This window comes from Hyphomicrobium sp. LHD-15 (genome assembly GCF_031157355.1).
Taxonomy (GTDB): Bacteria; Pseudomonadota; Alphaproteobacteria; order Rhizobiales; family Hyphomicrobiaceae; genus Hyphomicrobium_C.
Window position 1 is genome coordinate 940171 of record NZ_JAVIFT010000002.1, and the last position, 227913, is coordinate 1168083.

General features: G+C 62.4%; 203 protein-coding genes and 1 tRNA gene (2 of these 204 cut by a window edge). 123 read left to right on the forward strand and 81 right to left on the reverse strand.

The genetic code is table 11. From position 1 onward, the window contains the following. The 9 genes from RCO24_RS10950 to RCO24_RS10985 form a co-directional block, all read left to right on the forward strand. Positions 1 to 44 carry the end of a toll/interleukin-1 receptor domain-containing protein gene (locus RCO24_RS10950; RefSeq protein ID WP_308961998.1) on the forward strand. 772 nt of this gene lie to the left of the window's left edge, so 44 of the gene's 816 nt are visible here — the last part of the coding sequence; its start codon lies off the left edge, out of view; it ends in the stop codon at positions 42 to 44. Positions 45 to 121: 77 nt separating this feature from the next. After that, entirely contained in the window at positions 122 to 1432 is a 1311-nt protein-coding gene (locus RCO24_RS10955; RefSeq protein ID WP_308962000.1) for a hypothetical protein, read from the forward strand. Positions 1433 to 1581: 149 nt separating this feature from the next. After that, the gene (locus RCO24_RS10960; protein WP_308962002.1) at positions 1582 to 1725 is read left to right on the forward strand and encodes a hypothetical protein; all 144 of its coding nucleotides are present in this window, start codon (positions 1582 to 1584) and stop codon (positions 1723 to 1725) included. Positions 1726 to 2091: 366 nt separating this feature from the next. Then, on the forward strand, positions 2092 to 2445 hold the full coding sequence (locus RCO24_RS19265; protein WP_374990953.1) for an HNH endonuclease: 354 nt from the start codon (positions 2092 to 2094) through the stop codon (positions 2443 to 2445). A 588-nt stretch (positions 2446 to 3033) separates the two neighbouring features. Continuing rightward, a complete protein-coding gene (locus RCO24_RS10965) occupies positions 3034 to 4302 on the forward strand; it encodes a type IV secretory system conjugative DNA transfer family protein (RefSeq protein ID WP_308962425.1) in 1269 nt (422 codons plus the stop codon). Between the two features lie 463 nt (positions 4303 to 4765). Then, on the forward strand, positions 4766 to 5461 hold the full coding sequence (locus RCO24_RS10970) for a ParA family protein (protein WP_308962004.1): 696 nt from the start codon (positions 4766 to 4768) through the stop codon (positions 5459 to 5461). After that, positions 5458 to 5856: a hypothetical protein gene (locus tag RCO24_RS10975; RefSeq protein WP_308962005.1), complete on the forward strand. Its 399-nt coding sequence runs from the start codon at positions 5458 to 5460 to the stop codon at positions 5854 to 5856. Before RCO24_RS10970 ends, RCO24_RS10975 begins: the two co-directional genes overlap by 4 nt. Positions 5857 to 5926: 70 nt before the next feature. After that, positions 5927 to 7144 carry a replication initiator protein A gene (locus RCO24_RS10980; RefSeq protein WP_308962007.1) on the forward strand — a complete coding sequence of 406 codons (1218 nt, stop codon included), beginning with the start codon at positions 5927 to 5929 and terminating at the stop codon, positions 7142 to 7144. A gap of 1106 nt (positions 7145 to 8250) precedes the next feature. After that, on the forward strand, positions 8251 to 8511 hold the full coding sequence (locus RCO24_RS10985; RefSeq protein WP_308962008.1) for a hypothetical protein: 261 nt from the start codon (positions 8251 to 8253) through the stop codon (positions 8509 to 8511). Between the two features lie 81 nt (positions 8512 to 8592). Here the strand turns inward: RCO24_RS10985 and RCO24_RS10990 are convergent, their stop codons facing one another. Continuing rightward, entirely contained in the window at positions 8593 to 8895 is a 303-nt protein-coding gene (locus RCO24_RS10990) for a hypothetical protein (RefSeq protein ID WP_308962009.1), read from the reverse strand. Positions 8896 to 9205: 310 nt separating this feature from the next. Here RCO24_RS10990 and RCO24_RS10995 point away from each other — a divergent pair, with 310 nt between their 5' ends. From RCO24_RS10995 to RCO24_RS11005, 3 genes are read left to right on the forward strand one after another with little or no spacing between them, the layout of a single operon-like run. Then, a complete protein-coding gene (locus RCO24_RS10995; protein WP_308962011.1) occupies positions 9206 to 9415 on the forward strand; it encodes a hypothetical protein in 210 nt (69 codons plus the stop codon). Positions 9416 to 9452: 37 nt separating this feature from the next. Further along, positions 9453 to 10931, forward strand: a complete 1479-nt coding sequence (locus RCO24_RS11000; protein WP_308962012.1) for a hypothetical protein — start codon at positions 9453 to 9455, stop codon at positions 10929 to 10931. Beyond that, positions 10912 to 12456 (forward strand): hypothetical protein, encoded by a 1545-nt coding sequence (locus tag RCO24_RS11005; RefSeq protein WP_308962013.1) that lies wholly within the window; start codon positions 10912 to 10914, stop codon positions 12454 to 12456. The genes RCO24_RS11000 and RCO24_RS11005 overlap by 20 nt, the downstream gene beginning before the upstream one ends. 461 nt (positions 12457 to 12917) lie before the next feature. On the opposite strand, the gene RCO24_RS11010 is transcribed toward RCO24_RS11005, so the two are convergent. Continuing rightward, positions 12918 to 14501, reverse strand: a complete 1584-nt coding sequence (locus tag RCO24_RS11010; RefSeq protein ID WP_308962015.1) for a hypothetical protein — start codon at positions 14499 to 14501, stop codon at positions 12918 to 12920. 146 nt (positions 14502 to 14647) lie between these two features. Here RCO24_RS11010 and RCO24_RS11015 point away from each other — a divergent pair, with 146 nt between their 5' ends. The 9 genes from RCO24_RS11015 to RCO24_RS11055 all read left to right on the forward strand — a co-directional run bounded on the left by RCO24_RS11015 (position 14648) and on the right by RCO24_RS11055 (position 20375). After that, positions 14648 to 14881, forward strand: coding sequence for a helix-turn-helix domain-containing protein (locus tag RCO24_RS11015; RefSeq protein WP_308962016.1), 234 nt, complete (start codon positions 14648 to 14650; stop codon positions 14879 to 14881). A 3-nt stretch (positions 14882 to 14884) separates the two neighbouring features. Beyond that, entirely contained in the window at positions 14885 to 15778 is an 894-nt protein-coding gene (locus RCO24_RS11020) for a protein rep (RefSeq protein WP_308962018.1), read from the forward strand. Between the two features lie 12 nt (positions 15779 to 15790). Further along, positions 15791 to 16114 (forward strand): hypothetical protein, encoded by a 324-nt coding sequence (locus RCO24_RS11025; protein WP_308962019.1) that lies wholly within the window; start codon positions 15791 to 15793, stop codon positions 16112 to 16114. A 1-nt stretch (position 16115) separates the two neighbouring features. After that, positions 16116 to 16325: a hypothetical protein gene (locus tag RCO24_RS11030; protein ID WP_308962021.1), complete on the forward strand. Its 210-nt coding sequence runs from the start codon at positions 16116 to 16118 to the stop codon at positions 16323 to 16325. A 65-nt stretch (positions 16326 to 16390) separates the two neighbouring features. Beyond that, on the forward strand, positions 16391 to 17230 hold the full coding sequence (locus RCO24_RS11035; RefSeq protein ID WP_308962022.1) for an AAA family ATPase: 840 nt from the start codon (positions 16391 to 16393) through the stop codon (positions 17228 to 17230). 13 nt (positions 17231 to 17243) lie between these two features. Continuing rightward, positions 17244 to 17756, forward strand: a complete 513-nt coding sequence (locus RCO24_RS11040) for a hypothetical protein (protein WP_308962023.1) — start codon at positions 17244 to 17246, stop codon at positions 17754 to 17756. A gap of 119 nt (positions 17757 to 17875) precedes the next feature. Continuing rightward, a complete protein-coding gene (locus RCO24_RS11045) occupies positions 17876 to 19132 on the forward strand; it encodes an FtsK/SpoIIIE domain-containing protein (RefSeq protein ID WP_308962025.1) in 1257 nt (418 codons plus the stop codon). Continuing rightward, entirely contained in the window at positions 19132 to 19698 is a 567-nt protein-coding gene (locus RCO24_RS11050; RefSeq protein WP_308962027.1) for a hypothetical protein, read from the forward strand. The genes RCO24_RS11045 and RCO24_RS11050 overlap by 1 nt, the downstream gene beginning before the upstream one ends. A 269-nt stretch (positions 19699 to 19967) precedes the next feature. After that, the gene (locus tag RCO24_RS11055) at positions 19968 to 20375 is read left to right on the forward strand and encodes a hypothetical protein (RefSeq protein ID WP_308962028.1); all 408 of its coding nucleotides are present in this window, start codon (positions 19968 to 19970) and stop codon (positions 20373 to 20375) included. 26 nt (positions 20376 to 20401) lie between these two features. Here RCO24_RS11055 and RCO24_RS11060 read toward each other — a convergent pair whose 3' ends face one another. After that, positions 20402 to 21514 carry a restriction endonuclease gene (locus tag RCO24_RS11060; protein WP_308962030.1) on the reverse strand — a complete coding sequence of 371 codons (1113 nt, stop codon included), beginning with the start codon at positions 21512 to 21514 and terminating at the stop codon, positions 20402 to 20404. Positions 21515 to 22092: 578 nt separating this feature from the next. Between RCO24_RS11060 and mobC the strand changes: the two genes are divergently transcribed. From mobC to RCO24_RS11075, 3 genes are all read left to right on the forward strand, one after another. Next, positions 22093 to 22446 carry a plasmid mobilization relaxosome protein MobC gene (mobC, locus tag RCO24_RS11065; RefSeq protein ID WP_308962032.1) on the forward strand — a complete coding sequence of 118 codons (354 nt, stop codon included), beginning with the start codon at positions 22093 to 22095 and terminating at the stop codon, positions 22444 to 22446. Positions 22447 to 22449: 3 nt separating this feature from the next. Beyond that, positions 22450 to 23550 carry a relaxase/mobilization nuclease domain-containing protein gene (locus RCO24_RS11070; protein WP_308962034.1) on the forward strand — a complete coding sequence of 367 codons (1101 nt, stop codon included), beginning with the start codon at positions 22450 to 22452 and terminating at the stop codon, positions 23548 to 23550. A gap of 311 nt (positions 23551 to 23861) precedes the next feature. Then, positions 23862 to 24467 carry a hypothetical protein gene (locus tag RCO24_RS11075; RefSeq protein WP_308962035.1) on the forward strand — a complete coding sequence of 202 codons (606 nt, stop codon included), beginning with the start codon at positions 23862 to 23864 and terminating at the stop codon, positions 24465 to 24467. 253 nt (positions 24468 to 24720) lie between these two features. Here RCO24_RS11075 and RCO24_RS11080 read toward each other — a convergent pair whose 3' ends face one another. The 3 genes from RCO24_RS11080 to RCO24_RS11090 all read right to left on the reverse strand — a co-directional run bounded on the left by RCO24_RS11080 (position 24721) and on the right by RCO24_RS11090 (position 30660). Then, positions 24721 to 29400, reverse strand: coding sequence for a winged helix-turn-helix domain-containing protein (locus RCO24_RS11080; RefSeq protein ID WP_308962037.1), 4680 nt, complete (start codon positions 29398 to 29400; stop codon positions 24721 to 24723). A gap of 117 nt (positions 29401 to 29517) precedes the next feature. After that, positions 29518 to 29591 (reverse strand) — tRNA-Gln (locus RCO24_RS11085). A 223-nt stretch (positions 29592 to 29814) separates the two neighbouring features. Further along, a complete protein-coding gene (locus RCO24_RS11090; protein WP_308962039.1) occupies positions 29815 to 30660 on the reverse strand; it encodes a M15 family metallopeptidase in 846 nt (281 codons plus the stop codon). 217 nt (positions 30661 to 30877) lie between these two features. On the opposite strand from RCO24_RS11090, the gene RCO24_RS11095 reads away from it, so the two are divergent. Then, the gene (locus tag RCO24_RS11095) at positions 30878 to 32086 is read left to right on the forward strand and encodes a Ppx/GppA phosphatase family protein (RefSeq protein WP_308962040.1); all 1209 of its coding nucleotides are present in this window, start codon (positions 30878 to 30880) and stop codon (positions 32084 to 32086) included. 10 nt (positions 32087 to 32096) lie between these two features. Next, positions 32097 to 32840 carry an RlmE family RNA methyltransferase gene (locus RCO24_RS11100; protein ID WP_308962041.1) on the forward strand — a complete coding sequence of 248 codons (744 nt, stop codon included), beginning with the start codon at positions 32097 to 32099 and terminating at the stop codon, positions 32838 to 32840. A 143-nt stretch (positions 32841 to 32983) separates the two neighbouring features. On the opposite strand, the gene pqqA is transcribed toward RCO24_RS11100, so the two are convergent. Next, complete coding sequence (gene pqqA, locus RCO24_RS11105; protein ID WP_020084408.1) at positions 32984 to 33073, reverse strand: pyrroloquinoline quinone precursor peptide PqqA; 90 nt, start codon at positions 33071 to 33073, stop codon at positions 32984 to 32986. 338 nt (positions 33074 to 33411) lie between these two features. On the opposite strand from pqqA, the gene guaB reads away from it, so the two are divergent. The 5 genes from guaB (at position 33412) to RCO24_RS11130 (ending at position 39322) form a co-directional block, all read left to right on the forward strand. Further along, positions 33412 to 34911 carry an IMP dehydrogenase gene (gene guaB, locus RCO24_RS11110; protein WP_308962043.1) on the forward strand — a complete coding sequence of 500 codons (1500 nt, stop codon included), beginning with the start codon at positions 33412 to 33414 and terminating at the stop codon, positions 34909 to 34911. 30 nt (positions 34912 to 34941) lie between these two features. Continuing rightward, complete coding sequence (locus RCO24_RS11115) at positions 34942 to 35376, forward strand: MAPEG family protein (RefSeq protein ID WP_308962044.1); 435 nt, start codon at positions 34942 to 34944, stop codon at positions 35374 to 35376. A 31-nt stretch (positions 35377 to 35407) separates the two neighbouring features. Next, a complete protein-coding gene (locus tag RCO24_RS11120; RefSeq protein WP_308962045.1) occupies positions 35408 to 36703 on the forward strand; it encodes an RsmB/NOP family class I SAM-dependent RNA methyltransferase in 1296 nt (431 codons plus the stop codon). A gap of 206 nt (positions 36704 to 36909) precedes the next feature. Beyond that, on the forward strand, positions 36910 to 38850 hold the full coding sequence (locus tag RCO24_RS11125) for a methyltransferase domain-containing protein (RefSeq protein ID WP_308962047.1): 1941 nt from the start codon (positions 36910 to 36912) through the stop codon (positions 38848 to 38850). 7 nt (positions 38851 to 38857) lie between these two features. After that, complete coding sequence (locus tag RCO24_RS11130; protein ID WP_308962049.1) at positions 38858 to 39322, forward strand: TspO/MBR family protein; 465 nt, start codon at positions 38858 to 38860, stop codon at positions 39320 to 39322. A 12-nt stretch (positions 39323 to 39334) separates the two neighbouring features. Here RCO24_RS11130 and RCO24_RS11135 read toward each other — a convergent pair whose 3' ends face one another. Next, on the reverse strand, positions 39335 to 40270 hold the full coding sequence (locus RCO24_RS11135) for a leucyl/phenylalanyl-tRNA--protein transferase (RefSeq protein ID WP_308962050.1): 936 nt from the start codon (positions 40268 to 40270) through the stop codon (positions 39335 to 39337). 279 nt (positions 40271 to 40549) lie between these two features. On the opposite strand from RCO24_RS11135, the gene guaA reads away from it, so the two are divergent. The 3 genes from guaA (at position 40550) to RCO24_RS11150 (ending at position 43297) form a co-directional block, all read left to right on the forward strand. Then, positions 40550 to 42097: a glutamine-hydrolyzing GMP synthase gene (gene guaA, locus RCO24_RS11140; RefSeq protein ID WP_308962052.1), complete on the forward strand. Its 1548-nt coding sequence runs from the start codon at positions 40550 to 40552 to the stop codon at positions 42095 to 42097. Positions 42098 to 42208: 111 nt separating this feature from the next. Further along, positions 42209 to 42892 carry a YoaK family protein gene (locus RCO24_RS11145; RefSeq protein WP_308962053.1) on the forward strand — a complete coding sequence of 228 codons (684 nt, stop codon included), beginning with the start codon at positions 42209 to 42211 and terminating at the stop codon, positions 42890 to 42892. A gap of 42 nt (positions 42893 to 42934) precedes the next feature. Next, entirely contained in the window at positions 42935 to 43297 is a 363-nt protein-coding gene (locus RCO24_RS11150) for an ArsC family reductase (RefSeq protein ID WP_308962055.1), read from the forward strand. A gap of 426 nt (positions 43298 to 43723) precedes the next feature. Here RCO24_RS11150 and RCO24_RS11155 read toward each other — a convergent pair whose 3' ends face one another. From RCO24_RS11155 to RCO24_RS11175, 5 genes are all read right to left on the reverse strand, one after another. Continuing rightward, entirely contained in the window at positions 43724 to 45037 is a 1314-nt protein-coding gene (locus RCO24_RS11155) for an MFS transporter (protein ID WP_308962056.1), read from the reverse strand. Between the two features lie 8 nt (positions 45038 to 45045). After that, positions 45046 to 45990, reverse strand: coding sequence for an aldo/keto reductase (locus tag RCO24_RS11160; RefSeq protein ID WP_308962058.1), 945 nt, complete (start codon positions 45988 to 45990; stop codon positions 45046 to 45048). Between the two features lie 421 nt (positions 45991 to 46411). After that, a protein-coding gene (gene prfB, locus RCO24_RS11165) for a peptide chain release factor 2 (RefSeq protein ID WP_308962059.1) occupies positions 46412 to 47543 on the reverse strand; the annotation gives its coding sequence in 2 pieces (ribosomal slippage) (positions 46412 to 47473 and positions 47475 to 47543; 1131 coding nt in all). A gap of 186 nt (positions 47544 to 47729) precedes the next feature. Further along, on the reverse strand, positions 47730 to 50282 hold the full coding sequence (locus tag RCO24_RS11170) for a penicillin-binding protein 1A (protein ID WP_308962060.1): 2553 nt from the start codon (positions 50280 to 50282) through the stop codon (positions 47730 to 47732). 368 nt (positions 50283 to 50650) lie between these two features. Continuing rightward, positions 50651 to 51844: an N-acetylmuramoyl-L-alanine amidase gene (locus RCO24_RS11175; protein ID WP_308962062.1), complete on the reverse strand. Its 1194-nt coding sequence runs from the start codon at positions 51842 to 51844 to the stop codon at positions 50651 to 50653. A gap of 1015 nt (positions 51845 to 52859) precedes the next feature. Between RCO24_RS11175 and RCO24_RS11180 the strand changes: the two genes are divergently transcribed. Together RCO24_RS11180 and RCO24_RS11185 are read left to right on the forward strand one after the other, a co-directional pair. After that, a complete protein-coding gene (locus RCO24_RS11180) occupies positions 52860 to 55883 on the forward strand; it encodes a ribonuclease E/G (protein ID WP_308962064.1) in 3024 nt (1007 codons plus the stop codon). 516 nt (positions 55884 to 56399) lie between these two features. Further along, a complete protein-coding gene (locus RCO24_RS11185) occupies positions 56400 to 57059 on the forward strand; it encodes a D-Ala-D-Ala carboxypeptidase family metallohydrolase (protein WP_308962066.1) in 660 nt (219 codons plus the stop codon). Positions 57060 to 57115: 56 nt separating this feature from the next. Here the strand turns inward: RCO24_RS11185 and RCO24_RS11190 are convergent, their stop codons facing one another. Next, positions 57116 to 58324: an aminotransferase class I/II-fold pyridoxal phosphate-dependent enzyme gene (locus tag RCO24_RS11190; protein ID WP_308962067.1), complete on the reverse strand. Its 1209-nt coding sequence runs from the start codon at positions 58322 to 58324 to the stop codon at positions 57116 to 57118. Positions 58325 to 58623: 299 nt separating this feature from the next. Here RCO24_RS11190 and RCO24_RS11195 point away from each other — a divergent pair, with 299 nt between their 5' ends. From RCO24_RS11195 to RCO24_RS11230, 8 genes are all read left to right on the forward strand, one after another. Beyond that, on the forward strand, positions 58624 to 59973 hold the full coding sequence (locus tag RCO24_RS11195) for a M48 family metalloprotease (protein WP_308962068.1): 1350 nt from the start codon (positions 58624 to 58626) through the stop codon (positions 59971 to 59973). A 71-nt stretch (positions 59974 to 60044) separates the two neighbouring features. Then, on the forward strand, positions 60045 to 60917 hold the full coding sequence (locus tag RCO24_RS11200; protein WP_308962069.1) for a DsbA family protein: 873 nt from the start codon (positions 60045 to 60047) through the stop codon (positions 60915 to 60917). Positions 60918 to 61193: 276 nt separating this feature from the next. Then, positions 61194 to 61631, forward strand: a complete 438-nt coding sequence (gene aroQ / locus RCO24_RS11205) for a type II 3-dehydroquinate dehydratase (RefSeq protein ID WP_308962070.1) — start codon at positions 61194 to 61196, stop codon at positions 61629 to 61631. Positions 61632 to 61697: 66 nt separating this feature from the next. Next, a complete protein-coding gene (gene accB, locus RCO24_RS11210; protein WP_308962072.1) occupies positions 61698 to 62192 on the forward strand; it encodes an acetyl-CoA carboxylase biotin carboxyl carrier protein in 495 nt (164 codons plus the stop codon). Positions 62193 to 62281: 89 nt separating this feature from the next. Beyond that, positions 62282 to 63625, forward strand: coding sequence for an acetyl-CoA carboxylase biotin carboxylase subunit (accC, locus tag RCO24_RS11215; protein ID WP_308962073.1), 1344 nt, complete (start codon positions 62282 to 62284; stop codon positions 63623 to 63625). Positions 63626 to 63729: 104 nt separating this feature from the next. Then, positions 63730 to 64413, forward strand: a complete 684-nt coding sequence (aat, locus tag RCO24_RS11220) for a leucyl/phenylalanyl-tRNA--protein transferase (RefSeq protein WP_308962074.1) — start codon at positions 63730 to 63732, stop codon at positions 64411 to 64413. A gap of 33 nt (positions 64414 to 64446) precedes the next feature. Beyond that, positions 64447 to 65397: a class I SAM-dependent methyltransferase gene (locus RCO24_RS11225; RefSeq protein ID WP_308962075.1), complete on the forward strand. Its 951-nt coding sequence runs from the start codon at positions 64447 to 64449 to the stop codon at positions 65395 to 65397. Beyond that, positions 65394 to 66221: an RNA methyltransferase gene (locus tag RCO24_RS11230; protein WP_308962077.1), complete on the forward strand. Its 828-nt coding sequence runs from the start codon at positions 65394 to 65396 to the stop codon at positions 66219 to 66221. The genes RCO24_RS11225 and RCO24_RS11230 overlap by 4 nt, the downstream gene beginning before the upstream one ends. 127 nt (positions 66222 to 66348) lie before the next feature. On the opposite strand, the gene RCO24_RS11235 is transcribed toward RCO24_RS11230, so the two are convergent. From RCO24_RS11235 to RCO24_RS11245, 3 genes are all read right to left on the reverse strand, one after another. Continuing rightward, complete coding sequence (locus tag RCO24_RS11235; RefSeq protein ID WP_308962079.1) at positions 66349 to 67098, reverse strand: glucose 1-dehydrogenase; 750 nt, start codon at positions 67096 to 67098, stop codon at positions 66349 to 66351. 28 nt (positions 67099 to 67126) lie between these two features. Next, complete coding sequence (locus RCO24_RS11240) at positions 67127 to 68026, reverse strand: prephenate dehydratase (protein ID WP_308962081.1); 900 nt, start codon at positions 68024 to 68026, stop codon at positions 67127 to 67129. Between the two features lie 102 nt (positions 68027 to 68128). Further along, the gene (locus tag RCO24_RS11245; protein ID WP_308962083.1) at positions 68129 to 68875 is read right to left on the reverse strand and encodes a 3-deoxy-manno-octulosonate cytidylyltransferase; all 747 of its coding nucleotides are present in this window, start codon (positions 68873 to 68875) and stop codon (positions 68129 to 68131) included. A gap of 218 nt (positions 68876 to 69093) precedes the next feature. Between RCO24_RS11245 and RCO24_RS11250 the strand changes: the two genes are divergently transcribed. From RCO24_RS11250 to RCO24_RS11280, 7 genes are all read left to right on the forward strand, one after another. Continuing rightward, entirely contained in the window at positions 69094 to 69651 is a 558-nt protein-coding gene (locus RCO24_RS11250; protein ID WP_308962085.1) for a cytochrome c family protein, read from the forward strand. Positions 69652 to 70004: 353 nt separating this feature from the next. After that, on the forward strand, positions 70005 to 72065 hold the full coding sequence (locus RCO24_RS11255; RefSeq protein WP_374990954.1) for an extracellular solute-binding protein: 2061 nt from the start codon (positions 70005 to 70007) through the stop codon (positions 72063 to 72065). A 29-nt stretch (positions 72066 to 72094) separates the two neighbouring features. Continuing rightward, entirely contained in the window at positions 72095 to 73933 is a 1839-nt protein-coding gene (locus RCO24_RS11260; protein ID WP_308962089.1) for an extracellular solute-binding protein, read from the forward strand. A 48-nt stretch (positions 73934 to 73981) separates the two neighbouring features. Further along, entirely contained in the window at positions 73982 to 75100 is a 1119-nt protein-coding gene (locus tag RCO24_RS11265; protein ID WP_308962091.1) for a microcin C ABC transporter permease YejB, read from the forward strand. 3 nt (positions 75101 to 75103) lie between these two features. Next, on the forward strand, positions 75104 to 76342 hold the full coding sequence (locus RCO24_RS11270; protein WP_374990943.1) for an ABC transporter permease: 1239 nt from the start codon (positions 75104 to 75106) through the stop codon (positions 76340 to 76342). A 14-nt stretch (positions 76343 to 76356) separates the two neighbouring features. Next, positions 76357 to 77988, forward strand: a complete 1632-nt coding sequence (locus tag RCO24_RS11275) for an ABC transporter ATP-binding protein (RefSeq protein WP_308962092.1) — start codon at positions 76357 to 76359, stop codon at positions 77986 to 77988. Between the two features lie 107 nt (positions 77989 to 78095). Beyond that, the gene (locus RCO24_RS11280) at positions 78096 to 78548 is read left to right on the forward strand and encodes a hypothetical protein (protein WP_308962094.1); all 453 of its coding nucleotides are present in this window, start codon (positions 78096 to 78098) and stop codon (positions 78546 to 78548) included. On the opposite strand, the gene RCO24_RS11285 is transcribed toward RCO24_RS11280, so the two are convergent. Together RCO24_RS11285 and RCO24_RS11290 are read right to left on the reverse strand one after the other, a co-directional pair. Beyond that, positions 78545 to 79495 (reverse strand): C40 family peptidase, encoded by a 951-nt coding sequence (locus RCO24_RS11285; RefSeq protein WP_308962095.1) that lies wholly within the window; start codon positions 79493 to 79495, stop codon positions 78545 to 78547. The genes RCO24_RS11280 and RCO24_RS11285 overlap by 4 nt on opposite strands. Then, a complete protein-coding gene (locus RCO24_RS11290) occupies positions 79492 to 80940 on the reverse strand; it encodes a leucyl aminopeptidase family protein (protein WP_308962096.1) in 1449 nt (482 codons plus the stop codon). The genes RCO24_RS11285 and RCO24_RS11290 overlap by 4 nt, the downstream gene beginning before the upstream one ends. Positions 80941 to 81048: 108 nt before the next feature. Here RCO24_RS11290 and RCO24_RS11295 point away from each other — a divergent pair, with 108 nt between their 5' ends. Next, positions 81049 to 81726 (forward strand): glutathione S-transferase family protein, encoded by a 678-nt coding sequence (locus RCO24_RS11295; protein WP_308962097.1) that lies wholly within the window; start codon positions 81049 to 81051, stop codon positions 81724 to 81726. 85 nt (positions 81727 to 81811) lie between these two features. Beyond that, on the forward strand, positions 81812 to 82825 hold the full coding sequence (locus RCO24_RS11300; RefSeq protein ID WP_308962098.1) for a tetratricopeptide repeat protein: 1014 nt from the start codon (positions 81812 to 81814) through the stop codon (positions 82823 to 82825). A 133-nt stretch (positions 82826 to 82958) separates the two neighbouring features. On the opposite strand, the gene RCO24_RS11305 is transcribed toward RCO24_RS11300, so the two are convergent. From RCO24_RS11305 to secA, 11 genes are all read right to left on the reverse strand, one after another. After that, positions 82959 to 83933 carry a type II secretion system F family protein gene (locus RCO24_RS11305; RefSeq protein WP_308962100.1) on the reverse strand — a complete coding sequence of 325 codons (975 nt, stop codon included), beginning with the start codon at positions 83931 to 83933 and terminating at the stop codon, positions 82959 to 82961. 18 nt (positions 83934 to 83951) lie between these two features. Further along, entirely contained in the window at positions 83952 to 84962 is a 1011-nt protein-coding gene (locus RCO24_RS11310; protein WP_308962102.1) for a type II secretion system F family protein, read from the reverse strand. Beyond that, positions 84955 to 86427: a CpaF family protein gene (locus tag RCO24_RS11315; RefSeq protein WP_308962103.1), complete on the reverse strand. Its 1473-nt coding sequence runs from the start codon at positions 86425 to 86427 to the stop codon at positions 84955 to 84957. Before RCO24_RS11315 ends, RCO24_RS11310 begins: the two co-directional genes overlap by 8 nt. A gap of 8 nt (positions 86428 to 86435) precedes the next feature. After that, positions 86436 to 87743 carry an AAA family ATPase gene (locus RCO24_RS11320; RefSeq protein ID WP_308962105.1) on the reverse strand — a complete coding sequence of 436 codons (1308 nt, stop codon included), beginning with the start codon at positions 87741 to 87743 and terminating at the stop codon, positions 86436 to 86438. A gap of 14 nt (positions 87744 to 87757) precedes the next feature. Next, a complete protein-coding gene (locus RCO24_RS11325) occupies positions 87758 to 88501 on the reverse strand; it encodes a CpaD family pilus assembly protein (protein ID WP_308962107.1) in 744 nt (247 codons plus the stop codon). Between the two features lie 23 nt (positions 88502 to 88524). Continuing rightward, on the reverse strand, positions 88525 to 90108 hold the full coding sequence (locus RCO24_RS11330; protein WP_308962108.1) for a type II and III secretion system protein family protein: 1584 nt from the start codon (positions 90106 to 90108) through the stop codon (positions 88525 to 88527). A 36-nt stretch (positions 90109 to 90144) separates the two neighbouring features. Beyond that, positions 90145 to 90954 carry a Flp pilus assembly protein CpaB gene (cpaB, locus tag RCO24_RS11335; protein WP_308962110.1) on the reverse strand — a complete coding sequence of 270 codons (810 nt, stop codon included), beginning with the start codon at positions 90952 to 90954 and terminating at the stop codon, positions 90145 to 90147. 109 nt (positions 90955 to 91063) lie between these two features. Then, complete coding sequence (locus tag RCO24_RS11340; RefSeq protein ID WP_308962112.1) at positions 91064 to 91564, reverse strand: prepilin peptidase; 501 nt, start codon at positions 91562 to 91564, stop codon at positions 91064 to 91066. A 38-nt stretch (positions 91565 to 91602) separates the two neighbouring features. Then, positions 91603 to 91770: a Flp family type IVb pilin gene (locus tag RCO24_RS11345; protein ID WP_308962114.1), complete on the reverse strand. Its 168-nt coding sequence runs from the start codon at positions 91768 to 91770 to the stop codon at positions 91603 to 91605. A 173-nt stretch (positions 91771 to 91943) separates the two neighbouring features. Then, positions 91944 to 92105 (reverse strand): Flp family type IVb pilin, encoded by a 162-nt coding sequence (locus tag RCO24_RS11350; protein WP_308962116.1) that lies wholly within the window; start codon positions 92103 to 92105, stop codon positions 91944 to 91946. Between the two features lie 590 nt (positions 92106 to 92695). Continuing rightward, entirely contained in the window at positions 92696 to 95650 is a 2955-nt protein-coding gene (secA, locus tag RCO24_RS11355) for a preprotein translocase subunit SecA (protein WP_308962117.1), read from the reverse strand. A 403-nt stretch (positions 95651 to 96053) separates the two neighbouring features. Here secA and RCO24_RS11360 point away from each other — a divergent pair, with 403 nt between their 5' ends. The 4 genes from RCO24_RS11360 (at position 96054) to RCO24_RS11375 (ending at position 99727) form a co-directional block, all read left to right on the forward strand. Beyond that, positions 96054 to 97010 carry a peptidylprolyl isomerase gene (locus RCO24_RS11360; RefSeq protein WP_308962119.1) on the forward strand — a complete coding sequence of 319 codons (957 nt, stop codon included), beginning with the start codon at positions 96054 to 96056 and terminating at the stop codon, positions 97008 to 97010. A gap of 331 nt (positions 97011 to 97341) precedes the next feature. Next, entirely contained in the window at positions 97342 to 97674 is a 333-nt protein-coding gene (locus RCO24_RS11365) for a multidrug efflux SMR transporter (RefSeq protein ID WP_308962120.1), read from the forward strand. A 75-nt stretch (positions 97675 to 97749) separates the two neighbouring features. Further along, positions 97750 to 98997 carry a bifunctional glutamate N-acetyltransferase/amino-acid acetyltransferase ArgJ gene (gene argJ, locus RCO24_RS11370; RefSeq protein WP_308962121.1) on the forward strand — a complete coding sequence of 416 codons (1248 nt, stop codon included), beginning with the start codon at positions 97750 to 97752 and terminating at the stop codon, positions 98995 to 98997. Between the two features lie 55 nt (positions 98998 to 99052). Then, a complete protein-coding gene (locus RCO24_RS11375) occupies positions 99053 to 99727 on the forward strand; it encodes a thiopurine S-methyltransferase (RefSeq protein WP_308962122.1) in 675 nt (224 codons plus the stop codon). Here RCO24_RS11375 and RCO24_RS11380 read toward each other — a convergent pair. Genes RCO24_RS11380 through bioB form a run of 4 tightly spaced genes read right to left on the reverse strand, consistent with a single transcriptional unit; the run spans position 99716 to position 103789 of the window. Continuing rightward, the gene (locus RCO24_RS11380) at positions 99716 to 100963 is read right to left on the reverse strand and encodes an adenosylmethionine--8-amino-7-oxononanoate transaminase (protein ID WP_308962123.1); all 1248 of its coding nucleotides are present in this window, start codon (positions 100961 to 100963) and stop codon (positions 99716 to 99718) included. The two genes, RCO24_RS11375 and RCO24_RS11380, sit on opposite strands and share 12 nt — an antisense overlap. Beyond that, positions 100963 to 101589 (reverse strand): dethiobiotin synthase, encoded by a 627-nt coding sequence (bioD, locus tag RCO24_RS11385; RefSeq protein WP_308962125.1) that lies wholly within the window; start codon positions 101587 to 101589, stop codon positions 100963 to 100965. Before bioD ends, RCO24_RS11380 begins: the two co-directional genes overlap by 1 nt. Continuing rightward, positions 101586 to 102722, reverse strand: coding sequence for an 8-amino-7-oxononanoate synthase (locus RCO24_RS11390; protein WP_308962126.1), 1137 nt, complete (start codon positions 102720 to 102722; stop codon positions 101586 to 101588). Before RCO24_RS11390 ends, bioD begins: the two co-directional genes overlap by 4 nt. Then, positions 102692 to 103789, reverse strand: a complete 1098-nt coding sequence (gene bioB / locus RCO24_RS11395) for a biotin synthase BioB (RefSeq protein ID WP_308962127.1) — start codon at positions 103787 to 103789, stop codon at positions 102692 to 102694. Before bioB ends, RCO24_RS11390 begins: the two co-directional genes overlap by 31 nt. Before the next feature lie 270 nt (positions 103790 to 104059). On the opposite strand from bioB, the gene RCO24_RS11400 reads away from it, so the two are divergent. Continuing rightward, a complete protein-coding gene (locus RCO24_RS11400; RefSeq protein WP_308962128.1) occupies positions 104060 to 104350 on the forward strand; it encodes a hypothetical protein in 291 nt (96 codons plus the stop codon). 135 nt (positions 104351 to 104485) lie between these two features. On the opposite strand, the gene RCO24_RS11405 is transcribed toward RCO24_RS11400, so the two are convergent. Further along, entirely contained in the window at positions 104486 to 106495 is a 2010-nt protein-coding gene (locus RCO24_RS11405) for a PhoX family phosphatase (protein ID WP_308962129.1), read from the reverse strand. Positions 106496 to 106804: 309 nt separating this feature from the next. On the opposite strand from RCO24_RS11405, the gene RCO24_RS11410 reads away from it, so the two are divergent. Then, complete coding sequence (locus RCO24_RS11410; protein WP_308962131.1) at positions 106805 to 107323, forward strand: phasin family protein; 519 nt, start codon at positions 106805 to 106807, stop codon at positions 107321 to 107323. A gap of 48 nt (positions 107324 to 107371) precedes the next feature. Here RCO24_RS11410 and RCO24_RS11415 read toward each other — a convergent pair whose 3' ends face one another. Then, positions 107372 to 107995 (reverse strand): invasion associated locus B family protein, encoded by a 624-nt coding sequence (locus tag RCO24_RS11415; protein ID WP_308962132.1) that lies wholly within the window; start codon positions 107993 to 107995, stop codon positions 107372 to 107374. A gap of 477 nt (positions 107996 to 108472) precedes the next feature. On the opposite strand from RCO24_RS11415, the gene coxB reads away from it, so the two are divergent. The 12 genes from coxB to RCO24_RS11475 all read left to right on the forward strand — a co-directional run bounded on the left by coxB (position 108473) and on the right by RCO24_RS11475 (position 122912). Then, positions 108473 to 109387, forward strand: a complete 915-nt coding sequence (gene coxB / locus RCO24_RS11420) for a cytochrome c oxidase subunit II (protein WP_308962134.1) — start codon at positions 108473 to 108475, stop codon at positions 109385 to 109387. 87 nt (positions 109388 to 109474) lie between these two features. Continuing rightward, positions 109475 to 111094, forward strand: a complete 1620-nt coding sequence (ctaD, locus tag RCO24_RS11425; protein WP_308962135.1) for a cytochrome c oxidase subunit I — start codon at positions 109475 to 109477, stop codon at positions 111092 to 111094. A 150-nt stretch (positions 111095 to 111244) separates the two neighbouring features. Then, entirely contained in the window at positions 111245 to 112177 is a 933-nt protein-coding gene (cyoE, locus tag RCO24_RS11430) for a heme o synthase (protein WP_308962136.1), read from the forward strand. A gap of 37 nt (positions 112178 to 112214) precedes the next feature. Next, entirely contained in the window at positions 112215 to 112346 is a 132-nt protein-coding gene (locus RCO24_RS11435; RefSeq protein WP_308962137.1) for a hypothetical protein, read from the forward strand. After that, positions 112347 to 113006, forward strand: a complete 660-nt coding sequence (locus RCO24_RS11440) for a cytochrome c oxidase assembly protein (RefSeq protein WP_308962139.1) — start codon at positions 112347 to 112349, stop codon at positions 113004 to 113006. It begins immediately after the preceding gene. 255 nt (positions 113007 to 113261) lie between these two features. Continuing rightward, positions 113262 to 114221 (forward strand): cytochrome c oxidase subunit 3, encoded by a 960-nt coding sequence (locus RCO24_RS11445; RefSeq protein ID WP_308962140.1) that lies wholly within the window; start codon positions 113262 to 113264, stop codon positions 114219 to 114221. 101 nt (positions 114222 to 114322) lie between these two features. After that, positions 114323 to 114721, forward strand: coding sequence for a DUF983 domain-containing protein (locus RCO24_RS11450; protein WP_308962141.1), 399 nt, complete (start codon positions 114323 to 114325; stop codon positions 114719 to 114721). After that, a complete protein-coding gene (locus RCO24_RS11455) occupies positions 114718 to 115491 on the forward strand; it encodes an SURF1 family protein (RefSeq protein ID WP_308962143.1) in 774 nt (257 codons plus the stop codon). The genes RCO24_RS11450 and RCO24_RS11455 overlap by 4 nt, the downstream gene beginning before the upstream one ends. A gap of 140 nt (positions 115492 to 115631) precedes the next feature. Further along, positions 115632 to 117041, forward strand: a complete 1410-nt coding sequence (thrC, locus tag RCO24_RS11460; protein ID WP_308962144.1) for a threonine synthase — start codon at positions 115632 to 115634, stop codon at positions 117039 to 117041. Continuing rightward, positions 117038 to 118333 carry a pitrilysin family protein gene (locus tag RCO24_RS11465; RefSeq protein WP_308962145.1) on the forward strand — a complete coding sequence of 432 codons (1296 nt, stop codon included), beginning with the start codon at positions 117038 to 117040 and terminating at the stop codon, positions 118331 to 118333. Before thrC ends, RCO24_RS11465 begins: the two co-directional genes overlap by 4 nt. Beyond that, positions 118333 to 118932 (forward strand): GNAT family protein, encoded by a 600-nt coding sequence (locus tag RCO24_RS11470; protein ID WP_308962146.1) that lies wholly within the window; start codon positions 118333 to 118335, stop codon positions 118930 to 118932. Before RCO24_RS11465 ends, RCO24_RS11470 begins: the two co-directional genes overlap by 1 nt. After that, positions 118929 to 122912, forward strand: a complete 3984-nt coding sequence (locus RCO24_RS11475; RefSeq protein ID WP_308962147.1) for an EAL domain-containing protein — start codon at positions 118929 to 118931, stop codon at positions 122910 to 122912. Before RCO24_RS11470 ends, RCO24_RS11475 begins: the two co-directional genes overlap by 4 nt. A 78-nt stretch (positions 122913 to 122990) precedes the next feature. Here the strand turns inward: RCO24_RS11475 and RCO24_RS11480 are convergent, their stop codons facing one another. After that, a complete protein-coding gene (locus tag RCO24_RS11480) occupies positions 122991 to 123605 on the reverse strand; it encodes a YqgE/AlgH family protein (protein ID WP_308962149.1) in 615 nt (204 codons plus the stop codon). A 252-nt stretch (positions 123606 to 123857) separates the two neighbouring features. On the opposite strand from RCO24_RS11480, the gene RCO24_RS11485 reads away from it, so the two are divergent. The 3 genes from RCO24_RS11485 (at position 123858) to RCO24_RS11495 (ending at position 125940) form a co-directional block, all read left to right on the forward strand. Further along, positions 123858 to 124619, forward strand: coding sequence for a protein-disulfide reductase DsbD domain-containing protein (locus RCO24_RS11485; RefSeq protein WP_308962151.1), 762 nt, complete (start codon positions 123858 to 123860; stop codon positions 124617 to 124619). A 93-nt stretch (positions 124620 to 124712) separates the two neighbouring features. Then, complete coding sequence (locus RCO24_RS11490) at positions 124713 to 125201, forward strand: peroxiredoxin (protein ID WP_308962152.1); 489 nt, start codon at positions 124713 to 124715, stop codon at positions 125199 to 125201. 163 nt (positions 125202 to 125364) lie between these two features. Then, the gene (locus tag RCO24_RS11495) at positions 125365 to 125940 is read left to right on the forward strand and encodes a hypothetical protein (RefSeq protein ID WP_308962153.1); all 576 of its coding nucleotides are present in this window, start codon (positions 125365 to 125367) and stop codon (positions 125938 to 125940) included. Positions 125941 to 126121: 181 nt separating this feature from the next. Here the strand turns inward: RCO24_RS11495 and RCO24_RS11500 are convergent, their stop codons facing one another. The 4 genes from RCO24_RS11500 to ispH form a co-directional block, all read right to left on the reverse strand. Continuing rightward, the gene (locus tag RCO24_RS11500; RefSeq protein WP_308962154.1) at positions 126122 to 128263 is read right to left on the reverse strand and encodes a methyl-accepting chemotaxis protein; all 2142 of its coding nucleotides are present in this window, start codon (positions 128261 to 128263) and stop codon (positions 126122 to 126124) included. Between the two features lie 248 nt (positions 128264 to 128511). Further along, on the reverse strand, positions 128512 to 128961 hold the full coding sequence (rnhA, locus tag RCO24_RS11505) for a ribonuclease HI (protein ID WP_308962156.1): 450 nt from the start codon (positions 128959 to 128961) through the stop codon (positions 128512 to 128514). Then, positions 128958 to 129929, reverse strand: a complete 972-nt coding sequence (locus RCO24_RS11510) for a homoserine kinase (RefSeq protein WP_308962157.1) — start codon at positions 129927 to 129929, stop codon at positions 128958 to 128960. The genes rnhA and RCO24_RS11510 overlap by 4 nt, the downstream gene beginning before the upstream one ends. Before the next feature lie 62 nt (positions 129930 to 129991). Further along, on the reverse strand, positions 129992 to 130981 hold the full coding sequence (gene ispH, locus RCO24_RS11515) for a 4-hydroxy-3-methylbut-2-enyl diphosphate reductase (RefSeq protein WP_308962158.1): 990 nt from the start codon (positions 130979 to 130981) through the stop codon (positions 129992 to 129994). Positions 130982 to 131161: 180 nt separating this feature from the next. On the opposite strand from ispH, the gene RCO24_RS11520 reads away from it, so the two are divergent. Further along, positions 131162 to 131815 carry a hypothetical protein gene (locus RCO24_RS11520; protein ID WP_308962159.1) on the forward strand — a complete coding sequence of 218 codons (654 nt, stop codon included), beginning with the start codon at positions 131162 to 131164 and terminating at the stop codon, positions 131813 to 131815. Between the two features lie 29 nt (positions 131816 to 131844). On the opposite strand, the gene RCO24_RS11525 is transcribed toward RCO24_RS11520, so the two are convergent. Then, complete coding sequence (locus RCO24_RS11525) at positions 131845 to 132987, reverse strand: type I restriction endonuclease (RefSeq protein ID WP_308962160.1); 1143 nt, start codon at positions 132985 to 132987, stop codon at positions 131845 to 131847. 272 nt (positions 132988 to 133259) lie between these two features. Next, positions 133260 to 134078, reverse strand: coding sequence for an SDR family oxidoreductase (locus RCO24_RS11530; protein ID WP_308962162.1), 819 nt, complete (start codon positions 134076 to 134078; stop codon positions 133260 to 133262). Positions 134079 to 134190: 112 nt separating this feature from the next. Between RCO24_RS11530 and RCO24_RS11535 the strand changes: the two genes are divergently transcribed. From RCO24_RS11535 to RCO24_RS11545, 3 genes are all read left to right on the forward strand, one after another. After that, positions 134191 to 135132, forward strand: a complete 942-nt coding sequence (locus RCO24_RS11535; protein WP_308962163.1) for a GlxA family transcriptional regulator — start codon at positions 134191 to 134193, stop codon at positions 135130 to 135132. 99 nt (positions 135133 to 135231) lie between these two features. Further along, entirely contained in the window at positions 135232 to 135795 is a 564-nt protein-coding gene (locus RCO24_RS11540) for a LysE family transporter (RefSeq protein ID WP_308962164.1), read from the forward strand. Between the two features lie 151 nt (positions 135796 to 135946). Next, entirely contained in the window at positions 135947 to 136786 is an 840-nt protein-coding gene (locus RCO24_RS11545; RefSeq protein WP_308962165.1) for a 2OG-Fe(II) oxygenase, read from the forward strand. A 78-nt stretch (positions 136787 to 136864) separates the two neighbouring features. Here RCO24_RS11545 and RCO24_RS11550 read toward each other — a convergent pair whose 3' ends face one another. The 9 genes from RCO24_RS11550 to RCO24_RS11590 form a co-directional block, all read right to left on the reverse strand. Beyond that, positions 136865 to 137350 carry a F0F1 ATP synthase subunit B gene (locus tag RCO24_RS11550; protein ID WP_308962166.1) on the reverse strand — a complete coding sequence of 162 codons (486 nt, stop codon included), beginning with the start codon at positions 137348 to 137350 and terminating at the stop codon, positions 136865 to 136867. A gap of 7 nt (positions 137351 to 137357) precedes the next feature. Then, entirely contained in the window at positions 137358 to 137933 is a 576-nt protein-coding gene (locus tag RCO24_RS11555; RefSeq protein WP_308962167.1) for a F0F1 ATP synthase subunit B', read from the reverse strand. Between the two features lie 83 nt (positions 137934 to 138016). Next, positions 138017 to 138241, reverse strand: coding sequence for a F0F1 ATP synthase subunit C (locus tag RCO24_RS11560; RefSeq protein ID WP_026867805.1), 225 nt, complete (start codon positions 138239 to 138241; stop codon positions 138017 to 138019). A gap of 97 nt (positions 138242 to 138338) precedes the next feature. Beyond that, positions 138339 to 139055, reverse strand: a complete 717-nt coding sequence (locus RCO24_RS11565) for a F0F1 ATP synthase subunit A (RefSeq protein ID WP_308962430.1) — start codon at positions 139053 to 139055, stop codon at positions 138339 to 138341. A 62-nt stretch (positions 139056 to 139117) separates the two neighbouring features. After that, positions 139118 to 139534, reverse strand: coding sequence for an AtpZ/AtpI family protein (locus tag RCO24_RS11570; RefSeq protein WP_308962169.1), 417 nt, complete (start codon positions 139532 to 139534; stop codon positions 139118 to 139120). 209 nt (positions 139535 to 139743) lie between these two features. Continuing rightward, entirely contained in the window at positions 139744 to 143202 is a 3459-nt protein-coding gene (smc, locus tag RCO24_RS11575; protein WP_308962171.1) for a chromosome segregation protein SMC, read from the reverse strand. A 57-nt stretch (positions 143203 to 143259) separates the two neighbouring features. Then, the gene (locus RCO24_RS11580) at positions 143260 to 144087 is read right to left on the reverse strand and encodes a DsbA family protein (RefSeq protein ID WP_308962172.1); all 828 of its coding nucleotides are present in this window, start codon (positions 144085 to 144087) and stop codon (positions 143260 to 143262) included. A 26-nt stretch (positions 144088 to 144113) separates the two neighbouring features. After that, positions 144114 to 144791 carry a DsbA family protein gene (locus RCO24_RS11585; protein WP_308962173.1) on the reverse strand — a complete coding sequence of 226 codons (678 nt, stop codon included), beginning with the start codon at positions 144789 to 144791 and terminating at the stop codon, positions 144114 to 144116. Positions 144792 to 144948: 157 nt separating this feature from the next. After that, positions 144949 to 145581, reverse strand: a complete 633-nt coding sequence (locus tag RCO24_RS11590; protein ID WP_308962176.1) for a DciA family protein — start codon at positions 145579 to 145581, stop codon at positions 144949 to 144951. A gap of 101 nt (positions 145582 to 145682) precedes the next feature. Between RCO24_RS11590 and mutY the strand changes: the two genes are divergently transcribed. Beyond that, a complete protein-coding gene (gene mutY / locus RCO24_RS11595) occupies positions 145683 to 146789 on the forward strand; it encodes an A/G-specific adenine glycosylase (protein ID WP_308962178.1) in 1107 nt (368 codons plus the stop codon). A gap of 185 nt (positions 146790 to 146974) precedes the next feature. Here the strand turns inward: mutY and RCO24_RS11600 are convergent, their stop codons facing one another. From RCO24_RS11600 to RCO24_RS11620, 5 genes are all read right to left on the reverse strand, one after another. Next, positions 146975 to 148060: a site-specific DNA-methyltransferase gene (locus RCO24_RS11600; RefSeq protein ID WP_374990955.1), complete on the reverse strand. Its 1086-nt coding sequence runs from the start codon at positions 148058 to 148060 to the stop codon at positions 146975 to 146977. 380 nt (positions 148061 to 148440) lie between these two features. Further along, on the reverse strand, positions 148441 to 150123 hold the full coding sequence (locus RCO24_RS11605; RefSeq protein ID WP_308962181.1) for a methyl-accepting chemotaxis protein: 1683 nt from the start codon (positions 150121 to 150123) through the stop codon (positions 148441 to 148443). 242 nt (positions 150124 to 150365) lie between these two features. After that, positions 150366 to 152081 carry a YbaL family putative K(+) efflux transporter gene (gene ybaL / locus RCO24_RS11610; RefSeq protein WP_308962184.1) on the reverse strand — a complete coding sequence of 572 codons (1716 nt, stop codon included), beginning with the start codon at positions 152079 to 152081 and terminating at the stop codon, positions 150366 to 150368. A gap of 224 nt (positions 152082 to 152305) precedes the next feature. Further along, the gene (locus RCO24_RS11615) at positions 152306 to 152533 is read right to left on the reverse strand and encodes a hypothetical protein (RefSeq protein WP_308962186.1); all 228 of its coding nucleotides are present in this window, start codon (positions 152531 to 152533) and stop codon (positions 152306 to 152308) included. Between the two features lie 225 nt (positions 152534 to 152758). Next, positions 152759 to 153409 (reverse strand): ribonuclease HII, encoded by a 651-nt coding sequence (locus RCO24_RS11620; RefSeq protein WP_308962188.1) that lies wholly within the window; start codon positions 153407 to 153409, stop codon positions 152759 to 152761. Between the two features lie 131 nt (positions 153410 to 153540). Between RCO24_RS11620 and RCO24_RS11625 the strand changes: the two genes are divergently transcribed. Further along, positions 153541 to 154410 (forward strand): hypothetical protein, encoded by an 870-nt coding sequence (locus RCO24_RS11625; protein WP_308962189.1) that lies wholly within the window; start codon positions 153541 to 153543, stop codon positions 154408 to 154410. A 100-nt stretch (positions 154411 to 154510) separates the two neighbouring features. On the opposite strand, the gene RCO24_RS11630 is transcribed toward RCO24_RS11625, so the two are convergent. Next, positions 154511 to 155644, reverse strand: coding sequence for a PA0069 family radical SAM protein (locus RCO24_RS11630; protein ID WP_374990944.1), 1134 nt, complete (start codon positions 155642 to 155644; stop codon positions 154511 to 154513). 183 nt (positions 155645 to 155827) lie between these two features. Between RCO24_RS11630 and RCO24_RS11635 the strand changes: the two genes are divergently transcribed. Further along, positions 155828 to 156565 (forward strand): TIGR04283 family arsenosugar biosynthesis glycosyltransferase, encoded by a 738-nt coding sequence (locus RCO24_RS11635; RefSeq protein ID WP_308962190.1) that lies wholly within the window; start codon positions 155828 to 155830, stop codon positions 156563 to 156565. Between the two features lie 18 nt (positions 156566 to 156583). Here RCO24_RS11635 and moaB read toward each other — a convergent pair whose 3' ends face one another. Beyond that, complete coding sequence (gene moaB, locus RCO24_RS11640) at positions 156584 to 157126, reverse strand: molybdenum cofactor biosynthesis protein B (RefSeq protein ID WP_308962192.1); 543 nt, start codon at positions 157124 to 157126, stop codon at positions 156584 to 156586. A 68-nt stretch (positions 157127 to 157194) separates the two neighbouring features. Further along, positions 157195 to 158130 (reverse strand): uracil-DNA glycosylase, encoded by a 936-nt coding sequence (locus RCO24_RS11645; protein ID WP_308962193.1) that lies wholly within the window; start codon positions 158128 to 158130, stop codon positions 157195 to 157197. A gap of 134 nt (positions 158131 to 158264) precedes the next feature. Here RCO24_RS11645 and RCO24_RS11650 point away from each other — a divergent pair, with 134 nt between their 5' ends. The 3 genes from RCO24_RS11650 to RCO24_RS11660 all read left to right on the forward strand — a co-directional run bounded on the left by RCO24_RS11650 (position 158265) and on the right by RCO24_RS11660 (position 163198). Continuing rightward, positions 158265 to 159944 carry an electron transfer flavoprotein-ubiquinone oxidoreductase gene (locus RCO24_RS11650; protein WP_308962195.1) on the forward strand — a complete coding sequence of 560 codons (1680 nt, stop codon included), beginning with the start codon at positions 158265 to 158267 and terminating at the stop codon, positions 159942 to 159944. Positions 159945 to 160082: 138 nt separating this feature from the next. After that, the gene (locus RCO24_RS11655) at positions 160083 to 162209 is read left to right on the forward strand and encodes a tetratricopeptide repeat protein (protein ID WP_308962197.1); all 2127 of its coding nucleotides are present in this window, start codon (positions 160083 to 160085) and stop codon (positions 162207 to 162209) included. 77 nt (positions 162210 to 162286) lie between these two features. Beyond that, positions 162287 to 163198, forward strand: a complete 912-nt coding sequence (locus tag RCO24_RS11660) for a 4-(cytidine 5'-diphospho)-2-C-methyl-D-erythritol kinase (protein WP_308962198.1) — start codon at positions 162287 to 162289, stop codon at positions 163196 to 163198. Positions 163199 to 163221: 23 nt separating this feature from the next. Here the strand turns inward: RCO24_RS11660 and RCO24_RS11665 are convergent, their stop codons facing one another. After that, positions 163222 to 164238: a polyprenyl synthetase family protein gene (locus tag RCO24_RS11665; RefSeq protein ID WP_308962200.1), complete on the reverse strand. Its 1017-nt coding sequence runs from the start codon at positions 164236 to 164238 to the stop codon at positions 163222 to 163224. 276 nt (positions 164239 to 164514) lie between these two features. Here RCO24_RS11665 and RCO24_RS11670 point away from each other — a divergent pair, with 276 nt between their 5' ends. The 3 genes from RCO24_RS11670 to RCO24_RS11680 all read left to right on the forward strand — a co-directional run bounded on the left by RCO24_RS11670 (position 164515) and on the right by RCO24_RS11680 (position 166431). Beyond that, complete coding sequence (locus RCO24_RS11670) at positions 164515 to 165222, forward strand: methyltransferase (protein WP_308962202.1); 708 nt, start codon at positions 164515 to 164517, stop codon at positions 165220 to 165222. Positions 165223 to 165269: 47 nt separating this feature from the next. Then, positions 165270 to 166112 carry a S49 family peptidase gene (locus tag RCO24_RS11675; RefSeq protein ID WP_308962204.1) on the forward strand — a complete coding sequence of 281 codons (843 nt, stop codon included), beginning with the start codon at positions 165270 to 165272 and terminating at the stop codon, positions 166110 to 166112. A 106-nt stretch (positions 166113 to 166218) separates the two neighbouring features. After that, entirely contained in the window at positions 166219 to 166431 is a 213-nt protein-coding gene (locus RCO24_RS11680) for a hypothetical protein (RefSeq protein ID WP_308962205.1), read from the forward strand. A gap of 16 nt (positions 166432 to 166447) precedes the next feature. On the opposite strand, the gene RCO24_RS11685 is transcribed toward RCO24_RS11680, so the two are convergent. Together RCO24_RS11685 and RCO24_RS11690 are read right to left on the reverse strand one after the other, a co-directional pair. Then, positions 166448 to 166912 (reverse strand): SRPBCC family protein, encoded by a 465-nt coding sequence (locus RCO24_RS11685; protein WP_308962207.1) that lies wholly within the window; start codon positions 166910 to 166912, stop codon positions 166448 to 166450. After that, positions 166909 to 167268, reverse strand: coding sequence for a metalloregulator ArsR/SmtB family transcription factor (locus tag RCO24_RS11690; protein ID WP_308962208.1), 360 nt, complete (start codon positions 167266 to 167268; stop codon positions 166909 to 166911). Before RCO24_RS11690 ends, RCO24_RS11685 begins: the two co-directional genes overlap by 4 nt. A gap of 190 nt (positions 167269 to 167458) precedes the next feature. Here RCO24_RS11690 and RCO24_RS11695 point away from each other — a divergent pair, with 190 nt between their 5' ends. From RCO24_RS11695 to glyS, 3 genes are all read left to right on the forward strand, one after another. Beyond that, positions 167459 to 168409, forward strand: a complete 951-nt coding sequence (locus RCO24_RS11695) for a glycine--tRNA ligase subunit alpha (protein WP_308962210.1) — start codon at positions 167459 to 167461, stop codon at positions 168407 to 168409. Continuing rightward, entirely contained in the window at positions 168406 to 168816 is a 411-nt protein-coding gene (locus tag RCO24_RS11700) for a hypothetical protein (protein WP_308962211.1), read from the forward strand. Before RCO24_RS11695 ends, RCO24_RS11700 begins: the two co-directional genes overlap by 4 nt. Positions 168817 to 169052: 236 nt before the next feature. Then, a complete protein-coding gene (gene glyS / locus RCO24_RS11705; RefSeq protein ID WP_308962213.1) occupies positions 169053 to 171299 on the forward strand; it encodes a glycine--tRNA ligase subunit beta in 2247 nt (748 codons plus the stop codon). A 263-nt stretch (positions 171300 to 171562) separates the two neighbouring features. Here glyS and RCO24_RS11710 read toward each other — a convergent pair whose 3' ends face one another. The 4 genes from RCO24_RS11710 to RCO24_RS11725 form a co-directional block, all read right to left on the reverse strand. After that, complete coding sequence (locus tag RCO24_RS11710) at positions 171563 to 171949, reverse strand: hypothetical protein (protein ID WP_308962214.1); 387 nt, start codon at positions 171947 to 171949, stop codon at positions 171563 to 171565. A 157-nt stretch (positions 171950 to 172106) separates the two neighbouring features. After that, complete coding sequence (locus tag RCO24_RS11715) at positions 172107 to 174011, reverse strand: ABC-F family ATP-binding cassette domain-containing protein (RefSeq protein ID WP_308962216.1); 1905 nt, start codon at positions 174009 to 174011, stop codon at positions 172107 to 172109. Positions 174012 to 174055: 44 nt separating this feature from the next. Beyond that, positions 174056 to 174406 (reverse strand): DUF3147 family protein, encoded by a 351-nt coding sequence (locus tag RCO24_RS11720; protein WP_308962218.1) that lies wholly within the window; start codon positions 174404 to 174406, stop codon positions 174056 to 174058. 15 nt (positions 174407 to 174421) lie between these two features. After that, positions 174422 to 175897, reverse strand: coding sequence for a DUF4339 domain-containing protein (locus tag RCO24_RS11725; protein WP_308962221.1), 1476 nt, complete (start codon positions 175895 to 175897; stop codon positions 174422 to 174424). Between the two features lie 385 nt (positions 175898 to 176282). Here RCO24_RS11725 and ndk point away from each other — a divergent pair, with 385 nt between their 5' ends. Further along, positions 176283 to 176705: a nucleoside-diphosphate kinase gene (ndk, locus tag RCO24_RS11730; RefSeq protein WP_308962222.1), complete on the forward strand. Its 423-nt coding sequence runs from the start codon at positions 176283 to 176285 to the stop codon at positions 176703 to 176705. Positions 176706 to 176806: 101 nt separating this feature from the next. On the opposite strand, the gene RCO24_RS11735 is transcribed toward ndk, so the two are convergent. The 3 genes from RCO24_RS11735 to RCO24_RS11745 all read right to left on the reverse strand — a co-directional run bounded on the left by RCO24_RS11735 (position 176807) and on the right by RCO24_RS11745 (position 179740). Then, a complete protein-coding gene (locus RCO24_RS11735) occupies positions 176807 to 178171 on the reverse strand; it encodes a cytochrome P450 (RefSeq protein WP_308962224.1) in 1365 nt (454 codons plus the stop codon). Positions 178172 to 178526: 355 nt separating this feature from the next. Then, positions 178527 to 179198, reverse strand: a complete 672-nt coding sequence (gene purN, locus RCO24_RS11740) for a phosphoribosylglycinamide formyltransferase (RefSeq protein ID WP_308962225.1) — start codon at positions 179196 to 179198, stop codon at positions 178527 to 178529. Between the two features lie 188 nt (positions 179199 to 179386). Beyond that, positions 179387 to 179740, reverse strand: a complete 354-nt coding sequence (locus RCO24_RS11745) for an SPW repeat protein (protein ID WP_308962227.1) — start codon at positions 179738 to 179740, stop codon at positions 179387 to 179389. A gap of 369 nt (positions 179741 to 180109) precedes the next feature. Here RCO24_RS11745 and RCO24_RS11750 point away from each other — a divergent pair, with 369 nt between their 5' ends. Beyond that, positions 180110 to 180583, forward strand: a complete 474-nt coding sequence (locus tag RCO24_RS11750; RefSeq protein WP_308962229.1) for a YbaK/EbsC family protein — start codon at positions 180110 to 180112, stop codon at positions 180581 to 180583. A 24-nt stretch (positions 180584 to 180607) separates the two neighbouring features. Here RCO24_RS11750 and purM read toward each other — a convergent pair whose 3' ends face one another. Next, positions 180608 to 181735 carry a phosphoribosylformylglycinamidine cyclo-ligase gene (gene purM / locus RCO24_RS11755; protein WP_308962231.1) on the reverse strand — a complete coding sequence of 376 codons (1128 nt, stop codon included), beginning with the start codon at positions 181733 to 181735 and terminating at the stop codon, positions 180608 to 180610. A 256-nt stretch (positions 181736 to 181991) separates the two neighbouring features. On the opposite strand from purM, the gene RCO24_RS11760 reads away from it, so the two are divergent. From RCO24_RS11760 to RCO24_RS11790, 7 genes are all read left to right on the forward strand, one after another. Further along, on the forward strand, positions 181992 to 183149 hold the full coding sequence (locus RCO24_RS11760; RefSeq protein WP_308962232.1) for a DUF2066 domain-containing protein: 1158 nt from the start codon (positions 181992 to 181994) through the stop codon (positions 183147 to 183149). A gap of 289 nt (positions 183150 to 183438) precedes the next feature. Next, positions 183439 to 183969 carry a CDP-alcohol phosphatidyltransferase family protein gene (locus RCO24_RS11765; RefSeq protein ID WP_308962434.1) on the forward strand — a complete coding sequence of 177 codons (531 nt, stop codon included), beginning with the start codon at positions 183439 to 183441 and terminating at the stop codon, positions 183967 to 183969. Between the two features lie 139 nt (positions 183970 to 184108). Then, positions 184109 to 185218 carry an AI-2E family transporter gene (locus RCO24_RS11770; RefSeq protein WP_308962234.1) on the forward strand — a complete coding sequence of 370 codons (1110 nt, stop codon included), beginning with the start codon at positions 184109 to 184111 and terminating at the stop codon, positions 185216 to 185218. Further along, positions 185215 to 185928 (forward strand): hypothetical protein, encoded by a 714-nt coding sequence (locus RCO24_RS11775; RefSeq protein WP_308962236.1) that lies wholly within the window; start codon positions 185215 to 185217, stop codon positions 185926 to 185928. Before RCO24_RS11770 ends, RCO24_RS11775 begins: the two co-directional genes overlap by 4 nt. Before the next feature lie 78 nt (positions 185929 to 186006). Continuing rightward, positions 186007 to 188193 carry an RNA degradosome polyphosphate kinase gene (locus RCO24_RS11780; protein ID WP_308962238.1) on the forward strand — a complete coding sequence of 729 codons (2187 nt, stop codon included), beginning with the start codon at positions 186007 to 186009 and terminating at the stop codon, positions 188191 to 188193. 237 nt (positions 188194 to 188430) lie between these two features. After that, positions 188431 to 189966 carry an exopolyphosphatase gene (gene ppx, locus RCO24_RS11785; protein ID WP_374990945.1) on the forward strand — a complete coding sequence of 512 codons (1536 nt, stop codon included), beginning with the start codon at positions 188431 to 188433 and terminating at the stop codon, positions 189964 to 189966. A gap of 159 nt (positions 189967 to 190125) precedes the next feature. Continuing rightward, positions 190126 to 191025: a DnaJ C-terminal domain-containing protein gene (locus RCO24_RS11790; protein WP_308962240.1), complete on the forward strand. Its 900-nt coding sequence runs from the start codon at positions 190126 to 190128 to the stop codon at positions 191023 to 191025. Positions 191026 to 191087: 62 nt separating this feature from the next. Here the strand turns inward: RCO24_RS11790 and rnd are convergent, their stop codons facing one another. Continuing rightward, the gene (gene rnd, locus RCO24_RS11795) at positions 191088 to 192248 is read right to left on the reverse strand and encodes a ribonuclease D (protein WP_308962241.1); all 1161 of its coding nucleotides are present in this window, start codon (positions 192246 to 192248) and stop codon (positions 191088 to 191090) included. Positions 192249 to 192823: 575 nt separating this feature from the next. Between rnd and RCO24_RS11800 the strand changes: the two genes are divergently transcribed. Next, positions 192824 to 193360, forward strand: a complete 537-nt coding sequence (locus RCO24_RS11800) for a hypothetical protein (protein ID WP_308962243.1) — start codon at positions 192824 to 192826, stop codon at positions 193358 to 193360. A gap of 478 nt (positions 193361 to 193838) precedes the next feature. Next, a complete protein-coding gene (gene aspS / locus RCO24_RS11805; protein ID WP_308962245.1) occupies positions 193839 to 195695 on the forward strand; it encodes an aspartate--tRNA ligase in 1857 nt (618 codons plus the stop codon). A gap of 20 nt (positions 195696 to 195715) precedes the next feature. On the opposite strand, the gene RCO24_RS11810 is transcribed toward aspS, so the two are convergent. Further along, positions 195716 to 196357, reverse strand: coding sequence for a TetR/AcrR family transcriptional regulator (locus tag RCO24_RS11810; RefSeq protein WP_308962247.1), 642 nt, complete (start codon positions 196355 to 196357; stop codon positions 195716 to 195718). Between the two features lie 81 nt (positions 196358 to 196438). Between RCO24_RS11810 and RCO24_RS11815 the strand changes: the two genes are divergently transcribed. Further along, positions 196439 to 196888, forward strand: coding sequence for a YaiI/YqxD family protein (locus RCO24_RS11815; RefSeq protein ID WP_308962248.1), 450 nt, complete (start codon positions 196439 to 196441; stop codon positions 196886 to 196888). Between the two features lie 61 nt (positions 196889 to 196949). On the opposite strand, the gene RCO24_RS11820 is transcribed toward RCO24_RS11815, so the two are convergent. Next, positions 196950 to 198716, reverse strand: a complete 1767-nt coding sequence (locus RCO24_RS11820; RefSeq protein ID WP_308962249.1) for a Clp protease N-terminal domain-containing protein — start codon at positions 198714 to 198716, stop codon at positions 196950 to 196952. A 308-nt stretch (positions 198717 to 199024) separates the two neighbouring features. Between RCO24_RS11820 and RCO24_RS11825 the strand changes: the two genes are divergently transcribed. Continuing rightward, positions 199025 to 199480, forward strand: a complete 456-nt coding sequence (locus tag RCO24_RS11825) for a TIGR02301 family protein (protein WP_308962251.1) — start codon at positions 199025 to 199027, stop codon at positions 199478 to 199480. Between the two features lie 204 nt (positions 199481 to 199684). Continuing rightward, a complete protein-coding gene (locus tag RCO24_RS11830; protein ID WP_308962253.1) occupies positions 199685 to 199933 on the forward strand; it encodes a hypothetical protein in 249 nt (82 codons plus the stop codon). Positions 199934 to 200024: 91 nt separating this feature from the next. Here the strand turns inward: RCO24_RS11830 and RCO24_RS11835 are convergent, their stop codons facing one another. Continuing rightward, positions 200025 to 200684, reverse strand: a complete 660-nt coding sequence (locus tag RCO24_RS11835) for a LysE family transporter (protein ID WP_308962255.1) — start codon at positions 200682 to 200684, stop codon at positions 200025 to 200027. 346 nt (positions 200685 to 201030) lie between these two features. On the opposite strand from RCO24_RS11835, the gene RCO24_RS11840 reads away from it, so the two are divergent. The 11 genes from RCO24_RS11840 (at position 201031) to RCO24_RS11890 (ending at position 212175) form a co-directional block, all read left to right on the forward strand. Continuing rightward, positions 201031 to 201504 (forward strand): hypothetical protein, encoded by a 474-nt coding sequence (locus RCO24_RS11840; RefSeq protein ID WP_308962257.1) that lies wholly within the window; start codon positions 201031 to 201033, stop codon positions 201502 to 201504. A 268-nt stretch (positions 201505 to 201772) separates the two neighbouring features. Continuing rightward, positions 201773 to 202594: a L,D-transpeptidase gene (locus RCO24_RS11845; RefSeq protein ID WP_308962259.1), complete on the forward strand. Its 822-nt coding sequence runs from the start codon at positions 201773 to 201775 to the stop codon at positions 202592 to 202594. A 309-nt stretch (positions 202595 to 202903) separates the two neighbouring features. Continuing rightward, complete coding sequence (locus tag RCO24_RS11850; protein WP_308962261.1) at positions 202904 to 204451, forward strand: amidohydrolase family protein; 1548 nt, start codon at positions 202904 to 202906, stop codon at positions 204449 to 204451. 36 nt (positions 204452 to 204487) lie between these two features. Further along, positions 204488 to 205393 carry a folate-binding protein gene (locus RCO24_RS11855; RefSeq protein WP_308962263.1) on the forward strand — a complete coding sequence of 302 codons (906 nt, stop codon included), beginning with the start codon at positions 204488 to 204490 and terminating at the stop codon, positions 205391 to 205393. Further along, a complete protein-coding gene (locus RCO24_RS11860) occupies positions 205380 to 206003 on the forward strand; it encodes a DNA-3-methyladenine glycosylase I (protein WP_308962265.1) in 624 nt (207 codons plus the stop codon). Before RCO24_RS11855 ends, RCO24_RS11860 begins: the two co-directional genes overlap by 14 nt. Positions 206004 to 206009: 6 nt before the next feature. Beyond that, positions 206010 to 206642 carry an HD family hydrolase gene (locus RCO24_RS11865; RefSeq protein ID WP_308962266.1) on the forward strand — a complete coding sequence of 211 codons (633 nt, stop codon included), beginning with the start codon at positions 206010 to 206012 and terminating at the stop codon, positions 206640 to 206642. 122 nt (positions 206643 to 206764) lie between these two features. After that, positions 206765 to 207826 (forward strand): NAD regulator, encoded by a 1062-nt coding sequence (locus tag RCO24_RS11870; protein ID WP_308962268.1) that lies wholly within the window; start codon positions 206765 to 206767, stop codon positions 207824 to 207826. Between the two features lie 266 nt (positions 207827 to 208092). Further along, positions 208093 to 209181, forward strand: coding sequence for a quinolinate synthase NadA (nadA, locus tag RCO24_RS11875; RefSeq protein ID WP_308962269.1), 1089 nt, complete (start codon positions 208093 to 208095; stop codon positions 209179 to 209181). A gap of 86 nt (positions 209182 to 209267) precedes the next feature. Continuing rightward, a complete protein-coding gene (locus tag RCO24_RS11880) occupies positions 209268 to 210941 on the forward strand; it encodes an L-aspartate oxidase (protein WP_308962271.1) in 1674 nt (557 codons plus the stop codon). Next, entirely contained in the window at positions 210938 to 211804 is an 867-nt protein-coding gene (gene nadC, locus RCO24_RS11885) for a carboxylating nicotinate-nucleotide diphosphorylase (protein WP_308962272.1), read from the forward strand. Before RCO24_RS11880 ends, nadC begins: the two co-directional genes overlap by 4 nt. Positions 211805 to 211947: 143 nt before the next feature. Further along, positions 211948 to 212175, forward strand: coding sequence for a hypothetical protein (locus RCO24_RS11890; protein ID WP_308962274.1), 228 nt, complete (start codon positions 211948 to 211950; stop codon positions 212173 to 212175). Positions 212176 to 212214: 39 nt separating this feature from the next. On the opposite strand, the gene RCO24_RS11895 is transcribed toward RCO24_RS11890, so the two are convergent. Then, positions 212215 to 212613 carry a VOC family protein gene (locus tag RCO24_RS11895; protein ID WP_308962436.1) on the reverse strand — a complete coding sequence of 133 codons (399 nt, stop codon included), beginning with the start codon at positions 212611 to 212613 and terminating at the stop codon, positions 212215 to 212217. An 86-nt stretch (positions 212614 to 212699) separates the two neighbouring features. Next, a complete protein-coding gene (gene ppdK / locus RCO24_RS11900; RefSeq protein ID WP_374990956.1) occupies positions 212700 to 215435 on the reverse strand; it encodes a pyruvate, phosphate dikinase in 2736 nt (911 codons plus the stop codon). A gap of 192 nt (positions 215436 to 215627) precedes the next feature. Here ppdK and RCO24_RS11905 point away from each other — a divergent pair, with 192 nt between their 5' ends. From RCO24_RS11905 to RCO24_RS11925, 5 genes are all read left to right on the forward strand, one after another. Next, positions 215628 to 217031 (forward strand): M20/M25/M40 family metallo-hydrolase, encoded by a 1404-nt coding sequence (locus RCO24_RS11905; RefSeq protein WP_308962277.1) that lies wholly within the window; start codon positions 215628 to 215630, stop codon positions 217029 to 217031. 55 nt (positions 217032 to 217086) lie between these two features. Further along, positions 217087 to 217878 carry a ribonuclease T2 gene (locus RCO24_RS11910; protein ID WP_308962279.1) on the forward strand — a complete coding sequence of 264 codons (792 nt, stop codon included), beginning with the start codon at positions 217087 to 217089 and terminating at the stop codon, positions 217876 to 217878. Positions 217879 to 218035: 157 nt separating this feature from the next. Further along, on the forward strand, positions 218036 to 218587 hold the full coding sequence (locus RCO24_RS11915) for a hypothetical protein (RefSeq protein ID WP_308962281.1): 552 nt from the start codon (positions 218036 to 218038) through the stop codon (positions 218585 to 218587). A 238-nt stretch (positions 218588 to 218825) separates the two neighbouring features. Next, complete coding sequence (locus RCO24_RS11920; RefSeq protein ID WP_308962282.1) at positions 218826 to 219212, forward strand: hypothetical protein; 387 nt, start codon at positions 218826 to 218828, stop codon at positions 219210 to 219212. A 230-nt stretch (positions 219213 to 219442) separates the two neighbouring features. Further along, on the forward strand, positions 219443 to 219868 hold the full coding sequence (locus RCO24_RS11925; protein ID WP_308962283.1) for a hypothetical protein: 426 nt from the start codon (positions 219443 to 219445) through the stop codon (positions 219866 to 219868). 48 nt (positions 219869 to 219916) lie between these two features. On the opposite strand, the gene RCO24_RS11930 is transcribed toward RCO24_RS11925, so the two are convergent. The 4 genes from RCO24_RS11930 to RCO24_RS11945 all read right to left on the reverse strand — a co-directional run bounded on the left by RCO24_RS11930 (position 219917) and on the right by RCO24_RS11945 (position 224182). Further along, positions 219917 to 220675 (reverse strand): hypothetical protein, encoded by a 759-nt coding sequence (locus RCO24_RS11930; RefSeq protein ID WP_308962284.1) that lies wholly within the window; start codon positions 220673 to 220675, stop codon positions 219917 to 219919. A gap of 536 nt (positions 220676 to 221211) precedes the next feature. Beyond that, a complete protein-coding gene (locus tag RCO24_RS11935) occupies positions 221212 to 221991 on the reverse strand; it encodes a TorF family putative porin (protein ID WP_308962285.1) in 780 nt (259 codons plus the stop codon). 232 nt (positions 221992 to 222223) lie between these two features. Beyond that, on the reverse strand, positions 222224 to 222949 hold the full coding sequence (locus tag RCO24_RS11940) for a TorF family putative porin (RefSeq protein WP_308962287.1): 726 nt from the start codon (positions 222947 to 222949) through the stop codon (positions 222224 to 222226). A 498-nt stretch (positions 222950 to 223447) separates the two neighbouring features. Next, a complete protein-coding gene (locus tag RCO24_RS11945) occupies positions 223448 to 224182 on the reverse strand; it encodes a TorF family putative porin (RefSeq protein WP_308962289.1) in 735 nt (244 codons plus the stop codon). A 512-nt stretch (positions 224183 to 224694) separates the two neighbouring features. Between RCO24_RS11945 and RCO24_RS11950 the strand changes: the two genes are divergently transcribed. The 3 genes from RCO24_RS11950 to RCO24_RS11960 form a co-directional block, all read left to right on the forward strand. Beyond that, positions 224695 to 225450, forward strand: a complete 756-nt coding sequence (locus RCO24_RS11950; RefSeq protein ID WP_308962291.1) for an SDR family oxidoreductase — start codon at positions 224695 to 224697, stop codon at positions 225448 to 225450. A 262-nt stretch (positions 225451 to 225712) separates the two neighbouring features. Further along, positions 225713 to 227107, forward strand: a complete 1395-nt coding sequence (locus RCO24_RS11955) for a glucosaminidase domain-containing protein (protein ID WP_308962293.1) — start codon at positions 225713 to 225715, stop codon at positions 227105 to 227107. A 44-nt stretch (positions 227108 to 227151) separates the two neighbouring features. Next, positions 227152 to 227913: the beginning of a glucosaminidase domain-containing protein gene (locus RCO24_RS11960; RefSeq protein ID WP_308962294.1), read on the forward strand. It continues 951 nt past the right edge of the window; 762 of the gene's 1713 nt are visible here — the first part of the coding sequence; its start codon is at positions 227152 to 227154; the stop codon falls past the right edge of the window.

The window sequence follows — 227913 nt, forward strand, 5'->3', positions numbered from 1 at the left end:
ACAACGCGGAAGATTTGATCAACCCGGAAGAGGATGCCGCCTAGGCGTCGATGCCACACACCTGCGTAGGAAGTGGGCGACTGCACTAACTGTATACGTAGACGCGTCCTAACATGCGTGCATGAACGCCCGTGCGCTGCGCTTTGCGATGACGATGGCCTGCGCCGCCGTCGCGGCGTCGGCCCAAGCGCAGGACTGGGGCAACATCGCTGTCATCTCGAGCACGCTCGGCAATAACGCTGGGCGGCTGTGCGTCGGTGAGGGCTTGCGCGTCACCGATATCGGATGCCCGTCCTACGCCCCTTCCCTTACGACAGCTGGCGACATCTCCGTTACGGGTAACCTCTCCGCCAACAAATTTATCGGCGACGGCTCTCTGCTGACCGGCGTTGGGCAGAGTGACCGCATCACCTCGGGCACCACCAACGTCATCGCCACTCAAGACCGCAGCGTGACCATCTCCACCGCTGGCTCGCAGCGGATTGTGGTTGGCGAGAATGGGTATGTGGGTCTGGGTACAAGCTTCCCTTCAGGCCTGCTGTCACTGGCACAAGCCGGCGGTGGAGTAAGGCCGACTCTCGATATCACCGCATATAACAATACCGCAGGCCAAAATTACTATTCACAACTCAACCTAATGCGGAGCAAAGGCTCTTCCATGGGCGCGTTAACCGCACTGGCAGATGGCGATGCAATAGGTTTGCTCGAGTTCAAAGGACCAAACGGTCCGGCAACAATTTTCCAAAGCGCTGCGAGGCTAAGAGTTCTGCAGAAAGGCGCCGCAGCCTCATATGTACCTGGCCAAATGTACCTTGAAACATTCAGTGCGGGCGGCGGCGCGAATAACGGTCAGCTTGTTTTGAACCCAGACGGTAACGTCGGCATAGCCACCACAACGCCCGCCGCCACCCTCCAAGTCTCCGGCAGTTTCATTGTCTCCACCAGCGCGCAGACCACTACGCCGAGCCTTTATGTGGGGACGAATGGAAATGTGGGGGTTGGGACGAGTGCGCCAGGCAGCAAGCTTGAGATTAGAGGCTCGACTGCGGGCACCGTTTTTGACAACTTAATTCTTGCCAATGCCGGAGCTGGCATCGGCACTGGCGCGAACTTGCTTTTCAATCTGGGAGGGGCCACCACATACTCGCAAATTCAGTCCAACGCTGACGTTAATAACGGTGCAAGTTTGCGTTTCTCAACACGGAGCGGGGCAACAAGCACTCTTTCCGAGAAACTGAGAATCTCCAACGATGGCCTTATCGGCATCGGCACAACAACCCCAAGCGCAACCCTGACTGTCTCGGGCAGCGCAATTATCAGTGGAACGGTGCAGGTCGCCGGAACAGGCAATGAAGCCTGTACGCCCGGCACGCTTGGCACCATCCGCTTCAACCCCGTGACCGGCGCGCCGCAGATTTGCGTGCAGCGGTAATTTCGCTGCCTCTATTTCAGGAAATGGGAGAGATCCGTCTCAGAAGCGATTAAATGAGGCTGCGCACGTAGCGTCTCGGCTAGCGTCTCAGAATTCCGAACGGCAAATCGGGTGACGTCTCGCGGCGAGAGAAGCCCGGTCGTCGATAGATGCCGGAGCACCATGCGAGCTACGGCCATCCGCCCCTGCTGACCGATCGGCTTGTTAAGGTCAAGCAGCAGAAGCTCGACGGCTGCTATCACGGCCGATCGAAGGTCACCTTCAGTCGCAAGTGCTGCAAGAGATGGCTCTGATGAGGTGGCCACGACGGCATCGACCGCTTGGGTCGCAAGGAGCTGAAAGGGCAAGCCTTCATCCGTCATTGTCGAGAGTATTGGGCGGTCGGCTCAGTCTTGCAAGTCCGATTAGTCGATTTTGCGGCCCCTTCTCTTCCTCGCTCCCAACTTATCTCCCCGTGTCAGTCCGGCCACAGCTGTATCCCCTCGTCTGAGATTTCTGTCGAACACTCTCCCCCCGACATTTATCGAACCATTTTCATTTCGATCCTTAGCGCCGTGATCGGGAGGACTGTGTGCGTGAAGAAGGTTCGCAAGGGGACCAGACAACGGCTGGCTCTCCTGAAAAAGTTCGATGGCCGTTGCTTCTACTGCGATCACGGCATGTCGCTTCCCGGTTCTGGGCAGCCAGCAACAACCAACGTTACGCGGGAGCACCTCACGCCGAAATCGCAAGGAGGAAAGCAGGGTGGAGCGAACCTCGTTGCCGCTTGCTCCCGCTGCAACAACGCGCGAGGCACGCAGCCGTGGTGGGAGTTCTTACAGATGATGCGGTCGCATCATGACGTATTTGAGCAAACTGTATGCACGCAGGTTGCCCTCTTCTGGCCCCCGATCGAAAGTGTCGTTACGAAGGAAAGCGACCTCGATCTCCCTCTTGTGGCCCTTGTTGCGCGATGGGCAAGACCCAGAGGAACTAGCGGCGCGCGTCGCCTATCACCTCCACCGAACCAATAACCGAACCACCGCCCTCACCCGTGCCGGCATAACCACCGACCGTTCGTATGCCAGCGATCTCGTCCAGGGTCGTTCGGGCCTCAGCGAAAGTGATGTTAAGTTTCTCGCCGATCGATTGGCCCTGCCCGTCTCCGACTTGGTTCGCCCTTTGACGGAACAGGAGAATGAGGCTTGGTCGTTCTATCGAATCAGCGGACGAAACAGGCTTGCGGTATGGGAACGTGCGCGGGCCGCTTGGCGCAAGCACGGTCTGAGTGACAGTTCGGCAGCCAAGGCCATAGGTCTCTCTAGGGCTGCACTATCGAACATCTTCACCGGCGAAAACTTGCCAGTGATGCGACACGATCAAGCCAGCAAGCTTGGGGATGCGCTAGGCAGCGCCGAGTTTGCCCAACAGCTCCTTGCTGGTCTCGAGGAGACGACCCCTCCCCGTTAGCCGGCCAATGTTGCGGCGGCGCCTCAACTGTATACCCACGTCCGAAAAAGAAATCGCTTGGCTTCGATAAAGGCAAGCTTCCGCCACAGCCACGAACAACCCTTTGTCCGCACATCTCATCGCATTCGAGGCTGCAGGCCATGGCATCTCTCATGTCGCGTACAAATAACCTACCGAATGGACTCCTTCTCGGCTGGTCCGAAGAAACAGCAAGCGCAACACCAATCTGGGACACGTCGCGCGAGGGGCACCTCATAACGATCGCTCCCACAGGCGCAGGCAAGGGTGTTTCGTGTGCCATCCCTGCCCTACTGACTTGGCAGGGCCCGGCCATCGTTATCGATCCAAAGGGCGAAAACTACGCCGTCACGGCAAGGCGGCGACGGGCTATGGGCCATCTCGTCCACCGGCTCGACCCGTTCCGCATAGTGGGGGATAGGCGGGGAGACACCCTTAATCCCTTAGACCTGATCGACCCGAACGCCGACGATTTTCAAGACAATGCGGCCGTCGTCGCGAAGCTCTGCATGCAGGACAACTCCACCTTAGCCGACCCGTTCTGGGATGAACGCGCGACCGCAATGATCGTGGCGGTGATTTGCGAGCTGTTCCGGGTCATGAAGCGGCAACCGACATTGAAGGACGTGCAGGAAGCGATTAGAGGCGCGCCAATCAACGATCTCCCGGAAAACCCCCTCTTGCCGCGCGGCAGTGAAGCACCCAAGCCGAAGTGCATTAGCGTCAGGAACGTCATCACAACAGCGGAATTCTCTAGCGAGCGCACCCGCGCAAGCATCATGGCCACAGCTCAAGCCCACATGGGTTTCTTGCGCTCACCTGCGGTCCACACCTGCCTCACCGATAGCACCATCACCTTGGATGACATCACGGCAGGCGCTATGCAGACCATCTATATCATCTTGCCGCCTGAAAAACTCATTACCCACGCAAAGCTTCTGCGCCTGTGGGTTGGCGTCATGCTTGCCGCCATTTCAAGGCGCAGGCGTGCTCCCCCTCAACCCACCTTGTTCCTGCTCGATGAAGCGGCCCAATTGGGTCCGCTTTCTGAACTCAAAGTGGCTCTCACGCTCATGCGGTCGTACGGGGTGCGCGTCTGGACGTTTTGGCAGGATCTTTCGCAGATCAAAGCAACATATCCGAACGAATGGGAGTCCATCGTCAACAACTGTAGCGTCCAGCAATACTTCGGAGCGAAGTCCCCTCCTTCGAAGGCTTCGCTTCGCTCCTATCTTGGCGACGCCTTACCGAAGGACGATTTGACGGACATGCAGCAGCTCATCTTCGATGGCGGCGCGACAAAAGTACTGAAGCGTGCAAGCTACCTGCTCGATCCCATATTCGCTGGGGTCGCGGCTCCTAACCCATTCCACGCGCCTCTTCGCCAGACGGGACAACGGTAATCGGAAGCGCGCGGCACCGACACCAATCGCTCCCGCCTATCCATCGGGGGCGTTCGTGCGTTCGTCCGAACGTCTCCGTTGCACGCTGTTTAAATTGAGATACTGCACCGCTCGCCCGCATCGGCGCTGTTCCGTTCTTCCGTTCGTGAGTTCGGGCGCTCGCCCGTTCGTGCGTTCGTCCGTTCGCTCGGTGCCGGCGGCTTTCCAGGGTTTCATACACAGGGTCAAGCCGTTCGTCCGTTCGCCCGTTCTTCCGCCCGGGCGAACGGGCGTTCTTGCGTTCGTTCGTTCGCTACTACTTGTTCTCGTCGTGAAGCAGCTAAAATTCATGGCGTGGCGGCGCCGTTCGGGCGAACGCCCGTTCGTGCGTTCGGAAATATTCTTGCAACACCCCGACGCATCTCTGCCCAACAATCAAGCGTGTGTGCTTGACGGTCTTAATCCGTTTACGCATCGTTTGCCCATGAGCAATCACACCGGCGCAAAATTCATTTCCTTCGCATCACCCAAAGGTGGTGTGGGCAAATCGACCTCGTGTCTCGCCATCGCCGGCGCACTTCTGGCTGCAGGCGAAAAAGTCCGCATCATCGATTTCGACCAGACCGAAAGCATTTGGCGTTGGTACTCGAACAGTCCAATCGCACAGGCAACACCGCACCTAGCAGTAGAGAAGGGGCCTACCGCAAACCTAGATGCCTATATTAAGCAGCTGTGGCAGTCCGCCACCGACTACGTGCTGCTCGATCTTGCGGGATCGTTGTCAGATCTCACGCTTATGGTGGCTGCGTTCGCAACGCTGACCATCACGCCCGCGAAGGTCAGCGAACCGGACATCATTGAAGCAAACAAGATGGCGCGCAGTCTGCACGCGGTGGCGAAACGCATCGGGAAGCCGGTGAACCACCGCATCCTTCTGAATGAAGTTCCCAGTAGCATTTCAAATGATGAGGTAGATCTCATCAACCAGATCGACCGAAGCAATCTCCGGCGCTTCTCCACGCTCATCCATCGCCGGTCGGCGTACAGCAAATCCTTCTCTCGGGGCACACTGCCTCATTTTGCGGATGCGCCCGACCGAAAGGCGCTCGCGGAGATAGACGCGATGATGGCCGAGATACGCGACATCTTCGAACCTCGCCTAGAGAAAGCCGCAGCATGAGCGCCCACAAGATCTTACCCAAACGGATGGACCTTGGTGTCGATGACGTCGAGATTGAAAACAAACTTGCGGCAGCACGCGAGGTTGCTGTGATGACAAACACACCGACCGTCAGCTTTCCGAATGACAAGGCACTCAACCACGCTGATGCCGCACCACAGAGTGTAAAGGTCACCCCTTTGCCTGCGCAAGAACGGGAGAAGAAGAGGGGGCCAAGGCCATCAGCCGTACGCCGCTACTCAGTTGATCTGCCCGTTTATCTCATCGACGAAATCCACAAGCGCTCGTTTCATACCAGCCGCACCAAAAAGCTCGTCATCCTCGAAGCCCTCAACGCCGGGGGCCTCAAAGTCAAGGACGTGGATCTCGAGCACGAGGACAACAACGATGACTAGCGAACGCCCGTTCGTCCGTTCGTCCGAACGTCCTTTGGGCAGTTTCGTGTACCGAACAAGGCTTGGCACTATGGCCAAGATAAAACTTGATCTCATTTCACCGGACGAGTTTTCCGCGAAATCTCTCCACGAGAAGAACGACTACCTTCAAGATGTCGCAAAGCAGGCGGCGATAGCGCGAGGTCTGTCCGAGCCGGTTCCGCTTGATCGAGACTCCCTTTCACGCCTTCGAAGGTTCTATGTGCGGCGTCGCGCCAACGAGCTTGAACTCGACAAAACGCCAGATCCCGAACTCAGAAATGCCATCAAAGGCCTCGCGAACGCCATTCACCTTGGTGAGGTGAGCAAGCTCATCGCGCACGAGACCCCTAGTGGCGGCGGTATAGACAAGACACTGAGAGACGCACCGCCGGACGATGCACAACTCATGTTCTTTGTTCCTACGGTTCACGACGCGCCGCTCAAGGACGACGTGAACCTCATGGACGTGGCGCCGTTTTCCCTTTCTAAAACGGTGCGCCAAGGTCTCATCCGATACGAGTTGCCTGATTGCGTCATTACCATCGAAGGCGGCGCGGCTGTGGGCCTCGTCACAGCCTACGACTACGACATCTTCATCCACATGGTTTCGCACTTGGCCTCGGAGATGCGCCAATACCGCCACGACATGGAGAAGGGGCTGCGTCCGTCTTTGCCGCCGCGCACGTTTCGCCCAAGCGCGGCGGACATCCTTCGCTATTGTCGGAGAGAGCAGGGGGGTAAACAATATCTCGAACTCGAGAAGGCTTTGGATCGTTTACAGGCCACCCGCTACAAGATCACCAACCTCACCACGGGCAACAAGCGACGTGCCTCGGAATCATTTCCGCTGATCGGCCGCTACAAAGTCGTGAGCCGCACGCGAATGGACCGCATCGATGAGATCGAGATCGACATTCCCGAGTGGGTCTACAATGGCGTGGTGACCACCCAAGCGACGCCCAGCATCCTGACCCTAAACCGAGATTACTTCCTGATCAGTCGTCCGCTCGCAAAATTCATCTACAGGCTCGCCAGGAAGGCCTGCGGCGCGCACGGTTATGCAGAGTACGGTCTGCAGACGCTTTACGAGCGCTCGGGGTCCGCCATGCCATTCCGAAAGTTTCGCGATGCAATCAGAGACCTGGTGGCAGCGACCAAGAGCGACCCCTTACCGGATTTCGACATCGACGTCGTGCCGGGGAAGGGGGGTGACAAGCTCAGGATGATGGATCGAAGGAAGCAAATTGCCATGAGTTCAGCAGCCTAACCCCTTTTGGCCCGACCCGTACATCGTTCCGGCCCGATGCCGTATTTCAATCCGCCTTCATTGGCCAAAATTGGTTTTGGCCATCTGCCCGTACATCAATCCGGCCCGCTCTGTTTCTTTAGGTGCTCCGGAATGCTTTTGGCCAACCCCGTACTTCATTCCGGCCCTGACATCCATGTCGTCCCCGATAGCATTTTCGTCAATTTCACCCGAATGGCCGTACATCATTCTCGGCTTGCGGTAGCCGCTTTTCTTAGCAATACGTCTTATGGGCTAGGGGAGGGGCCAAAAATCGCTTGGATGAAAATGGCCAAACCCCGTACATCGTTCCGGCCAATTTCCATCCACAGAGTTATCCCCAAGCGATTGGCCAAACCGTACATCAGATTACATTTGCCGTATAATGTTCCGGCCAAGCCGTTGATCAATCCGGCCAATCCGTATTTCCTTCCGGCCGCTGCCGTACATCAAAGACAAAAAGCAGAGCCAACTTGTTGAGGCGATGGAAGAAGAGCAACAAGAAACCTTTCTTTCTAAAACCTCTTATAAAAACCAATCAAACTACGAAAATGCCTTCGGCAATCTCAAATTGCGATTTTGATGGTAGTTCGCTGAATAGCTACATGCTCAAGGGTCGGATTCGTGGTGCACCATCGGTCGGCATGGGCAGCCCCGGACACACCTGTCGCAGCCCGCAAACGGGCGCTTCCAACGGCTTTTTGTTGGAGGAGGGGAGGGAAGGTAGTGGCCATAGCTACCCATCGCGGTGCCTAGCAGCGCGGACACTTGCCAATTCATCGCCAGCCCGGACTTGACGTATGCTGATTACTCAAGCACGATTCAAACATGACAACGCTAATCACCACATCACGGTCTCTCAAGCGCAAGTTTACGATGGGAGACCCTTTGGTTGCCGCCTTTCGTGCAATTGAGGCGAGCGCTGTCTCCGCTACTGCCGACCTTGATAAGCTCATCGACGCTACTAGCGGGAAAGTCCGCGAGTTCCTCGTCGCGGCGCGTGACGTTCGATTCACCTGTGGAGCCGCTGCAAGAGAAGCAGCTGATGCGGTTGAGCGCGCCGAAGCCATGGTCCAATCCCGGCATCAATGATCGATGCTGCGACGCTCGAGGCGATATGGTTGGCGTTAGGCCGCCAAGAGCGCCAGATTCACGAAACGATGCAGACGCTCAAGGCGCGCGGCAAGCAATTGAGAGCGGATGGACATCAAGAGGCCGCCGATCAAGTCGCCGACGCCGTCGTGGCATTAGGACTCCGCATGAAACAGGTCAACGTCGCGCTCAGTCAGGTGGAACCCTTATACTTTGCCGCGCTAAGGGCAGGGCGACGGAAGCGCTCTGAAAACTGAACATGAATCTAACATAATATACATTATGCGGGCTCGCGGACGAATCGCGACAAGCGCATCGAGTGACGGAAGCAATACTCCTCAGCCTCCGGGTTTATTTTGCCCCCTCGAAGCGTTGGGAAGGAGTTTCAATCTCTGGATCTCCGCCACCAGCCGGCCAAGATCGTGACCCAAGCGCAGCTTGAGCTCGTAGTAAGTCGACAGGCTCTTCTGGTAGCATCCGATCGTTCGGAAAAGCTCGTAGGCAAGTTCCTCGAGATAGCAGTAGCACTCTTGAGGTACCTCAGCATCAATGCGGACGCTCGAAGCCGCATCCGGCACCTTGCAGGTGCCCGGGGCACTGATTGGAGCCTCCTCAGCGAGGCTCGTCGAAATCTCTGGCATGGTGGACCTGCGTTCGTTGAACCGAACAAGGCGTCGGCAATAGATCAGAACACAGTGCTCGCTCTGTGAGGATCGCCGACCCACAACCACACCAGAGAATCTGGCCACTCTCTCCTCAGCTCCACAGCAGCCGACAACACGGAATCTGCGCTCTGCTTGAATCTAGCAGTTTGCGAGTCTCGCAGACTGGGGCAGAGCAAGGCGCTTTTCTAACTTTCTCGCGTCAACCGTGGCGAGGCCATTTGATAAGCTAGATGAGGCTGAGTGATCACCGGTGCACCAGCTAGGCTACCACAAGAAAGGACGAACAATGAGCAAGTTGACCGAGATTACCCCTCATGAGCTTCGCTGCGGCATCGGTGCGTGCCCGAGCGTATACGAGTTTGAAGATGGATCACTTTTAATCGTCGGAACGAGAGCTTCCGAAGCGGACCTTGCGATGCTGCCTGATGGAAAAGTCGGAGCAGACGAATTCGCGGTGAAACTTTCGCGCCAGTATTTTTCTAGCCTAAAAAAATAAATTCCATTATTATTTAATGGGAGGGGGATGGAACTCAATGGAATTGATAGGCCCAGTCGCGCTGGTAGCTAGTCTCGTAACTTATGTGGCCATTGGCTTCTATGGGAGCGCTCAAAACCATCGTTCCTCATTTTTTCACATAGCTGGAGTCAGGAAGGGCGTAATAGCACTTGTCGTCGCAAATGTGACGCTTGGTACTGGCCTGGCTTATCTCCTCACGGCGGGTTCAATGAACGGCCTGCTTGTGCTCTCGATAGCTTTCGGGGTCTTCACAGGATATTGGCTTCTCAGTATTTTCCTTGCTTCACTTCCGGACTCCCTGACTGGCGCTGGTGGGAACCTGCTAATGTGCTTCCGGAACGCCATTGAGTCGCAGAGGCCTGCTTCAAAAACTCATGGTAGATCAGTTTTCGATGCAGCCATCTTGATCCCGCTGGTCGCTGCCTTCATTATGTTTTTTGCGTATGAAATTTTTGTGTCATCTAAGATAATCGCGGCAGTCGCCTTTCCCGAATCGGGCGCTTACACGACGCAGTTGGTGGCTGTTTTGATATTTGTTGCGGCTCTTGCTTATTGTCTGGTCGGAGGAATGGCAGCCGTTTACACTACGGCCATCATTCAGTTGATTGGGATACTATTGTTCCTCGGATTAATCACCTACGCTTCCGTTGCAACCATAACCGCATCTCAATTTCCGATCGCGCAGCAATTTCTTTATCGCGGCGACAAGCAAGCGCTCATTAATTGTTTAACTGGATTTACGGATGCCGTGGCAACTCAGTTTTATAGTCTGATAAACGCGTTTGGTGCGTCCCATCTTCGGGCCACGAAACAGAAAGCGCGCTTGATGCGAATAAATGGAGCAATTCTTGCTGCCATTTTTTCTTTGATCATCCTCATCGGCACAAGCACACCGCACGAAATTGCGGCCGATATTGGTGCGTACGTGAGTCGAATCTCCTCCTCGTTAAGTTCAATACCGTTCGGCTCAGCAGTATTGATTACTCTTTTAGTGTTTGGAATGGTTTCTGTTGTTATAAGTACCGCGGATACGCTCATTGTGGCGTTAACATATTTCATTTATGAGAATGTCGGCAGAAGAGAGGGTGCCGAAACTTCGCAAGACATAAGTTCTATTAGAAAATTGATGGCCACGCTTTTTTTAATTTCGTTTTTCGCGCTTCTGGCTTTGTTCTCGCTTCAGCCAAACATTTTCTACCTTCTCCTATCAATCGCTAGCGGACCGGTAGTTATGGCGCCGTTGATGGTAGCTCTCGGAGCGATTTCTCGAACTCCGGGCGCGCTTGGATCGGTATCCGATCCCTGGCTTGCTGCGTTCGGTGGACTTTTTGTGATCGCGTCTACAGCGAGCTTCACGAGCCTAGCCTTAGCGCCGAGCTTGGTCCCCTACGCTTCGCTCTTCCACCTGTCACTTTCAACGGTGCTCGCCCTTGCGTTATACTTGTTCGTTAGAACACGGAGGGTCGGGGGGGGGAGTGACGGTCGCACCTTATAAGTCGAGCATTCAAGATCTTTTTCGATCTTTCGACATCGCTGCTTCTGCTGATGACTTTGATCCAGGTGCTCGGCGCGGCGGGTTCGTCGTCTACAGGTATTCCCCTATCGAGACGAGGTGTCTGCTTGACGACTGCTTCGACCCCTTTCTGGAAGTTTGGCGCATGCACCCGGGAAGGCAGTTTGGCCCGGAAGTGACCGTAGCACTGGAAAAGCTTTGCCGAGTGCTTCTATCGTCTGCCGATGACGGATCTTTAAAATTCGATTTGGAAGCTACAATAAGCCAGCCGTACAGACGCAGGATGGATGAAGCTGGAAATTCGACCAAAACTTTGCCGGATATTTTGCTACGAAGCTTGATGCTAAACCTATCGGTCGGTCAATTTGATCCAACAGCTGATTGGCTACCGTTTGCGCCGCCTCGGTCTGTGGTCACTAAATTCGAGAGATTGGGCGTCGCAGTCGACGTCGCCTGCTTTGCGGCGCCCTTGGGCGCACCTCCGGAACATATCGTGTCGGCGATAAATGCCATCGCCAGCAAGTCACCGGTACTAACACCAGAGTATTTATCGATCCTGCAAAATGGCGAACGCCTCGTGTTGCCCGTGATTTCCGGCGGTTTCCAAGGGATACTGTATGCTTGGTACGGCTGGGGACACATTCCAAATGTCGGGCGGCTCAAGGACGTAAGCAAGAGAAGGTTTCGTGAACTTTTAATAGCTCAATCTCGACAGATAGGCGACGCATGGCACGACGACCGTGTTAAAAGCTCCGCAGAGCTGCTTTCTCGTGCGAAAACTGATGCCGCCTTATTGCACGCGGTGCTGGAGGCCACCTCGCCTGTAAAGAAGGCTGTCGTCTCGAAATCGGATGCCAAGGCCGGAGCGGATAGCTGGCTAGGCAGAGAAATTGTTTATGACTCCAATATCCAGTGCTTCTCTGGTTATAGGGATGTTTTGGATGGTATTCCGAAGCGTGGCCGGAGCAAGGACGCTGAGGAAATTGAGGTGGCATTTTACAGCCGAGAAGAGCCGATTTTTGTTCGCGTATGGCCGCTGAATGAAACGACTGGATGCGGCTTATGCGGAGACTCGATCAAATCTCGGTTGCTCACCCTCAGGGCGCTTTCAGATCCCTTTGACCGGCAAGTAGATTTTGCGGTGATGTCTCGTCAAACAGTTCGAGACCGTTTGGCGAACGCGCTTAAAGAGCTAGAACGTCCTGATGCGCAGGGAAAAAGCAAGGAACTTAATGCCTTAATACTGATTCTCTATAAATGGCTGAATACACGCCCATCAAACGGCTCGGTGACGTTTTCGCTTGTTAAGGCAGACGCCCTCAACGAATTTCGCGATATCGCGAACAATGAGAAAGTCAGCATCTCTGAAGATGTTGATTTGGAGTCCATGAGCATCCGGGGAATAGGGCCGATACTTAAAGATCCGGTGTTCGATGGGAAAGCATGCATCGAACAGGGGAAGCGTCAACGTTCGCCGCTAGTCTTCAAGTTGCCGGAGCTAGCATGAGATGTGCGACCCTTCACTTGATACAAGTACGCCGTAACGTCACATCGACAGCCCGGCGAGAGACGACGACGGCCGAGGACGTAGCGGCCCCGAAGGGCCGCGAGGACGAGGGCGGCGGCGGAGCGAGCCGCTAGATGTGGACGTGAACCCGTCACGGAATAAGGCGCGGTGGTTCGCGGATTCGCGCGCCCCAAACGCATGCGAATACCGCGCCACCGGGCCGTGAACGAGCAGGCTATGCAGCCCGCTTATGCCGCTTTCGATAGCCCCAGAGAGCCCACCTGAGCCTGTTGAGGGCATCGGCTGCATACCTGTAGCTGCGCCAAGCCACAAAAGCCCAGGCAAGCACTCCGCTTGCTGCCAGAAAATCCACCATCGTCATGCGTCCATCTTTCGTTCGCGGCCTGGGACCGCTCAAACCAGCATGCCACAAGCCTTCACTTGAGACGGCAACTCCGCACTCATCGCCTCCCCGACAACGACACCGGTTCCTCGCGAAGGAACCATTGCAGCTCCATGTCATCGGGACCCTTGCCTGGAGGCGGCTTGCGCTTTCGGCGGGACGCGGCCTTCAGCACGCCGGCCTCAAAGTGCTGCTCCGCCGACTTATTCCCCGCCCGCCGCTGCAGCTTCCGGACGCTGTTCAGCGCATAGTCGCAAAGGGTCGGTTGACCCCGTTCCTGCATGTAGGCGTCACACGTCGTATAGAAATCGCTCCACGCGAGATGAACGCTGCAGTCGCTCAAGGTTTGCTTCGCGCGTTGCAGCCAGGTGTAGCTGTTGCTTAAATCGATGACGTCGTGGTGCAGCCAGACCTTGGCGCCAACAACGGCAAGCGCTACGTCGTTCCAGCCTGTGGTGCTGGCTTCCTTTGCTTCGATGGCTGCCCATTCATCCTCGATCAGCTGGTGAGGCTCCGCCATGAATGCCAGGGTCGCCTTCACTAGGCCGGGCTGTTCGTCGGCCCCGAGCGCGGTGGACAACTGCGTGCGCGCCCTTTCCGTGAATTCCGGTACCTGACGCATCCGCCCGTAAAGTCCGAACGCACGCAGCCAGTCTGCCCGGAGGTTCACCGCTTCGGACAGCAAGAGCGTGATGGTCGTGCTGTCGACCGGCGCCCGCGTTTCAGTCGCCACGCCTGCGCGAATGCCCAGATGGAAGCTCAAGTACCCGAGCATGTTGTAAATCGCGACCAGCGAGGCCTGACCAGCGTCCGGGTTGTCGAAGCGCCTGCAGGCTGCCTTCAACACCGTGGCGATGGTCGCGAACCGTCCGAGATCGTGCGGTGCGGGACCGGTCAGCATCGCAGGCTTGATGCGCCGACGAGCGACATCGTCGAGGTGTGTGAGGAAGCCGGCCGGTTCGTCCGCCCAGCAGTTCAGCCGCACCATCGTTGCCACTGAGGCGGCTTCCTGTACAGCGCACAAGCCCAACACGACGTCGTTATCGTCGAAATCACGCGCAACCTGACTTGCGGCTTCCATCACCACCGCCTCGGCGACCTGCAAGGCCCGCTGGTAGTCGTTGGCGTAGTAGGCTTCGGTGATGACGTTTTGGCTCCAAGTGTAAAAGGATTGGACGTCTGTCTTGATGGCGGCAACGGCACGCGGTCCGCCGATGTCTGCAAAGAGCTTGCTCCGGGCGTCTTCCTCGCGCCTTCCTTGCAGCCATGCCTCTTCAATGGGCCAGTACTGCTGCTCGAAGAACCTTTTTAGGTCGTCCACTTCCTCTGCCCGGAAGTAAGCCGGCAAGCGCTGCGCTCGCACAACAAACTGGTCAAAGACCAAGCGAGACTTGAGGGCAACATCCCTCTTGCTATTTGCCCCTCTGCGCAGATCTCCGCGAAACCTGTAGGCCGCCTCACCGCATTCTTCTCTGACAAACCGATTGATCAGGAGTTCGCCGGCCGCCACACCCGCAGGAAGCTCGTCGGCTGAAAGCCAACCAAATTCCTTCCGCTGCCATCGCTGGCATCCCCGCGCAAAGAAGTCGTCGAGCACCGATAGAAACTGCAGCCGTGCTCCGTAGTGTGGCGCTACCGACATTGGCCCCCGCTCGCCCGCCCCGACTGTCAAGGGAAGATCTCGCGGATGATGGCGCCGGGCAAGTTCCCTCGTGGGGAAATCCCCGTTCGCCTAGCGTAGCTAAATTCTGCCTCCCCGGAGGTCCACGCGCAGCGAGCGAGACGCCAGTGAATCCCACCACCAGCCCCGAGGGCGTAGGGCCCGACCTTCTCACCACCCGTGAAGCAGCGGCTCTGCTTCGCCTGTCGGTGCCGACACTGGAGCGATTTCGCCTCGCCGGAAACGGTCCCATCTTCATCAAGCTTGGAGCTGGAAAGCGTGCCCGTGTCGTCTATCGACGCACTGATCTTGAGACATGGCTAGACGGGCGTAGCCGAAACAGCACGAGCGAGGGCCAGTGATGAATGGCTCTTTCGCCCGTCACGCGCCGTTACCGACGCTACAAGATGCAACGAGCCGCCTCTGCCGCCGTCGCGCAAGCCTTGCAACGCGCGCCGAACATTCTCGGTATGGCCAAACATCGCAGAATTCAGGTGGTCGCTCGGCGCATCGCGGCCTGTGCCGCCTCGACGACGATCAAGCTGCTGACACCACCGGGCGACGCCTCACGGATTGTCTATCGCAACAAACGCAGATGCCGCGTGGGCCTCTGCATGCCATGCGCCCGCGTTCGGGCCAAGGAAGCCAATCAACGGATTGCGGTTCGCCTCGATGCCATCCTCGCCGAGGCTCCTCAAAATCGCTTCATTTTTCTCACCGTCACCTCCCGGAACCGATCGGTCGCGGAGGTCGCCAATATGCTTGCTGACCATGAGCGAGCCCTCAACCGTTTCTGGCGCAGCAACGAAATCGCACGCGCCATCACTGGCCATGTGACCGGCATAGAGATCGCGTTACGCGGAAGCAACGACGCAAGGGAAGCCGGCGTCCACAGCCACACCGTGGCAGCTGTCCATCCGGACTACTTTGATCGCAAGGCCGACCTGTACCTCTCACAGCGCCGCTTGGTGCATCTCTGGCGCCGCGCATTGCGCGCTGACTACAATCCAATCTGCCACGTGACGGCAGTTCCTGCTGGCGACAACGTTCGCGCCTCCCTCCGCGAGTGCGTGAAATACGCCGTGGCACCCCACAAGCTTTTCGAGCGCGGTAACGCCAAAACCGTCGACCCGCTCGTAGCCCTCTACCTCGCTGACGCTCTCTACAAGCGTCGCCTCATTCGCTTCGGCGGGGTCTTTGCAACAACGCGACGCTACCGAGCGGCCAAAGCCATGGCCGCAAAGCCTTCCAACCCCTGAAAGGATCCCCCCATGTCTAAACTTGAAGGACCCGTTCTCTTCGCGCGCTTCGAGAAGCTCGACACCTACAACTGGACCGATCCGGCTAGTGGCCTCCTCAAGCCACTCGCCTCGATGAAGGTGCTGCTTGCCCACGGTGATGGAACAGTCACGCGCGAGTCGATCGCCCTTCCCAACGCGTTCAAGGCGCCGACCCTCATCCCCGGTGAGATGTACGGCTTTCCCGTGACGGTTCGGCTCAACAAAAAGCGCCAGCAAATCAGCTGGGACGCACGGGCTGACCTCATGCCGTTCCAAATCTCCGCGATCCAGGACGACCTCGGATTGGGAGCTTGAGATGAGCAAAAATCACGCACCCGCCGACAAGCCATCCTCTGAGCCCGAGCAGGACATCACGCCTGCTGAGCGGCGGACGCTGTTCCAGGACACTCTCAAAGGCCTTCAGGATGCGTTTTCGCAAACAGATGAGGACGACACCGACACCACAACGGAACTGCACCAAAACGCGGCTGAAGCGGTCTCAACGCCACTGGAGGGTTCAGAATGACAAGTCGGCCTAGCATTCTTCCGCCTTACCGCCCGGGGGTCACACCCCGGGCGGAGAAGCCAGCGTTGCGACGACCCGGCGCGCTGCTCTGCCCGCACGGCATCATCTTTAAGGGGCTCGAGCGCGCCGTACAACGCCATCTCTTTCAGACGCGCATGTTTGGCGACGAACACCCCAAGCCACCACGGTTCTTGGTCATCGCCGGTAAGCCAGGTACGGGCAAGACCGTAGCCGCTACCGATGCGGCGCTGCGCATGAACTACGCAGTCCTGCATTTGCCGTCAGCGAAACTAGCCAGCGAGAACGAGGGCGGCGCCACCGCTGTTCTTGATGACTATTTGCTCGAGGCAGAAAGCCACACGCAAAGCTTCGGCGAGCCAGTTGTCATTGTCGCCGATGACTTCGACCTTGGCATCATTTCGGCCGACGCTGACACCGGGCGCACCGTGAACTCAAACCTCATGGCACAACGGTTTCAGGGACTGGGTGATACGGACGAGGGCCAAAACCCCGGCGGAACCCGCATTCCTTTCATCATCACTGGTAACGACTTTAGCCAGGTGCGGTCTTCGCTGTTCCGCGATGGGCGGGCGACTTGGTACGAGCATGCGCCAAGTTCGGATGACGTGGGCGCGATCGTCGTCAACCTGTTCAAGCCGGCTACGGCGGATGACCGCAAGTTCTTGCTCAAACTCGCGCACCGCTACCGCCAGGAGAGCGTCGCGTTCTGGACAGCGGTCCATATGAGCCTGCGCGACGACCTTGTCGATGCGTTGATCGCTTCAGGGGTGAGCGACGCAACTGCGCTCAAAGTGGAACTTCACCGTCAACGCCCGCTGGAGCCGGGAAAGATGCTTGGCCTTGCCCGCAAACATGCGGCGCGCCGTCGCCTCTCGTTTCTTTGAGTGAGGATTGCTAATGAAACCCGTTCCTAAACTCGTGCCCAGTGTGTTCCCACGCAGTGTGATGCGCGCCACCGTTTTCGGCGACGTCCTCAAAAACTACGGCATCCCCGACGAGATCATTCACATCGCCCAGACAGGTCTCATGGCCGGAGAATTCACGGGCATGACGTTGACGGGCATCGCTCCTAGCGGTGCTGCGCGAGAACGCTCATCCATCTCGTTCGATAAGCTCAACGAGGACGACAACATGACGATGGATGTCAAGGACGGCCGCAGCATGGCTGAAGCACTCAGCCGCAAATTCGCGCACGCCGTGGCAGCAAGCGTCCACCTGATGCGCCAGCAGCGCCTGCGCATCACTTACACCTTCCATTTTTCGGAGCACGTCAACGTCGCCATGGCCTGCCAAAAATACGGCCTTACGTTCGAGAGTGGAGAGATCGAAGCACCGGGCCTGAGGCTGCTCTACCGCGTGTCGCCTGGTCGCGATCGCGGCATTGTCTTTGACCATTACACCTCAGGCTAAAAGCAATGATACGGACCTTGCTCAAATGGGTGCGAAGACCTTGGCTTGAATTCCCTACGCAACCTGACAAGTCCCCTCAATCGTCGAAACCGTTCATGCGGCGTCGACCGGACAGGCTTGTGGCCAGCCAACCGTTCGACGGCAAGTCTTCGCCGCCCCCCGCCGTCACTGAGTACAACGCGATGCTCGAGCGGCAGGCGGCGATTTGGAATGGCAGGGGTCTGGACGGGGTGATCGAAGCGTACCGGTCTATGACGGTTGAGAAGAATCGCGCGAGCCTGCACGAAACCTATCTGCATCTCTTGCGCCGACAGGCAGAACCCAATCCCCTCCCCCGCATTGACTTTCACGAGTTTCCGAAGGGCGCGCGGCCGCATCTCCTCGGTCTCTATCTCGGCACGCTTGTGGGTGGGGTTTACCCGCGCTTGTGCTGGCAATCGTCCGATATCGCGCGAGGCACGCTCACCTACATCTTCCCAGGAGGACCAGCCGACACAACTACTTGGCGTCAAAAACTGCCAGTGATCAGTGCCTGGCTTGGCGACCATTGGACCATTGCGAACGAGACATCAAACACGATCACGCTTGTCCGACGCACGCCGCTGCCTGAAACGCTTCTGTTTTCGCCTTCGCAGTTGAAGGATGGTGCCCTCTTCCTTGGCGTGGATGCCGACACCCAAAAACCCGTGATGCTCCCGTTTGCGGACATGACGTCTGGCACATTCATTCCAGGGGCATCCGGCACGGGCAAAAGCAACGCGCTTCACATCATTATTCAAAGCTTGCTCGCCAATGCCCGATACTTCCAGGCGATCTACCTTGTCGACGGTAAGGATGGCGTCGCCTTCAATCGCTATCGCAACGCCGCGCCCGGCAGGGTGCATGTCCTCTGGCAGGATGCGGAGGTATGGAAGTTGGCAACGGACCTCACGGCCGTTCTGCGCCACCGCAACGAACTTCAGCGCAACCAGGGTATCGACAACGCCACCCGTGATTTTATTGCTGTGGTCATCGATGAAATGGCCACGTTCACCGCCAGGCCGTCGGTGGATTCCAAGAACCCCGACAACAAGCTTCACGCCAAGTTTATTGACGATCTCACCTTGCTGGCTCGGCGCGGCCGATCCGGGGGACTGCGTCTCATCGTCTCCGCGCAAGAGCCGGTCGTGGAACAAATACCAGCCAGCGTGCGCGCCAATTGTCTGACCAGCATTGCGTTTCGCTTGCCGGTCGACGCCCATGCCACCGCCATGTTCGGCCAGCTTGACGGATTGCCAACTGACCCGCGTCGCCTCCCGCGCGGACAAGCACTCTTTAAGAATGGCCTCTCGGGCGATGTTCGCCGCGTGCAATTCCCTGTTATGCGGCGAACCTGATGGACGAGTACTCACCGTTCCGCGTCCCGTTCGATTTCTACCCTACGCCGCCGGAAGGGACACGGGCGCTGCTGTCTGTCGAACGGTTTAAAGGCTCTATCTGGGAGCCCGCTTGCGGCGATGGCGCTATCAGCAAGGTGCTGGCTGCCCACGGCTGCACCGTCGTGTCGACAGACCTCATCGACCGTGGGTTTGGAACGGGTGGCGTGAATTTCCTCGAACAGACCACTTTGCGAGCCACAAATATCGTGACCAACCCGCCTTATGGCCACGGATTAGCGGATGCATTTGTCCAGCACGCGCTACGACTCGTACAGCCGACTGGCGGCTCGGTCGCAATGCTCCTCGATCTGGCCTCGCTTGCGCATCCGATGCGCCACGCGCGATGGGTCCGGAATCCACCTGCCGTCGTGTACATTCTGGATCAACTCAACTTTCTATCTTCCGGCACGCACGTGCCCGATCAGACGATGCGCCGTTATTATTGGGCAGTCTGGAGACCAAGGCACACAGGTCGCCCGGCGGTATGGTGGCTGTCGACGCAGCGCCATCGATACAGCGATTAGCGCCTCCGCTCTAGCTCCCACCAAAGAAACACCCCTTCGGGGCTGCAATCCCTCGCCGTTCCCTCGCGGGGGCCGCGCTGACGCGCCCCTGAGGGTAAGGCCCCCGCGACGGCTCGGCTCCGAAGAAACAGCCCGAAACCCCCTGGGTGTCGTGTACGACGTGCAGCCGCGCCACACTCCCTCCCGCGAAGTGACTCGCCTGTTCGCGCCACGCTCAATGCTTCATCATCACAGTTGCGTGCAGGATATATTCACGCCCACGCTCAGACATGATCGTCACCCACACCGCCAATGCTGCAGGACACCGCCGCGTCTATCTCGGCGGCAAAGCAAGCATGGAGTGCTGGATCCAGCCCAAGGCTGATGGCATTGCTTGGACCTTCCATGCCGCAACCGCGCCAGGCCGCTATCCACTCACCGAGGACGAACGGCGCACGTGGGCCGCACACATTCTGCTAGCATTGGCAACGATGCTTAGCGTCGACAATGCGGATCTCACAACCGTTCCCTTCGAGCGCATCGCAGCGCTTCATCTTGCCGACCCATCGGTCTATCGCCGCATGGCCGTGCCGCGCCGGCAGCGGATTGACCAGGGATATGTTTCCACCGTGCCGGATGTCGGACGACCGTCAGAGCTACCAAATGCGCGTGATGTCTTCAGTTCTCGCAGATCCTAAATGCCGCGCCGTATGGCGCACCTCACCTAGTCGCAATAGTCGAAGTGGCAAGGCTCCCCATTCCAAGCGCTATAAAGCCGCTCGCCGTCCCAATACGTCACTCGTCCGTTTTCCTCGCTTCGCTTTGCCCGCCAAACATTGTCGGCACCGAAAAGAGCGAGAGTGCTGCCGTCGAGTTTCGGCACGTGGGTTCCCCTTTGCCCATAGCCATCATGGGAAAGTACTTCCTTCGGCACCTTCATCAGGAGCGCCGCGTGTTTGGTCTCTTTGAGCACCAGCGCAAACCAATTGTCGGTGATGTTCCATCCCCCGCTCGCATGCACCAAGCGGTAGTCCAGCCGAGTTGAGACCTCGCGAACGATTTTTTCGACGCTGCCGAGCGACACAAGCGATGACTTGTCAGCGATTATCCCGTGGGCAGCGCGCGAGCACCAATTGACCACGTCTGCAGCTTCGGCCAGCTCGACATAGCCTCCTGTACGGGCCGCCCATCGTTTTGAGACCGGCGCATAGCTCGACGATGTCACGAAGAGCGTTCGATCGGCGTTCTCGACCTTTCCCACCCCGTAGAGAGCCGCGACGTCGGTTTGCCCGATCTTTCGGTGACTTGCGTAACGCTTGGCCTGAACAATCGTCAAAATGTCGCCAAGCGGTGCGCGCTGGATCAACCGGAGGTCAATTCCCCCGTCATTCCGTCCAGGTCCTATGAGCGCTTCAAAGCCTTGATTTTGAAAAACCCTGTACAAGAGGGTCTCGAACTCACGCCAGCTCAGCTGCTCTAGGCGCAATGGGTTTTTGGAGAACTCTTGGTACAGCTCTTCGTAGACGTCGCCGGTGTCCTCGTTGATGAGGCTGCATACCCATTTCCAGTGGAGGTAAGTCTTTAACGCTTCGGCATGGGCCGTGTCGTTCGGGTAAAGATGGATTGACGTTCCATCTACATTCTCGAACCAATAGCCCAGCTCCTCAAGGTGAGCGTGGAATTCATCATACAGTCCATCATAGTCGTCGCCATTGAGTATGCGATGCATAGGTCCTTCAAACCAAAACACCGTCGAGACTGCGTCGGTCGGCTCGGCCTCCCTGCGTGTGATTGGATCGGAAAACCCGCAGTCGTACCAAAGCGCCCTCTTGGTCATCCAATTCTTGAGGCAAGATTCTAGGCGCTGATTTTCCTTTTCAAGGTCAGCATCCGACCACGCTGACGGTGAAGTAGCGCCCGCGTCTCGTATTGTTTTCGCCACGTGGCGGCCTCGTCGTCGTTGCAGCAAACGTCAATGAAACAATCCAGGCACAGAACGGACGCCCTGGCAGGTATCCAGGGCGCCTCACCCGCGCGGTCATCGCCATCCCTGGCTGTACCGCCGCAATATCCTACTGCTCCGGCAGAGCGAGTCTCTGTTGGTGCCCTGAATGTGGGCTGTATACATTTTCTCCCTCACCCGCCTCAAGTATCCCACGGGGGGTTCGGGGGGCGTGAAGCCACCCGTGTCGATAGTTCTGCACGCCATGTCGGCAAATCAGTTTCGCGGAAGAGAGAGTGTTGCTCACGCCGGAAGCAGCGAGCTTGTATGCAGCGCGTATTTTCGGAGAGGGTAGAAGGGACGGGGCGAGGTATGCCTTTGACCACAAAATGAGGTCAAAGGCGCGGCGCTAACGCGCGTGCTCGCAGGGCCACGGGCCCCGCTCCACCCCCGTCCCGAAGGAAAGCGAACGCATGCCGACACGGGGATACCGCAAGGGTCAATCCGATAGCAAAGAGCCGTTGCCGCGTTTTGTGCGAACCCGGCTCTCCGACCAGGACTATGCCGCGCTCAACGCGGAAGCGGTGTCTCGCAGCGTCAAGATTGCCAATCTCACTCGTGCAGTGCTGGCAGCCCACCTCAAGAGACAACGCGCCGAGCTCCCCCATCCGCGCGGACTCGAGTCCGGACTCCTGCGTGAGTTTTCTCGCATCGGCAACAACCTCAATCAACTCGCCCGCCAAGCCAACGTGGGACTCGTGGCGGTGCCGGCAGACGAGGTGCGGGCCTGCATCGACCGCATCAACGCATTGGCGCGCACGATGTGACCGATGTTGGCTAAGGTCGCGCCGCCATCCAATGATTTCCATGCCTTGGCCCGCTACCTCGTTCGCGGCAAACCAGGCACAACCGCAGACCCGCGTCGCGTGGCTTGGGTGTTCTCGCAGAACCTGCCGACCGACGATCCGGAACTCGCCGCAACCTACATGGCCGCCTCTGCGCAACTCTCACAACGCACAAAAAACGCCGCCTACCACCTGATGATCGCCTGGCATGAGCGGGAACGCCCGACACCAGAACTAATGCAACTGATTGCACGACAAACTTTAGTACTTGCCGGCGTCGCCGAGCACCAAGCGCTCATCATGGGCCACGGCGACAAGCCACACCCACACCTGCACATCCTGCTCAACCGGGTTCATCCCGATACTGGTCGCGCGTGGAAAACCACCCACGACTTCGCACGTTTAGACCGCATCATGAAGCAGCTCGCGGCTGATCACGGCTGCGAACACCTGCCAGCCCATGCCTACAATCCTGAACTGACCGACGAGTTGCCCAAGCGACCGAAATCCCGAGCGGTCTATGCGGCCAAACGTGGCGCGCGCACAAACCGTTTCCAGTGGAGCCGCAAAGATTCACGGAAGCTGGGGAAAGACATCTCGGAAGACCTGACGCAGGTCTCAACACCTGAGGATGTCGAGGACGCGCTCGCCGATCGGGGTCTGGCGCTCGAACAAAAAGGAAAAGGCTTCGTGGTTGGCAATGCCGACGGTTATGCGAAGGTTTCGAGCCTCGGCCTAAAGGGTTCAGCGCAAGGTGACAGGTTCATTGAATTCGCCTCCCACCGCGTCGACCAACCCAGCCGTTCGCGCCGCTCAATCTTCCACGTGGACGCGATCGATATCGCCAAGGCCTTCCATACGATCGGGCTGGTCGGTAAGCAGGAGGTGCGGGACACCATTGCCGAAGTGGTGGCAGAACGACAAACACTGTTCGAGGCCAAGCCCATTCCCCAGCAACTGGTGGCTGATCTTCGTCAGCATCTAAAAGTTGCGACGGCACTCACCCCTGCCCGCAAGACCATTACAAACGGACAGACTAAACACCCACGCGCATCCGCTCGAGCAAAAGCTCCATCTGGTCGCTGAGCCGCATGTGCTGTCGCAGTCGAGCCTTTTCCCACCTCGCGTAATGGGGGTCGAGTTCGCCGAAGGTCCCTGGGCTCGTCTTAAACGCCGCTACCGCTGCGCGTGGCGTTTCTGCGAAGATCTCCCAGAACCTGTCACCGTGGTCACGATAAAACTCGGTGAGGCCGTTGCGCACATCGTCCTTGATCGTTGTGGAGTACATACGTCGAGGGTACCACAGGATTTGTGATTACACAGTATGCAGAGTGTATGGACTTTGCATCCACCCTCCCGCAGCCTTTTCGCGATAACCAACGAAAAGGATGCACATCATGACCCCTGACGCCCAACCCCACGGTAATTTCGTCGCCTTCCTCGTGCGCGACAAAGAACCGGGCGACAAGAAACCAACCTTCGACGGCCGCCTCAGACTTCCCACCGTGGAAGGCGAACTGACCTTTGCACTGTGGGGCCACGAGTACGCCGATCCCAAGACGGGTGAAGTCCAGATCATGTTCAACGGCCGCACCGATGCCGTATCACCGAGCGATGCGCCGATGGTCCAGGTCGCGGCGCTTCTGAAGAACGACGGCGCAGCCGGTCCGGTGTCGGTCGGCAACCTGCAGATTCAATCACGCCAGCTCGTGCTGTTTCCGAACCGCTTCAAGGCCGAGGATCCCGCAAAGCAGCGTCCGGACTATTGGGGCGCCTATAATCCCGGCAACGGCCAGCCAATGGTGCGCATCAGCGCTTGGCTGCGGAAGGATCGCTATCAAAACGCGATGATGGCGGGTGCGACCAGCTATCCGCTTCCGGGCAAGAGCGAGGTGGAGCAGCAGGAGGTCACGCCGACCATCGACGAGCTTGAGGCGAAGGGCCAAGTCTCGCGCGGTATGCCTGAGAAGACGAAGAAGCGCAGCGGCGGTCGCGGAGAGTGATGGCTGCACCCGCGCGTACGCGCGGGCCGGGCTGTCGCGCGCCGAGTCGCTGCAAGCGTCTCGGCCCTTCGGGCTTCCATCCCTTGCAGGAGGTCATCCGACGTAGCTGATAAGTGTTGGCGCCACCGACCAAACCGATATAAGGGCAATCGCGATGTAGGCAGCGATGACCATTGCAAGCGCGATGAGGCCTCGCCATCCTTGCCCCTTCAGGTGTCTCCGCCCGAGCCGGAAGTCGAAATCATTTGCCACATCAGCCATCCGATACTGTCGTTGTGCGCTTGCGCTTGCGCTGGCCGACCGTCGAAGATCTTTTTTGCTCTCGTTTTGTTAGGTCTATTCCGACAACCTCAAGACCCAAAAGATCAGGGTGTTGTCTCCGAAGCGAGGATGCCTCGGAGCGAAGCCAAGCAATAAGCTCTTCAAAAGTCGCCTTGCCATTGTTGGGCAGTGACCACGCCTTAGTTCCCGAAGGATTATTGCATCCGACCACAAGCAAGATCCCGTGTTTGCTTTCGCGGAGGTACTGATGGACCAGTTGGTTCTGAAGACGTTCGCGAAGAGAGGCTGCCGACCACTTTTCTGCGATCTTCAGCTCGATCGGTATGCGGTGAACGACGCGAGGATTGTGAAGCCGGATGTCTGTCCGACTTTCGTCTGCAAGCTCTTCTTCAGAAGCCGTTGCGTACCTTCCCCGTGCCATCTGTCTGAGGCGCCTGGCGACGACGCGCCGAAGCTCAAGCTCGTTTGCAACCTTCCGAAGCAAAGAGGCTTCGCTCTCATCACCCTCCTCGAGTTCGAGCTTCAGATCGTCCAGGCGCGCCAACGCAATGCCAAACAGCGCTTCCTCGGTGACCGGCATCCTTTCCGCCGCTTCTTGGAAAGCGGCCACATCAGAACCGCTCCACCGTGGTGGTTCAGCGTCGGCCTCGGCACGTTCTTCCGCTAGCTGAATTAGGCGATCACGGAGGAAGCCCGTGCCGAAATCTTTGGCGAGCGACAACAACGCATCGAACGTATTTCTTCCGGGCTGTTCGCAGAGGAGCTTAAGAAGAAGAGAGCGTGCGCTCTGAGCATGGTCGCGTGTTCCCGGCGTATAAGCGCCGGTGTGCTCTATATCATCGGCTCGGCGCACATGCGCGTGCGCCAGCCTAATCAAGGCTACGAGGTGACTGGGCGATTTGTAATCACGATGCTCACTTTGAAACCCTCCATGACTGTCCCCCCAAATGTGCGTGAGCACTGCGCTCGTCCGCTTTTCGCCAAGTTGGGGATCGACTCCGCGCAGCCAACTGGCGAGATTGTTGACGCCCCGCTTGGCATCGATGCAGATTTGAGCTGCGATCCATAGCGATCTTCGTGCCTCATCCTGTTCACTGCTCGCGCGACTACGCACCAGTTCTAGGAATCCCATCGGAAGGGGTGACGGGTCCCGGAGTATCACAGTGAATGCGTCGGACAGTGCGCGCGCAGGGAATGGTGCCTTCGCCTCCAACAGGCTGGCGATTTGCGCACGGAGAACTGCGCCAAGTTCCTTTCCGGTCCACCGTAGTCGTGACAGGACGTAGCCGTTATCAGCGCCATCGGTCAGCGCAAGTTCCCACCTCACTTCGTTCAGCAGAATGTCCGAAACGACATCGGGTTGCTCGCGGTATAGAGTCCACAGCCAGGATGGGAAGCTATTGAGTTCGAGCAACGCCAGCCGAACGGCGTTTTCAGCTTCAGTCTTGCTGATCCGCGATGCCCAATTGGTATTTTCATTTGCCTCCATCGCGAGTCCGCTGAGGCTGATGATTACGGCCCAGGGCGTCGAGTTCCTCTCGGCACCCGCCTCCGACCGGAGCTCGGCCCGATACTGTCTCCAATAAGCTCGGCACACATCCCTATAATTCTGCGCGACCGCGACGCCGAAATCCTCGATGAGATCCTGCCAAGCGGTAACCGTCCAACTTGAATTGTTCTTTTGGCGTCGACGAATTTCGTCATGAAGCCAGATGGTGTTGTTCCAGACCTGGCCGACCCTGGCCAGGGTCGCGTCTCCTACGCGCGACGGGTCCGCTTTGAGCGTCTCAATCCAAGATCTCCGGTTGGCTTCATTGGCGGCCACTCTCTTCCGATTCCGGCTCTCGGCAACCCGCATACGATTCATGGAGGCCCGTAGCTCTGCATTCGGCTTGGGTCTGCTCAGTTGTTCGCTGACGGTCTGCAGTAGCACGGGATCGCTGGACGCTGCTTTCTTGATTGCCTTGAGCCTCTCCTTCGGCCGCCCCTGATGAAGGTAGATTCTTACGAGGGCTTTGATGGCAATTATCTTGTCATCCATCAGCGAACGTTCGGAAACACTGGCCAACAGCCGGTCGAAGTCGTCGCTGTTGATCATCAGCAGCTCATGGCTGATCAAGGCGTTCCAAAAGTCCTGCACGGGTTCCGCCGATGCGGCGCGCTTCTCCGCTATTTCAAACCAGAAGAGCGCGTGCTTAAGGTCGGTGTCCGCCAGGACCAACTCGACGGCGCCCTTATATGTGTCGCCGGTGTATCGATGCAGATGGTTTGCCTGAAGCGCCTTGGAGAATACGGAGAGGACGGTGCCGTTAACCTGGTCCTCGCTGTAGAATTGTGCGGCCAGTTCAAAGGCCGGCGCGAGCAGCCAGCTGTGGCGGTCAGACACTCGGCCGCAATAGGAGTCAACGAAAGGTTCACGAGAGAGCAGCTCGTCGAGCGCGCGCAGAAGGGCTTCGCGATGGGCCCGGTTGCCCGGCGCCTCAACGACCTCCTCGATTTGTGAGCTTAGGGTGTCCGACGCAAACTCGTCGATCTCTTGTGCCTGCTCCAACAAGATCACCAGCTGGCTCGTAGCCATACGGCGGGGAAAGAACGCTGCGATGGCGGCTGCTAGTACGCTGCGGTCGGTGCTACTCGCATTGCGGCAGATTTGGGCGATCAGATCCGCATTATTTTCATCGCCGCAAATCACCGAACACGCTCTGACGGCGCATGAACGCGTGTAGGCATCCATGGTGTGATCTGCGGCGAAAGACATGGCTTGTTCAGCACACTCGCTATACCCATAGCGAGCGCCGCCATGGCGTATGATCCTGAGCAATAACTGACGCATGTCGTCGTGCTGGCGGTACTGCGTGAGCAGTTCACGGAGAGCCGGTCCCAAGCCCGGCGCCGCTAGACGCCTCACCTCTTGATCGGAAGCGCGCAGCGGAGTATTCGGCCGGTCCTCATATTGCGCGGCAAACCGCCGGAGCACCTGTTCCCTCGTGTTGCGATCAAATTGAGCAGCGTCGCCGTATTCAATGAGTGTCCTTGGCTCCAGGCGGATCACCTTGTCTCGCATGTCCTGATCCCATGCGGAAAGCCAAGCTGCGATGGGCTTCATCGACGCGACCATCACGTGGACTTCGTCGTTGTAGGGTGTAGCGAACAGCAATTTCTCGACTGCGCGTCGCGGGGCGCCTTCCTCGAGCAGGCGCTTCAACCAGTGTGCAGCGAGGTATTCGACAAATGTTCGGTGGTGAAAACGGACGCAGCCGTACTGCGAAGGATCGAAAAGCGGGCGCCCAAGGAGTTCGCTGATTTCCAGAGCAGTCCACCCCTTTAGCACCTGTTGTGGTGACAGCGAGTTCAACCTTTGAGAGCCCGTGACCGAACCCTCGCTGATACGGATTGAACTGATCCGCGTGAAGACGACTGCGGCTGCAAGTAATTCAGCTCCTTGCCATGCCCGGTCCGCACTGAGCGCGGCCCGAGGTTCCGTCGCGTCGAGGAGCTTGGAGCGCAAGTTTGTCCCAATAACATCCGTGTAACTGCCGATGGCGCCGTTCTTGCCCCAAAGCTCGATCAAGCCGCCCAGGTCGTCAGGTCTTGTCGCAAAAGCAAGAGCATCGTCGTCCTCGAGCTCGGAGAGAAATCCGTCCGCGTTTTGGGGAGCCTGTGCATGAGCAAACTTTTGGATTTGATCCCGATCAAGCGGCCCCAACTGGAAGATAGCGAGCGGAGGTCTCGACTCCGTTGTGTCACATTCTGAGGTCGAGTCTTCGGCCGGATCGCCCCCTTCGATCGGATTGGGAAGAGCCGCAGATCCGGCCTCCGCAGCTGGCTGATCGAGGCGCAAACGCACGCACAACATGTCGGAATCGATTGGTCCACGCCATGCTCCCGGACGTGAAGAAATTACGATGGTGGAGCGGTCAAGTTGTCCATCGATGCCGCGCACAAAACCGATGATCGCCCGCTCGAAATCGCCAGCCCTGCTGAGGACCGCCTCGTCAACTGAGTCTAGAAAGAAGTACCCGTGCGCGTCGCCGCGTAACCACTGATCGAAACCGCTCCCACCGATCTCAAGACACAGTGCTAAGGGGGTGGACGTTAGCAGTTCTAGCCTGGCGAAGAACGCTTGCTTCCCTTGAAGGCGCAGTCGGTTTGCCTGAGCGCGGAGTTCTGTGGTCTTGCCGCTTCCCGCCTCCGCGATAATGACCGAGCACGGGTTTTTCAGCAGATCATCCCACGTCGACGACCCGTGAATGCGCCACGCCGACAAATCCGCATCCTCGGCAGACCTATCCGGCGGAATGGCGATCTGGAAAAAGCGCCGATCAAGGTCGACGTAAGTGGCCGCCATATTCGACGGGCGCTCGGCCGTTGGTTTTCGATAGGCGGCAGCGCTCGGGCCGGATTCAACGACGCGATATCGTGTTGCCCGCGTATGTCCGGAAACGACGAGAAGACCAGCGCCAACCATTTGTTGAAGGCGCCGTTGAAGCGTGCGACGGGGAATGCCCAGCTGCAGCCGTTCGACCTCGTCGACGGTCATCCCGCCGTTGCTTGTCGATAAGAGGTCGACGATCCGAAAGTCTTTGTCGTCCATTTCGCGCCACAAATCCAAATTTGCGCCATTGATGGCGCAAAACTGGCCCTCGGTCAAGGGTCCGTCGGACAACGGCATCGCGAGCCGTAGGCGATGCCACGCAAACGAGGTCGCTAATTGGTCGCTAGCCTGGTCGCTGAAATGTGGCGGTGGCTGCTATGTGGCTGATTTGATTGGCTGGGGGACTAGGATTCGAACCTAGACAGGCAGAGTCAGAGTCTGCAGTCCTACCATTAGACGATCCCCCAAAGCCGGGATCGCGGCGAGCTTTTGCTCGGCCTCTCATCTTGGTGTCAGATTGGTAGGATCCGACGCCGTCAAGGCCCAGGCTTGCCGAGTGGGGCCGTATAACAGCTCATCCCCGGTCGCGCAAGAACAGGTCGCATCCCTGCGACCGATGCGACGCTGGGCTTCGCGGACTCCTCCCCATCAACCGAAACGGGGAGCTGTTCCGCGTAGGCGGAAGAGCCGCTAGTTGCGCGCCCCCGATGGCGGTGGCGGAAGCAACTCGGGGCGGTACTCGAAGTGCATGGTGTCGTAGTGATACCAGCGCCCACCCCAGATGAAGCCGTGGCGTTCAAAAATGCGGACGATTTGGTCGGGAATGCGGTTGCGGAAAGCGACCTTCCCGGCCGCGGCTCCGGACGCCCATCGCCAGTAATCGCTTTGTGCGACGGCGATGTCGATGGCGATACCGTATCCGTGTGCGGATACCCGATTGGTCCCGGCGATCGGCCGGCAATTGTAGGTGCCTCCGGCCGGAACCAAGTATTTGTCGAATTCAGCGGGTAGTGCGTCTAGCTCCCGCGATATTGCTTCCAGCCGATCGGCCACGCCGTTCACGGTCGTTACCTGCAGCCGCTGTTTGGCCTTGCTCGGCAGCCAGACGATGGTCTTGAGTTTCGCCCTCACATCGCCCTTGCGGCAATCGCCGTACATCTTCTCGAAAAACACCGCGTTGCGGGCGCGGCCAGGATCGATCTCCGGCGCGGGTGCGTCGGCTGGTGCGCCTGCGGGGTACGGCACGCGCAGCATGTCTTCGATATCGGGATTTTCGATCCAATCGGCGAATGCCTTCACGCCGTGACCGTCATCGAGCGGCATGCGGGTTCCGTCACGCCAGACCAGTTCGTTGCCTTCGATTTTGCCGAGTGCATCGGGGTAGGCCTCGATGATGCGGGCAACATTCGGCGCGTCCGATCCGGCTCGCGCCTCCAGCGGATGGGCGGCGAATGCGAAGACCAACGAAAAAGTCAGCAATTCCCTGATGAACGACTTCTTGATGGGCGGCTGGGGGCTGCTGGTTCGCGACGACAAGGGAGGCTCCGGACCGAAAGGGAATTTCGAGGCTGCGCGGGTGAGTACGGGACTGCACTTTCTACGGTTGTATACCACGAGCGCGCTTTTCCTTTACGCGCCGCCTTCTCCTGCTACATTGGTGCCAGATGCAGCCAGATGTTGGCCTGATGCGAGGTGAACCGGCGGGCGAAATGCTCGCGAGGGGGTTCCCGGAACCAGGCTCTGGGGAAAAGACGTGCCGGAACTTACGGATGACGAGCGCGCCAGCGCTCCCCCTTTCGATGCGCGGCGGACTCCGGATGTGACGGGGGGGGCGAAGCTCGCGCCGTCCGACAAGCCTGCATTCAACAAATCTTCTGACGGTTCTGGACGGAACGGCGCTCATCGCCCTTCGCAGGGCGAGCGTGGTCAGGTTTACGGCGCCCTCGATCTCGGAACCAACAACTGCCGCCTCTTGCTCGCGCGCCCGTCGCGTCGCGGATTCCGGGTTGTCGATGCCTTTTCCCGAATCATCCGTCTCGGCGAGGGCGTTTCGCAGTCGGGGCGGTTGTCCGATGCGGCGATGAAGCGGACCCTCGACGCGCTTCGTGTGTGCGCGTCAAAGCTTGCCAGAAACGACGTCGACCGAGTCCGGTGCGTGGCGACGGAAGCCTGCCGGATTGCGAGCAACGGACGCGACTTCCTGCGCCAAGTCGAGCGGGATGTCGGCATCAAGATCGAAGTGCTCGACCGCGAGACGGAAGCCAATCTCGCCGTGTCCGGTTGCGCCTCGCTGATTGATTATCGCGCCGACTACGTTCTGGTATTCGATATCGGCGGCGGGTCGTCGGAGCTGATTTGGCTCGATCTCGCGAAGGCGGGACGGGAGGGTAGCGCGCCGGACGGCGGAAAGCGTGTCGGGGCCAAGCCACAGATGAAGGCGTGGACGTCCCTGCCGGTTGGCGTCGTGACGTTGGCGGAGCGCTTTGGCGGCCATCAGGTTACGCCTGACAGCTTCGAGGAAATGGTCGCGTATGTCTCGGGCTTGATCCGGCCTTTCGAGACGCTGCACGGGTTCAGGGAGCTGGCGAGCGGGAAGGACATCCATCTGCTCGGCACGTCAGGCACGGTGACGACGGTTGCCGGCATCCACCTGGGGCTCAAGCGCTACGATCGGGCTCGCGTCGACGGGTGCTGGCTTTCTATCGATGAAATTCAAACGGTCACGTACGGGCTGCTCGGGCGGTCTTACGAGGAACGCGTGGCCGAACCCTGTATTGGACACGAACGGGCGGATCTCGTGCTTGCGGGGTGTGCGATCCTCGAAGCCATACTGCGCACGTGGCCGTCGGAGCGGCTCAGGGTTGCGGATCGCGGTCTGCGCGAGGGCATTCTGGCGACCCTCATGAGCGAAGATGGCGTCTATCGGGCGGGCCGCAGGCGCCGCCGTCAGAGATCAGGTTGAAACGATGCGAATGAAGGGCAAGTCGGGGCGCGGCACCGGCGGCAAGAAAAGTGCGAGCGGGAGCGCGATCAGCGGCGCGGGCGGGCAGCGCGATTTCGGCGTTCGGCTGAAGAACGCGCGAAGCCGCACGGCTTCTTCGCAACGTTGGCTCGAGCGGCAGCTCAACGATCCTTACGTGGCGGCGGCCAAACGCGCCGGCTTCCGGTCTCGCGCTGCCTACAAGCTGATCGAAATCGACGACAAGTATCGTTTCCTCAAGCCGGGGCAGAGCGTCGTGGACCTCGGCGCGGCGCCGGGGGGTTGGAGCCAGATCGCGGCTGAGCGCACGCAGTCGATCGGCGGACGCGGGCAGGTGATCGCAATCGATATTCTCGACATGGAGCCGCTGGCGGGCGTCGATTCGGCGAAGCTCGATTTCATGGACGAGAGTGCCGAAGATTGGCTCAAGAGCAAACTCAGGGATGGGGCCGCTAACGTCGTGTTCTCGGATATGGCGGCGCCCACGGTCGGGCATACCAAGACCGATCACTTGAGAATCATGATGCTCGCGGAGGCGGCCGCGCAATTCGCCTGCGACGTGCTCGCGCCGGGTGGCGCGTTTCTGTGCAAGGTTTTTCAGGGCGGGACGGAACGCGATCTGCTCGATCTCTTGAAGCAGCGGTTCCATACGGTTCGGCATGTGAAGCCGCCGGCAAGCCGGTCAGACAGTGCGGAACTCTATGTGCTGGCAACGGGCTTCAAGGACAACGCCTAGCGTTGCGATCCAAGCGGAGAGCGCAGCGCTCTCGACGCGATGGCGGACACTTCGAATCGTCCCCTAAAAACAGCAACGGCGGTCGCTTGCTCGACCGCCGTGCCTTTCGGCTCGCCAGTGCGCGAGCCTGTCTTCATCATCACTTAGATGATGTCGATCTCTGCCGGGAGGTAGCTGGTGACCTCGAGGCCGACTTCCTGCTCGCGCACGGCGGGCTTGGACCAAATCTTCATTTTTTGTTTCCTCCTTAAAACGCTCTAGAGCACTTTAGACCGGCTTTCCTAACGCGATAAGCGCCCGAGGTCTAATTGATTTTTCAATACCCGTCATAAGCGGCGCTAATGTGCAGTTGCGAGAGCGTTGGTGCACCGATCAATCGGCCGCGGCGCCGGGTGGGGCTTGGGCGCGGGGGAGGGGCCTGGGGCCGATAGGCACCCGTTTCGGCAGGCTGCTCGGCCGCAGGGAGGGTCCCTTCCCCTGCCTCGCTCCCGGTGCTATACGGCATCCGACATTCGAGCCGGGCCGCCCCGTTTTGCGGCCGCCTTTGTCACACCCGCCCAAGGAGAGAGCCATGGCAAAACGCCCAATCGATAGCGATTTGGGTCTCGCTTTGACATTCGATGACGTGCTCCTGGTGCCGGCGGCCTCCGAGGTGCTGCCCAACCAAGTCAACGTGACGAGCCGGGTCACTCGAACCATCTCGCTCAATATTCCGATCCTGTCCTCCGCGATGGACACGGTCACGGAAAGCCGGCTTGCGATTGCCGTGGCGCAGGAAGGCGGCATCGGTGTGCTGCACCGCAATCTCCTTCCGGAAGAGCAGGGACGTCATGCTGCCTCCGTTAAGAAGTATGAATCCGGAATTGTTCTCAACCCCGTAACCATTCAGCCGACAGAGACGCTCGAGCGTGCTCTCGAGCTGATGTCAGCCCATTCGATCTCCGGCATCCCGGTCGTCGAGGAGCCCAAGAAGGGCGAAAGCAAGGGGCGCCTGGTCGGCATTCTGACCAACCGCGACGTGCGCTTCGCGACCAATCCCAAAACTCCCGTCGCCGAGCTGATGACGAAAGAGCGCCTGATCACGGTCAAGCGCGACGTCAGCCAGGACGAAGCCAAGCGGCTGCTTCATCAGAACCGCATCGAGAAGCTGCTGGTCGTCGACGACAGCTATCACTGCATCGGGCTGATCACGGTCAAGGATATCGAGAAGGCTCAGAAGCACCCCAACGCCTGCAAGGATCCCGAGGGGCGTCTGCGCGTCGCCGCTGCGACCACCGTCGGCAACGACGGCTGGGAGCGCACGGAGAGGCTTCTGGAAGCGGGTTGCGATCTGATCGTGGTCGACACTGCGCACGGGCATTCGAAAAGCGTTCTCGATGCCGTGACGCGGATCAAGAAGATCTCGAACTCGGTGCAGGTCGTGGCTGGAAACGTGGCGACGGCGGAAGCGACGCGCGCGTTGATCGAGGCGGGTGCCGACTCGGTGAAGGTGGGCATTGGCCCGGGTTCGATCTGCACGACGCGGATCGTGGCCGGTGTCGGTGTGCCTCAGCTCACCGCGGTGATGGATTGCGCCAACGAAGCCCATAAGCACGACGTTCCGGTGATCGCCGACGGTGGCATCCGTTTCTCGGGCGATATCGTGAAGGCGCTGGCGGCGGGAGCGGATTGCGTGATGATCGGCTCGCTGCTCGCCGGTACGGACGAGGCTCCGGGCGAGACCTATCTGTACCAGGGCCGGACCTACAAGGCGTATCGCGGCATGGGCTCGCTCGGCGCCATGGCGCGAGGCTCGGCGGACCGCTACTTCCAGCAGGAAGTGAAGGATCAGCTCAAGCTCGTCCCGGAAGGCATCGAAGGACAGGTGCCGTACAAGGGGCCCGTCGAAGGCGTGCTCAACCAGCTCGTCGGCGGCCTTCGCGCGGGCATGGGCTACACCGGCGCGAAGACGCTGGAAGATCTTCGCAACACCGCGAAGTTCGTCCGTATCTCGCCGGCCAGCATGCGCGAAAGCCACCCGCATGGTGTTCTGATCACGCGGGAAAGCCCGAACTATCCGGGGAACGCGTAGTTTTACGCTTTCCCTTCGACAGGTGCCGCCATGACCCAGACCGCCATTCTCTATCCGGTGTTCGTCCAAGTCTTCCTGACGTTCTTCTTGCAGGGCTGGATGCGGAAGGAGCGTGTCGGTGCGGTCAAGCGTGGCGAGGTGACGTTCGGGGACATTTCGCTCAGGCAGGCGAAATGGCCGGCACGTGCGACGCAGATTTCGAATGCGTTTCACAACCAGCTCGAGACGCCGATCCTGTTCTATGCGGTGGTCGCGTTTCTCATGATCACCAGCCAGGTGGACCTCGTGTTCGTGATCCTGGCTTGGGTGTTCGTGCTGGCGCGCCTGTTCCACGCGTACATCCACACGACGGTGAACCGGCAACCGTACCGCTTTTATGGATACGTGCTGGCGTCCATCACGCTGTTCGTCATGTGGGTGCTGTTTGCCATCCGCATTCTGTTTTATTCGGCGGGCGGGGCGTAAGCCCGGCTAACCCAGACTAAGGATCGCGATCGTGAGACCGGGTGGGCGCATTCAGGCCGCAGCCGAGGTGCTGGAGGATGTTTTCTCGCGCCATCAGCCGGCGGCAACGGCACTGCAGGACTGGGGCAAGCGGCATCGCTTTGCGGGCTCCGGCGACCGGGCGGCCATCGGTACATTGGTCTATGATGTGCTGAGGCGGAAGTTGTCGCTTGCGGCGCAGATGGGAAGTGCGGAACCGAGGTTGCTCGCGATCGCCGCCGCTCCCAAGGCGCTCGGCCTTTCTGCCGACGAGGTGGCCAAGTTTTGCGATGGCAGCCAACATGCGCCCCAGCCTTTGAGCGACGAGGAGCTGGCTCGTCTTGCGGGCGGGCTGCCGGGGGATGTGGCCCCGCACGTGGCCGCCGATGTTCCCGAGTGGCTGATGCCGGCGTTCGAGCGAGTGTTCGGCGCGCGCGCCGTCGCCGAAGGCCAGGCCATGGGCGAGCGGGCGCCGATCGATCTCCGCGCCAACACGATCAAGGCCGATCGGGGCAAGGTGCTTTCGGCGTTGGAGAAGCTCGGCGCCAAGCCGACGCGTTTCGCGCCGTTCGGCGTGCGCGTTCCGGCGCCGGAAGGCCCGGCCAAGAGCCCGCATGTGGAGGCCGAGGCCGCTCACGGCAAAGGCTGGTTCGAGGTCCAGGACGAAGGCAGCCAGATCGCCGCCGCGCTTTCGGGTGCAGAGGCGCGGCTGCAGGTGCTCGATCTTTGCGCCGGCGCCGGCGGCAAGACGCTGGCGCTGGCGGCGGCGATGCATAATTCCGGACAGATCTATGCTTATGACGCGGACAAGGGTCAGCTGCGCCCGATCTTCGAGCGACTGCAGCGGGCCGGTGTGCGGAACGCCCAGGTGCTCGACGGCGGAGATCGCTCTGGCCTCGAAGCGCTGGGTGCGCGGTTCGACGTCGTGCTGGTGGACGCGCCCTGCTCGGGCTCGGGAACCTGGCGGCGCAAACCCGACGCCAAGTGGCGACTGAAGCCCGAGGCGCTCGGTATCCGTCAGGAGGAGCAGCGCCAAGTGCTCTCGCTTGCGAGCGGTCTGGTCAAGCCGGGCGGGCGGCTGGTTTACGTGACATGCTCTGTTCTGCCTCAGGAAAATGTCGAACAGGCCGCCTGGTTCCGCACGTCCTTCGCTGGCTTCGAGCCCATACCTTACGAAGAATTATGGCGGACGACGATTGGCGGGGACGCCCCTCCTTCCGCCGATGGTTCGCAGGATACTTTGCTGCTGACGCCCGCTTCGCACGGGACCGATGGCTTCTTCGTGGCGGCTTTCAAGCGGACCGCTTGAGCCCCGAAATGGGGTGGGGGATCACCCCAGATGCTGCTTGCTTTGTCACAATCCTTGACTAATTTGCGCGCGCGTCGACGACGACGAGCGGTCTGTCGCGCGCCCGCGCAAGTCCTGGCGATCACGAGTTCAGATATTGCCTGATCTCCCATCGCTGAAATGGACGGCCTCAGGCTTGATGCTGCTCGTAAGGACGATCGTCCATCATGGCCACCGTGCCAAAGGCGAAGAAGCCGAAGCGTACTCCGCCGCGCTCTTGTCTTGGTCCCGTTGCGGACCTCGAACAGCATCTGCCCGCCGAATGGTGGCGCAAACTTTTCAATGCGCTTTACGTGAAGACCGACGGCGACGTCGTCGAGAACAACGAAAACACGCGGCGCGAGGTGGACTTCATCATCGCGGCCGCCGCGATCCAGCCGCACAGCTCTATTCTCGATCTCTGCTGCGGGCAGGGCCGGCATTGCCTCGAGCTCGCGAGGCGCGGTTTCAAAAACGTGTCGGGCGTGGACCGCTCCCGTTATCTGATCCGCCTCGCCAAGAAGCGCGCGCAGACGGAGGGCCTGCAGGTCATCTTCAAGGAAGGCGACGCCCGTAACCCGCGTCTGCAAGAGACGAGCTTCGATTGCGTCGCCATCATGGGCAACTCGTTCGGCTATTTCTCGAACAAGCAAGACGACGAAAAGGTCCTGAACACGGTCGGCAAGCTGTTGCGCCCGTCCGGTCAGCTCGTACTCGACATCACCGATGGCGCTTACATGGCCGATCATTTCGACCGGCGCTCCTGGGAGTGGATCGACGAGCATCACTTCGTCTGCCGCGAGCGTTCGCTTTCGGCGGATCGGGAACGTCTGATCTCGCGCGAGGTGATCGTGCATGACGAGATCGGCGTGATCGCCGACCAGTTCTATGCCGAGCGACTTTACACCAAGGAGAGCATCGGGAAGCTGCTCGAAAGGTGTGGGTTCCGCAACGTGCGCCATCACGGAAGCGCGGAATCGGTTTCCGACCGCGATCAGGATCTCGGCATGATGGCACGCCGGCTTTTGCTGTCGGCGGATGCGCCGCAGCTCCCGGCGAAGAAGCCGCGCGGGAAGCTGCAGCGGCTCGACGTGACGGTGCTGCTCGGCGATCCGCGGCTTCCCGATCAGGTAAAGCGTGGCGGAGCATTCCAGGACGAGGACATGGAAACGGTGCGCCGGCTCAAGGACGCGCTGGCGGAGTTGACCCAGTATAAGTTCCGTTATCTCGACAACCACGCGACGCTCGATCGGGATCTCACAGATCTCAGGACCGATCTCGTCTTCAACCTCTGCGACGAAGGCTTCAACAACGATCCGTTCAAGGAGCTGCACGTTCCGGCGATGCTCGACGCGCTGGAGCTTCCCTACACGGGCGGCGCTCCAGCGGCGCTGGCGGCCTGCTACGACAAAGGCCTGGTGCGGGCCGTCGCGATGACGCTCGATGTTCCGGTTCCGCTCGAAACCTATGTGCGCCCGGGCGACCAGGGCGCGACGCTGCCGTCGGTATTTCCGGCGCTTCTGAAGCCCAACACGGGCGACAGCTCGCAGGGCATCACCATGGATGCGGTCGTGAGCAACGAGAAGGCGCTGCTCGACTATCTCGAACGGCTCAGGGTCGAGTTTCCGAAGCGCTCGGTGCTGGTGCAGGAGTTCCTGACGGGGGCCGAATATTCGGTATCGCTGATCGGCAATCCGGACCAGGGCTTACGTGCGCTCCCGATCCTCGAGGTCGACTATTCGAAGCTCGATCCGGATCTGCCGAAGATCCTCGGCTACGAAAGCAAGTGGGAGCCCGAAAGCCCCTATTGGACGCAGATCCGCTATCGGGAGGCCTCGCTTTCGGAAATCGCGCAGCAGCAGCTCGTCGAGCATTCGACGCGGCTGTTCGAACGGCTCGGGTGCCGGGACTATGCGCGCTTCGATTTCAGGGCGGATGCGCGGGGTGAGCTCAAGCTGCTCGAGGTCAATCCCAATCCCGGCTGGTGCTGGGACGGCAAGCTCAATCTCATGGCGGGCTTCCAGGGGATGAGGTATTCAGAGCTGCTGGCTCAAATCCTTCAGGCAGCGGTCGAGCGGTTGGGTGTCGTGGCGAAGCCGCAGGCGCAGTCCGCAGAGGCTGCGCAATAGGTTCCCCATGAAATCGTTGCTCGCTCTTCTCGTATTTCTCGCGCTTGTCGCCGCGGCGGCGCTCACCGGCATGATGTATTTGCCGGGTCCGTGGTACGAGGCCCTCGTCAAGCCGGATTGGACTCCGCCGAACTGGCTATTTCCGCCGGTGTGGACGGTTCTCTACGTCATGATCGCTTTGGCGGGTTGGCGCGTGTGGGAGAAACAGGGCTTCAATCAGGCGCTGATTATCTGGCTGGTGTCGCTGCAGCTCAATGCGGCGTGGTCGGTGTTCATGTTCAAGGAGCACCAGATCGGCATGGCTGCCGGCGACATCAGCGTGCTCTGGATTTCAATCGTGGCCTTTATCGCGCTGACGTGGAATTCCAACCGGATCGCGAGCCTCCTGTTCGTCCCGTATCTGGTGTGGGTCAGCTACGCGGCTGCGCTCAACTTCGCGATCTGGCAGCTCAATCCGACTCCGCCCGTATAGGCACCGTTCGGATCAGGCCTCCGGCGCACTCTCCAGGACATCGAGAGCCTGGGCCGGGGAGAGAGTTGCGGTCCAGCGACCGATCGTCTGGCTGTGGCCGGCGTGCTCGCGCATCAATGTCTCGAACTCGGCGCGAGGAATGTCGCGGTAGCCCTGCTTATCGAGTACCGGCGTTCGATCACGCGCATCCACGAAAGCGAAGCCCCATTTCTTGAGGTGGGCGTAAAGCACCATGCTCGCGAGCTTGGAGGTATCCGGCTCGCGGCTGAACATCGACTCGCCGACGAAGACCTGACCGACGACGGAGCCGAAGCCGCCGGCGACGAGCTCGCCTTCCGTGTTCCACACTTCATAGGAATGGGTGTGGCCCTTGCGGTTCAGATCCGCGAAGAGCGTCCTGAAGCGGGGGGTGAGCCAGGTGAGGGAGTGCCAATTGTAGGCTCTCGGGGCGGCGCAGTTTTTGACGACCTCTTCGAACGCGGTGTCGAACGTCACCCGGTATTTGCCCGACCGCATAAGCTTACGCAGGCGCCGGGAGACGTGGAGCTCGGAGAAGAACAGGATGGAACGCTGCTTGCGGGTCCACCATTTCAGGGGGCCGCAATGGGCCCACGGGAAAAATCCGAGGCGCAAAGCCGCCATGTAGGTCTCGGCATTCAGGTGGCGCACCACGCCGCCGAATGTGTCGGGCCGGGACCGTGTGCGACTTTGATCAGGGATGTCGGTGCCCCCCCGAAGCAGATCGAGGGCGGTCCAGAACAGGAGATGGGGTAGGTTCGCAATTCGTTGCGGCTGCAAAGCGTAGGCCGTGCCGAGGAGCCATCTTTTGGCGGTCTCGGCGGCTGTCTCGCGCGCGGGAAGTCCCGGAGAATCGGCTGCTTGGTCGCTTCCGCCGGTCTCGTGGGATACGGAATGGGGCGCGGTCAGGGCTCTGCGGGACGCAAACATATCGGCACTATGCCTCCGAGAGGTGAACGAATGCCCTATGAATTGGCAAATCCCGGGCCAAAATTCGGGTTTGGAGCGGTCTCGGGGGGCTTGCTGTTCCGCAGTTTGCGGGGGCGTGGCCGGTTCAAAGGGGAAAAGCTGGCGACTGCGGCTTTGCTCCACCCCCCGGCCGTCTTGACGCTCGACTGGCCAGGTGGTCTACCCCGCACATTCCGTTTTTTGGACCAGTCCGGGTTCCAATGCTTTCGCCCGGCGTCTCAGGGAGTGAGCCCACCCTCCATGTCCGCATCCGTCCTGATCATCGATTTCGGCAGCCAGGTTACGCAGCTCATCGCGCGGCGCGTGCGCGAAGCCGGCGTCTATTGCGAAATCCACCCGTTCCAGAACGCGGACGCCGCGTTCGCCAAGCTCAAGCCGAAAGCCGTCATTCTTTCCGGCGGGCCATCGTCGGTGCCGGAGGCGGACAGTCCGCGTGCGCCGGACGCCGTGTTTACCTCCGGCGTTCCGGTGTTCGGCATTTGCTACGGACAGCAGACCATGGCCGAGCAATTGGGCGGCAAGGTCGAGAGCGGGCATCACCGGGAATTCGGGCGGGCGGTGCTTTCGGTCGATTCCGACAGTCCGCTGTTCGAGGGTGTGTGGGCCAAGGGTGACCGGCATCAGGTCTGGATGAGCCACGGCGATCGCGTGACGCGGCTGCCGGACGGGTTTCGCATCATCGCCACGAGCGAGAACGCGCCGTTCGCGGCCGTCGCGGACGAAGCGCGCGGCTTCTACGCCGTGCAGTTCCATCCCGAGGTCGTGCATACGCCGGACGGCGAGAAGCTGATCTCGAATTTCGTGCATCGCATCGCGGGCCTCAAGCCCGACTGGACGATGGCCGCCTACCGCCGCGAGATGATCGAGCGTATTCGCAAGCAGGTCGGCAAGGGCCGTGTTATCTGCGGGCTTTCGGGCGGTGTCGACAGCACGGTTGCGGCGGTTTTGATCCACGAGGCGATCGGCGATCAGCTGACCTGCGTGTTCGTCGATCATGGCCTGATGCGGCTTGGTGAAGCCGAGCAGGTCGTCGGCCTGTTCCGCGATCACTACAACATTCCGCTCGTGCACGTGGATGCCTCGAAGCAGTTCCTCGATGCGCTGGCGGGGGTTTCGGATCCCGAAACCAAGCGCAAGACCATCGGCAAGCACTTCATCGACGTGTTCGAGGCGGAAGCGAAGAAGATCGGCGGCGCGGAGTTCTTGGCGCAGGGCACGCTTTATCCGGATGTCATCGAAAGCGTCTCGTTCAGCGGCGGGCCCTCGGTCACGATCAAGTCGCACCACAATGTCGGCGGTCTCCCTGAGCGCATGAACATGAAGCTCGTGGAGCCCTTGCGCGAATTGTTCAAGGACGAGGTCAGGGCGCTGGGGCGCGAGCTTGGCTTGCCGGAGGCGTTCGTCGGGCGGCATCCGTTCCCGGGGCCGGGGCTCGCGATCCGTATTCCGGGCGACATCACGGTCGAGAAACTCGACATCCTGCGCAAGGCGGACGCGATCTATCTCGACGAGATCCGCAAAGCGGGGCTTTACGACGCGATCTGGCAGGCTTTCGCCGTGCTGCTGCCGGTGCGTACCGTCGGCGTGATGGGCGACGGGCGCACCTACGACCACGTGCTGGCGCTGCGCGCGGTGACGAGCGTCGACGGCATGACAGCCGACTTCTTCCCGTTCGACATGGGTTTCCTCGGCCGTGCGGCGACGCGCATCATCAACGAGGTGCGCGGCATCAACCGCGTCGTCTACGACGTGACGAGCAAGCCGCCGGGCACTATTGAGTGGGAGTAGCATGCCTTCGGCATGACCGAGTGGGAATAGGATGCCTTCGGCATTGACCAAGTGGGAGCAGCCGGCCTCCGGCATCACCGGGTGAGATAGACCTGCGTCGAGGGGATTCCCGTGAAACTTTCGGTGCCGACGCTTCTGAGCTTCAACGGCGGGTATGTCGATACCGCGGGCTTCCTGACGCTACACGGCTTGTTTACGGCGCATGTGACCGGCAACTTCGTGACATTCGGCGCGGCGCTCGCCTATGGAACGTCCGGCGCATTGGCGAAGCTGCTCGCTCTGCCGGTATTCTGTATCGTGGTCATGCTGGTGCGCATTCTCGGTGGAGAGTTGCCGAAGCTCGGCGTCGCACGTTTCCGGACGCTACTGGGGCTGAAAGTGCTGCTGCTCGCGGTCGGAGCGCTGCTGGCGGTGCTCTGGGGGCCGTTCCCGGATGGCGACGCGTGGCGGGCGATCCTCACCGGCATGGTGCTGGTGGCAGCGATGGCGATCCAGAATGCGGTTCATCGGGTTCATCTCGCCAAGGCACCGCCAACGACGATCATGACCGGAAATGCCACCCAGATGATGCTCGACGTTGCCGATCTGATCGCGGGGCATCTTCCGGCGGCGGATCGTGAGGCAACGGTCACGCGGGTCCGGGCCCTCGCGACCAGCATCGGCGTTTTTGCGCTTGGTTGCGCGACAGCGGCGGTGGTTTTTCTCGCGGTCCATATGTGGGTGTTCGCGTTGCCGCCGCTGGTCGCGCTCATCTCGGCGCTGTTGTCGAAACCCGCGAGCGAAGCTGCGGCGTAGGCGTTTCAACTGTCATTCGAAGAACTGCGAGGGTGAGGTCCGATGGCTGGTCCGTCCGTCACGATCTACGGCATTCCGAACTGCGACACGATGAAGAAAGCCCGCGCATGGCTTGCTGAGCACGGCATAGATGCGACGTTCCACGACTACAAGAAAGAGGGCATCGACAAGACGCGGATCGAGCACTGGTGCAAGGAGGCGGGCTGGGAAACGGTGCTCAATCGCGCCGGCACGACGTTCCGGAAGCTTTCCGATGGCGACAAGCAGGGGCTCGACCAGAAAAAGGCGATCGCGCTGATGCTCGATCAACCCTCACTCATCAAACGGCCGGTGCTCGATATCGGCGGCAAGACGTTGTTGATCGGCTTCAAGCCGGAGAGTTACGCGGCGGCGTTCGCGCGCTGAACGTCTGAAGCACGAGGGGAGACGCCTAAGCATCCGAGACGCTCTTCGACAGCGGAGACGGCGTGTTCGTCGTATCGGGGGAGGGCAATCAGGCGGCGATGAAGTTTCGGCCGGAGCTGCACCAAAGCGGGTACAAAAAACAAAGACGGGACAGGTGTGCGGGTCCTGTCCCGTCCATTGACGTGCTCATCTCGGCGCATATCCCTTCGGACGCATGCTTTTGATGAGTTCGTAAGATGCGGCTCGATTGCCAACGCGGGGACATAGGCATTCGAGACGCACTGGGGGGAAAACGGATGATCCGGGAACTTATTCTGCGAAAAATGCTCGGAGACGCAAAAAAAATAGGGCGTAAGAACAAACGCGAGAGAAGGCCTTCCCGCTCAATCTGTTAGCAAAATTCATCTTTCGGTAATTTTTAGGGACTCAGGCGACGGCCGCCTCCTTCTGGCGCTCGCGGCGGCCGAGATAGCCGCCGGTAGCCGCCCAGCCGAGCGCGATCCCCGCGCCGATCATCATGGCCAAAGCTGGGCTCTCGGCGAAAACGTCGAGCCCGCGCTTGACCCAGCCGCCGATGGCGTCGCCGCCGCGGTAGACGACGGTGTCGATGAAGTTCTTGGCCTTGTACTTCTCCTCGGGCGCGGCCACGGCGAACAGCATCTCGCGGCCGGGGCGGACGAGGGCGTATTCGCCGACACGGCGGGCGATCATGATGAGGGCGAGCACTGCGAATACCGGGGCGACCGCGAGCCACAGGAAGCCGGCGGCCATCGCCAGGGGAACCGAGACGAGTAAAACGCCTATGCCAAACCGCTCGGCGATGCGTCCGGTCAGGAACACCTGAATGACGATGGTCAGTGTTTGGACGACGGTGTCGATCAGTCCGAACACCTGGGTTTGGCGAACCTTGTCGGGAAATGTCTCTGCGACGAGCTTCGCCTGCTCGAAATAGAGGAACGTGCTGACCACGGCGAGCAGGATCACGAAGAGTGCGATGGCTGCCAGATAGCCGGACTTCACAACGGCGCTCGCACCCGCGAAAGGATGTCCGCCGAGCGGCCGGCCGCGCGGCGCGTGCTGATCGCTTGCGAACAGGGTGGATTCAGTTTGTGGGCTGCGATCTCGCCAACGATGCAGCCAGGCCGCGGCGAGCGCACTGAGAGCCAGAAGCACGGCGGCCAGCAGCAGCAGGCCCGCGTGTCCGATCGGCGCGACAAGCGTCGTGCCGAGAATGGGGCCGGTCAATCCGCCGAGACTTGCGCCGCCGGCGATCATGGCGAACAGGCGCTTGGCTTCGGAAGCCGCGAGAACGTCTGCCAGTACGCTCCAGGCCAGCGAGATCGCCAGCAGATTGAAGACCGACAGCCAGACGTAGAACGTTCGCGCCATCCAGATGTTGTCGGGATCGATCACGAAGCCCACCGCGAATGCGATGAGGTTCAGGGTGAAAAACGCGTAGGTCCAGGCCAGGACATGGCGGCGAGGGACCTTCGAGGCGATCCATCCGAACAGCGGCAACGCGATCAGCGTTGCGACGAAAGTGGCGGTGAAGAGCCACTGCAGATTGTCGATGCCGCCGGCGATCCCCATGGTCTCTCGGACGGGGCGCAGCATGAAATAGCCGGCGAACAGCAGATAGAACATGCCGACACCGGCCGCGACGGCGGGAACCTCCTCGCGCTCGACATTGAAGAGTGTCGAAAGGCGAGAGCGTTTGAACCAAGCGGCGATGCTCTCCATGTGCTGGATCACGCGAAGACGGAAATCAGCGACGCACGCTGCGCTTCGGTGAGATCCGGTCCGGTGCCGGCCTTCAGGTTATCGGCCTGCCGGTTCGGCTTGCCGGTTGCGGGAATGACGGCGGTCACGGCCGGCTGGCTCAATGCGAATTTGAGGAATGCCTGTGCCCAGGAACTGATGCCGGCCTCTGCCGCCCAATCCGGCAACGGCGTATCCTTGACGCGTGAGAACAGCTTTCCGTCCTCGAAAGCGCGGTTGATCAGAACGGCGACGCCGAGATCGCGCGCGAGTGGCAGGACGCGTTTTTCCGCGCCGCGCGTCACCACCGAATAGTTGATCTGCAGGAAGTCCGGCTTTTCCTTTTCGACGATATCAGCGAGCCGATCCTGGGCGCCCTCGACATAGTGCGTGACGCCGACGTAGCGGGTTTTTCCTTCCGCCTTTAGCTCGCGGGCCAGCGCGAGCTGGGTTTCGAGATCGCCGAGATTGTGAACCTGTAGCAGCTCGACCTTGTCGGTTTTCAGCCGCTTCAGCGTGGAGTTGAACTGTGCAAGGCCGTCTTCGCGGCCACGTACGCCCGAGAGCTTGGTTGCGAGCCAGGTTTTAGGACGGAGGTTCTGCTCGGCCAGCAGTGCGCCCAGCACGTCTTCGGCATTGCTGTACGTGGGGGCCGTATCAATGAGCGTGCCGCCGCCGGTGACGAAGATTTTCAGAACGTCTTTCAGCGCTTCGTATTCGGGCGTGTTCTCGCCGACCTCGAAGCTGCCGGACGTGCCCATGCCGATGACGGGAATTCTTTCGCCGGTCGAGGGGATCACACGGGTTGCGAGCGCGGTGGTGGATTGATCCGCTGCCGTGGCGTTGTCGGCCCTTGCAGCCGAATTCCACGGTGCCATCGCAAGGAGTGCTGCGGCCGAGCCAGTCGTGCTCAGAAACGTACGGCGTGACTGCATGACGGTCTCCTCCTTCGACGTTCGACGGGATGCGGGCAATTCAGGCCATTGGCATAAGACGTCAGCGGCTGGAGTGCCCCGGCTGTTCCGTGAAGCTCGTTTCTTAAGTGAACCTTAAAAACGAATGGCCCCCCAGTGGGGGGACTGGGGGGCCGACCGTGGGATGAACGCTGCCAGCGCGGAGGGGGGAACCCGCAGCAGCGTTCTGTCTCGCCAGAAAACGGGGGTCTTTCTGGCGGATCTGGGAACTCAACAGCCGGGAGGGGGCTTCGGTTCCCACCCCCAGACCATGAAATTTTCTAAGGCCGCGCGCTGTCACGTAGGGAACAGGAGAAAAGGCAGCGGGCGGGGCTGGGCAACAGCAAATATCATGGGCAGCAAGACGTGCTTGCTGCCGGCTGCCTGTTGCCCGCTGCCGATACTAGTCGAGGTCGGCGATCACCGCGTCGGCACCGCCCTTCATGCGCTGGGCGAGCGTCGCCTCGATGAACGGATCGATGTCGCCATCGAGAACCGCATCGGGGTTCGAGCTTTGGGCGCCGGTCCGCAGGTCCTTCACGAGCTGATAGGGCTGGAGAACGTAAGAACGGATCTGGTGGCCCCAGCCGATATCGGTTTTGGCGGCCTGGTCCGCCGAGGCCTGCTGCTCACGCCGCTTGAGCTCCATCTCATAGAGGCGAGCTTTGAGGCGCTTGTAGGCGATGTCCTTGTTCTGGTGCTGGGAGCGCTGCTCTTGAGCGAAGATCACGATGCCGGTGGGCTTGTGCACAAGGCGCACCGCAGACTCCGTGCGGTTGACGTGCTGGCCGCCGGCGCCGCTCGAACGCGCGAAGCTCATATCGACGTCGGCCGGGTTGATTTCGATGTCGATCGAGTCGTCGATCACCGGATAGACCGTGACCGACGCGAAGCTCGTGTGGCGGCGTGCGTTGGAATCGAACGGCGAGATGCGCACGAGGCGATGAACGCCGGCTTCGGTCTTGAGCCAGCCGAAGGCGTTCTCGCCCTCGATCTCGAGGGTTGCGGATTTGATGCCGGCCTCTTCGCCCGGGCTTTCGTCGATCAGCTTGACCTTGAAGCCGCGGCGCTCGCCCCACCGCATGTACATGCGGGTGAGCATCGAGGCCCAGTCCTGGCTCTCGGTGCCGCCCGCGCCGGCGTGAATTTCGATGTAGGTATCCATACCGTCGGCTTCGCCGGACAGCATGGCTTCCACGCTCTTGCGTTGAACTTCCTCGTCGAGACGCTTGAGCGCGCCTTCGCCCTCAATGACGATAGCGTCGTCGTCCTCGGCTTCGCCGAGTTCGATCAGCGTGAGGTTGTCCTCGAAATCGCGCTCGATACGCCGAAGCTCCGTCAGGGAGCGTTCGAGCTGCTGGCGCTGGCGCATGACCTTCTGGGCTTGGGCGGGATCGTTCCAGAGGGCAGGATCTTCCGCGCGCCGATTGAGATCGGCTAGGCGAGCTTCAGCTTGCTCCGGGTCAAAGAGACCTCCTCAAGAGGACCAGCGCCTCTTCGATCGAAGCCACGACTTTTTGCGCTTCAGCGCGCATTGGAGCCTCCTAGGGGCCTTGGATCGCGTGCCACGCAGTGGAGGACGCAGGCCAAAGGACAGAGTGATATGGGGAAGACTTATTGGTCTCTCATATAGTGAGGCCAATCTCTAATGTAAACGCGGCGTCGCGCTGCACCGACCAAGTGCTCAGGGAACTAACGCGCCGCCGCTTTGGGAAAAATCCTCACCACATTCCGCCGCGTCCGCCGCCGTAGCCGGGCTGCGGAGAGGCTTGCCAGGCGTCGTTCTGGGGAGCGCCGCTGGCCGAGCTTTGCGCGTAGGGATCCGAGAAGCCGATCACGGAGTAGGCATCGTCCGGCTCCTCGTTCGGCTTGAAGGCCTCCATGATGGCGGTGGTGTCTTCGGGCGCTGCGCGCATCCCGGTTTTCAGATTGATGCGCACGAGCTTGATGCCGGGCGGAACGCGGAACGGAATGGCCGGCTGATCGGCGAGCGCCTGCTTGACGAAATTGCCGAAGATCGGCGCCGTCACGTGGCCGCCGGTGTTGCCCTTGCCCATCGGACGAGGCGTGTCGAAGCCGACGAAGACGCCGACCACAAGATCCGGCGTGTAGCCGACGAACCAGGCGTCGCGCTCTTCGTTGGTGGTGCCGGTCTTGCCGGCGAGTGGGCGGTTCAACGACTTCAGCGACGTGGCCGTACCGCGCTGGATGACGCCCTCCATGATCGAGGTCATCTGATAGGCGGTATGGGGGTCTACGATCTGCTTGCGGTCGTCGGGAACCTCCGGCTCGACCTGGTTGTCCCAATGGTCAGCCACGCAATCGGTGCACTGGCGCGCGTCATGGCGCCAGACTGATTTGCCCCAGCGGTCCTGGATGCGATCGATCAAGGTGGGGCGCACGGTCTTGCCCCCATTGGCGAGCATGCAATAGGCCGTGGCCATGCGGAGAAGCGTGGTCTCGCCGGCGCCGAGCGACATCGAGAGCACGGGCAGAAGATCATCGTAGATGCCGAAGCGCTTGGCATATTCGGTGATGATCGGCATGCCCATGTCCTGGGCCAGCCGCACCGTCATCTGGTTTCTGGATTTCTCGATGCCGACGCGGAGCGTCGTCGGACCACCAGACTGGTCCTTCTCGTAGTTGTTCGGCTTCCAGATATCCTGGCCGGGGCCCTGCTCGATCTCGATCGGTGCGTCGAGCACGATGGAGGTCGGCTTGTACCCGTTGTCGAGGGCGGCGGTGTAGACGAACGGCTTGAACGACGAGCCGGGCTGGCGCTTGGCCTGCAGGGCGCGGTCGAACTGGCTCATTGAGAACGAGAAGCCGCCGACGACAGCGAGCACGCGGCCGGTATGCGGATCCATCGCGATCAAGCCGCCGCTGATTTCGGGCACCTGCATCAGCGACCAGACGCCGGCGAGGTTCTTTTCATCCTTCGGCGAGACGTAAATCACGTCGCCGGGCGCCAGAATGTCGGCGATTTGTTTCGGTTCGGTCCGCTTCTGCGGAACCTTCGCCCACTTGATCTCTTCGAGCGTGATCTCGACGGCGTGGCGCTCGTCGGTCAAAGAACCGTCCTGCTTGCGTGACGGCTTCAGGCCGACGACGGCCTTCGTCTTCTCCATCGAAAGCACGACGCCGAGACGCCAAGGGGCGATATCGGCGGGACTGTCGATGGCGCCGAGCGGAACGCCCCAGTCGCCGGTGATCGCGATCTTGCTCACGGGGCCGCGCCAGCCCTGCTTGCGATCGTAAGACACGAGACCGTCGATCAGTGACTTACGTCCGATCTGCTGAAGCCGAGGATCGAGCGTCGTGCGGACCGAGAGCCCGCCAGCATAGAGTTTCGCCTCGCCGTAGGCCGACAGAAGCGAGCGGCGAACTTCCTCGGCGAAATACTCGGCTGCGAAGATGTGTGCGCCGCCGGGGCGGATGTTCACAGTGAGCGGAATGGCCTTCGCGGCCGTCGCCTGCTCGTCGGTGATGTAGTTGTTCTCGGCCATCTGGCCGATGATCCAATTGCGCCGTTCGGTGGCGCGCGCCTTCTGGCGGAACGGATGGTAGTTGTTGGGCGCTTTCGGAAGGGCCGCGAGGTAAGCGGCTTCCTCGATGGTGAGATCCTTGAGCTCCTTGTTGAAGTAGGCGAGACCCGCGGCGGCGACGCCATAGGCGCCGATACCGAGGTAGATCTCGTTCAGGTAGAGCTCGAGAATTTTGTCCTTCGAATAGGCCCGCTCGATGCGGATCGCGAGGATCGCTTCCTTGATCTTGCGATCCATGGTGCGGTCGCTGGTCAGCAGGAAGTTCTTCGCAACCTGCTGGGTGATCGTGGACGCGCCCTCTGCGCGGCGGTCTCCGCCCTGAATCTTGGTTTCGACGATCTTCAGGACGGCGCGGGCGATGCCCTGGATGTCGAGGCCACCGTGTTCATAGAAGCGACGATCTTCGGCGGAAAGGAACGCGGCGATGATGTGCTTCGGAATGGTGTTGATCGGCACGAAGATGCGTCGCTCGCGTGCATATTCGGCGATCAGCGAGCCGTCATGGGCGTGGATGCGCGTCATGACGGGAGGCTCGTATTTGGCGAGGCTCTCGTAGTCGGGCAGATCCTTGGACGCTTGCCACAGCACGTAACCCGCGCCGGCCGAGCCAACCAGGAACAGCACGACGAAGGCCGCAAAGCTCCAGCCGAGGAAGCTCAGCAGAAAGCTTTTGCGCCGCCGGGTTCTTCGCCGGGGCTCTTGCTGGGGTGGAAGGGTCGGGGCTCGCATTCAGCCTTTGTCCGCTCGACGAAAGACGTCCGGTGGAAAATGATCGCTAAGGTGCGATCGCAAATCGCTTAATTCCGCGTGCTCGCTCCGAATCCATGGAAGCAGGCTACGCGCAACAATCCCGTATTTGGCACGCATTCTTCGACGAAGGTATGTTCAACCGACCGCGGCCGGGCGAGGCTTCGTCGGAAGCGCCCCAGTTGCTCCTGCTATTGCACCGCAGCAACCGTAGGATCAAGCTGAAACATTAACATGGATTGTGGCATCACGTCGTCCTTAAGGCCTCTGATCGTAAACCTATTCCTGTTTGTCCCGTCGCGATGCGACGGAGGCCAGGACTGCAAGCGCCGCGAAGGCAGCCTGCTCGATCAAGGAGCGGGGGATCCGGCGGTTCTTTTTGCGAAGTAGCTGTCGACGGCCCCGGTGATGGAGCCTGCCATTTTTTTCTGCCAGGCGGGCGTGTTGAGCAGTTTCTCATCCTCCGGATGGCTCAAATAGCCAAGCTCGATCAGCACGGAAGGAGCGTGCGTCTGCTTCAGCACCTTGAAGGCGGCTGCGCGCTGGGGCACGGGGGACAGTGCGGCGGATTGTTTCAGCTTGCGAATGAGGGCGTTTGAGAAGTCGCTGGAGAAATTGGCGGTCTCGCGTTTCATGAGGTCGATCAGGATGCCGGTTACTTCGTCGTCGCCGCTTTCCGCCGAGCTGAGGCCGGCCACGAGGTCGGAAGCGTTCTCTTTCTCGGCCATACGGCGCGCCTGCTCGTCTGACGCGCGCTCGGACAGCGTGTAGACGGTCGCGCCCCGTATGGTTTGCGCCACGTTGTGCTCGGGAAGCGTATCGGCGTGCAGCGAGATGAAGAGGTCGACGCCGTGCTTCAGCGAGAGGCTGAGCCTCTGGTCGAGGGAAATGAAAACGTCGGACGCGCGGGTCATGCGGACGTCGTAGCGGCCGGTCGCGGCGAGCTGGCGGCCAAGTTCTTTGGCAACTGCGAGCACCACGTCCTTTTCGAGCACTTTGCTGGTGGCGCTCACGGCGCCGCCATCGATGCCGCCGTGCCCCGGATCGATCATGATTACGGGTTTGCCGGGGCGTTTCGGCTTGGCGGCGCCTGCCGCATCGCTGGGAGGAGCATCTTTTTTGAGCTCTTCCGCAACTTTGTCCGCGCCGGTGCCCATCCCGAAGCTTTCGGGTGCGGTGGTCACCATATCGAAGCTGAACGTGACGCCGGTGCCTTTGGGGGCGGCAGTCATGGCGGCCCGCTCGATGCGCACCGGGCCGTTGGTATCGAGGACCACGCGCGCCTTGCGCTCGGCAAACAGACCGTAACGGAAGGTTCGGACCAATCCGCCGCCGTTCTGTCCGGTGCTGTCGGGCAGGCGGAAGGCGACGTCCGGAAGATCGACGATGACGCGGTAGGGGTTTGCGAGCGTGAAGATCTCGGCGGTAACGCCTGCCGTCAGCTCGAGCAAAAAGGTAGTTCGGGTCTGGTCGCCCGACAGCTCGGCGCGCGTTGCTGACGCAACGCTGGCCGCTGCCGCAGCCGCGCCCAGGCCGACGTGCATCAGCACCGCGAGGGCCGCGAAAGCCGCTCGCAGACCAACAGCTCCGGCCCTGGTTCCGATCCCCGGTTGCACGCGGTCCCTATCGCGTTCGTCAGCAAATTATCACGTAGGCGCTACAAGTTAGCTCATATTCGCCGGTTTAGTGCAAGAGCGGCCCGGTTTATGAGGTTCTGTTGCGCCTTTTCTCCATAACGCACTTGCCACACCGGCGGCGAACCCGTACAAAATTAACCCGCATCGTGTTGAGTACGCCTCTTCACGCGAGAGTTTGATCGGTTGCCGGATGCACGGTCTGGTTTAGGACCGGCTTTTTTCCCAACCGATGATCGCCGAGTCCCAGAAGGGGCGATGCGCACGGTTCGATGACAGTCCGGCGCGTGCTTTGCGATCGGCAACGTTTGAGCCAGGATTTCCCGCCTGGATGTTCCGGGGAGAAGCCCGGCCGAATGATGCGCCGAAGCGCGTCGCACCAGACGTCTCGAACCGAGAGCGGTCTTGGCTCGATGCAGCCTACCTGATCGGGTGCCAGCGAAAGGGGTGCCGCAGGTGGGCGGGACATGTGTTCTTGCCGAGCAGGCGGGTTGTTCCCGACGGCGGCTAACGCGGTCCTCACGTACAAACTTCGGCTTGTCTCCGGCGCTGATGCAGCTCGTATGCCGCGCACGCGCCAAGAGGTCAGGGCCGCTGTTCGACATCTTTCTCGATACTGGCGCAGGCTTTCGCGCCTTCTAGCTGATGAACTGTCACCTGTCTGTCATTCAAGGACACCTGTCAGACTAACGCCCATGCAGATCGAACGCGCATTTCCTTCTTTCGCCTCCGAGCCGTTTGCGGCTCAGGGCGGAGCGCACCCGGATCATCCGGCTCTGCGCGAAATGTGCGCCCGCACTTTCAACCCAACCCTTCTCATCTCAAACACAACAAAGGCGCGCGCCACGACACGGCCGCAAGTCGCCTCCGGCCGTCTGGCCGGTTCCGGTGGTTCGGCCCACCGGCGCGCAAAGGACAAAAACACATGGCACCAAACAAGATGCTTATCGATGCCACCCACCCCGAGGAAACTCGGGTGGTGGTTCTACGCAACGGACGAGTAGAGGAGTTCGATTACGAGAGCGCCGCCCGCAAGCTTCTACGCGGGAACATCTATCTGGCGAAGGTTACGCGCGTCGAGCCATCGTTGCAGGCCGCGTTCGTCGATTACGGCGGCAATCGCCACGGCTTTCTCGCATTTAACGAAATCCATCCCGACTACTACCAGATCCCGATGGCGGATCGGCAGGCGCTTCTCGACGAAGAAGCCGCTGCCGAGGCCGAGGAAGAAGCTGCCGCGGATGCGCGCGCCGAGCGGCTGGCGCGCAGGCGTCGGCCCGACAACACGAGCCGGGGTTCTGCTCCCGATTCCGACGACAGCGCCCACGCCGATGACCACGCGCACGATCACCACGATCACGGCGCGGAAGGCGAAGGCTCCGACGACGAGCACGCCGATGACGATGCGGCCGATGATGATCGTGGTCCGCAGGTTATCGCCGAGGCGAGCGTCCGCGACGACGTGATCGTCGAGGACGCACCGGAGCCGGAGAGCGCCGGTGGCTTCGAAGGCGGTGACGAACCCGCTCATGAAGGCGACGACGAGGGCGAGGGTTCGACGGTCGAGGCTTCGGCCGAAGCTGCCGATGCTGCGCCTTCGGAGGAGCAGGCCTCAAGCGAAACGCGCGAAGGCGAGGGCGTTCAGGTGGTCGCCAGCGCATCGGCCGAGCCGGAAGCACTGGAGAGCACGGGCGCCGAAGACGCACTCGAGGAATTGCCCTCGCGTCCGCGCCGCCGGCCGCGCAGCTACAAGATCCAGGAAGTCATCAAGCGCCGCCAGGTGATCCTGGTGCAGGTGGTCAAGGAAGAGCGCGGCAACAAGGGTGCCGCGCTTACGACCTACCTCTCGCTTGCCGGACGCTACACGGTGTTGATGCCCAACACTGCACGTGGCGGCGGCATCTCGCGCAAGATTACCAACCCGCAGGATCGCAAGCGTCTCAAGGCCATCGCGCAGGAGCTCGAGGTGCCGGAGGGCATGGGGCTCATCATTCGCACCGCCGGCGCTGCGCGCACCAAGCAGGAAATCAAGCGCGACTTCGAATATCTGCTCCGTCTGTGGGAGAGCGTTCGCGATCTCACGCTCGAGAGCACCGCGCCGAGCCTCGTCTACGAGGAAGGCAACCTGATCAAGCGTTCGATCCGCGACCTTTACAACAAGGACGTGGAGGAGATCATCGTTGCGGGCGAACACGCGCACAAGGATGCCAAGGACTTCATGCGCATGCTCATGCCGAGCCATGCCAAGAACGTCATTCCGCACCAGGATCCGGAGCCGCTGTTCACGAAGTATGGCATCGAGCGCCAGCTCAATGCGATGTTCAACCCGTACGTGACGCTGAAGTCGGGCGGCTATCTCGTCATCAACCAGACCGAAGCGCTGGTTGCGATCGACGTCAACTCCGGCAAGTCGACGCGTGAGTTCTCGATCGAGGAAACGGCGCTCAACACCAACCTCGAGGCGTCCGACGAGATCGCGCGCCAGGTCAAGCTGCGCGACCTCGCCGGCCTGATCGTCATCGACTTCATCGACATGGAGGAGAAGCGCAACAACCGGGCCGTCGAGCGTAGGCTCAAGGACGCGTTGCGGTTCGATCGCGCCCGCATCCAGCTCGGCCGGATCAGCCATTTCGGCCTCATGGAAATGAGCCGCCAGCGGTTGCGTTCGGGCGTGCTCGAAGGATCGACTTCGCAGTGCCCGCATTGCCAGGGCACCGGCATCATCCGCTCCACGGAGAGCGTTGCACTCGCTGTGCTGCGTGCGATCGAGGACGCGATGCTGGCTGGCGCGCGCAGTTCGCTGATCGCGACGACGACTTCGTCCGTCGCGCTCTATATCCTCAACAACAAGCGTCATTTCATCAATGAGATGGAGACGCGCAACGGCATCTTCGTCACCGTTCAGGCGAGCGACAAGCTGCAGGGCGCGAACTTCCTGATCGAGAAGGGACATGCGGCTCCGGTCGCAACGCGCCGTCCGGACCGCGCCGCAGTCAACATGGACTGGGGCTTTGCGGGTGAAGGCGTCGAGGGCGACGCGAGCGATGCCGGAGACGACGAGGACGAGGTCGTGGAGAGCCAGGGCAGTGGCGAGCAGCGGGGCGAGCCCCGTGCGCGCGACGAAGGCCGTGGTGAAGGTGGTCGCCGTCGGCGCCGCCGTCGCGGGCGTCGCGGTGGCGAAGGTGGCCGCGGCGAAGGCCGGGGCGACGGACGCCGCAACGAGGAACTCGGCGCACAGTCTTACGATGACGACAACGTCGAGACCGTCGAGGAGCGCGACGAGCCGATCGAGGCCGTTGGCGGCGATCAGTCGGTCGAGGCGGACGACGGATACGGTGACGACGAGGGCGCACCGCGGGAAGCGCGCGAGCCCGGATCGCGGGGCGGAGAACGTTCGGAGGACGGAAACGGACGCCGGCGTCGCCGTGGCCGTCGCGGTGGACGGCGGGGCCGTGAGCGCCGCCCTTCCGAGGAGGGCACTGCGCTTTCGGATGCGCAGCCGGATACCGAGGCCAGCGGTTTCGATGATGGAGCCGGCATCGGCGACGTCGGTTCGGACGATGCTGCTCCGGTGGAAGCGATCGCAACCAACGACGATGCAGCGCCGTCTGCGGCTCCTGCTCGTGAGCCGCGTCGCAGCCGGTCGGCCGAGAGAAACGGCGAGGAGCGCACGCGGTCGGCCAAGCCGGTCGAGGCGATCGGCGAACAATCGGCGATAAAGGTCGAAAGCCCCGCGCCTGTCGCGCCTGAGAAACATGCTCAGGCTCCGGAACGGGCGGATGCGCCGGAAGATACGGTTCTGGCCCGCGTGCGCGCGCGTCAGGCGACCCTTGCGGAGCCTAAGCTCGAGCGGGTCGTCGTTTCTCCCGAGCAGAGCGGTGAGACCGGCGAAGGCGGCGGCGACCAGCCGACCCGGCGCGGGTGGTGGCAGCGCCGGTTGGGCGGCTGACTGCGCGTTATCATCGGCTCGTAAGTTTGAAACATTAGCCAGGGTCGTTCTACGGAACGGCCCTGGCTTTTTGCTTGGGCGTGTTTCTCGTCGCGAAATCTGGCCCCACGACACGCCCAGTTCTCGCCTTGTTTTCACTCGCGCGTCCAAATCTCTGGGGTCGCGACAATTTTTCACGTTCCGGATTTGCAGGGCAATTCCATTGCGGAATCAAAGGCCGTGCACAGACTGGGGCGCCTTTGGCGCGCCTCGTCGGCAGGTAAAGTCACATTTTCACCATAAGCGGCTGGTGACTGCCGCCGGTCATATCGAGTAATTGGCGGGGCCGGAATGGATTATCCGGCAATGGCGTGGGACGTCACATCGCAACTCGTGTGACGTGATTTGGGGCGATCTCTCCGATCTGTTCTCAAGATCACGGGGATGCTTGAACTATATTCCGGGTGTTTTTCTCGTCATTACTTTCTTTTCTTTGGGCCCATCCGGAATTCAGCAAGAATTAAAGGGAGTTCTTCCATGAGTCAGCGCATTTTTGCTGCTTTCCTGGGCCTGGCTGCAGCCGTGTGCCTAGTGGTACCCGCCGAAGCGCGGGTCGAGAACGGGGCGAGCCGCGCGCACTATGCAAAGGATGGCCGTGCAGCCTCGAAGCGCGCTTACAAACAGCAGCGCACCTACAAGCAGCGCTCATACGCTCAGAAGGCCTATGCCAAGAAGCGCCAGGCGGCCTATCGCACGACCGGCAAGGTCGGCAAAACCGCTCAATATCGCGGTTACAAGAAGAAGTACGCTTCCAAGGGCGTGAAGGGCCGTGCGGCCCGGCTCCAGGGCCGCGCCATGACGGCTAGCCATTCGGGCGGCGGCGGCGCCAGTGCGTCGCGCGGTTGCCTCCAGGCTTCGGCTCGCGGTCTGCTCGATCGGATCGAGGCGCAGTTCGGCCCGGTCAAGGTCATCTCGACCTGCCGTCCGGGGGCGCGCATTGCCGGCAGCGGCAAGCCGTCGAAGCATGGCTTCGGTCTCGCGGTCGATTTCGATGCCGGCGCTCGCAAGGGGGCCATCGTCAGCTGGCTGCGTGCCAACCATATGGCGGGCGGCACCATGACCTACCGCAACATGAGCCACATCCACGTGGACATCGGACCGCGGTTCGTGTCGCTGGGTGCCGGCGGGCGCGGCTAAGACTAGGGGAAAAGGAGGCGTGCGCCGTTCGCAGCCTCCTTTTTCATCTCAGCCTTTCATCCGGAAGTGCGCAGCCGCGACCAGCTTAGGATGCGGTTCGCGCCCTCTCGGATGTCGGCTTCCGTTCCCGCATACGAAAAGCGCAGGAAGTGCCGGCCGCGGGCTTCGTCAAAGTCGAGGCCTGGGGTGACCGCAACGCCGATCTCGTTCAGCATCGCGGACGCGAAGGCGCGGGCATCATCGGTGAACGCCGAGACGTCGGCATAGAGGTAGAACGCGCCGTCCGCGGGGGCGATGCGCGTGAAGCCGGCTTGCGGCAGCGCTTCCAGAAGCAGCGCGCGGTTGTTTGCGTAGGTTTCCCGATTGCCCTCGAGCTCGTCTTCGGCCTCGAAAGCGCCGAGGGCTGCCACTTGCGAGACCGCGGGCGCCGAGATGAACAGGTTTTGCTGCAATCTTTCGACCACACGGACGAGGGACGGCGGTACGATCAGCCACCCGATGCGCCAGCCGGTCATGGCGTAATATTTCGAGAAGCTGTTGATGACGATGACGTCGTCGGAAACGGAAAGCGCCGTCGTGGCCGGCTTTTCGTAAGTCAGCCCGTGGTAGATCTCGTCCGAGATGAACCAGAGGCCGTGCTCGTCGCAGTAGCCCACAAGCTCGGCGAGGCGATGGGGCTCGATTATGGTGCCGGTGGGATTGGCGGGGCTTGCGATCAAAAGGCCGTCGAGCCCGGTCGCGCGATCGAGGCGTGCGAGGGCGTCGAGGGTCGGCATCCAGCGCGTTTCGGGGCCGGTTTCGATCAGTGGAGATCGGCACCCGAGCGCCGACAGGATATGGCGATAGCAAGGGTATCCGGGTGAGGGCAACGCCACTTGCGCGCCGGTATCGAAGACCGCGAGAAAAGCCAGGATGAATGCCGCCGACGAGCCGGTGCAGACGACGACGCGGCTGTCGTCGATGTCGACATTGTAACGTTCGCCGTAGCTGCGGGCGATCCGGTGTCTCAATCCATCGATGCCGAGCGCTGCGGTGTAGCCGAGCGTCTCGGTTCCGAGAGCCGATTTCGCCTTCGCGAGCGCCGCGGCGGGCGCTGGTGTTCCAGGCTGGCCGACTTCCATGTGAATGACGGACCGCCCTTCAGCTTCGAGGGCAGCTGCTTCGCGCATGACATCCATGACGATAAAGCTCGCGATGTCGCTGCGGCGCGCGGGGCCGCGCTCGGCTCGGGCGCGTTTGCGTCCCAACCCCTGCTCATCACTCATCGCGTTTTCCTTCGGGGTTCTGAAGCTTCGCCCATGGCCGCGCTTCCGCCGGTCGCAAACGCCTTCCTTTGGCCGCATTGAAGCCAGTCCATGGGGTTCGAGCGACGCGTTTTAGCCGTCAACCCACTGTAAAGCCAGCGGCTAGGCCGGTAGTCTTGTGTTGACCGGCTCTCTATGCCCATCTAGTTCGTGTCAGCGTGGTTTTCTCACTCTTTCAGCGCGATCTTTCGAGCGATCCGACGAGCATGACTAAATCGACGTCCAGGTTTTCTCTTCGCACACTCCTCTTGATCGGTCTGATGGCGGGGTTTGTTGCAAGCGCGTTTCCGGCGCCGGCTGCCCGCGCGCAGGGATTGCCGCTGATCCGCGACACCGAGATCGAGCTGCTTCTCAACGACTACTCCCAGAAAATTTTCCGTGCGGCGGGCCTCGGTACCGGGCGCGTGACGGTTCGGATCGTCAACAACGAGGCGTTCAACGCATTCGTGATCGATGGCCGGAACGTGTTCATGCACACCGGAACGCTGATGCAAGCCAATACGCCGAACGAAGTGATAGGGGTGCTCGCGCACGAAGCCGGCCACATCGCGGGCGGCCACATGGCGGCGCTGAGATCGCGCATCGCGAAAGACCAGACGCGCGCACTGCTGATCCAGTTGCTCGGCATCGGCGCGATGATCGGCGGCGCCGTTTCGGGTGGCGATTCCGGCAAGGAAATCGGCAGCGCCGGCCAGGGCGTCATGATGGGCGGCAACGAGCTGATCATGCGTGGCCTGACGGCCGAGCGGCGCTCGCAGGAATCCGCGGCTGATCAGGCCGGCCTGCAGTATCTCAATGCGACCCAGCAGTCCGGCCGCGGTATGCTCGCGACGTTCGAGCGTTTCGCCGGGCAGGAACTTTTCTCGGATGCGCACAAGGACGCGTTCGCGAGAACGCACCCCGTGGCCACCGATCGCTTGGCTCGCCTGCGCCAACTCGTCGAAAGCAGCCCCTATTTCGATGCGAAGGACCCGGCCGAGCTTCAGCTTCGCCACGATATGGTCCGCGCGAAGCTCTCCGGCTACATCGAGCCGCCGGCCGTCGTGTTCAATCGCTATCCGCCTGCGGATACGAGCTTGCCGGCGCGTTATGCACGGGCGATCGCCTCGTTCCGGCGCGGTGGTGCGGGTGGTCTCGACGACGCCGTCGCGGCGGCCGATGCGCTTATTCGCGATCGGCCGAACAACCCCTATTTCTGGGAAGTGAAGGGCGATTTCCTGCAGAAGGGCGGACGTGCCGAGGCCGCGATCGCACCGTTCCGCAAGGCGCTGCAACTTCATAACGGAGATGCGCCGCTGGTCGGCGTGCAGCTCGCGCAAGCGCTGCTCCAGACCAAGAATCCTGCGGTTGCGGACGAAGCCATCAATCTCCTGCGCAAGGCGGTCCAGCGCGAGCCGGACAACGCTTCGGCTTACAATACGCTCGGCCAGGCTTATTATGACAAAGGCATGATGCCTCAATCGGAGCTGGCGCGCGCGCAAGGGCTTTTCTATTTTGGTGCCTTGAAACAGGCGCAGGAATTTGCCAAACGCGCGCAGGGCGGCTTGAAGGCCGGATCGCCGGATTGGGTTAAGGCCGACGATATCATCAACTACAAACCTCAGACCTGATCCGACAGCTCGCCGTCGACGTTCCGGCAAGAAACTGCGTTTCGGTCCGAAGATCTACTCATGGAGCATTTATGACAAATCCCGATACCGACAAGCCGGCCGCACCCGAAACGCCGGCACGTCCTTCGGCGATCAGCCTCGGCGCGCTCGTGGCCGCTCCGCTGCTTCTCGTTGCGGGCCTTTGGATGGCGTTCGGCGGCTCTCTCGGGGACGGCCGTTCTTCCGATACGCGGATGCTGGTCGGCGCCAATGTCGCGGAATTCACGCCGGATCAGCGCAAGGCCATTGAAGGGATCGTGAAGGACTATCTGATCCAGAATCCGGAGATCTTCCTCGAGGTGCAGAGCTCGCTCGAAGCGAAGATGGCCAAGGACGAAGCCGATCGCACCAAGGCGATGGTGGCGGAGCACGGAAAAGAGATCTATCGCGCTCCGAACGCGCCGGTGGCGGGCAATCCGGACGGCGACATCACCGTGGTCGAGTTCTTCGATTACAACTGCGGCTACTGCAAGCGTGGCTTCAGCGAGATCGCAAAGCTGGTCGAGAAGGACAAGAACGTCCGCGTCGTGTTCAAGGAGTTCCCGATCCTGCGTGACGAATCCGAGCAGGCGGCGCGCGTGGCTCTCGCGGCCCGCATGCAGGGCAAATATTGGGAAGTCCATCGCGACATGATCTCGACCAAGGGCCTCGTCAACGAAGCGGTCGGTCTCAAGGTGGCTGAAGCCCACGGCCTCGACATGGCCAAGCTCAAGGCCGACATGGCGTCCCCTGAGGTCAAGGCGGAGCTGGATCGGGTCAAGGAATTGGCCCGCAAGCTCTCGATCAACGGCACCCCGCACTTCCTGGTCGGAGACCGGGCGATCGGGGGGGCGCCCGAGAACCTTTACGACGTGCTCGAGACGCACGTGACGGAGCTTCGCAAGTCGGGCTGCAGTTATTGCTGATTAGACTGGGGTGTCTGTGCAAGTTTCCGATGTGCGCCGGCACCCTAGACCTCTGATTTTCCAATATTTATCTTTAGCGCGCTGGTTTTGGCCTCCGTGGGCGCCTTTTCGACCGACGTTACGGGCAACGTTTGGCTTGGCGGCCTTTCGCGGCTGAGTTAAAGCTGCTACGGACCTTATGGGGCTTCTCCGGGACTGGGGTGGCCTGCTTTTGCGGATGGGAGCGTCCGCGAGACGGCGGTTCAGCTCCCGACACCCTCATCTCAGACCCGTGATATGGCCAAACCGGTATTCGTCCTCAACGGCCCGAACCTAAACTTGCTCGGCGTACGCGAGCCCGAGATCTACGGCCGGGACACGCTGGACGACGTGCGCAAGCGGGCCGAGGCGCGCGCCAGTGCGCTCGGGCTTACGATCGCGTTTCGCCAGACCAATCACGAAGGCGAGCTGATCGGGTGGATCCAGGAGGCGCGCGGGGCGGCATCGGGCATCATTCTCAATGCCGGATCGTTGACGCACACGTCGGTCGGTGTTCTGGATGCACTCACGGCGTCAGAGCTGCCGATCATCGAGGTGCATCTGTCGAATATCTTCCGACGCGAGAGTTTCCGTCATCATTCCTATGTGTCGCTCGCCGCGAAAGGCGTTATCTGCGGCCTGGGCGTACAGGGCTACGAGCTGGCGCTCGATGCCATGGCAAAGCTGGCGGCATGAGACAAATCCGTGAAACACAAATCCAAAGACAGCGATAAAAAGCCGAAAGGGAAAGGGCTAGCGCGCATGACGGCGAAAGACGAAGCCGAAAATTCGAGTGGCGAGCAGCAATTGATCCGGGAGCTCGCGAAGCTCCTGAACGATACGGGACTATCGGAAATCGAGATCGAAAAGAGCGGTCTCAAGGTTCGCGTCGCCCGCACCGTGACCGTTACGGCTGCCGTGCCCGCTCCCGCTCAGCTCGGCTTGGCCAGCGCGCCTGTCGCGAGCTCGCCGGCTGGTCCGGGCGCTGCACCCGCGGCGGCAGGTTCCGATCCCGCGAAGCATCCGGGCGCGGTGAAGTCGCCGATGGTCGGCACGGCGTATCGCTCGCCCGATCCCAAAGCCCCTCCGTTCGTCGAGGTCGGAACCCGCGTGCAGCAGGGCGATACCCTGCTGATCATCGAGGCGATGAAGACCATGAACCAGATCCCCGCTCCGCGTGCGGGGACCGTGACCTCCGTCCTGGTCGAAAACGGCCAACCGGTGGAGTTCGGCGAGCCGCTCGTGATCATTGAATAAGGGAGAACGGCAGGCGGCAGTCGGCAATCGGCAATCGGGACAAGACCCCCTATTGCCTGGTGCCTAGTGCCGAATGCCTAAAATAAAGAATGTTCGACAAGGTCCTTATTGCTAACCGGGGTGAGATCGCACTGCGCATCCAGCGCGCGTGCAAGGAGCTTGGTATTGCGACCGTCGCCGTTCATTCGACGGCCGATGCCGACGCGATGCACGTGCGGCTCGCAGACGAAAGCGTTTGCATCGGGTCACCGCCCGCGAGCGACAGCTATCTCAACATTCCGCGCCTGCTCGCGGCCTGCGAGATTACGGGCGCGGATGCGGTCCATCCGGGCTATGGCTTCCTCTCGGAAAACGCGCGTTTTGCCGAGATCCTCGAAGAGCATTCGATCACCTTCATCGGCCCGACCTCCGAGCATATCCGGATCATGGGCGACAAGATCACGGCCAAGGAGACGGCCAAGAAGCTCGGCATTCCGGTGGTCCCCGGCTCGGACGGCGAAGTGACAAGCGAAGCCCAGGCGTTGAAGATCGCCAAGGAGATGGGCTTTCCGGTGCTGATCAAGGCAACGGCGGGCGGCGGTGGCCGCGGCATGAAAGTCGCGCATACGGCGGCTGATCTCGGGCTCGCTCTCTCGACGGCCCGCTCGGAAGCCAAGGCCGCATTCGGCAACGATTCCGTCTACGTCGAAAAGTACCTGCAGAAGCCGCGCCATATCGAAATCCAGGTGTTCGGCGACGGCAAGGGGAATGCAGTCCACCTCGGCGAGCGCGACTGCTCGCTGCAGCGCCGACACCAGAAGATCCTGGAAGAGTCTCCTTCACCCGCGCTCAATGCGGCTTCGCGCCAGAAGATCGGCGAGGTCGTCGCCAATGCGATGCGCAAGATCAAGTATCGCGGCGCCGGCACCGTGGAGTTCCTGTTCGAGGACGGCGAATTCTACTTCATCGAGATGAATACGCGTCTGCAGGTCGAACATCCGGTCACGGAAGCCGTCACCGGCATCGATCTAGTGCTGGAGCAGATCCGCGTGGCCTCGGGCGGCAATCTGGCGTTCAAGCAGGAGGACATCACGTTCTCGGGTCACGCCATCGAATGCCGCATCAATGCGGAGAACCCGCGCACCTTCCGTCCCTCGCCCGGCCAGATCACCTATTGGCATCCGCCCGGCGGGCTCGGCGTGCGTGTCGACAGCGGCGTCTACCAGGGCTACCGTATTCCCCCGTTCTACGACAGCTTGATCGGCAAGCTTATCGTGCACGGAAAGAACCGGAACGAGTGCCTGATGCGCCTCCGTCGTGCGTTGTCGGAGTTCGTCATCGACGGAATCGAGACGACGATCCCGTTGTTTAACGAACTCATCCGGCAGCCGGACATCGCCAACGGCCTGTACGACATCCATTGGCTTGAGAAATATCTCGGGAAGCAGCCTTAGGCCGCAGTGAGGCCAAGGCGCTCGCATCCCGACCGATCCGGCTTTATTATCCGCTTCGGTGCCGGGGTGCCGACGCGAGTATATGCAGACGGGAGCACTGAGTGATGGCGTCGCGCGACGACATCATGATCGAGATTACGCCGCAGGTCCTTCTCAAGGCCTATAGTTGCGGCATCTTTCCCATGGCCGAAAGCGCTGACGATCCGGCGCTCTACTGGATCGAGCCCCAGCATCGCGGCATTCTTCCACTCGAGCACGTGCACGTTCCGCGGCGGTTGCAGCGGACGGTGCGCAGCGGCACGCTGCGGGTCGCGATCGATACCGACTATGACGGCGTGATCGAGGGATGTGCCGCGGAGCGGGCCGGGCGGCGCTCGACCTGGATCAACGGGCGTATTCGCGGCCTCTATCAGGAGCTGTTCCGGCTCGGCCATTGCCATACCGTCGAGGTATGGGACGAGGATCGGCTGGTCGGCGGCCTCTATGGCGTCGCGCTCGGTGGCGCGTTCTTTGGCGAGAGCATGTTTTCCTATGTCCGGGACGCCTCCAAGATTGCCCTGGTGCATCTGGTTGGCCGTCTCATCGGCGGGGGCTTCACGCTGCTCGATACGCAATTCGTGACCGATCACCTTCGCCAGTTCGGCACGATCGAGGTCGATCGTGACGACTTTCACGGTCTGCTCGACGGCGCGCTCAAGCACTCGGCTGACTTCTTGCGGCTGCCGCTCGACACTCCGGGCCCGGCCATTCTCGACATCATCGAACAGGCGCAGGGCGGGGCCCGCTGAGCAAGCGGCATCTCGTTCGGCTCAGGGCGCAGCATGACTTCGAACATCGGCGATATTTCCAAAGAGACGGCCAAGGGCCGCGCGCGATCGCTCGAGCGGACGGGGAGGCTCGATCTCATCCGGACCCCCGGGCCGTCCGACTATGCGCTTCTCGATAGTGGTGGTGGGCGGAAGCTCGAACGGTTCGGCACGATCGTGGTCGATCGCCCGGAACCGCAGGCGCTCTGGAGCCGTCGTCTCGGAGATGGCGCGTGGAAGAATGCGCATGCAGTGTTTTCCGCGTCTGCCGACGACGAGGAAAAGGGCAAGTGGCGCTTCGACAAGCCGGTGCCCGAAAGCTGGCCGGTCAAGGTGCGTGACGTGGTTCTGACGTGCCGCCTGCAGGGGCTGTGGCATCTGGGGCTGTTTCCGGAGCAGGCGCCGCATTGGGACTGGATGATCGATCAGATCGCGTCGGTGCGCGGTGAGCGTCCGCGCGTGCTCAATCTGTTCGCCTACACCGGCGCGGCCTCCTTGCTCGCGGCGCGGGCGGGCGCGGAAGTGACCCACGTGGACGCCTCCAAGAAGGCGATCCAGTGGGCTAAGGACAATCAGACGGCCTCGGGGCTTTCGGACGCGCCGATCCGTTGGATTCTGGATGATGCGGCCAAGTTCATCGCGCGTGAGGTGCGCCGCGGCAAGACCTATCACGTGATCCTGGTGGATCCGCCGAAGTTCGGACGCGGACCCGAGGGTGAAGTGTGGGATCTGTTCCAGGGACTGCCGGGGCTGCTCAAGAATGCCGCGCAGCTTCTCGCGCCGGATCGGGCTGCGATGATCCTCACCGTTTATGCCATTCGCGCATCCGCGCTCGCGTTCGAGCAGCTGGCGGCGGATGTGCTGTCTGAGCGGGGTGGGGCCCTTTCGGCGGGCGAGCTTGCGCTTGCCGCGGAGGGCGCCGGGGCGCAGGTGCCGACTTCGCTGTTCGTGCGGTGGACCTCATGAGCGTGCCCGGTTCCGGCGCGCATGGCCCGCGCGTCATCACCAGCCTCAGCAATGATCGCGTCAAGGCGATCCGGGCGCTCGACATGCGCAAGGAGCGCAAAGAGACCGGCCTTTTCGTGGCCGAGGGAACGTCGATCCTGGTCACGGCGCGGGATGCGGGGTTCGTGCCTACCAGTATCGTCTATCAGGCAGGCTCGGCGGGGAGTCCTGCTTCGCGCGCGCTGGTCGGATGGGCGCTCGGCGCCGGGGCGGAAGTGCTCGAGGTTTCGGAGCCGGTGCTGGCAAAACTGTCGGCAAAGGAAAATCCGCAGTCGATGCTGGGCGTGTTTCGGCAGCGCTGGGTGGGATTACCGGAGGCGGTTGCAAAGGATGACTGCTGGCTTGCGCTTGAAGAAGTGCGCGACCCCGGCAATCTCGGCACGATCATTCGCACGGTGGATGCCGTCGGTGCCAAAGGCGTGATTTTGATCGGCAACTGCTGCGATCCCTATTCGCGTGAATCCGTGCGGGCAACGATGGGCTCGGTGTTTGCGGTGCCGCTTGTGCGCACGACGCGCGAGGACTTTCTGCAGTGGCGGGCGGCATGGCGCGGCGACGTGGTCGGCACGCATCTCGACGGGCGCGAAGACTTTAGGCGCGCTGCCTACAAGGGGCCGGTGCTGTTGGTGATGGGCAGCGAGGGGCCGGGGCTTTCGGAAAGCCTCACGCGGTCGTGTTCGCGCCTCGTCAAAATTCCCATGGCCGGGAAGCTCGACAGCCTCAATCTCGCAGTCGCGACTGCGCTGACGCTCTACCAGCTCCGCGGCGGTTCGTTGAGGCTTTGATTAGAGCCGTTCCGATTTTGGTGGAGCCGTGGAACGGCTCTGGGTTTTTTGTTTTATCGTGCTTCTTGTCAGACACTTTGCCTTGCATGGCTCCGCCATGACCGGATCCCACTTTTCCGGAAGCACTCTAGATGCAACGGCCGCCGTCGACTTCGATGGCGACGCCGGTGACGAAGCTCGATGCGGGATCGGCCAGGAACAGCGCGGCGTTGGCGATGTCCGACGGCTTCGACATGCGTCCGAGCGGAATGCCGGCCAGGAAGCGTGCGCGGTTCTCCGGCGTATCCGGCGCGCCCATGAACTCTTCAAGCAATCCGGTCTCGCCGATGACCGGATTGATGGCGTTGACGCGAATGTTTTTTGGCGCAAGTTCCGCCGCCATCGATTTCGTCAGTGTGATCACCGCGCCTTTCGAGCCGTTGTACCAGGTGAGACCGGGGCGCGGGCGCAAGCCTGCCGTAGAGGCGGTGTTGATGATCGAGCCGCCGCCGCGCTTCTCAAGCGCTGGTACGGCTGCGAGCGTCGTCAGATAAATGGACTTCACGTTGACGGCGTAGATGCGATCGAACTCGTCCTCTGTCACAGTCATCAAGGACTGGTTCTTGTGCGTCGTCCCCGCGTTGTTGACGACGATGTCGAGGCCGCCGAAGGCTGCGACGGCGGCTTCAATCATGGCGTCGACGTCGGTCTTGCGGGAGACGTCAGCTGTGACGGGAACGGCCGTTGCGCCAATGCTGGCGGCCACCTCGGCGGCGCGTGCCGCATCGATGTCGGCAACGACAACCTTGGCGCCTTCCTGGCCAAATAATTCTGCGATGCCTTTACCGAAGCCGGAGCCGGCCCCGGTGACGACGGCGACTTTTCCAGCCAGTCTCATGTCGATCTCCGGGGCGTGGGCTGAGGCGCTATTTGCCGGTTGCGCCAAGGGGCGGGGCGGCGGCGCGGGCGGCTTCGGCCCGATAGGGGCTCGCGACATACGTGCCGAGTAGGCGGACCTCGGTCGAGAAGAACGACAGTTCTTCGAGCGCAAGCTGGACGGGCCGATCTGCGGGATGGCCCTCGATGTCGGCGTGGAACATGGTGGCGTTGAAGGTGCCCTCGAGCTGGTAGCTTTCGAGCTTGGTCATGTTGACGCCGTTGGTCGCGAAGCCGCCGAGCGCCTTGTAGAGCGCGGCCGGCACGTTGCGCACCCGGAATAGGAACGTGGTGACGACGGGGCCATCTTCCGGCTCGGCGTCGTCCGGGTCCTTGGAGAGAACGAGGAAGCGCGTCGTGTTGTGGGCCTCGTCCTCGATGTCGGAGCGCAGGATGTCGAGACCGTAGATTTCGGCGGCGAGTTTCGAGGCGATGGCAGCGAGCGCGGGATCGCCCTGCTCTGAGACGATGCGGGCGGAGCCGGCGGTGTCGGCTTCCGGCACCGGGGTCAGGCCCAGAGATCGCAGCGTTTTGCGGCACTGGCCGAGTGCCTGCGTGTGGCTCAGCACCTTCTTCACCGAGTCCAGCGAGGCGCCTTTGACCGACATCAGCTGATGGCGCACGCGCAGGAAGTGCTCGCCGACGATGTAGAGGTTGGCGCTGGGCAGCAGGTGATGGATGTCGGCGACACGGCCTGCAACAGAATTCTCGATTGGGATCATCGCGAAATGGACGTCGCCGGATTTTACGGCGGCCAGTGCGTCCTCGAAGGTCGGATAGGCCACGGCCTCGAAATCCGGATAGGCCTCGGTGCAGGCCAGGTGTGAGTTTGCGCCGGGCTCGCCCTGATAGCCGATCCGTGAGGCTTGCACGTGCGAAGTGTTGGACATGATGCGGGGCTCGATGTGCTGGTGAGGAAACGGCACCCGCGCGTTCACGCGAATGGTCTCGGCTGGACCGAAACCGGTGCCGCGCAAAGCGAAATGAGGCTCTTACGCCTTGCGCGCCTTTCGTACGAGCAGGCGCGCCCGTTCGAGGTCGGCGGGAGTATCGACACCGAGGGGAACAGTGTCAACGATGGCAACGTCGATGCGCATGCCATCCTCCAGCGCGCGAAGCTGCTCCAGGCGCTCGCGCTTTTCGAGGTAGGACGCCTTCAAGGATACGAAGCGTTCGAGCGCGGACCGGCGGTAAGCATAAAGGCCGATGTGGTGGTAAAGAGGCCCGTCGCCGTGGGGGGCCGTCGCGCGGGTAAAATAGAGCGCGCGCAGACGATTGGGTTCCGGCAACGGGGTACCCACCACTTTCACCACGTTGGGGTTGGTGCGCTCCTCGGGATCGTGGATCTCGGCGGCAAGCGTCGCGATGTGCGGGCCTTTCGACGAAAGAACGGCCGCGCAGTCCCGGATCAGGGCCGGCTCAATGGTCGGGAGGTCGCCCTGCACGTTCACGACGATGTCGGTTTCCGCATCCGGGTCGATCTGGTTCAGGGCCTCGAAGATGCGGTCGGAGCCCGAGGCGTGGTCCGGGCGGGTCAGCAATGCTTCACCGCCGGCGCGGCGGACAGCCGCGCAGATCGCCTCGCAATCGGCGGCGACCACGACGCGGCCCATCTCGGCCGCATGAGCCTTGCGCCAGACGTGGACGATCATCGGCTCGCCCTCGATGTCCGCCAGCGGCTTATCGGGCAGGCGGGTGGAAGCCATGCGGGCGGGGATGACGATCAGGGCTCTTGTCATGTCGGGGCTCGGGTCTTGATCGAGGTCAGGGAACGCCTCGGGAGGCGGGCGAAGCGTGTCTCTATGGCGACAAGAGCTGTAGACTGCTGTCGCACGGGCTTGCAAGGCGTGGCCGTGGTCTTTTAGATGCGTTCTAGAAATGCGCCGAAACCGGTTTGCGTCGCGAAACCCGGTTCCAAGGCGGCGGGGCGGATGGCGCCCGGTTACGGGGAGATGAGATGCTGGATTCCTTTGAATTGACCAAGATCGTCGGTGCGGTGCTGGCGGCATTGTTGCTCATCTTTGCCCCCAAGACGATCATCGATCTCACCCGCCACGGCCATCATGGTCCTGTTGCAGGCGGCTACAAGCTTCCCGAGCCCTCCGCGGCGCCGGCCGCGGCAGACGGCGCGCCTGCGGCTCCCGCAGCGTTCGATCCGGCTCAGGTGGTGGCGGCGCTCGCGACGGCCAAGCCCGAGAACGCCAGCGGAACCTTCAAGAAGTGCCTCGCGTGCCATACCGCCGACAAGGCAGCCGCCAGCAAGGCAGGTCCTAACCTTTGGGACGTCGTCGGGCGCACCCACGGCACCCGCGCCGATTTCACGGGCTACTCGGATGCCATGAAGAAGAAGGGCGGGGATTGGAACTACGCAGATCTCGCTGCTTTCCTTCATTCGCCCAAGGTCTGGTTGCCCGGTACCAAGATGATCTTCGCAGGCGTTTCGGATCCAGCCGATCTCGCGGATCTCATCGCCTATCTTCGGACGCTTTCGGACAATCCCAAGCCGTTGCCGTAAGGCGCGCCTGAGCGTCTTGCGGACGCGTTCGATGATGTTGTCTGCGGGGCCGTTCCTTCGGGATGGCCCCGTTGGTTTATCTGCCCGGTCTCGTTGAACAAATCGAGGCATCGACGAATAACTTGGGCTTCTCTGCCGTTGTATTGCCCACGGCGCCGCGCCCGACATGTCGCAAAGCGCATCTTGCCGATCTTTAATCCGAATCCCGTGGAAAGGCATGCTAGGAACAGGTCTTTCGTCAGTCCTGCGCTTTTCTCGGGCTGGCGGACCATGGGCGGCTCCGCATAGTTCCCGATGTCCTGCCGCCGGGCGTTTTTTTGCACGGAACGAAGGTGACGATGGCAGCGAAATTCATGGTTGATCCCGCCGGTTTTCATGGAGCCGCTACTCAAACCCTCAACGAGAGGGGCTCCGCTCGAGGATCCTCCTCACTTCGCAGGCGCGCCACGACTTTCCTGGCCGTGCTCGCCACCACCGCTGCAACGTTTTCCGGTTCCGTTTTCGCGCAGGCCGAAGCGTCAGCCCCTGCAACTCCGGCCCCGGCCGCCGCGCCGGACGCGAGTGCGCCCGTTCGCCATCACGCACTGTCGCTGATCGGGGAGCCGAAGTTCGGGCCTGACTTCAAGCATTTCGACTGGGTCAATCCTGATGCGCCGAAAGGCGGCGTCGTGCGAATGACAGTCGAGGGGACTTTCGATTCGTTCAATCCGTTCTCGGTGCAGGGTGTGCCTGCGGCGGGCTCCGGCAGCATCTACGATACACTGATGACGGGGAGCCCGGACGAAGAGTCGACCGAGTACGGACTTGTTGCCGAGTGGGTGTCGTACCCGCCGGATATTTCGTGGGCGAAGTTCGGGCTCAGGCCCGAAGCGCGTTTTCACGACGGCAAACCGATCACGCCCGAAGATGTGATCTTCAGCCTCGAAGCGCTGAAGAAATCGCACCCGATGTACAACCGCTACTACAAGAACGTGGTCAAAGCCGAGAAGACCGGCGACCACGAGGTGACGTTCACGTTCGACATCACTGGAAATCGCGAGCTTCCGCAGATCCTCGGTCAGCTTACCGTGCTGCCTCGGCACTACTGGGAAGCGGTCGGCAAGAACGGCGAGCCGCGCGACATCACCAAGAGCACGCTCGAAATTCCGCTCGGATCGGGGCCTTACAAGATCAAGGAGTTCAGCCCCGGCAGCCGCATCGTTCTCGAACGCGTGAAGGACTATTGGGCCAAGGATCTTCCGGTCCGCGTCGGCCAGTTCAATTTCGACGAGATGCAGTTCCAGTATTTCCGCGACCGGACGGCGGCGTTCGAGGACTTCAAGAGCGGCCGGGCCGACATGTGGCGCGAAAGAATGGCCAGCGCCTGGTCGACGCAGTTCAGCTTCGATGCCATCAAGCAGGGATGGGTGAAGAAGGAAGCTTTGCCGACCAAGGGCGTCGCGATGATGCAGGCTTTCGCGTTCAATACGCGGCGGGACATTTTCAAAGATCCGCGCGTGCGGCAGGCCTTCAACTACGCCTTCGATTTCGAGGATCTGAACAGGTCGGTCCTGTTCGGCCAATATACGCGCGTGGGCAGCTTCTTCGACAATTCGGAGCTCGCGGCCAAGGGCTTGCCGGAAGGGCGTGAACTCGAGATCCTGAAGGAGTTCGAGAAGGATCTGCCGCCGGAGGTGTTCACCACCGAATGGAAAAATCCTTCGTTCGCGACGCGGGACGATCTGCGCAAGAACCTTTCGGAAGCCATGCGGCTCTTCAAGGAAGCCGGCTGGGAAGTGCGGCAGGAGGAGGTTGAAGATCCAGATTGCGGCACGTTCTGCAAGCTGACGCGTGCCGTAGGGCTGGGATCGACGAAGACACAGGCCGTGCTGCGCAACGCCAAGGGCGAGCCGTTCAAGGTCGAATTCCTGCTCAGCGACGACGCGTTCCAAAAGCATGTCGCGCATTACATCTCCAACTTGTCGAAGATCGGTGTGCAGGCCACCATTCGTGTCGTCGATCCAGCGCAATATCAGCGGCGCGAACGCAGCTTCGATTTCGACATCGTCGTCGACAGCTTCCCGCAGTCGAACTCGCCGGGTAACGAGCAACGCGACTACTGGGGTACCGGCGCGGCCGACCAGGAAGGCAGCCGCAACACCATCGGCATCAAGAGCCCCGTCATCGACGCGATCATCGAGAAGTTGGTGGTTGCAAAAGATCGCGACGAGGTGATTGCGACCACGAAGGCGCTCGATCGCGTGCTGCTGTGGGGCCACTACGTGGTGCCGCAGTGGTACAATCCGTTCGAATGGATCGCCACGTGGGACGTGTTCGGCCGGCCCGAGAAGCTTCCGTCTCTGACCAGCGCCTTCTCTCAGGTCTGGTGGGTGGATGCCGCGAAAGAGCAGGCGCTGGCCGGTCGCAGGAAGTGATCACTATGGCGCGGTCTCTCGGAGGGCAGATGAGGCTTGGAAATGCGCGCGCGGGTATTTCGCTGCTTTGTGCGCTGGGGTTTTCGGTCGCCTTCGGCGCTCCGCTGGCGGCCGAGCCGAAGCATGGCCTCTCGATTTTCGGCGAGCTCAAGTACGCTCCCGATTTCAAGCACTTCGATTACGTCAACCCTGACGCGCCGAAGGGTGGCAAGGCCTCGCAGATCGGTCCCGCCGGGATCACCACGTTCGACAGCTTCAACGCCTTCATCCTCAAGGGTGATGCCGCGCAGGGGATGGAGCTGACCTACGACTCGCTCATGGCGCGGGCGCTCGACGAGCCGGATGCGGTTTATGGGCTCGTCGCCGAGACGGTGGACGTTGCGGCGGACGGAATGTCGGTCACGTTCAAGCTGAGGCCGGAAGCCAAGTTTGCCGACGGGTCGCCGCTTACCGCCGACGATGTCGTGTTCTCGTTCGAGACGATCAAGGCAAAGGGACATCCCCGGCTGGCGTTTCCGCTTCGCGATGTGAAGGCGGCCGAGGCGCTAGATCCGCACACCGTGCGCTATACCTTCGAAGGCACGCTAATCCGTGATCTGCCGGTGACGGTCGCGACGCTGCCGATCCTCTCCAAGGCCTACTATACCGCCCATGATTTCGACAAGACGTCGCTCGAGGCGCCGCTCGGCTCCGGCCCGTACAAGGTCGGCGGCTACAAGGCGGGAACCTATGTGAGCTACGTCCGGCGGCCGGACTATTGGGGCAAGGATCTCCCCGTCAACGTCGGGCAGCACAACTTCGACGAGGTTCGCTACGAATATTATCGCGACCGAACGCTGGAGCTCGAGGGGCTGCTCGCAGGCAATATCGATTTCCGCGAGGAGTTCACGTCCAAGGACTGGGCGACGGGCTATGATCGGCAACCGGTGAAGGACGGACGCGTCAAGCTGCTCACGATCCCCGACGAGCGGCCGTCGGGCGCGCAGGGGTTCTTCATCAATACGCGGCGCGACAAGTTCAAGGATGTTCGTGTGCGCAAGGCGCTCGAGCTGGCCATGGACTTCGAGTGGATGAACAAGAACCTGTTCTTCGGGATCTACACGCGCACGGCGAGCTACTTCGAGAATTCGGATTTGAAGGCGGTGGGGTCGCCGTCGGCCGAGGAACTCGCACTGCTTGAGCCGTTCAAGGACAAGCTGCCCCCGGAGGTGTTCGGCGAGCCGGTTTCGCCGCCGGTGACGGACGGCAGCGGCAACAATCGCACGCAGCTTCGCGAGGCGCTGAAGCTTCTGTCGGAAGCGGGATGGACGCAGCAGGGTTCGGGCGGGCTGCGCAACGCCAAGGGTGAGCCGCTGACCGTCGAGATCCTCGTCGACTCGCCGAGCTTCGAGCGGATCGCGTCGCCCTACGTCAAGACGCTGCGCTCGATCGGTATCGATGCGTCGGTCCGCATGGTCGATGATGCGCAGTACGAGCGGCGGACGAAGGATTTCGATTTCGATCTCACCACGCAGCGTTATGCGCTGCAGACGACGCCGGGGGTCGAGCTCAAGACGTTCTGGGGCTCGCAGGCCGCGGCGACAAACGGAAGTTTCAATCTGGCGGGTATCGCCGATCCGGTGCTCGACCAGCTCATCGACAAGATCGTGGCGGCGAAGTCCCGGGCCGAGCTGGTGACGGCGACGCGCGCGGCCGACCGGGTGCTCCGGGCTGGCTACTACTGGGTTCCCCAGTGGTATAAGGGAGCACACAACCTGGCATTCTGGGACAAATTCGGATGGCCGGCCGTCAAACCGAAATACGAGCGTGGCGCGCTCGATACGTGGTGGTTCGACGCCGAAAAGGCCAAGGCTTTGGCGCAGCGATGACTTGTGTGAAGCGCCGTGTGCCACAGCGTTATGGAGACATGATCTGAGATGGGTGCCTATCTCCTAAAGCGGACGCTTCTCATCATTCCGACGATGATCGGTATCATGCTGATCAGCTTCGTGATCGTGCAGTTCGCTCCGGGCGGGCCCGTCGAGCAGATGATCGCCAAGCTTACGGGCACCGACACGTCGATTTCGGATCGGCTCGGCGGCGGCGGTCGCGACACGGTGAGCGGGGGCAACCAATCCCAGCTCGGGCAAGGCGCGGGCGATAGCGTCACCTCGAAATATCGTGGCGCGCAGGGGCTCGATCCCGAATTCATCAAGAGCCTCGAAAAGCAGTTCGGCTTCGATAAGCCGGCGCACGAGCGCTTTTTCCTTATGATGAAGAACTATCTGATGTTTGACTTCGGAAAGAGCTATTTCCGCGACGTCTCGGTGATCGAGCTGATCAAGGAGAAGATGCCGGTTTCGATCTCACTCGGCCTCTGGATGACGCTGATTACCTATTTCATCTCGATCCCGCTCGGTATCCGCAAGGCGGTCAAGGACGGAGAGAAGTTCGATACCTGGACCAGTACGATCTTGGTGGTTGGCTATGCGGTGCCGGGCTTCCTGGTTGCGGTGCTGCTGTTGATCGTGTTCGCGGGTTCTTCGTTCTTCCAATGGTTCCCTTCGCGGGGGCTCACCTCCGACAATTTCGACCAGCTTTCTCTGTTCGGTCAGATCGTCGACTATTTCTGGCACCTGACGTTGCCAATCATTGCGATGTCGCTCGGCGCCTTCACGACGATGACGTTCCTGACCAAGAACAGCTTCCTCGACGAGATCCGCAAGCAGTACGTCATCACCGCGCGCTCGAAGGGGCTTAACGAGCGGGAGGTGCTTTACGGGCACGTGTTCCGGAACGCGATGCTGCTGATCATCGCCGGGTTCCCGGGGGCGTTCATCGGCGCGTTCTTCTCGGGTTCGCTTCTGATCGAGACCGTGTTCTCGCTGGATGGACTGGGGTTGCTCGGCTTTGAATCGGCGATCAAGCGCGACTACGCGGTGGTGTTCGCGACGCTCTACATCTTCGCGCTGATGGGACTGGTCGTGAACGTCGTTACGGATTTCATCTATACGATGGTCGATCCGCGCATCGACTTCGAGAGCCGGGAGATCTAAGCCGTGGACGCCCGACGCGAAGACAACGACGAGCAGGCGGTGGTGCCGGATCCGGTGCGGCCCCCGTTTTATACGCGGATCTTTCCGCAGATCGAGCTGTCGCCGATCAACGTGCGGCGCTGGGCGAATTTCAAGGCCAACCGGCGCGGCTACTGGAGCCTCATCCTGTTTCTCGTGCTGTTCGTTCTGACGCTGTTCGCGGAGCTGATCGCCAACGACCGCCCGCTGATCGCGCGCTACAAGGGCGAGACGCTGTTCCCGGCGCTGGTGGATTATCCGGAATCGAAGTTCGGTGGATTTCTGGCGGTGACCGACTATCGCGATCCGATCATCATCGATGAGATCGAAGCCAATGGCTGGATGCTGTGGCCGCCTATCCGTTACTCCTACGACACCATCAACAAGGACTATCCCAACCGCGCCGATTCCGACGGCAACTGTTTCATCGAACGCGACGGCGTAAAGCGCCAGGCCGGGCTCGGCTATCCGGCGCCGCCGCAATGGGCTGCGCGGGCCAAGCTCTGCGAGGCGCCGCCCGATCAGATGGCGCGCTATCTGGCGGTCGGAAACTGGAATTGGCTCGGTCTCGACAACCAGGGACGCGACGTGCTCGCGCGCGTGATCTATGGCTTCCGGATCTCGGTGCTGTTCGGCCTGATCCTCACCATTCTTTCGAGCGCAATCGGTATCGCGGCAGGTGCGGTGCAGGGTTTTTACGGCGGTTGGCTCGATCTCCTGCTGCAGCGCTTCCTCGAGATCTGGGGCAACATTCCGACGCTCTACGTGCTGATCATCATCGCGGCGGTTCTGGTGCCGGGGTTCTGGACGCTGCTGTTCGTGCTGCTCGCGTTCCAGTGGACGTCGCTCGTCGGGCTGGTGCGGGCTGAATTCTTGCGCGCGCGCAATTTCGAGTATGTCCGAGCGGCCCGTGCGCTTGGGCTCTCCGACTCGACGATCATGTGGAAGCACCTGTTGCCGAACGCGACGGTCGCGACGCTGACCTTCATGCCGTTCCAACTTTCGGGCGCGATCACGACGCTGACCTCGCTGGACTTCCTCGGCCTCGGCTTGCCGCCGGGCTCGCCGTCGCTCGGCGAGCTCTTGCTGCAAGGCAAGGGCGATCTCGGCGCGCCCTGGCTCGGCATGAGTGCGTTCTTCTCGATCGCGATCATGCTGTCGCTCTTGATCTTCATCTTCGAGGGGGTTCGCGATGCGCTCGATCCCCGCAAGACGTTTGCTTAAGGAGCGCCTAGGCGATGTCGAAAGAAGTGCTGATCAACGTCAAGAACCTCTCGGTGGCGTTCCGTTCGAACGGCGCGTTGACGACGGCTGTCAAAGGCGTGTCGTTTCGCATCAACAAGGGCGAGACGGTGGCGCTGGTCGGCGAATCCGGCAGCGGCAAATCGGTTTCCGCGCTCTCGATTCTGAAGCTTCTGTCCTATCCCGCCGCGTCGCATCCGACCGGGCAGATCTTCTTCGAAGGCAAGGATCTCCTGCACGCCTCCGAGGACGAGCTGAAGCGTATTCGGGGTGACCGGATCTCGATCATCTTCCAGGAGCCGATGACGTCGCTCAATCCGCTGCACACGATCGAGCGGCAGGTGGGCGAGATCCTCGAATTGCATCGTGGGCTCAAAGGCGCGGCGTTGCGCACGCGCGTTGTCGAGCTGTTGACGAAGGTCGGCATTCCTGAGCCAGAAAAGCGGCTCGGCGCATTCCCGCACCAGCTTTCCGGCGGGCAGCGCCAGCGCGTGATGATCGCAATGGCGCTCGCCAACGAGCCGGATCTCCTGATTGCAGACGAGCCGACAACCGCGCTCGACGTGACGATCCAGGCGCAGATCCTAGAGCTTTTGCGCAACCTGCGGCGCGAGATGGGTATGGCGATGCTGCTGATTACCCACGATCTCGGCATCGTGCGGCGGATGGCGGAGCGGGTCTATGTCATGCAGCAGGGCCTGATCGTCGAGGAGCAGCCGACGGACGCGTTGTTTGCGTCACCGCAGCATCCCTACACGCGCCATCTGATTGCAGCCGAGCCGAAAGGCAAGCCGCCGGTGTATGACGCCGCGGCGCCAGTGATTGCCGAGACGCAGGATCTTCGCGTGTGGTTTCCGATCAAGCGCGGATTCATGCAGAAGACGGTCGATCACGTGAAGGCTGTCGATGGGCTGTCGGTCAAGATCCTGGCTGGGCAGACCGTCGGTGTGGTGGGCGAATCCGGATCCGGTAAGACGACGCTCGGGCTCGCGATCCTGCGGCTTATCTCGTCGCAGGGGCCGATCGTCTATCTCGGCAAGCGGATCGATCAGCTCAACTCGAAGGAGATGCGCCCGCTTCGGCGCGAAATGCAGGTGGTGTTCCAGGACCCATACGGGTCGCTGTCGCCGCGCCTTTCGATCTTCGACATCATCGAGGAAGGGCTTCTGATTCAGAAGCCGGAGTGGAATGCCGACCAGCGGCGTGAGCAGGCCGCGCGTGCACTTCGCGAGGTGGGGCTCGACGCGGGGGCGCTCGATCGCTATCCGCACGAATTTTCCGGCGGGCAACGCCAGCGCATCGCCATTGCGCGCGCGATGGCGTTGGAACCCAAGTTCATCGTTCTCGACGAGCCGACGAGCGCGCTCGACATGAGCGTGCAGGCGCAGATCGTCGATCTCTTGCGGGAGCTGCAGGCGAAGCGAAATCTCGCCTATGTGTTCATCAGCCACGATCTCAAGGTGGTGCGTGCGCTCTGCAACTATGTGATCGTGATGCGGAACGGCAAAGCTGTGGAAGAAGGGCCGGCCGAGCAGATCTTTTCCTCGCCCAAAGAGGCTTATACGAAGGCGTTGCTCGCGGCGGCGTTCGATATCAAGGTTCAGAACCGGGCTGAAATCGCAGGGTAAGCTGGTGCCGACCGGCGGTCCGGTTGCTTCGGTTTTTTGCAGGCCTTGAGCCTGTCGCGATTTTTCGACATCCTGTGGCGTCTTCCGTGTGCGGCGGGGCTTTTTTCATGACCGTGACGTCCGAGGGATTTCATCCCGCTCAGGTCCAGGCGACAATCGAGGAAATCCGCTATTGGGTTCCGACGATCAAGGATGTCGCGCATGTGTTCGAGGGGAACGAAGAGGGCAGCTGGCTGCTTTCGATCGAACCCGTGATCGGCTCGGCTTGCCCGGTGGCGATCGCGCTCAAGGAGAACGGACGCTTCGACATTTCGATCGCGGGCGAGACCTACGACGATCGGGTGCTGGCGACGCTCGATCAGATCGTGTTGATGCTCGAGCGCATCGCGGACGGCCATGTGATCCAGCGTCGGTGGGTCAGCTCGGCGACGGGCGCGCACCACGCCGTCGAGACCATCGTGACACTGGGGCCTGGGCTCGATTGGCGCGGCGGGCCGGAGCCCCACGCGCATGTCGTCGAGCGACACGACCGCCATTTCCTGCCGTATCGGCGCGTTTAGATTCTTTCGCCCCGAGCCTGCACGGGCGAGGTGGCGATGCGGCGGATCGCGGTAATGGGCGAGTTGCTCTGCCTGGCGATGCGCTCGACGGCTTCGGGAAGCGTTTCGACGGCGACAGCCATGTGGTGTGCGTTCGCGTGAACCAGCATGACCCCATCGGCCATGATCCCGACGTGTCCCTTCCAGAAAATCAGATCGCCGCGCTGCAAGCCCTCGAGGTCGTCCGGTATCGGAATGGCTTCGCCGAGCTCGGCGGCCTGCATGTCGCTGTCGCGGGGGGCCGAAACGCCGGTTGCTTCCAGTGACACCTGAACCAGCCCCGAGCAGTCGATGCCGATACGGGTGCGTCCGCCCCAGAGATAGGGTGTCCCGATCAGTCGCTCGGCGATGTCAACGAAATCGCGCTCTGCGCGCTCGCGCTCGATGAGGTGGCGTGACACGATGAATCCGCCGCGCTCCAGGCGGCAGAAGCGTTCGGTCCACTCCGCCACGCGAATCTCGGCGTTGAGCGGTAAGTGCATCACGGGCGGCGATTTGATGTCGGCCGCAGTATAAACGAACGTGCCGAGCGCTTTGACGCGGTGGGTCGGGAGCTGGACATCCTTCGTCAGCGCGTTCGCGGGCATGTAGCCGACGTAGCGATCCTTCTGGAGCTGAACCCAGGCCCAGCCGTCCGCCTCGTCATAGACCTTGACCAGCTCGCCGAAGAGCGCTTCGGTTTCGAGGCCCAAGGCGGCGGAGGGTTCGCGGCGCAGGGGGACCGCCGGCTTGTTCACCTGACGCATGGTGCCTGGTGCGTATCGCGGAGAGACGATCTGGCCGCGCAACGAGAGCGCCGCGAGGTCCGGACGATAGGCATGACGGCGGGGATCGAGCACCGGCGCCGAAGGTGGGGCAGCGGTGTCGCGCGGGCTATCCTGCTTTTCTTCCGGGTTCTTCTCGGTCATGCGGAGAGTTCTTTCGTCAGCAGCGAAAACAGCGCGCGCGCGGTCTGCGGCTCGCCGCCCTTGGGGCCGAGTGGGCGCGGGGCCGGCCGCCAGCCGTAGAGATCGAAGTGCGCGAAGCGGCGCGCGTTTTTGACGAACCGCTTCAAGAACAGGGCGGCGGTGATGGCGCCTGCGAACGGCGCATCGTACACGTTATTCATGTCGGCGACTTCGCTGTCGAGGTGGCGTTCGTAACCCGGCCACAGCGGCAGGCGCCAGACTGGATCGCCGACGGCTTCGGCTTCGGCAGTCAGGGCGGATGCGAAGGCGTCATCGTTGGTGAAGAACGCGGGGAGGTCCGGGCCGAGCGCGACGCGGGCAGCGCCAGTCAAGGTCGCGAAGACCAGCACCGTGTCCGGCTGCTCCTCGTCGGCCAGAGACAGCGCGTCCGCGAGCACGAGGCGGCCTTCGGCATCGGTGTTGCCGATCTCGACCGTTTTGCCTGCTCGGCTCAGCAGCACGTCGCCGGGGCGGAAGGCATCGCCGGAGATGCTGTTCTCGGCGGCGGCAATCAGCAGCCGTAGCCGCACGTCGAGGCCGTGCGTCATGATCAACTCGGCCAAGGTGAGGGCCGCGGCGGCGCCACCCATGTCCTTCTTCATCAAGAGCATGCCGGAGGCCGGCTTGATATCGAGGCCGCCGGTGTCAAACGTGATGCCCTTGCCGACGAGGGTGAGGGTGGGCGCGTTCGGATTACCGCCGGGCTTGCGCCATCTGACGTCAATCAAACGCGGGGCGCGCGGGCTCGCGCGGCCGACCGCATGGATCATGCGGAAGCCCTTGGCGAGGAGATCGTCGCCGACTGTGACCTCGATCGTCGCGCCGTGTGTCTCTGCCAAACGGGCGGCTGCGGTCTCCAGGTCTTCGGGTGCCAGATCGGACGCCGGCGTGTTGATCAAATCGCGGCCCTTCCAGACGGCGCCGACCTGGTCGACGATGGCGCGATAGTCCAGCCCGGCGGGAACCTTCAGGCGGGGCAGGGCCTCGGCTGGCGCGCTTTTGTAGCGGCGGAACTTATAGGCGCCGAGCCCCCAGGCGACGGCGGCGAGGTGGGCGTGTGGTATCTCCTGGGCGAGATGGTAGAGCCCTTCGGGCAGACTTGCCGCGAGCTGCCCTAGAAGAAGCTCCGAGGGCCCCGAAGGATCGCCCCCGCTGCCGTTTCCTTGGCCGAGCACAACGCCTGCGAGTGCACCGGACTGACCTGGGAACAGCGCCTGCTTCTTGGCCGCGCTCGTGAAACGGGCATGTTCAAGCCAGCGCTTGGCTGCGTCGTCGATGCCCGGCTGGCGGGCCAGCGGCTGCTGGTCAGAAACGAGCCAGATCGGCGTGCTCGCGCCGGCCGCGTCGTGGGGGACCAGCACATCGGTCGGGGAGAGCGTGCTCGCCACGTTGTTTTTTTCGGTCATGATGGGTTCTTTGGTACTGGTGAGGACTGGCCCCTTTGAAGGAGCTTGGATGATCAGGCATTATCCCCAGAGCCGAAGGGAAACACAATCGCAAGAGGACGCTTGAGGATGGCGGAAGAGTACCGACTTGTCATTGGCAACAAGAACACGTCGAGCTGGAGCTTGAGGCCTTGGCTTGCCATGAAACAGGCAAATATCGGCTTTACCGAGGTCAGGATAAACCTGCGCGCGCCAGATGCGAAGCAGCAGATGCTCGCCCATTCCCCGGCAGGCAAGGTGCCGGTGCTGTGGGCGGGGGATCTCATGATCTGGGACAGCCTTGCCATCCTCGAATACGTCGCGGAGCGCCATCCCGAAAAGTCGCTGTGGCCAGCGGATGTCAAGGCACGCGCCGTAGCGCGATCTGTCAGCGCGGAGATGCATTCCGGGTTCCAGCCGCTTCGCGAACACTGCCCGATGAAAATTCTCTCGGTTGATCCGCGGGCCGAGCATCTGGAGCCGGTCGAGGCCAATATCCGCCGAATCGTCGAGCTGATGCTCGACTGCCGCAAGCGGTTCGGCGGGGACGGACCGTTCCTGTTCTCCAAGTTCTCGGTCGCGGATGCCATGTACGCGCCGGTTGCGTCGCGGTTCCGGACCTACGTGGCGGACCTCGGTGCGTTCGGAGACGACGGCACAGTGGCGCGCTATATCGATACGCTGCTCGCTCTTCCTGCCATCGAGGAATGGACCAGCGCTGCCAAGGAGGAGGTTGCTCAGCTCGCGAGCGCTGCCGCAACCGGTTAAGGCTTTATTGACCGCTGTATCGGAAAGTGACGGAAGCTGATGCCGCCAGAGCATCTTCCGTAACGAACGAGCAGTGGAGACGTGAATGCCCGACCTCGACGCGCACAGTGCGGTGGCGAAGCCGGCGCGTTCCCGTGGTTTTCTCGCTGCGCTCGCGGCAAGCCTGTTGCTCGGCGCCTGCGCGCAGGTCGGCGGAGAAGAGAGTTCGGGGCTGTTCGCGGCCCTGGCTCCAGCAGAGCAGCCGGCGGCAGCCGAGGCTCAATCGCCTTCGGATCCGCAGAAGGCTGCGGACCATTGGGGCAAGGAATACTCGAAGAATCCGCGCGATCTCGATGCTGCGCTCTCTTATGCGCAGAACCTCAAGGCCACGGGGCGCAAGCGCGAGGCGATGGCTGTGCTGCAGCAGGCCTCGCTCATCCATGGGTCCGACCGGCGGCTTGCCGGCGAGTACGGCCGCCTGGCGCTCGATCTCGATCAGGTGAGCGTCGCCAGGAAACTTTTGGAGCTGGCCGACGATCCCGCCAATCCGGATTGGCGAATCATTCTTGCGCGAGGAACTGCGCTCGCCAAGGAAGGAAACTATCGGGAAGCGATCTCGTTCTACGAGCGGGCCCAGGCTCTGAACCCCGGACACCCCTCGGTTCTGAACAATCTGGCGCTGTCCTATACGATGAGCGGCGAACCGGAGCGCGGCGAGCAGCTGCTGCGTCAGGCGAGCGCCTCCGGCAACGAAAACGCCAAGGTCCGGCAGAACCTCGCCCTCGTTCTCGGCTTGCAGGGCAAGTACGACGAGGCCACCAAACTGGCGTCAGTCGATCTCGCGCCGACGGAAGCGCAGGCGAACACGGCGCTGCTGAGGAAGATGGTGAAACTCGACGGCAAGCCGATGGCACCGGCTTCGAGCCCGTCCCAAGCGCCGGCCGGCGATGTCTGGTCTCCGGCGGTTGCGAAAGCGCCGGCCCCGGCGCGCACGCCAGTCGTCGCTCAGGCGCCGGCGTCATCAGGCCAGGCTCCGATGCTTCGTTCTTCCAAGATCGAAACCGGGTTCGGATCTCAGTCCGACAGCGATCGCGCGGCTTCTCTGTCCAGCGCAGACTAAACGCATCCAGTTTTTTATGCAGGCGTTCGTCGCGTGGGGCTTGCCTGCTCGCGCATGCGCTCCCGCCCGCCTGAAAGGTTCCGCATTTCTCAGGATCGGAGACGGGTGACCTGTTATCTGGTCTCGTTGCCCGCTACTGCAACTTCAGGATCGTGATCGCAGCCGGGCCGAGGATCACCAGGAAGAGGACCGGCAGAAAGAACACGATCATGGGCACGGTCAGCTTCGGGGGAAGTGCGGCCGCCTTTTTCTCGGCTTCCGCCATCCGCATGTCGCGGTTTTCCTTGGCCATGACGCGGAGCGATTGGCTCACGGGCGTGCCGTAACGCTCAGCCTGAATGAGTGCGGTTGTGACGGCCTTGATGCTCGGCAAGTTGGTGCGCTTGGCGAGGTTTTCAAAAGCGACCCGGCGATCCGGCAGATACGACAGCTCGGCGGTTGTCAGCGACAGCTCCTCGCCGAGCTCCAGGCACTGCGGGGTGATTTCCTTGGCGACCTTGCCAAACGACGCCTCGACCGACATGCCGGATTGCACGCAGATCAGCAGCATATCGAGCGATTCCGGGAACGCGACCTTGATCGCCTGCTGGCGTTTCTGGGTGAGGTTTTCTAGGAGCACGTTCGGCAGATAGTAGCCGGCGGCCGCTGCTATCACGGCATAGAGAAACTTCATGTTCGAGGATGCATCGATCTCGACGATGAAGAACAGATAGAACAATGCCACGACGAATGCGATCGGCGGCGCAACGAAGCGGAAGAACATGTATGTGACGAGAGGCGCTTGTCCTCTGAGCCCGGCCATTTTGAGCTTGGCGCGCAGCTCGTCGCTGTCGAACTGGGAGCGTAGATCGAACTTGTCGACGATCTGCTGCATAAAGCCTTTCGGCGTCTGGCGCAGCCTCGTCGTTCCCCGCTCCTTGTTCAGCTCGGCCAGGCGCTGCGACCGCATCTTGTCGCGCTCGAGCGCCATCACGCGCATGCGCTGGTTCATCTGATCGCGCGCGAGCATGGGCATCACCAGCGCAAGGATGGTGGCGAAGGCCGAGACAGCCGCCAGCAGCATCGCGAGGAATGCCGGTGAGATCAGCGTGTCTACGAGCTGTTGCATGAGCGCGGTCTTTGCTGGCTAGAACTTGAAGTTGATCATCTTGCGCATGACCATGATGCCGGTCACCATCCAGAGGAGGCCGCCCAGAATAAAAAAGTTGCCGGTTCTGGTATCGAACAATGGCTGCAGGTAGTGGGGCGAAGACATGTAGACCATCGTCATCACGCCCGGCGGCAGGCACCCGAGGATACCGGCCGATGCCTTGGCTTCTGACGAAAGCGCCTTGACCTTCATCGCCATCTTGAGGCGGTCGCGAAGGACGCCCGACAAGTTGGAGAGAGCTTCCGCGAGATTGCCGCCGGATTGCTGCTGAATGGCGATGACGATCGCCAGGAATTTGACCTCGGGTACCGGAACGCGGTGCGTCATGCGTTCGAGGGATTCCGATAGCGAGACGCCGATGCGCTGCTGCTCGATGGCTTCGCGGAATTCGCTCGAGATCGGCTCGGGTGCTTCCTTGGCGATGACCCCGAAACACTCGTTCAGCGGCATGCCGGATTTTACGCCGCGAACGATGACGTCGATCGAGTTGGCGAGCTCGTCGAGGAATTTCTTCTGACGGCGGGCGATGAGCTTCGCCAAGACGAAGCGGGGCACGCCAAAGCCGCCCACGAAGGCGCCGGCGATCATGAACAACGGCCTGAATACGGCCGCGGAGGCCGGCGCGAGGCCTGCTGCAATGACGGCGAACACGGAAGCGGAAGCTGCGCTTGCGATCCAGAAGTATTTCGGCTCGATGTCGAGACCCGCCTGCACGAGCTTGAGGCGCAGCGAAACCTTTTTCTGGGCCTTTTGCCGGTTCTCGATTTCCTTCAGGCTTTCGGCGACCTGCTTTTTGCGGTTTGCGGCCACCTCCGCTGCTGTTCGCGGGATGGCTTTCTTGGTTCCGGATTCTCTGACGTTTGCGACGCGCTTGTCCTTGATCCGGTCGCTCGAAATGTAAGGGTACATGATGGCATAGGCGATGGCCGCGATGGCAACCGCCGCAACGAGCGCCGTCATGAGCGGCATCATGCCAAGGTCATCCATGGGTTTCTCCCATGGGATTGCCATTGGAATCGAGAACCTCGGCGGCGGCAAGGGCTACGGCGAGGCGCGAGTCTTCCTTGTAGTATTGGGCGCGGTCCCAGAATGCGGGGCGCGCGATGCCGGTGGACCGGTGGCGCCCGGTGAGCTTGCCGTGGGCGTCCTCGCCGGTGATCTCGTAGACGATGAGGTTCTGCAGCGTGATGACGTCCTCTTCGAGGCCGGTCACCTCGGTGATGTGCGTGATCTTGCGCGAGCCGTCGCGAAGACGCGCGGCCTGGATGATCACGTCGATCGAACCGACGATCATCTCGCGGATGGTTTTGACGGGGAGCGCGAAGCCGCCCATCATGATCATGGACTCCAGGCGGCTCAGCGCCTCGCGTGGACTGTTCGAGTGAAGCGTGCCCATGGAGCCGTCGTGGCCGGTGTTCATGGCCTGCAGGAGGTCGAAAGCTTCGGGGCCGCGGACCTCGCCGACGATGATCCGCTCCGGCCGCATGCGAAGGCAGTTCTTTACGAGATCGCGCATCGTGATCTCGCCTTCGCCTTCTAGGTTCGGCGGACGGGTTTCGAGACGCACGACGTGGGGCTGCTGGAGCTGAAGTTCCGCCGAGTCTTCGCAGGTGATGATGCGCTCGTCGTTATCGATGCTCGCCGTCATGCAGTTCAGAAGTGTCGTCTTGCCCGAGCCGGTACCGCCGGAAATCAGAATGTTGCAACGAACGCGCCCGATGATTTCCAGAATGGTCTTGGCTTGCGGTGTGATTGCTCCGAACTTGCAGAGCTGATCGAGCGTGAGGCGATCCTTCTTGAACTTGCGGATGGTAAGCGCAGGGCCGTCGATGGCGAGCGGTGGGGCGATGACGTTGACACGCGATCCGTCGGGGAGGCGCGCGTCGCAGATCGGGCTGCTTTCGTCTACGCGGCGGCCGACCTGGCTCACGATGCGCTGGCAGATGTTCATCAGCTGCTGGTTGTCGGCGAAGCGCACCGAGGTTTTCTGCGTTTTGCCGGCAACTTCGATGAAGGTCGTCGTGGCGCCGTTGACCATGATATCGGCGATGTCGTCGCGCGCGAGCAGGGGTTCGAGCGGGCCATAACCCAGCACGTCGTTGCAGATGTCCTCGAGCAGCTCTTCCTGCTCGGCAATCGACATGACGACGTTCTTGACTTGGATAATCTCGCTGACGATGTCGCGGATTTCCTCGCGGGCGGCCGCCGAGTCGAGCTTGGCGAGCTGCGTGAGGTCGATGGTGTCGATCAGCGCGTTGAAGACGGTCGTCTTGACGTCGTAATACTCTTCGGAATGGTTGCGCTGAGGCTCGGCTGGTTCGACGCGCGCGGGGGCTGGCGCAGCGGCGGGCTGAGGCGTGGCTGTGACGGCAGGCGCAGCCGCTACCGGCGCGACCGGTTGGGACGGCAGCTTGCGTTGAGTTCCAGGTTCATTCGTGCGTCTGCCGAACATGTTGACCTTCAGCGCATGAGCTTCAGCTTTTCGAGAAGCGGCGCGAGCGGCGATTTCTTCTCGACCTTGATTTCCTTACGATGCGCGAGCGTCAACGCGATTTCGCGGAAAGCCTGCGCGGCCTTCGCCTTGGCGTTGAAATCCTCGACCATCTGGCCGTTGTTTGCGGCCTGGCCGAAGTTTTCACAGTCGAAATCGATGACGGCGAGGGTCTTGATGTCGAGTGCGCTCTCGAATTCCTTCGGCGTGATCTCGGGACGCTTCTGCATGTTGGCCATGTTCAGGACCAGATGCGGAGACGCGTCGTTCTTGCGGGTCGTCCGGATGAGATCCAGGATGTTCTTCGCGTTGCGGAGGTTGGCGAGGTCGGGGATCGCGGTGATGACGATCTCGTCGGCCTGGAGCAGAAGGCGCTTTGTCCACGGCGCCCAGGTGTGGGGAAGGTCGACTGCGACGAAGGGGACGTTCTGGCGCACGACGTCGATCACCGTTTCGCAGCCTTCGGGCGACATTTCGTAGTCGCGGTCGAGCACGACGGGCGCGGCGAAGATCGAAAGGTGCTTCGAGCACGTGGTGAGGAGGCGATCGAGCAGCACCTCGTCGAGGCGCTCGGGGTTCTGGAGCGCATCGGCGATGCCTTGAACGGGGTCCTGGTTGAAGTCGAGGCCTGTGGTGCCGAACGCTAGGTCCATGTCGGCGATGACTATGTTGGTCGAGATGGCTTCCGACAGGGTCCAGGCCACGTTGTGGCAGATGGTGGAAGAGCCCACGCCGCCCTTGGCGCCGACAAACGCCAACACCTGCCCAACAGGATCCGAATCGGGGTTGTTATAAAGGCCCGACAGGCACTCCATGAAATCGAACGGCGAGATCGGTGCGACGAGATATTCGGAAATGCCGCGTTTCATGAGGTCGCGGTAAAGCACAACGTCGTTGGCGGAACCGATGATCACCACCTTTGTGCCGGGATCGCAGCTCTGCGCGAGATCTTCGAGGGCGCCGATGAGTTCGGCGTGCGGCAGATGCGATTCGAGCACGATCAGGTTCGGGGTGGGGTTTTCCTGATAGTGGGCCACGGCCGCGGCCACGCCGCCCATCTGGAACGTTACGTGCGCTTTGCTCAGGCGCCTGTCCTCGGAAGCGGTTTGAATGATCTCCGCAATCGTCGGGGTCTCGCAAAAGGCTTGAATGGAAATGCGCGGGAGCGGGCGCGCGCGGTCGCTCAACGCCGGCGCATCCGGAGCGTTCAGGTCATAGGCATAGGGCTGCGGCGCTTCGTGCGCGTCCTGGCCGGATACCTTCAACGATTTTGACATGGCGGAACCTGTCGTCACTTTGCAATCTTGATCTTCTCGTCTTCCGACTTCTTGGACGCGGTCGACTCGCCCTTCACGTACTGATTCCACGCCGTATCTCTGCGCTCACCGGCACGGTCGGTTTCGGTGCGGGGACCGAGGAGGTCGCCCGGATTGGCAACCATGACGGCGAGATTGTGCTGATTGGCGCAGCCGAAGTTCGGGTAGTTGCCGTTGTCGCGCTGGTTCGCCAGGTTTGTCGGCCAATAGCCGCAGACGGGCGCTTCGGCGACGTAGCGAAGATAGGAGACGCGGATCGGCGCGTTCGAACGCTGGCCAGAATGATAGGCCTCGATGGCGATCGAGGAGTCCTGGAACCCGTTGTCGCTCAGAATCTGGCGAATCTCGCCGACGGCCTGCATCGACGACATCTCGTTGGCGCCGCCGCCCGGTGCCTGGATCACGAGACGGCTGTTTCCGGCGTCGGCTGCGCGAGAGCGATCGGAGAATTCGAGAATTTGGGCGCGCTGGCGCGGCGTCAACCCACGCGCGGACGCGGCGACGTGGACCTCCATCGTCTGCGGCTCCTGCGAGACGATGATCGGATGGCGCTGGGAAGGGTCTACCATCGACCAGCCGGCGACTTGCGGTGCGGCGATGTCGTAGTCGGGCCGGCATCCGGCGAAGCTCGTCGCCAGGATTGCGAGCGCCACGCAAGCGACCCGATGGACGCGCACCTTGGCGGGGCGGTCCGATGGCGATGCAAGTCCGTACTCCATGATTGCGTCTCCAGACTGCGCCACTATTCGACAATGAAACCGTAGTCGCCCTTGAGGTCGCCCACGGGGGCGGCGCTCTCGGTGCCATAGATGCGATTTAGATGGCCCATGAAGTTGGCCTTGCGGTCGGTGGCTTCCGCCAAGCCATCGAGGGGCTTGGCAAGATCCTTCTGAGCCACTGGCTTCACGAGGTAGGGCGTGACGATGACGACGAGTTCGGTTTCGCGCTTGATGAAGTCGCGGCTGCGGAACAGGGTTCCGAGCATCGGCAGGTCCTTGAGGCCGGGGAAGCCGTCGATGTTCTGGCGGACGTCATCGGAGATGAGGCCGGCGAGCGCGATTGATCCGCCGGACGGCAGCTCAACCGTGGAGTTGGCCTGGCGCTTCTTGAGCGCCGGAATCTGGGTGGAATCCAGAACGATGGCGCCGTTGTTGGAAAGCTCGCTGACCTCGCTTTCGATCTTGAGACTGATGCGACCCTCCGACATCACGGTCGGGGTGAAAGCGACGCCGACGCCGAACTCCTTGAAGGTGACGGAGGTCTGTCCGTTGCTGTCCTTCACGGGGATCGGGTATTCGCCGCCGGCGAGAAACTTGGCGGGTTCGCCGGAGATGGCGGTCAGGTTGGGTTCGGCCAGCGTGCGGACGAGGCCGTCGCGCTCGAGGGCGCGCATTGCTTTGGCGATGCTGCCGTTCTTGCCGGTGTAGCCGGAGATGGCGCCTGAATTTCCGAAGCTGTCAGTCGTGGGACCGCTTCCGAAGGCGCAGGTCTGGCCGGCGCCGCACGAGACTGCCGGATCGCTCGGATCGCCCTTCGTGGAAACGCCGAACATGGGCAGTGCGCCGAGGCCCGCCGCGGTCGTCAGCGGGAGTGCGTTGGCGGTCAGCAGGCTCCAGGTGAAGTTGCCGGCGTTGATATCGGCGGCGAGGTTGATGCCGAACTGCTTCAGAAGCTCGCGCTGAACCTCGGCGACGACGACCTTGAGCATGACCTGCTCTTCGCCCTCGACGCCGAGCATGTTGACGACCTTGTTCTTGGCGCGCTCGTCGGTCTCTGGGGAGGCAACGATGAAGCGTGAGGCGATGTCGCTGGCACGGTTCGAATCCACCGGCGTGCGCACCGATCCGGTCAGAATGACGGTGTCATTGAGGATTTCGGATCTGACGTTGGAGCCCGGCAGGAGGCGGTGCAGCAGCGCATCGAGTACGGCAGTGTCCTGCTCGACGCTGATCTCGAGCGTCAGGATCTGCTCGCCGTTGGCATCGAAAAAGAAGGCGTTCGACTGGCCGATCTTCTTGGCGATCAGGTGGACGCGATTGGACGACTGGACGACTGCGTCGACGATTTCCGGCGCGGACACCATCACATCACGCAGCTCAAGCGGAAGCTCGACCAGCAGTGATTTGTTGCGCCCGATCCGGACGGCGCGGGATTGAGGCAGGGCGTCGCCAGCGTTGATGCGCAGGACAGAGCTTTGCAGGGATAGCGGCGGAAAATCGCCGCCGGCAACGGCCGGCCGCCCCATGGATGCAACGAGCAATCCAAGGGCAAGCATCCCGGCGCAGGCCAGGATGCTGCGGGCCGACGGTTTAACGTAAGTGCGCATGTTATCGCCTTATGACGGACAAAAACTCAAAATTATTCAGTTTACGCCGTACGAACGCGATGGTGTTCCATAACGCAAAACGCGAATTGAAGCTGTCTCCCGAGACGACGAAGGATCGACGCCAGCGGTTGGACCTTGTGTGACGTCGAGATCGGCGATCGAGCGCAGCGATAGGCTGATGTCGCCGATCGAGTTGCCGAGCGCGAGAAGCTCGGCTTGACGGGCGGTGAGCTCCAGCGTCGCGGTGGCTGCGGAGCTGTCGGCCGTCTTCTTGCCCTCCTTGGTCTCGATCTGTTGGCCGATGGCGAGGACGCGCACGTTTCCGAACAGAAGCTCGCTGACGAAATCTTCTTGGCCTGTTCGGGCGTTTCTCAGACGGCGAATGAGGATGACGTCGACCCGGTCGTTCGGAAGGATGAGATTTCCGACCGCAGTCTCCTCTTTGATCTTGGTCGAGATGGCGCGCATGCCGGCCGGAAGGATCGCCGCGAGTACGCCGCCTTGTCCTGCCTTCACGAGCTTGGTCTGGGTGATTGGCTCGCCCGCCATGATCGGGGCGCGCGCGATCGATCCGGCGAGCTGGGTCATGGCATCGGGCTGGCCGGTGCGCGTGATGAAGCCGGGCGTGACGGTTTCTTCAGGCCAGGATTGCCACCGGAACAGGCTATCGTTGGTGATCTGGCCGAGGCCGATGTCGGTGCGGGCGACCAGCACGTCGCTCGACTTCACCTTGATTTCGACGGTTTTCTCGACCGGCGGTTTGCTCACCATGCCGCGCACCATGACGAATGCCATGAGGCCGGCAGTTGCCGCGATGGCAAGTCCGATGAGCTGGGGCCGTTTCATTGCGCGCGTTGTCCCATACGGCCTTATGGCCGAACCTTTGAGCGTGAAGCCAAAGATTGGAGGACAAACGTCAACGCGCCGTTAATTATCGTGCCGTTCTGGACAGCTTTCAGATTGCTGTGGCGACAAACAACGCGGTCTGGGGAAACACCAGCAGAGCGGAGCTGGCGATGGCCAGTCCGTAGGGGATGCCAGTGCCTTGCTTGTGGAGGTTGATGGCCCAATCGGGGGCTTTCGGGTGCACCATCGGGTTTTTTCTATAAAGCAGGATGGCGATCGCGAGGGCGCCACCGAAGAGCGTCACATAGACGAGGAACGGCACGAGCTGATCGAGACCGATCCAAAGTGCCGCGGCGGCCAGCAGTTTGGCGTCACCACCACCAAAGCCGCCGACGGCGAAGAGGATGATCCCCGCGAGAAGAATGATCGCGCCGGAGGCGATGTGAGAGAGGATGTCCTCGGTCGACAGGCCGGAGATCACGGCTACAACAAAGAAAAGCGCGACGAGAGCAATCGAGACCCGATTGGGGATCGTCATCGTCAGAAGATCATAGGCGCCGCCGAAAGCGACGAGGGCGGGAAACGCCAGCAATAACGCATAGTACAACACGACGTGCACCTCTGTCGGATGGCGGCCGGGCCGGCGGTCTATTGGTCGAGGGCGTCGGCAGCGGTGGTGAAATTCCCTTCTATCGCCGGTGCGATTTGGTGAAGAGCACCCACGATCGCGATCGAGATGATGCCGGCGATGAGCGCGTACTCGATGGCCGTTGTGCCACGATCGTCCGCACAGAATCTGAAAAGAAGAGCTTTCATTCGTAAGCCGTGTCCCCAAGCGTGTGGAGGAACTCTAGCGTGGAGAGATTAACTTCCCGTGCTCAGTCGTCGCCGATCCATGAGGTCCTTCCAAACGGGTCGGGCCACCCTAGCGATAACTGGGGTGGCCCGACTGCATTGCGATAAATTCGCTCGTGGGGAGCGGCCTGTTACTACAGGTCCTTCTCGATCGTCTCGAAGGCCGTCTTCAGCTTGTCGCCGATGCCGCCGACTGCGGTGATGATGGCGACGCTGATGAGGGCAGCGATCAGGCCGTACTCAATCGCGGTTGCGCCAGACTCGTCCTTGAGGAAACGCGAGAAAATGTTCGTCATTACTGTAACTCCCATGGTCGACTTCAAATTCGTTCGCTGCCCGGTGATTTGCCCCGTCGCTCGTGAACTGGAGACCAACCTACGCTTTACTCGTTAAAGCGCTGTAAAAGCTCTAGATGTTCAGATCAACAAATTCTAATAACTCGTTAAAAATACGAATTTATTTTGATGCTATTCGAGTTCTTCCAAGTTGTTCTCGTGTAGTTTTTGGTTACTCGTGTGTTTAAGTTAGTCCACTACATGGAAATCGTGCTTCGTTCGTCGCTAAAAATTTGTTACTCGAGATTTCTACTGCAAAGCGGGGCCGTTGAACGGTGCTCAGAACGGGCCGGCGTTTATTGGGAGAACGCGTTCGATAAATGGGGACCTCGGTAGTTCCTCCGAGGGACAAGTAAAACAGGAAGGGGTGAGTGGCGGAGTTATAGGGCAGGCTTTTGATGCCTGCCGCCGGTCCGGCGACCGGGACAGCTAAAAAGCTATCCAGGATAGCGAGCGTTCAAAGTGTTGCCCGCATTACGCGCGGCATCGACGCCGAAGCACGAGGTGCTTCGGCCGGCCATTTCAACACGTGAATGGATTTGCTGCCTCGGCTATTCGTACTTGCCGTGGCAGTGCTTGTACTTCTTGCCCGAACCGCACGGGCAAGGCGCGTTGCGCGAGATCTTCCCCCAGGTGGTGGGGTCAGCCGGATCCACGGCGTCGGCGGCCCTGCGGGTTTGCAGCGGCGCCTTCTTCTCTACCTGGCGCACGCCCCGTCCCCTGGCTGCGATCGCAGCGTCGACCATCGCGAGTTCGTCGTTGAACTCGTCGATGCCGGTTGCGGGATCAACATGATGCGCGTGCATCTCGGGCAACTCGGGGGCTTCGAGTTCCGGGTTCTCCTGGCCGGGCGGGGCCAGCTCGACGTGCATCAGCTGGCCGGTGGTGGCCTCGCGGAGGCGGGCCAACATGCTCTCGAACAGCACGAACGCTTCGCTCTTGTACTCGTTCAAGGGATCGCGCTGGCCGTAAGCGCGGAAGCCGATCACCTGGCGCAGATGCTCCAGGGTCACGAGATGCTCGCGCCAGAGATGGTCCAGCGTCTGCAGGAGAACCATCTTTTCGATCTGGCGGTAAGTATCGGAGCCGATGTCAGCAGCCTTGCGAGCTGCGCGCTCGTCGACGGCGGCGATCAGGCGCTCGCGGATCTCCTCGTCGGCGATGCCTTCCTCGGCAGCCCATTGGTCGAGCGGAAGGTCGAGGCCGAAAATGGCCTGGATCGCCTCTTTCAGCTCACCCATGTTCCACTGCTCGGCGTAAGCCCGCTCGGGAATGAAGCGCGTGACGAGGTCGTTCACGACCTGATGGCGCAGGTCGGCGACGGTTTCGGAAACGTCATCCTCGGCCATGATGTCCTTGCGCTGGTCGAAGATGACCTTGCGCTGGTCGTTCATCACGTCGTCGTACTTCAGGATCTGCTTGCGGATGTCGAAGTTGCGGGCCTCGACCTTCTTTTGAGCCATCTCGAGGCTCTTGTTCATCCACGGATGGGTGATGGCCTCGCCTTCCTGCAGGCCGAGCGTTTTCAGCACGCTGTCCATGCGGTCGGAGCCGAAGATGCGCATCAGGTCGTCGTCAAGCGCGAGATAGAACTTGGAGCGGCCGGGGTCGCCCTGGCGTCCGGAACGGCCGCGCAGCTGGTTGTCGATGCGGCGGCTTTCGTGGCGCTCGGTGGCGAGCACGTAAAGGCCGCCTGACTCGAGAGCGACCTTCTTGGCCTCGGCCACGGTTGCCTGGATCTCGGTTCTCTTCTTGTCGGTTTCGCTCTCGGAGGGGACGCGTCCGGCCGCGGTCTCCTCGGCGATCCAGTCACGGAGCTGATACTCCACGTTGCCGCCGAGCTGAATGTCGGTGCCGCGACCGGCCATGTTGGTGGCGATGGTGACGGCGCCGGGCTTGCCGGCCTGGGCGATGATGCCGGCCTCCTGCTCGTGATAGCGCGCGTTCAGAACCTGATGGGGAATCGGATCGGTGTTGCCCTTCTTGGAGCCAATCTCGACCAGGCGAGCCCCGATGTCGTTGAAATAGGCCTTCAGCTCGCTTTCGGGCGTTGTCTTGCCGTCCTTGGCGTCCTTGAACTTCTCGGCTTGCCCAAGCAGTGTTTTGCCGAGGTTCTCGATGTACTTTTTGTCTTTCAGCAACTCCGAGAGCTGCTCAGACTTTTCGATCGATGTGGTGCCGACCAGGATCGGCTGATCGCGGCGCGCGCAATCGGCGATCGTGGTCACGATTGCGGCCAGCTTTTCCTTCTGGGTCCGGTAAATCTCGTCGTCTTCGTCGGCGCGCGAGATCTTGAGGTTGGTCGGGATCTCGACAACCTCGAGGCCGTAGATGTCCATGAACTCGGAGGCTTCCGTCAGCGCCGTGCCGGTCATGCCGGCGAGCTTCTTGTAGAGACGGAAATAGTTCTGGAAGGTGATCGAAGCCAGCGTCTGGTTCTCGGGCTGGATCTCGACGCCTTCCTTGGCTTCGAGCGCCTGGTGCAAGCCTTCCGAATAACGACGGCCGGGCATCATGCGGCCGGTGAACTCGTCGATGATGACGACCTCGCCAGCCTTGACGATATAGTCTTTGTCGCGCTGGAAGAGCTTGTGGGCCTTGAGCGCCTGATTGACGTGGTGGACGAGCGTGACGTTCTCGATGTCGTAGAGCGAGCCTTTGAGCAGGCCAGCCTGCTCGAGAAGGCCTTCCATGCGCTCGTTGCCGACCTCGTTGAGCGAGACCTGGCGCTGCTTCTCGTCGAGCTCGTAGTCTTCGGCGGTCAGCGTCGGGATCAGCTTGTCGACGGCGACGTAGAGGTCAGCGCGGTCCTCAAGCGGGCCCGAGATGATGAGGGGCGTGCGCGCTTCGTCGATCAGAATGCTGTCGACCTCGTCAACGATGGCGAAGGCGTGGCCGCGCTGGGCCATGTCGTCCTTGCGCAATTTCATGTTGTCGCGCAGGTAGTCGAAGCCCAGCTCGTTGTTGGTGGCGTAAGTCACGTCGGCGGCGTAGGCGCGCTTTCTCTGCTCGTCGTCGAGGCCATGGACGATGGTGTCCACCGAGAGGCCGAGGAAGCGATAGACCTGCCCCATCCATTCGGCGTCGCGCTTGGCGAGGTAGTCGTTCACGGTGACGACGTGAACGCCTTCACCGGCGAGGGCGTTCAGATACACGGCGAGGGTCGCGACCAGCGTTTTGCCTTCGCCGGTCTTCATCTCGGCGATGTTGCCCTCATGCAGAACCATGCCGCCGATGAGCTGAACGTCGAAGTGGCGCTGGCCGAGCGAGCGCTTGGCGGCTTCGCGGACGGTGGCGAATGCGGGGATCAGCAGGTCGTCGAGCGAGGTGCCACTGCGATACTGCTCGCGGAAGGTTTCGGTTCGTGCCCGGAGCTCGGCGTCGGTCAGACTTGCGACTTCCGGCTCGAGCGCGTTGATCGCTTCGACCTTCGACCGATAGGTCTTGATTCTCCGCTCGTTAGACGAGCCGAAAATCTTGGAGGCGATCGTGCCGATAGAGAGCATCAAGATAAATCCTCAAAATCATGGACTTGGCGGAGATGCGCGGCGCGTCCGGAGGGCGAGCGGGAGGCTCGTTCGGTTGCGCCAGGCGGTCTAACATCCAAGAACCGGAGAACCGCGGGAGCGCCAGTCCGGCCAATTGGCCATACGGGGGCAGACATAAGGATTGCCGCCCGGAATTGTCAACGCGTGGCACGGTTATTCTCGTTAGGGCGTTCTTCTGCCGTCCTTATGCCAGCATCTGGGAAAAATGCGGGCAAAAATCTGCAATTGTTAACTTGGCAGGCCGACGACCCCTGGTCTATGGATGCGCCCAAATCGCGATCTCGCATCCTCCGCCTCGGCCGGAGCGCTTCCTGTGCTCCGAGACACCCCCGAGGCCTGAACCCGGCAGGAGCCGTTCCAAGTGATCCATATCCGTGTTGCCCGTCTTACCGCGTTCGCGCTTGCCGGCGCTGCGTTTCTCTCCGGGGCGGCCTTGATTGGCCCAAGCCGGGCCTTGGCCGACGACGCCGTGCTCGCCAAGCTCAACGGCAAGGAAATCCGGGAGTCGGACCTTGCACTCGCCGAAACGGAAATCGGGCCTCAGCTTGGCGAATTTTCGCCAGCCCAGCGGCGCCGGGTGCTGCTCGAGTTCCTGATCGAGATGCAACTGTTTGCCGACGCTGCGGATAGCGACAAGCTGACCAGCGGTCCCGACTACGAGAAGCGGCTGGCTTACTGGACCCTGCGGGCCAAGCGCGACGCATTCTACGAAAAGGCGGTCAAGGGATCGATCGGCGACGCGGTTATGAAGGGTATCTACGACGATAAGGTCAAGATGATCCCGCCGCAGGACGAGGTCGAGGCGCGTCATATCCTGGTCGACAGCGAGGCTAAGGCCAAGGAAGTCGTCGAGAAGGTCAACAAGGGCGACGACTTCGCGAAACTGGCGGAAGAATATTCGAACGATCCGGGCTCCAAGGCCGACGGCGGCAAACTCGGCTATTTCTCTAAAGGCCAGATGGTGAAGGAATTCGAGGACGCGGCCTTCGCGCTGCGCAAGGGCGAGGTGTCGAAGCCGGTTCAGAGCAAGTTCGGCTGGCACATCATCAAGATCGAGGATCGCCGCGCCAAGCCGGTCCCGAGCTATGACGAAGTGAAGGACCAGATCCTCAACGGCATGGTGCAGCAGAAGGGCCAGCAGGTCGCGACCGAGCTGCGCGGCAAGGCCGGCATCGAGTACGTCGACAGCGAGATCAAGCTCCAGGTCCAACAGGAGACCGCGGCGCAGGCTGCCAAGCAGAAGCAGTTCGAGCAGCAGATGGAAGAGCAGATCAAGAAGAAAGATGCGCTCGACGCCATCCAGAAGGACCAAAAGTAAGCGCACGGACGCATTCACTCTGGCTTAGGTCGGGCCGCCGGAATGGGCGGCCCGATTTTTTCTGCCCCCGGTCCAAAGCTGGGACAGGCGGCCGATGTGGAAACTGGCGCGTTTGCCTTCGGGCTGGTAAGTCCCGCGCTAGAGCGCGATGAGCCAAGCTTCGGACACTTCCCGCGCTGCCGATTCACGCCGCGCCCGATAGGGGCCGCGACGATCGGAGCGCGTGGGTCCGAAGCGATCATGGTCACCTTAGTGAGACCTATGATTCACGCTTCGGACTGGTAGGGTCCGAAGCGATCATGGTCTAGAAGGCCGTAAATCGGGAGCCGGTATGTCCAGCCAACTCGCCTTGATGATCGCCATTCTTTCTGAAGTCGCCGCGACGTCGGCTCTCAAAGCCAGCGATGGGTTCAGGAACCTCGTGCCGTCGCTTATCGTCGTGGTCGGCTACGGCACGGCGTTTTACTTCCTGTCACTCGCTTTGCGGACCATCCCAATGGGGATCGCGTACGCCATCTGGTCGGGGGTTGGCATCGTCCTTATTTCGCTGGCGGGTTGGCTTGCCTACGGCCAGAAGCTGGATCTTGCGGCGCTGGCCGGAATAGGGCTCATCATCGCCGGCGTCTTCGTGCTCAACATCTTGTCCGGCTCGTCAGGGCATTAGCGGACGACGCGTCACACCACCCCGTTATATTGCAGCCTCGTAGGTTTGCGGCCAGTGCCGCTTCGGAGTTCCACCATGGGCAAGATCACGACTCGCTCGCCATTTGCGCCGGATACCCTGGTGCGCCTCGAACCACTCGAAGGCGTTCGGTTCGCGACCGCCGAAGCGGGGATCCGCTATCAGGGCCGCACCGATCTCATGGTGGCCGTGCTCGACGCGGACACGACGGTTGCCGGTGTCTTCACCCAATCCAAGACGGCATCGGCGCCGGTGCTCGCCTGCCGCAAGCATCTGAAGAAAGGCGAGGCGCGGGTTCTGGTCGTCAATTCCGGAAACGCCAACGCGTTCACCGGAAAAAAGGGCAAGGAAGCCGTCGATCTCACGGTCGAGGCGGCGACCGAGGCTGCCGATTGTGCGCGCCATGAGGTGTTCGTCGCTTCGACGGGCGTGATCGGCGAGCCGCTGGATGCGAAGGTTTTCGCGCATCTTCTGGATGATCTGGTGAAGAAGGCCGAGCCGGATGCCTTTGAAGCGGCCGCACGCGCGATCATGACAACCGATACCTATCCGAAGATGGCGACCCGCAAGGCGTTTATCGGGGACGTGGAAGTGACGATCAACGGCTTCTGCAAGGGAGCGGGCATGATCGCGCCGGACATGGCGACGATGCTGTGCTTCATTTTCACCGATGCGCACATTGCGGCCAAGCCGCTGCAAGCGCTGCTCTCCGAACACGTCGAGACGACCTTCAACGCGATGACGGTCGATGGCGACACGTCGACCAGCGACACGCTGCTGTTGTTTGCAACCGGCGACGCCAGCGTGCGTGGGCAGGAGCCCATCACGAAAGAGGGCTCGAAGAAGCTCAAGGAGTTCTCGGCGGCGCTGCACGATTTGATGCAGGATCTTGCCATTCAGGTTGCCAAGGACGGCGAAGGGCTTTCCAAGTTCGTCACCTTCGTCGTGGAAGGGGCCGAGAGCGAGAAGGCGGCGCGCAGAATTGCTCTCTCCTGCGCCAACTCTCCGATCCTCAAGACGGCGATCGCCGGCGAAGACCCGAACTGGGGTCGCGTCGTGATGGCAGTCGGCAAATCGGGCGAGGCGGCGGATCGCGACAAGCTCTCGATCTGGTTCGGCGAGCATTGCGTGGCGCGCGACGGCGAACGGTCGGCAGACTATGACGAAGCGACGGCGGCTACCTATATGAAGGGGCGCGAGATCGTGATCCGGATCGACGTCGGTGTCGGCGATGCAACTTCGCATGTCTGGACTTGCGATCTCACGCACGACTACGTGTCGATCAACGCGGACTATCGCAGCTGATCGCATCGGTGCGTTCCACATTCTCAAACCGTGAATTGGGAGGGGGAGTTTGCCATTGACACCCGACTTCTGGATCGAGCGCTGGAAAAAAGGCGAGATCGGTTTCCACATGGGAGCCGTGCACGAGTTCCTTCCGAAGCATTGGCCCCATCTCAAGCTTGCCCCCGGCAGCGCCGTGTTCGTGCCACTCTGCGGAAAAAGCCATGACATGGTGTGGCTCGCCGCGCAGGGCCATCGGGTAATCGGGATCGAGCTTTCGCCACTCGCGGTCGACGATTTCTTCCAGGAGCAGGGTCTCGAAGCCGACACGCGCTCGACGGGTGCGCTCGTCGTGCGTTCGGCCGGGCCCTACACGATCTGGTGCGGGGATATTTTCGATCTTCCGGCCGAGGCGACGGCCGAGGTCGCGGCGGTCTACGATCGCGCGGCGCTTGTCGCGCTCCCGCCCAGCCTGCAGCCGCGCTACGCCAAGAAGCTCGTTGAAATTCTTCCGGCCTCCGCGCCCATCCTGCTCGCCGGGCTCGTCTATCCCGACGGTGAGATCTCGGGGCCGCCGTTCTCGACACCGCTCGCGCAGGTCGCGGCGTTGTTCGGAGGCAGCTACACGATCCAACTTGCGGAAGTCCGCGACGGCCTAGCGCAGAGCCAGAATTTGAAGGCTCGTGGCGTCTCTTCGCTCGAGGAGACCGCCTACATTCTGGAGCAGAAGCCCCGTAGCCTATGGGATTGAGCGGATCGCCTCGTAGACAAGCGAAAGGTCTGGCCCTGTCGCGCAATAGGGCGGCATGACGTAGATCGTGTTGCCGAGCGGGCGAAGCAGAATGCCCTGGGCCAGGAAGTGGGCACGCAGCGCTGGGCCGGCGGCCGCGAGATAACCGCCGTCCGCGACATCGAGATCAACAGCGGTAATGGTGCCGATCCGGCGCGGGTTCAGGAAGCGCGAGCTGCTCTCGACCAGCGCGGTGAGGTTCTGTTCCTGCATCTCGCTCACTTTTGCGATGCGGTCCAGCACCGGCTCGTTTTCCCAGATTTCGAGATTGGCGAGGGCCGCGGCACAGCACACCGGATTGGCCGTGAAGCTCGACGAGTGAAACAGCGTGCGTGCGCGATCTTCGGAGTAGTGCGCGTCGTAGATGCGTGACGTGGCAAGTGTCGCGGCGAGGGGCATACTGCCGCCGGTCAGACCCTTCGCGGTGCACAGGATGTCGGGCGTGACACCGGCTTGGTTGCAAGCGAAGGTCGTGCCGGTGCGGCCCCAGCCGGTCATGACCTCGTCGGCGATGAACAGCGCGCCGTAGCGCTCGCAGATGCGCTTCATCTCGGCAAGGGCAGCGGAGCTATACATCAACATGCCGCCTGCGCCTGCGATCAACGGTTCGGCGATGAAGGCGGCAACCGGAGTTTCGCGGCAGGCAGCTTCCAGGGCGTCGAATGTCTCCTGCTCGCGACCGGCATGCGGGAACGGAATGCGAATGACGTCGAACAGCAGGGGCTCGTAGGCGGCATTGAAGACGCCGCGGGCGCCTGCGGACATGGTGCCGATGGTGTCGCCGTGATAGCCGTGCTCGAGCGCCGCGATGCGGGAGCGTGGGTGTCCGATGTTGCGCCAGTAGCCGAGCGCCATCTTGATCGCGACTTCCACTGACGTGGAGCCGCTATCCGAGAAAAACACGTGTTCCAGGCCGACTGGCGTAATGGCGACCAGTTTCTCGGCGAGCTTCTCGGCGGACTCGTGGGTGAAGCCTGCGAAGATCACCTGATCCAGCTTGTCGATCTGATCTTTGACCGCGGCAACGATAGCCGGATGGCGGTGGCCATGGGTGATCACCCACCACGACGATATGGCATCGAAAATGCGCCGGTTGTCATCGGTTTCGAGCCAAGCGCCCTTGCCGCGCGTGATGGTCGGCACGTTGTCTTCCAGCGCGTGCTGGGTGAACGGATGCCAGACGGTTCGGCGGGGCATCAGCGGAAATCCTCGAGGCGGAAGGCGGCCTGAAATGCGTCGGCGAGGCTTGTGCGTGTCAGCGGCTCGATCTGCGGCAGGCGGCCGAGCCGGCGCACGTTGCCCATTTCCGCGATGGTTCGTTCCGTATCCGGGTTTTCATCGCCGACGAATGCGATGCCGAGGATCGGGATGTTGCGGCCGTTCAGGGCCTCGATGGAGAGTAAGCTGTGGTTGATGGTGCCGAGTGCGGTGCGGGCGACAAGCACAACAGGCAGGCGCCAGGATGCGAAGACGTCGATCGTCAGCGTTTGGCGATTGACCGGGACCATCAGGCCGCCGGCACCTTCCACGACGAGAGGACCTTCGATCTTCGGAAGCTCGAGTTTCGCGATGCCGATCTCGATGCCTTCGGCCTCGGCGGCGCGATGGGGCGAAGCAGCCATGTTCAATCGATAGGCTTCCGGGTGAATGCGATGCGGCGGCAAACCTGAAAGCGTGTGCACGCGTTCGCTGTCGCCGCCATCGGCGAGGCCGCATTGGATCGGCTTCCAGTACGTCGCTCCGAGCGCGCCGGCTAGGGCGGCGGCGAAGACGGTCTTGCCGACGTCGGTGTCGGTGCCGGTGACAATGAGGCCCTGGGTCATGCCGGGACCTTCCGAAGGATGGTAGCGAGGGTGTCGAGCAGCCGCGACGTTGCTTCCTCGCCGGCGTTGAGGGTGAGCGAAATCCTGAGCCGCGCGGTGCCCTCGGGTACTGTCGGCGGGCGTACGGCGCGGACGTCGAAGCCTTCGGCCACGAGGGCCTTGGCGACCGAGATCGCCTTTTCGTCGCTGCCGAGAATGACGGGCTGAATGTGGGAGCCGGACGGCGCGATTCCGCACAGGCGCTCGAGCTCACGGCCGGTAAACGCAACAAGGTTTGCGAGCCGTTCCCGTCTCTCCGGGGTGCGGTGCACGAGATCGAGGGCGGCGCGGACGGCTGCAGCCATCAGCGGGGAAGGGGCGGTGGCGTAAATGAACGGGCGCGCGCGATTGACGAGATAATCCCGTATGACGCGCGGGGCGAGCAGCAGAGCGCCGCTGGCGCCGAGTGCCTTGCCGCAGGTGTGCAGCGAGATCACGTCGGGCGCCCCTTCGAGCGCGTGGGCAAGGCCGCGTCCGCCGGGACCCAGCACGCCGGTCGCGTGGGCTTCGTCGACGACGAGGATGCCGTCGTGACGACGGGCAACCGCGATCAGATCCGCGAGGGGCGCGCAATCTCCGTCCATCGAATAGAGGCTTTCGACGGCGATCCATGGGCGGCCGGTGCCGCCGGCCGCGCGCCAGCGAACGATTGCGTCGTCGAAGCTTTGCGGCGCGTTGTGGCGGGCGGCGGCGATGGTGGCCTTTCCGGCGCGCATGCCGTCGATGACGCTGGCGTGGATCAGCGCGTCGTGGACGACGAGGTCGGCGCGGGCGGGGAGTGTCGAGAACAGCGCGTAGTTGGCGACGAAGCCGCCACCGAAGTAAAGGCAACTCTCGGCGCCGAAGAACGAGCGGGCCTCATCCTCGAGCGCTTCATGCTCGGGATCATTGCCGCGCAGCAGACGTGAGCCGCCTGCGCCAACGGCGACGCCGCGCTGCAAAGCGGCGGCGACGGCTTCGGTCAGTTGTGGCGAGCTGGCGAGGCCAAGATAGTCGTTCGAGGAGAAGTCAATGCCGCTGCGCGGGCTCAACTCGCGCAGCCGTCCGCGACGCTCGAGGGCCTTTAGCGCGCGCTCGTGGCTGTCGTCTGGCATGATGTGGTTCCGGAGCAGCCGCATCCGGCGTGCTCGGTCGATGCCTCGCCGTCTGCGCAGGTTTCGTCCGCATCACAGCCTTCAAGCGCCAACGGCTCGATGCCGAGCTTGTTGAACAGCGCCTGGTCCTTGTCCTCGCCGGGGTTGTCGGCGGTGAGCAGCGTCTCGCCGCAGAAAATCGAGTTGGCGCCGGCGAAGAAGCAGAGCGCCTGGGTTTCTTCGCTCATCTCGGTGCGGCCAGCGGAGAGGCGCACGAACGAGCTCGGCATCATGATGCGGGCGAGCGCGATGACCCGCACGAAGGCGATCGGATCGACCTTCTTGCGGTTTTCGAGCGGCGTGCCCGGAATGGGGATCAGCATGTTGATCGGCACGCTTTCCGGGTGCTGCTCCAAGTTAGCGAGCGTCACCAGCATGTCGATGCGGTCCTCGGTGGTCTCGCCGAGGCCGACGATGCCGCCGGAGCAGACCTTGATGCCGGCTTCGCGTACGCGCGCGAGCGTATCGAGACGGTCGGCGAATGTGCGCGTCTTGACGATCTCGGAGTAGTAGCGCTCAGACGTATCGATGTTGTGATTGTAGTAGTCGAGGCCGGCGTGCTTGAGCTGCCCGACGTCGTCGTCAGAAAGCATGCCGAGCGTCATGCACGTTTCCATGCCGAGCGCCTTCACGCCTTCCACCATCGCAACGACGGAAGCCATGTCGCGGCTCTTGGGCGAACGCCAGGCGGCGCCCATGCAGTAGCGCGTCGCGCCCTGGGCCTTCGCCTTCTTGGCTTCGTTGATGACGCGCTGGACCTCCATCAGCTTCGAGGCCTTGAGGCCGGATTCGTGATGGGCGGACTGGCTGCAATATCCGCAATCCTCCGCACAGCCGCCGGTCTTGATGGAGAGCAGGCGCGCGAGCTGGACTTTGTTGGGGTCGAAGTGGCGGCGTTGGACGGTGGCCGCGCGGAACAGAAGATCATTGAACGGCAGGTCGTGGATCGCTTGCGCCTCTGCACGGGTCCAGTCGTGGCGGACGGGGTCCGCTGTTGCTGCTGTCATCTGGACGACGTGGACATTCATCGAGGGCGCTCTCCTCATTCCGGTTCGCCGGGGCTCATGGCGATGTTTGTACTGTTAAGGGGCGGGACCGCAAGGATCAAATTGCTGCGGCCCACCTGGCCTCCCTCGGGGCGTAGACACCCGCTGGGTCCCGTCTTTTTGCAGGATTGTCAACCATTCCCACCCAATAGCACCTTGCGTTTACTTTAGTTATGGGGAAGGCTGACAAGTGCTCGTTCGATCAAGGTACCAAATATGGGCCCGGTCGAAATATTTATTGGGGAGAATACCATGGACCTTACTTCATTACTTATTCAGGCTGTCAGCGGTGCAGTCGGCGGTAATGCCGCTGCCGCCGCCACCAAAAACGATGCTCTTGGAACTTTAGGCAACACGATCGCGGGCGCGCTCGGCGGCGGAGTCGGCGGTCAAATCCTGGGTCCGCTTCTGGGCCTCGGTACGGCTGCAGCTACCTCCGGCCTCGACATCCAGGCGGTGTTGACCGGCTTTGCAACGGGCGGTGTCAGCGGCGCGCTGACGGCGCTGGTGCTCGGCTTCATCAAGGCCAAGCTCGCGGGCTGAGCTTTGCTCAACCCGAATACTTGGGCGCCTGATTAAGAGATCAGGCGCCTTCTTCGCTTTTCCTGCGCTGCCGATTCACGCCGCGCCCGATAGCGGCCGCGGCGATCGGAGCGCGGGGCCTGAAGCGATCGTGGTCTAGCCCGCGATCTTGCCGCCGCCTTTGCGTGTGATTGCCACGACTGCGGGGCGCGGAGGCATGCCGTCCTTGAAATCCGGCCAACGGGTGGACGGCTTTTCGAACGTCGATGCGGTTTCGGCGTCGTCCAGGGTTTCCCCCGGATGCTGAACGGCGACGAAGAAGGTTTCGAGGTCCGGCGTAAAGCACGGGCCGCACATCTCAGCTCCGATCGGGACCTGAAAGAAGCAGCGTGAGGTGGCGCGTCCTGCGCCTTCCGTCTCGACGGCCCAGATGCCGTCCGCGCGGCCGGTACGTTTCGGCTGGTTGCCGTCAGTCGCGACCCAGAGGCGGCCGTCGGCATCGACGGCGCAATTGTCGGGCATGCCGAACCAGCCGTTCGCGGTGGTTCCGGCGGCAAACGTCGCGCCGACCTCGGCCACTTCTGGCGAGCCGCACTTGAGCAGGATTTCCCAACGGAAGGTCGGCGCGGCGTGATCGCCGCCGTCGGGCACGATCTCGATGATGTGGCCGAACAGGTTCTCGGCGCGCGGGTTGGCGGCGTCGGTCTCGGTTGCCTTGCGCTTGGCGTTGTTGGTCAGCATCACGTAGACCTTGCCGGTCTTCGGATTGACGTCGATGTCTTCCGGCCGGTCCATGCGGGTGGCGCCGAGCATGTCGGCGGCGAGGCGGGTGTGGATCAGAACATCGCCCTGATCCTTGAAGCCGAACGCCTCGGAGAGCCAGACTTGGCCGTCCTTGTTGGGTTGGCTGTGGACAAGCGGGAGCCATTCGCCGGTGCCGTCGGCGTGGAAGCGGGCGACCGAGAGCGTTCCGCGATCCAGAAGATCGCGGTTGGCGGTGCGGTTCGCGATGTCGACCTTGCCCTCCGTCACGAAGCGGTAGACGTAGTCGAAACGTTCGTCGTCGCCCTGGTAGACGACGAAGCGGCCATCGCGGTTCACGATGTTGCCGGCTCCTTCGTGCTTGAAACGGCCGAGCGCGGTGCGTTTCACCGGCGTCGAGGCTGGGTCGAGCGGGTCGATCTCGACCACCCAGCCGAAACGGTTCGGTTCGTTCGGCTCCCTGCGAACGTTGAAGCGATCATGGTGCTGGCCCCAAGCGTACCATTCGCCAGGGATGCCGTAGCGGGCGAGCGCGCGCTCGTCGCGGGTCATCGGCGCGTCGGGATCCTTGCCCCAGAAGTAGCCGTTGACGTTCTCCTCGCAGGTGAGCCACGTGCCCCACGGGGTGACGCCGCCGGCGCAGTTGTTGAGCATGCCCTTGACGCGAGTGCCGGTCGGATCCGCCGACGTCTTCATGCGGTCGTGGCCGGCAGCGGGGCCAGAGATCGCCATGTCCGTTTCGGCGGTGATGCGGCGGGCGTAGCGCGAGCCGGGGACGACCTGCCATTTGCCGTTCTCGCGGCGGATCTCGATCACCGAGCCGCCGTGCGCCATCATCTCGGTATCGACGATCTCACGCGTCACGGCGGAGAAGTCGGCGTTCTTGTCGCTGCGGGGCGCGAGGCCAGGAAGCATCAGCTCGCCGTTGGTGTACTCGTGATTGACGACGAGCAGGCCGTGGCTCGCGCTGCCGTCGAGCGGAATGAAACCCAGAAAGTCGTTGTTGTAACCGAACTGCTTCATCTGGGCGGCGGGATCGGGCTTACCGGGTTCGAAAGCCGGCGCATCGGGTAGAACCGCGTCTCCCCAGCGGATGAGAATATCGGCGTCATAGCCTTCGGCCACGCGATGGGTCTCGGAATACGGCGCTACGGGCAGCTCGACGAAATCGAAGGAGGCGGCCTGGTTGTCCGGCACGGGTTTGTCGAGGGCCGGCGCGGCGGCCAGAGCTTCCGGCCAGATGAGCTCGGTCGCAACCGAGACCGCTGCCAGGCCTTTGACGAGGTCGCGGCGGGACAGGCGGGTCGCGATGAGGTCGCCGATGGTCGGTTGGCGCGTGGGATTGGAGCCTTCGTTCTCGGCAGCTTCGAAGGCGACGGCAGGCGGCAGCGCAGGGCGCATCATCAGGCACTCGTTCGGTGATGGATGCATGCTCATTAGCTGCGGAAGGTCACCGCCTCATGACGCTCTCGCTTTGTTCGTGGGCGCGATTGGATTTTCGCCAATCGCGAAAACGAGGAAAATACCTCAGTAACAAGGGGAACCTGTTGCTTCGCAAAAGCGGTGCGAATCTTATCAACATTTCGTTATTGTCTTCATCTTACCCATTTGATCTTGATCATTTGCAATCAACAGACGTCGTGCCTAGTCTTTAAAGATGCGACCATGAGGCTCCGGCCATGTAGCCGGGCCCGTGCTTAGGGAGTTGAAGCGATGGCTAATCAAGCGGGCTTTGATCCGAACGCCTTCGGTCCGTTCGGTGCGATTTTCCAGAATTACCTCTCCGCTCTCGAGAGCTTCGGTCAGGGCAAGGCTTCGCCCGTCGCAACAAGCCTGCCGGGCTTCGATCCCCAGGCCGTCGCGGCCCAGACGACTGCGCCGCTCAAGGCTGCCGGCCGTTGCCAACTGGAAGTGCTCGGCCTCGCCAACCGGCGAGCCCAGGCCTACATGCAGGTATCGACGCGTCTCGCCCAATGCCGCACGCCGCAAGATCTCATGAACGAGCAGCTGGCGTTCTGGCGGACTGCGTCCGAGCAGTACACGAGCAGCGGACGCAAGATTGCCGAGGCCTGGGTGCAAGTTCTTCCCTGGCTGGGAACGTCTTGGGTGCAGGGCGACAGCCGCACTGCGCGGCCCGAGCGCGACTACATCAGCTTCAACGGCACCGGGAAAGAAGTCGGAGCCGGGGCTAGCCGGCAGGAACCGTCCAATAAGCAGCGCCGCGTCGCCTGAAGCGAGCGCTTTCGATCGGCGGGAGCGACCGATTTCGCTCTCGCTCAATCAGTTGAGCGCCGTCAGCCCCTCGCTGAAGCCGCCGAGCGAGATCGGGATGCCGATGCCGGCTTCCTCTGTCTGGAAAATGATGAAGATCGCGGTTTTGCCGGTCGATAGCTGTTTGACCAGCTTATCCTCGACCGTCACCTGCGCGTAGCAGGCAAAGGTGTGACAGCGCAGGAATGGCGCGTGTCCGATGTCGACGCCATCCACCTTGAGCCCGACGCCGGGCGGCAACAGGATGCCGACGGGAGCGAATATCCGGAGCACCTTGGTGCCGTTCGAGAACTTCTGGAAGTAGATCGTCAGGCCGACGTTCTTGCGATCCTCGGCGGTGACGCTTTGGACCAGCGCGCAGACTTCGTTCTTGGCGCCGGCCGGGGGTGGTTTGCAGACATATTGCCAGTCGCCGTACTGGCCTTTCACGGTGCCGTCCGCGAACTGTCCCGAGAGGGCTGCCTGCTTTGGTTGATCGCTCTCGGCACCTTGGGCAAATGCCCCTCCGTACGAGTTAAATCCCGTGCCGGGAAGTCCCGTTAAGAGCGCGAATAACGCAGCGCACAAGAGCGCCGATCTGCGTTTTCCGATGGCCGCCACGCGCTGTGCCGATAGGACCCTTGGTGTTGCCATGAGAGTGAATTGCCCCCCGATGAGATCGCGAACGATTGCGCTCAATGCCCGTAAACAGCGCGCTAGCGCGTCTACCTCACTCCGTTCGTCTCGGCGAGGAAAAAGGCCAAAGTGGGACTCGCTTATCCGCTTTTGCGTTCGCGCATTTGTTTCGCTGCTCCAAAGACCGTTCGTGTCGCGCTCCGGTATTGTTGCGATGCAATAACACCGCTGCCTCAATCGCCATTATTTCGACGCGTGGTTATGACGCAGAAAACTTGACTTGAGCCGAGTTTGGCGATTGTGCTGTGTCTTGGTCGGGGGACTCTGCCAAAACCACGCGCGCTCATGATCGGAGAGTGCCGCAAGAATGGGTGGTCAGGGCGAACCTACCGGCGCGGGGTATCCCGCCGGGCGGGAATGATCTGAAAGATCAGACGACCGACATCAGGGAGATTCCGGTACACAGGTGCCGGAGCACGAACCGGGGAGCGATTAATGCTGAAATGGATTCTCAAGTGTGTGCCTCAGATGGCGCTGGCCGGGCTCGTCGCCCTGCTCGCACATCCGGGGACGGCGCTGGCCAACAACGGCCTGGGCCAGCCGCTACCCAAGCAGATGGGCTTGCAGGAAGCCGCCACTCCGATCGCGCGCGAGCTGCACAGCTTCTACGATCTGACGAACACGATCATCATCGCGATCGCGATCTTCGTGCTCATCCTGATGCTCTACGTAATGTTCCGCTTCAGCGAGAAGCGTAACCCGACCCCGAGCACCACGACCCATCACACGTTGCTCGAAGTGGCCTGGACAGTAATCCCGATCCTGGTTCTGGTCGTCATCGCGATCCCTTCGTTCAAGCTCCTGATGAACCAGTACAGCTATCCGAAGCCCGATCTCACCATCAAGGCGATCGCCAACTCGTGGTTCTGGGAATACGAGTATCCGGATAACGGCAACTTCTCGATCACCTCGAACATGCTGACCGACGACGAAGTCGCCGAGCGCGTGAAGGAAGGCATCCCGACGCCGCGCCTCCTGGCCGTCGACAACGAGATCGTCGTGCCTGTCAATAAGGTGGTGCACGTGCTGGTGACGAGCAACGACGTCATCCACAATTGGACGGTGCAATCTTTCGGCTCGAAGATCGACGCCGTGCCCGGCCGCATGACGGCAACATGGTTCCAGCCGGAGAAGGAAGGCATCTTCTACGGCCAGTGCTCGGAACTCTGCGGTCTCAATCACGCATTCATGCCGATTGGCGTGCGCGTGGTCTCGGAAGCCGTGTACAACGAGTGGGCTGGCGCCATGCAGGCCAAGGACAAGAAGAAGGCACGTGAGATTCTCAAGAAGGTGGCTCTCGAGCAGGCCGGCGTGAAGACCGCCTCTGACGCTGCCCCGGCGCCGCAATAAGCGCCGAGACGGCGGCGGTCCGATACGGGACTGCCGCCTCGCCTGAAACAGGAATGGAAACACCCAGGTCAACAAGGGTTTCATACAATGGGTAGCACGACCGCACATGCCGGCCACGATCACGACCACATCCCTACCGGGTGGCGTCGCTGGCTGTTTTCGACGAACCACAAAGACATCGGCACGATGTACCTGATCTTCGGCATGATCTCGGGTATCATCGGCGGTGCGCTTTCGATCGCCATGCGCCTCGAGCTCGCAGAGCCGGGCATGCAGTACTTCTCCAACCCGCACATGTTCAACGTGTTCGTGACCGGCCATGGTCTCATCATGGTGTTCTTCATGGTCATGCCGTCGACGATGGGCGGTTTCGGCAACTGGTTCGTACCGTTGCAGATCGGCGCGCCTGACATGGCGTTCCCGCGCATGAACAACATCTCGTTCTGGCTGTTGCCGGTGGCGCTGGCGCTGCTCCTGATCTCGATGTTCGTCGAGGGACCGTCGGGCATGCACGGCGTCGGCGGCGGCTGGACGCTCTATGCGCCGCTGTCGACCACGGGCCATCCCGGTCCGGCCGTCGACTTCGCGATCCTTGCGCTGCACGTCGCGGGCGCTTCGTCGATCCTCGGCGCTATCAACTTCATCACCACCATCTTCAACATGCGCGCACCCGGCATGACTATCCACAAGATGCCGCTGTTCGTATGGTCGGTTCTGATCACCGCGTTCCTGCTGCTTCTCTCGCTCCCGGTTCTCGCCGGCGCGATCACGATGCTGCTCACGGACCGCAACTTCGGCACGACGTTCTTCTCGCCTGCTGGCGGTGGTGATCCGATCCTTTACCAGCATCTGTTCTGGTTCTTCGGACACCCGGAAGTGTACATTCTGATCCTGCCCGGCTTCGGCATGATCAGCCACATCGTAGCGACGTTCTCGCGCAAGCCGGTGTTCGGCTACCTCGGCATGGCGTACGCAATGCTCGCCATTGGCCTCGTCGGCTTCATCGTGTGGGCGCACCACATGTATGCCGCCGGCCTCACCGTCAACACGCAGGCCTACTTCGTGTTCGCGACGATGGTCATCGCGGTTCCCACGGGTGTTAAGATCTTCTCGTGGATCGCCACCATGTGGGGCGGGTCGCTGCAGTTCCGGGTTCCCATGATCTGGGCGCTGGGCTTCATCTTCCTGTTCACGGTGGGCGGCGTCACGGGCGTGATGCTGGCCAACGCCGGTGTCGACCGCGCGCTGCATGACACCTATTACGTCGTGGCGCACTTCCACTACGTGCTGTCGCTCGGCGCCGTGTTCTCGATCTTCGCGGGCTACTACTACTGGTTCCCGAAGATGACCGGCTACATGTACTCGGAGTTCTGGGGCAAGACGCACTTCTGGATCACCTTCGTCGGTGCCAACATCCTGTTCTTCCCGCAGCACTTCCTCGGTCTCGCCGGCATGCCGCGCCGCTACGTGGACTATCCGGATGCCTACGCGTTCTGGAACCACGTTTCGTCGATCGGTTCGTATCTGACGGCGATCGGAACGCTCACGTTCTTCATCGGCATCTTCGTTGCTCTGGCCCGCAAGGTTCCGGCCGGCAACAATCCGTGGGGTCCGGGTGCAACGACGCTCGAGTGGACGTTGTCGTCGCCGCCTCCGTTCCACTGCTTCGAGACGCTGCCGCGCATTTCGGGCAGCTCGCACCACTAAGCAAGCGCGCGCACGGCGAGGTCGGAAGCCTCGTCGTGCGCCGCACGTTTCACATGCTGCGGGCGTGACGCCCGCGACACCTCGAAGCCGCAACGGAGAATTGCGAGCACTATCGGCGGGGGCAACCCGCTGCGGGAGGACGGAAAGCAAATGTCAGGATTGACTGCCGACGGCGCACTGACAGGTTCGGCGACAAGCACGGAACCTTCGGTCGGCGATTTTTTCGAGTTGATGAAGCCGCGCGTGATGTCGCTCGTGGTGTTCACCTCGCTCGCAGGGTTGATCGCGGCTCCGGGTGACCTGCATCCGGTGCTAGCGATCATTGCGGTCATCTGCATTGCGGTCGGTGCGGGCGCATCGGGCGCGCTCAACATGTGGTACGACGCGGACATCGACGCGAAGATGGCGCGCACGGCTGCGCGCCCCATTCCGCGCGGCCGGGTGACGCCCGACGAGGCGCTGGCCTTCGGCTCGGTGCTGTCGGTGATGTCGGTGGTTACGCTGGGCGTGCTGGTCAACTGGGTGGCCGGCGCTCTGCTCGCGCTCACGATCGCCTACTACGTCTTCTTCTACACGATGTGGCTCAAGCGCCGGACACCGCAGAACATCGTCATCGGCGGCGCTGCCGGTTCGTTCCCTCCGATGATCGGCTGGGCGGCCGTGACCGGGACCGTCACGATCGAAAGCGTGCTTCTGTTTCTCATCATCTTCATGTGGACGCCGCCGCACTTCTGGGCGCTGGCGCTCTACCGCTGCCGGGACTACGAGCGCGTCGGCGTGCCGATGCTGCCGGTGGTCGCCGGGCCGGACGAGACGCGCCGCCAGATCCTGCTTTACTCGCTGGTGCTGACGCCGCTCGCCGTGATGCCTTATGTGATCGGCCTCGGCGGGATCGTTTATGCCGTGGTCTCGGTGGTGCTTGGTCTCATTTTCCTCCAGCTCGCCTTCAAGGTCTGGCGGATCCGCGAGGGGCGCGAAGCAGATCACGCGGCCAAGCGGCTGTTCACGTTCTCGATCTTCTATCTTTTCCTGCTGTTCGCGGTCATCCTGGGCGAGCACCTCGCCCTCAAGCTGATGGTGTAGCGTGGGACAGATCGAACTCAATATACGCGAGGCAAACGTGACGGGATCTGCAGACGAAGAGAGCAAGCGCCTCAAGCGCCAGCGTCTGCGCTCGGTCGCGATCGCGTGCGGTCTCGGCTTCCTCGTGTTGCTGTTCTATGCGGCGACCATCGTGCGGATGGGGCACTAGATGGATGGTGACCACGTGACCAACAGCGATCGTAACGAAGCCGAAGCGGTATCCGCCGCTGCGCCCGTTCGCGCTCCGGTTCGCCAGGTTTCCCATCGCGGGGTCGTGCTGACCTGCGTCGGCGCGCTCTTGTTCATGGGGGCGGCAACCTATGCCGCCGTTCCGCTCTATCGCATGTTCTGTCAGGTGACCGGCTTCGGCGGCACGCCGATGCGCGTGGAGAATGCCTCCACGACCATCGTCGACCGGACTATCACGGTGCGTTTCGATGCGAACGTGACGCCGGGCATGCCGTGGGAATTCCAGCCGGAGCAGCGCACGATCACGCTCAAGCTCGGCGAGAACGCGCTCGCTTTCTACAAGGCGCACAACAACTCGGATAAAACGCTAACGGGCACGGCCGGCTTCAACGTCTCGCCGGACCTCGCAGGCGCTTATTTCAGCAAGATCGAGTGCTTCTGCTTCAAGGAGCAGACGCTGGCTCCCGGCGAGAGCATCGATATGCCGGTATCCTTCTACGTCGATCCCGCGATCCTCAAAGATCGGGATGCGGCGCACATCAACGAAATTACGCTCTCCTATACGTTCTATCCGGTAGCTGGGAGCGGTGCAGCGGCGGAGGTCAAGCCGCAGCAACCGCAACAGCAAAAGGGAGGGTAGTGCCGAATATCGCCACGACCGGACCTGAGGAGTTGTCGAAAGACCGGGCGTAGCGAAAGGGCATAGACGCAAGACTTCGGGCAGCTGGGCCGATCGGCTCTGGACCAAAGCCTGGAAAAAGTAAGACCCCGGGGGAAACGCACACCTCCGGGTTAAAAGACGGGCCAAGACGCGGGCTGCCTCATGACCTTTCGGGGGCGGGCAGCTCCGGACGAGGCCGGGGAACGAAAACGAACGGGGACTGTGGAGACGAATATGGCTGAAGCGCACGGCAAGCAACATGACTACCATCTGCTCGATCCGAGCCCCTGGCCGTTGACGGCTTCGCTGTCGGCGTTCGTGACGGCGGTTGGCGCCATCATCTGGATGCGCTCGACCGGTGAGGGCGCGACGGGCCTGTTCGGCATCCACGGACCGTGGGTGTTCGCTGCCGGTTTTGCCGGCCTCATCGCCACGGCCTACCTGTGGTGGCGCGACGTCATCATCGAAGCTCACCGCGGCGATCATACGCCCGTTGTGCAGCTTCACCTGCGCTACGGCATCATCCTCTTCATCGCTTCCGAAGTGATGTTCTTCGTGGCCTGGTTCTGGGCCTACTTCGACTTCGCGCTGTTCCCCGCCGACATCTACACGCCGGAGAACGTCAAGGAAGCGCTCGGCATGGTGCAGCGGAACGCGCTGTTCGGTGGACAGTGGCCGCCGGTGCCGGTCGAGTCTACGGACGCCGTCATCCCGACCACGGGCGCGCCGGTCAACGGCTACTTCAAGGGCACCTTCGATCCGTGGGGCCTGCCGCTGGTCAACACGCTGATCCTGCTGTCCTCGGGCTGCACCGTCACGTGGGCGCATCACGCGCTCCTCAAGAACGATCGCCGCGGCCTCGTGCTTGGCCTCCTTGCGACGGTTCTGCTCGGGCTGCTGTTCACCGCCACCCAGGCTTACGAGTACATGCATGCCGCGTTCACTTTCGGCGGCCATGCCTACGGCTCGGCCTTCTTCATGGCCACGGGCTTCCATGGCGCGCACGTCATCATCGGCACGATCTTCCTGTTCGTGTGCCTGCTGCGCGCGCTCAAGGGCCACTTCACGCCGAAGCAGCACTTCGGCTTCGAGGCCGCTGCCTGGTACTGGCACTTCGTCGACGTGGTCTGGCTGTTCCTGTTCGCCGCCATCTACGTCTGGGGCGCGGGTGCAAATCCGGGCGCCGGGCACTGACATCACGTCAGGCGATTTCGGTATAAGATCAGGGGCCGGGAAATTTCCCGGCCCCTTTATACATTCTCAGCTTTATGCGTTTTCGGGTGCGAGGAGTGGCGATGACCGGCAAGGATCCGACAAACGCGTCCGGACGGGGTGTGTCCCCGATCGTGGCGGGGGTGCTGGCGCGCTGCCCTAGATGCGGACGGGGCTCGCTGTTCCACAACGGGCTCATGCTGAAACCTTCGTGCGACGGCTGCGGACTCGACTACAAGTTCATCGATACCGGCGATGGGCCGGCCGTGTTCGCGATCCTGATCCTTGGCTTCGTCGTGCTCGGGGGTGCGCTGTTCGTCGAGTTTCGCTATGAGCCGCCGGTTTGGGTTCACGTGGTGCTGTGGGGGATCGTGACGCCGCTTCTGGCGTTTGGTCTTTTGCGTTTCCTCAAGGCGATCCTGATCGCGCTACAGTGGGTCAACAAGGCTGAAGAAGGCCGGTTGGCGAAAGACGACGCATGACGACTTCTCACACTCCGAACAGTCAACCGGCACGGCGCGGCGGGATCGTCGTCGCCACGGTGATGACGCTTATCGCGCTGCCGATCCTGATCGGGCTCGGCGTCTGGCAGCTCGAGCGCAAGGCGTGGAAGGAAAGCCTGCTGACTGCGATCGCAGAGCGCACGAAGCAGGAGCCCGTCGATCTGCTCGGCACCTACAGCGCCACTCACGAAAGCGACCTCGGCTTCGAATACGTTCGCGCCAAGGTCCGCGGCCGCTTCCTGAACGACAAGGAGCGCTATTTCTACGCGCCGGATCAGAAGCTCGGACCGGGCTATCACGTCTATACGCCACTCGAAATCGCCGGCACGACGGCCGTCGTGTTCGTCAATCGGGGCTTCGTGACTGAGGACCTGAAGGACCCAGCCAAGCGTCGCGAGGGGCAGCTCGACGGCGAGGTCGAGGTCGTCGGCCTTCTACGGGGGCCTGGCATCAAAGCCACCTTCACGCCGGACAACGATCCGAAAGCGAACCTTTGGTTCTGGCGCGACTATGCGGGCCTCTTCGCCTCGGCGTTTTCCGGAACCGATCGGACCGCGATTGCGGCGTTTCTCGACGCGGAGGCGCCGGCGCCAGGGGGCTGGCCCAAGGGTGGGGCGACGCTCGTCGAGCTGCCGAACCGGCACCTCGAATATGCGCTGACCTGGTTTGGCCTCGCGGTGACGCTGGTGGCTATTTTCGGGGTGTTCGCCTGGACACGGCGTCGCGCCACACCCCCGGAACGGGGTTAATCCAGGCTGCCGGGGCCGTCTCCGGCGGCCTCCGCTTGATCGAGGGCAGTGCGCCCATTACAGCGTTAGGGCGGTATCAGGCGGCCGAGCCTGTTCGAATTCGGCAACGACCGGCTTTACAACCCAGGACATCAAATCCCGTGACCTACATCTCCACCCGTGGCGAAGCGCTTCCCCTCACCTTCGAGGATGTGCTGCTCATGGGGCTCGCGCGCGACGGTGGCCTTTACGTGCCGGCGGTCTGGCCTACGCTTTCGCGTGAGACGATCCAGTCGTTTGCCGGGAAGCCGTTCGCCGAAGTCGCGGCAAGCGTGATGGCGCCGTTCGTCGGGGAGAGCATCGACAAGGCGACGCTGCTCGCGATGGCAGAGGACGCCTACGGTCACTTCGGACATCCGGCAGTGACGCCGCTGGTGCAGATCGACCGCAACCGGTGGGTGCTGGAGCTGTTCCACGGGCCGACGCTCGCGTTCAAGGACGTCGCGATGCAGCTGCTCGCGCGCCTCATGGATCATGCGCTTCAGCGCCGGGACCGTCGTGCGACCATCGTCGGCGCGACTTCGGGCGATACGGGTGGCGCTGCCATCGAGGCGTTCCGTTCGTCGAAGCGTGTGGACGTGGCGATCCTGTTTCCGGACGGGCGCGTCTCCGACGTGCAGCGGCGGATGATGACGACGCCGACGGAAGCGAACGTGCATGCAGTCGCGATCAAAGGCACGTTCGACGACTGCCAGGCCCTCGTCAAAGCGATGTTCAACGACCACGCGTTCCGCGACCGGCTTTCTCTCTCGGGTGTGAACTCGATCAACTGGGCGCGCATCGTCGCGCAGGTCACCTACTATTTCGTAGCGGCGGCGGCACTCGGCGCGCCGCATCGGGCGATGACGTTTTCGGTGCCGACGGGCAACTTCGGCGACATTCTCGCGGGATGGGTCGCGAAGAAGATGGGGTTGCCGATCGAGCGTCTCGTGATCGCATCCAACGAGAACGATATCCTGCCGCGCGCGCACGCGAGCGGCGTCTATGAGATGCGGGGCGTTGTCGAAACGTCTTCGCCGTCGATGGACATTCAGATCTCGTCGAACTTCGAGCGTTATCTGTTCGAAGCCTCCGGGCGCGATCCGGCTTTCATTCGCGGGGCTATGGGGGCCCTGAGCCAGGGTGGGCGGTTCGAGCTTGCGGCAACCGCGGCAAAGTTCGGGAGCGAATTCCACGCGGCTTCGGCCAGTGAAGCGCAGGTGGCGGATGCGATCCGGCGTACGAAGGCGGCGAGCGGCTACCTGATGGATCCGCATACGGCGTGCGGGCTCGTGGCGCTCGAAAGCGCCGGTCCGCAATCCCAGACACCGGGCATCGTGCTTTCGACCGCGCATCCGGCGAAGTTCCCGGACGCGATGGAGCGCATCACCGGTGAGCGACCCGGCTTGCCGCCGCGGCTTTCGACGCTGCTCACCGATCGCGAGCGTTTCCCGGTTCTCGACAATGACCTCGACGCCGTCAAACGTTTCGTAGAGGGCGCCGTGCGCTCGGCATCGGCGGGGGCCTCATGACGGAACAGATCTCGCGACTTTCGAATGGTCTCACGGTCGTCACCCATACGATGCCGCATCTCGAGACCACGTCGCTCGGGATCTGGGTCGGTGTGGGCTCGCGCCATGAGACGCTGGCCGAGAACGGCATCTCGCATTTCCTGGAGCACATGTCGTTCAAGGGAACGGCAAGCCGCTCGGCGCAGGCGATCGCCGAGGAGATCGAGGCGGTCGGTGGCGAGCTGAATGCGGCTACGGGCCTTGAAACGACAGCCTATTTTGCGCGTGTTCTGAAGGGCGACGAGGGTGTCGCGCTGGAGCTTCTCGCCGATATTCTGCTCAATTCGAGGTTTTCCCCGGATGAACTCGAACGCGAGCGCGAGGTGATCCTTCAGGAAATCGCTGCGACGCGCGACATGCCGGACGACATCGTCTTCGAGCTGGTGAACGAAGCGGCCTATCCCGGCCAGTCCCTCGGCCGCACCATTCTGGGGCCTGCGGCCAACGTGCGCCGCTTTTCGCCGGTCGACCTCGCGGGCTTCCTCAAATCGCATTATCGGCCGGACCAAATGGTGCTCGCGGCGGCCGGCGCGGTTGGGCATGAGCCCCTGGTTCGCCACGCGGAAGCCCTATTCGGCGGGCTTACTTCCGAGGGAATCAAGGGTGAGGAGCAGGCGCGCTATCAGGGCGGCACCCGTTGGGATCACAAGCGTTTCGAGCAGAGCCATCTCGTGCTCGCGTTCGAGGCTCCATCCTATCGTGCTCAGGAATACTTTACGGCCCAGGTTTTCTCGGGGCTCTTCGGCGGCGGGATGTCGTCCCGGCTGTTCCAGGAGGCCCGCGAGAAGCGGGGGCTTTGCTATTCGATCTACTCATCCGCCTGGGGGCTCTCTGATACGGGGCTTCTTGCGGTCCACGCGGCGACGGGAACCGAAACGATGGCGAGCCTGATTGACGTGACGGGGGCCGAGCTCGAGGATGTTGCCCGAAACGGGCCGTCGGACGCCGAGCTTCATCGCGCGAAAGCTCAGCTCAAGGCCGGCCTGCTAATGAGTCTCGAATCGTCCTCGGCTCGCGCCGAGCAGATGGCACGGCAACTCTTGGCGCACGGACGGATCGTCGGCAGCGACGAACTGATCCGGAACGTCGATGCCGTGAGCGTCCAGGATGTCGGTCGTTTTGCGCAGCGTCTTCTGGCGCACAGGCCTTCGGCGGCCGTCGTTGGAGCCGGTAAGGCTTCGGAGCGGCTCGCGGCTGCGGCCGTGCAACGGATGGGACGTGGAGCGGTGAATTCGGAGGCGAAGACTGCCTGATGGCGTTCCTGAGGGCCGGAAACTCGTCGGAGTGGGCGGTGATTCAGGGCCGCGGCCTTTGGCTGCGTCCGCCGCAGATGAGCGACTATGGCCCGTGGGCCGAGCTTCGCACGCTGAGCCGCGCGCACCTCACGCCCTGGGAGCCGGCCTGGCCGCGCGATGATCTCACCAAGAGCGCCTACCGGCGCCGCGTCAAACACTACCAGCGCGAAGCGCGCGACGACCTCGGTTACGCATTCCTGGTGTTCGAAGCCGAAACGGATCGGCTGCTCGGCGGCGTGACGCTCTCCAACGTACGGCGCGGCGTGACGCAATCGGCGATGCTCGGCTACTGGCTCGGTCTTCCGTTCGTGGGGCAAGGGCTGATGACGGCCGCGGTTCGTGCGGTGCTGCCGCATGCCTTCGAGCAGCTTCGGCTGCATCGTATCGAGGCGGCCGCGCAGCCGACCAATTTGCGCTCGGTCAGCGTGCTCCAGCGCACGGGCTTTGTCGAGGAGGGGCTTGCGCGCCGCTATCTCAAGATCAACGGCCAGTGGCAGGATCATCTCGTGTTCGCGATCTTGGCCGAGGACTGGATGGTGCAGGAGGCGCGGCCGTGATCTCCTTGCCGAAGCCGATCCTTCAGCGGATTTCGCCGGCGGTTGGTTTCGGCGGGCGCCTTGCCGCGCTTATGCTGATGGTTCTGTGCGGCCTCCTGGCGCTGCCGCGCCCGGCGCTGGCGCTCAAGTCGATCGAGATCGGGCAGGATCAGGGGCGCGTCGAGATCACGACGCTCGGCGATCTGTACGAAGCGCGCGGCGACAGCCTGCAGGTCGAGACGGCCGCAGGCGCGGACGGGCTTGCGAGCCGCATGTCGGTTTCCGCCACGACGCCGGGCACCAATCCGAACTGGGTCGTGTTCGCGCTCACCAATTCAACCGACAAGCCGGTCGAGCGCTGGCTTTCCGCAGATCGCTACAGCGTCATCGGGTCTGGCGTCGTCTGGCCGGATCTCGACGCGCGGCGCATCGAGGCGGTGACGCCCTCAATCGGTTTCGTTCCCGAGCGCATCAAGAGCGACAGGGCGGATCTCTTCCGCATCACGCTCGAGCCCGGGCAGACGATCACCTACGTCGCGGAAATGAGCTCGGAGCGCTTTGCGCGGCTGCATCTTTGGAAGCCGCTCGACTACGAAATCAAGATCTCGGATCGCCAGCTTTTCAACGGCGTGCTTCTCGGCCTCACCGGTCTGATGGCGATCTTTCTGACGGCGATCTTCGCGGCCAACCACAAGCTGGTATTTCCGGCCGCGGCGCTGGTCGCTTGGTGCACGCTCGCCTATCTCTGCGTCGACTTCGGCTTCTTCCACAAACTGTTCCAGCTGAAGCCCGAAGCGAATGCCGTCTATCGCGCGGCGGCGGAGGCGGCGCTCGCGGCCAGCCTCGTCGTGTTCCTGCACGTGTTCCTGCGGCTTGCGCTCTGGCATGGCCTGATCCGGATGCTGATCAGCGTGTGGTTGCTCGCCCAGTTTGCTCTGATCGCGGTCGCGATCATCGATCCGCGTCTCGCCGCCACCTTCGCGCGGCTGTCGTTCCTGTTCATCGGCTTCACGGGAACCGGCCTCATCCTGTTCCTCGCGGTGCGTGGGCAGGATCGCGCGCTGTCGCTGGTGCCGACGTGGATCCTGTTCCTGGTCTGGATCTTCGGCGCGGGTGTCGCGCTCACCGGCAAGCTCTCGGGCGAAGTGGTGGTGTTCGGTCTTGTGTCCGGCCTCGTGCTGATCCTGCTGTCGATCGGGTTCACGGTTACGCAGTATGCGTTCCGGTCGGTCGAGCCGGCGTACGGGGCGGCTCCTTCGGAATTGCAGGCCCGCTCGATTGCGGTCGATGCGGCGGGTGCTGCCGTGTGGGAATGGAATGCACGCCGCGACGAGGTCAAGGTGAGCCCCGCGGTCGAAGCGCTGCTCGGCCTCGCTGCGGGTGAGCTATCCACCCGAACCGACGATTTTCTGCGCCATTTGCATCCGTCTGATCGCGAGCGCTTCCGCCTTGCGCTGTTCACGGTGCAGGAGCGCCGCGACGGCAAGGTTTCGTGCGATTTCCGCCTGAGGCAGGCGGACAACAACTACCGCTGGTTCGAACTCGAAGCGGCCGGCGTTCCGGGCAGCGATCCGCGCTCGTTCAAGTGCGTCGGCCTTCTGCGCGACGTCACCGATACGAAGCGCGCGCACGAGCGCCTGCTGCACGATGCCGTCCACGACAGCCTGACCGGGCTTCCCAACCGGGAGCTGCTGCTCGACCGGCTCGATGTGGCGCTGAAGCGTGCCAAGACCGAGCAACACGTCCGGCCGACGGTGCTCATCATCGACATCGACAAGTTCACGAGCGTCAATTCCTCGCTCGGGCTCGTGCTGGGTGACAGCTTGCTGCTCACGATCGCGCGCAGGCTGCAGCGCCACATGGGTCCCAACGATACGCTGGGGCGCATTGCCGGCGATCGCTTTGCGCTGCTGCTGCTCGCCGAGCAGCCGGTTGCGGAACTCGCTCAACACGCCGAGCGCATTCGCCGTTCGCTTCGTTCGCCGATCAAGATCGCCGGGCAGGAGATCGTTCTTACCGGCTCGATCGGTATCGCCATTTTCGACGGCGAGGAAACCAGTCACGCCGACCTTCTCAAGAAGGGCGAGATCGCCATGTTCCGCGCCAAGCGCGCGGGGGCCGACCGGATCGAAGTGTTCACGCCGGAAATGCGCGGTGAGCAGGACGAGCGGAAGGGGCTCGAAGCCGAGCTCAGGCGTGCGATGGAGAAGAACCTCATCCGCGTCGTGTACCAGCCGGTGATCTACCTGCCGACCGAGGAGCTTGCGGGGTTCGAGGCCGTGGCGCGCTGGGATCATCCGCAGCGCGGCACCATCGATCCCTACGCCTTCCTGCCGTTCTCCGATGACACGGATCTCGTCGCCAAGCTCGGCGCCTATCTTCTGCAGCGCGCCTCCCGCGATGTGATCGCCTGGCAGAAGGAGTTTCCGCGCACCGAGGCGCCGCTGTTCGTCAGCATCAATATTTCCTGCCGCCATCTGTTCCGGCAGGATGTCATCCAGGAAATCCGTCACATCCTCGGCCGCACGGTGGTGCCGAAAGGATCGATCCGGCTCGAGGTATCGGAGCAGATCGCGCTCGAAAATCCGGAGCAGGCGACCGAGGTGCTCGAGTGGCTCAGAAGCGCGGGCGCCGATATCGTGCTCGACGAATTCGGCACCGGCTATTCGTCGCTTTCCTATCTCGACCGCTTGCCGTTCGACTCCATCAAGTTCGACCAGTCGGTCATGCAGGCCAGCAATGTCGTAGGCGGCAACGAAGGTCTACTTATGCGCTCGATGGTGGCGCTGGCTCACGAGCTCGGCAAAAAAGTTCTGGTCACGGGCGTCGAGGGGGCGAACGAGGTCAGCTTCCTGCGTTCGATCGAATGCGAATACGCGCAGGGGCCCTATTGCGGCGATGCCATTGCCGAGGGCGAGGTCGCGAAGGTGTTGGCTACCGTCCGCACGACCGAAAACAAGCACAAGCCAGTGGGCGTGTTCCGTCCGAAGACCAAGAAACGGCGTTCGGGCAAACCGCAAGGCGCGCCCAACAAGGCGGAGGATACGGCCGCGCAGGTGGTGGCCGCCGCTCAGCAAACCGCAAATGGGGCAACGCCTCCGCAGAAGACGAATGGGGCGGCTCATACCAACGGCGCGTCACCGCCGCCGCCGGTTGCCGCCAATGGTGCGCCCCCGCCGCGGCCACAGGCTCCTTCGGTCAATGGCGGGCCGCCGCCGCCTCCGAGATCGCGTGAAGACGACGCGACGACGGCGCGCCGGGGACGGCTGCGTCCCGAGCAGCGGCCCGGCAACGGTGTTTCGCCGGATGCCGCTGGCCTGATGCCGCCTCCGCCACCAGGGCCGCCGCCGATCACTCCAGTTCATGCCGGTCCGCAGGCTGCCGGGCCCTCGGCGTTCACGCCGCCACCTCCTGCGCCGCCGGCGCCTCAACTCATGACGCGTTTGGCTGACGTATTGCCGGATGTCGTGGCGGCCGGTCCTGGTTCGGGGGGCAAGGCGCCGCCGGGCAAGGCGCCTCCGCCGCCGGGCGGCTTCTCTCCGCAGAACGGCGCGCATCACGGCCCGAACGGAGCCAACGGGCAAAAGGGGGCTCCGGTCCCGGATTTCCCGCCGCCGTTGCGCTCGGTCGAACCGCCGGCTCCACCCCCGCCACCTTTCTCGCCGGCGCCGCCGCTGCCTTCCGCAGCGGGTGCGATGCCGGGGCGCGTGCCGCCGCCGGTCCACGTTTCGGACGTTCCGCCGACACGGCCGATCCTGGTTCAGCCTGCGCCGCCGCCGGTTCCTGGAACCAATTATGCCGCTTCGCCCCCGGCAGGTTTTCCGCCTGTGCCGCCGCAGGTGCCGGGGGGCTCCGCGCCTGCCGCTCAGCAGCGCCCGCAAGCTGGTGCTGCCAGCAAGCCGGCTACGCCGCAGCGGCCGCAACCGGACTTTTCCAACCTGCCGCCCGCCATCGCTGAGAGCTTGGCGCGGCTCGCCGGTACCTCACGCAAACCGAATTGAGAATAGCGGCAGCCGGCAACGGGCAGGCGGCAGCCGTGTAGCTGCCGTTGCCACATGCCAGTTGCCGGTTGCCTTTACTCAGGCGTGGCCGGCGTCGCTCACGAGATGAGAGGGGTCGACGCCGATCTTGGCCAACGCGCGCACGTATTTGTCCTCGATGTCGGGATCGAAGAGCAGCTCAAGATCTGGTGGGCAATGGAGCCAGCCGTTAGCCTGGATCTCGGTTTCGAGCTGGCCCGGGGACCAACCCGCATAGCCGAGCGCCAGCATGGCGTGGACCGGTCCTTCGCCTGAGGCGATGGCCTTGAGGATTTCGATCGACGCAGTGAGGCTGACGTCATGGTCGATGGGAAGCGTGGATTCCGTCGAGTAGTAGTCCGAGGAATGCAGAACGAAGCCGCGTCCGGTCTCGACAGGACCGCCGACATGGACCTGGCGCTCCAGGATGTCGTTCGAGATGCCATCTTCGGCGCCGTTCGGAATGATACCGAGACGCTCGAGCAGATCGGGGAAGCTGATATGGTCGGCACGGTGATTGATGATCAAACCCATTGCGCCGTCGTCGGAATGCGCACACATGTAGATGACGGAGCGGGCGAAGCGCTTGTCGGTCATCAACGGCATGGCAACGAGCAGCTGTCCTTTGAGGCAGGTGTCGGTGCGCTTGCGTCTTTTGGGTTTTGGCGTCGTCATGGAGAGAGACTAGCCCCCCCACCCGGCGCCTGTGAAGCTGCGATTTGCGCCCATTTGTGGGGCAATTTCTCAAGCCGGACAAACTCCGCCGATGTGATACACGTTTGGGCACGCACGCGAGGCCCGGAAGGCAACGCCCCTATGAACTCTCCGCAATCGTCGGTTTTTCGCAGCATCCTCAAATCAATATTTGTTCTGGTTGCCATGTGTTCAAGCGTGGTGCCGGAGGCTTTTGCCGGAACCTCTCCTTGGGTGGAGGGGCCTAGGGCAAAGGCTCGCCTGATCTCGGGACACACGGATGGCGCCGATCCCGCGCGGCGGCTGGTTTTCGTCGACATCACCCTGGAGCCCGGCTGGAAAACATACTGGCGTACGCCGGGCGATGCCGGCGGTTTGCCGCCGTCGTTCGATTGGTCGAAATCCCAGAACCTTGCGTCCGCCAACGTGATGTTTCCTGCGCCCGAGCGGTTTACCGACAAATCCGGAAATACGATCGGTTACCATGACGGCGTGGTGCTGCCGGTCGCGCTCGTGCCCGCGAATGCCGACAAGCCGATCTCACTTGTGGTCGGGCTTCATTACGGCATCTGTAAGGATGTGTGCATTCCGGTCGAGGCGGAGATTGATCTCGAGGTTCCAGTGAACGACGTCGAGCAGCTTCCGGCGGAGGCGATTGCGGCGCTCGATAGTGTTCCCCGGGCGCAGGATGGGCTCAGGCCGGAGGATCCGGCGCTCGTGTCGGCTTCGGCCGTGCTCGAGGGTGCGGCTCCGAAGATCCGGATCGAAGCGCGGTTCCCAGGTGACGCGGCCAATGCCGATGCCTTCCTGGAAGCGCCGGACGGGCTTTTTCTGCCGCTTCCTGAGCGGGCAGGCGAGGTTGGCGCGGATGGACTTGTGGCGTTCGAGGCCGGGCTTGCAGCTGATGTGGATCTGGCCGCCCTCAAAGGAAAGCCGGTGACGGTCACGCTCGTCGGCGAGAAGGGATCGTCGTTCGCGACGTTCATTGCCAAGTGAGACCTGGCCAAGTGACACTTACCAAATGAACCCGCTCCGCGGCGCCCCTTCGGGGTGGCGGCGGGATTGGCAGCAGTACCAAGGAGAGCATCGATGAGCATCAAGGTCGGCGACAAGCTGCCGGAAGGCAAATTCACCGTCATGGGCGAGGGCGGTCCCAAGCCGGCCACGACCGATGAGGTGTTCGGCGGCAAGAAGGTCGTGCTGTTTGCCGTGCCGGGCGCCTTCACGCCGACCTGCAGCGAGGCGCACTTGCCGGGCTTCGTCGGTCAGGCCGACGCCATCAAGGCAAAAGGCGTGGCGACGGTCGCATGTACAGCCGTCAACGATGTGTTCGTGCTAACCGCGTGGGCCAAGGCGCGCGATGCCCAAGACGATGTTGTGATGCTCGCGGACGGCAACGCCGACTTCGCCAAAGCGCTGGGATTGGAGATCGATCTTTCGCCGTTCGGGCTCGGAATTCGGTCCAAGCGGTATGCGTTGATCGCCGAAAACGGGGTGGTCAGCTACATTGCTGTGGAAGACAGTCCGCCAGAGCATAAAAACGCTACGGCCGAGAAAATCCTCGCGGCCCTCAAGTAGAATCATCTTCATCAATACTTGAATTTACTTTTGACGAGTCAAGCCAGTCTGCGGGTTGCAGGCTTGGACATATTGACGCGCTTGCGTTCCCTTTCCTTGTTTCTGCCGTCTGCTCATGCGACGGCGGCGCGGTTCAGTTAGTGAAAAGTAAAGGGGACCCAAGATGAGAAACAGCGCATTCGCCGCCTTGGCGGGTCTGTTGGTATTCGCAGGGGTGACGTCCGCAGAAGCGCGGCCTCGCGATGAAGGCTGGAATCCATTCGTTCAAAAGTCGTCTGCTGCATCGGACAATGGCCGGGCGACGACTTACAAGGCTAAGCGCCAGCGCGTAGCCAATCGCGGACGCGCCGAGCGCGTGCGCTATGCAACCCGTCAGAACAAGCGTTACGCCACCCATCGCAGCGCCACGCGCCGCGCAGTGGCGAGCCGCGGCTACGAGTCGGCGGCTTCGTACAGCGGCGGCGGCCATGGCGCCGGTCCGCGTCCGCGTGCCTGGTGCGGCTGGTGGATGCGCACGCAGCGCGGTGGCGGTTCGCACCTGAACCTCGCCTGGAACTGGAGCAAGTGGGGCAGCCCGAGCGGTCCGCAGGTCGGCGCCGTGGTCGTCTGGCGTCACCATGTCGGCGAGATCGTCGGCCGCGCTCCGAACGGGCAGTGGCTCGTGCGCTCGGGCAACGATGGCGGAGCCGTTCGCACGCGCGCCCGCTCGGTTGCGGGCGCCGTGTTCCGCGTCGGCTAATCCGAGCCGTTCAATAGAAAAGGCCGGCACATTTTGTGTGCCGGCCTTAGTCTCTTGATGAGACCGATGATTCACGCTTCGGACATTTCCTGCGCTGCCGATTCATGTCGCGCCCGATAAGGGGCGCGACGATCGGAGCGCGTGGGCCCGAAGCGATCATGGTCTGGGCTGTCCTATCCGATCAGGCGGCGAGCAGGCGCTCAAGGAAGTGGCGCAGGCTGCGGTCGAGTTCGGAGGCTTCCTGGCCGAGGCTGCGAGCCCGTTCGACCACGACATTGGCTGCCTTGTCGGTCGTGGTGATCGCTTGCGAGACCTCCTCGATGTTTTCCGACACGGTCGCGGTTTCGCCGGCTGCGCTTTGAGCCGATTTCGCGATTTCGCCCGTGGCTGCGGTCTGTTCCTCAATGGCCGAGGAGATCGCGACGACGGCGTGGCTGATGTCGGTCACGACGGTGCGGATGCTCGACACCGCGCCGACCGCATTCCTGACCTCGGCGCCGACGGCGTCGATCTGAGCCGCGATCTCGCCGGTCGCCTTGCTTGTCTGGCTGGCCAGCGCCTTGACCTCGCTTGCAACCACCGAGAACCCTTTGCCGGCCTCTCCGGCGCGTGCGGCTTCGATGGTGGCGTTGAGTGCCAGCAGGTTGGTCTGCTCGGCGATCGCCTTGATCATGTCGATGACGTTCTGGATCGTCGCTGCCTTGGTCGACAGAGATTCGACGATCTGATGGGTGTCCTGGGCATGCTTGTCGGCTTCAGAGGCGATCGAACCCGAGCGGACGGTCAGCGAGGCGACCTCGCGGATCGAGGCCGAGAGCTGTTCGGAGGCCGCGGCGACCGCTTGCACCTCGTGGTTGGCTGAATCGGTGGCGGTTGCCACCTTGAACGAGCTGGTCTTGGTCTGCTCGGCGAGGGCGGCCATCTCGAGGGCGGACTTTTCGAGATCGCCGGCTGCAGTTGCCACCGACTTCACGACCGTGCCGACGCGATCCTGGAACTCCTTGGCGAGGTTCTCGGTGATCTGGCGGCGCTGGCCTTCCTGTGCGCGACGCTCGCTCTCGGTGGCTTCCGCCCGGCGTTCGGCTTCTTGGGCCGTATAGGTGCGGATGTCGTCGACGGCGCGGGCGATCTCGCCGATTTCGTCGCTGCGGTCCTTGCCCGAAATTTCGGTCGCGAGGTCGCCGCCGGCGATGCTCTTGAGTGCCGCGGTCAGGGTGCCGATGGGGCGGACGATGCTGCGGGCCACAAGCCAGCCGATCAGGATCTGCGCGCCCGCGATCAGCAGGGCTGCCAGGCCCATCATGCGCGAGATGCCGGCGGTACCTGCGAGGGCTTCGTGGTCGGCCTGCTCGGCAATCACCTTCCATTCGGTTCCCAGGAATTCCACCTTGGCCTGGGCCGCGAAGTAGTTGGTCCCGTTGCGGCTCGAATGCGAGACGTCGGTGTCATCGGAGGTGAGGCCCATGATCGAAGCCGGCTTGCCGGCCGTCGGCTCGGACGCCAGCGGCGCGTTGGTGCGGATCATCCCGTCCTGGCCGACGGCAAAGGTCTCGCCGGTTTCGCCGAGGCCGTGGCGATCGTTTAGCACCTGATCGAGCAGGGCGGATCCCACGCGAATGACGGCGTAGCCGACGCGAACGTCGTGCTGGGCCGAATCCATGGCGACGTTCGACTTCTTGAGGATCGGCGTGCCGATGAAGGCGGACGGAGAACCAGCCGAAAGGGTAGAGGCTGCGAAATCCTGGAAGGTGACGTCGCGGTCGCCTGCCGTTTTCAGCTTCTCGAAGAACGTATCGAGACCCGAGCCGGCAGTTTGGGGCGTACCGATGGCCTGGCCGAATTCCCCACCCTTCTTTGCGGTGTACACGATGAGGCCGGCGTCATTGAGAAGCAGCACGTCGTCGTATTTGGCCTGGCTCAGCAGGCTCGTCACGAGCGGATGCACCTTCGAATGGCGCAGCCCGTACATGGTGCTGGAGGCGCTGCCGTCGTTGGTGGCGCGTTCCTCGGCGGGCAAGCTCGCGAAAAACTCTATGTTCTTCTGCAGGTTTTCCGGGATTTTGGTCAGCGTCTCGGTGAGATCGGCGATGTTGTCCAAAACCAGCTTCTGGCCGGCGACGTTTCTGGTGTCCACGCTCAGGCGATCCGCCACGAGTTCGAGGCTCGTACGGCGTGACTCGGCTGCAAGATTGAGGCGCTCGATGGCGGCTGTCTCAAGTGCGCCTCTGGCGCCTGACCAGCCGATCCAGCCCATGATCGTTGATGCTGCGAGGCCGAGACCGACGATGGCGATGGGAAGGCGAAGACGCAGTGTGGACAACATAATTGTATCCATCGGTTAGGATTGGTTTCTCACCCATATTCCCAGCCAGTGGTATTTAAATTCTTACGCAATCGAGGAAATTTTCCTTAATCATCGCCTGTTTCCTAGGCATCACTACGCCCAAACGCCTGTGCTCCGACGACCGACGAGGTCCTTGTCGGGCGAACTAGTTTTTTTGTCGCAGGAAGTCGCGCGCTCGCGGAGCGCCGGTTTTACCAGGTGAGGTCGGTTTGGCGGGAGCGCGCGAGTTAGCGCTTGAAGTCGGCCATGCCTTCGCGAGCGAGCTCGTCGGCCCGCTCGTTCTCGGGGTGTCCGGCGTGGCCCTTCACCCAATGCCACGTCACCTTGTGACGCGAGAGGGCCTGCTCCAGGCGTTGCCACAGCTCGACGTTCTTGACCGGCTTCTTGTCAGCCGTGCGCCAGCCGTTGCGTTTCCAGCCATGGATCCAGCTCATGATCCCGTTTCGCACGTAGGAGCTATCGGTATAGAGGTCAGCCTGGACGCCCGTCTTCAGGGCTTCAAGCGCCGAGATGGCGGCCATCAGCTCCATACGGTTGTTGGTCGTCTGGGCTTCGCCGCCTTTGATCTCTTTCCGATGGTCGCCCCAGATCAGGATGGCGCCCCAGCCGCCCGGGCCTGGATTTCCCGAGCAGGCGCCGTCGGTGTAGATCTCGATCGACTTGGCATCCGTGCTCATGACGTGGTCTCCAGCCCGTATTCGGCGGCCGATTTCACCTCCTGATGGAAGCGCAGGCGGCGCACGTAGGCGAGCGGGTCGTGCGGCTTTACGAGCGCGTTGGGATCGGTGTGAAGCCAGTCGTGGGCGCGCGTCAGCAGGAAGCGCAGGGCTGCGCCTCGGGCCAGTACCGGGAAGGCGGCATATTCGGCGGCGGTCAGCGGGCGCAAGCTCTGGTAGGCGGCGATCAACGCGCGGCTCTTGGTGGCGTTGAAGGAGAAGTCCGGCTCGAAGCACCAGGCGTTGAGGCAGATGGCGAGGTCGTAGGCCCAGGCGTCGTTGCAGGCGAAATAGAAGTCGATGAGCCCAGAGAGCTTGTCGCCGATGAAGAAGACGTTGTCGGGGAATAGATCGGCGTGGATCACGCCCGACGGCAAGGTCTTCGGCCAAGCCCGATCGAGATAGGCCAGTTCGTAGTTGATCAGAGTGCCAAGCCCTTTCGAGACCTCGTCGGCGCGGGGGGCGAAGCGATCGAACAGCGCATGCCAGCCTTCGAGGCTCAGCGCGTTGGGGCGCTCGGCGGTGTAGCTTTCGCCGGCCAGATGCAACTCGGCCAACGCGCGGCCAACGGCGGCACAATGGCTCGCTTGCGGACGGCGTGGCCAGACGCCTTCAAGGAAGTTCACGAAGGCGGCCGTGCGTCCCGAGATTTCGGTCAGCACCTCACCTGCGCGATTGCGCACCGGCAGTGGGCAGGAGATGCCACGCTTGTTCAAGTGCTCGAGCAGGCCGAGGAAGAACGGCAGGTCGGCGGTGTCGACGCGGCGCTCGTAAAGCGTGAGGATGAAGGTGCCCTTACTCGTATGCACCACGTAGTTGGTGTTCTCGACGCCCTCGGCGATCCCTTTGTACGACAGCAGCGCGCCTAGGTCGTAGCTCGCGATAAGCCGCGAGAGATCGTCGTCCGTCACTTCCGTATAAACGGCCATTGGGGTCTGCCGGGGTTTTGTCGGTGGCTTGATCGGTCTGGGCCTGAACGGTTCCCCGTGTATCAGGCGTCGGCGGGCTCGCGCAACTCGCGCGGGACATTGAAGGCGATGCGCTCATTTGCGGTCGTCACCTGCTCGACGGAGATCCGGAAGCGGGCGTTGAGGGCATCCAACACCTCGTCGACCAGGGTTTCCGGGGCCGAGGCGCCTGCCGTCACGCCGACGGCCTCGATGCCGTCGAAGAGGTCCCAGGGGATCTCGGAGGCGCGCTGGATGAGGATCGCCTTGGGGCAGCCGGAGCGCTCGGCAACCTCGACGAGGCGGAGCGAGTTCGACGAGTTCGGCGCGCCGACGACGATGGTGAGGCCGACCTTGTCGGCGATGGCCTTGACGGACGCCTGGCGGTTCGTGGTGGCGTAGCAGATGTCTTCCTTGTGAGGGCCGACAATGGCCGGGAAGCGCCGTTTCAGAATGGCCACGATACCGGCGGTGTCATCGACCGAGAGGGTGGTCTGCGTGACATAGGCGAGGCGGGAGGGGTCTTCGGGCTCGAAGACCTCGGCGTCGGCGGCGGTCTGGATCAAGGTTACCGTGCCCGGCGGGAGCTGACCGGTGGTGCCTTCGACCTCCGGATGGCCGGCGTGGCCGATCAGCACGATCTTTCGGCCTTCGGCGTGGTGGCGGCTGGCTTCCATATGCACCTTGAACACCAGCGGGCAGGTGGCATCGATGGCAAAGAGATTCCGGGACTTTGCCGCCAGGGGCACGGACTTAGGCACGCCATGTGCCGAAAAGATCACAGGTTGGTCCGTCTCGGGGATCTCGTTCAGCTCCTCCACAAAAACGGCACCTTTGGCCTTCAGAGACTCGACCACATATCGGTTATGGACAATCTCGTGGCGTACGTAGACCGGTGCGCCGAATTTGGCCAACGCCAGCTCTACGATCTGGATCGCCCGGTCGACGCCCGCGCAGAAGCCGCGCGGGGCCGCCAGGAGAACCTTCAGGGCCGGGCGGGTCTCGGGTACGGGCTCGGCGCTGGGAAGGGACATGGAGGCTCGTCCTTGGCAGTGGCTCGGATGATGTCGGTCAACTAAGGGCGAACGCTTTGTGGTTCAAGATAAGGATGATAGAGCTTGAGGCGTTCGTCCTGGACTAAAATGAGTGCAGCAGGCCCGGGGGGCTCTCGCGAGGCTCAAGCTCAATCTAGAGATTATGCGGATCGGAGCGGCATGACGCAATCCGTCATGACATTTGTCGGCAAAGGCCGCGGCGCTCTTGTGGCCGTATGCGTTGCCGTGTCCGTCAGTGGCTGCGGCATGTCGTCTGTCACGTCCGGGCTTGGAACCAGCATTCTTGGCGGGTCCGGATCGGCTGAGCCGACTGGGGTCAGCGAGCAGGATCTGATCGCCGCCGCCAAGGCCGGCGGAGACGGCGCTCCGGCCTTGTCGGGCGGAGACGCGCAGCCGGGTTGCCCGCGCTTCGTCACCTGGCCCCGCGACAGCCACCTCACAATCTACGAGCCGGGCCGTATCGGCGACGGCCTTGCCATCATGCATCGCGGCGAGATCACCAAGACCGCACGCGAGTGCTCGATGAACGGCTCGCAGGTCACGGTGAAGTATGGCTTCTCCGGGCGCATCTTGCTCGGGCCGCGCGGAAAGTCGGGGCCGATCTCGCTGCCGATCAACGTGTTCGTGACCGACTCGAAGCGCGATCGGCTCACGACGGACAAGCTGCGCGTCGATGCGACGGTCGCGGTGGAAAACCCGATCGGGTACTTCTCGGCGGTGCGGACGGTGACGTTCAACGTTCCCGAAGGCGCGCGTCCGGGTGAGTTCGAGGTTTATGTCGGCTTCGATCGCAATACGCCGAACGCCGGCTAGCGCTCCCTTCGCCGATCGGGCTGCTGGCGTCAGGCGCTTTCTAGCATGCGCTTTTCCGAGATCGCTGGTTCGGAGGCGCCCAGGATGCCGAGCTCGCGGATGCGGCGGGTGAACATGACGCGCAAGGCTTCGTCGATGTCCTTCATCGTATTGGTGACGATCTCGCCGAACGGCTCTGGGAATATGAACTTGTCGTAGCCGTTGCTGCCTTCGACGAAATCGAACAGCCGCCCTTTTTGGATGCGGTCGTAATAGACCGCGAACTTGCCGACATAGTCGCGATACTGCACGCGCTCGACGGCCGAGAACTGCGCTTCGTCGGTGGCAAGAAAGGCCAGACGTCGGCACACATACCGATAGACTGCAAGCTCGCGATCGGTGGTGACGATGCGCCGTGTCGCTTCGTCCTCCGAGGTCAATGTTTCGACCGGGCGCGCGTGCGTTGCGCGGAGCTTTTCGAACACGGGTAGGACGAAAGCGTCCTCGAAGGCGGATCGGATCAGGCTGCTGTAACGCGACTGGATCGAGGTGCGGCGCAGGTTCTTGAGCCCGACGCGCTGAAGGACAAGACGGCAGAACTCGTCGGAGGGCTCTCTTACCTCCTGCATGAGAACGGTGCGAAGGCGTTTGGCGACGAGGCGTTCTTCGGCCACTTCGGAAATGGTGTCAGGCTGAAAGTTGTTTTTGTGCAGCAGGAAAAGCGCGGTCAGGACGTCGGCCGGTATCGGTGCGCGAGTCGCGGCTTCGAGGTCGAGCGTGACGAACGGTTCGGGATCCATGATGTTCGAATTCTCGCAATCTACGAAAAATTCGAACCGGATGCCGTCGGTCAGAATACCGAGGCGCACGGTTTGCAGCGCCGAAAAATAGGCGCGAAGCTGGCCGCGATTGGACGTCAGATCGGCGCCGACCCTTTTGCATTCGACGGCGATGATCGGCTTTTCGTCGCGCAGGATCACGTAGTCGACGCGTTCGCTCGCCTCCTTGCGGAAGTCGGCGGGATATTCGGGCTGGACGACGAACGGATCGGTGCAGTCGTATCCAAGCGCTCCGATAACCGGCAGCACGAGGTATAACTTGGTGCTTTCCTCGCTTGCGCAAACGGCTTTGACCGATGCGGAGCGTTCAGCGATGAGCGCCAATATCGATTGAAAGTCGCCGAGCGTGTCCATGCCGTGCCTCTCCATGAGGGCTGGGTGCGCGAATCGCGATGGACTAACTACAGCATACGGATGTTGTTCGCTCCAATGCTCCGGCTACGCATTGTTGGATGTCATGCACAGCGTCTTTTGCGCTGGGTTTCGTGGCGGGCATTTTTCCCGCTTTCTCTAAATGATCAGAGAAACTCGCGCCGATAATTCGGTCACGAGCCGGTCGATAGATGACGCGACGCATGATCGCCGCGATGGATTTGAACCCGTCGCGGCGATTGTTCATCGCTTTTTTAGGCGACGGCACTTTCGCCCACTTTGTATCGCGCTGCGGGTGTGGCTCTCGAGAGATGCGTGGACATGGCGCGGCGAGCTGTTTCGTAGCTGGTCCATTCGTTCTGATCGGCCAGCGACGGAATGGTGACCACCTCACCCTGATCCAAGCCAGCAAGTGCGGCGTCGACCATGTCTTCCGCCGACATTACGATCTCCTTCGGCAGATTGCGGTGGTGATGGCCTGCGATCTCCCAGAAGTCGGTGGCGGTTGCTCCAGGCAGAACGGCCTGCACGCGAATGCCCTTATCCGACAACTCGTGCTGCAGTGACTGGCTGAATGCGAGTACGTAGGCTTTGCTTGCGCCATAGACGCCATTGAGCATCTCGGGCGCGATCCCCACAACGGAGGCGATGTTGATAATCGTGCCGTTGCCGCGCGAAACGAATGCGGGTGCGGCGGCATAGGTAAGGTGCGTCAAGGCGGTCACGTTGAGTGCGATCAGGTCGTCCATCTTGCCGACGTCGGTTGCAACGAGCGGTGTGACCGCGCCGACACCCGCATTGTTTACGAGGACGGTGATGCTCGCATCGTCGCGCAGGGTGGCTTCGATGCGACCGAGGTCGGATTTGTTGCCGAGATCGGCGACCAGCGTTTTGACCGTGCGGCCGCTTTGGGTGGCAAGGCGGTTGGCCAATTCTGTCAGGCGAGCCTGATTGCGGGCGACAAGGATGAGATCGTAGCCACGCTTGGCCAGGCGCTCGGCGTAGATCGCGCCGATGCCGGTGGACGCTCCCGTGACGAGCGCTGTGCCCTTGGATTTCGACGTGGTGGTCATTGGTTTGTTCTCCGTGTTTGCCCAGCGGGCGGGCTCCAGGAGAACCATAGGCTTGCACTGGAATGTCTCAAATGTCATATATCCGTCAGTTTAGGACATTGTGGAGGGCATCATGCGCGAGATCGGTCTCGTCGTTTTTCCCGATGTGTCAGTGATGAGCTTCGGTACCGTTGCCGCGTTCGAGCTGGCCAACGCCTTGAGTGGAAAAGAGACCTACCGGCTGCGGCTCATTTCGGAAGCTGGCGGGCCGATCAAGGCTTCGGCGGGGCTGGTGATCGAGACTGAGCGGTTTCCAGCCGAGCCGCTGGATACGTTGATCGTTGCCGGCGGTCTCGGCGTCGCGCAGCCTACGCGCGGACTGATCGGCTATCTGCAGCGTATGTCCGGCCGGACGCGGCGCGTTGCATCGATCTGCACTGGCGCGTTCGTGCTGGCAGAAGCTGGCCTACTGGATGGTCGGCGTGCGACCACGCACTGGTTCCACGCGCGGGAACTGCAATCGCGCTATCCGAAAATCAAAGTCGATGACGATCGCATCTTTATCACCGACGGTTCGATCTGGACTTCGGCCGGGATGACGGCGGGGCTCGATCTCGTGCTGGCACTGATCGAAGCCGATCTCGGCGCCGATGCCGCGAAGGCGCTGGCCAGGAAGCTTGTCGTCTACCATCGCCGGGCGGGTGGGCAATCGCAGTTTTCCGCGCTGCTCGAACTCGAACCGAAGTCGGACCGGATTCAAACCGCGCTCGATTATGCGAAGCGGAATTTGCATACGCCGCTCAGCGTGGAAATGCTGGCGGAAGCCGCACATCTGAGTCCGCGCCAGTTCAGCCGAGCTTTCCGCGCCGAAACCGGGCAATCGCCAGCCAAAGCGGTCGAAAAGCTCCGGGTCGAGGTTGCACGCGAGATGATGGAGCAGAGCCAGCATCCGATCGAGGTCGTTGCGCGGCAGACGGGCTTTGCCGATCCCGACCGCATGCGCCGCGCGTTCCTGCGCACGTTCGGCCAGCCGCCGCAGGTTTTGCGCCGTAACGCGCGCGCGGCGGAGATGTGAGGGGACATCGGTGCGGTCGTTGAGTTAGGTGTGTCGCGACCGCGGCATCAGCTGATCCAGATCAAAGCCCCGGCCGTTGCCAAAGTTCAGGATGGCGGCATGCTCGATCCATTGCTTTTCTCGCTCGCGGTTCTCGCAATCCTCGGTACTCCGGGTCCAACAAACACGCTGCTCGCGACGTCTGGCGCGCTGGTCGGCGTGCGCCGGTCGCTGTCCTTGATCGTGGGTGAGGTCGCTGGCTATCTCCTGGCGATCGGGTGTCTCCACCTGTTGCTCGGGGGCTGGCTCGAGAGTTATCCGGCGATCAAAACCGTGCTGCGGCTGCTGATTGGGGCTTACCTTCTCCGTGCCGCCTACGAGCTTTGGACGCGGCGCGCAGCGCTTGGCGGTGTCGGCGAGGGCATCCGGCTGCAAAAGGTGTTCGTCACGACGCTGCTCAATCCGAAGGCGATCGTGTTCACCTTCGGCATCATCCCGTTGTCGGCGCCGAATGCGCTTTCCTATGTTGCCGCTTTCGTCGGGTTCGTCGTGCTGGCCGCGTCGGCGTGGATCGTGATCGGTAGCGCGATCGGGCGCATGGCTGCGACGGGAGGCTCACGGCTGGTTCCTCGTCTTTCCGCGGTGGTGTTGACCTGCTTTGCCGGGTTAATCGCGATGGGTTAACGACCTCGCGGCGCGAGCGGTCTGCCTTCGCCCTTCCCCGTTTTTCAGCACTTCCCTTGCCGGCGTTAAGGAAATCGCGCTGGGCGCCGTGACGGTTCTTCCGTAGTCTGGAATAAGTGGTCAGCCGGCAAATCTTTGAGGGTGTTGCGTAATGTCTGAGTCCGCTTATCCGATCGACCCCGTCGATCTCACGATCCGTTCCAATGTCGCCAAGGAAATTGGAAAATCCTACGCCGACCGATACCAGCACGCGGCGCCCTATCCGCACATCTGCATCGATAACTTCTTGCCGCCTGTCGTGCTGGAGCATGTCGTCGGCGATCTGAAAAAGATGCCGGAAAGTGAATCGAGTTTCAGCCGCGCGCAGGAAAACAAGAAGACGGCTTACATGCCGGAGCGCCTGCCGCAGTACACGAAGAACCTTTTTTATGCCTTCAACTCCCGCCCGTTCATTCTTTTCCTGGAGGAAATGACGGGCATTCCGGGACTGATCCCCGATCCCTATTTCAGCGGCGCGGGTATTCATCAGGTTGCGAACGGCGGGCATCTCGATATCCACGCCGATTTCAATTTTCATTCGAAGATGTACCTGGAGCGCCGGCTCAACGTTCTCATCTATCTCAACAAGGAGTGGCAGGAGGACTGGGGCGGCTCGTTCGAGATCTGGGACAAGGAGATGGCCAAGAAGGAGGCGACCTTCCTGCCGCTCTTCAATCGCATGGTCGTGTTCAGCACCGGATCGGACACCTTCCACGGCAATCCGGAGCCGGTGAACAACCCCAAGGGCGATCCGCGTCTGTCGATCGCGCTCTACTACTACACCGCGACCTGGGACGAGACGCGCAAATCGCATTCGACGCTGTTCCGGCCGCGCCCGAATACGCAAGACAAGCGGGATACGACCGAGATCCGCCGCAGCGTGCTGCGCGAGATCACGCCGCCTGTTCTCTACCGGCGCCTGATCGGGCCGCTGAGCCGACTCGGGTTCTGAGGACAGTTCGCGACCAACAAAAAAGCCGGGCTCTGAGCCCGGCTTTTTTAGTTTTCGGTGCGAAGCAGCTGAGGCTTCTCAGTTCAGCTTGCCTTTGAGATCGCGGATGGCGGCGTCCGTCAGAGCGGACTCGCCTGCGATTTTGGCCTTGAGAATGCTCTCGGAGGCCTTCACGGCGAGGTCGACAGCGGCGGCGCGCACGTCGCTCACGGCCTGAGCCTCGGCGCGAGCGATCTTCTCCTCGGCTGCCTTGGTGCGACGCTCGACCTGCTCGGTCAGCGCCTTGCGGGTCTCGCTCGCGAGACGCTCGGCTTCGCGCTTCGCGGTCTCGACGATCGACTTAGCCTCGTCCTCCGCCTCGCGGCTCTTGCGCTGATAGTCGGCAAGCAGCTGCTGGGCTTCTTCGCGCAGGCGGCGTGCTTCGTCGAGCTCGGTGCGGATCGCGGCTGCGCGGCTATCGAGTGCCTTGCCGATCAGGCCGGGGACGCCCTTCCAGACGAGGAGGGCGACGAACAGCGTGAACGAGATCAGGACCCAGAATTCAGGATAGGCAGGGTTAAACATGGGAGCCTCACTTATCCGAGCCGGACGTCAGCGCGCGATCAAGCTCGTCCTTGCTGACGGAGAGGTTGGTCAATGCGCCGACGATCGAGACGACGGTATCGCCTGCGATGTCCTTGACGCTGGCGAGCGCCTTGGCCTTGGTGGCCCCGATGCTGGTTTCGGCATCGGCGAGCTTCTTGGCGAGCTGATCCTCGACCGCCTTACGCTCCTTGTCGACTTCGGCGTTCAGCGAATCACGTGTCTGGCGTGCGATGGACGTGGCGTTGGTACGCGCGTCAGCGAGCGCCTTTTCGTAGGCCTGGAGAGCCTTTTCGGTTTCGCCCTTGAGACGCTCGGCCGCCGCCAGATCGCGCTGGATACGGTCTTTGCGTTCCTCGATCACTTCGCCGATGCGCGGGAGCGCAACGCGCTTCATGATCACGTAGAGAAGCACGAACGTGAGGGCGAGCCAGAACAGCTGCGGCCCGAAGTCCGGCTGATGGAGCTGCGGCAGGCCGCCAGACTTGTGCTCGTCGAGAGCCTCGGCCACGTCGGTGGCGATACCGGGCAACTCGGCGGCGAGCACGGTCAACGCTGCGATCATTAGGAAATCTCCAGGTGGAGCCGGCAGCGGGCCTCAGATCGCGGATTGGCTCCGGATCGAAGGCCCACAGCCGAAGTCAGGGATCAACCGAAGAGGATGATCAGAGCGATCAGAAGGCCGAACAGGCCGGTCGCTTCAGCAAGCGCGAAGCCGATCAGCAGGTTGGTGAACTGGCCCGGAGCAGCCGACGGGTTGCGAAGCGCGCCCGAGAGGTAGTTGCCGAAGATGTTGCCGATGCCGATGCCGGCGCCGATGAGCGCGAAGCAGGCGAGGCCGGCGCCGATGAACTTTGCTGCCTGGGGATCCATGGTCGTCTCCATTTAGGGTTTTAAGTGGTTGTAATTGAAAACGGCACGCTTTCTTCCTGGGCCGGCCTCAAGAGCCAGCCCCGGCTTCCGGCGCTTTTTAGTGATGCATGTTGACCGCGTCGTTGAGGTAGATGCAGGTCAACACGGTGAAGATGAAGGCCTGAAGGAAGGCCACCAGAAATTCGAGGCCGGTGAACGCGGCGGTGAACAGCACCGGGAACACCTTGGCAAACACCGGCAGGCTCACGGCGAAGCTCGCGAACACCTTCAGCATGGTGTGGCCGGCCATCATGTTGGCGAACAGACGCACCGACAAGCTGACAGGACGGATCAGGTAGGACACGATCTCGATCGGCACGATCAGCGGCATCAGCCAGAGAGGCACGCCGTCCGGAACGAACAGCTTGAGATAGCCGACGCCGTGGCGAGCAAAGCCGATCAGAGTTGCGACGATCCAGACCATCGCGGCGAGCGCGAAGGTCACAATGATGTGGCTCGTGACGGTGAACGAGCCCGGGATCATGCCCAGCATGTTCAGCGTCAGAATGAAAATGAAGATCGAGAACACCCAGGGGAAGTAGCGCATGCCTTCTTCGCCCAGGTTCTCGCGGACGATGCCGGCGACGAACTCGTAGAGGCTTTCGGCAATGGACTGGATGCGTCCGGGGACCAGCGAACGACCGCTCATCGCGAGGATCAGGAAGCCGGAAATCAGAACGAGCGCCAGCACCATGAAGAGGGAGGCGTTCGTAAAGGAGATGTCGTAACCAAATAGCTCAAGCGGAACGAGACGCTTGATTTCGAATTGCGCCATGGGCCCATGGTTTTCGGCCGCATGACCCGCCACTTCTGCCGCTCCAGCCACTCTTCCGTCCCCTACTTCGCGTCGTCTTCTTCTTCGTCGTCAGGTGCCGCCTTCGCATTGCGCTGAAGCGGTTCAGCCTCGGCCTGAAGGCGCCGGGCGGTACGCACGATGTTCAGGAGGCCGGCTGCAAAGCCCAGCATCAGGAACAGAATCAATAACCAAGGCGCCGTGCCGAACTGATCGTCCAGCACCTTGCCGATGAACCCGCCGACAGCAATGCCGACAACGAGCTCGATGGCGATTTTCATCGCCTGTCCCATGGCCGCGCCGCGAGCCCTGTTGGCAGGGTCGGGCGCTTTTGCCCGGGTTTCGGCCTTGACCTTGTCCAGCCGCGCGCCCAGATCGGAAGCACGTTTTTTGAACGCCTCCCGCTCTTCAGGAGAAATCTCGCCGCGAGCCGGATTTTCGTCATCGCTCGACGTCGACATAGCGTCCCCTGTCCGCGCAGACCTATGGGCTGAAACGGCCGGATTACCAACGCCGCGCACCATAGCCAGAGCCCGCGCGGTGTCAAGCAAAGGCCACATTTTTGCAAAGTTCACAGGGGTACGGCGAAACGGCGCAGGGCCAGTGATTTCCAAGGCCAATACTTACGGGTTTTAGCCGCGCCCCTGAGAGAATGGGTTGTGAGGCGTGTTCAGCCGGCCTCGCGGAACGACCGGGCGGTCTCGAGGTCGACCGAAACGAGCTGGGAGACGCCCTTTTCCGCCATCGTGACCCCGAACAGCCGGTTCATGCGCATCATCGTCATCGGATGATGGGTGATGACCAGGAAGCGGGTGGCGGTTTCCTCGGACATTTTCTCCATCAGCGTGCAGAAGCGGTCGACGTTCGCGTCGTCGAGGGGAGCGTCGACTTCGTCTAGGACGCAGATCGGCGACGGGTTGGTCAGGAAGACTGCGAAAATCAGTGAAAGCGCCGTCAGCGTCTGCTCGCCGCCGGACAGCAGCGAAAGGGTCGCCGGTTTCTTGCCTGGCGGCTTGGCGATGATTTCGAGGCCGCTTTCCAGGGGATCCTCGCCTGCAATCATCTCGAGGCGCGCTTCGCCGCCGCCGAACAGGGTTGTGAACAGGCGCTGGAAATGGCCGTTCACCGTCTCGAAGGCCTCGTCCAGGCGCTTCTTGCCTTCGCGATTCAGCTGTTGAATGGCGCCGCGGAGCTTGGCGATTGCCTGCTCGACGTCGTCGCGCTCGGTTTCCATCGTGCTCATTTGCTCGAGGAAGGTCGTGAGTTCGTCGTCGGCCTGCAGGTTGACGCCGCCAAGGCGTTCGCGGTCAGCCTTCAGGCGCTGCAGGCTGCGGTCGGCGTCGGCCAAGGCGGGGAGCGTGTCGGATGCGGCGAGGCCGGCGAGGCCCAAGCAGTCATCGGGGCTGACGTTCAAGGCTTCGCGAATGCGGCGGGCCTCGTCCTGGCGGCGGGTGCGGGCGCCTTCGAGGCGGGTTTCGATGCGGGCGCGCGCTTCGCGGGCGGCTGAGACCGCTCCCTGGGAGTCGCGCATCGCCTGCGCGGCGGCACGGAGCGCGCTGTCGGCGCGGGCCAGATCGTCGGCGGCTTTGTTGCGGGCCTGCTCGGCGTCCGACAAAGCGCCCAAGAGACTTTGACGGCGATCCTCCAGGGCCGGAATGACCTCTTCCAGCTGGCTGATGTCGTTCCGGGTTTTGGCGAGTCGCTCTTCAAGGGCGGCGATATGCTGAGTGGCGCCTTCGCTGCGCGAGGCCCAGCGGGTGCGCTCGGCGACGATGGCTTCGGCGCGGCGTTTCCTCGTCTCGCGCTCGCGGGCATGCGACGCGACACGGGCCTGTGCGACCGATAGCGCGGTGCGGCGGTCCTGGGCTGCCTTCTGCACTTCGGGCAGGCGGGCAGCGGGATCGTCTTCGGCGTCGAGCTTGGCCAGCTCATCCTCGATGTGATCGAGGGCGGCCTGCGCTTCGCGGCGGTCTGTCTCTGCACGCTCGCGGGCTTCGGTGATCGAGGTCAGCTTGGCTTCGGTCTCGCGCGCCTGCTTTTCGATGGCGCTCAGCGCGTCGCGGGTGGCGACGTGATTGGCCTGCGTGTCGCGCCACAGCGCTCGCAATCTTTTTTCTTCGGCGGCCGCGGCGGTGTGGGCGGCGGCGGCGGCCTGATCGAGCGAGGTCAGGCGCTGGACTTCGACGCGGGTCACCTTCTCGCGCTCGAACATGTCGGCGAGACGGTTGCGCTCGGCCAGGCGCTGGGCGGCGGGCGTCATGCCGCCAGCGACGGCAATGAAGCCGTCCCAACGCCAGAGATCGCCTTCGCGGCTGACGAGGCGCTGGCCTTGCTTCAAATGCGGCTGCAGGCGCGCGCCCAGTTCGCGCGAGACGACGCCGATCTGGCGCAGGCGGCGCGTCAACTCCGGTGGCGCGCCGACATGGAGGCTCAGCGGTTCGGCATCGGCGGGGAGGGCTTCGTCGCCGGGGTTCACCTCGATCATGCGCCAGCGGACGGGAGCATCCTCGTGGACCGGCGCGTCGAGATCGTCGCCCAAGGCGGCGACGAGGGCTGCTTCATAGCCCGGCGCGACGCGCAGGTTCTCGACGACCGGCGGCATGCCTTCCTCGTAGGTCGGCATCACCAGCTTCGATAACGTTTCACGCTCGGTGACGAGGGTCGAGAGCGTCATGCGGGCCTGCTGCGCTTCTTCGGCGCGCACGCGGGCGGTTTCGGCGAGGTCGGACAGCTTGTCCTCGGCATCGAGGGTCGCGGCCTCGATGGCGGAAATTTCGCGGGCGAGGCGCTGGCCCTGCTCGGTGATGGCGGCGAGCTTCAGGGAATCCGGTGCGCCGGCCGCGGCGGCTTCCGTATCGCGCACGAGGGCGGCAAGCTTCGCATCGAGTTTGTCGATGGCGGAGCGGCGTTCGGATTCTGCAGTGTCGAGCGTCTTCCTGCGGGCGCGGGCTTCGGCGGCGCGCTCGGTGACGATTGCGAGGTTCTTTTCGGCAGCTGCGAGTGCGGCGGTGGCCTCTTCCTCGGCGCCGTGGATGTGATCCTCCTCGGCGTCCGCTTCGGCTTCGGCCTTTTCAAGGGCAGTGGCCTCGACGTCGAAGCCGGCGAGGATTTCCTTGGCTTCGGAAATCAGAACGGATTCACGCGCGAGATCCTTTTCGATCTCGACGGAAGTTTTTTGAAGCTCCTGGCGCCGCTCGGTGCAGCGGGTCGCCTCGCGCGCGAGGCCCTCGGTTTCGATCTTGATGCGACTCAGCGCGGCGCCGCGAGCGGCTTCCTCATCGCGCAGCGGTTGGATCGTCTCGGCCAGCTCGGCTTCCTCGCGTAGCGCCTTGGCTTCGTCCTCGGTTGCGCGTGCGAGCACGCTCAGCTGTTCGGAAAAATTGTGTTCCTCGGTGGCGACGAGCGCCTGCGCTTCGATCCACGACAGATGCGCGAGGAGCGCTTCGGAACGACGGATCTCCTCCGAGAGGTCCTTGTAGCGGCGTGCCTGACGCGCCTGGCGCTTCAAGCTTTCGATCTGCGAGCCGAGCTGGCCCATGATGTCGGCTAGGCGAGCCAGGTTCTGCTCGGCGCCTTTGAGACGCAACTCGGCCTCGTGGCGGCGGCTGTGCAATCCGGCGACGCCGGCGGCATCCTCCAACACGCGGCGGCGCTGCTCGGGCTTTGCGTTGACGATCTCGGAGATCTGGCCCTGGCGCACGAGGGCCGGCGAGCGGGCGCCGGTGGCAGCATCCTCGAACAGGATCTTCACGTCGCGGGCGCGGGCTTCACGTCCGTTGATGCGATAAGCGGAGCCCGCTTCGCGTTCGATGCGGCGCGTGATCTCGATCTGGTCGCTGTCGTTGAACTCGGTGGGGGCCTGGCGTTCGCTGTTGTCCAGGAACAGCGTCACCTCGGCGACGTTGCGGGCGGGGCGCGATGTCGTGCCGGAGAAGATCACGTCGTCCATGGCGGCGGCGCGCATGGATTTGTGTGAGGTCTCGCCCATGACCCAGCGGAGCGCTTCGAGGAGATTGGATTTGCCGCAGCCGTTCGGGCCGACGACACCAGTCAGACCCGATTCGACGATCAGCTCCGTCGGCTCGACGAAGGATTTGAAACCCAGAAGCCTGAGACGGCTGATCTTCATTGCACGCGTCTATCCCAGCGATCGATCGTTCGAGGCCGCGGCGTCCTGGCTATCGGCTTAGTTGGCGACGGCGGCCTGAGGCGCTGCGAGCAGCGGATCGATCAGCTCGCGCATCTCGGCCATGGTCAGCGTCTTCTTGACCAGCTTGCCGCCTATGAAAAACATCGGGGTTCCGATGATGCCGAGTGTCCGTCCACGCTCCTTGACCCACTTCAAGCCATCGATCATGGCCTGATTCTTAAGGCAGGAATCGAACTGGCTTTGTGTCATCCCCACCTGCTTGGCGACCGCGAAAATCGGCTCCAGGCGGACCTCCTGCGAGACCCAGGCGTTCTGCTGGTCCATGAATTTCCCGTAGAGTTCGAAATACTTATTCGGCGGTGCGCAGCGCAGCGCGATGGTGGCGTTGCCGGACTGCTTGCCGATCGGGAATTCCCGCATGACGAAGCGCACCTTGCCGGTTTTTATGTAGGCGCGCTCGAATTCCGGGAACGTGCTCTTATGGAAGGCGCGGCAGTGCGGGCAGGTGAGCGAGGCGTACTGGACCACCGTGACCGGCGCGTCCGGCCGTCCGAGCGTCATTTCGGGCAACGGACCCGGCGCCATGATTTCGGCGGTGGTGGGGTTCTGGATCACCTCGCGGCCGCCGGTCGACGAGGCGGGCGTGGTCGAGAACGGGTTGAACGGCTCTTCGCTCGTCTTGGCGGGGGGGGCGGCATCGGGGAACGGGCTCCCCGATGCGGAGTCGGTCGAGGTGGCGGCGACGCCTGCGGCCGGGACGGCCGCCAGATCGTTGTTATTGGCGGAGCAGGCGGACAGCAGAACGGCGGCCATCAGGATGGCCGCCGAGGCACTGCGGGCTGTTCGTCTCGAAAGCTCGCCCATTCGCAGATCCGCTCCTTGAAGCTCCCTTAGCCCTGGGCCAGAAGCGGCTCGAGAACCTTGTCGAACTCTTCAATGTTCGGGGCGGCCTGCAGGCGCTTGCCGTTGATGAAGAAGGTCGGCGTGGCGTTGACGCCGAAGGTCTCGTTGGCGCGGCTGTGAATGGCCGTCAGCTGGTCGAGCAGCTTCTGATCCGTCAGGCACTTGTCGAAGCTTTCCTGCGTGAAGCCCGCCTGCTTGGCGATCTCGAACAGCTTCGGCGTGGGATTGGTTTTGACGAAGGCCCAATCGGCCTGGGTGTGGAAGAGGGCGTCGATCAGCGAAAGGGCCTTTTCCGGGCCGGCGCAACGGGCCAGCATGGAGGCCGCGAAGGCGCGTGCATCGAGCGGGAACTCGCGGAAAATGAAGCGCACCTTGCCGGTGTCGACGTACTTCTTCTTGATCTCGGGGAACACCGTAGTGTGGAAATGCATGCAGTGGCCGCACGTCATCGAGGCATATTCGACGATCGTCACCTTGGCGTTGTCGGGGCCGATGGCGAGATCCGGGAGATCGCCGGCTTTCATCAGCTCGTCGACGGGGACTTCGGCGGGGCCCTGCGCGCGCTGGGCAAAGGCCGGGAAGGATGCGCCCAACATCGCAAGACCGGCAATGGCGGTTCCGGCCTTGATGACCTGACGGCGGTCGAGCCGGCTAATCACGTCCATTGTTCAACTCCTCATAGCAGCGCGCGGGATCTGGTCTCGGGCGCAATAGATTTCACGGCCCGGCTGATAACATGGGGCCGGTGCCCGATTAAGGCAAATCCAGGCTGAATGCCATTTGAATGCGCAGGGTTTGCACCGCGGGAAGGGTGCGAAAAGGCTAGGGACGGCGTGCGGCAGCGGCCTTGTCCCGCAGGATGCCCTGTTCCAGGCGGGCCAGAGCGGCCCGCAGCTGCTCGTCCTCCGTGGCCGGTGCCTGGGGAGGGGGCGTGCTCGCGCGGGGGGCGGCGTGCAAGCTGGCGTCGGCCGGAGTGCGCGCGTTTTTGGTATCTTGGACAGGGGCTTGGACCAGGCGAAGCGTCTCGACGGCCCGGTAGCCGAAATAGGCGTTGATGCGGTCGGTGATCTGGCGGGCGCGATATTCCACGTCCAACGCCCGGGCCGGGTCCACCCGGAGAATGAGGGTTGCGCCTGGGCGCTCGCCGCCGTCCTCGTCGCCGTAGTCGCCCTCGCGACCGCGGGGCCACTTGAGGCGCTCCGGCACGGTGTATCCGGAGATCTCGGCGCCGACGATCCGCGTCCAGTCGGTCAGCAGGGTGGCGGTTGAAAACCCGAACTTCTCGAACGCTTTTTTGGTGAGTGTCGGCACGAAGCTGCCGACCGTCTTGGAGGGCACGAAGCGTGCGACTTGAGGCGCGGCGAATCGCGAGACGCTCGGCGTGAGCGCCAGCGCCCGTCTTGCCGGGTGCGGAAGCTGAGATTTTCTCAGTTTTTCTGTGCGCTTCGGAGGCATGTGACTATGGAATCGTATGCACTGCTGTTGCAGATCCCTAGCATGATAGAAATCGATTCGCGGCGACTTCGGCGGCTGACACTGCTTCGAAGGGGGACAACGTGAGAGTTGTTGCGCGCAAGCAACTGCCTCTGCGGCCGGCCGGACCGGACACGGTCGCGGCTCTGCTCGACTGGTATGACCGCGAGCGGCGTGATCTTCCGTGGCGCAGCAAGCGGGGCAGGCGATCCGATCCCTATCGCGTCTGGCTCAGCGAAATCATGCTGCAGCAGACGACCGTGAAGGCGGTCATTCCCTTTTACGAGCGATTTCTCGCGCGGTGGCCGACTGTCGAGAAGCTCGCGGCCGCGGATCTCGAAGAGGTGCTCGCGGCGTGGGCGGGGCTCGGCTACTACTCGCGTGCGCGCAACCTGCACAAATGCGCCCAGGCGGTCGTTGCCGATCACGGTGGGCAATTTCCGCGCTCGGAGGCTGGCTTGCTCGGGCTGCCGGGGATCGGCCCTTATACGGCGGCTGCGATCGCAGCGATTGCGTTCGGTGAGGCGGCGACGCCAGTTGACGGCAACATCGAGCGCGTGGTCTCGCGGCTGTTTTCGTTCAAGCAACCACTGCCCTCGGCGAAACGCGAACTCAAGCGTCTCGCGGCCAGTCTCACGCCGCAGCGGCGCGCCGGAGACTTCGCGCAAGCGATGATGGATCTCGGCGCCACGGTGTGCTCGCCGAAGCGGCCCTCGTGTCTGATGTGTCCGCTGCAGCAGGATTGCCATGCGCACGCGCTCGGCATCGAAGAGCAGCTGCCGGTCAAGCTCGCGAAGCAGGATCGGCCGGTGCGTTACGGTACGGCGTTTCTGGCGCTCCGCGAGGATGGGCACGTGCTCTTGCGCAAGCGGCCGGAGGCCGGGCTGCTCGGCGGGATGCTGGAGATCCCATCAACGGATTGGGGCGACGACTGGCTGCCGGTGGATCTTGCGCTCACTGCGCAACCGGTGAAGGCCGACTGGTGGCAAGTGCCGGGTGTCGTGAGCCACACGTTCACGCACTTCAAGCTCGAGATGATGGTGCTGCGCGCGATCGTGCCGACGGATGCGAGCCTGACGTTCTGGGCCGACGCGGAGCGTTGCCGCTGGGTGCCGCGCCGGGAGCTTCACAATGCGGCGGTGCCTTCGGTGATGGCGAAGGCGATCCAGCACGCGCTGAAGGAGCATTAGAGGGAGGCAGCGGGCAACGGGCAGGAGGCAGGGGTGTGCGGCCAGGAGATGGCCGGGACCCAGAGCAAAAACCCGACCGCTGCGAATTTGCTCTGAGTCCCGGAGATCGCGCCTGAGGGCGTCCGCGTGCTTGCGCCGGAAAATCGGATCGAAACCCGCGCTATTCTTCCGGAAGCACGCGCGCTCTACTCGGCGGCGATGATGTGAGGCCTATGTGTTTTCGTGAGCCCGAGCTCGACCTTTGCGCGTTCGCGCAAATTGTCGATCGGGTGCAGGACACCGCCGCGCTCGTAGTGCCAGAAGGTCCAGCCGTTGCAAGCGGTCTTGCCCTGCACGGCGGCACCAAGCCTGTGGATCGAGCCGCGGCTGCCGGGTACGGCGAGGGTGCCGTCGGCCTTGACCTCGGCGCGTACGCTGCGGCGCTCGTCGTAGAGCTTCGAGCCGGCGCGCAGAATTCCAAGCTCGACGATGGTGCCGAATGGAACGCGAGGCTCGGTGCGCTTCGAGGGCGTCGTTTCGAGCGCGGAGTCGGACAACGCCGTCACCTTGGCGATGCGCTCGTGCGCGGCCTTGGCGTAATCGGTATCGCGCTCGATGCCGATCCAGCGGCGACCGAGGCGTTGAGCCACGGCGCCAGTGGTACCGGTGCCGAAGAAGGGATCGAGCACGGTATCGCCGGGGTTGGTCGTGGCCAGCAGCACGCGGTGAAGCAACGCTTCGGGCTTCTGCGTCGGATGCGCCTTGCGGCCGCCGTCGTCCTTGAGGCGCTCGGGGCCTGAGCAGATCGGGAACAGCCAGTCGGAGCGCATCTGCAGATCGTCGTTCGACGACTTCAGGCTCTCGTAGTTGAAGGTGTAGCGCGACTTCTGATCGCGCGCGGCCCAGATCAGCGTCTCGTGCGCGTTGGTGAACCTGCGGCCGCGGAAGTTCGGCATCGGGTTCACTTTGCGCCAGACGACATCGTTCAAGATCCAGAAGCCCAGATCCTGCAACGCGACGCCCAAGCGGAAGACGTTGTGATAGGAGCCGATCAGCCAGAGCGCGCCGTCCGGCTTCAGGACGCGGCGGCATTCGGCGAGCCAGGCGCGCGTGAAGCGGTCGTACTCTTCGAACGAACCGAACTTGTCCCAGGCGTCGTCGACACCGTCGACGCGCGTGTTGTTCGGACGCAGAAGCTCTGTTGAAAGCTGGAGATTGTAGGGCGGGTCGGCGAAGACGAGATCTACGCTTCGATCCGGTATTCGACGAAGCTCGTCGAGGCAATCTCCCACCAGGATTCTATTTCCGGCCAAAGCCCGATCTCTGGCCAGGCTGCCGCGATCCGCTGCAGCCGCACTCCGACGACGACGCTCACCCATTCGACGCAACTCACTAGGAAGAACCACAAATGCCAGGGATCCATGAAACGAACCCAACGCGACCAGAAAGCAGTCCCACGGTTAACGGAATGTAAACCGCAGACGTAAATTTTCGGTTAATGCGCGGGGTGTTTGCAGGTCTCGAACGCAGCCAGGACTCGCACGGGTTTACGGCGAACGGAAGGCGAACAAAAGGGTCGCGCCGACCTTGGAAGGCCGGCGCGACTGGAAGCTGTTCTAAAGACTCGATCTTTCGAGATCGATAATTTTTCAGGCTGATGAGCCTTACCTGGTTAGGCGGCGCGCACCATCGACAGGAAGCGTTCGACTTCGCCTTTGAGGGTCCGGCTGTCGGTCGACAGGGACTTTGCCGAAGCAAGCACCTGGCTCGAAGCCGAGCCGGTTTCGGATGCGCCCTGGCTCACCGCGCTGATGCTCGAAGCGACCTCGGTGGTGCCCTTGGCGGCTTCCAGAACGTTGCGGCTGATCTCTTGCGTGGTCGCACCCTGCTGCTCGACGGCGGAGGCGATGTTGCCGCTCACGGCCGAGATGCGGGTGATGGTGGTCGCGATCTCGTTGATGGCTTCGACAGCCTGGCGCGTCGAAGCCTGCATGCTCTGGATCTGCGCGCCGATCTCGCTCGTTGCCTTAGCGGTTTGGGCGGCCAGCGCCTTCACTTCCTGGGCGACGACCGCGAAGCCCTTGCCCGCATCGCCTGCGCGTGCCGCCTCGATGGTGGCGTTGAGGGCGAGAAGGTTGGTCTGGCCGGCGATCTGATTGATGAGCTCGACGACGGCTCCGATGCGCTCGGCAGCCTGCGAGAGCTCGACGACGTTTGCGTTGGTTTTCGCGGCCTGGCGAACGGCGCCGTCGGCGATCGCGGAGCTTTCATGCACCTGCCGGCTGATTTCCTGCACGGTCGACGACAGCTCCTCGGAAGCCGCGGCAACGCCCTGGACGTTGGCCGACGTCTGCTCCGAAGCGCTCGCCACGTTGCCGGACAGCTCCTGCGTAGAGGCGGCGTTCAAGGTGAGCTGGGTCGCAGCAGCCTCGAGCTGGCTCGAGGCAGCGGAGACCGTATCGACGACACGGCCGACGCTCTCCTGGAACTGGTTGGCGAGCTGCATCATCTCGGCCTTGCGCTGTGCGGCTGCGTGCTTTTCGCTCTCGGCGCGTTCGGCGCGGAGACGCTCGGCTTCGAGGATGTTCTTCTTGAAGATCAGCACTGCGCCTGCGATCTCGCCGATCTCATCCTTGCGCTCGGTGCCGTAGATGTCGCTTTCGGTGTTGCCTTCGGCGAGGTCCAGAATGGAAAGCTTCATGCTCTCGATGGGCTTGGTCAGGTTCGCGATCACCAGCCAGATGCCGGCGAAAAGCGTCAGGAGCGAGATGAGGCTCGTCATGATCGAAGTGCGGATGGTCGCGTGCTGGGCGCTATCGGCGGCGGCGGCGGTCGTCTCGACGAACTTCTCATAGTGGCCAGACAAATCGCGCAGCTTATCGTTCAGCAGCTTGCGGTTCGAACGGTTGGCGTCGTTGTCGCCGAAGGCTCTCGCTGCGGTGAGCGAGTCTTCGCGGGCCAAGCGCACCAGCTCGGTGCGGAAGCGGACGAACTCATCGATGGTCGCCTTGGTGTCGGTGAAGGCCTGACGGCCTTCGTCGAGAACGGTTTCGCCCCAAAGACCGGTGACGCTTTCGAGTTCCTTGGTGCTCTTGAGCAAGCCCTTGCCGTAGTTCTCGGCAGATGCCCAGTCGTCCGACATATAGATGCCGCGCGAGTCCATGACGATCGCGTAGACGAGACCGTTGATGCGTTCGAGATAGGTCTGGCCGGTCTTGGCGCGCATGGCCAAGTTCTGAGCGTCGTTCAGAGAAGAGAGGCTGAGGTAACCCAAACCGCCTCCTGCGACCGGAAGCAGTGCCAGAAACGCAATCAGTGCCAAGACTTTGTACTTAAGTTTCACATCACGGAGCATTGGGCGATCCACTAAATTTGGGCAAGCCGCTGAAAAACAGGAGGCTATGCGGGCAATGTTATTTAAAACTTTATCTAACGCCTCTTACCAATTGAATAACATTGACAAAATTATCTACTCTTAGTGAGTTGAATGACGACGTGTCGCGGCGGCACGCGTAAGTCGGCCGTTTGGGTGCCGAGCTACGTGCTTTATTTCCGGGATTTTATTTTCGTTTTCGCAGCGTGCTTTGGCGCGCGCTGTCAGCTCGCGTCGCTCGGCGGATTTTGCGGCGTGACCGAGGCGCGATAGCTCGCAAGCATGGCGTCGGCAAGCGTATCGGCGCTCATGACGACATGGGTCGCGCCGTAACGCTTCAGATAGTCCGCCTCGGCTTCCGTCTGCGCGCGGCCAATGATCGGCATTTTCTCGTTGGCGGCGCGTGCCTGCTCGATGGCCTGGCCGGCCTCGAAGTTGCTCGGGATGGCGACGATCATGATGGCGGCTTTGGCAGGATTGGCGGCGTGCATCAATGTGGTCGCGCTGCCGGCAATTCCCTCGATGCTGCGCGCGTGCAGGCGTTTGATCTCTTCCTCGTTTTCGTCGATCACGTAGAGCGGCAGCTTGCCCGGCGCGAGCGCGTCGATGATGCGCTTTCCGACGCGACCGATGCCCGCGATGATGACGTGCCCTTCGAGCGTGGTGACGTGGACGGGCTCCTCTTCCTGCTCGGGCTCCTCGTTCGGCGCGTGATGGCCATCCTTCTTTTCGAGCCAGGGCTTCAGGTGATCGAGGCCCACGAAAAAGAGCGGGTTGAGGACGATCGATAGCAAAGCGCCGGCGAGAATGAGGTCGCGGCCTTCGGCGGGAAGCAGATCGAGGCTCATGCCGAGTGCGGCGAGAATGAACGAGAACTCGCCGATCTGCGCAAGGCTCGCGGAAATCGTGAAGGCGGTTCCGAGCGGATGGCCGAATGCACGGACGATGGCGAAGGCCGCCAGCGATTTTCCGATCACGATAATGAGTACGGTTGCGACGACGGCGAGCGGCTGGTTGACGACGATCATCGGGTCGAACAGCATGCCGACCGACACGAAGAACAACACGGCGAAGGCGTCGCGCAGCGGGAGGCTTTCGTTGGCCGCCTGCTGGGACAGCTGCGACTCGCTCAAGATCAAGCCGGCGAAGAAGGCTCCGAGCGCAAACGAGACCCCGAACAAATTGGCAGCGATAAAGGCGACGCCGAGGGCGATCGACAGCACGGCGAGCCGGAACAGCTCGCGCGAGCCGGTGTGGGCGGTGTAGTGCAAAATCCACGGAATGACGCGGCGGCCGACGAGCATCATGATGGCAACGAAAGCGGCCACCTTGCCGATGGTGAAGGCGACCGTCGTCAACAGCTGGCCGATATCGAGAGACGCCGAGCCGTTCGGCTGACCCTCGGTATTGCCGCCGAGCAGAGGTGAGACCGCCGGTAGAAGGACCAGCGTCAGAACCATGACGAGGTCCTCGACGATCAGCCAGCCGACGGCGATTTGGCCGCGTTCCGTCGTGACCAGGCGCCTTTCCTGGAGCGCGCGCAAAAGAACGACGGTACTCGCGACGGAGAGCGCCAAGCCGAACACGAGGCCGGCGCCGGCCGTCCAGCCGAGAATATGCGCGAGACCGGCCCCGAGCAGCGTTGCGACGGCGATCTGCACCACCGCGCCGGGTACGGCGATGTTCCGCACCGCCCACAGTTCCTTCATCGAGAAGTGCAGGCCGACACCGAACATCAGCAGGATCACGCCGATCTCGGCCAGCTCGTTGGCGAGGCCCTGATCCGCGATGAAGCCGGGTGTATAAGGTCCGATGAGGACGCCGGCGACGAGATAGCCGACAAGGGGAGACACCCGAATACGATGCGCCAATGCGCCGAACACGAAAGCAAGTGCGAGGCCCGTGACAATCGTCGCGATGAGCGGCGTGTGATGCGGCATTGTGCGGGCTGTTTCCCGATCGTTTGAATTGGCGGAGGATGTCGAGGACAAACGATCTCAGGCGGGGCGCCAAAACGCAAGGTTTCTTGCGAGGCAATTTGCTGTCTTATGAGGCAAGGCGTGCCACCCGCAGTGGTTTGCAGGCAAATCGCGCAGGAGAGCCTGCTTTTCAGTGCGCTGATCCAAGCCGGCAGGCGCGGTTGATGTTTGCCGCACGGGTGCGTTCAGAGCGTGACCTTGGGCTTCACATAATTCGCGCACGTCCATTTCTTCACGAAATAGGCTTCGTGCTGCGTTTCCCAGGTTTGCACGAGATCGATCGTGAATTTCGTGCAGAGCGTCGGGGTGATGCCATAGCGAAAATCTTCCTGCGGCTCGACAGGCACGCGGAAGTCCTCGCAGAAGTTCGGATTGGAGTGCAGGCAGGCGACGATCAGAACTTGGATCAGCATGGGCGACCTCGCGGCGCTCACTCGCGTGAGCGGTTGTTGCCGTCGAGCGTACCTCCGACTGCCCGATCCGGTTTTGGATGCTGGCCGGGCTATATTCCCACTCTAAAGCGGGAATGATGAGCATTTCAACATTGGTGTTGGTTTGGAGGCTGCATTTCCGGTGGGGCGTCACCAGCCTCGATGAGGAAGAGCCGAATGCGGACCGGACCGGCAAGCTCGGTTCGGTCAGGAGGCCGAAGCCTCGGCCAAGCTGAGCGCAAGCTGGACGGGCTTGAACGAGCGGCGATGTTGCGGGGTGAGGCCAAGGCGAACCAGCGCGGCGCGGTGTTCGGGTGTGCCGTAGCCCTTGTGGCGCTCGAAGCCGTATCCGGGCATTTCGCGCGCCAGCTCAACCATAAGGCGATCGCGCGTCACCTTGGCGATGATCGAGGCGGCGGCGATGGACAGGCACTTGGCGTCGCCCTTGACGATGGTGCGGGTCTGGCAGGCGAGGCGCGGCGCCCGGTTGCCGTCGATGATGGCGAGGCGCGGGCGCGCGGAGAGTTGCCCCACTGCCTCGGACATCGCCCACATGGTGGCGGCGAGAATGTTGTCGCGGTCGATGCGGTCGACATCACCGACGCCGACGCCGATCGCCAACGCGGTGACGCTGATGCGCTCGAACAAGCGTTCGCGGTCGTCGGCGTCGAGCGCTTTCGAGTCGTCGATGCCTTGGGGAATTCGGGACGGATCGAGGATTACCGCGGCGGCGACGACAGGTCCGGCCCATGGGCCGCGACCGGCCTCGTCCACGCCGGCAATGGGACCGCCGGATAGCGCAAGCTCGGCAGCTTCCAGCTCGAAGGTCGGCACAATTCTCGAATCATCCACCCGCATGGCGTAGCGTTGCGGGGAAAGAAGGGCGTGTCAAAGGCGGATGTGGATAGAGGGGGGGACATTATACGTTACGTAACGGTGGCGGAGGTGTTGGTGTAGCGTTTGCTCTAGCGGCACATCGCGGGGGAAGCATGATACGGATCACGTTGCAGTATGTGTGGTCGTTGTCCGAGAGCATCGAAACACTGGGTCGTCTTGATGCGACCGTTGAACACAACAAAATGGATCTGGCATTAGATTTGTATGATGCAAAGGGTGCGATTGAGCTACTGCTTCAAAGTAGCGTTTTTTCTGGAACTCTCCGCAGTTCTACGCAGCTTGCTCAAGATTTACTTCGCCAGATCAACTCTTACGTTGATGCGGACAGCTGGGAAGGCGCGGTAGCTCCCTGGGAGATAGCTGCACTCAAACGGTCGTACGAAGCATTCAAAATCGCTTTCCTAGCTGAATTGGGCACTTTGCCGGCTTACTTCGTAAGTCAGAAGGGCGGTTACGATACGCTATCCCTCCTAGATGCCCCTGCCCGAATGTTCCCGGATGATCTCAGCTCAAAAGTGCCCGAAGCGATGTTCGACGTGCAGCAAGCTGGCAAATGCCTCTGCTATGAAACCGCGACGGCATGCGGGTTCCATCTGTTCCGGGCGACCGAAGCCGTCCTTCGACGCTACTATACTCACGTCACTGGCGGCGCACCCCATCCCAAGGTGCGCAACATAGCTGTCTACATAGAAGCCATGCGGCGGCAGGGCGTGGGTGATGAGGTCATCCTGTCAGTGGTCGCGCAGCTAAGCAAATTACACAGAAACCCGCTCATCCATCCCGAGGTTGCGCTCACCATCGACGAGGCAATTTCAATTCTTGGAATTGCTCGGAGCGCTGTGACAGCCATGCTGTCTCAGCTACCGGTCGTCCCTCAAACTACTGGCAGCGCGCCGACGGAGGCTGGCTTGATTGCTGAAAAGCCGAAGGCTAAGGTTTCAAAGAAGAAGTCTGGCGCTTAGCACTTTGACCATCGAACGGCGATTTTACTTTGGTCAACAATTAGGTGGCGGCATCTTTATCGCTCGCAGCGGGGCAGTGAGGCGTTGTTTTCTGCTGCCCCTAGAGCAACGGCATCTGCTGGCCTTTGCCGACAGGGCGGGTGAAGAGGTCGAGGCGGAGCGCGTGACGGCGCTCGTTGAGCCCCAAACGTTTGAGAGCCAACCTGAACCGCAACGCGATCTGCTCCGCGTAGGGGCCGTTGCCTTTCTGGCGGCGTCCGAACTCGGCGACGTAATCCTGGCCGCCGTGCATCGAGCGCAGAAGGTTGATCACGCGGTCGGCGCGATCGGGGAACTCGCTCGCCAGCCATTCGCGGAAGATGTCCTTGATCTCGAGCGGCAGGCGCAACAGCACATAGCCGGCCTCCTCGGCGCCGGCACCGCGGGCGGCTTCAAGAATGCGTTCGATCTCGCTGTCCGTCAGGCCTGGCACGATCGGCGCGACCATCACCGCGACGGGGACGCCGGCTTCGGAAAGCCCGCGGATGGCCTCGATGCGTTTGGCCGGTGTCACCGCGCGGGGTTCCATGGCGCGTGCGATCCGGCGATCCAGCGAGGTGACCGAAATCGCGACCTTGGCAAGTCCGCGTGCGGCCATGCGGGAGAGGATGTCGACATCGCGCAGCACGAGCGAGGATTTCGTCACGATCCCGACCGGATGGCCGGTACGTTCCAAAACTTCAAGGATCTGCCGCGTGATGCGCTGTTCGCGCTCGATGGGCTGGTAAGGATCGGTGTTGGTGCCGAGCGCGATTACCTTCGGCGTGTAGCTCTTGCTCGCCAGCTCTTTTTCGAGCAACTCGGCGGCGTTGGTCTTGGCGTAGAGCTTGGTTTCGAAGTCGAGACCGGCCGAGTGGCCGAGATAGCAGTGCGATGGGCGGGCATAGCAATAGACGCACCCGTGCTCGCAGCCCCGGTAGGGATTGATCGACTGGTCGAACGAGATGTCTGGGCTCTGGTTGCGGGTGATGATGGAGCGCGCGGGCTCGATAAAGATTTCGGTGCGGAGTGCTTCGAGGTCGGCGAGCCCTTCCCAGCCGTCGTCGAAGCTCGTGCGCCGCTCTGTCTCGAAGCGGCCGGAATGGTTGGAGCGGGCACCCCGGCCTCGCCTGAGGTTTTCGTCGACCATGCTCTCGGGCGCGGCCGCGGACCGGGCAGGGGCGGATTTTGCGGCAGGGGTGCGGTTCGCAGTCATGGAATGAACCTACACCGGCAGCGAGAACAAATAAAGAACAAAGGTCGGCGCTAAGATTTGTCCACAAACCATATCGTGACGTATCCGCAGCGCTCGGCGCATTTTCTGCGGCGTTACGGCGCTTATTGAACCTTCAGGAGCTGTCGCGCTTGTTGGGGGAAGTGAGTTGGTGCAAGAGAAAGCATGATTTCTGTCGTCATACCCACGCTCAACGCCGAGGTTTCTCTGGCCGAGACGATGTCTTCGCTCGTGCCGGCAGCCGTCGATGGGCTGGTGCGCGAGGTGATCGTCGTCGACGGCGGTTCGACGGACCGGACGCTCGAAATCGTGGACAGCGCCGGCGCCGAGTTGCTCAAGAGCGAAGCCGGACGGGGCGCTCAGCTCAAGGCGGGGGCGGCGCGCGCGCGTTTCCCGTGGATCCTGTTCCTCAATGCGGACACTTCCCTCGAAGCCGGGTGGGAACGGGAAGCGGGGCTCCACATCGAGCGCGTGGCGAGCGGGCGGCGCCGCGTGTCGGCGGCCAGCTTCAAGTTCGCGCTCGATGACGAAGGCTTCCTGCCGCGTACGCTCGAAACGCTGGCGTCGCTTCGGATGGGCCTCCTGAAGGTGCCCTATGGCGACCAAGGGCTGCTCATCTCTCGCGCGCTCTATGACGAGGTTGGCGGGTTTGCGCCGCTGCCGTCGATGGAAGACGTTGATCTTGTGCGCCGCATCGGACGCAGCCGCATCGTGACGCTCAATGCGCGCGCGATGACGAACGCGGAGCGTTATCGGCGGGAAAGCCTGGTTTCGAGGCTGGTCCGCAATCAGGCGCGTCTCGGCCTTTACATGCTCGGCGTGCCGGTGCCGACGATCGCGAATCTGTTCGGACGCCGTTCCGAACCCGAGGGCGAGCCGATCGCGCATCGCGGTCTGCCTTAGGCCTCTCCCGAGGCATCGTCAGACTTTTGTCCGATGCTCCTCGAAGCGGGGCATGATTTCCACGAAATTGCAGGGGCGATGGCGGTTGTCGAGCTGCCATTTCAAAATGCCGTTCCAGGCATCTTTGCAGGCGCCCGTCGATCCCGGCAGACAGAAGATCAGGGTTCCGTGCGCGATGCCGCCGCAGGCGCGGGACTGGATCGTCGATGTGCCGACCGATTGAAACGACAGCTGGTGGAAGAGGATCGCGAAGCCGTCGATCTCCTTTTCGAAGAGCGGCTTTACCGCCTCGGGCGTCACGTCGCGGCCGGTGAAGCCGGTGCCGCCAGTGGTGATCACGACATCGATTTCGGGATCGGCGATCCAGGCCGAGACCTGGGCGCGGATCGCTTCGGCGTCATCCTTCAGGAGCGCGCGGGCGGCGACAGTGTGCCCAGCCTCTGTCGTGAGCGCGGCGAGCGTGTCGCCGGATTTGTCCTCGGCGATAGTGCGCGTGTCGGACATCGTCAGGATGGCGATGCGCACCGGAATGAAGGGGCGGCTTTCGTCGATGCGGGTCATTGGGAGGGTGTGTCTCTGGCGGTTTCTCTATGCATCGGGAGATACGAAGACGCTGGCCTGCGGGATCATCAGGATGTCTTGCCAAGCGCGGCTTCGACGGCGAGGAGGTCGCGCCAGGCATGGCGTTTTGCGGCCGGCGTGCGCAACAGATAAGCCGGATGCAGCGTCGCCATGGTTTTTACGGTGCGCTGGCCGCTCTTGATCTCGCGCCACTTGCCGCGAATGCGCATGATGCCTTCGGCGACGTCCAGCACCTGCTTGGCGGCAGCGCCCCCGAGCAGCAGCACGACGTCCGGCTCGACCAGCTCCATCTGGCGTTCGAGGAACGGGCGGCAGACCTGACTTTCCTGTGGTGTCGGCGTGCGGTTTCCGGGCGGGCGCCAATAGACGACGTTGGTGATGTGGACGTCCGCTTCGCTCAACGAAAGCGCGGCCAGCATCTTGTCGAGCAGCTGGCCGGCCCGGCCGACGAAGGGTTTGCCTTCGAGATCCTCTTCGCGCCCGGGGGCTTCTCCGACGATCATCAGGCGTGCTCGGGCGGCACCGCGATAGAAGCAGAGGTTCTTGGCTGTCGCCTTGAGGCCGCATCCGTCGAATGTGCGGAGAGCGGCTTCGAGCTGCTCCAGGCTCTCCGCCTTGCCGGCGGCGGTGCGGGCCGCGATTTCGGCGGCATCGGGGGGCGTCGCCGAGAACGGGGGGCGGGCGTCAAAACGTGGCGCGGCCTGGGGGGCTTGGAATGAAGCACGCGGCGGCGCGGAGTTCTTTGGGCTGTCCACGGATTGGGATGGGCCTGCCGCCGGGCGAGCCCTGGTTTCAGGGGCTCTCGCTTCAGCTTCGGGACGTGCCCGAGCCTCTGATTCCGGCAGGCGAAAGGTGTGGCCTGGTGCCGCGTCTCCGCGCTCCAGCCAGTTGACCGTGCTCTCGGCAACGGCGGTGTCCGCTCCCATCTCTCGATACCAGTCGAGAAGGGCCGCAAGCACTTGTGTGTCGGTCTCGGTTTGCATTGCGGTGCAGTTTAGCGGTGCGGCGGCGCAAATGCACGCACAGGGCGCGGGGGAGCTACGTCGTTCACGGACTTGACGCCTCCCCCAATTGGTACCAAACGGAAAAGGCAGTGGCGGCGATAGGATCAGAAACGATGGCGAGCGAAGGCGCTGACCTCCCCGAACGGGAGGCCATGGAGTTCGATGTTGTAATCGTCGGAGCGGGGCCTTCCGGGCTTGCGGCCGCAATACGCATCAAGCAGCTCGCCGCCGAAAAGGGCGAGGATGTCTCTGTCGTCGTGCTCGAGAAGGGCAGCGAGGTTGGCGCGCATATTTTCTCCGGCGCGGTCATCGATCCCAAGGGCCTCAATCGGCTGATCCCGGATTGGCGCGAGCGCGGGGCGCCGCTCACGACCGAGGTGAAGGAAGACGTGTTCCTGTTGCTCGGTCCGGCGGGCGATATCCGGCTGCCGAACTTTCTGATGCCGCCGTTGATGAACAATCACGGCAATTACATCGGCAGCCTTGGGCTGCTGGTGCGCTGGCTCGGCGAGCAGGCGGCCGAGCTTGGCGTCGAAATCTATCCGGGCTTCGCGGCGGCGGAAGTGCTCTACGACGAGAACGGAGCGGTGGTGGGTGTCGCGACGGGCGACATGGGTGTCGGCCGAGACGGGCAGCCCAAGGACAGCTTCACGCGCGGCATGGAGCTTCGCGGCAAGTACACGCTGTTTGCCGAAGGCGCGCGCGGCTCGCTCACCAAGACCCTGGTCAAGAAGTTCGATCTTGCGCGCAACAGCGAGCCGCAGAAGTACGGCATCGGCCTCAAGGAATTGTGGGAGGTTGCGCCGGACAAGCATCGTCCGGGCCTGGTGCAGCACAGCTTCGGCTGGCCGCTCGACCGGCAAACGGGGGGCGGCTCTTTCCTTTATCACTACGGAAAGAATCTGGTGTCGGTCGGTTTCGTCGTGCACCTCAACTACAAGAACCCGTACCTTTCTCCCTACGACGAGTTCCAGCGCTTCAAGACGCATCCCAAGATCCGTAATGTGTTCGAAGGCGGACGCCGGATCGCCTATGGCGCGCGTGCGCTGACCGAAGGCGGCTGGCAGTCGATTCCGAAGCTCGCGTTCCCGGGTGGCGCGCTGATCGGTTGCGCGGCCGGCTTCATGAACGTGCCGCGCATCAAGGGCAGTCACAACGCGATCCTGTCCGGCATCGCGGCCGGCGAAGCGGCGGTCGCCGCGCTCGGGGCGGGGCGCGCTCACGACGAACTCAGCACCTACGAAAGCGACGTCAGGAGCGGCGATATTGCGCAAGATCTCAAGCGCGTCCGCAACGTCAAGCCGCTGTGGTCGAAGCTCGGGTTCATCGGTATCGCGGTCGGCGGCATCGACATGTGGCTCAGGACGCTGTTGTTCGGCTGGTCGCCGCTCGGCACGCTGCGGCACGGGAAGCCCGATAGTGCCACGCTTGAAAAGGCCAGGAACGTGAAGCCGATCGTCTATCCGAAGCCGGACGGCAAGCTCACCTTCGACAAACTGACCAACGTTTCTTTCTCAGCGACAAATCACGAGGAAGATCAGCCGGTTCATTTGAAGCTCACGGATCCGTTCATTCCGATCGAGGTCAACCTGCCGCAATATGCGGAGCCGGCGCAGCGGTATTGTCCGGCGGGCGTCTACGAGGTGGTGCGCACCGACGCGGGCGAGGCGATCTTCCAGATCAATGCCCAAAACTGCGTTCACTGCAAAACTTGCGATATCAAGGATCCGAGCCAAAATATCACTTGGGTCTGCCCGGAAGGCGGCGGCGGACCGAATTACGCCGAGATGTAGTGGTCCGCTTCCCGGCAGGGCGGACAGATTCCGGTTAATTTAAGTTCGGATCACCGTTTAAGTGGGGTCGCCAACCGGTCGAAAGGTTTGCTACTCTCCCGAGAAGTCGTGCTGGGCTTCCCTAAGAGGATCAATAGAATGAGAGCTCGCCGTGGTCGGTTAACCGTCCTCGTTCCTCTTTTGGCCGTGGGGCTCGTCGCTGCTCCTGGCCTATCCAAAGGCGAGACGGCCGATGCGGTCGAATTGTTCGACGGCACTCATTCGCTGGTCGGCAGTTATCTCGCCGGGCGCATCGCGCGGGCGCAGAACGACGCAGCCGAGGCCGCCGAGTTCTATCGCAACGCTCTCGTCCATGACCCCGACAACGAGCTTTTGCTGGAGCAGGCCTTCCAGATCGAGGCCGCTCGAGGAGACTGGACGCGCGCGTTCAAGCTCGCCGAGGATCTCGTCGGCGTGCAGAAGCAGCACCGGATGGCGCAGCTCGCGCTGGCACTGCGGGATTTCAAGGCGGGCTCCTGGCGCAAATCCGAAGAGCATTTCAAAGCGGCCGGATCGGGTCCGATCGGCGAATTGACGAGCGCGATGGCGCTGGCTTGGGTCGAACTCGCTCAGAACGATGCAGCCGGCGCGCTGACCAAGCTCGATCTTCCGAAGCAGGCCGAATGGGCGCAGTTTTTCCTGCGCTATCACAAGGGACTGATCGCCGACATCGCCGGGCGCCGCAACGACGCGCGGGCTGCCTACGAGCGTGTCTATACGCAGGATTCCCGGACGCTGCGCACGGCACTCGCCTATTCGCGCCACGCGGCCCACATCGGCGATCGCAAGCGCGCGCTTTCGATCGTCAACGAGCATATCGAGAAGTCGCAGGGCGACGGGCATCCGCTGCTGCGCAGCCTCAAGGCCGCGATCGAATCCAACAAGAAGATCGATCCGATCGTGACGACGGCGTCTCAGGGCATGTCGGAAGTGTTCTACGGTCTCGGCGAAGCCCTGATCGGCGAGGGCGCGGTTGCCGTCGGCGTGCTCTATATGCAGATGGCCTTGTTTGTCGAACCGGACCAGCAGTTCGCGCTCGCGGCGCTGGCCAGTGCCTACGAAGGCAACAAGCAATACGCCGATGCGATCAACGTTTATGAGCGCATCCCGCGGACGAGCCCGCTCGCGACCGCGGTCGAGATCCGCAAGGCGTTCAACCTCAATTCGCTCGACAAGGTGGATGAAGCGCGCGCGACGCTGACACGGTTGCTCGAAGATGGGGCGAAGTCTTCGGCGGAGCCCCAGAAGGCGGAAGCCGCGCCTGCGGTTTCGGAATCGGCATCGAGCCTTGCGACGCTGGCGGACGACGAAGTGCTGCGGCTCGGCAAGCGCGGTGACGCGGTGCAGAAGCTGCAAGAGGCGTTGACCGCGCTCGGCTACACGATCGGCACGGCGGACGGCAAGTTCGGTGACGGAACGCGTCAGGCCGTGGTGGCGTTCCAGCGCAAGAACGGCTTGAAGGCCGACGGCGTTGTTGGGCCTCAAACCTTCCGCACGATTGTCGGCGGCAGTGCGGCGCCTTCGGCCAAGACTTCGGCCGATGCCGCGGAAACCGCGATGCCGCTCACGGTTTCGGACCGGCTCGAAATTCTCGATGCGCTCGGCAATATCTTGCGGGCGCGCAAGCTCTATGCCGAAGCCATTCCCTACTACGATCAGGCACTTGCTCTGGTGCCTAAGCCCGAGCGGCGGCACTGGGTCTATTACTATGCGCGCGGCACGAGCTACGAGCGGCTCAAAAACTGGACCGCAGCTGAAGCGGATCTCGAGAAGGCGCTGGCGCTCTATCCGGATCAGCCGCTGATCCTCAACTATCTCGGCTATTCGTGGATCGACCAGGGGCGCAACCTGAAGCAGGGCATGGCGCACATCGAGAAGGCCGTCGCGCTCAAGCCGGATGACGGCTACATCGTCGATAGCCTCGGCTGGGCGCATTACATGCAGGGCAATTTTGCGGATGCCGTGCGCTACCTGGAGCGGGCCGTGGAATTGAAGCCCGACGATCCGGTGCTCAACGATCATCTCGGCGATGCGCTTTGGCGTGTGGGCCGGGAGCGCGAGGCTCGCTATCAGTGGGATCAGGCGCTGTCGCTCAAGCCCGAGCCCGATGACGAGGCGAAGATCAAGAAGAAGCTCGAAACCGGATTGACCGGGGTCGAGACGCCTCATGCAGCCGGTGGCAACGGCAAGCAAGCGGCCAAGGCGCAGGAAAACGAGCAGAAATAACGCCTTCATTTGTGATGGCTGACGGCGCGATCCTGTAGGGTCGCGCTGGCGGCCGATCTCCGCACGGATGCTGTTCGATGACGCCAAAGGGTGAGTTCGGCATCCGTGAGTTCGCTGCGGCGAAGATCAACCTCACGCTCGAAATTGCCGGCCGTCGTTCCGACGGCTTTCACGAGCTTGCAAGCCTCGTTGTGTTTGCGAGCGTCGGCGACGTGGTGACGCTCGATCCGGGGCTGCCACCGGGTTTAAGTCTTTCCGGGGTTTTCGCCGACAGGCTGGCGGGCGCCAATATTCTCGGCCGGGCGCTGGATCTGCTCGACGCGTGCAAACCGAAGCTCGAACTCGGGGCGGTTCATCTCGAAAAAAGTTTGCCGGTTGCGGCTGGTATCGGTGGCGGGTCCGCTGACGCGGGTGCGCTTCTGCGCGCCGTGAGGCGGACGAACGTCGAGGCGGGGCGCGACATCGATTGGCATGGGCTGGCGCGCGAACTCGGGGCCGACGTGCCGGTGTGCTTCGAAAGCCGCCCGCTCTGGATGACGGGGACCGGTGAGCGGCTTGCCGAGCTTGGCGGCGTTCTCCCTGCACTTCACGCCGTGCTCGTCAACCCGATGGCTGCTGTTCCCGCTGACAAAACCGCGCGCGTGTTTCGTGCGCTAGGCGCGGAGCCGCTTGCACCAGACTATGCGCCGCCGCCGGCTCCGAAGTTGGCGGATCGCGGCGCGCTCATCGATTTTGCTCGCGAGCGGGGAAATGATCTCGGAGCCGCCGCGGAGGCGGTTGTTCCGGAAATCGGGCAGGTGTTGTCCGCGCTTCGGCGCGCGCCGGGGATCGAGCACGCAGCCGTGTCCGGTGCGGGTCCGACGTGCTTCGGCATTTTTCCGGATGGCGCGTCGGCGGATGCTGCCCGGCAGCAGCTTGCTGCCGAGCATCCGAGTTGGTGGACCGCTTCGACGACGCTCGGTGGCGGTTCGCTGCGCCAGGAGGCGTAAAGCGTTACCCCGCTCGTCAGCGACTAGTGTGCGCGAGCGATGCAGAAGTCGATGACGTCCTGCATCGCGCTCTTCTCGCGGCTGTCCGGGAAGATGGCGAGGGCGTCGCGCGCGATGCCGCCGTAGTAGCGGGCGCGATCCAGCGTGGCTTCGATGGTGCCGTGCTTTTTCATCAGGCCGATGGCGTGCTCTAGGTCGCCCGACTGGATGTCGCTCGAGACGATCGTGCGGTTCCAGAACTCGCGGTCCTTGTCGCTGCCGCGGCGGAACGAGAGGATGACGGGCAGCGTGATCTTGCCTTCGCGGAAGTCGTCGCCCACGGATTTGCCGAGATTGGCGCTGTCGCCAGAGTAGTCGAGGGCGTCGTCGACAAGCTGGAAGGCGAGGCCGAGGTTACGGCCATAGGACCGGAGTGCAGCCTGCTCATCGGCCGGGCGGTTGGCGATCGCCGCGCCGACTTCGGCTGCCGCAGCAAATAGGGCGGCCGTCTTGGCGTCGATGATCGCGAGATAAGCGTCCTCGGTGGTCGAGGTGTTCTTGGCGGCGGCGAGCTGCATCACCTCGCCTTCGGCGATGGTGGCGGCCGCGTTGGACAAGATCCGAAGCACGGGAAGCGAGCCGACGTCGACCAACATGCGGAAGGCCTGGCCGAGCAGGAAGTCGCCGACCAGAACCGTCGCCTGGTTGCCCCAGATGAGGCGGGCCGTCTTGCGGCCGCGGCGGGTATCGCTTTCGTCCACCACGTCGTCGTGGAGCAGCGTTGCGGTGTGCATGAATTCGATGGCGGAGGCCGTGCGCACGTGGCCGTCACCGCGATAGGCGCAGAGCTTGGAGGCGGCGATGGCCAGCATCGGCCGCAGCCGCTTGCCGCCCGAGTTCACGAGGTGGTGAGTGAGCTTCGGAATCAACTCGACGTGGGAAACGGCCTTGTCGAGGATGATCCGATTGATCGCATTCATATCCTCGTTGACGAGTTCCAGCAGTGGCGCGAGGCTTTGCGAAGGTTCGCGCGCGTCGTTCAGGGGGACAACAACTCCCACGGGCAGATTCCTAAGTTTGTTGCGTACGTTTCTTGACTGCATAAGCTATGGCGATAGCCCGATCTGACGATTTCCTGCTGCCCCCTCATGGGTTTGCTGCATTTCTTCTGTCGATCGCACTATGTTTGTGCACCTTACCCAGAGTTTCGCGGCGACGCATCGGAAAAACGAGATTCCACGAGACATGCCATGACTGTCAGTGATGATGCATTTCTCGGGGGGAGGCTCCAAATTCTCCAACCTCGTCAAGCTTATAGGGCGGGGTTGGACGCCGTGATGCTGGCCGCCGCGGTGAGCGAACGGGTGGGCGGCCCGTTCCGTGTGCTGGATGTCGGCGCTGGCGTGGGGACGGCCGGTCTCGCGGTCGCATGGCGCTGCAGGCAGGCCGAGGTTGTGCTTATCGAGCGGGAGCCTGATCTCGTGCGGTTGGCGCGGGAGAACATTGCGCGGAACGGCCTCGGCGAACGCGTTTCAATTGTGGAAGCGGATCTTCTGCAAGTTTCGACCGCGGCGCTTGCGGCGGCTGGGGTCGGCGAAGCAACTTTCGACCAGGTGATCGCCAATCCGCCCTATCACACCGAGGGCGCGGGGACGGCCGCGCGTCATGCCCTCAAGGCAGCGGCGCACGCCATGCCGGAGGCGGCGCTCGACGACTGGTGCCGGTTTCTGGCGCGCATGGCCCGGCCGGGAGGAGAAGCGCTGATCGTTCACAAGACCGCGGCGCTGCCGGAGCTGATCCAGGCGCTCAAAGGCCGTTTCGGCGGGCTTTCGGCGCTGCCGCTTCATTCGCATGCCGGCGAGCCGGCCGGGCGCATCATCCTCAAGGGCACCAAGGGGTCGCGTGCACCATTCCGCCTCGAATCAGGGCTGTTGTTACACGAGGAGGACGAGCGCTTCACGGCGGGGGCCGAGGGCGTTCTCCGGCTTGGCCAGTCTCTCGCAGTGGCCTATGGGAGAGCCTGGGAAGCTGGCGCCGTCTCTTGAGGCAGGCGTAACGTTTCGACCGAGAAACTTCGAAAGGATGTGATCGCATGGGGCTTTTCAACCGCGGCGTCGTGGTGCCTGTCCTGAGGTTTTCCGGTGCCATCGGCATGGCCGCGCCCCTGCGCCCCGGCCTCAGTATCGCGACGCTGGCCGGGCCGATCGAAAAGGCGTTCTCGATGTCGCGTGCGAAATCGGTGGCGGTCGTCATCAATTCGCCGGGCGGCAGTCCAGTGCAGTCGAGCCTCTTATTCCGCCGTCTGCGTCAGCTCGCGGATGAAAAGGGCAAGAAGATCTACGTATTCTGCGAAGATGTGGCTGCTTCGGGCGGCTACTATCTGGCGGTGGCCGGCGACGAGATCTATGCGGATGCTTCCTCGATCGTGGGATCGATCGGCGTGATTTCGGCGAGCTTCGGGCTCGATCGGGCCATCGAAAAGCTCGGTATTTCGCGCCGCGTTTACACCGCGGGCACCAATAAGGGTGCGCTCGATCCGTTTCAGCCGGAGAAGGCCGAAGATATCGAGCGGCTGAAGGCGATCCAGCGGACCGTGCACGACGTGTTCATCGGGGTCGTGAAGGATCGCCGTCTCGGCCGCATCAAGGGGCCGGATACGGAGGTGTTCTCGGGGGCGTTCTGGTCAGCGCCGGAAGCCCTCGAATTGGGACTGATCGACGGCATCTCGGACGTGCGCACCAAGATGCGCGAGATCCATGGCCCGAACGTGCGGCTACGCGTGGTCGCCGCCGAGCGGGGGCTGTTCAGCCGGATGCGGAAGCTCCCCTCAGTGCTGGGCGGACTGGGTTCAGACGCACATCAAGGTCTTGCATTTGCTGACGATCTGGTGTCGGCTGTGGAAATTCGCGCCCTCTGGTCGCGGTTCGGGCTTTGAACCTTTCCTTGCCGGGTGCGCTTTTGGGTCTTCGATGAGACCTATGATTCACGCTTCGGACTGATAGGGTCCGAAGCGATCATGGTCTGGTGGAGCAGGTTTCGCCATGCCACACGTTTTCGCTCTGGTGATTGCCGGCGCTGGTCTATACGCCGGCTACAAATGGGTGTCGCGCCAAGTGGCGCAGATGCAAGACGCGGTGCGCCGGCAGGAAGCCGATTTGCGCGATGCTGTCGCGCGTGGGCGCGGGGCGCCGAAGGATCTCGGCACGCTCGAACTCGATCCCAAATCCGGCGTGTATCGCCCGCGCGCGAAGTAGTCGCTGCGGTTCGCAATTATCCTTCGCGTGCGAGTTCCTTGGCGAGCGCTTCGAGCAGCTCGCGGGTGCCGTGCTCGCGCTGAAGGATCTGGTCCTGTCCATCGAGATAGGCGCCCTGCTCGGTGAAAATGAGCTTGCTGCCGGAGCCTTCGGGTACGATTTCGGTGGTCGCGAGGGACGCCGATATTCTGCGACCCGCGACCGTCATGTCGTAGGCGATGATGATGCGATTGTCGGGCACGATATCGAAGTAGGTCGCGTCGAAGGTGATCAGATCTCCGCCCTGGAAGCGGAAGCAGCTCGACTCTTTGCCGCCGACGCGAAAATCGAGGTCGTAGGTTTCGATGTCCCAGCCTTCGCCTTCGGCAAACCAGCGCCGTTTGATGACCGGATCCGAATAAGCCTTGAAGACCTTTTGCGGTTTGGCGGGATAAATCTGCTCGATGGTGAAGGAGCCGTGGGCGATGCTGTTCTCACTCATGATTTCACATCCTTGCCGCTGTCGTCGTCATCGGGCTGGCTGGCGAGAAGGTCGCCGAGTTTGTCGAGCTTGCGCTCCCACATCAGGCGGCGCTGGTTGATCCAGCGCTCGGCCATGGCGAGCACCTTCGGATCGGCGCGGCAGGTTCGCACGCGGCCGAGCTTCTCCGAGCGGACGAGCCCGCTCGCTTCCAAAATCTTCAGATGCTGCACGACTGCCGAAAGGGTCATGTCGAGCGGTTCGGCGAGCTTGCTCACTGTTGCGGGGCCGCGGCTCAACTGGTCGAGCATGGCGCGGCGGCCCGCGTCGGCGAGCGCCTGGTAGATGAGATCGAGCTGGTCTGATTGGTGAAGCATTTGCTTAACTATCAAGATTTCGGCCGGCTTGGCAAGAACAGTTTAGTGATTGCTTCAGTTTTGATGGCTGAGACTGCGCGCCGGGCGCGACGCTCGGCTGTGGACGAGGCGGCGTGACAGTGGGACCCGAATGCGTATAGTGCGCCCCTCGCAGCAACCTCCTTCAAAACCATTTGGGCGAACGCGCCTCATGACCAAATCTTCCGCTCGGACAGCCGAAGCCAAGCCCGCCGCGCCAGCGCTTCGGCCGAAGGAAAGCTTTCAGGATCTGATCCTCACGCTGCAGCAATTCTGGGGCGCACAAGGCTGCGTCGTGCTGCAGCCCTACGACATGGAAGTCGGCGCGGGTACGTTTCATCCGGCAACGACCCTGCGTGCACTCGGCCCGCGCCCGTGGAGCGCCTGCTACGTGCAGCCCTCGCGGCGTCCGAAGGATGGACGCTACGGCGAGAACCCGAACCGGCTGCAGCACTACTATCAGTTCCAGGTGATCATGAAGCCGTCACCGGAGAACATCCTCGATCTCTATCTGCAGAGCCTCGACGCCATCGGCATCGACACCAAGGTCAACGACATCCGTTTCGTCGAGGACGATTGGGAGAGCCCGACGCTCGGCGCGTGGGGCCTCGGTTGGGAAGTCTGGTGCAACGGCATGGAGGTGACGCAGTTCACCTACTTCCAACAGGTCGGCGGCTTCGACTGCAATCCTGTCGCCGGGGAAATCACCTACGGTCTTGAACGTCTGGCGATGTACGTCCAGGGCGTCGATCGTGTGTTCGATCTCAACTTCAACGGACGCACCGACGCGCGCAAGCTTTCCTACGGCGACGTTTTTCTGCAGGCGGAGCAAGAATACTCGCGCTTCAATTTTGAGCACGCCGACACGGCGCTGCTGTTGCAGCACTTCCGCGATGCCGAAAAGGAATGCAAGTCGCTGCTCGCCAAGGGCGCAAGTGAGGAAAAACATCTCCTGGTGTTGCCAGCATACGACCAGTGCATAAAAGCCTCACACGTTTTTAATTTGCTCGACGCAAGGGGCGTAATTTCCGTTACAGAGCGTCAGGGATATATCCTGCGCGTGCGTGATCTCGCGAAAGCGTGCTGCGCTGCTTGGCTCGACTCTGATGGAGGCCGCTCGTGAATGAGACCATTATTGGACTGCTCGTCATCGGTATACCGGCGCTGCTGATCGGCGGAATTCTGCTCGGCCGCTACCGGCCGGTGTTCTGGATGTTCTTCGCCGCTCTTCTCATCGGCCTCGGTTATCTCACGACGACGGGAACGGTTGACGATATCGGCAAGCAAGCGATCGGCTATGTCGGCACGCCGCCGCCGGAAGCTCCGGCTGCCACGCCGACCGCCGCTCCCGAGCCGGCGCCCGCTCCTGCCGCTGCGCCTGAGCCTGCTCCGGCACCCGAGGCGGCTCCTGCGCCCGCGCCTGAAGCGGCCCCTGCGCCGGCTCCAGAAGCAACGCCCGCGCCGGAAGCAACGCCGGCTCCAGAGGCCGCACCTTCCGAGCCCGCACCGGCTCCTGCGCCCGCGCCGTAACGTCCGGCGCCGGCTTCGAAAATCTGGATCTCTTGGACGGGGGTACGCGGCAAGCGTGCCCCCGTTTCCGTGTGCTTTCAGGGCGTTTCAAGTTGCCCCGCTGCGGGCGTCCCCGTATGTCTGTGGGCGAGTGGCTCCTTGTTTTGACGTGCTTCTTATCGGAAAACCGGTTCCCACTTTTCCGGAAGCACTCTATCGCTGCTCCCGCTACCTGAAATCTCACGAGGCACGCCCCGATGGCCGAACTTCTGCTCGAGCTTTTTTCCGAGGAAATCCCCTCGCGCATGCAGGCGCGTGCGGCGGACGATCTCAAGCGGCTGGTGACGGAAGGTCTGCGGGCTGCGGGGCTCGCGGTTGGCGAAGCGCACAGCTTTGCGACGCCGCGCCGGCTCGCGCTCGCGATCGAGGATGTGCCCGCGCATTCGCCCGCGATTTCGGAAGAGAAGAAAGGGCCGCGCGTTGGTGCGCCGGAGCAGGCCGTCCAGGGCTTCCTCAAGGCGGCGGGGCTCGCTTCGCTCGGCGACGCCGAGATCGTCAAGGACGAGAAGAAGGGCGACTACTACGTCGCTCGGATCGAGAAGCCCGGACGGGCAGCGGCGGCGATCGCGGCCGAAGTCGTAACCGGCGTGCTCAACAAGTTTCCGTGGCCGAAGTCGATGCGGTGGGGCTCGGGCACGTTCCAGTGGATCCGGCCGCTGAAGTCGATCATCTGCCTGATCGACGGCAAGGTGGTGCCGATCGAGGTCGCGGGGCTCACGGCTTCGAACGCGACGCGCGGACATCGCTTCCACGGCGACGACGTGTTCGAGGTTTCGAACTTCGAGGATTACGCGGAGAAGCTTGCGGGCCATGCGGTGATGCTCAATACGGCTGAGCGCATCGAGGAAATCCGCGAGCAGGCGGAAGGCCTCGCGGACAAGGCCAAGCTCGAACTGATCGCGGACGATGCGCTGCTTGCGGAAAACGCCGGGCTCACCGAATGGCCGGTGGTGCTGATGGGCGAGTTCGAGAAAAGCTTTCTCGAGGTGCCGGCGGAGTGCCTGACGACGTCGATGAAGACGCATCAGAAGTGCTTCTCGCTGCGGGACCCGAAGACGGGCAAGCTCGCAAACCGCTTCATCCTGGTTTCGAACCTGACGGCGGCGGACGGCGGTGCGCAGATCATCTCGGGCAACGAGAAGGTGATCCGAGCGCGCCTGAGCGATGCGAAGTTCTTCTGGGACCAGGACTTGAAGCGTCCGCTCGACGAGATGGCGATCTCGCTCGAAGGCATTACGTTTCACGAGAAGCTCGGCACACAGAAGGAGCGCGTCGAGCGCATCAAGGAGCTGGCGTTCCAGATCGCCGGCGCGGTTGATGCCGATCCTCAGGACGCGCGGCGCGCAGCGGAGCTGTGCAAGGCGGATCTCGTGTCGGAGATGGTCGGCGAGTTTCCTGAGCTGCAGGGCCTGATGGGGCGCTATTACGCCGAGCGCTCCGGTGCCAAGCCCGAGATCGCGCGCGCGATCGAGCTGCATTACAAGCCGAAGGGGCCGACCGACATCGTGCCGAAGGAGGACGAGGGAGACGCAGTGGCGATTGCCGTCGCACTCGCGGACAAGCTCGATACGCTGGTCGGGTTCTGGGCGATCGACGAGAAGCCGACGGGCTCGGGCGACCCGTATCAGTTGCGGCGTGCGGCGTTGGGCGTGATCCGGATTCTTATTGAGAATGATCTCAGGGTACCTCTCGTTCCGGCCATAATCCGATCCCTGACAAATATTCTAGTGGGATCAAGTCGCGTGCGGCTGGGCCAGACGCACGCGGTAAAGCTTGGAGAGCGTGAGAAGCTCGAAACACTCGCGGAAGTTGGTAGATCAACTCAAAACTGGATTGAGAATCTGGAGTTCATGAAGACGTTGCCGGGGTGGCAAGAAGAATGGGGTGTTAGCAAAGCTCGTGAGTTGTCGGGTCCGATTGCTGATCTCCTCTCCTTCTTCGCCGACCGCTTGAAGGTCTATCTCAAGGACAAGGGTGCGCGGCACGATCTGATCGACGCGGTGTTCTCGCTCGGCGGGCAGGATGATCTCGCGTTGATCGTGAAACGCGTCGAAGCGCTGGGCGAGTTCCTCAAGACCGACGACGGCGCGAACCTACTCGCGGGCGTCAAGCGCGCGTCGAACATTCTCGCCATCGAGGAGAAGAAGGACAAGAAGAGCTACGCGGGCGGATACGACCTCAAGCTCCTCAAGGAAAAAGAGGAGCTGGCGCTGGCGGCAGCGATCGAGAGCGTGAAACAGGACACCGTTGCGGCGATCGCGGTCGAGAACTTCAAAGGCGCGATGAATGCGCTTGCTGAGCTGCGCGCGCCGGTCGATGCGTTCTTCGAGAAGGTGACGGTGAACGACGCCGATGCGGCGTTGCGCGAGAACCGCCTCAACCTGCTGTCGGAAATTCGCGCTGCAACTTTGACGGTCGCTGACTTCTCCAAGATCGCGGGCTGATTAAGCTGGTTCAGACCTTGATTGTCATCCCAGGCCTTGTGCCTGGGATCCAGCTAGCGGTCAGGAAGCGGTTCACTGTGATCGAGCCCCGCGTCTCTCTTGGCGGGCTGGATCCTCGGGACGAGCCCGCGGATGACGCCGTGTGCGTGCTGCAGCGTCTCCGGCGCAAACCGGCAAAGTCGTACGCGCACAAAAGTGCCGGCGGCCTTGAGGGGACCGCCGGCTTTTCATAACGAATGAAACGCGCGTCTCGCGGAAGACGCTTACTCCACCGTTACGATCTGTTGAACCGGGCCGCGCCCGCTCGTGGCCGGCTTATCGGCTGCGTCGAAGGCGGTGTTGTTGTCGCCCTCCTCGTGCAGCATGACGATCAGCTTCGCGCCGGCCTTCGCCTTGCGTTCGAGCGGGATCGACACCTCGGCACTTTCGCCGGCCTTCACGGGCGCGTGGCCAATCACGGTGCCCGGAATGGTGCCGGTGAAGTCGGTCGCATGAACGACGAGGTAGCCGTCCTTGTCAGCTTTCACGCTTCCAACGGAAACAGCGGTTTCCGATGCCTTGAGGCCATTCGTCGAAATCATGCTCTCGGCTTGCGCGGCGAATGCGCCCAGCGTCAGAGCTGTCGTCAACGCCAATGCCTGCTTGATCATGAGTGTTTCCTCTCATTTTTGCGGAGACGGCGCACGGGCGCTCGCAACACCTCGATGTGTGCTGCACGCCTCCTATGTGAGAGAAACGCGGGGAGCGACGATCGGGTTCCACGCTCTTTGTGGTGCGAGGGCCGTGTGAGTGGTGCTCACCCGATCGTTAGGCGCTTGCGGCTTGGGCTTCCGCTTCTTCGTAAGCCCCGGTTGCCATCAGCCAGGCTTCCTCGGCTTCCGCGAGACGCTTCGCCGTCTGGCCGCGTTCGAGCGAAACGCGGCTTGCCTTCGCGGGATCGGCGTAGAGATCGGGCGAAGCCAGTGTGGCGTCGAGCTTCGCCAATTCCGCCGTCAGCTTCTCGACGGATTTTTCCGCTGTCTGCATCGCCTTCTTCAACGGGGCCAATTCGGCGCGGCGCTCGGCGGCGGCCTTGCGCTGATCGGCGCGGCTCGCGCGCGCTTCCACGCCGTTATCGTCGGAGGTGCGTTTTTCGGCGCGTGGCGAGCGGGATTGCAGCAGTTCCGTGCGATAGCTCTCCATGTCGCCGTCGTACGACTTCACCGTTCCGTCGGCGACGAGCCAGAGCCGGTCGGCGGTTGCTTCCACGAGGTGGCGGTCGTGGCTGATCAGGATCACGGCGCCTTCGTAGTCGGATATGGCGTGAATGAGGGCTTCGCGGCTGTCGACGTCGAGATGGTTGGTCGGCTCGTCGAGAATCAGAAGATGCGGCGCGTGGAAGGCCGTGAGCGCGAGCAGCAGGCGTGCTTTCTCGCCGCCCGAGAGATTGCCGCATTTGGTATCGGCCTTGTCGGCGCCGAAACCCCAGGTGCCGAGACGCGTGCGGCGCTGGGCTTCGGTTGCCTCCGGCATCAGCTTCACGACGTAATCAAACGGGGTTGAGAGCGGGTTGAGGTCGTCGAGCTGATGCTGCGCGAAATAGCCGACGGTGACGCGGCTGGCGCCGAACACGTCGCCCGAGAGCGGCGCAAGCCTTCCGGCGACGAGCTTTGCGAAGGTTGATTTGCCGTTTCCGTTGGCGCCGAGCAGCGCGATGCGATCGTCCTGGTCGAGCCGGAGATCGAGACCGGTGAGGATAGGCTTTGCGGGATCGTATCCGGCGGTTGCCTTCTCGATGCGGAGCAACGGGCTCGCCAACGCCTTCTCTGGGCTCGGCATCGCGAACGGCGCCACGCGATCTTCCACCTGCGAGGCAATGGGCTGCATCTTGGCGAGCGCCTTGACACGGCTTTGCGCTTGCTTGGCTTTCGTCGCCTTGGCCTTGAAGCGGTCGATGAACGCCTGGATGCGGCGGCGCTCGTCGTCCTGCTTCTTCTTGAGCTTCAGTTCGAGCCGCTGCTTGGCGCGGCGCGTTTCCTCGAAGTCGTCGTAGCCACCGGCGTAGAGCGTGAGCTTGCCCTTGTCGAGATGCAGGATCGCGGCGGCGGCGCGGTTCAGAAGATCGCGGTCGTGGCTCACGATCAGAACCGTATGCGGGTACGATTTCAGATAATTCTCGAGCCACAGGGTGCCTTCGAGATCGAGGTAGTTGGTCGGCTCGTCGAGCAGCAGGATGTCGGGCTCAAGAAACAGCACGGAGCCGAGCGCGACGCGCATCCGCCAACCGCCGGAGAAATCGCGGCACGCGCGCTGCTGGGCGGCTTCATCGAAGCCGAGACCGGCGAGGATGCTGGCGGCGCGGGCAGGTGCGGCGTGGGCACCCATGTCGGCAAGGCGGATCTGGATTTCGGCAATGCGATGCGGATCGGTTGCGGTCTCGGCCTCGGCCAGGAGACCGGCGCGTTCGAGATCGGTCGAGAGAACCCAATCGATCAGGCTCTCGTCGCCGCCCGGGGCTTCCTGGGCGATGCGCCCGATGCGCGCGCCGCGCGGAATGGTGACACTGCCCTGATCGGCATGGAGATCTCCCGCGATCAGTTTCAGGAGCGTCGATTTGCCCGCGCCATTGCGCCCGACGAGGCCGACCTTGTGGCCTTCGGGAATGGCGGCAGTGGCGTCCTCGAGGATGGGCTTGCCTTCGATGCGGTAGGTGAGATCGTTGATGTGCAGCATGGCTGGTGATGCCGATACCCTCTCGCGGGGCACTTGTCACGCGGCTAGCTCTGGATGCCGAGCCATTTCAGGACCGCAAGCATCGCCGCGTAGCTGATAACGGTCACGACGATCCCGATGGCGAGGCTGGGCACAAAGGGCACTCCGCGGCGCAGCAGCAGTGGGAGCACGAGAAACAACGCCAGCGAGGGCAGGACGAGCCAGAAAATGCTGCTCGCGAGGGATGCCACACGCTCGGGATCGCGCGTGTCGGCGTAGAGCCAAATCATGGCTAATACCGACGTCAGCGGCAAGGAAGCGATGATGGCGCCGGCGATGACGCTGCGCTTGGCGGCTTCGGACGTGCCGACGACGAGCAGGCTGGTCAACAGGACCTTGGCGATCTGCTCGACCATTGCGGTCCGCCTCGGTTAGCCGGAAACGACGGGCTTGAGGGTTTCGAACAGCAGGCGCTCCTGCGTGCTCGGGTCCTGGATCGCGAGGTGGGCGGTGAACCAGTCCTTGAGCATGTTGCAAACGCGCTCGCGCGGGGCCTTGGCCAGTTCCTTGGGGTTGGCAAAGAGCTGCATGTCGGCCTGCGTCCAGCCGAGGCGTCCGAGTTCGCCGGCCAGCACGTCGTAGTCGGTCTTGACGGGCGGGGCGTGCTCGCTCGGCTGCTTGCGCCCTTCGGAGATGGCCGCAACCACCGCCACCATCTGCGCTTCGATATCGGCGCTCTTGGCCGGATCATCCATGCGCGTCACGATCGACGGACTGTTCTCGCCGCGCGAAATGAAATCGTAGCAGCCCTCGCCGCTTTCCTGGGAAAGCTGTTTCAGGTTGGCAAGGAAGGCGGCCGCGACCTCCTTGTGGCGCGTCGTGCTTGCGGCAAGTGCGTATTTGGCGTTTTCGCGCCGAAGCTTGACGAATTCGTTGATCAGGTAACGCGTGATCTCGGACTGCTCTTTGTTTTCAGCGGAGAGGCGGGCCACGTCGGCGACGAGGGTCTGATACCAGTCCGGAAATTCCTGCTTGATCGAGACCCAGGTCGTGCGGCTTTGAAGCTTGCGGTCCACGTCCTCGGCCGTGGCGGCAGCGGGCGGTGCAGGTGCGGCGGCGGCAGGCGGGGGCGTGCTTTCGGCAGCCGGCGCGGAGGGAGGAACGGCGTTCGCGACCGTGATCTCGCGGTCGACGATGCCGCCATTCTGCGCGGCGAGGAAATCGAGAATCTCGTCTTTGTGCTGGCTGCTGATCCAGGCGCCGGCACCGGTCATGGCCAGAAGCCCTAACACAACGAGGGCTTTTTTCTTGCCGCTGCTGCGTGGTGCGGTTGCCTGGTCAGGGCGCGGTGTGGCCACCATTTCCGACGGCTTGCGGCTATCGGTTGTCGTACGTTGGCCGAGCGGTGCCGGGCCGCCGGGTCCGGTAAATGGACCTTCCGTTCTCAGCGGATTGGCGGCGGCGCGCGGTGCGATCGGCTCGGGGCGGAAATCCTGAGGGCCGCGTCGGTCAGCGCCGACCGGGATGATGTTTTGAGGCGTGTAGGCGTGCGGCTTCGCTGCTGTCGGCTGGGTAGTCGGCGAAGCACTGGGTGCGGGCGAGGGTGATGTGGTGCTCTCGGGCGTCGATTGGCTGGGTGTGACAGACGTGGTTTGCGGGCCGGCAGAAGGGGTGGCCGCGGCGGCAGGCGAGGACGCTGGCGACGGTGATGGAGCGGGTTGGTCGCCGATGGTCGGGAAAACCGAGGCGGCAGTCCGCCAATCGGAGAAACCCTGGCGCCATACCAGGTCAGTTCCCTTCAGATGGGAAAGCTCGACAAGCTTCTTAAGCTCGACGTCCGAGATCGGCCCGTGCTGCTTGCCGTCGCGGGCGATGTACCACTGAATGTCTGTCTCTATTGCGCTCATGCCTGCTCATACCATGAAGTGGAAAAGTCGGTACAAGTCATCGTCGTGTTGCAAACCTGATGTCACAGGCTATTCATGCCTGAAAACCGGCTCGTCGCCCAATCGTTAACTTAGCGCTTGTGATCGCCCGGTCGTCATTATCCACCAGCCTTGATCCCGCCCGGTCTCAAAGCTTCGTCATGGACTTCAGGGATAGTCTATGCAATCTCCGCACCGTAAAGTGATCAGACATTGAATCCGGGCTTTTACAGGGCATTTTCGCTTCCGTTGGCGCAGGAACGTCAGCCTGCGTTAAGGCGCCGCCTTACTCGGGAGCAGATCAGAGCCCTATAAGCCACCCCGATGTAAGAACAATTCGAAACAATAGAGAAATCGAGAGACCAAGATGGCCATCGAGCGCACCTTCTCAATCATCAAGCCGGATGCGACGAAGCGCAACCTGACCGGCGCCGTGAATGCCGTAATCGAAAAGTCGGGCCTGCGCATCGTTGCACAGAAGCGCGTCAGGCTGACCGAGGCCCAGGCCCAGGAATTCTACGCAGAGCACAAAGAGCGCCCGTTCTTCGGCGAGCTCGTGACCTTCATGACCTCGGAGCCGATCGTGCTTCAGGTGCTCGAGGGCGAGGGCGCGATTGCGAAGTATCGTGAAGTTATGGGCGCGACCGACCCGGCGCAGGCCGCCGAGGGCACGATCCGTAAGCTGTTCGCGGTTTCGAAGGGCGAGAATTCGGTTCACGGCTCGGACAGCGCGACGTCCGCCGCACGCGAGATCGATCTTTTCTTTAAGGCTAACGAAATCGTCGGCTAACTTTTCCGGTGCTCGCGGGCCAATTCGCGACCACCGAGTTTCGCAACGAAAACGGGCCCTTTCGGGCCCGTTTTTTATTGGTTCGCCTTTGCGGAGCGAGATCAGCTCAGCTCGCGCACACGGAAGAGAAGCCCGCCGCGCGGCGTCAGCGTCACGGTCGCGTTGATGCCCGGCGGTTCGAGACCGACATACTCCGGGCGGAAGCGACGCAGCAGGATCGACAGCGCCAACGTGTTCTCGACCTGGCTCATGGCGCCGCCGATGCACGAGCGCTTGCCGGCGCCGAACGGGATGTAGCTGTACTTCACCTGCTTCTGGGTCTTGTCCATCCAGCGTTCGGGGATGAACGCCTCGGGATCCTTCCAGAACTTTGGATTGTGATGGGCGCCGTAGCCGAACAGCACGATGCGGTCGCCGGGCTTGATCTCCTTGCCAGCGATGACGTCGGCCTCGGCGGCAACGCGGATCAGGCTCCATACCGGCGGGTAGAGACGCATGGTCTCCTGAATGACCGAGCGGGTGTACTGGAGGGCGGAATAGTCGGCTGCAGTTGGTTCACGGTCGCCGCAGACGGCTTCGCCTTCGCGGCGGATGCGCTCGGCGGCTTCCGGATGGGTCGACGTGAGATACAGTGCCCAGGCGAGCGTCAGCGCCGTCGTTTCGGTGCCGGCCCACAGGTACTGCTTGATTTCGTCGACGGCCTGCTGGCGGTCGAACTCCGGAATGTTCGGATCGGCGACGGCGGCTTCGATCATGTTGAGCAGCGTCTTTTCACGCTCCTCGCGCGGATCGGCTGCGAACACGGCGGGCGGAACGCTCCACCAGGCCTCGACGGCCTTGGCGGTGTCTTCCTCGCCGACCTCGAACAGGGCGTCGGACTGACGCTTCAGGCGGATGTCCTTGTGGTTCGATACGTCGGTATAGGTCTTCACGCACTTGAACACGAAGTGCGGGTTGAACGGCATGTCGCGATCGAACAGCGCCTTGCAGATCATGTCAGCGGCGAGCGTCCAGGTCTGCTCGACCATCTCGAAGGTCTCGCCGGTCTTGGCCAGCTCGCCCCAGTTGGCCATCTTGGTTTTGATGGCCTCGATGAAATAGGGGATGTAGTCGCCGAACGCGTCGGGGTGGAACGCCGGCTGCTGGGGCATGCGGATCTTCTGCCAGAGCGCGCCGTCGTGAGTGATCATCGACTTGCCGAAGATCGGCTTCAGGCCGTCGAAGTATTTGGTGTAATTGTCGACCTTGGTGACCAGCACGTGCTTGAAGTACTCGGGATCGGTCACGAGCACGACACGCTGGTTGGCCATATTGACGGGGATCACGGGGCCATAGCGTTCCGCCATCTGCATCAGAAGGCGCATCGGATTCTCGGGATCTTTGAGCAGCGGGGTCAGGTTGAACCAGATGCTGCTCTCGTCGCCGAGGCCCATGCCAGACTGTTGTTCAGTGTTTTCTGCGGTCATACGAAGTTTTTCTCCGGGTCGATCCGGTGGGGCCAAGCCGGTCCCGATGCATGGTCATTGGTGATGCGATCGCGGCTTCGGGTCCAAGTGCGGACACGAGCGCGGCGCTCTTCTCTGCGGGTCTCTTTATTCGCTAAGCTACTGATCAACAGTGCTCTTGTCGAAAAGCGGACCCGTGCTTTTCCGAGCATTCTAGCACACGTACCCCGAACGCCTTGTGTTCCCGGGGTTACTGTCCGCGTCGTTCGATGGGCGGACTTTAGGCCCCCCAAATTCAGACTGTCCATGCGGCAGCGTTACCCGGGGTTTCCAAAAGACCAATCCGGACGGTGGATGAAGGTTCAGTATCCGCCGTTCAAAGGGAAGGCGAGTACAGTGCCTGCTCTTGGTTAATCCCAGCATTACCAGTGTCTTGCCACTGTAGCAGCTCTCCGGCCACCCGGACTTGACCTTGAACAACCAGGGCGAGCGCACGGGGATAAAGCCGGTGCTCGGCGGCCAGAACGCGTGCCGCCAGGCTCTCTGCCGTATCCGAAGCCAGAACCGGGACCGCCGCCTGCCCGATGATCGGGCCATCATCCATCTCCGCGCGCACGAAGTGGACGGTGCAACCCGAGATCCTGACGCCGGCTTCAAGCACGCGCTCATGGGTTTTGAGGCCCTTGAACGACGGCAGCAGCGACGGGTGAATGTTGATCATGCGGTCCCGCCAGCGCTCGACGAATCCTGGCGTCATCAGACGCATGAAGCCGGCGAGGGCGACGATGTCGATTTTCGACAGGTCGAGCATACCCTGCAGCTGGCCTTCGAAATGCTCGCGGCTTTCGTAGTGTTTGTGGTCGAAGCCGAGTGCGGGAATACCCTGGGCCTTGGCCCAAGCGAGGCCTGCCGCATCGGGGCGGTTTGCGATCACGAGAGCGATCTCGGCCGGATAGTCGGGAGCACGCGCGGCTTCAACAAGAGCCTGCATGTTGGAGCCGCGGCCGGAGATCAGGACGGCGACTCGCTTCTTAGGGGATGTTGTCATGGCGGGGTCCATACCACAGCAGGCCCGCGGTATGCACGGGGTGGGCGACAAGATGCTTTCCGCCGGTTGGCTAGGGCTCGCGCCGAGGCTCTTCGAGCGCTGGAGGGCATGCGATCGAAGGGATACGCGGCGTGTGGGACACGCCGCGCTCGTATGCGTCTTAAATGTGGGTCAGCGCCTCAGCGACGCTAGCCTACAGGGAGATGGCCCGTTTCGTGGTCGCGCACGGCCCAAACCGCGAGGACCAACGTCGCGACGCCGATCAGTACGTGCGTTAGCTTTGCCGCCTCGTGACCGTTGAACCCGAGCACCCATGGCGCGACGATGAGCCAAAGGCCAAGCACGGCATTGATCCATTCCTCCCAAGCCTGGAAAGCAAGAATGGTCGCGAGCGCCAGGATCGCGATGAGTGCGCCGATGATGTGCGCGTTAAATGACGGTGCGCGCTCTGTGCTGAAACCCAGCACGAAGGGAGAAAGAAAGAGCGCGACGCCGAGCAGGAAGTTTACGCCATCCTGCCAAGTGCCAAATGTCCGTTCCATATGCCAACCTCCTTTAGGTCGACAGCATAGGGGTCACGATGACCCCCTCATATGAGTGAGAACTAAGCGTGTCGTGTTGTCCTTCAAGGCCGCTACGCGCCGTCTCGCGATCGATTTTTCAGTGCAGCGTTAAATGCTACGGCGCAACATCACAGCCTGTGATCTCCCGCACTGCGACGATCAACTTTGAGCGCTGTTTGGTCGCTGACCTGTTGGCGGATCGCTGCTTTGCTTCCTATATTCCTCCCCAGGAACTCGGACGCTGGCCGGGCCTGAAGCGACACTGAAAGAGTTTGCTTCGATGTGCTCGCGAGAAGGCCTCCCGGCGGTCTCATCGATGACGATCACCGCAACGATCGGAGGCCAATCATGGGTATCGCATCAACGGTTCAGCACTTTCTCGATGGCCGAGGTGTCGCTTACGACGTGCTGACGCACGATCGGACGCTGCGCTCTTCGACAACAGCCGAAGCTTGCGGCATATCGGAGGACAATCTGGCGAAGGGCGTGCTCGTGCGGCACAGGGATGGCTATCTTCTGGCGATCCTGCCGGCTTCGCGGCACCTCGAACTGGAAGATCTCGGCGTTTGGCTCAAGCACCCGGTTGGCCTGGCGACCGAAACGGAAATCGCGAAAATATTTGGCGACTGTGAGTTGGGGGCGGTGCCGCCGGTCGCGGGGGCTTATGGCCTGCCGGGCGTCATGGACGACAGCCTCGAGGGGTTCGAGGACATTTACTTCGAAGGCGGCGACCATCGCACGCTCGTGCACCTCAACGGGCGCGAGTTCCGTCGCCTCATGGTCCAGGTGCCGCACTCTCACATCAGCAGGCCGAACCACTGATGCCGGTGTTTGCCTGCGCGCGAGTTAGTTGAATTTCAGTGCGCCTTCGTAGGTCACGGCCCAGGCTTCGCCCTTGCCTTTGGCGGAGCTTTTTTCGCCGGTGGGCGGTGTAATCTCGCCGATTACGACAGGCGCTTCACCGGCAGCCGAGAGGCTCGCGATCACGGCGTCGACGCCGTCCTTGGCGACGACGAGGATCATGCCGATACCGCAGTTGAAGGTGCGCAGCATTTCCGCGTCGGGGAGGCGCCCGGCCTTGGCCAGCCAGCCGAACACGGCGGGCGCGCGCCAGCTCGTCAGATCGATGGTGGCGGCAACCGTCGGCGGCAACACGCGCGGCAGGTTTTCGGATAAGCCGCCGCCAGTAATGTGGGAGAGTGCCTTGATGGGGCCATCCATGGCGCCGCCGGAGGCTTCGATCGCGGCGAGCACGGGCTTTACATAAATGCGCGTCGGCTCGAGCAGCGCGTCGGCGAGCGTTTTGTCCGGTGCGAAGGGGGCGGGTGCATCCCAGCCGAGCTTCTCTTCCGCGGCAAGGCGGCGGACCAGCGAATATCCATTCGAATGCACGCCGGAAGACGGCAGCCCGATGACGACGTCGCCGACTGCGACGTCGGGCCGGGGCAGGATCTCGCCACGCTCGACGGCACCTACCGCGAAGCCGGCAAGGTCGTAGTCGTCGCCCTTGTAGTGGCCGGGCATTTCGGCGGTTTCGCCGCCGATCAAGGCGCAGCCGGCTTGGCGGCAACCCTCGCCGATGCCGGAGACCACTTCGGTCGCGGTTTTCACGTCAAGTTTGCCGACAGCGAAATAATCCAGGAAAAACAGAGGCTCAGCACCCTGGACGACGAGATCGTTCACGCACATGGCGACGAGGTCGATGCCGATGGTGCTGTGGCGGCCGGTGTCGATGGCGATGCGGAGCTTGGTGCCGACGCCGTCGTTGGCGGCAACGAGCACGGGATCTCGGAAGCCGGCGCCTTTGAGGTCGAACAGGCCACCGAAGCCGCCAAGGTCGGCGTCGGCGCCGGTGCGGCGCGTCGATTTGGCGATGCCTTTGATAGCCTCGACCAGCGCGTTGCCGGCGTCGATGTCGACGCCCGCTTCACGATAGGTGATGCTCTTCTCTGATCCGTCCGCTGATTGGCTCATGAATCCTCGGAACTCAGCCGGGTTCGATTGGTCGCGCTTTGACTGTCGGTAAAATCGCTTTACGCTTTTCGGGACACAGTCTTATCCCTACTTTCGCCCGAAAGTGAACGGGAGATGGGCCTCCTACCAGCTTGAGGGCGGCGCGGCAACGGACATCGGGGCGCGCCGGGGTTAGCCGCGGCTTCTGTTTTGCCGCGGGACCGGAAGCGCGGGGGAGCCGGAAGACCGGTACTGACGACGCTGGAGGAACCGAGAGTTGGCTTTTTTGAACCGGATTTCCGGGCTTGTGCTTGGGTTTGCCTGGGCTGCCGTGATCGCGTCGGCGCCAGCTGATGCTGCGCCCGCCGACAAGGTTTACACGATCGCCAACTATCCGGTGGATGCAACCGCCAAGGATGCGGTGGCCGCCAAGGAAAAGGCTCATGCCGAGGGGCAGCAGGCCGCGTTCGGCGCGCTCTTGAAGCGGATCGTGCCGGTGACGGCCTATAATCGCATCGACCGGCTCAAGAGCTTGCCGGCCGGGAACTATATCGACGGAGTCGCGATCCGCTCGGAACAGAACTCCAACACGCAGTACATCGCGAGCCTCGACTTCTCGTTTCAGGCGAACTCGATCCGCGACCTTCTGCATCGCGAAGGTGTTCCGTTCGTCGAGGAGCAATCGCCGCGCCTGGTGGTGGTGCCGGTGACGGCGGAACCAGGTGACAACGGGAAGCTGCGCTATCGTTCGGCCAGTGGAGCGTGGAGCCAGGTCTGGAAGGGGCTCGATCTCGACAATACGCTGACGCCGCTGCGCATCGAGGCGCTGCTGCCGGCAATTCACGAGGATACGATCGTTGCCACATTGAATGGCGACGATAGCGTCGAGCGCGTGCTGACCGGCGAATACAAGGCGGATTTCGTGCTGTTCGCCGTATCGGAGGTCGATACCGCGGGCAAGCAGCTCAACGTGACGCTGGCGGGTATCGATCCGGCCGGGCTGCTTTCATGGCGGCGCAGCTATCGGCTTACGGACGGTGACGTGAACTATGCAATGGAGTTCGCCGCCGTCGTCACGCAGGGCGTGCTCGAAGGACGATGGAAGGTCGCAAAATCCGAAGAGAGCGGGCAGGGCGGCTTTGCAGGCGGCAGCTCGGCTGGTGGTGGCTTCGGCGGTTCCGGCGGCGGCGGTGGCGCAGGCGATCTGCACATGGCGGTCGAATTCTCGAGCCTCGAAGAATGGAACGATTTGCGCGGGCAACTGCTCGATGTGCCGGGTGTCGACGACGTGCGCATCGGGGCCGTGTCGGCGCGCAGCGCGGATGTCTCGCTGCGCTATCCCGGTGGGGGCACGGGGCTTGCCGCCGTGCTCGCGCGGCATGGGCTGTCACTCACCGGTGGTGGGGGGCAGTGGGTGCTGAGGTCGGGTTACTGATCTCGTCTCGCCGCAAACATTCAAAATCCTAATTGAAATCAGGTTGTTGATGTAATTTTTGTGCGCCGCGGCGTGCGAGATCGGATGCAAAATGCGGCAGGCTGGCGTATGACGCGTCAAGAGCCCTGCTGTTGCTTTCTGCCGGAAGCGCGGCAGGGGTTCGTCAGCCCGGCTGGCGGCGCTCGTGAAGCTCGTATCGAAATGAAAGGTCCGGGCCAGCAAGTTGAAAACAAAACTGCCCCGGATTTAGTGACGTATGGTCGTGTTTCGAGCTTCAGGTCCCAGCCATTTGAACATCCCAAATCTCATCACCTTGGGGCGCGTCATTCTGGTGCCCGTCGTGTTCTGGCTGCTGGTGTCCGGACAGACGCAGCTTGCCTTCTTCGCGTTCGTGCTGGCTGGCGTTTCAGACGCGGTGGATGGCTTCATCGCAAAGCGGTTCGGTCTTGCGACGGAACTCGGCGCCTATCTCGATCCGTTGGCCGACAAGCTCCTGATCGTCTCGATTTTCGTTGCGCTCGGCGTGCGTGGCGCGCTGCCGTCATGGCTCGTCATTGCGGTGGTTTCGCGCGATATCCTGATCATCGTCGGGGTCATGCTGTCGTGGCTTCTGGATCATCCGGTGCGCATCAGTCCGCTCGTGGTCAGCAAGGCGAACACGGCCGCGCAGATCGTGCTGGCCGGAACGGTGCTCGCCGATGACGGGTTCGGTCTCGGATTGGAGATCATCCGCATCGGTCTGGTGTGGATTGTGGGGGCGCTTACGGTCGCCTCGCTCTGGGCGTATCTCAGGGCTTGGCTTCGACACATGTCTGGTTAAAGTTCCGCGTTCGGCCGCCGGAGCATCCGCGGCAGTTGCTCGGCATGTGCGGATTTGAAATCCGGGTGCTTTGGCCGGGAGGCCCGCTCGTTCAGGCCACGCACTTATTCAGTCCGGGCAAATCGGAGACGGAGACACTATGCGCGCCGAACGGCAGGTTCTGTTTTGGGTCACGGCGGCGGGATTGCTCATCCTGACCATCGCGATGCTCAAGGAAATCCTGCTGCCGTTCGTTGCAGGCATTGCGGTCGCCTACTTCCTGAGCCCGCTGGCCGACCGGCTGGTGTCACTCGGGCTCAACCGGGTGATTGCCTCGCTGTTGATCGTCGCGACGCTGGCGGTAGTGGCGATTGCGGCCATCGTTCTTGTCGCGCCGATCATTCTGGCGCAGGCGCAAGAGTTTGCAGCCGCGCTGCCGGGCGAAGTCACGCGCATCAAAGGCTTGCTCGAGGTCTGGGCGCGCGAGCGGTTCGGTCCCGGGTTCGGCGGTCTCGACGGGCAGATCGACCGCGCCTCCGATGCGCTCGCGGAAAACTGGGCGAGCCTGGCTGGCTGGGCCGCGACGTCGATCTGGAGCCGCAGTCTCGCGATCGTGAACTTTCTGGCGTTGATGCTGGTGACGCCGCTGGTCGTCTTCTATCTGCTGGTCGATTGGCATCCGATGCTGGAGAAGATCGACGGCTGGCTGCCGCGTGGGCATGCGGCTTCGATCCGGACGCTGGCGTCGGATATGAACGACGCGGTTGCCGCGTTCGTGCGCGGGCAGGGCGCCGTGTGCCTTATCCTCGGCTCGTTTTATGCGGTGGCGCTGTCGGCGGTCGGGCTCGATTACGGTCTCCTCATCGGTCTTGCCACCGGATTGCTCGCCTTCATTCCTTTCGTCGGCTGGGCGCTGGGCTTCATCACGGCGACGACGGTCGCGATCATTCAGTTCTGGCCCGAGCTTCTGCCGATCCTGATCGTCGTCGGTATTTTTCTTGCCGCGCAGGCCGCAGATGCGGGCTTCCTCAGCCCGACCATCGTTGGATCCAAGATCGGGCTGCATCCGGTCTGGCTTATTTTCGCGCTCTTCGTGTTCAGCTATCTGTTCGGTCTCGTCGGCACGCTGGTTGCGGTGCCGCTCGCGGCTGCGCTCGGCGTGCTGATCCGCTTCGCGCTCGATGTCTATCTCAAGAGCCCGGTCTATCAGGGGCCACCGGTTGCGGCGCTGCCCGTCGACCCGGTTTCCGAATCCGAGATCACTCCATGACCGCACGCGCCAATTCCGGGCCTGAGCAACTCGTGCTCGCGCTCCCCCATCGTCAAGCGCAGGAAGCGCAGGACTTCCTCGTCAGCAGCTCCAATGCGGGCGCGGTGGATCTCGTGGATGGCTGGCCGAACTGGCCTCTGCACGCGGCAATCGTGGTCGGACCATCCGGCGCCGGAAAAAGCCATCTCGCAAACGTGTGGCGCATGCGCTCGCAGGCTGCGGTGCTCGCTGCAGAAACGCTCGATGAAACCGCCGTTGCCATCTTCGAGGCGCGGCGCACGCTGGTGGTCGAAGATATCGATCGCGGTATCGGCAGCGAGCAGGTGCTGTTTCACCTGCTCAACCTTGCCCGCGAAAAGTCGGGCTCGTTGCTGATGACCTCGCGCGTCGCGCCGGGGGAGATGGTGATCGGGCTGCCGGATCTCAGGTCGCGGCTGAGGGCCATTCCGCCGGTTCTGATCGAGCCGCCGGACGAAGCCCTGATCCGGTCGGTGATGGTCAAACTGTTCGCGGACCGCCAACTCGTCGTGGAACCGCATGTCGTGAGCTATCTTGCGCTCCACATGGAGCGCTCGATGGCGGCGGCGACGCGGCTGGTGGCGGATTGCGACAGGCTTTCGCTGGCGATGCAACGCAAGGTCACGCGCGCGGTGGCGGCGGCTGCCTTGGCCCGAGAATCAAGCGAAGTGGACGAGGAAAGCGACGAGTAACGTTGTCATCATACTGTTGCACTCCCGACGCTTGATGCGCTCTTCTCATCGGCGGACCGGTTGCAGGAATTGGCAAAAATGGCGTCTCAAAAAGGTAAGAACAAAGTGGATGCACGCGCACCGGCTCCGGCTCCGCAAGTTCCGGAAGGGCCAGATCGTTTCTATAACCGCGAGCTTTCCTGGCTGCAGTTCAACCGGCGTGTGCTCGAGGAAGCGCAGAACAAGCATCACCCCGTGCTCGAGCGGCTGCGCTTTCTTTCGATCTCGGCGTCGAACCTCGACGAATTCTACATGGTGCGCGCGGCCGGCATTTACGGGCAGATCGCGGCAGGCGTGACGACGCTGACCCAGGATGGACTGACGCCGAAGCAACAGCTCACCGAGATCAACCGGTTTGCGGCGAAGCTGGTGGCCGACAAGCAAGCCGTCTGGATCGACCTCAAGAAGGAAATGGCCGCGGCCGGTGTCGAGATCGTCGAACCGGTCAGCCTGACGCCTGGCGAAAAATCCTGGCTGCAGCGTCTGTTCATGTCGCACGTGTTTCCGATCCTGACGCCGATCGCCGTCGACCCCGCGCATCCGTTTCCTTTCATTCCGAACCTCGGCCTGACGATGGTCGTGTGGATGCAGCGAAAGAGCGATGCAAAGGCAATGAGCGGCCTCATTCCGATTCCGAGCCAGCTCGAACGCTTCATCCGGCTGAGGGCCGAAGAAGCCGCAAACGGGCCGCTTCGTTTCATCCAGCTCGAAGAGATGATCGGCATGTTCATCTCGGAACTGTTCCCGGGCTTCGACGTGAAAAGCCAGGGCGCGTTCCGGGTGCTGCGCGACAGCGACGTGGAGCTGCAGGAAGAAGCCGAAGATCTGGTGCGGTCGTTCGAAACGCTGCTCAAGCGCCGGCGGCGTGGGCATGTGATCCGTCTCGAACTCGATGCGCGCATGCCGGACCGGCTCAAGAAGTTCGTCATCGACGAGCTGGAGGTGGGTGAGGAGTCGGTCTTCAGCAAGGAAGGGCTGCTCGGGCTTTCCGACACGTCGCAATTGATTGTCGCCGACCGGCCGGATCTCATGTTCGGCGTATTCAATCCGCGCTTCCCGGAGCGTATCCGCGAATTCAACGGCGATTGCTTCGCGGCGATCAGCAAGAAGGATCTCGTCGTCCATCATCCGTACGAGAGCTTCGACGTGGTGGTGCAGTTCCTGCGTCAAGCCGTGGCGGACCCGAACGTGATGGCCATCAAGTGGACGCTTTACCGAACCGGGCGCGACAGCCCGATCGTGCAGGCGCTCAAGGAAGCGGTGGAAGCCGGAAAATCGGTTACGGCGGTCGTGGAGCTGAAGGCGCGCTTCGACGAAGCCGCGAACATTCGCTGGGCGCGCGATCTCGAAAAGGCGGGCGTGCACGTTGTCTACGGCTTCATCGAGCTCAAGACACACGCCAAGCTCGGGCAGATCGTGCGGCGCGAGAACTCGGAGCTCGTCACCTACTGCCACATCGGCACCGGCAACTATCATGCGCAGACGGCGCGCATCTATACGGATCTCTCGCTGTTCACGACGGACGCCGGCATCGCGCGCGATGTCACACGTATCCTAAACTTCGTCACCGGCTACGGTGAGCCGGCGGAACTCGAGCATGTGGCGGCAAGCCCGCGCGGTATCCGCAATCGCATCCTGGATCACGTCGAGCGCGAGATTGCTCACGTCAAAGCAGGTCGCCCCGGCGCGATCTGGATGAAAATGAACTCGCTCGTGGACGCGCAGATCATCGACGCGCTTTACGAGGCGAGCCAGGCTGGCGTCGAGATCGATCTCGTCGTGCGCGGCGTCTGCTGTCTCAAGCCGGGTGTGCCGGGTCTGTCCGAAAACATCCGTGTCAAGAGCATCATCGGCCGCTTCCTCGAGCATGCCCGCATCTATTGCTTCGGCGAGGGCGAGGGACTGCCGTCGCCGAACGCGGCCGTCTACATCAGCTCGGCGGACATGATGCCGCGCAACCTCGACCGGCGCGTCGAGGCGATGGTGCCGATCAAGAACGCCACGGTGCACGAGCAAGTGCTCGATCAGATCATGGTCGCCAATCTCAAGGACAACCAGCAGAGCTGGGAAGTGAAAGCGGACGGTTCGTCTTCGCGCGTTGCACCGGAGCCGGGAGAAGCTCCGTTCAATGCTCATAAGTACTTTATGACCAATCCGTCGCTGTCAGGCCGCGGACAGGCGCTCAAGAAACATTTCCCTCCCAGGTTCGATCTGCAAAAAGACTAGACCACGCACGCCGGAGACCCTATCAGTCTGTCGCGAGACGCAGGGTCCGGATGCCGGGCCTAAACTTATGATGTAGAGCGTGTTTCACGTCCTCAAACGATTTGCCGGTAAACGCTCTTAGTCGGATCGTGCTTCTAATCGGACTTGGTTACATGCATGGCTCCGCCATGACCGGGCCCCACCCCGGATCAAGTCCGGGACGGATTTTTACGGAAGCACTCTAGGCAGGACTCATCAGTGAGCTTGACGCAGGTGTTTGGCGCGCGGGGAAAAGCAGCGGAGCTCGAACCGCTCGGCGTCATTGACATCGGGTCGAACTCGGTGCGCCTCGTGGTGTACGAGGGTGCCGTGCGCGCCGCGATGCCGATCTTCAACGAAAAGGTTTTGTGCGGGCTGGGCAAGTCTCTCGCCTCGACCGGGCATCTCGGCGAAGAAGGTGTCGAGCGCGCGCTCGAGGCGCTGCGCCGGTTCCGGACCGTCGCGCGCATTCTCAAGGTCAAGAACCTGCGTGTGCTTGCCACGGCTGCCGTGCGCGAAGCAACCGACGGGCCGAGCTTCATTAAGCGCGCGGAGAAAGCAGCCGGCGTTCGTATCGAGGTGCTGTCCGGCGAGCAGGAAGCGCAGCTCGCGGCCTACGGCATCCGGATGGGGTTCGTGAACGCGGACGGCCTCGCGGGCGATCTCGGCGGCGGCAGCCTCGAGGTGATCGACATCTACAAGGACCGGCTCAACGATGCGGCGACGCTGCCGCTCGGCGGTCTTCGCCTCATCGACCAGACGGGCAACAAGATCGAGCGCGCTCTGCCGGTCGTCGACGAGGCGGTGGCGCAGGTCAACTGGTTGATCAATGGACGTGGCCGTCCCTTCTACGCCGTGGGCGGAACGTGGCGGGCGCTGGCAAAGCTCCACATGGAGCACACGAACTATCCGCTGCGCGTCATGCATGGCTATGCCATTCCAACGCGGGAAGCGATCGAGTTCTGCCAGTTCGTGAGGCGCGCGAAAAAGGCTTCGACGCTGAAGGGTATGGAAGACGTCGCGCGGGCGCGGCGTGACGTGGTGCCATTCGGCGCCCTGGTGCTCGAACGGCTGCTAGAAGCGCTGGCGCCGTCGGAGGTGGTGTTCTCGGTCTACGGTATTCGCGAAGGCCTGCTGTTCAGCCTGATGACCCCGCACGAGCAGGCGAAGGACCCGCTGCTGTGCTACTGCGAGGACTACGCGAAGCTCCGGTCGCGTTCGGTCACACATGCGCATGAGCTTTGTGCGTGGACCGATGCCCTGTTCGAGGGCGATGGGCTCAAGGAAACCGAAGAGGATCGCCGGCTGCGGTACGCCGCGTGCCTGTTGTCCGACATCGGCTGGCGCGCGCATCCCGACTATCGGGGTGAGGAGAGCCTCAACGTTGTTTCACACGCGGGGCTACCGGGCATCGATCATCCGGGGCGGATCTTCCTGGCGCTCGCGGTCTACTATCGTCACGTGGGGTCGGACGACGCGAAGGGCGACGAGCTTTCCACCCGCCTTCGGCTCTCGGTCAGCAAGCGGGCGCAGAAGCGCGCCCGCATCATCGGCGCGGCGATTCGCGCAGCCCATATGCTCTCGATCGGGATGCCGGGCGTGATCGACGAGACCAAGCTCTCGTACGAGGGCACCAAACTGGTGCTGACGCTTCCCAAGACCTATGCCTCCCTCGACGGGGAACGCCTGCGGCGGAGGTTCGCATCCCTGGCGGAACTGCTGGCGCGGGAGCCGGAGATCCGCATCCAGGGATAGGCATGCGCCATTTTAGATCTGGTGTCGGGCGCTTTACTTCCCGTATCTATCGGTGTCCGGCTGCGTTCTGCGGTCGGGATCCCAGACAAGTTTTAGGCTTTTCTTGGGAATATCGTTTGTCCCGATATTCGGGAAGCACTGGTAGGACTCCCTTCCGTCATGGCCGATGATCCGTACGATATCCTGGGCGTGCCACACAGTGCGACCGAAGATCAGATCCGGAAGGCTTATCTCAAGCTCGTGAAAGAGCTTCACCCTGACGTGAACCCGTCGAAGAAGGCGGAGGAGCGCTTCAAGCTGGTGACGGCCGCTCACGACATCATCGGCGATCCCGATCGGCGCCGGCAGTACGACAACGGCGAAATCGATGCGTCGGGCGAGCAGCGGCGGCACAGCTATCGGCCGCAAGGCGCAGGGGCCGGAGCGCGCTCGCGCGGGGCCGGTGGGCCGATCTTCGAAGATTTCGGCGACGTTTTCTCGGATCTCTTTTCAGGCGGCGGACGCGGCGGAGCGCGCGGGGCCGGCTTCTCAACCAAAGGACGGGATGTCCGCTATACGCTCGACGTCGACTTCCTGGAAGCCGTGCAAGGCGCCAAGAAGCGGGTGACGCTGCCGGACAACGGCGTGCTCGATCTGGCGGTTCCGGAAGGGGTGTCGGACGGGCAGGTGCTGCGGTTGCGCGGGCGCGGCGAGGCCGGGATTGCGGGCGGCGAAGCGGGCGACGCTTTGGTCGAGATCCGTATCCGGCCGCATCGCGAGTTCCGGCGCGAGGGCGACGACATCCTGATCGAGGTGCCGATCACGATCGATGAAGCGGTGCTCGGCGGTAAAGTCGAGGTGCCGACGGCCGGTGGCCGCGTGCAGCTCACGATCCCGAAGGGAACCAGCTCCGGACAGGTCATGCGGCTCAAGGGCAAAGGCGTGCGTAACGCCGCGACAGGGAGCGTGGGCGACGAACTGGTCACGGTGCGGATCGTGTTACCGGAGACGATCGACGACAGCCTGTCGTACTTCCTGACCGAGTGGCGTCAGAAGAACAAATACGATCCCAGGAAGTAGGCAACGGGCAACAGGCAGCCGGCAGGTGAGAGAAACTCCTGCCCGTTGCCTGCTGTCTTCGTTCAGCTATTGGGAAGGCTGAGCGCGAGAACTTCGCCTTTGGCGAGGGTCAGTGCCAGCTCGCCGCGCTTGAGCTTGAGCGCATCCTCGCCGAACAGCTGGCGACGCCAGCCTTTGAGGGCGGGGACGTCGGGCTCGGCTTCGCTTGCGATCCGCTCCAGATCCTCGGAATCGGCGATCAGCCGCGGAGCGACGCGGTGGCGGGCGGCGGAGGCCTTCAGCAGCACCTTCAGAAGCTCGATTGTCGCGGTGGCTTCCGCTGACATCGGCTGGTTGTGGGGCAGGGCCGGGACCGTTTTGGGATCGCGCTCCAGGCCGCGCTTCACGGCATCGATGATGTCCTTGGCGCGCTGCGAGCGAGCGAACCCGTCGCTCAACGTGCGCAGCTCCGAGAGCTTTTCCGGGGCCGTCGGCTGCTGGTTGGCGATGTCGTAAAGGGCTTCGTCGCGCAGGATGCGCCCGCGCGGAACGTCCTGAGCCTGGGCCTGGCGCTCACGCCAAGCCGCCAATTCGATCAATACGGCCAGCGCCTTGCGGTTCTTGACGCGCATCTTTAGGCGTTGCCACGCATTTTCAGGGTGGCTCTCGTAGGTCGATGGGGCCGTCAGCTCGGCCATCTCCTCGTCGAGCCAGGATTCGCGGCCGGTGGTTTCCAGCTCGGTCTTGAGATGGGTGTAGATGTCCCGCAGGTGGGTGACGTCGCCGATCGCGTAGACGAGCTGCTTTTCTGAGAGCGGCCGTCGGCTCCAATCGGTAAATCGCGAGCTTTTGTCGAGGTCGCGCCCGGTGATCTTCTTGACGAGATTGACGTAGCTCACGCTCTCGCCGAAGCCGCAGACCATGGCCGCGATCTGGGTGTCGAATATGGGGGTCGGGATGAGGCCCCCCGCTTCCGAAAAGACGATCTCGACGTCCTGGCGCGCGGCGTGGAACACCTTCACGACGCTCTTGTCCGCCATCAGCTCGTAGAACGGCTTGAGATCGATCCCCTCGGCGAGCGGGTCGACGATGACCTCCTCGTGGGGGCCGGCGAGCTGGATCAGGCAGAGATCGGGCCAGAACGTCTGCTCGCGCATGAACTCGGTATCGACGGCGACGTAATCGCCGGCCGCGAGTCTGGAGCAGGTTTCGGAAAGGGCAGAAGTGGAGGTAATGACGCGCATTGCGGGACGTTTATAGACAGGCCGGACGCCGCTGTCGCTAGGCTTGAGCAGGGAAAGAGCATTTTCTTGCCGCACCCGGTCCGAGGCGCCGGGGCGGCTCATCGGCCCGGCTGGCCCGGATGCCATTGGGACGGCCGCCGGGAGGGTCGGCTGAGCTTCTCTAAGGGCGGCGAGGTGGCGTGAGGCACCTCCGGCAACACCCCGCGCTTTTTCCGGGCGTTCACGATCCCCACAAAATAATCCCGTCGAAAAAGCGAATCGGGGGGTGCGACATCTAGTCAAGAAAACGCTGGTGATGTATAAAATTCCCAGGCGCGGGTTGCTGTGTTGCGTGGTTTTCAGTTCGGCGAAGATGTCGGAATTGGCCAGCTTTTAAAGTTGGTGTTCTGAATATAAATTGTCGCCTGACGATCCCTGCATTTCTAAAAAATTCAACCAGGATTTGCGCCGCGATTCCGTGCGTCGTGTCGTTGCCACGTCGTCATGTGGCGCGTGCGTGCGCATGGTGCTTTCTCTCTCTGGATCTGCGGCTCGATCTGGCGTGTCCAGATCGACGAGTTGCGTGGGAGTTTGTCGTGCAAGAGCTTGGCAGGCATAAGCCTATTATCAGTGTACGATCTCCGGTTCTGCAGCGGTATCCCTTCGAGGGACGCGCCCCCGAGCGAGCGGATCCAGGACCGGCGGTGCAGCTCATCGCCCGCGATGTCTTCGTCTCAGAGACGGCGATCAAGCTCGATCAGATGCTCGTGGAAATCAAATCTCTGGGCCGCGAGATTCAAATCATAAAAAGTGATATCGCCGAGCTTCGTGACGACGCCGCGCAAAATTTCCGATTTTCCCAAATGGTCGATCGCGAGCATAAAACGCGCACCGCCAAGCTCGACGAACTTTCGCGACGTTTCGATTATCTGAAAACCCGTTTTGACACGATCGATGGAAATTCGAAAGGCGACTATCACGCTTTTCGAAGTTTTGAGGATATCAGCCGTCGGTTGACAGAGCTTGGTTCGATCGAGCGCGATTTCCGGGGTGTCGCGGGGAAGCTCAAGCTCAGTGTGGCGTTGTTCTCGGCTTCGGTGCTGGTCTGGTTCCTGGTACTCGTCAGCGGCTAGGGCATGGTTGCTTTCGTAGGTCGCAATTACGTTCCAGGTTCTTGGTCAGACCAATGATTCAAGCGACCTGCCTGATGGGGTCCCTGCGATCACCTTAGCGAGACCAATGATTCACGCTTCGGACTTTTCCTGCGCTGCCGATTCACGCCGCGGCCGATAGGGGCCGCGACGACCGGAGCGCGTGGGCCTAAAGCGATCATGGTCTGGGCGCATCTGCCCGCCCGTTTTGTTCGCGCGATGCGGCGTTGGGGACAGTCCCGCGGCCGCGAGAATTGCCGGCTGGTGCTTTTCCCGTTCTTCTCCCGAATATTAGTCGCCAAGGGGCGTTCGCCCGCGCCTGTGCCCCTCCCGCCCCTGAGCCTTGACTTTGGGGGGGCGTCATGCGCTTTTCCGCCAGCAAAATTAGCGGGGAATTGCCCTGATTGCGCGGATCCGGAGGGCCGGCCGCGGGAATTCGGGGCCTTGAGGTATTGGGCAGATGGCAGAGGCAAAGACGGCAACAGCGGGCGGCAAAGGCGGGGCGGGTGCGAGCGGAGGGCTCCATCGCTACCGGTCGCATACGTGCGGGGCGCTGCGGAGCGGCGACATCGGCACCACGGCGCGGGTTTCCGGCTGGGTCCATCGCGTGCGCGACCACGGCGGCGTTCTGTTCATCGACCTGCGCGACCACTATGGCGTTACCCAGGTGGTGGCCGATCCGGACAGTGCCGCTTTCAAGACGGCGGAGGCGGTGCGATCGGAGTGGGTGATCCGCGTCGACGGCAAAGTGCGTCAGCGTCCGGAAGGTACGACGAATGCCGATCTGCCGACCGGCGAGATCGAGCTTTACGCCCTCGAGATCGAGGTGCTGTCGGAAGCCAAGGAACTGCCGGTGCCGGTGTTCGGCGAGCCCGACTATCCGGAGGATCTGCGCCTTACCTACCGCTTCCTCGACCTGCGCCGCGAGACACTGCACGGCATCATCATGAAGCGGCTTCAGATCACGAAGTCGCTGCGTGCGCGCATGCACGACGCGGGCTTCAACGAATTCCCGACGCCGATCCTGACGGCCTCGTCGCCTGAAGGCGCGCGCGACTTCCTGGTGCCGTCGCGTATCCATGCCGGCAAGTTCTATGCGCTGCCGCAGGCGCCGCAGCAGTACAAGCAGCTGCTGATGGTCTCTGGGTTCGATCGCTACTTCCAGATCGCGCCGTGTTTCCGCGACGAGGATCCGCGCGCCGACCGGCTGCCGGGCGAGTTCTACCAGCTCGATCTCGAAATGAGCTTCGTCGAGCAGGAAGACATCTTCCAGACGATGGAGCCGATCCTCACCGACATGTTCGAAGAGTTCAGCGAGGGCAAGCGCGTCGATCGCGGCTGGCAACGCATTCCCTACGACACGGCGATTTCGAAGTACGGCTCCGACAAGCCGGACCTGCGCAACCCGATCGAAATGCAGGATGTCACCGAGCATTTCCGCGGCTCGGGCTTCAAGGTGTTCGCGGGGATGATCGAGAAGGACCCGAAGGTCCGCGTATGGGCGATCCCGGCGCCGGGCGGGGGCTCGCGCGCGTTCTGCGATCGCATGAACGCCTGGGCGCAGAAGGAAGGCCAGCCCGGCCTCGGTTACATCTTCTGGCGCGAGGAAGAGGGTGCGGCAGGCGCCGGTCCGATCGCGAAGAACGTGGGCGCAGAGCGCGCGACTGCCATCCAGACACAGATGGGCCTCAAGACAGGTGATGCCTGCTTCTTCACGGCCGGCGATCCGGCGCGGTTCTACAAGTTCGCAGGGCTTGCGCGCGACGAAGTCGGCCGCGAGCTGAAACTGATCGACGAAGGCCGCTTCGCGTTCGCGTGGATCGTCGACTTTCCGTTCTACGAGTGGAACGAGGATGAGAAGAAGATCGACTTCTCGCACAACCCGTTCTCGATGCCGCAAGGTGGGCTCGAAACGCTGCAGGCGGCCAAGGGTCCGGAGGACTATCTCAAGATCAAGGCGTTCCAGTACGACATCGTCTGCAACGGTTACGAGATCGCGTCTGGCGGCGTGCGCAACCATCGCCCAGATGCGATGATCGCGGCCTTTGGCGTTGCTGGGCTCGGGCCGGAGGTGGTTGAAGAGCGTTTCGGCGGTATGCTGCGTGCGTTCCAGTACGGCGCACCGCCGCATGGCGGCATGGCGGCCGGTATCGAGCGCATGGTGATGCTGCTCACGGGCACCAAGACGGTGCGTGACGTCGCGCTATTCCCGATGAACCAGCAGGCCAACGACCTGCTCATGGGGGCGCCAAGCGACGTTTCGCCGAAGCAGCTGCGCGAGCTTTCGATCCGCGTCGTCGCGCCGGAGAAGAAGTAGCCTTGTGCAGGCGGGCGTGTTCAGCGCCCGCTTACGCCGAGGCCGTCGAGGTAGATGAGGACGGCGGCTTCGAGCAGCTCCTCGGCCTGCATCGGGATCGGGCGGCGGGCGTTGTCGCCGCGGGCAAAAAGCGCCGCGATGCCGTGTGACAGCGACCAGATGTGGAGTGCCATCATCAACGGCGGCGGGCGGCGCTCCTTCGGCAAAGTTCCGATCAGCGCTTCGCAGCCATCGCGCAGGACGCCGAAAGCCCGATCGCCCTCGGCGCGGACCTCGGGATAGTCCGCAAGCGACAAGCCGGATTCGAACATGGCCGAGAAGTATGCGGGCTCTCTGCTGGCGAACGCCAGGTAGGCTGCTCCCAGCCGGTTGAAGGCTTCGCGCGGGTTCGGACGGCCCTCGTTCCAGGCCGCGACAAGCGCCTGCGTGAAGGCCTCGAAGCCGCGCTTTGCGACATCGGCGATCAGGGCGTCCCGGTCGCGGAAATGGCGATAAGGTGCAGCCGGCGACACGCCCGCCGCGCGCGCGGCCTCCGCGAACGTGAACCCGGCCGGGCCCTTCTCGCGGATCAGGGTCAGGGCGGCCTCGATCAGGGCCTCGCGCAGATTTCCGTGATGATAGCGGCGGCGCTCGCCGGGACCGCGGTCTTTGTGCCAATTCATGCGCGGGAGTGTAGCTTATTCGAAGGCCGCGGGCAGTAGGCAACGGGCAGGCAGCAGGATTGCGGGGTTGGGGGGGAGAGGGTGACAGTAATCTATGTGGACGCGGATGCGTGTCCGGTTAAGGACGAGGTTCAGCGCGTGGCCGGCCGACACGATCTCGCGATCGTCTACGTGTCGAACGCCTGGATGCGGCTGCCCGAGGGACTGAAGGTCGAGCGGATCATTGTGCCGGACGGGCCGGATGCGGCGGACGACTGGATCGCGTCGCGCATCGGCAAGGGGGACATTGCGGTGACGGCCGACATTCCGCTGGCGGCGCGATGCCTCAAGGCGGGCGCGCAGGCGCTCGGTCCCACGGGAAAGCCCTTCACAGACGCGAGCATCGGGATGGCGCTCGCGATGCGCGATCTTTCCAAGCATCTGCGCGAGACGGGCGAGAGCCGCGGGTTGAATGCTTCCTTCACGCGGCAGGATCGCTCGCAGTTTCTCGAGGCGCTCGAGCTGGCCGTGCAGCGTGCGAAGCGTGGGTAGGAAAATCGGCAATCGGTGCTAGGCACCCGGCAATCGGAACAGCGAGAATGCCGAATGCCGCTCAGCGCTTGATTGCGCGCAGCTCCTCGGTGATGCGCGCCGACTGGGAGGGCCAGCTTGCCGCGAGCCAATCGTCGGTTCCGAAAAGCCAGTACCAGAAGCGGTTGCGGCGGTAGTATTTCTCGACGGTGATCCGATGCATCTTGTCGACCGTTGCCGACAGGGTCTCGAGCATTTCGACCGGCTTGGCGGCGGCCTTTTCGAGGCTGTCGATGCGGGTGGCGAGTGCGGTGAACGCGTTGGTGGCGTCGATGGCCTGCACGTCGAACGACGTCGCCAGCGTGTGCTGGTTGGTGCTGATCTTGGCGAGGCCGTCGTGCACCTCGGTTAGATCCTGCGTCAGCGCGTCGGAGAAGCGCGAGAAGCTTTCCTGGCCGGACGCGCTCTCCTGCGAGATGACTTCGGTCAGCCGGGTGATTTCTTCGCGCAGGCTCGCGCGCTCCCGGGCTGCGATCGAGACCGCGTTTTCGGTTCTCGCGACAAAGCCGTTGAGGGCTTCCTCAAGCGCTCCAAGGCGGCGGTGGGCTTCGGCGAGGCCGTCTGTCGCGGCTGAATGGTGGGCGTCGCTGTTTGCGGAAAGCGTGTTCAGATGCTCGACAAGCGGGTTCGAGACCAGGGCCGTGATCTCGCCCGGCTGGCGGCCGAGCGCTGCCGACAGCTCGCCTAGCTCGGTGGAAAGCTTCTGTGCGCTTGCCTCGGCATTCTCGCGATCGGCGGAAGCCGAGACTTCGATCACCTCGAGGCGATCGAGCAGCGGACCGAGATCCACGGCGGCGCGCGACGCCAGGGTTTCGACGGCCGAGCGCGTGATCGAGATTTCGCTCTGAAGGGCGCGTTCGAGCAGGCCAAGGCGATCCTGCAGCGGGCCGAGGTCGGTGCCGATGACGGGATTGCGTGCGGTCAGGAAGGCCTGCTCGAGGTTTTGCAGGCGATCTCCGTAGACCGATTGCAGCTTGTCCTGAGCCAAGCCGCCGTAGCGGGACGTGTCTTCACGCTGTGCCATGAGCTCTCGCTGCAGGTCTTGCAGCACTCCCGATAAGATCTGACGTTCTTTTGCGAGTTCGGTCGTCAAGGTGCGTACCGACTGCTCTATGGAGTCGATGCGCGAAGTCTGGTTCTGGCTTTCGGTCGTTGCCGGAGCGGTCCGGTCGGTGGCGCCGGTGCGCTGGGATTTGGAGTTTCCACGCGAGCGCGTCTGAACGATTTCCGTCTCTATGGTTTCCGCCGGCGGCGGAAGCGGGCGGGGCAGGCCGCCGGGAATGAGGCGTGCGAGATTTCTGAATTCCACGCCGCTGTCGAACAGCGCGTAGACGATGTCCGACACGTTTACGGGTGCCTGGCGGCGATAGGCGCGACCGGACGCCAGCCGCAGAACTTCCTCGAAGCTGTCGGAGCGGCGCGGCGTCGATTTGCCGTTGCCGTGGACCGTCGGAACTTCGGTTGCGACGAAGGTTGCCGCATCGCGTCGCAGCGCCGCCACGCGTACGCCGCGCTCGGCCAACACCTCGGCCGCATCGTCGATGCGGGTCAGGGCATAGATCAAATGCTCAAGGTAAACTTCAGGTGCGCGATGGGCGGAAGCGACGTCGAAGGCATGATTGCAGCAGTCGAGGACGGTCTCGTCGACCCAGATAGGCGCGCCCCGATGGGCTGTCGAGTTCCGCGACCTGTGCGCGACGACGAAGGGGTCGGTCGACTGCGACGCGGAAAGATCACCGGGAGTGGGATCCGGCGTTCTCAGATCGAGATCGTCACCGCGATAGGTCATTCATTCAACTCCCCTCACGCAACGAGAAAAGCAGGGCAAGCCGCCGTCTTTCATCGTCCCCCGGCGCGGTGCATGCGAGATCGGCGAGGCCTGCCGTTTTCGCCCCATCCGCCGCTTGGTTGCATCCGCGCGCTAACAGACAATAACCTCTTCCGCCGTGAGGAGCGAGTGGGGCGTTTACGATGGCGCAAACGTGGTAAACCGCACCGGCCGAACCCTGCATCAGGCCTTGTTGTGCCTAGAATTTCGCGTCATGCCGGGGCCAGAATCGATGCTAAAATCGTGGATCAAAGCTGAGAGAGCCGAGCGTGAACGTCATTGAAAATCGCTCTGCGGGGCGCAAAAGACGAGGCCCTTCGTGGGCCGCGCTTGTCGTGGGAGCCGTGGTCTCGATCGCGGGGCTTACTGTCGATGCGCGCGTTCTCGGAACCGGACCGAGCGTTGCCGTCGCGGCTCCGGGAGATGCCAAGCCCTACGACGATAAGCTCATGCGGCTCGCGGAAATTCTTGGAGCCGTTCACTATCTGCGCGAACTCTGCAGCGCCAATGACGGACAGATGTGGCGCGAGCGCATGAAAGAATTACTCGATACCGAAGGTGGAACGGCGTTGCGCCGCGCGCGTCTCACGCGTAGCTTCAATCAGGGATATCGCAGCTACCGCCGGACTTATTCGACCTGCACGCCGACCGCGCAGTCGTCGATCGAGCGATTTCTGGCCGAAGGCATTCAGATCGGCGACGGGCTCGTCAAGAGCACGCCGTAATTGCGGGTCTATGCATGGGTTCCACGCCCGTTTCTCGCGGATCGCGCGAAACAGTGGGTAGTGGGTAGTTTACTGTGAATTACCACGGCATCTGGCCGCGCGGGGAACGCGTGTTAGGTGTACCGTCAATGACGGGGCGAGACTTGTGAAGCATGGGGTGGCTTGGCTGAGCTCTCGAACCAATATCCTGGGGGAAGGACCGTGATGGCATCGCATACCGAACTCACTTCATCTGAAGACCTAAGCTTTCGTGCCCTTAGCCTTATTCTGGCTGCCTGGGACGAAGGAACCGAGAGCGGCGTTGCGCCTGAGCAGATGGCATACGCCGCCCTGTTCACAGCGTTGACGGACCTCGTCTCGCTCTATGGCGAAGACGCCGTGAAGAAGCTTGCTTGCGGGCTTGAGCGGCGGATCGACCTCGGTGAATTCACGCTCGACCGGAACGTTCAATAACCAAACAAGGCGGAGAGCCGGAGCGGCGCGGGGCCGCCTCCTGCTTGCGCTTGCCGGTGCGGCCGCGCGGCGGCTTCCTCGGAAGCGCCCTTCAGGGCAGCGATTTCCAGATCATCTCGCCCACCAAAAGGGCGCCGAAACCAAGTAGCAGCACGCCGGAAATTCGGTTGGTCTGGGCCAAGTGCGCCGGGCTGAACCGGTGGCGCAATCTGCCGATCAGGCGGGAAAGTCCGAGCCACCACAGGAAGCTGCCTCCCATGATCGAGGCGACCATGGTGAGGACATCCACGTAGCTGTGCACCTCGACGAAGGTGCTGATGCCTCCGAAAATTGCGAACAGGCCCAGCACCGCACCGGGATTGGTGATGGTGAGGAAGAACGTTTTCGGAATGTCCCAGGCGTAGTCGCGCAGAGAGGCCACGTCATCGGCTTCTGACTGTATGCTCGCGAGGCGCGGGGGAGCGAAGTAGAGCTTGAGGCCGAACGCGAACAACGCGAGCCCGCCTACAACCTGAATGCCATCGCGGTGATGTTCGATCGCGCCCGAAATGGCGCCGACGCCAAGGCCTGCGAACAGCGCGATCAGCCCATCGCCAAGGGTGGCGCCGATGCCCGCGGCCATGCCGCCCCAGAAGCCTCGCTCGATGGCGCGCTGAATGCAGAGGACGTTGACGGGGCCGACAGGAGCGGCAACAAGCACCCCGATAACTATTCCGACGGGAATGATGAGAAGGTTGGGAACTAGCTGCATGTGCGCCACCGCGGCGACAGAGCTATATCAACTTCCGGCATTGCACCTCGATCAGGACCTAGCCGCTAGGTCAGTGGAAGGAAACAGGAGCGTCATGCGTCAGGAACCGAGGGTGCTCGAATTTGGCTCTGATGGAAAGTGGCGCGCTTGCTCCCCCACAGCCAAGACCATGAAGCGGAACACTCAGGCGCGGCCCGTGCTGCCGCGGGTTTTTCGAGGCTGCTGGACGATGCCATTGGTAGCGATGGCAATTTACCTTGTCCATGCGGTTTACCCCGGTGTTGGAGCTATGGCCGGCGGTTCTGCTGCCGCTCCCTCCGGGGAAACCCCTGCGAAAACGCGTGCCGTGGCCAAGGAGCGCGCGTTTCATGGCACGCTTCCTCAAAGCGTCGCCGACATGCGCGAGCAGATCCTCGCCGCGATCGTTGCCGGGGACGTCGCGGAGCTTCGCGATGCGATCGAATGGAACGAGATCAAACCGGATTTCGGCAAGGAGGCCAGTGCGGATCCGTTCGCGTATTGGAAGACGATATCGAGCGACGGGCAGGGGCGCGAGGTGCTGGCCATCGCGGCCAATCTTCTGTCTCTCGCGCCCGCACGCCTCGCGATCGGCAAAGACCCCGAGAATACGTTGGTTTACGTATGGCCATATCTGGCAGAGCTTCCGCTCGACCAACTGACGCCCGCCGAGGAGGTCGATCTCTATCGCCTAATGCCGGCGGCGACGGCCAAGGCCATGCGGGACGCAAAAAAATGGACGTGGTGGCGGATCGCGATCGGCGCCGATGGGACTTGGCACACGTTCCGGAAATACGATTAGCCGGAGATACGACGGACCAATTGTCGGTGCGGCATGAAGGGACTTGCTCTGATACCGGTTATTTTCCATCAGTATCAACCAATTCCGGCAACGCGTGCATGCGACTGGAAGCTTGGATATAGTGCCCCCATGTAACCGGTGGCGCCCATGCTCACCGCCCGGCATTTCTTGTCGTGTGTCTCGACGGAAGCCGAATTTCACCCCGGATGTCCGTGCGTGGCGTCTGGGGCAGGCTTCCTGGAGCCATTTTGCGTAACACGAGGTTTGAATGATGTTTGGTTTGAGAGTTTCCGCGCTCGCGATGGGCGTTGCGTTCGTTGTGGCTGGTGCGGTGACGCCGGCTTCGGCCCAGAGCTTACAGTGGGGCTTATGGGGCGAGCCGCCTGAGCGGGGGGTGCGTTCGAACCTCGGCGCTTCTCCGACGATCATCAAGCCGACCGAGCTTTCGCAGGGCGGCGGGCGTCCTTCCATTTCTCCGAAGACGCCGCAGACGACCAGCTTCCAGAACGGTTTCGCGCCGGGCTCGATCGTGATCGATACGGCGGGACGCAAGCTCTATTACACGCTGTCGAAGAGTTCGGCCTATGTCTATCCGATTGCGGTCGGTAAGCAGGGCTTCGCCTGGACGGGCGTCGAGCGCGTCTCGCGTATCGAAGATTGGCCGGATTGGATCCCGCCCGCCGAGATGCGCCAGCGCAAGCCGGGGCTACCAGTGCGGATGACGGGCGGTGTCAGAAATCCGCTCGGCGCGAAGGCGATCTATCTCGGCAATACGCTTTACCGGATCCATGGCACGAACGATTCCAAGTCGATCGGATCGGCGTCGTCGTCGGGCTGCTTCCGGATGCACAACGAGCACGTCGTGCACCTTGCCGAGCACGTCAACGCGTCAACGACCGTTTACGTTATGAAGCGCCTGCCGGCGTCGGGCGTCGTGATGCCTCCGGTCGTGGCTGTAAAGAAGGCCCCCGAGCCGGCAGCGGAAGCGCCGCAGGCTCAGCCGGCCCAACCCGACGCGCAAGCGCCGGCGCCGGAAGCAACCCCGCCGAGCGAAGCCGCGCCAGCGGCTCCCAAGGATCAGGGGATCTGACGCGGGCTGACGGTTCGCGAGGCCTCTTTCAGGTGGGGCTCAGCCCCACAGCATTGCCTCAGGCCCTACGGGCCTGGGGCTGCCCGAGAAGGTGCGACTTTTAGGCCGCTGACCTGACAGAGATACTCTCTCTCGCGTATAGACGCGGGCGAGCCGCAAGCTGACGCCCCCGGACGACGTGGACGAGCACACGAACCGGGTGGTGCCGAGACGGCAACTACAATAAGGTGCGATTCTGACCACCTCGCGGATGCCCGCGAGGTTAAGACGCGCACGCGAGCGCTTATCGAAACAAACGAGGTCAGGACAATGAGCAACGCAATCTCACTTGAGCTTCTGGCCTTCAACCTGAAGCTGCTCGGCCGTCAGCGCCGCAAGAGCCTGCTGATCAGCGCAGGCCGCCCCGAAGACAAGAAGCGCATGCTTCCCGCCATTCGGCGCATTCTCACCCTCGACGTCGAGCTTTACGCGACACCCGGTACCTACCGCTTCTTCAAGGAGCATGGGATCAACAGCACCGAGATCCACAAGATCACCGACGGTCGCTCCCCCAACATCCTTTCGTTCCTCAAAGCCAACCGCTTCGATCTCGTCATCAACGTGCTGACGGGCGATGAGGACTATGACGAAGGCTCTGACGCGAAGCTGATCCGCAAGCTGTCGATCGAGAACGGCATTCCTCTGATCACGGATGCGGATGTCGGGATCGCGACACTCGAACAGATCATCATCGACGCCGAGCGCGGTACCTATCGCTACCGGCTGGCCGACGACAGCGAGCCCTGGAATTTGAGGCTGCGGTTCCTGCAGGCGGCCGAACGGCTTGGCGGTCTCGCCAACCATCACGCGCATTTCGACAAGGCTTATCTGATCACGCACGAGAACCTGCGCTTGAGCCAGGTCGATATGCAGAAGAAGTGGGAGCTCTATCGCTACCTCAAGGAGAATTACACGCACGACGACCTGGTAGAGCGCATCAGCCGCGGCCTCGAGATGATGATCCAGCAGGGCGCGACCTACTGCCGGACCATGGTGGATGCGGACAGCACGGTCGGCCTGTTGCCGATCAAGGCCGCGCTCGAGGTGAAGCAGCGCTACAAGGATCGTATCCTGTTCGAGGTTGGCGTGCAGCCGCTGCAGGGCGTGCTCGATCCGGCGACCTTCCAGCAGTATGCCGAGGCGTGCGAGCTTGCGGACTATTGCGGCGGCTTGCCTTCGCGCGACCGCCCGAAGCCCGAGAAACATCTCGACGTGGTTCTCTCGCTCGCCAAGAAGCTCGGCAAGCCGGTTGACGTCCATATCGACCAGGAAAACAATCCGCTCGAGAACGAGACGGAGCTTCTGGCCGAGAAAACCATCGAGCACGGCATGCAGGGACGCGTGTTCGGCGTGCATGCGATCTCGCTCTCGGCGAAGGACGACCGCGAGCAGGACCGTATCATCGAGAAGGTCCGGGAAGCAGACATGGGCATCATCATCTGCCCGTCTGCGGCGCTCAGCATGAAGCAGCTGCCGATGACGGCGCCGCTGCACAACTCGATCGCTCCCTACGTCAAGCTGCGGGAAGCCGGCGTGCGCTGCTATCTCGGCGTCGACAACGTCCACGATCTTTTCATGCCGATGGTGGACGGCGACATCTGGACAGAAGCACGGATGCTGATGGAATCCACGCGGTTCTACGATATCGATGCGGTGGCCGAGTGGGCCTGCCAGAAGCCGATCGCGGCGAATGCGCAAGCGGGCGCCGAGCCGGCCAAGGCCGCCAAACCCGCAGCAAAGGCAGCATCGACCGGGAGCGACGCCAGTGACGCGGCGCTTCTCAAGAAGCGTGCCGCCGGCGGCCGTCAGCCGCGGTAGCAGGGGCGCTGGTTTGCGTACCGAGAGACAGAGACCATGAGCGCCACAGGTTCGTCTTACGTGTCGGTGCTCAAGGATCGTGGTGTGGTGTCGGTCACGGGGCCGGATGCGGAGAAGCTGCTCGGTGGCCTCGTCACGAACGACATCGCGCTTCTCGAAGGCGCGCCTGCGATCTATGCGGCGCTTCTTGCGCCGCAGGGGAAGATCCTGTTCGATTTCCTGGTCGTGAAGACGGCAGATGGGTTTCTGCTCGATACGGCGCGCGACAAGGCTGCCGACCTCGTCAAGCGGCTCTCGCTCTACAAGCTGCGCGCGCAGGCCGAGATCCGCGATGTGTCGGACACGTTCTCGGTGGCTGCGCTGTGGGGCGGCACGCCGGTCTCGTACAGTGAGACGAAGGGTTCCCTTATCTATTCCGATCCTCGGCTTCCAGCGCTGGGAGCCAGAATTCTCGTAGAGACCACGCATTTCGGTGACGTGCTCGCCGCGACCAACGGCGCCGAAGTGCCGAGCGAGGCTTATCACGCGCACCGCATCGGGCTTGGCGTGCCGGAGGGCGGACGCGATTTCGCGTTCGGCGATACGTTCCCGCACGAGGCACTGCTGGATCAACTCAATGGCGTGTCGTTCTCGAAGGGCTGCTACGTGGGCCAGGAGGTGGTGTCGCGCATGCAGCATCGCACGACGGTGAGAAAGCGCGTCGTGCCCGTTGTCGCGGAGCAGGACCTTCCGGCAGGGCCGTTGCCGGTGCTTGTCGGAGAAGCGGAAATCGGGCGGCTCGGCTCGGTCGCGGGGCCGCGCGGGCTTGCGCTCTTGCGTCTCGATCGTGTGGCGGAGGCGCGCCGGGACGGCGTGGCGCTCACCGTGAACGGCGTGAAGCTTGCCGCGGAGGTTCCCGCGTTCGCGACTTTCGAGATCGGATTGCCGCATGAAACCGCATGAGCGCGACGTGCCCAAGCTGGAGCGCTGCCCGTGGGCGGGCATCGACGATCCCCTTTATGCGGGCTACCACGACGAAGAGTGGGGCGTGCCGCACGCAGACGAGCGGCGCTTGTTCGAGAAGCTCCTGCTCGAGGGCTTCCAGGCGGGCCTGTCGTGGATCACCATCCTCAGAAAGCGGGAGGCGTTCCGGCGCGCCTTTCACGACTTCGATCCCGAGCGCATGGCGCGCTATACGGAGCGCGACGTGGCGCGGCTGATGGCGGACCCCGGTATCGTGCGCAACCGGCTCAAGGTGCTGGCGGCCATCGACAACGCGAAGGCCTATCTGGCGCTCGCCGAAAAGCAGACGTTGGCCTCGTTTCTCTGGCGGCACGCCGGCGGCAAGCCGATCATCAACGCGCCTGTCAAATTCGGTGATGTGCCTGCTTCTACCGACGTGTCGCTCGGCATCTCGAAGGCGCTCAAGAAGCAAGGCTTTCGCTTCGTCGGTCCGACGACCGTTTATGCCTTCATGCAGTCAACGGGCATGGTGAACGACCATATGGTCGGCTGCCCGAGACACAAAGTGTGCGCGAAGCTGCAGCGCGCGTTCGTTCCGCCGAAGAACTGAGCCGACATGAGCACACGCAAAGTATCCGCCGAGGGTGAAGCCGCGCCGAGGGCCTGGCAACGCATGCTGTCTGGACGACGGCTCGATTTGCTCAATCCGTCACCCCAAGACGTCGAGATCGAGGACATCGCGCACGGCCTTGCGCGGGTGGCGCGCTGGAACGGGCAAACGCAAGGCGCGCATGCTTTCTCGGTCGCCCAACATGTGCTTTTGGTGGAAGAAATTGCTTCTGCGTTAAATCCTGGTTGGATTACCAAATGGCGCCTTGCGGCCCTGCTTCACGATGCCGCCGAATATGTCATTGGTGATTTAATCAGTCCGTTCAAAACGGCGATCGGGCTCGATTACAAGGCATTTGAACTCAAGCTTCTCGAAGCAATCCATCTGCGTTTCGGATTGCCCGCGCCGCTTCCCGAGGAGATTGCATTTGAAATAAAACGCGCGGATCGCGTTGCGGCGTTCTACGAGGCCACGCGCCTCGCGGGCTTCTCGCGCGAAGAAGCGCTCATTTATTTCAACCATCCAGAGGAAATTGATTCGGACCTGAAACGGCGGTTGATGAACCTTTCACCGCTACCCGCAGCTGAAGCTCAGCGGTTCTTTCTCGAACGATTTTCCATTCTCGCGAGCTCTCGTTGAGCCCAGATCGCAAGTATTTGCCGGATCTTTGATTTTATTCCGCCTTTCGCGAAGAATATCTCGCTTCCCTTGGTTCTGAAAATCGCCACGATCGACCGTTAGCGGGCAAGCAGGAGCATGCCATGGTCACAGATGCGAATTTCAAGCGACGGGTTCATGATGGTGAATCCAACGCAGCTGAGGAAACTCACCACACTGTCTCGCGCAGCGAGACAGCGGGGGTCGAGATCGGCCTCAATGCAGCAATCGTTGCCGTGATCGACGACGAGCCCGTCGTGCTCGTGATCCGCAACGAGGCGGAGCCCGTGGGAGGCATCGACGGCTTGCCGTTCGGTCCATTCTCGCCGGTGGCGCATCGGACGCTTGAAAGCGGCCTGCGTTCGTGGGTCGAGGAGCAGACCGGGCTTGGCCTCGGCTATGTCGAGCAGCTCTACACCTTCGGCGATCGCGGCCGGCACGCAGAGCCCGGCGATTCCATGCACGTCGTTTCGATCGGCTATCTCGCACTCACCGAGACCGGGCACGCGCGCGACCTCGCGCATGGCTCGTGGCGGAGCTGGTATCAGTATTTCCCGTGGGAGGACTGGCGCAAAGGCCGTCCCGAAATTCTCTCGGCTGAGATCGAGCCGAGGCTCAAGGAATGGGCTCAGCAGCCCGTTTCGCGCTCGGCGCCAGCGCGTCCGGTGCCGAGGGAAGACCGCGTTCGCATCTGCTTCGGGCTCGACGGCGGAGCCTGGGACGAAGAGAAAGTGCTCGACAGGTTCGAGCTGCTTTACGATGCGGGACTTGTCGAGGAAGCGCGGCGCGATGGCCGCGAGTCTGCTTCGGGCTGGAGTGGGCCGTTGCCGCGCTTCGGCGCGCCGATGCGCTTCGATCATCGCCGTATCCTGGCGACCGCGATCGGCCGCGTCCGCGCGAAGATCAAATACCGGCCCGTGATCTTCGAGCTGATGCCGGACGATTTCACGCTGTTCGAATTGCAGAAGACGGTGGAGGCCATTCTTGGCCCGCATCTTCACAAGCAGAACTTCCGCCGCCTCGTCGAGAGCGCGGGGCTGGTGGAGCCCACCGGCGAGGTCAAGACGCAGACCGGAGGCCGACCTGCCAAGCTGTTCCGCTTCCGGCGTGAGGTGCTGCTTGAGCGGCCGGCCCCGGGCGTGCGCGTGAAGCCCATCCGCAGTTAGCGTCGTCGGTGCGCTGCTCGCGCGCCGACCCTGCAATTTATTTCAGCATCGGCCTAGAAAATCAGCGACATCTCAATTAGATTTATCTCGAACGCTCAATGCTCCATTCGAGCATAATCGATGGAACCTTCGGGGGCGGCGAGCGTAGATAACGCGTCACGCGTTAGTTGATGCGACTTGTTTGTTGAAGTGACTGGCCACTCCGGCCGGTGTTTTTCAGGTCCCTCATATACTCAAGTCGAGTATATGATAGCTTGGAGGTCAAAATGGAGCTTGTTGGAGCCCATTCTGCTCACACCCTTTCCGCTTCTGAGGATGTCGCGTCGTGCGCGCCGCGGGCCCGGGCGAAAGAGCCGGTCACGCCGTACACCTTCACGCCTGCATTGAAGCGCGAGATGGCACCGCTCTACGAGCGTGTGAAGCATGTCGTGACGCCGATGGAGTGGGTGCACTACGCGCCCATCGTCAAGGCGATCAACGAGCTCAAGGTCAAGCGCAACGCGGTGATCCTGGCGCACAACTACATGACGCCGGAAATCTTCCACTGCGTCGGCGACTTCAAGGGCGACAGCTTGCAGCTCGCCAAGGAAGCGGCGCGCACGGAGGCCGATGTCATCGTGCAGGCCGGCGTTCACTTCATGGCCGAGACCTCGAAGCTCTTGAGCCCGGACAAGACCGTGCTGATCCCCGATCCGCTGGCGGGCTGCTCGCTGGCGTCGTCGATCACGCCCGAAGACGTGCGGGCGCTGCGGGCTGCTTATCCGGGCGTTCCGATCGTCACCTATGTCAACACGAGTGCGGCGGTGAAGGCCGAATGCGATATCACCTGCACTTCGTCCAACGCGGTCAAGATCGTCGAAAGCCTCGGCGTGCCGCGGGTGCTGCTCATCCCTGACCAGTACCTTGCGAAGTACGTGCAAACCAAGACCAAGGTCGAGATCATCGCCTGGAAGGGCGCTTGCGAGGTGCACGAGCGCTTCACGGGCGAAGAGATGAACGCGATGCGCGAGGCCGAGCCCGGTCTAAAGATCATCGCGCATCCGGAGTGCCCGCCCGACGTCATCAATGCGTCGGACTTCACCGGCTCGACGGCGGCGATGATCGATTGGGTGAAGACCAAGCGTCCGGCCAAGGTCGTGCTCGTCACCGAATGCTCGATGGCGTCCAACGTCGCCGCCGAGGCGCCGGATGTCGAGTTCGTGCGGCCCTGCAACCTTTGCCCGCACATGAAGCGCATCAGCCTCGAGAACATCTATGAGGCGCTGCTCTACAACCGCTACGAAGTGACGGTCGATCCGGTCGTCGCAGAGAAAGCGCGGCGTGCGGTCGAGCGGATGGTCGAAGCTTCGGCCTGACGAAAAAACCGGAGCGGACCGAACTGTCCGCTCCGTCTCGCCTGCGGCAACGGCCGTGGGCTGGGATCATTCATGGAGGTCCGTAGATGGACTTCAGCCGCACCAAAAATCTGACCCGGGGATTTTCCGATCCCGACCACGCACTGGGCCCTGGTGACATCGTCATCATCGGCGCCGGGCTCGCGGGGCTTTTCACGGCGCTGAGGCTCGCGCCGCTCCCGGTTACGGTGGTCGCGGCTGCGCCGCTCGGCCAAGGCGCGTCGAGCGTGTGGGCGCAGGGCGGCATTGCAGCTGCCGTGGGCGAAGGCGATACACCCGCGCAGCACGCAGCCGACACGATCGCGGCCGGCGGCGGATTGGTCGATGTGCACGTGGCGAACGTGATTGCCGCGGAAGCGCCTGAGCGCATCGCGGATCTTCTGCGCTATGGCGTGCCGTTCGATCGCGACCTTGCGGGGCACTTCGTGCTCTCGCGCGAGGCTGCGCATTCCCAGAAGCGTGTCGTGCGAGTATCCGGTGATCGCGCGGGCTCGGCGATCATGCAGGCTTTGATCGCGGCGGTGCAGGTGACGCCTTCGATCCGCGTGCTCGAGGGTTACGAAGCGCAGGATCTCATTCTCGAAGCGGGCTCCGGCAGCAAGCCCTGTGTGTCCGGTGTGCGGCTCGTGCGCACCGAAGCCAAGAACATGGGCGCTTTCGATTTCATTCCGGCGAGTGCCGTGGTGATGGCGACAGGGGGAGCCGGTGCGCTCTACTCCGTCACGACCAACCCAATCTACGCGCGGGGCGAGGCCGTTGCGTTTGCGGCGCGGGCCGGCGCGGTGATCGCAGACGCAGAGTTCGTGCAGTTCCATCCGACCGCCATCGATGCGCAGATGGATCCGGCGCCGCTCGCGTCCGAAGCGCTGCGCGGCGAGGGTGCGCTGCTCGTCAACGGTGCCGGCGAGCGCTTCATGCTCGCGATCGATCCCAAGGGCGAACTGGCGCCTCGCGACATCGTTGCGCGTGGGGTCGCGTCCGAGATCGCGGCCGGGCGCGGAGCCTTCCTCGATTGCCGCGAGGCGATCGGGGCGGAGTTTCCGACTGCGTTCCCGACCGTTTACGCGCTCTGCCGCGAGGCCGGTATCGATCCCGTCAGCGGGCTCATTCCGGTTGCGCCGGCGGCGCACTATCACATGGGTGGGGTCGCGACCGATTTGTCCGGGCGCACCTCGCTCGAAGGATTGTGGGCGGTCGGCGAGGTTGCCTCGACCGGCCTGCACGGCGCAAACCGTTTGGCGTCGAACTCGCTGCTCGAAGCGGTAGTGCTGGGGGCGCGCGTTGCGACCGATATTTCCAAGCTCGTCAGTCCGGCGCGCGCGGTTCCGGCGGCACGCACGTATCGGGCGTCAAAGGACAAGCTTCTGGACGATGTGCGGCGGGCGACGCTGATCGCGCAGCTTCGGGCAACGATGAGCGCGCATGTGGGCGTGGTTCGGAACGGGAGCGGCCTCGAACAGGCGCTCGCGATTTTCCGTGAGATCGGTGCGGAAGCCGGCGACGATGGGCTCGTCGCCAACATGGCGTTGACGTCCGAGATCATTGCTGGCTCTGCGCTTTTGCGCACCGAGAGCCGTGGCGCGCATTTTCGCTCTGACTATCCGGAGCCGGTTGCGAAGCTCGCACATCGCAGTGCCGTGACGCTTGCCGATATTCGCAGCATTGGCCGGAAGGGCCAGCGCGCGAAAGAGAAGCGCCTCGAAGCGAGGCTGCCACTGTGAGCCATTCTCTCGTCGAAGGCACGCTGCCGCGCCTCCTGATCACGCGCGCCGTCGAGCAGGCGCTGGCCGAGGATCTCGGCTCGCGCGGCGATCTCACGACCGATGCGACCGTGCCGGCCGGCAAGCAGGCCGTCGCAACGTTCGGCGCGCGGCGCGCAGGTGTGATCGCGGGGCTCGATGTGGCACGGGCCGCATTCCATGTGCTGGACGAGACGGTGGTGTTCGAGCCGCTGGTCGCGGATGGCGAGGCAATCGCGGCGGGCGCTGTGGCGGCGCGGGTATCGGGGCCTGCGCGCGTATTGCTGACAGGCGAGCGCGTGGCGCTCAACTTCCTCTGCCACATGAGCGGCATCGCAACGCTGACGCGCCGCTTTGCCGATGCCGTCGCGGGTACGCGTGCGCGCATCGCCGATACGCGCAAGACGACACCGGGGCTCAGGGCGTTCGAGAAATACGCCGTGCGTTGCGGCGGGGGGGCGAACCACAGGTCGGGCCTCTACGACGCGATCCTGATCAAGGACAATCACATCGTTGCGGCAGGCGGCGTGGAGGCCGCGATCACGGCGGCGCGTACGCATGCCGGACACATGGTCAAGATCGAGGTTGAGGTCGGCTCGCTCGACGAGCTACGCGCGGCGCTCAAGCATCCAATCGATGCCGTGCTGCTCGACAACATGGATCCGGCGACGCTCAAGGCCGCCGTCGCGATCGTGGACGGGCGTGCGCTGACGGAAGCCTCGGGTGGTGTTTCGCTCGAGACGGTCCGTGCGATTGCGGAGACGGGTGTGGATCTCATCTCGGTCGGCGCGTTGACCCATTCGGCGCCGATCCTCGACCTGGGCCTTGATTTCGTGGCGGATTGATTGGGCTTTCGTCTGTTAACCAGCATCCTGCGGCGTGGTAAGCTTACACAAACGGTAAGCTCGTTCAGCTTGATTTCGCCTCAGTTTTTTCTCATCTGTCGGCTGTGCCCGAGGCACAGCAAGGTGGAGGACGCAAAGAGATGATGGCCGGTATCGTAATCTGGGGCTTGGCGGCAATCACGGCCGCGGCACTGGCCGGATTCGTCGCCGGTTGGAAGAACCGCGACTATTCGTTCTGGATGGCGTGGTGCTTCATCGTTCCGCCGCTGCTGCTTTGGCTGTTGTTGATGCCGAAGCGCCAGGGCCCGCGTCCGCGCCGGCCGTCGCTCGACGAGATCGATCGCATCGAGAACCGCGATTTCTTGCACTAGCGTGGGCTCTTGAGGGTGGCTGTAGCAGCCGGCGCGTAATCATCGATCTTCGTTGCAAACGGCTTCGATGTGGTGTCCGTCGAGGTCGATGACAAACGCCGCGAAGTAGCGGGGGCCGTAGTGCGCACGCAAGCCAGGAGCGCCGTTGTCCGTGCCGCCGTGTCGGAGGGCCGCACGATAGAATTCCGAGACAGCGTGCGGATCGGGAGCGGCAAACGCGATATGGAAGCCCGGACCGGGCGGTCGCTGTGCTTCGGGGCGATGCTTGAGAGCCAACTTGTCTTTGCCGCCCGGAACACCGTAGCCGACTGCCTGATTGGGCTCGCCGGGCCGTATGTCCGCCCACACTCGGACGTATCCGAGTGGGGCAAGAGCCGCATCGTAAAACGCGGCTGAGCGTTCGATGTCGGAGACCCCGAGAGACAGGTGGTGAAGCATGCGCATTCCGCTCTTATCGGAGTGATGATGGCAGGTCAGCCGGTCCGGGAATTTCAAGGCTTGGAAGCTCTGCCAATCGCGGATGATCACGCGCTATCGAGCTTGGCGCGAATGGCGGCTTGGGCTGCGGCAAGGCGGGCGATGGGCACGCGGAACGGCGAGCACGAAACGTAGTCGAAGCCGAGCTTGTGGAAGAACGCGACCGAATCCGGGTCTCCGCCATGCTCGCCGCAGATGCCGATTTTCAGGTCTGGCTTTTCCGCGCGTCCGCGCGCGACGCCCGTTGCGACAAGCTCGCCCACGCCTTCCTGATCGATCGAGACGAAGGGATCGGCCTCGTAGATGCCTTGCGTCGAATAGGCCGACAGGATCGGCGAGGCGTCGTCGCGGGAGAGACCGAGCACGGTTTGCGTGAGGTCGTTGGTGCCGAAGGAGAAGAACTCGGCGCCGTCGTCGCCGCGGGCCAGTTCATCCGCCTTGAGGCACGCGCGCGGCAGTTCGATCATGGTGCCGAGCTTGTAGTCGAGATGTATGCCGGTTTCCTTTTCGACGGTCTCGGCGAGGCTGCGGATAACGCCGGCCAGGATGTCGAACTCACGGCGATAGGCGACGAGCGGGATCATGATCTCGGGGACGACGGATGCTCCGAGGCGCTTTTCGGCCTCGGCTGCCGCCTCGAAGATGGCGCGCGCCTGCATCTCGGTGATTTCCGGATAGCGGATGGCGAGGCGGGAGCCGCGCAGTCCGAGCATCGGGTTGAACTCGGAGAGCTCCGCGACGCGCGCTTTCAGTTTCTCGATCGGCATCTTGAGCTCGGCGGCGACAGCTTCCAGCTCGCGGTCGTGACGGGGAAGGAATTCGTGCAGCGGCGGATCGAGCAGGCGGATGGTGACCGGAAGCTCGCCCATGATCTCGAACAGCTCGATGAAATCGGCGCGCTGAAAGGGCAGGATTTTCGCGAGTGCCGACCTGCGGCCGGCCTCGTTCGTCGCACAGATCATCTCGCGCATGGCAAGGATGCGCTGGGCATCGAAGAACATGTGCTCGGTGCGACATAGGCCGATGCCTTGCGCGCCGAACGAGCGTGCCTGGCGCGCGTCTTTCGGCGTATCGGCGTTGGCGCGCACGGCGAGGCCACGGGCGTCGTCGGCCCAGCCGATCAGGCGAGCGAAGTCGCCGGAAAGTTGCGGCTGGCGCATAGGTACGGCGCCGACGTAGACGCGGCCGGTGGCGCCGTCGATGGTGATGATGTCCCCGGCCTTCAAAGTTTTCGGGCCGATGCTCAGGGTCTCGGCCTTTTCGTTGATGCGCAGCGCGCCGGCGCCCGAGACGCACGGCACGCCCATGCCGCGGGCGACGACAGCCGCATGGCTGGTCATGCCGCCGCGCGCGGTCAGGATGCCGGCGGAGGCATGCATGCCGTGGATGTCCTCGGGGCTCGTCTCGGTGCGCACGAGGATGACCTCGTGGCCCTGCTTCTTTTGGTGTTCGGCCTCGTCGGAGTTGAAGACGATCCGGCCGGAGGCGGCGCCTGGAGACGCTGGCAGCCCCATTGTCAGCAGCTCCTTCTCGCCCGCCGGATCGATGGTCGGGTGCAGGAGCTGGGTGAAGCTCGACGGATCGACCCGCAGCACGGCTTCGTCGTGCGAGAGAATGCCCTCGTCGGCCATGTCGACGGCGATCTTGATCGAGGCTTCCGCGGTGCGTTTGCCGGAGCGCGTCTGCAGCATCCAGACCTTGCCGTCCTGGATGGTGAATTCGATGTCCTGCATGTCGCGGTAGCGCTTCTCGAGCACGTCGAAGATCTGCCTCAGCTCGGCGAAGCTTTCCGGCATTTCCTCCTCGAGCGAGGGATTGGGATCTTCGGCCTCGCGCCGTGCGCGGGCGGTCAGGGCCTGCGGTGTGCGGATGCCGGAAACGACGTCCTCGCCCTGCGCGTTGATCAGATATTCGCCATAGATCTCGTTGGCGCCTGTCGATGGATTGCGGGTGAAGGCCACGCCGGTCGCCGACGTATTGCCCATGTTGCCGAATACCATCGCCTGCACGTTGACGGCGGTGCCCCAGTCGTCGGGGATGGCGTGAAGGCGGCGGTAGGTGACGGCGCGGGCGTTCAACCAGGATCCGAACACGGCGCCGATCGCGCCCCAAAGCTGCTCGCCGGTGTCCTGCGGGAACGGCTTGCCGAGCGCGTCTTCGATCGCGGCTTTGTAGAGCGCGATGACGGCCCGCCATTCGTCGGCGCCAAGCTCGGTATCGAACGAGTAGCCGTTGAGGTTCTTGAAGTTGTCGAGAATGTCCTCGAATGCGGTGTGATCGATGCCGAGCACGACGTCGCCGTACATCTGGATGAAGCGGCGGTAGCTGTCGTAGGCAAAGCGGTCGTCACCGGAGCGGCGGGCGAGACCCAGCACGGTGCGGTCATTGAGGCCAAGATTGAGAATGGTGTCCATCATGCCGGGCATCGAGGCGCGTGAGCCCGACCGCACGGCGACGAGCAGCGGGTTCTCTTCGTCTCCGAAGCGTGCGCCCGTTTCCTGGCCGATCTTTTCAAGGGCGCGCTCGACCTGCGGGACGAGGCCATCCGGCAACTGGCGGCCGCTGGCGTAGTAAATTCCGCAGACCTCGGTGGTGATGGTGAAACCGGGGGGGACGGGCAGGCCGAGGCTCGCCATCTCGGCGAGGTTGGCGCCCTTGCCGCCGAGCAGGTTCTTGTGGTCGGCGCCGCCCTCGGCATCGACGGCGGAAAAATAATAGACCCACTTCGGAGCTACGTCAGAGGATGGCCGCGCCACGGGAAAGTCTGCCTCTTTTTGAACGATGCGCTGATCTAGAGCGGAATGCTCTCCCGGTTTGCGCGCCGGCGCGTTTCACGCCTTTCGTGGCGGATTGATGCCGGACGCGGGACTGTGGCATAGGCATCGGTGGACGCCAACACTTCCGTTGTCGATTTGGCCCTTCGCTACGTATGCTTCCGCACTCTCTTGCCGCTTCTTGATTAATACAGGATTTCCATGACCGATCACGTGCCCAAGGTTCTCGCGCAGCTGGACCGCAACTTCGATGCAGGTCTCGAGAGACTGTTCGAGCTGCTCAGGATCGAGAGCATTTCCACGGACCCGGCCTACAAAGGGGCCTGCCGTCAGGCGGCGGATTGGTGTGCGGCACAGCTGACCGAGGTCGGCATTCCGGCCTCGGTGCGGCAGACGACGGGGCATCCGATCGTCGTCGGGCATGACCGGGCCAAGGTCGCGAAGGGCACGCCGCATGTGCTGTTCTACGGGCACTACGACGTGCAGCCGCCGGATCCGCTCGACCTCTGGGCCAAGCCGCCGTTCGAGCCGCGCATCGCAACCGACAAGGCAAACGGCAAGGTCATCGTCGCGCGCGGCGCCGAGGACAACAAGGGGCAGCTGATGACCTTCCTGGAGGCGGCGCGCGCCTACAAGGATGTCGTCGGCGAGCTGCCCGTCGCTGTTTCGGCGATGATCGAGGGCGAGGAGGAGTGCGGGTCGCCTTCTCTGCCAAGCTTCCTCAAGAAGAGCGGGAAGGAAATCACGGCGGATCTGGTGCTCGTCTGCGATACGGGGCAGTGGGACAAGGATACGCCGGCGATCACCACCATGCTGCGCGGGCTCGCGGGCATCGAGGTGATCGTGTCGGGGCCTTCGCGCGATCTTCATTCCGGCATCTACGGCGGGCCGGCGATGAACCCGATCCGTGCGCTGGTCGGCGTTCTCGGCAAGATCCACGATGCCAACCGTCGCATCAAGATCCCGGGCTTTTACGACGGCGTGACTAAGCCGACGAAGGCGCAACTCAAGCAGTGGCATGCGCTGGGGCTCGACGCGAAGCAGCTGCTGGCTCCGGTCGGGCTATCGGAGCCGGCCGGCGAAGCTTCGGTTTCTCTGATCGAGCAGCTTTGGTCGCGGCCGACGATCGAATTCAACGGCATCACGGGCGGGTATCAGGGCGCGGGCTCGAAGACGGTCATTCCGGCGCGCGCGTCGGTCAAGATCACCTGCCGCCTGGTGCCGGGGCAGGATCCGGAGCACGTGCTCGATACGATCCGGAAATTCGTCGTCGACAACCTGCCGTCCGACTGCAAAGCGGAGTTCATCGGCGGACACGGCAGCTCGGCGATCGGATTCGACACGTCGGCGCCGGCCATGCAGGCGGCCGCGGCGGCACTGCAGGAAGAGTGGGGCGCCAAGACCGTGCTGATGGGATGCGGTGCCTCGATCCCGATCGTGACCTCGTTCAAGGCCGCGCTCGGCATGGACAGCCTGCTGATCGGCTTCGGCGTCGAGGACGATCGCATCCACTCTCCGAACGAGAAATACAACTTGAAGAGCTTCAAGAAGGGTGCGCGAAGCTGGGTGCGCATCCTCGACGCACTCGCGCGGCGCGAAGCCTGATCTCTCAGGTGCGCTCATTCCCGCTTCTCTCGAATTCCGGATATTGCCGATCGTCATGTCGTCTCGCCCTCCTCAACTGACCTGGCCTGCTCTCCTGGCGCTGATTGCCGTTTTGGCGGTCGTTGCTTATTTCGAACGGCAGAGCGGGGGTGACGGCAGCATCGATTCCCCTGCGCCTGTTTCGCGAGGGGAGCGCGGGAACAGCGCAGGCGGTGACAGTGGCCGCTATGCTTCGAGCGGCAGCGGGCGCGATCAGCCGGGCAACTTCGACTACTACTCGCTGGTGCTGTCGTGGAGCCCCACGCATTGCGCGAGCCCTGAAGGCCAGGACGACGACACGCAATGCGCGCGCCGTGACGGACGGCGCTATGCGTTCATCCTGCACGGGCTGTGGCCGCAGTACGAGCGCGGCTATCCGGAGGATTGCCCGACGCGTGAGCGGCCTTACGTTCCGCAGTCGGTGATCGACCGCATGTTCGACATCATGCCGAGCAAGGGACTCATCATTCACGAGTATCGCAAGCATGGGACGTGCTCGGGACTTTCGCCTGAGGCGTACTATCAGGCCGCGCGCCAGTTCTATGGTCGCGTGAAGCTGCCCGAGCGATTCCGCAATCCGAGCGAGCCGCAATTTCTCGATCCGGGCCAAGTGGTTCGCGATTTCGTCGCGGTGAATCCGGGGCTCAAGCCCGACATGATGGCCGTTGCCTGCCGGGGGCCGGGCAGCCGGTTCCGTGAGGTTCGCATCTGCTTCACCAAGGGCGGTGAGTTCCGCAGCTGCGGCAGCAACGAGGATCAGGGCGATCTCTGCCGTTCCTCGCGTATGCATGTGCCGCCGGTGCGGTGACACCCTGCGGCCGTTACCTTGCGGTTTTCCGATCACGCACGCTTGTGGATATCTGCGCGACGCCTCGCGATCGCCACGTTGAGGCTTGCCGTCTGGCGGCTCTGACCGCAAGCTCTGAGTCGTGTTGCGTTTGGTTTTCGCTGCGCAGGCTAGAGGCATGCCGGGAATTACGAACGAACACAAGCTGACGCCCCTGTTCGAGGGGGCGCTGTCCGAAGAGCTAGGCGCGGCCAGCGGGTTTGGGCAGGCGAACGCTCTCGCTTCTTCCATCACTCTTGCGTCCCCCAACGCTCAGGGCCGTCGCCTCGATGCGGTTCGGCGTACGCTCGACGGTATCGGTGGGCTTGGATGGAGCGTCATCGGTTTCGTGGTCGGCGCCGTGTTCTGGCACTTTGTCGGCTTCTGGGGTTTCGTCGCCAACGTGGTGCTTGCGGGTGGTGGGATTGCGTCTTCCGCTTCGTCCGCTCATCCGGCTCACGTCGAGCGGCGTGCCAATTGGGTGCAGGTTGCCGAGGCTTCGACGACTGCGCCTGCCGCCTGCACCATGCTGTTTCTCGATCGCCAGACCGGCCTTACGTCGGCTCATGCTTGCGAGAGCGATCACCCGCCGCTGCCTGCGGATTCTTTCGAGGGCCGCGAGGATCGCATGGTGACGTCTGGTGGAGAGCCGGCGGCGCGAGGAGATCGCGAGCAGCCTTCGACACCCTGACAGTTCGTCGGTGCGTGTGCCCTAAAGTTATGCACAGCCAGCAGGATGCGCGCATTTTCGCCTCGGGTGTGGCAAGGCCTTCAACTTCTTTTTGAAACAAGACTCTGTGCCTGACGGCAAAGATGTTGCGTGAAGTTTGGCGCCATTGTCGCCCGAAAGCTGCCCTGTTAAATCGCTACCTGCGCTGACTTGTGGCGCAACGCCTTGGCTCATCAGAAATTTCTGTGGAGTTGTGACTATGGGATTTGCCGCTGGACAGAGCTGGACCTATCGGGCGCCGCAAGGTTTCGAGACGTCGCGGCTGCTGATCGGTGCGATCGCCTCGTTCGGGGGGCACCGGAAGATCGTGCTGGCGGCTGCGGTTCACGCGCCGAGCCGTCATGCGGACGGACATCTCGAAATGGTGACGATCCCCTTCCTGCCGATGACGGAAGCAGCCTTCCGCGCGAGCGTCATCGCGCTCGACGACGCGCCGGCGGATCTGCCCGAGGGCTTTGCAGAGAAGCTCGAGGAGTGGCGCAACGATCCCAAAGGGCTCGCGTCGTTCACGGTCGGTTTCGATGGATTTCTCGATCACCTGATCGCGGATCAGGCGGCGGACGTTGCGGGACTTTCGGCGGCTTAGTACCGCCGTTTCCTATCGCGATTTCAAAGCCGATCGCGCGAAATCTTGCGGCGCTACGTTAGGTATCCATCGCAACTTGTTTCGAAATAGAAGCAATTTATCGGTTGTTTAACCAAAGGATGTAATCGTTTCTCCTATATCCGTCCGATGGCGGAAGTAGGAGGAGTGTTATGCCGGCGTCGGCAAAATCTTATATTTTTCAAAGACTTTTTGGTTGGATCGTTCGAAAATTGCCGGCTTCCAAGGTTGCAAAGCCGGCCTCTGATCTTTCCTTTTTGCTGCCTTCGCTGTTCGTCGCACGCCCGGTGTTTCCGGCGCGCCCGACGGTCGATGCCTGGGCTTTTGCGGCTGTCAGCGGCTTGAGGCAGGGACTTTCGGCCCGCCTCACATCTGTGGCGGCTGAGACTGTTCCGAGATCGCGGAAGGGGCCGCGCCGCAAGGCGGCTCAGTCCGCTCAGAAGGCCATTCCCAAGAAAGCGCCGCGCGTTCTCAAGCGCTACAAGCAGGAGGCCTTGCCGTCGGCTGCTGCGGCTTTGCGGCGTCCGGTGATATCGCACCCGACTTCACGCGTGGGGAATATCGTGAGCTTGAATGCTGGCCTCAGGCGAATGCCGCGCGAGCTGCCCGTGCTCGCGTCGGAGCGTCTGGCGGCTTAACGTTTCGATAGCGAGCGCTCGCGTGTCTCGGGCGCTATCGTCTCGTGGTCAGCTCGCTTTGCGCAGGCGCTCGGGCCGCCAGCTTGCCGGAGCGAGCGCAATGTAGCCGAGCGCAAGCGTCGGTACGTTGGCATGGTCGAGCTCGGTCGGATCCTGGCTCCACCTGCGTGCGAGGCTCAGCACATGCTCTTCGGTGGGATAGAGAATGATCTCGCCGCCGGCATCGCCTTTGCGACCGCGCACGCCGCGAAAATCGAACAGCTTGAGGCCGAGGGCGCGCTCTTCCTTGGTCGTGCGGCCCTTGTTCCAAACGACGCCGGAATCGGTGATTGCGAAGGCCCGGACGATACGGCCTTCGAGAAGGCGCGCCCAGGCAAAGCAATCAATTGGCGGATAGGCGAAGAAGTACTGCACTTCGACGAAGCGGCGGCCGAGGCGCTGGAGGAGTGGCGTGCATTTGTCTGAAAAGGCGCGGCCAGCGGGCAAGGGGAGCGCCAGGCCGACGACGAACGTCCAGCCGTTCACCGGCGGAGAAACGAAGACATGGTCGTTGCCAAGCTGGTCGTCGTAGACGGAGCCGATCCCCGACTTCCAATTGCACGGCTCGGCGGCGAGCAAACCTAGTTCCTCAACGACGGCTTCCGTGTCGCGGGTGCGGACGGCGAGCCAGGCCATTCTGTAGCCGAAGCCTGCGGGGTGATCCGGGCTCTGCCCGTAGATCACACGGCCTTTAGCCATGCGCGGCGCAAGCGTGTGCGCCGCGACCGCGATCGTTAGGGCGACCATGATGGCAATCGTCAGAATCACGGCATCTGCTCAATTTCCCGCCTCCGAGCTTCTTAAATTGAGCGCGGGGCCATGATCAAGCGGCGGGCCGTAAGAGCTGGGGAAAATCGAGGGCAAGACCCCTGTGTATGCCGCGAAGCCGGTGTCAAACGAGGCCAGCTTGTCTTTCCTTCACCGACCGCGGGGTGGCCGGAAGTTCATCCAAGCTGGCCTCTTTTTCCGCCGCGAACCCGCAGGTCGGGCGTGGCGGTCGTAAGACGGACGCGCGATTACGAGGGCGACGCGCATCCCCCTCCTGTTCCTCTCGAACGAGCAACCTAAGCGTTGCTTCGTGCGGTTGCTCGCGCCCTGTTGCGGGAGAAGGGCGAGAGGATCAGTCCAAATGGGGCGACTTGGCGGGCAATCTAACGAGGGTGGGTGACAGCACGATGAACCGCGCGTAACGAGTACATGGCAGCATGTCAGCCGACGTTTGGCACAAAAAAACCGAGGCCAAGCAATGGCCTCGGTTCAAATCTGCAGCTCTCGAAGGCGATCCGTGAGCGAAGGCTCGTGTACTAGGGCAACGTGACCTTGGCCGAGAACACGAAGCGCTCGTCGGCGGTGCCATCAAGACCATCCTTGATGTCGGTGTCCCAGTAGCGGAAATCGAAGGTGAACTTCTCGACTGCGAGCACCAAACCGGCGTTCCAGTAGGAATACTTGTCGTCTCCGTCGATGGAGAAGCCTTCGCCGGCATCGCCGTAGAGCGTGCCGTAGGCGCCGGAGATCGAGGGCGAGAAGATGCCAACCTGCGGAAGCGCGTACGACGCGACGCTTTCGACCGTAAAGACTTCGCCAGTGTTGCCGGTGTATTCCGGCGACCAGTAGATGGTGGTTCCGCTGGTCAGACCCTTGATCCAGGGCGATACGATGCTGTAGCCGGCCTTGAGCTCGACGTAGTCGAGGTCGGCGTCGCTATCTCCGCCGGGATAGGCGTAGTAGATCACGCCGAGGTCGAAGGTGACCGGACCCCAGACCGGCTTGACGCCGGCGTAGAGGTCGATCTCGGCGCTGCCGCCGCCTGCGAAATCGATGTTCGAGCCCCAGATGCCGGCGTAGAGGATGCCGTATGAGAGATCCAACGAGCCCTGAGCGGCTGGGTTCTCGTCGGTCTGCGTGATGCCGCGGAAGACGTAGTCGCTGGTTCCGCCCAGCGTGACCGACCAGCCGAACTGGCGGCCTTCAGGCGCAGGCGCGTCCTTGACGCTTCCGCCGTAACCATCGGCCAATGCAGCTCCAGAGAGCGCGAGTAGGCCAAACCCCGTAACCAACGCACGCACTGACAGCTTCAACATCGACATAGTGATCCCCCAGCACACAACTGAAACGCCCGGCGAATGCAGGCCGAACTTTCAAATCATTCAACGACAAGAAAAGCGCACGATTGTTTACGGCACAATAACAAAGCGGGAGTTGCTACCGGTCTCCACACGCTTGTGTCCCGAGCGCAACGGAGTACGTGATGGCGCAAACGAAAACGGGACCCGCGAGGGTCCCGTTCCGTTTAGCTTTTGCTCGCTTGCCGGATTAGGGCAGCGTGATGCTGGCGGTGAAAACGAAGCGCTCGTCGGCGAGGCCGTTGTCGATCGTCGTATCCCAGTAGCGGAAGTCGAAGGTGAACTTCTCGACGCCGAGTGCCAAGCCTGCATTCCAGTAGGTGTAGTCGTCGTCGGCGCCCAGATAGAAGCCGTTGTTGGTGTCGGCTTCCTGGTAGCCCACGAGGCCGCTGATCGTCGGGGTGAAGATGCCCACCTGCGGAAGCGCATAAGCCACCGTGCCTTCGATAGCCCACTGCTCAGGTGAGTTCGCCTGGTCGGGGACCCACCAGAAGACCGGCTTGATGGTCAGGTCCTTGACCGGCGAATACGAGAAGCCAGCCTTCAACTCGTAATAGTCGAGGTCGCTAGGCTCATCGGCCCAGAAGTATGTGTAGTAGACGACGCCGAGATCGAATGTGACGGGGCCGAGCACCGGCTTGATGCCCGTGTAGAAGTCGATTTCGACGGGGTCGCCAGCCTGCTCATTCAGGATCGAGCCCCAAGCGCCGAAATACCAAATGCCGTAAGATCCATCGACCGAGGCCTGGAAAACCGGCTTCTCGTCAGACAGAGAGATACCGCGGAAGATGTAGTCGCTGGTGCCGGTTCCAGTGACCGACCATGCGAACTCGCGATCCTCTGCTGCGGCGACGCCCGTAAGAGCCAAAAGCGCGATGCCCGCTGCTCCGACCGTTTTCGTGAATGATGTTGTCATCGACATCGTACGTTTAACCCCCAAAGATCCCACACCTGAAGTCTTTGCGCCAAAACTCTGCGGGTCTGGAGCAGTTCGTTCTGAACGATGCTCGCGGGCCCAATAACCGGCACGACTTAGGCAAAGAAGACAGAAACCTCCGCTCAAGCACAAGCTTTATGAAGGTTTGGACCTGTTCTAGTCTGGGGAGTGTCGCATCTCAGCAACGTTGCGCGCCAAACGGCCACGTTTTGCATAAATTTGGTTCAATTGGTGGCCGGGAAATAGCAGATCGCGGGCGATGGCCTGCCTAACAATTGGCCTGGCACGGACTGTCGCGACTCAAATTGGTCGCGGCGAGGTGCAGATGCAGGCTTCGGGAAACGGAATCAAATTAGAAACTTAGATGGAGCGGCCTGGCGTGGGGAGCTCTCAGAATATGGCCCCTCGGCTTGGAGAGAAACGGGGCCAAACAAGGCCCCGTTTCCGAGTATCAGGCGTCGATCGAGTTGCCCCAGACTAGGGGAACGCAACCTTGGCGGTGAAGACGAAGCGCTCGTCGCTGATCTTGCTGTCCACGTCGGTATCCCAATAGCGGAAGTCGAACGTGAACTTGTCGTAGCCAAGGGCCAGACCGGCGTTCCAATAGCTGTAGTCCGAGGCATCGAAGTCGAGGTTGTCGACGTAGCCGTAGGTACCGCTGATGGTCGGAGTGAAGATCGAGACCTTCGGCAGCGCATAAGCGAGCGTGCCTTCATAGACCCAGTATTCGCCGAGATCGCCAGCAGCCTCGGGGCTCCAGTAGACGACAGCGTTGCCGCTCAACTTCGGCAGGATCTCGCCGCTCACACCAGCCTTGAGTTCGAACACTTCGGAATCGCCGTCAACCGGATCGGTTGCGCCGGGGTACGTGTAGTACAGGACGCCGAAGTCGAAAGTTGCCGGGCCGAGTGTCGGCTTGATGCCGGCGTAGTAGTCGATTTCGAGGTTGCCGCCGACGAAGTCTTCGTCGACCGACGAAGCCCAGAAACCAGCATAGACGATGCCGTAAGAGGCGTCGAAGCCAGCAGAGACGGCCGGATCGCTGTCCGACTGCGAGACGCCGCGGAACACGTAGTCCGAGGTGAGTGCTGCGTTGACCGACCAGCTGAACGTCCGACCTTCCGGCGCCGGGGTGATGTCGCTGGCGAGAGCCGGCGCTGCGAACGTGAGAAGCGCGATGCTCGCAGCTCCGATCGATTTCGTGAATGACATTGTCATTGTACCTTTAACCCCCAATTGAACCCACACCAAAGGAAAGCTCACTACGGCCCCACGCTTCCGATCGTGGTGGGCCATGCTGGTGAAACATGGCCCGGAATGAAGTGCCGCTCGGTTGGTGCAACCTGGGTGTCATAAAGCCCAAAATATCCCGATAAGGACAAGCGTTAATGCGGTGAGGTCATGTCCTCGGCTCGCTTGGTGTCGCATTGCAGCAACTTTTGGGGGTGGCTGGACACAACTTATACACAAAACGCCTGCCAGACGGGCATCCGACGTCGGAGTGATTCGCCAGAATGTCGCAGGTGTGCCTATGGGTTAGGCGAGATACCTGCCTGCTCTTGATGCATGCATTTCTCTATCTCGCATCGGCGAAAGAGACGTGGTCGGACGGTGTTCAGTTTTGAAAGGGTTTCAGCCGCTTCTGCACGTCCGCTTTCGCTCGTAACGGGGGCTCAATTCGGCTATGCGATGGGCCTTCTCGGCTTTTTGAGCGGATCGCGATCATGGCTTCCCAAACTGGTGCGGCGCCCACGGCTCTGATTACCGGAAGCGCCCGGCGGATCGGCCGCGCCATCGCGCTCGATCTCGCGCGGAACGGCTGGCAGGTTTGCGTTCATTACCGGCGTTCGGCAGGGGAGGCGGAGGCGCTTGTCGCGGAAATTCGGGCGGCTGGCGGCACAGGCGTCGCGATTGCCGGCGATCTGGCGTCGGAAGCCGATGCCGACGGGCTTATCCCGAAATGCATTGACGCGCTGGGGCCACCGGTTTGCCTGATCAACAACGCGTCGGAATTCCTCGTCGATACCGTGGCCTCGGTGACGCCCGAGACCTGGGACACGCATCTCGACATCAATCTCAAGGCGCCGGTGTTTCTCGCCAAGTCGCTGTTCCTGAACTTGCCGGAGGGAGCGGCCGGCAACGTCATCAACATCATCGATCAGCGGGTCTGGAAGCTCACGCCCGACTTCTTTTCCTATACGATTTCAAAGGCTGGTCTGTGGACGGCCACGCGCACACTGGCGCAGGCGCTTGCGCCGAGGGTCCGCGTCAACGCCATCGGGCCGGGGCCTGTCCTCAAGAGCATTCACCAGACCGACGCCGATTTCGCGCGTGAGTCGGAGTTGACACTTCTAAAGCGTGGGCCGACGCCGGAAGAGATCGCGGCGGCCGTGCGCTTCATCCTGGCCTCGCCGTCGCTCACTGGCCAAATGATCGCGCTCGACGGCGGGCAGCATCTCACTTGGTCTGAAGGGCAATAGGTCCGCGAGGCAGTCGGCCGCGGGCACGGGCCGGTCCGACGCATTATCCATGCCACAATTCTTCCCTTTGATCCCCCCACTCGCGCCCCAAACATGGGGCACCCGTAGGGCTCATCTGTAGCCCATCGATTCGCTCGTAAACCAGCTCTTAAGATTAAGGGCTTACGAACGATTGTTCGGATTGTTGGGCGCAGGATAGGCGCCGCGTAGAAAACTGGGGTGTCCCATGACCTGCCGATCTAGGTCCTTACGTTCCGGCGTAGTGGCGATTGCTTTCTTCGCTCTGCTTCCCGCCGCAGCCGGCGCTGCCGATCTTCCGGCCATCAAGGCGAGCGAAGCCAACCAAGTGGCCCAGTGCGCGACGCCGGGCCGTTTGATGAGCTATCTGCGCCAGCGCAATCCCAAGCTCAACCCACGGTACGAGACTGTCGCCAGCGAATACATGCGCCACGGCGAAGAGCTGCACGTGCGCTGGGACTATGCGTTCTTCCAGATGCTTCTCGAGACCGGATATCTCACCTACGGCGGTGACGTGAAGCCCGATCAGAACAATTTCGCGGGCCTCGGCGCAACCGGAGGCGGTGCGCGCGGCGAGAGCTTCAAGGACATTTCCACCGGCGCGCGTGCGCATCTCGAACATCTCGTGATGTATTCGGGCGAGCGCGTCGAGAACCCCGTCGCCGAGCGGACGCGTAACATCCAGGAGTGGGGCGTACTCACGTCCTGGCAGAAGGGCATCTCGGGGCCGATCACGTTCACTCAGCTCGCGAAAAAGTGGGCGCCGACCAGCCGGCGCTACGCCGTCGACATAACGGGTATCGCGGACCGCTTCTTCGAGGGGCCCTGCAAGGAGGAGGATCCGCAGCCCGAGCTGGTCGCGGAAATTCGCGGTACGCCAGTCAAGACCGCCTCGGCCGAGCAGCCAACGAAGACGCGCGGGCTCGGCGCGCAAAAGCGCGAGCCGGACGCTGCAAAGGCAGAGGACGCAAAGGCGGACGCTGGTGCGGAGCGTTCGGCGCCAGCAGCTGCTGCCAGCGAAGAAGACAAGCTTCCGACCAAGGGTGCGGCTGCGGTCGCAGCCACGCAGGAGACGAAAGCAGAGCCCCAGAAGGCCTCGACGAGCCCGCCGCTGAAGGTGCTCAATGCGAGTGCGTCCGAGGCGCTGGTCGCCGACGAGAAGTCGGTTCAGACTGACAAGGTGTTGTCGGCGAAAGCAGAAGCTCCGGCTTCCTCCAAGGCCGCCCCTGCCAAGACGACGGCTGCTGCGGCTTCCGATGCCGGCGGCGGCAAGGCGATCGAGGTCGCGGCGTTGCCGGGCGCGCTCAAGGAGGCCGGCAAGGTCGAGAAGACCGAGAAGGCGGAAAAATCCGAGAAAGCCCCCAAGGCGGACAAGAGCGAGAAAAAAGCTGCAGCCGCTTCAGGCGCCGGCAAGTGCCGGGTGTGGACCGCGAGCTACGGCGGTTCCAAGGCGATCATCATCAAGGCCGTCCAGGACAAGACCGTGAACTACACGGTGCTCGACGTGAACGACGGATCGGAGAAGCGCGAGGCCGATGCCTACATCAACGCCTATGCCAAGGGCGGGCAGTCGGTCGGTGAATTCTCGAGCCAATCGCAGGCCCTGGAAAAAGCGTTCGAGCTCTGCCCCGAGGGTTGAGCCCCGGATGACGGGATAGCGGTTGGCGTTTTCGGTGGGGTTCCATGATCACAGTCGGTTGGGGTCAGATGTCGATGACGCGTTCGCGCTCGATGGTGCTTGGGCTGGCTCTGGTCGCGGGGCTAGGGGCGAGTGCGGCCGGCGCTAGCCCGAATCTCCCGGAAATCCGGACCTCGCGCCAGAACATCGTGCCGGCGTGTGTGACACCCGAACGCCTGATGGCGTTCCTGCAACGGCGTAACGGCAACCTTTCACCGCGTTTCAGGGACATCGCCAGCCACTACAAGCGTCATGGCGAGGCGTGGGGCGTGCGCTGGGACTACGCCTTCTTCCAGATGGCGATCGAAACGAATTTTCTTACCTATCGCGCACCGAGCGGGCGGATGGGGGATGTTGATCCCAAGCAGAACAATTTCGCCGGTATCGGAACGACCGGCGGCGGCGTGCCGGGAGACAGCTTTCCGGACGTGAGCACGGGCGTGTTGGGGCAGATCCAGCATCTCGTCGTCTATTCGGGCGAGATGATCCCGAAACCTGTCGCGCCCCGCACACAGCTCAAGCAGGAGCACATTCTCGAAAAGTCGCGTGAGCTGAAGCGGCCGGTCCGCTTCTCCGATCTTGCGCGGCGCTGGGCGGCCGATCCCAAGTATGCTGGCTCGATCGAGTGGGTCGCGCAGCAATTCCGGACACAGTACTGCCCGGCCAATGGCCGACCTCAGCAGATGGCGCCGCAGGAGATCGAGGTGTTGCCGTGGCAGGATAAGCCACCTGCACATGCCAAGGGACGCGATCGGGCATCGCTTCCG

What these genes read in the sequence shown, in the direction of transcription:
- RCO24_RS11115 (WP_308962044.1), top strand. Translation starts at nt 34,942, where the DNA reads ATGACCCAGACCGCCATTCTCTATCCGGTGTTCGTCCAAGTCTTCCTG.
- RCO24_RS19265 (WP_374990953.1), top strand. Translation starts at nt 2,092, where the DNA reads ATGTCGCTTCCCGGTTCTGGGCAGCCAGCAACAACCAACGTTACGCGG.
- RCO24_RS11260 (WP_308962089.1), top strand. Translation starts at nt 72,095, where the DNA reads ATGAGGCTTGGAAATGCGCGCGCGGGTATTTCGCTGCTTTGTGCGCTG.
- accC (WP_308962073.1), top strand. Translation starts at nt 62,282, where the DNA reads ATGTTCGACAAGGTCCTTATTGCTAACCGGGGTGAGATCGCACTGCGC.
- cyoE (WP_308962136.1), top strand. Translation starts at nt 111,245, where the DNA reads ATGTCAGGATTGACTGCCGACGGCGCACTGACAGGTTCGGCGACAAGC.
- RCO24_RS11745 (WP_308962227.1), bottom strand. Translation starts at nt 179,740, where the DNA reads ATGGAACGGACATTTGGCACTTGGCAGGATGGCGTAAACTTCCTGCTC.
- RCO24_RS11585 (WP_308962173.1), bottom strand. Translation starts at nt 144,791, where the DNA reads ATGGACGTGATTAGCCGGCTCGACCGCCGTCAGGTCATCAAGGCCGGA.
- RCO24_RS11195 (WP_308962068.1), top strand. Translation starts at nt 58,624, where the DNA reads ATGGCGGGGTTTGTTGCAAGCGCGTTTCCGGCGCCGGCTGCCCGCGCG.
- RCO24_RS11650 (WP_308962195.1), top strand. Translation starts at nt 158,265, where the DNA reads ATGGCGAGCGAAGGCGCTGACCTCCCCGAACGGGAGGCCATGGAGTTC.
- RCO24_RS10975 (WP_308962005.1), top strand. Translation starts at nt 5,458, where the DNA reads ATGAGCGCCCACAAGATCTTACCCAAACGGATGGACCTTGGTGTCGAT.
- purN (WP_308962225.1), bottom strand. Translation starts at nt 179,198, where the DNA reads ATGACAACATCCCCTAAGAAGCGAGTCGCCGTCCTGATCTCCGGCCGC.
- RCO24_RS11725 (WP_308962221.1), bottom strand. Translation starts at nt 175,897, where the DNA reads ATGAGCGCAATAGAGACAGACATTCAGTGGTACATCGCCCGCGACGGC.
- RCO24_RS11160 (WP_308962058.1), bottom strand. Translation starts at nt 45,990, where the DNA reads ATGCAGTCACGCCGTACGTTTCTGAGCACGACTGGCTCGGCCGCAGCA.
- RCO24_RS11400 (WP_308962128.1), top strand. Translation starts at nt 104,060, where the DNA reads ATGGACCTTACTTCATTACTTATTCAGGCTGTCAGCGGTGCAGTCGGC.
- RCO24_RS10970 (WP_308962004.1), top strand. Translation starts at nt 4,766, where the DNA reads ATGAGCAATCACACCGGCGCAAAATTCATTTCCTTCGCATCACCCAAA.
- rnhA (WP_308962156.1), bottom strand. Translation starts at nt 128,961, where the DNA reads ATGAGCACGGATGCCAAGTCGATCGAGATCTACACCGACGGCGCCTGC.
- RCO24_RS11480 (WP_308962149.1), bottom strand. Translation starts at nt 123,605, where the DNA reads ATGACGACGCCAAAACCCAAAAGACGCAAGCGCACCGACACCTGCCTC.
- RCO24_RS11570 (WP_308962169.1), bottom strand. Translation starts at nt 139,534, where the DNA reads ATGTCGACGTCGAGCGATGACGAAAATCCGGCTCGCGGCGAGATTTCT.
- guaA (WP_308962052.1), top strand. Translation starts at nt 40,550, where the DNA reads ATGTCCGCATCCGTCCTGATCATCGATTTCGGCAGCCAGGTTACGCAG.
- RCO24_RS11865 (WP_308962266.1), top strand. Translation starts at nt 206,010, where the DNA reads ATGAGCACACGCAAAGTATCCGCCGAGGGTGAAGCCGCGCCGAGGGCC.
- RCO24_RS11380 (WP_308962123.1), bottom strand. Translation starts at nt 100,963, where the DNA reads ATGCCCCGCCGAACCGTCTGGCATCCGTTCACCCAGCACGCGCTGGAA.
- RCO24_RS11500 (WP_308962154.1), bottom strand. Translation starts at nt 128,263, where the DNA reads ATGTTGTCCACACTGCGTCTTCGCCTTCCCATCGCCATCGTCGGTCTC.
- ispH (WP_308962158.1), bottom strand. Translation starts at nt 130,981, where the DNA reads ATGTCCCTTCCCAGCGCCGAGCCCGTACCCGAGACCCGCCCGGCCCTG.
- RCO24_RS11520 (WP_308962159.1), top strand. Translation starts at nt 131,162, where the DNA reads ATGACGCAATCCGTCATGACATTTGTCGGCAAAGGCCGCGGCGCTCTT.
- RCO24_RS11330 (WP_308962108.1), bottom strand. Translation starts at nt 90,108, where the DNA reads ATGCGCACTTACGTTAAACCGTCGGCCCGCAGCATCCTGGCCTGCGCC.
- RCO24_RS11135 (WP_308962050.1), bottom strand. Translation starts at nt 40,270, where the DNA reads ATGTTTGCGTCCCGCAGAGCCCTGACCGCGCCCCATTCCGTATCCCAC.
- RCO24_RS11680 (WP_308962205.1), top strand. Translation starts at nt 166,219, where the DNA reads ATGCCACACGTTTTCGCTCTGGTGATTGCCGGCGCTGGTCTATACGCC.
- RCO24_RS11685 (WP_308962207.1), bottom strand. Translation starts at nt 166,912, where the DNA reads ATGAGTGAGAACAGCATCGCCCACGGCTCCTTCACCATCGAGCAGATT.
- RCO24_RS11290 (WP_308962096.1), bottom strand. Translation starts at nt 80,940, where the DNA reads ATGACCGAAAAAAACAACGTGGCGAGCACGCTCTCCCCGACCGATGTG.
- RCO24_RS11880 (WP_308962271.1), top strand. Translation starts at nt 209,268, where the DNA reads ATGGACTTCAGCCGCACCAAAAATCTGACCCGGGGATTTTCCGATCCC.
- RCO24_RS10990 (WP_308962009.1), bottom strand. Translation starts at nt 8,895, where the DNA reads ATGCCAGAGATTTCGACGAGCCTCGCTGAGGAGGCTCCAATCAGTGCC.
- RCO24_RS11835 (WP_308962255.1), bottom strand. Translation starts at nt 200,684, where the DNA reads ATGCAGCTAGTTCCCAACCTTCTCATCATTCCCGTCGGAATAGTTATC.
- RCO24_RS11245 (WP_308962083.1), bottom strand. Translation starts at nt 68,875, where the DNA reads ATGACAAGAGCCCTGATCGTCATCCCCGCCCGCATGGCTTCCACCCGC.
- RCO24_RS10980 (WP_308962007.1), top strand. Translation starts at nt 5,927, where the DNA reads ATGGCCAAGATAAAACTTGATCTCATTTCACCGGACGAGTTTTCCGCG.
- RCO24_RS11525 (WP_308962160.1), bottom strand. Translation starts at nt 132,987, where the DNA reads ATGGACACGCTCGGCGACTTTCAATCGATATTGGCGCTCATCGCTGAA.
- RCO24_RS11415 (WP_308962132.1), bottom strand. Translation starts at nt 107,995, where the DNA reads ATGGCAACACCAAGGGTCCTATCGGCACAGCGCGTGGCGGCCATCGGA.
- RCO24_RS11915 (WP_308962281.1), top strand. Translation starts at nt 218,036, where the DNA reads ATGCCGGGAATTACGAACGAACACAAGCTGACGCCCCTGTTCGAGGGG.
- RCO24_RS11670 (WP_308962202.1), top strand. Translation starts at nt 164,515, where the DNA reads ATGCTGGCCGCCGCGGTGAGCGAACGGGTGGGCGGCCCGTTCCGTGTG.
- RCO24_RS11000 (WP_308962012.1), top strand. Translation starts at nt 9,453, where the DNA reads ATGGAATTGATAGGCCCAGTCGCGCTGGTAGCTAGTCTCGTAACTTAT.
- RCO24_RS11125 (WP_308962047.1), top strand. Translation starts at nt 36,910, where the DNA reads ATGGCCACCGTGCCAAAGGCGAAGAAGCCGAAGCGTACTCCGCCGCGC.
- RCO24_RS11155 (WP_308962056.1), bottom strand. Translation starts at nt 45,037, where the DNA reads ATGGAGAGCATCGCCGCTTGGTTCAAACGCTCTCGCCTTTCGACACTC.
- RCO24_RS11645 (WP_308962193.1), bottom strand. Translation starts at nt 158,130, where the DNA reads ATGCAAACCGAGACCGACACACAAGTGCTTGCGGCCCTTCTCGACTGG.
- RCO24_RS11850 (WP_308962261.1), top strand. Translation starts at nt 202,904, where the DNA reads ATGAGCAACGCAATCTCACTTGAGCTTCTGGCCTTCAACCTGAAGCTG.
- RCO24_RS11150 (WP_308962055.1), top strand. Translation starts at nt 42,935, where the DNA reads ATGGCTGGTCCGTCCGTCACGATCTACGGCATTCCGAACTGCGACACG.
- RCO24_RS11565 (WP_308962430.1), bottom strand. Translation starts at nt 139,055, where the DNA reads ATGGCGCAATTCGAAATCAAGCGTCTCGTTCCGCTTGAGCTATTTGGT.
- RCO24_RS11920 (WP_308962282.1), top strand. Translation starts at nt 218,826, where the DNA reads ATGGGATTTGCCGCTGGACAGAGCTGGACCTATCGGGCGCCGCAAGGT.
- RCO24_RS11780 (WP_308962238.1), top strand. Translation starts at nt 186,007, where the DNA reads ATGGCGTCTCAAAAAGGTAAGAACAAAGTGGATGCACGCGCACCGGCT.
- aspS (WP_308962245.1), top strand. Translation starts at nt 193,839, where the DNA reads ATGGCAGAGGCAAAGACGGCAACAGCGGGCGGCAAAGGCGGGGCGGGT.
- RCO24_RS11750 (WP_308962229.1), top strand. Translation starts at nt 180,110, where the DNA reads ATGGGTATCGCATCAACGGTTCAGCACTTTCTCGATGGCCGAGGTGTC.
- RCO24_RS11845 (WP_308962259.1), top strand. Translation starts at nt 201,773, where the DNA reads ATGATGTTTGGTTTGAGAGTTTCCGCGCTCGCGATGGGCGTTGCGTTC.
- RCO24_RS11185 (WP_308962066.1), top strand. Translation starts at nt 56,400, where the DNA reads ATGAGTCAGCGCATTTTTGCTGCTTTCCTGGGCCTGGCTGCAGCCGTG.
- RCO24_RS11790 (WP_308962240.1), top strand. Translation starts at nt 190,126, where the DNA reads ATGGCCGATGATCCGTACGATATCCTGGGCGTGCCACACAGTGCGACC.
- RCO24_RS11440 (WP_308962139.1), top strand. Translation starts at nt 112,347, where the DNA reads ATGGATGGTGACCACGTGACCAACAGCGATCGTAACGAAGCCGAAGCG.
- RCO24_RS11255 (WP_374990954.1), top strand. Translation starts at nt 70,005, where the DNA reads ATGGTTGATCCCGCCGGTTTTCATGGAGCCGCTACTCAAACCCTCAAC.
- RCO24_RS11490 (WP_308962152.1), top strand. Translation starts at nt 124,713, where the DNA reads ATGAGCATCAAGGTCGGCGACAAGCTGCCGGAAGGCAAATTCACCGTC.
- RCO24_RS11300 (WP_308962098.1), top strand. Translation starts at nt 81,812, where the DNA reads ATGCCCGACCTCGACGCGCACAGTGCGGTGGCGAAGCCGGCGCGTTCC.
- RCO24_RS11060 (WP_308962030.1), bottom strand. Translation starts at nt 21,514, where the DNA reads ATGACCAAGAGGGCGCTTTGGTACGACTGCGGGTTTTCCGATCCAATC.
- RCO24_RS11180 (WP_308962064.1), top strand. Translation starts at nt 52,860, where the DNA reads ATGGCACCAAACAAGATGCTTATCGATGCCACCCACCCCGAGGAAACT.
- RCO24_RS11190 (WP_308962067.1), bottom strand. Translation starts at nt 58,324, where the DNA reads ATGAGTGATGAGCAGGGGTTGGGACGCAAACGCGCCCGAGCCGAGCGC.
- RCO24_RS11690 (WP_308962208.1), bottom strand. Translation starts at nt 167,268, where the DNA reads ATGCTTCACCAATCAGACCAGCTCGATCTCATCTACCAGGCGCTCGCC.
- RCO24_RS11775 (WP_308962236.1), top strand. Translation starts at nt 185,215, where the DNA reads ATGACCGCACGCGCCAATTCCGGGCCTGAGCAACTCGTGCTCGCGCTC.
- RCO24_RS11410 (WP_308962131.1), top strand. Translation starts at nt 106,805, where the DNA reads ATGGCTAATCAAGCGGGCTTTGATCCGAACGCCTTCGGTCCGTTCGGT.
- purM (WP_308962231.1), bottom strand. Translation starts at nt 181,735, where the DNA reads ATGAGCCAATCAGCGGACGGATCAGAGAAGAGCATCACCTATCGTGAA.
- RCO24_RS11365 (WP_308962120.1), top strand. Translation starts at nt 97,342, where the DNA reads ATGTCCAGCCAACTCGCCTTGATGATCGCCATTCTTTCTGAAGTCGCC.
- guaB (WP_308962043.1), top strand. Translation starts at nt 33,412, where the DNA reads ATGGCAAAACGCCCAATCGATAGCGATTTGGGTCTCGCTTTGACATTC.
- RCO24_RS11660 (WP_308962198.1), top strand. Translation starts at nt 162,287, where the DNA reads ATGACGCCAAAGGGTGAGTTCGGCATCCGTGAGTTCGCTGCGGCGAAG.
- RCO24_RS11070 (WP_308962034.1), top strand. Translation starts at nt 22,450, where the DNA reads ATGTTGGCTAAGGTCGCGCCGCCATCCAATGATTTCCATGCCTTGGCC.
- RCO24_RS11895 (WP_308962436.1), bottom strand. Translation starts at nt 212,613, where the DNA reads ATGCTTCACCACCTGTCTCTCGGGGTCTCCGACATCGAACGCTCAGCC.
- RCO24_RS11235 (WP_308962079.1), bottom strand. Translation starts at nt 67,098, where the DNA reads ATGAGACTGGCTGGAAAAGTCGCCGTCGTCACCGGGGCCGGCTCCGGC.
- RCO24_RS10995 (WP_308962011.1), top strand. Translation starts at nt 9,206, where the DNA reads ATGAGCAAGTTGACCGAGATTACCCCTCATGAGCTTCGCTGCGGCATC.
- RCO24_RS11275 (WP_308962092.1), top strand. Translation starts at nt 76,357, where the DNA reads ATGTCGAAAGAAGTGCTGATCAACGTCAAGAACCTCTCGGTGGCGTTC.
- RCO24_RS11240 (WP_308962081.1), bottom strand. Translation starts at nt 68,026, where the DNA reads ATGTCCAACACTTCGCACGTGCAAGCCTCACGGATCGGCTATCAGGGC.
- RCO24_RS11055 (WP_308962028.1), top strand. Translation starts at nt 19,968, where the DNA reads ATGATCGTCACCCACACCGCCAATGCTGCAGGACACCGCCGCGTCTAT.
- RCO24_RS11770 (WP_308962234.1), top strand. Translation starts at nt 184,109, where the DNA reads ATGCGCGCCGAACGGCAGGTTCTGTTTTGGGTCACGGCGGCGGGATTG.
- RCO24_RS11605 (WP_308962181.1), bottom strand. Translation starts at nt 150,123, where the DNA reads ATGCTCCGTGATGTGAAACTTAAGTACAAAGTCTTGGCACTGATTGCG.
- RCO24_RS11295 (WP_308962097.1), top strand. Translation starts at nt 81,049, where the DNA reads ATGGCGGAAGAGTACCGACTTGTCATTGGCAACAAGAACACGTCGAGC.
- RCO24_RS11905 (WP_308962277.1), top strand. Translation starts at nt 215,628, where the DNA reads ATGACCGATCACGTGCCCAAGGTTCTCGCGCAGCTGGACCGCAACTTC.
- glyS (WP_308962213.1), top strand. Translation starts at nt 169,053, where the DNA reads ATGGCCGAACTTCTGCTCGAGCTTTTTTCCGAGGAAATCCCCTCGCGC.
- RCO24_RS11075 (WP_308962035.1), top strand. Translation starts at nt 23,862, where the DNA reads ATGACCCCTGACGCCCAACCCCACGGTAATTTCGTCGCCTTCCTCGTG.
- argJ (WP_308962121.1), top strand. Translation starts at nt 97,750, where the DNA reads ATGGGCAAGATCACGACTCGCTCGCCATTTGCGCCGGATACCCTGGTG.
- RCO24_RS10960 (WP_308962002.1), top strand. Translation starts at nt 1,582, where the DNA reads ATGCCGGAGCACCATGCGAGCTACGGCCATCCGCCCCTGCTGACCGAT.
- RCO24_RS11810 (WP_308962247.1), bottom strand. Translation starts at nt 196,357, where the DNA reads ATGAATTGGCACAAAGACCGCGGTCCCGGCGAGCGCCGCCGCTATCAT.
- RCO24_RS11530 (WP_308962162.1), bottom strand. Translation starts at nt 134,078, where the DNA reads ATGACCACCACGTCGAAATCCAAGGGCACAGCGCTCGTCACGGGAGCG.
- RCO24_RS11200 (WP_308962069.1), top strand. Translation starts at nt 60,045, where the DNA reads ATGACAAATCCCGATACCGACAAGCCGGCCGCACCCGAAACGCCGGCA.
- RCO24_RS11625 (WP_308962189.1), top strand. Translation starts at nt 153,541, where the DNA reads ATGATACGGATCACGTTGCAGTATGTGTGGTCGTTGTCCGAGAGCATC.
- RCO24_RS11860 (WP_308962265.1), top strand. Translation starts at nt 205,380, where the DNA reads ATGAAACCGCATGAGCGCGACGTGCCCAAGCTGGAGCGCTGCCCGTGG.
- ctaD (WP_308962135.1), top strand. Translation starts at nt 109,475, where the DNA reads ATGGGTAGCACGACCGCACATGCCGGCCACGATCACGACCACATCCCT.
- RCO24_RS11050 (WP_308962027.1), top strand. Translation starts at nt 19,132, where the DNA reads ATGGACGAGTACTCACCGTTCCGCGTCCCGTTCGATTTCTACCCTACG.
- RCO24_RS11100 (WP_308962041.1), top strand. Translation starts at nt 32,097, where the DNA reads ATGAAGGGCAAGTCGGGGCGCGGCACCGGCGGCAAGAAAAGTGCGAGC.
- RCO24_RS11345 (WP_308962114.1), bottom strand. Translation starts at nt 91,770, where the DNA reads ATGAAAGCTCTTCTTTTCAGATTCTGTGCGGACGATCGTGGCACAACG.
- rnd (WP_308962241.1), bottom strand. Translation starts at nt 192,248, where the DNA reads ATGCGCGTCATTACCTCCACTTCTGCCCTTTCCGAAACCTGCTCCAGA.
- RCO24_RS11535 (WP_308962163.1), top strand. Translation starts at nt 134,191, where the DNA reads ATGCGCGAGATCGGTCTCGTCGTTTTTCCCGATGTGTCAGTGATGAGC.
- RCO24_RS11445 (WP_308962140.1), top strand. Translation starts at nt 113,262, where the DNA reads ATGGCTGAAGCGCACGGCAAGCAACATGACTACCATCTGCTCGATCCG.
- RCO24_RS11030 (WP_308962021.1), top strand. Translation starts at nt 16,116, where the DNA reads ATGAGCAAAAATCACGCACCCGCCGACAAGCCATCCTCTGAGCCCGAG.
- coxB (WP_308962134.1), top strand. Translation starts at nt 108,473, where the DNA reads ATGCTGAAATGGATTCTCAAGTGTGTGCCTCAGATGGCGCTGGCCGGG.
- RCO24_RS11250 (WP_308962085.1), top strand. Translation starts at nt 69,094, where the DNA reads ATGCTGGATTCCTTTGAATTGACCAAGATCGTCGGTGCGGTGCTGGCG.
- RCO24_RS11325 (WP_308962107.1), bottom strand. Translation starts at nt 88,501, where the DNA reads ATGGAGTACGGACTTGCATCGCCATCGGACCGCCCCGCCAAGGTGCGC.
- RCO24_RS10985 (WP_308962008.1), top strand. Translation starts at nt 8,251, where the DNA reads ATGATCGATGCTGCGACGCTCGAGGCGATATGGTTGGCGTTAGGCCGC.
- ndk (WP_308962222.1), top strand. Translation starts at nt 176,283, where the DNA reads ATGGCCATCGAGCGCACCTTCTCAATCATCAAGCCGGATGCGACGAAG.
- RCO24_RS11560 (WP_026867805.1), bottom strand. Translation starts at nt 138,241, where the DNA reads ATGGATCCCCAGGCAGCAAAGTTCATCGGCGCCGGCCTCGCCTGCTTC.
- RCO24_RS11285 (WP_308962095.1), bottom strand. Translation starts at nt 79,495, where the DNA reads ATGACCGAGAAGAACCCGGAAGAAAAGCAGGATAGCCCGCGCGACACC.
- RCO24_RS11265 (WP_308962091.1), top strand. Translation starts at nt 73,982, where the DNA reads ATGGGTGCCTATCTCCTAAAGCGGACGCTTCTCATCATTCCGACGATG.
- RCO24_RS11830 (WP_308962253.1), top strand. Translation starts at nt 199,685, where the DNA reads ATGGCATCGCATACCGAACTCACTTCATCTGAAGACCTAAGCTTTCGT.
- RCO24_RS11450 (WP_308962141.1), top strand. Translation starts at nt 114,323, where the DNA reads ATGACCGGCAAGGATCCGACAAACGCGTCCGGACGGGGTGTGTCCCCG.
- RCO24_RS11305 (WP_308962100.1), bottom strand. Translation starts at nt 83,933, where the DNA reads ATGCAACAGCTCGTAGACACGCTGATCTCACCGGCATTCCTCGCGATG.
- RCO24_RS11540 (WP_308962164.1), top strand. Translation starts at nt 135,232, where the DNA reads ATGCTCGATCCATTGCTTTTCTCGCTCGCGGTTCTCGCAATCCTCGGT.
- RCO24_RS11170 (WP_308962060.1), bottom strand. Translation starts at nt 50,282, where the DNA reads ATGCGAGCCCCGACCCTTCCACCCCAGCAAGAGCCCCGGCGAAGAACC.
- bioD (WP_308962125.1), bottom strand. Translation starts at nt 101,589, where the DNA reads ATGACCCAGGGCCTCATTGTCACCGGCACCGACACCGACGTCGGCAAG.
- RCO24_RS11495 (WP_308962153.1), top strand. Translation starts at nt 125,365, where the DNA reads ATGAGAAACAGCGCATTCGCCGCCTTGGCGGGTCTGTTGGTATTCGCA.
- RCO24_RS11545 (WP_308962165.1), top strand. Translation starts at nt 135,947, where the DNA reads ATGTCTGAGTCCGCTTATCCGATCGACCCCGTCGATCTCACGATCCGT.
- RCO24_RS11390 (WP_308962126.1), bottom strand. Translation starts at nt 102,722, where the DNA reads ATGCCAGACGACAGCCACGAGCGCGCGCTAAAGGCCCTCGAGCGTCGC.
- RCO24_RS11870 (WP_308962268.1), top strand. Translation starts at nt 206,765, where the DNA reads ATGGTCACAGATGCGAATTTCAAGCGACGGGTTCATGATGGTGAATCC.
- RCO24_RS11630 (WP_374990944.1), bottom strand. Translation starts at nt 155,644, where the DNA reads ATGACTGCGAACCGCACCCCTGCCGCAAAATCCGCCCCTGCCCGGTCC.
- RCO24_RS11310 (WP_308962102.1), bottom strand. Translation starts at nt 84,962, where the DNA reads ATGGATGACCTTGGCATGATGCCGCTCATGACGGCGCTCGTTGCGGCG.
- ybaL (WP_308962184.1), bottom strand. Translation starts at nt 152,081, where the DNA reads ATGCCGCATCACACGCCGCTCATCGCGACGATTGTCACGGGCCTCGCA.
- RCO24_RS11350 (WP_308962116.1), bottom strand. Translation starts at nt 92,105, where the DNA reads ATGACGAACATTTTCTCGCGTTTCCTCAAGGACGAGTCTGGCGCAACC.
- RCO24_RS11590 (WP_308962176.1), bottom strand. Translation starts at nt 145,581, where the DNA reads ATGCCTCCGAAGCGCACAGAAAAACTGAGAAAATCTCAGCTTCCGCAC.
- RCO24_RS11470 (WP_308962146.1), top strand. Translation starts at nt 118,333, where the DNA reads ATGGCGTTCCTGAGGGCCGGAAACTCGTCGGAGTGGGCGGTGATTCAG.
- RCO24_RS11655 (WP_308962197.1), top strand. Translation starts at nt 160,083, where the DNA reads ATGAGAGCTCGCCGTGGTCGGTTAACCGTCCTCGTTCCTCTTTTGGCC.
- cpaB (WP_308962110.1), bottom strand. Translation starts at nt 90,954, where the DNA reads ATGAAACGGCCCCAGCTCATCGGACTTGCCATCGCGGCAACTGCCGGC.
- RCO24_RS11225 (WP_308962075.1), top strand. Translation starts at nt 64,447, where the DNA reads ATGACTTCGAACATCGGCGATATTTCCAAAGAGACGGCCAAGGGCCGC.
- pqqA (WP_020084408.1), bottom strand. Translation starts at nt 33,073, where the DNA reads ATGAAGATTTGGTCCAAGCCCGCCGTGCGCGAGCAGGAAGTCGGCCTC.
- RCO24_RS11020 (WP_308962018.1), top strand. Translation starts at nt 14,885, where the DNA reads ATGGCTCTTTCGCCCGTCACGCGCCGTTACCGACGCTACAAGATGCAA.
- RCO24_RS11615 (WP_308962186.1), bottom strand. Translation starts at nt 152,533, where the DNA reads ATGCTGATCCAAGTTCTGATCGTCGCCTGCCTGCACTCCAATCCGAAC.
- RCO24_RS11465 (WP_308962145.1), top strand. Translation starts at nt 117,038, where the DNA reads ATGACGGAACAGATCTCGCGACTTTCGAATGGTCTCACGGTCGTCACC.
- RCO24_RS11550 (WP_308962166.1), bottom strand. Translation starts at nt 137,350, where the DNA reads ATGTTTAACCCTGCCTATCCTGAATTCTGGGTCCTGATCTCGTTCACG.
- bioB (WP_308962127.1), bottom strand. Translation starts at nt 103,789, where the DNA reads ATGAATGTCCACGTCGTCCAGATGACAGCAGCAACAGCGGACCCCGTC.
- RCO24_RS11695 (WP_308962210.1), top strand. Translation starts at nt 167,459, where the DNA reads ATGACCAAATCTTCCGCTCGGACAGCCGAAGCCAAGCCCGCCGCGCCA.
- RCO24_RS11950 (WP_308962291.1), top strand. Translation starts at nt 224,695, where the DNA reads ATGGCTTCCCAAACTGGTGCGGCGCCCACGGCTCTGATTACCGGAAGC.
- RCO24_RS11405 (WP_308962129.1), bottom strand. Translation starts at nt 106,495, where the DNA reads ATGATGCGCCCTGCGCTGCCGCCTGCCGTCGCCTTCGAAGCTGCCGAG.
- RCO24_RS11175 (WP_308962062.1), bottom strand. Translation starts at nt 51,844, where the DNA reads ATGCACGTCGGCCTGGGCGCGGCTGCGGCAGCGGCCAGCGTTGCGTCA.
- aroQ (WP_308962070.1), top strand. Translation starts at nt 61,194, where the DNA reads ATGGCCAAACCGGTATTCGTCCTCAACGGCCCGAACCTAAACTTGCTC.
- RCO24_RS11280 (WP_308962094.1), top strand. Translation starts at nt 78,096, where the DNA reads ATGACCGTGACGTCCGAGGGATTTCATCCCGCTCAGGTCCAGGCGACA.
- RCO24_RS11945 (WP_308962289.1), bottom strand. Translation starts at nt 224,182, where the DNA reads ATGTCATTCACGAAATCGATCGGAGCTGCGAGCATCGCGCTTCTCACG.
- RCO24_RS11620 (WP_308962188.1), bottom strand. Translation starts at nt 153,409, where the DNA reads ATGCGGGTGGATGATTCGAGAATTGTGCCGACCTTCGAGCTGGAAGCT.
- RCO24_RS11130 (WP_308962049.1), top strand. Translation starts at nt 38,858, where the DNA reads ATGAAATCGTTGCTCGCTCTTCTCGTATTTCTCGCGCTTGTCGCCGCG.
- RCO24_RS11455 (WP_308962143.1), top strand. Translation starts at nt 114,718, where the DNA reads ATGACGACTTCTCACACTCCGAACAGTCAACCGGCACGGCGCGGCGGG.
- RCO24_RS11635 (WP_308962190.1), top strand. Translation starts at nt 155,828, where the DNA reads ATGATTTCTGTCGTCATACCCACGCTCAACGCCGAGGTTTCTCTGGCC.
- RCO24_RS11855 (WP_308962263.1), top strand. Translation starts at nt 204,488, where the DNA reads ATGAGCGCCACAGGTTCGTCTTACGTGTCGGTGCTCAAGGATCGTGGT.
- RCO24_RS11580 (WP_308962172.1), bottom strand. Translation starts at nt 144,087, where the DNA reads ATGGGCGAGCTTTCGAGACGAACAGCCCGCAGTGCCTCGGCGGCCATC.
- RCO24_RS11935 (WP_308962285.1), bottom strand. Translation starts at nt 221,991, where the DNA reads ATGTTGAAGCTGTCAGTGCGTGCGTTGGTTACGGGGTTTGGCCTACTC.
- RCO24_RS11735 (WP_308962224.1), bottom strand. Translation starts at nt 178,171, where the DNA reads ATGACCGCAGAAAACACTGAACAACAGTCTGGCATGGGCCTCGGCGAC.
- RCO24_RS11040 (WP_308962023.1), top strand. Translation starts at nt 17,244, where the DNA reads ATGAAACCCGTTCCTAAACTCGTGCCCAGTGTGTTCCCACGCAGTGTG.
- RCO24_RS11910 (WP_308962279.1), top strand. Translation starts at nt 217,087, where the DNA reads ATGTCGTCTCGCCCTCCTCAACTGACCTGGCCTGCTCTCCTGGCGCTG.
- aat (WP_308962074.1), top strand. Translation starts at nt 63,730, where the DNA reads ATGGCGTCGCGCGACGACATCATGATCGAGATTACGCCGCAGGTCCTT.
- accB (WP_308962072.1), top strand. Translation starts at nt 61,698, where the DNA reads ATGACGGCGAAAGACGAAGCCGAAAATTCGAGTGGCGAGCAGCAATTG.
- nadA (WP_308962269.1), top strand. Translation starts at nt 208,093, where the DNA reads ATGGAGCTTGTTGGAGCCCATTCTGCTCACACCCTTTCCGCTTCTGAG.
- RCO24_RS11025 (WP_308962019.1), top strand. Translation starts at nt 15,791, where the DNA reads ATGTCTAAACTTGAAGGACCCGTTCTCTTCGCGCGCTTCGAGAAGCTC.
- RCO24_RS11715 (WP_308962216.1), bottom strand. Translation starts at nt 174,011, where the DNA reads ATGCTGCACATCAACGATCTCACCTACCGCATCGAAGGCAAGCCCATC.
- RCO24_RS11510 (WP_308962157.1), bottom strand. Translation starts at nt 129,929, where the DNA reads ATGGCCGTTTATACGGAAGTGACGGACGACGATCTCTCGCGGCTTATC.
- RCO24_RS11720 (WP_308962218.1), bottom strand. Translation starts at nt 174,406, where the DNA reads ATGGTCGAGCAGATCGCCAAGGTCCTGTTGACCAGCCTGCTCGTCGTC.
- moaB (WP_308962192.1), bottom strand. Translation starts at nt 157,126, where the DNA reads ATGACCCGCATCGACGAAAGCCGCCCCTTCATTCCGGTGCGCATCGCC.
- RCO24_RS10965 (WP_308962425.1), top strand. Translation starts at nt 3,034, where the DNA reads ATGTCGCGTACAAATAACCTACCGAATGGACTCCTTCTCGGCTGGTCC.
- RCO24_RS11315 (WP_308962103.1), bottom strand. Translation starts at nt 86,427, where the DNA reads ATGTTCGGCAGACGCACGAATGAACCTGGAACTCAACGCAAGCTGCCG.
- RCO24_RS10955 (WP_308962000.1), top strand. Translation starts at nt 122, where the DNA reads ATGAACGCCCGTGCGCTGCGCTTTGCGATGACGATGGCCTGCGCCGCC.
- RCO24_RS11010 (WP_308962015.1), bottom strand. Translation starts at nt 14,501, where the DNA reads ATGTCGGTAGCGCCACACTACGGAGCACGGCTGCAGTTTCTATCGGTG.
- RCO24_RS11820 (WP_308962249.1), bottom strand. Translation starts at nt 198,716, where the DNA reads ATGACCTATCGCGGTGACGATCTCGATCTGAGAACGCCGGATCCCACT.
- RCO24_RS11555 (WP_308962167.1), bottom strand. Translation starts at nt 137,933, where the DNA reads ATGATCGCAGCGTTGACCGTGCTCGCCGCCGAGTTGCCCGGTATCGCC.
- RCO24_RS11675 (WP_308962204.1), top strand. Translation starts at nt 165,270, where the DNA reads ATGGGGCTTTTCAACCGCGGCGTCGTGGTGCCTGTCCTGAGGTTTTCC.
- RCO24_RS11320 (WP_308962105.1), bottom strand. Translation starts at nt 87,743, where the DNA reads ATGTCAAAATCGTTGAAGGTATCCGGCCAGGACGCGCACGAAGCGCCG.
- smc (WP_308962171.1), bottom strand. Translation starts at nt 143,202, where the DNA reads ATGAAGATCAGCCGTCTCAGGCTTCTGGGTTTCAAATCCTTCGTCGAG.
- RCO24_RS11890 (WP_308962274.1), top strand. Translation starts at nt 211,948, where the DNA reads ATGGCCGGTATCGTAATCTGGGGCTTGGCGGCAATCACGGCCGCGGCA.
- RCO24_RS11230 (WP_308962077.1), top strand. Translation starts at nt 65,394, where the DNA reads ATGAGCGTGCCCGGTTCCGGCGCGCATGGCCCGCGCGTCATCACCAGC.
- RCO24_RS11940 (WP_308962287.1), bottom strand. Translation starts at nt 222,949, where the DNA reads ATGACAACATCATTCACGAAAACGGTCGGAGCAGCGGGCATCGCGCTT.
- RCO24_RS11710 (WP_308962214.1), bottom strand. Translation starts at nt 171,949, where the DNA reads ATGATCAAGCAGGCATTGGCGTTGACGACAGCTCTGACGCTGGGCGCA.
- mobC (WP_308962032.1), top strand. Translation starts at nt 22,093, where the DNA reads ATGCCGACACGGGGATACCGCAAGGGTCAATCCGATAGCAAAGAGCCG.
- secA (WP_308962117.1), bottom strand. Translation starts at nt 95,650, where the DNA reads ATGCTCTCTATCGGCACGATCGCCTCCAAGATTTTCGGCTCGTCTAAC.